The sequence below is a fragment of the Streptomyces sp. NPDC087859 genome (genome assembly GCF_044742595.1).
Classification (GTDB): Bacteria; Actinomycetota; Actinomycetes; order Streptomycetales; family Streptomycetaceae; genus Streptomyces; species Streptomyces canus_F.
Genome location: NZ_JBIUUU010000019.1, coordinates 1 through 225,590, shown reverse-complemented (window position 1 = coordinate 225,590; position 225,590 = coordinate 1). Strand labels below are relative to the sequence as shown.

General features: G+C 70.1%; 193 protein-coding genes and 7 pseudogenes. 69 read left to right on the top strand and 131 right to left on the bottom strand.

What is annotated here, in order from left to right; genetic code table 11:
- The first annotated feature begins 482 nt into the window (after positions 1-482).
- The 4 genes and pseudogenes from ACIOHP_RS38580 (at position 483) to ACIOHP_RS38565 (ending at position 6,219) form a co-directional block, all read left to right on the top strand.
- Entirely contained in the window at positions 483-2,969 is a 2,487-nt protein-coding gene (locus ACIOHP_RS38580) for a Helicase associated domain protein (protein ID WP_401894773.1), read from the top strand.
- Between the two features lie 999 nt (positions 2,970-3,968).
- A complete protein-coding gene (locus ACIOHP_RS38575; RefSeq protein ID WP_401894762.1) occupies positions 3,969-4,253 on the top strand; it encodes a hypothetical protein in 285 nt (94 codons plus the stop codon).
- A 42-nt stretch (positions 4,254-4,295) separates the two neighbouring features.
- Positions 4,296-5,535: pseudogene (locus tag ACIOHP_RS38570) on the top strand (IS256 family transposase).
- A 315-nt stretch (positions 5,536-5,850) separates the two neighbouring features.
- Positions 5,851-6,219, top strand: a complete 369-nt coding sequence (locus ACIOHP_RS38565) for a hypothetical protein (protein WP_401894760.1) — start codon at positions 5,851-5,853, stop codon at positions 6,217-6,219.
- 148 nt (positions 6,220-6,367) lie between these two features.
- Here ACIOHP_RS38565 and ACIOHP_RS38560 read toward each other — a convergent pair whose 3' ends face one another.
- The 6 genes from ACIOHP_RS38560 to ACIOHP_RS38535 form a co-directional block, all read right to left on the bottom strand.
- Positions 6,368-6,616: a hypothetical protein gene (locus ACIOHP_RS38560; protein ID WP_401894758.1), complete on the bottom strand. Its 249-nt coding sequence runs from the start codon at positions 6,614-6,616 to the stop codon at positions 6,368-6,370.
- Between the two features lie 602 nt (positions 6,617-7,218).
- Positions 7,219-7,479 carry a toll/interleukin-1 receptor domain-containing protein gene (locus ACIOHP_RS38555; protein WP_401894771.1) on the bottom strand — a complete coding sequence of 87 codons (261 nt, stop codon included), beginning with the start codon at positions 7,477-7,479 and terminating at the stop codon, positions 7,219-7,221.
- A 326-nt stretch (positions 7,480-7,805) separates the two neighbouring features.
- On the bottom strand, positions 7,806-8,318 hold the full coding sequence (locus ACIOHP_RS38550; RefSeq protein ID WP_401894756.1) for a hypothetical protein: 513 nt from the start codon (positions 8,316-8,318) through the stop codon (positions 7,806-7,808).
- A gap of 135 nt (positions 8,319-8,453) precedes the next feature.
- Entirely contained in the window at positions 8,454-9,188 is a 735-nt protein-coding gene (locus ACIOHP_RS38545; RefSeq protein WP_401894753.1) for a Crp/Fnr family transcriptional regulator, read from the bottom strand.
- Positions 9,189-9,190: 2 nt separating this feature from the next.
- Entirely contained in the window at positions 9,191-9,349 is a 159-nt protein-coding gene (locus ACIOHP_RS38540; protein WP_401894750.1) for a hypothetical protein, read from the bottom strand.
- 1,276 nt (positions 9,350-10,625) lie between these two features.
- A complete protein-coding gene (locus ACIOHP_RS38535; protein ID WP_401894748.1) occupies positions 10,626-11,246 on the bottom strand; it encodes a hypothetical protein in 621 nt (206 codons plus the stop codon).
- 1,179 nt (positions 11,247-12,425) lie between these two features.
- On the opposite strand from ACIOHP_RS38535, the gene ACIOHP_RS38530 reads away from it, so the two are divergent.
- On the top strand, positions 12,426-13,280 hold the full coding sequence (locus tag ACIOHP_RS38530) for a helix-turn-helix domain-containing protein (RefSeq protein ID WP_401894745.1): 855 nt from the start codon (positions 12,426-12,428) through the stop codon (positions 13,278-13,280).
- 628 nt (positions 13,281-13,908) lie between these two features.
- Here the strand turns inward: ACIOHP_RS38530 and ACIOHP_RS38525 are convergent.
- Complete coding sequence (locus ACIOHP_RS38525) at positions 13,909-14,136, bottom strand: DUF397 domain-containing protein (RefSeq protein ID WP_401894744.1); 228 nt, start codon at positions 14,134-14,136, stop codon at positions 13,909-13,911.
- A 414-nt stretch (positions 14,137-14,550) separates the two neighbouring features.
- On the opposite strand from ACIOHP_RS38525, the pseudogene ACIOHP_RS38520 reads away from it, so the two are divergent.
- The 4 genes and pseudogenes from ACIOHP_RS38520 to atpF all read left to right on the top strand — a co-directional run bounded on the left by ACIOHP_RS38520 (position 14,551) and on the right by atpF (position 18,643).
- Positions 14,551-16,058 (top strand): annotated as a pseudogene (locus ACIOHP_RS38520) (ISL3 family transposase).
- 585 nt (positions 16,059-16,643) lie between these two features.
- On the top strand, positions 16,644-16,829 hold the full coding sequence (locus ACIOHP_RS38515) for a hypothetical protein (protein ID WP_401894743.1): 186 nt from the start codon (positions 16,644-16,646) through the stop codon (positions 16,827-16,829).
- Between the two features lie 339 nt (positions 16,830-17,168).
- Positions 17,169-17,657: a hypothetical protein gene (locus ACIOHP_RS38510; RefSeq protein WP_401894741.1), complete on the top strand. Its 489-nt coding sequence runs from the start codon at positions 17,169-17,171 to the stop codon at positions 17,655-17,657.
- Positions 17,658-18,121: 464 nt separating this feature from the next.
- On the top strand, positions 18,122-18,643 hold the full coding sequence (gene atpF / locus ACIOHP_RS38505; protein ID WP_401894739.1) for a F0F1 ATP synthase subunit B: 522 nt from the start codon (positions 18,122-18,124) through the stop codon (positions 18,641-18,643).
- A gap of 32 nt (positions 18,644-18,675) precedes the next feature.
- Here the strand turns inward: atpF and ACIOHP_RS38500 are convergent, their stop codons facing one another.
- Together ACIOHP_RS38500 and ACIOHP_RS38495 are read right to left on the bottom strand one after the other, a co-directional pair.
- Complete coding sequence (locus tag ACIOHP_RS38500; RefSeq protein ID WP_401894737.1) at positions 18,676-18,957, bottom strand: hypothetical protein; 282 nt, start codon at positions 18,955-18,957, stop codon at positions 18,676-18,678.
- 335 nt (positions 18,958-19,292) lie between these two features.
- A complete protein-coding gene (locus ACIOHP_RS38495) occupies positions 19,293-22,298 on the bottom strand; it encodes an FG-GAP-like repeat-containing protein (protein WP_401894736.1) in 3,006 nt (1,001 codons plus the stop codon).
- Between the two features lie 285 nt (positions 22,299-22,583).
- Here ACIOHP_RS38495 and ACIOHP_RS38490 point away from each other — a divergent pair.
- A pseudogene (locus ACIOHP_RS38490) lies at positions 22,584-22,991 on the top strand (transposase); the annotation flags it as partial.
- Between the two features lie 188 nt (positions 22,992-23,179).
- On the opposite strand, the gene ACIOHP_RS38485 reads toward ACIOHP_RS38490, so the two are convergent.
- A complete protein-coding gene (locus tag ACIOHP_RS38485) occupies positions 23,180-23,779 on the bottom strand; it encodes a TetR/AcrR family transcriptional regulator (protein ID WP_401894734.1) in 600 nt (199 codons plus the stop codon).
- A gap of 116 nt (positions 23,780-23,895) precedes the next feature.
- Here ACIOHP_RS38485 and ACIOHP_RS38480 point away from each other — a divergent pair, with 116 nt between their 5' ends.
- Genes ACIOHP_RS38480 through ACIOHP_RS38470 form a run of 3 tightly spaced genes read left to right on the top strand, consistent with a single transcriptional unit; the run spans position 23,896 to position 25,247 of the window.
- Complete coding sequence (locus ACIOHP_RS38480) at positions 23,896-24,717, top strand: SDR family NAD(P)-dependent oxidoreductase (RefSeq protein WP_401894733.1); 822 nt, start codon at positions 23,896-23,898, stop codon at positions 24,715-24,717.
- A gap of 2 nt (positions 24,718-24,719) precedes the next feature.
- Complete coding sequence (locus ACIOHP_RS38475) at positions 24,720-24,878, top strand: hypothetical protein (protein ID WP_401894732.1); 159 nt, start codon at positions 24,720-24,722, stop codon at positions 24,876-24,878.
- Between the two features lie 30 nt (positions 24,879-24,908).
- Positions 24,909-25,247 carry a hypothetical protein gene (locus ACIOHP_RS38470; protein ID WP_401894730.1) on the top strand — a complete coding sequence of 113 codons (339 nt, stop codon included), beginning with the start codon at positions 24,909-24,911 and terminating at the stop codon, positions 25,245-25,247.
- A gap of 54 nt (positions 25,248-25,301) precedes the next feature.
- On the opposite strand, the gene ACIOHP_RS38465 is transcribed toward ACIOHP_RS38470, so the two are convergent.
- Entirely contained in the window at positions 25,302-25,976 is a 675-nt protein-coding gene (locus ACIOHP_RS38465; RefSeq protein ID WP_401894729.1) for a nucleotidyl transferase AbiEii/AbiGii toxin family protein, read from the bottom strand.
- Complete coding sequence (locus tag ACIOHP_RS38460; RefSeq protein WP_401894728.1) at positions 25,973-26,311, bottom strand: hypothetical protein; 339 nt, start codon at positions 26,309-26,311, stop codon at positions 25,973-25,975. Before ACIOHP_RS38460 ends, ACIOHP_RS38465 begins: the two co-directional genes overlap by 4 nt.
- Before the next feature lie 640 nt (positions 26,312-26,951).
- On the opposite strand from ACIOHP_RS38460, the gene ACIOHP_RS38455 reads away from it, so the two are divergent.
- Positions 26,952-28,592, top strand: a complete 1,641-nt coding sequence (locus tag ACIOHP_RS38455) for a protein kinase (protein ID WP_401894726.1) — start codon at positions 26,952-26,954, stop codon at positions 28,590-28,592.
- A gap of 53 nt (positions 28,593-28,645) precedes the next feature.
- Positions 28,646-30,655 carry an FHA domain-containing protein gene (locus tag ACIOHP_RS38450; protein ID WP_401894725.1) on the top strand — a complete coding sequence of 670 codons (2,010 nt, stop codon included), beginning with the start codon at positions 28,646-28,648 and terminating at the stop codon, positions 30,653-30,655.
- Between the two features lie 758 nt (positions 30,656-31,413).
- On the opposite strand, the gene ACIOHP_RS38445 is transcribed toward ACIOHP_RS38450, so the two are convergent.
- On the bottom strand, positions 31,414-31,614 hold the full coding sequence (locus ACIOHP_RS38445; protein ID WP_401894724.1) for a hypothetical protein: 201 nt from the start codon (positions 31,612-31,614) through the stop codon (positions 31,414-31,416).
- 857 nt (positions 31,615-32,471) lie between these two features.
- Between ACIOHP_RS38445 and ACIOHP_RS38440 the strand changes: the two genes are divergently transcribed.
- From ACIOHP_RS38440 to ACIOHP_RS38430, 3 genes are all read left to right on the top strand, one after another.
- Positions 32,472-32,825, top strand: coding sequence for a hypothetical protein (locus tag ACIOHP_RS38440; protein ID WP_401894722.1), 354 nt, complete (start codon positions 32,472-32,474; stop codon positions 32,823-32,825).
- 291 nt (positions 32,826-33,116) lie between these two features.
- Positions 33,117-33,674 carry a hypothetical protein gene (locus ACIOHP_RS38435; RefSeq protein ID WP_401894720.1) on the top strand — a complete coding sequence of 186 codons (558 nt, stop codon included), beginning with the start codon at positions 33,117-33,119 and terminating at the stop codon, positions 33,672-33,674.
- Positions 33,675-33,842: 168 nt separating this feature from the next.
- Positions 33,843-34,400, top strand: a complete 558-nt coding sequence (locus ACIOHP_RS38430; RefSeq protein WP_401894718.1) for a hypothetical protein — start codon at positions 33,843-33,845, stop codon at positions 34,398-34,400.
- A gap of 316 nt (positions 34,401-34,716) precedes the next feature.
- Here ACIOHP_RS38430 and ACIOHP_RS38425 read toward each other — a convergent pair whose 3' ends face one another.
- Both ACIOHP_RS38425 and ACIOHP_RS38420 read right to left on the bottom strand, forming a co-directional pair.
- Positions 34,717-34,959 (bottom strand): hypothetical protein, encoded by a 243-nt coding sequence (locus ACIOHP_RS38425; RefSeq protein ID WP_401894717.1) that lies wholly within the window; start codon positions 34,957-34,959, stop codon positions 34,717-34,719.
- A gap of 672 nt (positions 34,960-35,631) precedes the next feature.
- Positions 35,632-36,219, bottom strand: coding sequence for a hypothetical protein (locus tag ACIOHP_RS38420; RefSeq protein ID WP_401894716.1), 588 nt, complete (start codon positions 36,217-36,219; stop codon positions 35,632-35,634).
- A 686-nt stretch (positions 36,220-36,905) separates the two neighbouring features.
- On the opposite strand from ACIOHP_RS38420, the gene ACIOHP_RS38415 reads away from it, so the two are divergent.
- Positions 36,906-37,139, top strand: coding sequence for a hypothetical protein (locus ACIOHP_RS38415; protein WP_401894715.1), 234 nt, complete (start codon positions 36,906-36,908; stop codon positions 37,137-37,139).
- Between the two features lie 214 nt (positions 37,140-37,353).
- Here ACIOHP_RS38415 and ACIOHP_RS38410 read toward each other — a convergent pair whose 3' ends face one another.
- The 4 genes from ACIOHP_RS38410 to ACIOHP_RS38395 all read right to left on the bottom strand — a co-directional run bounded on the left by ACIOHP_RS38410 (position 37,354) and on the right by ACIOHP_RS38395 (position 40,768).
- On the bottom strand, positions 37,354-39,075 hold the full coding sequence (locus ACIOHP_RS38410) for a tetratricopeptide repeat protein (RefSeq protein WP_401894714.1): 1,722 nt from the start codon (positions 39,073-39,075) through the stop codon (positions 37,354-37,356).
- A 9-nt stretch (positions 39,076-39,084) separates the two neighbouring features.
- On the bottom strand, positions 39,085-39,363 hold the full coding sequence (locus ACIOHP_RS38405) for a hypothetical protein (protein WP_401894713.1): 279 nt from the start codon (positions 39,361-39,363) through the stop codon (positions 39,085-39,087).
- A gap of 567 nt (positions 39,364-39,930) precedes the next feature.
- Complete coding sequence (locus tag ACIOHP_RS38400) at positions 39,931-40,494, bottom strand: hypothetical protein (RefSeq protein WP_401894712.1); 564 nt, start codon at positions 40,492-40,494, stop codon at positions 39,931-39,933.
- 40 nt (positions 40,495-40,534) lie between these two features.
- Positions 40,535-40,768, bottom strand: a complete 234-nt coding sequence (locus ACIOHP_RS38395) for a hypothetical protein (protein ID WP_401894711.1) — start codon at positions 40,766-40,768, stop codon at positions 40,535-40,537.
- 316 nt (positions 40,769-41,084) lie between these two features.
- Between ACIOHP_RS38395 and ACIOHP_RS38390 the strand changes: the two genes are divergently transcribed.
- Complete coding sequence (locus ACIOHP_RS38390; RefSeq protein WP_401894709.1) at positions 41,085-45,011, top strand: translation initiation factor IF-2 N-terminal domain-containing protein; 3,927 nt, start codon at positions 41,085-41,087, stop codon at positions 45,009-45,011.
- 33 nt (positions 45,012-45,044) lie between these two features.
- Here ACIOHP_RS38390 and ACIOHP_RS38385 read toward each other — a convergent pair.
- A pseudogene (locus tag ACIOHP_RS38385) lies at positions 45,045-45,260 on the bottom strand (IS5/IS1182 family transposase); the annotation flags it as partial.
- 27 nt (positions 45,261-45,287) lie between these two features.
- Positions 45,288-45,413, bottom strand: a pseudogene (locus ACIOHP_RS38380) (VOC family protein); the annotation flags it as partial.
- A 484-nt stretch (positions 45,414-45,897) separates the two neighbouring features.
- Here ACIOHP_RS38380 and ACIOHP_RS38375 point away from each other — a divergent pair.
- Positions 45,898-46,338, top strand: a complete 441-nt coding sequence (locus ACIOHP_RS38375) for a DUF5707 domain-containing protein (RefSeq protein WP_401894708.1) — start codon at positions 45,898-45,900, stop codon at positions 46,336-46,338.
- Between the two features lie 37 nt (positions 46,339-46,375).
- Positions 46,376-46,468 (top strand): annotated as a pseudogene (locus tag ACIOHP_RS38370) (IS5/IS1182 family transposase); the annotation flags it as partial.
- 5 nt (positions 46,469-46,473) lie between these two features.
- Here ACIOHP_RS38370 and ACIOHP_RS38365 read toward each other — a convergent pair.
- From ACIOHP_RS38365 to ACIOHP_RS38355, 3 genes are all read right to left on the bottom strand, one after another.
- Positions 46,474-47,304, bottom strand: coding sequence for a hypothetical protein (locus ACIOHP_RS38365; protein ID WP_401894705.1), 831 nt, complete (start codon positions 47,302-47,304; stop codon positions 46,474-46,476).
- 602 nt (positions 47,305-47,906) lie between these two features.
- On the bottom strand, positions 47,907-48,272 hold the full coding sequence (locus tag ACIOHP_RS38360) for a VOC family protein (RefSeq protein ID WP_401894703.1): 366 nt from the start codon (positions 48,270-48,272) through the stop codon (positions 47,907-47,909).
- Positions 48,273-48,282: 10 nt separating this feature from the next.
- Positions 48,283-48,924 carry a TetR/AcrR family transcriptional regulator gene (locus tag ACIOHP_RS38355; RefSeq protein WP_401894701.1) on the bottom strand — a complete coding sequence of 214 codons (642 nt, stop codon included), beginning with the start codon at positions 48,922-48,924 and terminating at the stop codon, positions 48,283-48,285.
- 187 nt (positions 48,925-49,111) lie between these two features.
- Here ACIOHP_RS38355 and ACIOHP_RS38350 point away from each other — a divergent pair, with 187 nt between their 5' ends.
- The 5 genes and pseudogenes from ACIOHP_RS38350 to ACIOHP_RS38330 all read left to right on the top strand — a co-directional run bounded on the left by ACIOHP_RS38350 (position 49,112) and on the right by ACIOHP_RS38330 (position 51,997).
- A complete protein-coding gene (locus tag ACIOHP_RS38350) occupies positions 49,112-49,675 on the top strand; it encodes a hypothetical protein (RefSeq protein ID WP_401894699.1) in 564 nt (187 codons plus the stop codon).
- A gap of 115 nt (positions 49,676-49,790) precedes the next feature.
- Positions 49,791-49,922 (top strand): hypothetical protein, encoded by a 132-nt coding sequence (locus ACIOHP_RS38345; protein WP_401894698.1) that lies wholly within the window; start codon positions 49,791-49,793, stop codon positions 49,920-49,922.
- Entirely contained in the window at positions 49,919-50,266 is a 348-nt protein-coding gene (locus ACIOHP_RS38340; protein ID WP_401894696.1) for a hypothetical protein, read from the top strand. The genes ACIOHP_RS38345 and ACIOHP_RS38340 overlap by 4 nt, the downstream gene beginning before the upstream one ends.
- Positions 50,267-50,446: 180 nt before the next feature.
- A pseudogene (locus tag ACIOHP_RS38335) lies at positions 50,447-50,624 on the top strand (VWA domain-containing protein); the annotation flags it as partial.
- A 383-nt stretch (positions 50,625-51,007) separates the two neighbouring features.
- Entirely contained in the window at positions 51,008-51,997 is a 990-nt protein-coding gene (locus ACIOHP_RS38330) for a hypothetical protein (protein WP_401894770.1), read from the top strand.
- Between the two features lie 97 nt (positions 51,998-52,094).
- Here the strand turns inward: ACIOHP_RS38330 and ACIOHP_RS38325 are convergent, their stop codons facing one another.
- Both ACIOHP_RS38325 and ACIOHP_RS38320 read right to left on the bottom strand, forming a co-directional pair.
- The gene (locus tag ACIOHP_RS38325) at positions 52,095-52,715 is read right to left on the bottom strand and encodes a hypothetical protein (protein ID WP_401894693.1); all 621 of its coding nucleotides are present in this window, start codon (positions 52,713-52,715) and stop codon (positions 52,095-52,097) included.
- Positions 52,716-53,108: 393 nt separating this feature from the next.
- A complete protein-coding gene (locus tag ACIOHP_RS38320) occupies positions 53,109-53,483 on the bottom strand; it encodes a hypothetical protein (protein WP_401894692.1) in 375 nt (124 codons plus the stop codon).
- A 214-nt stretch (positions 53,484-53,697) separates the two neighbouring features.
- On the opposite strand from ACIOHP_RS38320, the gene ACIOHP_RS38315 reads away from it, so the two are divergent.
- The gene (locus ACIOHP_RS38315) at positions 53,698-54,936 is read left to right on the top strand and encodes an NlpC/P60 family protein (protein WP_401894690.1); all 1,239 of its coding nucleotides are present in this window, start codon (positions 53,698-53,700) and stop codon (positions 54,934-54,936) included.
- A gap of 154 nt (positions 54,937-55,090) precedes the next feature.
- Complete coding sequence (locus ACIOHP_RS38310; protein ID WP_401894688.1) at positions 55,091-55,249, top strand: sigma factor-like helix-turn-helix DNA-binding protein; 159 nt, start codon at positions 55,091-55,093, stop codon at positions 55,247-55,249.
- A gap of 329 nt (positions 55,250-55,578) precedes the next feature.
- Here the strand turns inward: ACIOHP_RS38310 and ACIOHP_RS38305 are convergent, their stop codons facing one another.
- A complete protein-coding gene (locus tag ACIOHP_RS38305) occupies positions 55,579-56,535 on the bottom strand; it encodes an alpha/beta hydrolase family protein (RefSeq protein WP_401894686.1) in 957 nt (318 codons plus the stop codon).
- Between the two features lie 172 nt (positions 56,536-56,707).
- Between ACIOHP_RS38305 and ACIOHP_RS38300 the strand changes: the two genes are divergently transcribed.
- A complete protein-coding gene (locus ACIOHP_RS38300; protein ID WP_401894683.1) occupies positions 56,708-57,307 on the top strand; it encodes a TetR/AcrR family transcriptional regulator in 600 nt (199 codons plus the stop codon).
- A gap of 23 nt (positions 57,308-57,330) precedes the next feature.
- Here ACIOHP_RS38300 and ACIOHP_RS38295 read toward each other — a convergent pair whose 3' ends face one another.
- The 8 genes from ACIOHP_RS38295 to ACIOHP_RS38260 all read right to left on the bottom strand — a co-directional run bounded on the left by ACIOHP_RS38295 (position 57,331) and on the right by ACIOHP_RS38260 (position 64,564).
- On the bottom strand, positions 57,331-57,915 hold the full coding sequence (locus ACIOHP_RS38295; RefSeq protein WP_401894681.1) for a TetR/AcrR family transcriptional regulator: 585 nt from the start codon (positions 57,913-57,915) through the stop codon (positions 57,331-57,333).
- A gap of 94 nt (positions 57,916-58,009) precedes the next feature.
- The gene (locus ACIOHP_RS38290; RefSeq protein ID WP_361560152.1) at positions 58,010-58,387 is read right to left on the bottom strand and encodes a fic family toxin-antitoxin system, toxin component; all 378 of its coding nucleotides are present in this window, start codon (positions 58,385-58,387) and stop codon (positions 58,010-58,012) included.
- On the bottom strand, positions 58,387-58,626 hold the full coding sequence (locus ACIOHP_RS38285) for a hypothetical protein (RefSeq protein ID WP_327722968.1): 240 nt from the start codon (positions 58,624-58,626) through the stop codon (positions 58,387-58,389). Before ACIOHP_RS38285 ends, ACIOHP_RS38290 begins: the two co-directional genes overlap by 1 nt.
- A 105-nt stretch (positions 58,627-58,731) precedes the next feature.
- The gene (locus ACIOHP_RS38280) at positions 58,732-60,261 is read right to left on the bottom strand and encodes an FAD-binding oxidoreductase (RefSeq protein ID WP_401894679.1); all 1,530 of its coding nucleotides are present in this window, start codon (positions 60,259-60,261) and stop codon (positions 58,732-58,734) included.
- Between the two features lie 160 nt (positions 60,262-60,421).
- A complete protein-coding gene (locus tag ACIOHP_RS38275) occupies positions 60,422-61,117 on the bottom strand; it encodes a LuxR C-terminal-related transcriptional regulator (protein ID WP_401894677.1) in 696 nt (231 codons plus the stop codon).
- Positions 61,118-61,197: 80 nt separating this feature from the next.
- Positions 61,198-61,944 carry a succinate dehydrogenase/fumarate reductase iron-sulfur subunit gene (locus ACIOHP_RS38270; protein ID WP_401894676.1) on the bottom strand — a complete coding sequence of 249 codons (747 nt, stop codon included), beginning with the start codon at positions 61,942-61,944 and terminating at the stop codon, positions 61,198-61,200.
- Complete coding sequence (locus ACIOHP_RS38265; protein WP_401894674.1) at positions 61,941-63,890, bottom strand: fumarate reductase/succinate dehydrogenase flavoprotein subunit; 1,950 nt, start codon at positions 63,888-63,890, stop codon at positions 61,941-61,943. The genes ACIOHP_RS38270 and ACIOHP_RS38265 overlap by 4 nt, the downstream gene beginning before the upstream one ends.
- Before the next feature lie 2 nt (positions 63,891-63,892).
- Entirely contained in the window at positions 63,893-64,564 is a 672-nt protein-coding gene (locus tag ACIOHP_RS38260; RefSeq protein WP_401894672.1) for a succinate dehydrogenase, read from the bottom strand.
- A gap of 807 nt (positions 64,565-65,371) precedes the next feature.
- On the opposite strand from ACIOHP_RS38260, the gene ACIOHP_RS38255 reads away from it, so the two are divergent.
- The 6 genes from ACIOHP_RS38255 to dxs all read left to right on the top strand — a co-directional run bounded on the left by ACIOHP_RS38255 (position 65,372) and on the right by dxs (position 73,195).
- Positions 65,372-66,418 (top strand): Gfo/Idh/MocA family oxidoreductase, encoded by a 1,047-nt coding sequence (locus ACIOHP_RS38255; protein ID WP_401894670.1) that lies wholly within the window; start codon positions 65,372-65,374, stop codon positions 66,416-66,418.
- Positions 66,408-67,364 carry a sugar phosphate isomerase/epimerase family protein gene (locus tag ACIOHP_RS38250; RefSeq protein WP_401894669.1) on the top strand — a complete coding sequence of 319 codons (957 nt, stop codon included), beginning with the start codon at positions 66,408-66,410 and terminating at the stop codon, positions 67,362-67,364. Before ACIOHP_RS38255 ends, ACIOHP_RS38250 begins: the two co-directional genes overlap by 11 nt.
- Entirely contained in the window at positions 67,345-68,661 is a 1,317-nt protein-coding gene (locus ACIOHP_RS38245) for a M20/M25/M40 family metallo-hydrolase (protein ID WP_401894667.1), read from the top strand. Before ACIOHP_RS38250 ends, ACIOHP_RS38245 begins: the two co-directional genes overlap by 20 nt.
- 88 nt (positions 68,662-68,749) lie before the next feature.
- Positions 68,750-69,859 carry an Ldh family oxidoreductase gene (locus ACIOHP_RS38240; protein WP_361561141.1) on the top strand — a complete coding sequence of 370 codons (1,110 nt, stop codon included), beginning with the start codon at positions 68,750-68,752 and terminating at the stop codon, positions 69,857-69,859.
- Positions 69,856-70,794, top strand: coding sequence for a Gfo/Idh/MocA family oxidoreductase (locus tag ACIOHP_RS38235; protein ID WP_361561143.1), 939 nt, complete (start codon positions 69,856-69,858; stop codon positions 70,792-70,794). Before ACIOHP_RS38240 ends, ACIOHP_RS38235 begins: the two co-directional genes overlap by 4 nt.
- A 73-nt stretch (positions 70,795-70,867) precedes the next feature.
- Positions 70,868-73,195: a 1-deoxy-D-xylulose-5-phosphate synthase gene (dxs, locus tag ACIOHP_RS38230; protein WP_401894664.1), complete on the top strand. Its 2,328-nt coding sequence runs from the start codon at positions 70,868-70,870 to the stop codon at positions 73,193-73,195.
- Positions 73,196-73,323: 128 nt separating this feature from the next.
- Here dxs and ACIOHP_RS38225 read toward each other — a convergent pair whose 3' ends face one another.
- Both ACIOHP_RS38225 and ACIOHP_RS38220 read right to left on the bottom strand, forming a co-directional pair.
- On the bottom strand, positions 73,324-74,964 hold the full coding sequence (locus tag ACIOHP_RS38225) for an AMP-binding protein (protein ID WP_401894662.1): 1,641 nt from the start codon (positions 74,962-74,964) through the stop codon (positions 73,324-73,326).
- Positions 74,964-77,318 (bottom strand): ATP-binding protein, encoded by a 2,355-nt coding sequence (locus ACIOHP_RS38220; RefSeq protein ID WP_401894661.1) that lies wholly within the window; start codon positions 77,316-77,318, stop codon positions 74,964-74,966. The genes ACIOHP_RS38225 and ACIOHP_RS38220 overlap by 1 nt, the downstream gene beginning before the upstream one ends.
- Positions 77,319-77,639: 321 nt before the next feature.
- Here ACIOHP_RS38220 and ACIOHP_RS38215 point away from each other — a divergent pair, with 321 nt between their 5' ends.
- From ACIOHP_RS38215 to fdxA, 3 genes are all read left to right on the top strand, one after another.
- On the top strand, positions 77,640-79,508 hold the full coding sequence (locus ACIOHP_RS38215; protein WP_401894658.1) for a 2-oxoacid:acceptor oxidoreductase subunit alpha: 1,869 nt from the start codon (positions 77,640-77,642) through the stop codon (positions 79,506-79,508).
- The gene (locus ACIOHP_RS38210; protein WP_401894657.1) at positions 79,498-80,523 is read left to right on the top strand and encodes a 2-oxoacid:ferredoxin oxidoreductase subunit beta; all 1,026 of its coding nucleotides are present in this window, start codon (positions 79,498-79,500) and stop codon (positions 80,521-80,523) included. The genes ACIOHP_RS38215 and ACIOHP_RS38210 overlap by 11 nt, the downstream gene beginning before the upstream one ends.
- 74 nt (positions 80,524-80,597) lie before the next feature.
- Positions 80,598-80,918, top strand: coding sequence for a ferredoxin (gene fdxA, locus ACIOHP_RS38205; RefSeq protein ID WP_361554572.1), 321 nt, complete (start codon positions 80,598-80,600; stop codon positions 80,916-80,918).
- 83 nt (positions 80,919-81,001) lie between these two features.
- On the opposite strand, the gene ACIOHP_RS38200 is transcribed toward fdxA, so the two are convergent.
- On the bottom strand, positions 81,002-81,292 hold the full coding sequence (locus ACIOHP_RS38200; protein WP_361494910.1) for an acyl carrier protein: 291 nt from the start codon (positions 81,290-81,292) through the stop codon (positions 81,002-81,004).
- A gap of 414 nt (positions 81,293-81,706) precedes the next feature.
- Here ACIOHP_RS38200 and ACIOHP_RS38195 point away from each other — a divergent pair, with 414 nt between their 5' ends.
- On the top strand, positions 81,707-83,671 hold the full coding sequence (locus tag ACIOHP_RS38195; protein WP_401894654.1) for an FAD/NAD(P)-binding protein: 1,965 nt from the start codon (positions 81,707-81,709) through the stop codon (positions 83,669-83,671).
- A 66-nt stretch (positions 83,672-83,737) separates the two neighbouring features.
- On the opposite strand, the gene ACIOHP_RS38190 is transcribed toward ACIOHP_RS38195, so the two are convergent.
- The 4 genes from ACIOHP_RS38190 to ACIOHP_RS38175 all read right to left on the bottom strand — a co-directional run bounded on the left by ACIOHP_RS38190 (position 83,738) and on the right by ACIOHP_RS38175 (position 88,792).
- Positions 83,738-85,420 carry an FAD-binding oxidoreductase gene (locus ACIOHP_RS38190; RefSeq protein ID WP_401894652.1) on the bottom strand — a complete coding sequence of 561 codons (1,683 nt, stop codon included), beginning with the start codon at positions 85,418-85,420 and terminating at the stop codon, positions 83,738-83,740.
- A gap of 373 nt (positions 85,421-85,793) precedes the next feature.
- Positions 85,794-86,756 (bottom strand): bifunctional transcriptional activator/DNA repair enzyme AdaA, encoded by a 963-nt coding sequence (locus tag ACIOHP_RS38185; RefSeq protein WP_401894650.1) that lies wholly within the window; start codon positions 86,754-86,756, stop codon positions 85,794-85,796.
- Positions 86,757-86,770: 14 nt separating this feature from the next.
- A complete protein-coding gene (locus ACIOHP_RS38180) occupies positions 86,771-87,514 on the bottom strand; it encodes a nuclear transport factor 2 family protein (RefSeq protein WP_401894648.1) in 744 nt (247 codons plus the stop codon).
- A 36-nt stretch (positions 87,515-87,550) separates the two neighbouring features.
- Positions 87,551-88,792: a cytochrome P450 gene (locus ACIOHP_RS38175; RefSeq protein WP_401894645.1), complete on the bottom strand. Its 1,242-nt coding sequence runs from the start codon at positions 88,790-88,792 to the stop codon at positions 87,551-87,553.
- A gap of 218 nt (positions 88,793-89,010) precedes the next feature.
- Between ACIOHP_RS38175 and ACIOHP_RS38170 the strand changes: the two genes are divergently transcribed.
- Entirely contained in the window at positions 89,011-89,613 is a 603-nt protein-coding gene (locus tag ACIOHP_RS38170; protein WP_401894643.1) for a TetR-like C-terminal domain-containing protein, read from the top strand.
- A gap of 103 nt (positions 89,614-89,716) precedes the next feature.
- On the opposite strand, the gene ACIOHP_RS38165 is transcribed toward ACIOHP_RS38170, so the two are convergent.
- From ACIOHP_RS38165 to ACIOHP_RS38110, 12 genes are all read right to left on the bottom strand, one after another.
- A complete protein-coding gene (locus ACIOHP_RS38165) occupies positions 89,717-91,330 on the bottom strand; it encodes an AMP-binding protein (protein WP_401894641.1) in 1,614 nt (537 codons plus the stop codon).
- Positions 91,331-91,437: 107 nt separating this feature from the next.
- Positions 91,438-93,696, bottom strand: a complete 2,259-nt coding sequence (locus tag ACIOHP_RS38160) for an MMPL family transporter (protein WP_401894638.1) — start codon at positions 93,694-93,696, stop codon at positions 91,438-91,440.
- Positions 93,697-93,730: 34 nt separating this feature from the next.
- Entirely contained in the window at positions 93,731-94,735 is a 1,005-nt protein-coding gene (locus ACIOHP_RS38155) for an alpha/beta hydrolase (protein ID WP_401894636.1), read from the bottom strand.
- A complete protein-coding gene (locus ACIOHP_RS38150; RefSeq protein ID WP_401894633.1) occupies positions 94,732-96,300 on the bottom strand; it encodes an FAD-dependent oxidoreductase in 1,569 nt (522 codons plus the stop codon). Before ACIOHP_RS38150 ends, ACIOHP_RS38155 begins: the two co-directional genes overlap by 4 nt.
- A gap of 120 nt (positions 96,301-96,420) precedes the next feature.
- Entirely contained in the window at positions 96,421-97,389 is a 969-nt protein-coding gene (locus tag ACIOHP_RS38145) for an NAD-dependent epimerase/dehydratase family protein (RefSeq protein WP_401894631.1), read from the bottom strand.
- Positions 97,386-98,654 (bottom strand): nucleotide sugar dehydrogenase, encoded by a 1,269-nt coding sequence (locus ACIOHP_RS38140; RefSeq protein ID WP_401894628.1) that lies wholly within the window; start codon positions 98,652-98,654, stop codon positions 97,386-97,388. Before ACIOHP_RS38140 ends, ACIOHP_RS38145 begins: the two co-directional genes overlap by 4 nt.
- Positions 98,655-98,699: 45 nt before the next feature.
- Positions 98,700-100,319, bottom strand: coding sequence for a class I adenylate-forming enzyme family protein (locus ACIOHP_RS38135; RefSeq protein WP_361554610.1), 1,620 nt, complete (start codon positions 100,317-100,319; stop codon positions 98,700-98,702).
- A gap of 25 nt (positions 100,320-100,344) precedes the next feature.
- Entirely contained in the window at positions 100,345-101,283 is a 939-nt protein-coding gene (locus ACIOHP_RS38130) for a UbiA family prenyltransferase (RefSeq protein ID WP_401894625.1), read from the bottom strand.
- Positions 101,284-101,319: 36 nt separating this feature from the next.
- Positions 101,320-102,138 (bottom strand): class I SAM-dependent methyltransferase, encoded by an 819-nt coding sequence (locus ACIOHP_RS38125; RefSeq protein WP_401894623.1) that lies wholly within the window; start codon positions 102,136-102,138, stop codon positions 101,320-101,322.
- A gap of 21 nt (positions 102,139-102,159) precedes the next feature.
- Positions 102,160-103,278, bottom strand: a complete 1,119-nt coding sequence (locus ACIOHP_RS38120; protein ID WP_307038301.1) for a DegT/DnrJ/EryC1/StrS aminotransferase family protein — start codon at positions 103,276-103,278, stop codon at positions 102,160-102,162.
- Entirely contained in the window at positions 103,275-104,474 is a 1,200-nt protein-coding gene (locus tag ACIOHP_RS38115; protein ID WP_361494880.1) for a DegT/DnrJ/EryC1/StrS family aminotransferase, read from the bottom strand. Before ACIOHP_RS38115 ends, ACIOHP_RS38120 begins: the two co-directional genes overlap by 4 nt.
- Complete coding sequence (locus ACIOHP_RS38110; protein ID WP_361554623.1) at positions 104,471-104,737, bottom strand: hypothetical protein; 267 nt, start codon at positions 104,735-104,737, stop codon at positions 104,471-104,473. Before ACIOHP_RS38110 ends, ACIOHP_RS38115 begins: the two co-directional genes overlap by 4 nt.
- A gap of 427 nt (positions 104,738-105,164) precedes the next feature.
- On the opposite strand from ACIOHP_RS38110, the gene ACIOHP_RS38105 reads away from it, so the two are divergent.
- The 4 genes from ACIOHP_RS38105 (at position 105,165) to ACIOHP_RS38090 (ending at position 109,635) form a co-directional block, all read left to right on the top strand.
- Positions 105,165-106,121 (top strand): AfsA-related hotdog domain-containing protein, encoded by a 957-nt coding sequence (locus ACIOHP_RS38105; RefSeq protein WP_401894619.1) that lies wholly within the window; start codon positions 105,165-105,167, stop codon positions 106,119-106,121.
- 151 nt (positions 106,122-106,272) lie between these two features.
- On the top strand, positions 106,273-107,301 hold the full coding sequence (locus tag ACIOHP_RS38100) for an AIR synthase-related protein (protein WP_361554629.1): 1,029 nt from the start codon (positions 106,273-106,275) through the stop codon (positions 107,299-107,301).
- Between the two features lie 81 nt (positions 107,302-107,382).
- A complete protein-coding gene (locus tag ACIOHP_RS38095; RefSeq protein WP_361554632.1) occupies positions 107,383-108,420 on the top strand; it encodes a helix-turn-helix transcriptional regulator in 1,038 nt (345 codons plus the stop codon).
- A 216-nt stretch (positions 108,421-108,636) separates the two neighbouring features.
- Entirely contained in the window at positions 108,637-109,635 is a 999-nt protein-coding gene (locus ACIOHP_RS38090; RefSeq protein ID WP_401894616.1) for an AfsA-related hotdog domain-containing protein, read from the top strand.
- A 20-nt stretch (positions 109,636-109,655) separates the two neighbouring features.
- Here the strand turns inward: ACIOHP_RS38090 and ACIOHP_RS38085 are convergent, their stop codons facing one another.
- The gene (locus tag ACIOHP_RS38085) at positions 109,656-110,585 is read right to left on the bottom strand and encodes a 4'-phosphopantetheinyl transferase family protein (RefSeq protein ID WP_401894613.1); all 930 of its coding nucleotides are present in this window, start codon (positions 110,583-110,585) and stop codon (positions 109,656-109,658) included.
- 54 nt (positions 110,586-110,639) lie between these two features.
- The gene (locus ACIOHP_RS38080) at positions 110,640-112,421 is read right to left on the bottom strand and encodes an acyl-CoA dehydrogenase (RefSeq protein ID WP_401894610.1); all 1,782 of its coding nucleotides are present in this window, start codon (positions 112,419-112,421) and stop codon (positions 110,640-110,642) included.
- Between the two features lie 286 nt (positions 112,422-112,707).
- Here ACIOHP_RS38080 and ACIOHP_RS38075 point away from each other — a divergent pair, with 286 nt between their 5' ends.
- Entirely contained in the window at positions 112,708-115,509 is a 2,802-nt protein-coding gene (locus tag ACIOHP_RS38075; RefSeq protein ID WP_401894608.1) for a BTAD domain-containing putative transcriptional regulator, read from the top strand.
- Between the two features lie 1,190 nt (positions 115,510-116,699).
- On the opposite strand, the gene ACIOHP_RS38070 is transcribed toward ACIOHP_RS38075, so the two are convergent.
- From ACIOHP_RS38070 to ACIOHP_RS38005, 14 genes are all read right to left on the bottom strand, one after another.
- Positions 116,700-116,996, bottom strand: a complete 297-nt coding sequence (locus ACIOHP_RS38070; RefSeq protein ID WP_361554653.1) for a DUF1330 domain-containing protein — start codon at positions 116,994-116,996, stop codon at positions 116,700-116,702.
- Between the two features lie 89 nt (positions 116,997-117,085).
- A complete protein-coding gene (locus tag ACIOHP_RS38065) occupies positions 117,086-117,607 on the bottom strand; it encodes an anthrone oxygenase family protein (protein ID WP_361554656.1) in 522 nt (173 codons plus the stop codon).
- 99 nt (positions 117,608-117,706) lie between these two features.
- Positions 117,707-118,195: a nuclear transport factor 2 family protein gene (locus tag ACIOHP_RS38060; RefSeq protein WP_401894605.1), complete on the bottom strand. Its 489-nt coding sequence runs from the start codon at positions 118,193-118,195 to the stop codon at positions 117,707-117,709.
- A gap of 31 nt (positions 118,196-118,226) precedes the next feature.
- Positions 118,227-118,439 carry an acyl-CoA carboxylase subunit epsilon gene (locus tag ACIOHP_RS38055; RefSeq protein WP_361554662.1) on the bottom strand — a complete coding sequence of 71 codons (213 nt, stop codon included), beginning with the start codon at positions 118,437-118,439 and terminating at the stop codon, positions 118,227-118,229.
- 10 nt (positions 118,440-118,449) lie between these two features.
- Entirely contained in the window at positions 118,450-120,009 is a 1,560-nt protein-coding gene (locus ACIOHP_RS38050; RefSeq protein WP_401894602.1) for an acyl-CoA carboxylase subunit beta, read from the bottom strand.
- 5 nt (positions 120,010-120,014) lie between these two features.
- A complete protein-coding gene (locus tag ACIOHP_RS38045; RefSeq protein ID WP_401894599.1) occupies positions 120,015-120,833 on the bottom strand; it encodes a 4'-phosphopantetheinyl transferase family protein in 819 nt (272 codons plus the stop codon).
- Positions 120,830-121,168 carry an acyl carrier protein gene (locus ACIOHP_RS38040; protein WP_361494649.1) on the bottom strand — a complete coding sequence of 113 codons (339 nt, stop codon included), beginning with the start codon at positions 121,166-121,168 and terminating at the stop codon, positions 120,830-120,832. The genes ACIOHP_RS38045 and ACIOHP_RS38040 overlap by 4 nt, the downstream gene beginning before the upstream one ends.
- Positions 121,169-121,235: 67 nt before the next feature.
- Entirely contained in the window at positions 121,236-122,165 is a 930-nt protein-coding gene (locus ACIOHP_RS38035; RefSeq protein WP_401894767.1) for an alpha/beta hydrolase, read from the bottom strand.
- A 2-nt stretch (positions 122,166-122,167) separates the two neighbouring features.
- Positions 122,168-123,661, bottom strand: a complete 1,494-nt coding sequence (locus ACIOHP_RS38030; RefSeq protein ID WP_361554671.1) for an FAD-dependent monooxygenase — start codon at positions 123,659-123,661, stop codon at positions 122,168-122,170.
- 32 nt (positions 123,662-123,693) lie between these two features.
- Positions 123,694-126,858 carry an FAD-dependent monooxygenase gene (locus ACIOHP_RS38025; RefSeq protein WP_401894595.1) on the bottom strand — a complete coding sequence of 1,055 codons (3,165 nt, stop codon included), beginning with the start codon at positions 126,856-126,858 and terminating at the stop codon, positions 123,694-123,696.
- A gap of 2 nt (positions 126,859-126,860) precedes the next feature.
- Entirely contained in the window at positions 126,861-127,799 is a 939-nt protein-coding gene (locus tag ACIOHP_RS38020; protein WP_401894592.1) for an aromatase/cyclase, read from the bottom strand.
- A gap of 157 nt (positions 127,800-127,956) precedes the next feature.
- Positions 127,957-128,739: a 3-oxoacyl-ACP reductase FabG gene (gene fabG / locus ACIOHP_RS38015; RefSeq protein ID WP_401894589.1), complete on the bottom strand. Its 783-nt coding sequence runs from the start codon at positions 128,737-128,739 to the stop codon at positions 127,957-127,959.
- A 27-nt stretch (positions 128,740-128,766) separates the two neighbouring features.
- Complete coding sequence (locus ACIOHP_RS38010; protein ID WP_361554683.1) at positions 128,767-129,039, bottom strand: acyl carrier protein; 273 nt, start codon at positions 129,037-129,039, stop codon at positions 128,767-128,769.
- A gap of 373 nt (positions 129,040-129,412) precedes the next feature.
- Positions 129,413-130,039, bottom strand: a complete 627-nt coding sequence (locus ACIOHP_RS38005; protein WP_361554686.1) for a hemerythrin domain-containing protein — start codon at positions 130,037-130,039, stop codon at positions 129,413-129,415.
- 264 nt (positions 130,040-130,303) lie between these two features.
- Between ACIOHP_RS38005 and sigJ the strand changes: the two genes are divergently transcribed.
- Positions 130,304-131,281, top strand: coding sequence for an RNA polymerase sigma factor SigJ (gene sigJ / locus ACIOHP_RS38000; protein ID WP_361554689.1), 978 nt, complete (start codon positions 130,304-130,306; stop codon positions 131,279-131,281).
- Between the two features lie 10 nt (positions 131,282-131,291).
- On the opposite strand, the gene ACIOHP_RS37995 is transcribed toward sigJ, so the two are convergent.
- The 14 genes from ACIOHP_RS37995 to ACIOHP_RS37930 form a co-directional block, all read right to left on the bottom strand.
- Positions 131,292-132,632 carry a cation:proton antiporter gene (locus ACIOHP_RS37995; protein WP_401894586.1) on the bottom strand — a complete coding sequence of 447 codons (1,341 nt, stop codon included), beginning with the start codon at positions 132,630-132,632 and terminating at the stop codon, positions 131,292-131,294.
- Between the two features lie 26 nt (positions 132,633-132,658).
- The gene (locus ACIOHP_RS37990; protein WP_401894585.1) at positions 132,659-133,087 is read right to left on the bottom strand and encodes a nitroreductase/quinone reductase family protein; all 429 of its coding nucleotides are present in this window, start codon (positions 133,085-133,087) and stop codon (positions 132,659-132,661) included.
- A gap of 24 nt (positions 133,088-133,111) precedes the next feature.
- A complete protein-coding gene (locus tag ACIOHP_RS37985; protein ID WP_307038135.1) occupies positions 133,112-133,666 on the bottom strand; it encodes a flavin reductase family protein in 555 nt (184 codons plus the stop codon).
- Positions 133,667-133,703: 37 nt separating this feature from the next.
- Entirely contained in the window at positions 133,704-135,203 is a 1,500-nt protein-coding gene (locus ACIOHP_RS37980; protein ID WP_401894581.1) for an FAD-binding oxidoreductase, read from the bottom strand.
- A gap of 61 nt (positions 135,204-135,264) precedes the next feature.
- On the bottom strand, positions 135,265-136,899 hold the full coding sequence (locus tag ACIOHP_RS37975; RefSeq protein ID WP_401894579.1) for an MFS transporter: 1,635 nt from the start codon (positions 136,897-136,899) through the stop codon (positions 135,265-135,267).
- Positions 136,900-137,013: 114 nt separating this feature from the next.
- A complete protein-coding gene (locus ACIOHP_RS37970; RefSeq protein ID WP_401894577.1) occupies positions 137,014-137,829 on the bottom strand; it encodes a dienelactone hydrolase family protein in 816 nt (271 codons plus the stop codon).
- Positions 137,830-137,968: 139 nt separating this feature from the next.
- Positions 137,969-138,334: an antibiotic biosynthesis monooxygenase family protein gene (locus ACIOHP_RS37965; RefSeq protein WP_361494686.1), complete on the bottom strand. Its 366-nt coding sequence runs from the start codon at positions 138,332-138,334 to the stop codon at positions 137,969-137,971.
- 28 nt (positions 138,335-138,362) lie between these two features.
- Positions 138,363-138,968 (bottom strand): nitroreductase/quinone reductase family protein, encoded by a 606-nt coding sequence (locus ACIOHP_RS37960; RefSeq protein ID WP_401894574.1) that lies wholly within the window; start codon positions 138,966-138,968, stop codon positions 138,363-138,365.
- 12 nt (positions 138,969-138,980) lie between these two features.
- Positions 138,981-140,675 carry an NAD(P)/FAD-dependent oxidoreductase gene (locus tag ACIOHP_RS37955; protein ID WP_401894572.1) on the bottom strand — a complete coding sequence of 565 codons (1,695 nt, stop codon included), beginning with the start codon at positions 140,673-140,675 and terminating at the stop codon, positions 138,981-138,983.
- Positions 140,676-140,734: 59 nt separating this feature from the next.
- Entirely contained in the window at positions 140,735-141,997 is a 1,263-nt protein-coding gene (locus ACIOHP_RS37950; protein WP_401894570.1) for a ketosynthase chain-length factor, read from the bottom strand.
- The gene (locus ACIOHP_RS37945) at positions 141,994-143,250 is read right to left on the bottom strand and encodes a beta-ketoacyl-[acyl-carrier-protein] synthase family protein (protein ID WP_351689208.1); all 1,257 of its coding nucleotides are present in this window, start codon (positions 143,248-143,250) and stop codon (positions 141,994-141,996) included. The genes ACIOHP_RS37950 and ACIOHP_RS37945 overlap by 4 nt, the downstream gene beginning before the upstream one ends.
- Entirely contained in the window at positions 143,250-143,573 is a 324-nt protein-coding gene (locus tag ACIOHP_RS37940) for a TcmI family type II polyketide cyclase (RefSeq protein ID WP_361554720.1), read from the bottom strand. Before ACIOHP_RS37940 ends, ACIOHP_RS37945 begins: the two co-directional genes overlap by 1 nt.
- A 234-nt stretch (positions 143,574-143,807) precedes the next feature.
- Complete coding sequence (locus ACIOHP_RS37935) at positions 143,808-144,659, bottom strand: hypothetical protein (protein WP_401894569.1); 852 nt, start codon at positions 144,657-144,659, stop codon at positions 143,808-143,810.
- A gap of 176 nt (positions 144,660-144,835) precedes the next feature.
- Positions 144,836-145,591, bottom strand: coding sequence for a response regulator transcription factor (locus ACIOHP_RS37930; RefSeq protein ID WP_361554726.1), 756 nt, complete (start codon positions 145,589-145,591; stop codon positions 144,836-144,838).
- A 282-nt stretch (positions 145,592-145,873) separates the two neighbouring features.
- Here ACIOHP_RS37930 and ACIOHP_RS37925 point away from each other — a divergent pair, with 282 nt between their 5' ends.
- From ACIOHP_RS37925 to ACIOHP_RS37900, 6 genes are all read left to right on the top strand, one after another.
- Positions 145,874-147,313 carry a hypothetical protein gene (locus tag ACIOHP_RS37925; RefSeq protein WP_401894565.1) on the top strand — a complete coding sequence of 480 codons (1,440 nt, stop codon included), beginning with the start codon at positions 145,874-145,876 and terminating at the stop codon, positions 147,311-147,313.
- A 238-nt stretch (positions 147,314-147,551) separates the two neighbouring features.
- On the top strand, positions 147,552-148,337 hold the full coding sequence (locus tag ACIOHP_RS37920; RefSeq protein ID WP_401894563.1) for a response regulator transcription factor: 786 nt from the start codon (positions 147,552-147,554) through the stop codon (positions 148,335-148,337).
- A complete protein-coding gene (locus ACIOHP_RS37915) occupies positions 148,334-149,104 on the top strand; it encodes a sensor histidine kinase (RefSeq protein ID WP_401894561.1) in 771 nt (256 codons plus the stop codon). Before ACIOHP_RS37920 ends, ACIOHP_RS37915 begins: the two co-directional genes overlap by 4 nt.
- Before the next feature lie 131 nt (positions 149,105-149,235).
- Complete coding sequence (locus ACIOHP_RS37910) at positions 149,236-149,901, top strand: LuxR C-terminal-related transcriptional regulator (RefSeq protein ID WP_401894559.1); 666 nt, start codon at positions 149,236-149,238, stop codon at positions 149,899-149,901.
- A gap of 312 nt (positions 149,902-150,213) precedes the next feature.
- Positions 150,214-152,583 (top strand): LuxR C-terminal-related transcriptional regulator, encoded by a 2,370-nt coding sequence (locus ACIOHP_RS37905; RefSeq protein WP_401894556.1) that lies wholly within the window; start codon positions 150,214-150,216, stop codon positions 152,581-152,583.
- The gene (locus ACIOHP_RS37900; RefSeq protein WP_401894553.1) at positions 152,583-154,172 is read left to right on the top strand and encodes an AMP-binding protein; all 1,590 of its coding nucleotides are present in this window, start codon (positions 152,583-152,585) and stop codon (positions 154,170-154,172) included. Before ACIOHP_RS37905 ends, ACIOHP_RS37900 begins: the two co-directional genes overlap by 1 nt.
- A 202-nt stretch (positions 154,173-154,374) precedes the next feature.
- Here the strand turns inward: ACIOHP_RS37900 and ACIOHP_RS37895 are convergent, their stop codons facing one another.
- From ACIOHP_RS37895 to ACIOHP_RS37810, 18 genes are all read right to left on the bottom strand, one after another.
- On the bottom strand, positions 154,375-155,289 hold the full coding sequence (locus ACIOHP_RS37895) for an RNA polymerase sigma-70 factor (RefSeq protein ID WP_361554747.1): 915 nt from the start codon (positions 155,287-155,289) through the stop codon (positions 154,375-154,377).
- 59 nt (positions 155,290-155,348) lie between these two features.
- Entirely contained in the window at positions 155,349-156,104 is a 756-nt protein-coding gene (locus ACIOHP_RS37890) for a sigma factor-like helix-turn-helix DNA-binding protein (protein WP_401894550.1), read from the bottom strand.
- 397 nt (positions 156,105-156,501) lie between these two features.
- Positions 156,502-156,768 (bottom strand): hypothetical protein, encoded by a 267-nt coding sequence (locus ACIOHP_RS37885; RefSeq protein ID WP_401894548.1) that lies wholly within the window; start codon positions 156,766-156,768, stop codon positions 156,502-156,504.
- Positions 156,769-157,260: 492 nt separating this feature from the next.
- Positions 157,261-158,517 carry a cytochrome P450 gene (locus ACIOHP_RS37880; protein WP_401894545.1) on the bottom strand — a complete coding sequence of 419 codons (1,257 nt, stop codon included), beginning with the start codon at positions 158,515-158,517 and terminating at the stop codon, positions 157,261-157,263.
- A 13-nt stretch (positions 158,518-158,530) separates the two neighbouring features.
- Complete coding sequence (locus ACIOHP_RS37875; RefSeq protein ID WP_401894542.1) at positions 158,531-159,445, bottom strand: aromatic prenyltransferase; 915 nt, start codon at positions 159,443-159,445, stop codon at positions 158,531-158,533.
- 29 nt (positions 159,446-159,474) lie between these two features.
- Complete coding sequence (locus ACIOHP_RS37870) at positions 159,475-160,548, bottom strand: polyprenyl synthetase family protein (protein WP_401894539.1); 1,074 nt, start codon at positions 160,546-160,548, stop codon at positions 159,475-159,477.
- Between the two features lie 196 nt (positions 160,549-160,744).
- Positions 160,745-161,209 (bottom strand): hypothetical protein, encoded by a 465-nt coding sequence (locus tag ACIOHP_RS37865; RefSeq protein ID WP_361554765.1) that lies wholly within the window; start codon positions 161,207-161,209, stop codon positions 160,745-160,747.
- A 14-nt stretch (positions 161,210-161,223) separates the two neighbouring features.
- Complete coding sequence (locus ACIOHP_RS37860) at positions 161,224-161,697, bottom strand: hypothetical protein (RefSeq protein ID WP_384170470.1); 474 nt, start codon at positions 161,695-161,697, stop codon at positions 161,224-161,226.
- 33 nt (positions 161,698-161,730) lie between these two features.
- A complete protein-coding gene (locus ACIOHP_RS37855; protein ID WP_401894536.1) occupies positions 161,731-162,660 on the bottom strand; it encodes an aromatic prenyltransferase in 930 nt (309 codons plus the stop codon).
- A gap of 47 nt (positions 162,661-162,707) precedes the next feature.
- Positions 162,708-163,778: a methyltransferase gene (locus ACIOHP_RS37850; RefSeq protein WP_361554774.1), complete on the bottom strand. Its 1,071-nt coding sequence runs from the start codon at positions 163,776-163,778 to the stop codon at positions 162,708-162,710.
- A gap of 65 nt (positions 163,779-163,843) precedes the next feature.
- Positions 163,844-164,977: a methyltransferase gene (locus ACIOHP_RS37845; protein WP_401894534.1), complete on the bottom strand. Its 1,134-nt coding sequence runs from the start codon at positions 164,975-164,977 to the stop codon at positions 163,844-163,846.
- Positions 164,974-166,548, bottom strand: a complete 1,575-nt coding sequence (locus tag ACIOHP_RS37840) for a class I adenylate-forming enzyme family protein (RefSeq protein ID WP_401894532.1) — start codon at positions 166,546-166,548, stop codon at positions 164,974-164,976. Before ACIOHP_RS37840 ends, ACIOHP_RS37845 begins: the two co-directional genes overlap by 4 nt.
- Positions 166,549-166,632: 84 nt before the next feature.
- Positions 166,633-167,007, bottom strand: coding sequence for a DoxX family protein (locus ACIOHP_RS37835; RefSeq protein ID WP_361554783.1), 375 nt, complete (start codon positions 167,005-167,007; stop codon positions 166,633-166,635).
- Between the two features lie 53 nt (positions 167,008-167,060).
- On the bottom strand, positions 167,061-167,960 hold the full coding sequence (locus ACIOHP_RS37830) for an aromatic prenyltransferase (RefSeq protein WP_401894530.1): 900 nt from the start codon (positions 167,958-167,960) through the stop codon (positions 167,061-167,063).
- A gap of 41 nt (positions 167,961-168,001) precedes the next feature.
- A complete protein-coding gene (locus ACIOHP_RS37825; protein ID WP_401894527.1) occupies positions 168,002-168,997 on the bottom strand; it encodes a class I SAM-dependent methyltransferase in 996 nt (331 codons plus the stop codon).
- Positions 168,994-170,151, bottom strand: a complete 1,158-nt coding sequence (locus ACIOHP_RS37820; RefSeq protein WP_361494922.1) for a DegT/DnrJ/EryC1/StrS family aminotransferase — start codon at positions 170,149-170,151, stop codon at positions 168,994-168,996. Before ACIOHP_RS37820 ends, ACIOHP_RS37825 begins: the two co-directional genes overlap by 4 nt.
- Before the next feature lie 15 nt (positions 170,152-170,166).
- On the bottom strand, positions 170,167-170,721 hold the full coding sequence (locus ACIOHP_RS37815; RefSeq protein WP_401894525.1) for a cupin domain-containing protein: 555 nt from the start codon (positions 170,719-170,721) through the stop codon (positions 170,167-170,169).
- Between the two features lie 65 nt (positions 170,722-170,786).
- Positions 170,787-171,854, bottom strand: a complete 1,068-nt coding sequence (locus ACIOHP_RS37810; protein ID WP_361494755.1) for a type III polyketide synthase — start codon at positions 171,852-171,854, stop codon at positions 170,787-170,789.
- 450 nt (positions 171,855-172,304) lie between these two features.
- Between ACIOHP_RS37810 and ACIOHP_RS37805 the strand changes: the two genes are divergently transcribed.
- Positions 172,305-173,624 carry a multidrug effflux MFS transporter gene (locus ACIOHP_RS37805; RefSeq protein ID WP_401894523.1) on the top strand — a complete coding sequence of 440 codons (1,320 nt, stop codon included), beginning with the start codon at positions 172,305-172,307 and terminating at the stop codon, positions 173,622-173,624.
- A 103-nt stretch (positions 173,625-173,727) separates the two neighbouring features.
- Here the strand turns inward: ACIOHP_RS37805 and ACIOHP_RS37800 are convergent, their stop codons facing one another.
- From ACIOHP_RS37800 to ACIOHP_RS37775, 6 genes are all read right to left on the bottom strand, one after another.
- A complete protein-coding gene (locus tag ACIOHP_RS37800; protein WP_401894521.1) occupies positions 173,728-174,393 on the bottom strand; it encodes a DUF4097 family beta strand repeat-containing protein in 666 nt (221 codons plus the stop codon).
- 184 nt (positions 174,394-174,577) lie between these two features.
- The gene (locus tag ACIOHP_RS37795; protein WP_401894520.1) at positions 174,578-174,928 is read right to left on the bottom strand and encodes a DUF3099 domain-containing protein; all 351 of its coding nucleotides are present in this window, start codon (positions 174,926-174,928) and stop codon (positions 174,578-174,580) included.
- Between the two features lie 136 nt (positions 174,929-175,064).
- On the bottom strand, positions 175,065-176,840 hold the full coding sequence (locus tag ACIOHP_RS37790; RefSeq protein ID WP_401894518.1) for a cytochrome bc complex cytochrome b subunit: 1,776 nt from the start codon (positions 176,838-176,840) through the stop codon (positions 175,065-175,067).
- Positions 176,841-177,159: 319 nt separating this feature from the next.
- Positions 177,160-178,686, bottom strand: coding sequence for an FAD-dependent oxidoreductase (locus tag ACIOHP_RS37785; RefSeq protein WP_401894516.1), 1,527 nt, complete (start codon positions 178,684-178,686; stop codon positions 177,160-177,162).
- Positions 178,687-178,959: 273 nt separating this feature from the next.
- On the bottom strand, positions 178,960-180,390 hold the full coding sequence (gene pcaB, locus ACIOHP_RS37780; RefSeq protein ID WP_401894764.1) for a 3-carboxy-cis,cis-muconate cycloisomerase: 1,431 nt from the start codon (positions 180,388-180,390) through the stop codon (positions 178,960-178,962).
- A gap of 5 nt (positions 180,391-180,395) precedes the next feature.
- Positions 180,396-182,450 (bottom strand): FAD/NAD(P)-binding protein, encoded by a 2,055-nt coding sequence (locus ACIOHP_RS37775; RefSeq protein WP_401894515.1) that lies wholly within the window; start codon positions 182,448-182,450, stop codon positions 180,396-180,398.
- 456 nt (positions 182,451-182,906) lie between these two features.
- Between ACIOHP_RS37775 and ACIOHP_RS37770 the strand changes: the two genes are divergently transcribed.
- The 10 genes from ACIOHP_RS37770 (at position 182,907) to ACIOHP_RS37725 (ending at position 191,983) form a co-directional block, all read left to right on the top strand.
- The gene (locus tag ACIOHP_RS37770) at positions 182,907-183,449 is read left to right on the top strand and encodes a hypothetical protein (protein WP_401894512.1); all 543 of its coding nucleotides are present in this window, start codon (positions 182,907-182,909) and stop codon (positions 183,447-183,449) included.
- Positions 183,446-183,640: a hypothetical protein gene (locus tag ACIOHP_RS37765; protein ID WP_361554817.1), complete on the top strand. Its 195-nt coding sequence runs from the start codon at positions 183,446-183,448 to the stop codon at positions 183,638-183,640. Before ACIOHP_RS37770 ends, ACIOHP_RS37765 begins: the two co-directional genes overlap by 4 nt.
- A 95-nt stretch (positions 183,641-183,735) precedes the next feature.
- Positions 183,736-184,743 (top strand): mevalonate kinase, encoded by a 1,008-nt coding sequence (gene mvk / locus ACIOHP_RS37760; RefSeq protein WP_361554820.1) that lies wholly within the window; start codon positions 183,736-183,738, stop codon positions 184,741-184,743.
- Positions 184,733-185,761 (top strand): diphosphomevalonate decarboxylase, encoded by a 1,029-nt coding sequence (mvaD, locus tag ACIOHP_RS37755; RefSeq protein WP_401894509.1) that lies wholly within the window; start codon positions 184,733-184,735, stop codon positions 185,759-185,761. Before mvk ends, mvaD begins: the two co-directional genes overlap by 11 nt.
- Positions 185,758-186,867 carry a phosphomevalonate kinase gene (locus tag ACIOHP_RS37750; RefSeq protein WP_401894507.1) on the top strand — a complete coding sequence of 370 codons (1,110 nt, stop codon included), beginning with the start codon at positions 185,758-185,760 and terminating at the stop codon, positions 186,865-186,867. The genes mvaD and ACIOHP_RS37750 overlap by 4 nt, the downstream gene beginning before the upstream one ends.
- A complete protein-coding gene (gene fni / locus ACIOHP_RS37745; protein WP_361554829.1) occupies positions 186,864-187,958 on the top strand; it encodes a type 2 isopentenyl-diphosphate Delta-isomerase in 1,095 nt (364 codons plus the stop codon). The genes ACIOHP_RS37750 and fni overlap by 4 nt, the downstream gene beginning before the upstream one ends.
- The gene (locus ACIOHP_RS37740; RefSeq protein ID WP_159038250.1) at positions 187,955-189,016 is read left to right on the top strand and encodes a hydroxymethylglutaryl-CoA reductase; all 1,062 of its coding nucleotides are present in this window, start codon (positions 187,955-187,957) and stop codon (positions 189,014-189,016) included. The genes fni and ACIOHP_RS37740 overlap by 4 nt, the downstream gene beginning before the upstream one ends.
- Before the next feature lie 3 nt (positions 189,017-189,019).
- A complete protein-coding gene (locus tag ACIOHP_RS37735) occupies positions 189,020-190,189 on the top strand; it encodes a hydroxymethylglutaryl-CoA synthase (RefSeq protein WP_361554832.1) in 1,170 nt (389 codons plus the stop codon).
- Between the two features lie 96 nt (positions 190,190-190,285).
- Positions 190,286-191,302 carry a 3-oxoacyl-ACP synthase III family protein gene (locus ACIOHP_RS37730; RefSeq protein ID WP_401894504.1) on the top strand — a complete coding sequence of 339 codons (1,017 nt, stop codon included), beginning with the start codon at positions 190,286-190,288 and terminating at the stop codon, positions 191,300-191,302.
- 90 nt (positions 191,303-191,392) lie between these two features.
- The gene (locus tag ACIOHP_RS37725; RefSeq protein WP_401894501.1) at positions 191,393-191,983 is read left to right on the top strand and encodes a malonic semialdehyde reductase; all 591 of its coding nucleotides are present in this window, start codon (positions 191,393-191,395) and stop codon (positions 191,981-191,983) included.
- An 85-nt stretch (positions 191,984-192,068) separates the two neighbouring features.
- Here ACIOHP_RS37725 and ACIOHP_RS37720 read toward each other — a convergent pair whose 3' ends face one another.
- The 15 genes from ACIOHP_RS37720 to ACIOHP_RS37650 form a co-directional block, all read right to left on the bottom strand.
- Positions 192,069-192,395, bottom strand: a complete 327-nt coding sequence (locus ACIOHP_RS37720) for a DUF6059 family protein (RefSeq protein ID WP_361494802.1) — start codon at positions 192,393-192,395, stop codon at positions 192,069-192,071.
- Between the two features lie 207 nt (positions 192,396-192,602).
- On the bottom strand, positions 192,603-192,731 hold the full coding sequence (locus ACIOHP_RS37715; protein ID WP_327722894.1) for a hypothetical protein: 129 nt from the start codon (positions 192,729-192,731) through the stop codon (positions 192,603-192,605).
- Positions 192,732-192,754: 23 nt separating this feature from the next.
- Positions 192,755-194,164, bottom strand: a complete 1,410-nt coding sequence (gene ahcY / locus ACIOHP_RS37710) for an adenosylhomocysteinase (RefSeq protein WP_361494806.1) — start codon at positions 194,162-194,164, stop codon at positions 192,755-192,757.
- The gene (metF, locus tag ACIOHP_RS37705) at positions 194,142-195,047 is read right to left on the bottom strand and encodes a methylenetetrahydrofolate reductase [NAD(P)H] (protein ID WP_401894498.1); all 906 of its coding nucleotides are present in this window, start codon (positions 195,045-195,047) and stop codon (positions 194,142-194,144) included. Before metF ends, ahcY begins: the two co-directional genes overlap by 23 nt.
- Positions 195,044-198,547, bottom strand: coding sequence for a methionine synthase (gene metH, locus ACIOHP_RS37700; protein WP_401894496.1), 3,504 nt, complete (start codon positions 198,545-198,547; stop codon positions 195,044-195,046). The genes metF and metH overlap by 4 nt, the downstream gene beginning before the upstream one ends.
- A complete protein-coding gene (locus ACIOHP_RS37695) occupies positions 198,544-199,527 on the bottom strand; it encodes a carbohydrate kinase family protein (protein ID WP_361561247.1) in 984 nt (327 codons plus the stop codon). The genes metH and ACIOHP_RS37695 overlap by 4 nt, the downstream gene beginning before the upstream one ends.
- A gap of 88 nt (positions 199,528-199,615) precedes the next feature.
- Positions 199,616-200,824, bottom strand: a complete 1,209-nt coding sequence (gene metK, locus ACIOHP_RS37690) for a methionine adenosyltransferase (RefSeq protein WP_401894494.1) — start codon at positions 200,822-200,824, stop codon at positions 199,616-199,618.
- Positions 200,825-201,034: 210 nt separating this feature from the next.
- Positions 201,035-204,400 carry a condensation domain-containing protein gene (locus tag ACIOHP_RS37685; protein ID WP_401894492.1) on the bottom strand — a complete coding sequence of 1,122 codons (3,366 nt, stop codon included), beginning with the start codon at positions 204,398-204,400 and terminating at the stop codon, positions 201,035-201,037.
- Positions 204,401-204,910: 510 nt separating this feature from the next.
- A complete protein-coding gene (locus ACIOHP_RS37680) occupies positions 204,911-205,864 on the bottom strand; it encodes an aromatase/cyclase (RefSeq protein ID WP_361561009.1) in 954 nt (317 codons plus the stop codon).
- A gap of 193 nt (positions 205,865-206,057) precedes the next feature.
- A complete protein-coding gene (locus tag ACIOHP_RS37675) occupies positions 206,058-206,807 on the bottom strand; it encodes a thioesterase domain-containing protein (protein ID WP_361494823.1) in 750 nt (249 codons plus the stop codon).
- A gap of 449 nt (positions 206,808-207,256) precedes the next feature.
- Positions 207,257-208,078, bottom strand: coding sequence for an AfsR/SARP family transcriptional regulator (locus ACIOHP_RS37670; protein WP_307038255.1), 822 nt, complete (start codon positions 208,076-208,078; stop codon positions 207,257-207,259).
- A 557-nt stretch (positions 208,079-208,635) separates the two neighbouring features.
- Positions 208,636-209,481, bottom strand: a complete 846-nt coding sequence (locus ACIOHP_RS37665; RefSeq protein ID WP_327722903.1) for an AfsR/SARP family transcriptional regulator — start codon at positions 209,479-209,481, stop codon at positions 208,636-208,638.
- Between the two features lie 290 nt (positions 209,482-209,771).
- Positions 209,772-210,425, bottom strand: a complete 654-nt coding sequence (locus ACIOHP_RS37660) for a ScbR family autoregulator-binding transcription factor (RefSeq protein ID WP_361561004.1) — start codon at positions 210,423-210,425, stop codon at positions 209,772-209,774.
- A 73-nt stretch (positions 210,426-210,498) separates the two neighbouring features.
- Positions 210,499-212,088: an acyl-CoA carboxylase subunit beta gene (locus ACIOHP_RS37655; protein WP_401894487.1), complete on the bottom strand. Its 1,590-nt coding sequence runs from the start codon at positions 212,086-212,088 to the stop codon at positions 210,499-210,501.
- A 123-nt stretch (positions 212,089-212,211) separates the two neighbouring features.
- Positions 212,212-212,400, bottom strand: a complete 189-nt coding sequence (locus ACIOHP_RS37650) for an acyl-CoA carboxylase epsilon subunit (protein WP_361561002.1) — start codon at positions 212,398-212,400, stop codon at positions 212,212-212,214.
- Positions 212,401-212,775: 375 nt separating this feature from the next.
- Here ACIOHP_RS37650 and ACIOHP_RS37645 point away from each other — a divergent pair, with 375 nt between their 5' ends.
- Positions 212,776-213,729: a ScbA/BarX family gamma-butyrolactone biosynthesis protein gene (locus ACIOHP_RS37645; protein ID WP_401894484.1), complete on the top strand. Its 954-nt coding sequence runs from the start codon at positions 212,776-212,778 to the stop codon at positions 213,727-213,729.
- A gap of 132 nt (positions 213,730-213,861) precedes the next feature.
- Here the strand turns inward: ACIOHP_RS37645 and ACIOHP_RS37640 are convergent, their stop codons facing one another.
- Complete coding sequence (locus ACIOHP_RS37640; RefSeq protein ID WP_401894482.1) at positions 213,862-214,728, bottom strand: NAD(P)H-binding protein; 867 nt, start codon at positions 214,726-214,728, stop codon at positions 213,862-213,864.
- A gap of 207 nt (positions 214,729-214,935) precedes the next feature.
- Between ACIOHP_RS37640 and ACIOHP_RS37635 the strand changes: the two genes are divergently transcribed.
- On the top strand, positions 214,936-215,601 hold the full coding sequence (locus ACIOHP_RS37635; protein ID WP_361560996.1) for a ScbR family autoregulator-binding transcription factor: 666 nt from the start codon (positions 214,936-214,938) through the stop codon (positions 215,599-215,601).
- Here the strand turns inward: ACIOHP_RS37635 and ACIOHP_RS37630 are convergent.
- The 4 genes from ACIOHP_RS37630 to ACIOHP_RS37615 all read right to left on the bottom strand — a co-directional run bounded on the left by ACIOHP_RS37630 (position 215,594) and on the right by ACIOHP_RS37615 (position 220,368).
- Positions 215,594-217,123 (bottom strand): FAD-dependent monooxygenase, encoded by a 1,530-nt coding sequence (locus tag ACIOHP_RS37630; protein ID WP_401894479.1) that lies wholly within the window; start codon positions 217,121-217,123, stop codon positions 215,594-215,596. The genes ACIOHP_RS37635 and ACIOHP_RS37630 overlap by 8 nt on opposite strands.
- A gap of 247 nt (positions 217,124-217,370) precedes the next feature.
- Entirely contained in the window at positions 217,371-217,772 is a 402-nt protein-coding gene (locus ACIOHP_RS37625; protein ID WP_361560992.1) for a DUF6009 family protein, read from the bottom strand.
- A complete protein-coding gene (locus ACIOHP_RS37620) occupies positions 217,769-219,274 on the bottom strand; it encodes a phage/plasmid primase, P4 family (RefSeq protein ID WP_401894476.1) in 1,506 nt (501 codons plus the stop codon). The genes ACIOHP_RS37625 and ACIOHP_RS37620 overlap by 4 nt, the downstream gene beginning before the upstream one ends.
- Positions 219,271-220,368, bottom strand: coding sequence for a bifunctional DNA primase/polymerase (locus ACIOHP_RS37615; protein WP_401894474.1), 1,098 nt, complete (start codon positions 220,366-220,368; stop codon positions 219,271-219,273). Before ACIOHP_RS37615 ends, ACIOHP_RS37620 begins: the two co-directional genes overlap by 4 nt.
- A 795-nt stretch (positions 220,369-221,163) precedes the next feature.
- On the opposite strand from ACIOHP_RS37615, the gene ACIOHP_RS37610 reads away from it, so the two are divergent.
- On the top strand, positions 221,164-221,736 hold the full coding sequence (locus ACIOHP_RS37610) for a transcriptional regulator (protein ID WP_401894472.1): 573 nt from the start codon (positions 221,164-221,166) through the stop codon (positions 221,734-221,736).
- A gap of 152 nt (positions 221,737-221,888) precedes the next feature.
- Here ACIOHP_RS37610 and ACIOHP_RS37605 read toward each other — a convergent pair whose 3' ends face one another.
- From ACIOHP_RS37605 to ACIOHP_RS37595, 3 genes are all read right to left on the bottom strand, one after another.
- On the bottom strand, positions 221,889-222,197 hold the full coding sequence (locus ACIOHP_RS37605; protein WP_401894468.1) for a WhiB family transcriptional regulator: 309 nt from the start codon (positions 222,195-222,197) through the stop codon (positions 221,889-221,891).
- A 72-nt stretch (positions 222,198-222,269) separates the two neighbouring features.
- Positions 222,270-222,674: an SsgA family sporulation/cell division regulator gene (locus tag ACIOHP_RS37600; RefSeq protein WP_401894465.1), complete on the bottom strand. Its 405-nt coding sequence runs from the start codon at positions 222,672-222,674 to the stop codon at positions 222,270-222,272.
- An 88-nt stretch (positions 222,675-222,762) separates the two neighbouring features.
- On the bottom strand, positions 222,763-223,419 hold the full coding sequence (locus ACIOHP_RS37595) for a hypothetical protein (RefSeq protein ID WP_401894462.1): 657 nt from the start codon (positions 223,417-223,419) through the stop codon (positions 222,763-222,765).
- A gap of 765 nt (positions 223,420-224,184) precedes the next feature.
- Here ACIOHP_RS37595 and ACIOHP_RS37590 point away from each other — a divergent pair.
- A complete protein-coding gene (locus tag ACIOHP_RS37590; protein WP_401894460.1) occupies positions 224,185-224,745 on the top strand; it encodes an isochorismatase family cysteine hydrolase in 561 nt (186 codons plus the stop codon).
- Positions 224,746-224,820: 75 nt separating this feature from the next.
- A complete protein-coding gene (locus ACIOHP_RS37585; RefSeq protein ID WP_401894459.1) occupies positions 224,821-225,480 on the top strand; it encodes a response regulator in 660 nt (219 codons plus the stop codon).
- Positions 225,481-225,590 lie beyond the last annotated feature (110 nt).

Sequence of the window (225,590 nt, the reverse complement as noted above, 5' to 3'; positions counted from 1 at the left end):
CGCGCGGTCTGCTCCGCAGACACGACGCGCCGCCGCTACGCGGCGGTTCCCCGGCTTCGCCCGGGAGGGGGCGGAACTCCGTTCCGCCTGCCGGATCACTCCGTGATCCGGGCATCTGACCTCCGGTCAGATGCGTCTCGTACCGGCCTGCTCCGCAGTCCTGTACGAGACCTGACAGTCCCTCCGGGCCTGCCTGAAAAACAGCGGCAACGAGCAGGGCGGGGTGTGCCGGTCGCCTCTGGCGGACGCCGCTTGACGCTCCGTCAAACCCGGGGTCCTGTTGGGAATCAGCCGCGTCCGACCACTTCCGAAGAGATCTGGTGCGTCACTCTCGTGAGCAGCTTGAGTCTGGGATGATGGCAGAATACCTATCCCCCGAATCGTCCGGGCGTGAGGGTCGTCATTGTGAAACTCGGATGCAATCTTGAATGAGTTGGGATTCTCTCTGTATACGCCGGAGAATGCGAGGGCTTGTGACTCAGATGGAATTGCGGCCGCATCAGGCTGAAGCTGTCGATAGCGTCGTCCGTATTCTCGGCACACCACCCGGTGGCCGTATGCCGCCGGAAGGGCTGCGGACGCAGGTTATCGCTGCTACTGGCTCCGGGAAAAGCCTCATTGGGGCGGAGTCCGCGCGTCGTCTTTCCGCGCGCCGTGTGCTGGTTGTGGTGCCGACGCTGGATCTGCTGACGCAGATGGCCGGCGCGTGGCGTCGGGCGGGCCGGTCGGGCGCGATGATCGGCGTGTGCTCGCTGCGGGCCGAGGAGAGCCAGGGCCTGCCCTGCACGACCGATCCCGACGAGCTGGTGGCCTGGCTGGAGGGGCTGGAGACCGTCACCGTCTTCGCCACCTACGCGTCGGTAGGTCTGCGGATTCTCCAGCGCGCGCACGCGGCCGGGCTGGGGGTGTGGAGCCTGATGCTGGTGGATGAGGCCCACAGGACCAGTGGGGATGGTCTTCGGCCGTGGGCGGCCGTACACGACCAGGCGCAGCTGCCTGCCGAGCGTCGGCTGTACATGACGGCCACTCCCCGTGTGTGGGAGGCCGAGGGCGCGGGTGAGCGGCCGCGGTTGGTGGCGTCGATGGAGGACGGCTCGCCGGTGTTCGGGCCGGTGGCATACAAGCTCACGCTGTCGGAGGCGATCGGGCGGGGCATCGTCGCGCCCTATCAGGTGTTGTGCCTGGACATCCGCGACCCCGACCTGTACGCCGCCCTGAGCGGTGAGGACACCGGATCGGACGCGGTCCGCGGGGCGCGGCTGGCCGCTGTCCAGACGGGGCTGATGCGCGCGGCCGTGCAGGAACGCTTCCGTCGGGTGCTGTCGTTTCACAGCCGAGTGGGCGAGGCGGAGGCGATGGCGGCCGCCGTGCCGGTCACCGCGAGCCGGCTCGCGAAGGACGACCCGGAGACCTACCCGCCGGCTCGGCAGGTGTGGGCGGAGTGGCTGTACGGCGACCACGCCCCCGGACACCGCCGTCAAGTATTGGACGAATTCGCCTCCGATTTCCTCGGAGGGCCCGCGTTCGAGAATGAGGATGTGCGGGCTGAATTGCGGGTTCTTTCCTCAGTCCGTGTCTTGGGTGAAGGTGTCGATACTGCCGAGTGCGATGCCGTGCTATTTACGGATGCGCGGGGCTCGATGGTCGATATCGTGCAGATGGTAGGGCGCGCCCTGAGGTTGCATCCGGGGCGCGGGAAACTCGCCACGCTGATCGTTCCGGTGTTCCTCGGACCGGACGAAGATCCGAACGAGCTCCTTACTTCTGATGCGTATGGAAGCCTGTCAAAGATCTTGACTGCCCTGCGGGCACACGACGCTGCCATGATCGAAGCGCTTGCCGATCCCCGTCTGCGCAACAGCAGTCGGCCCTCCGAGGACGACAGCGAGGACGTCCTCGCCGACGACTCCGAGGGCCAGGAGCAGGATCTTGTCCCGCCGGTCGGGGCCGCGGCGGCGGGGGTGCTGCGGTTCACCGAGGAACGCGACCCGGCCGTCCTCACGCAGTTCGTGCGGCTGCGGGTCATCGACCCCGAACGCGCCTACTGGCGGCGCGGCATCGAAGCCGCCACGAGGTGGCTGCGCGCGAGTGACAACAGCGAGCTGCGCGTGCCGTACACGTACGTCACCCCGGAGGACTGGCCCGGGATCGGCGGGCATCCGCTGGGGGTCTTTGTCGCGGATCAACGCCGGTACTACAGCGCGGGGACCCTGGAAGCGTCGCGCGTGACGGAGCTGGAGAACCTCGGCATGGTCTGGTCCGTGCACGCCTCCGCATGGGACGCCGGCCTCGCCGTCGCCCGCGACTACGCGAACGTGCACGGCCACTGCCTGCCCGCCGCCACCGTCGTCTGGGACGGCTTCCCCCTGGGGACCTGGCTGAAGAACCAGCGCGCTGGCGTCCGCAAGGCCCGTGAGAACGCCGCACGCCGCGCGAACGGGGAAACCGGCATCTCGTATGCCGGGGAACTGTCCGAGAGCCGCATGGAGGCACTCAACGAGATCGATCCCGGATGGGCGCCAGAGGGGTGGGAGATCGCCTGGCAGCGGTCGTACCGGCTGGCCCTCGCGCACGTGAAAGCGGGCGGAGCGCTCCCGACCGGGCCGGGGAACGTCGTCGTCCAGGGCGAGGACCTCGGGGTGTGGATCGCCGGGCAGATGGCCGGGTGGGACCGGCTCCTGACCGTCCAGCAGTACCTCCTGGAGACGATCGGCGTGGATCCCGAGAGCGAGGCCGTGGCGGTCGCTCCGGCACGGCGTTCGCAGGGCGACCGGTGGGCGGCCAACCTTGCGGCCGCACGCCAGTTCCACGCCCGCGAAGGACACCTGCAGCCAGCACGCAAGCACGTCGAACTCGTCGACGGCGAGGAAATCAAACTCGGGGCATTCCTCGACAACACCCGCCGCCGGGCCGCCAAACTGCCAACAGAGCGGCGCGCGGACCTCGATGCATTGGGGATGCGCTGGTAGCGGGCCGGCTGGTCAGCACGCCGCTCGCGTCGAAAGCGTGGAATCCCGTGCGCCCCTCGCTCTCCGCCAACTGTGTCCCGTGCGAGCCTAAGCAAGAGGGCTCAGGGGCGGGCGGGGCGATAGCGCGTGCTGGCCGTGCCTCGAAACTCGTCTGCGCCGGCTGTGCCCGGCGCCCGAGCGCGGAGGCCCCGCCGACGCGCAACGAGAAGAGAACGGCGCCCCGATCCCCCGAGGCACACCCCCACCCGTCCCCGCCCTTCCCTTTCCCTTCTCCCTTGTCTCGTCGGGGGCGTGGGGGTGTGCAGAGGGGGATGTCAGCAGGCGTACCAAGCCTGATTGCTGGAGTGACCAGGGGAGACGCGGAGAGACTCCAGGAAGCCGCGCAACCTCCACCGCAACACCCTGGCGCAACCCCCACCGCAACCCCCACCGCAACAGCGGCGTTCGCCATTGGCCGCCGCCCGGTCCACTGCTCCACCGCCCGGACACTCCAGCGGCCGGGCAGCGCGGAGGCGACGCCGACGCGCAACACCGCCTCCAGGGCGCCGATCCCCCGCCGGGCCGACCTCTGCCCCAGCCCCGCCCCATCTCCTTCTTCCTGATCGTGGGTGGCTGAGGGAGGCTCCAGGGGGTGTCTGGTCCCCGACCATGCTCAAAAAGGCGTGGTGACCAGCGGCAACGCGCAGCGTCCCGAAGGACTCGCGCAACAGATGTCGCAGGAGATGTCGCAGGGGATCGTGCAGGAGGTGCCGCCGGAAATCGCGGCGGGGTCGGGCACGGCGCGGTGCTGCGGGGTAGTCAACCGCAGCGGGACCACCAGCGCCGCCGCTCGCCTTGCTCCTAGTAGCAGCCAGCGGGTGCCGTCTCGGGCGCGGCCGGGGCCGTGGGTGGGGGCGTGGGTGGGGGGATGGCCGCCCGTTCCGGCGCAGGGGTGAGCGCTGCGAAAGGGCGCTGCAGATCCGCGATGTGCCCCGCGCGTTCCGCCAGGCGCTCCTTGAGGTGCCGTCCCTCCGCCTCGGCAAGGGCGCGGGCGTGCTGCTCCTGGATGAGCTGACGTTCGGTCTCGTGACACAGGCGCTCAAGTTCGGCGCGCAGCTCGGCTGCCTCGGCGGAGTCGTCCGTCTGCTCGGCCACGGCTACAGCCTTACCGGGCCTGCTTCGTCCGGGATCGTGTCCCTCGTCGTGGTGTACAGGATCAGCGACTGGGAGTGCGCGGGCGTCTGCCCGGGGCGCACTTCCACGGGTGAGTTCCGCTCCCTGAACACGAGGCGGGCCATCGCGTAACTCTCCTTGGTGAACGGCCAGTTCAACCACGAGGAGTGCACGATGGCCCTGTCCCAGTCTGAACTGATACGGCTCCTTGAGTCACTACGCTCGACCGACGGAATCGAGCTCATCCGCGCCATCGCCGAGCGGATGGTGCAGGAGCTGATCGAGGCCGAAGCGAGTGCCCACATTGGCGCGGAGTGGAACGAGCACACGCCGACGCGGACCACCGTCCGCAACGGGCACCGGGAGAAGGTGCTGACCACGCTGGCCGGCGACCTGGACCTGGAGATCCCCAAAGTCCGCACCGGCAGCTTCTTCCCGTCGCTGCTGGAACGCCGACGCCGTATCGACCAGGCCCTCTACGCCGTCATCATGGAGGCATACGTGCACGGCGTCTCCACCCGCAGTGTCGATGACCTGGTCAAAGCCCTGGGCGGGGACAGTGGGATCTCCAAGTCGGAGGTCTCGCGGATCTGCGCGGCGCTGGACGAGCCGCTTGACCGCGTTCCGCACCCGCCCGCTGGATCATGTCCGATTTCCCTACGTCTATCTGGACGCGACCTACTGCAAGGCGCGGGTGAATCACCAGATCGTCTCGCGGGCCGTCGTGGTCGCCACCGGCATCACCGAGGACGGCAACCGCGAGGTGCTGGGGCTGATGGTCGGCGACAGTGAGAGCGAGGCGTTCTGGAAGGGGTTCCTGCGCTCCCTGCGTGAACGTGGCCTGTCCGGGGTCCGTCTGGTCGTCACCGACCAGCACGCCGGGCTGGTCGCCGCGGTCCGCAAGGTCATGCTCGGTGCCACCTGGCAGCGGTGCAGGGTTCATTTCCTGCGCAACGTCTTCAGCATGATCGACCGGGACTCCGGCGAGATGGTCGCCGCGACGATCCGCACGATCTTCACCCAGCCCACCGCTGAGCTGGTGCGCACCCAGCTCGACACCGTCGCCGACATGCTTGGCGCCCAGTTCCCCAAGGTCAAAGCCATGTTGCTGGAGGCGAAGGAGGATCTGACCGCGTTCGCAGACTTCCCACCGCGGCACTGGAAAAAGATCCAGTCCACGAATCCGCTGGAGCGGATCAACCGGGAGATCAAGCGCCGGACCGACGTCGTCCAGGTCTTCCCGAACGACGACGCCCTGTTGCGGCTGGTCACCGCCGTGCTCTTCGAACTGCACGACGAATGGATCGCCTTCCCCCGCCGCTACCTCCCCGAAGGCAGCATGGACGAGCTCTACCGTGAACTCCCCGAAAGCGCCCCCGCACTACCCAACACCCCAAACAAGCCCGCCAGTTGATCGCTTACACCACGACGAGGGACGCCATCTCGTCCGGAGGCGCTGGGGCGTTCATTCGTCGTCCAGCACCGACCCGGGCAGTTCGCCGGCCTCACGGCAGCGCCGGAGGTGGATTCGAGGGATCGTTGCAACACACGGTGAGTTGATCAAGCCACGAGCAGTGTCAGCAGCGGCCCGGCTGTGAGTTCCCCCCGAGCGCTGTTGCACAGTCGGCGGGGTGGTGTTGGCCTTTGGTGGCGGTCGGCTGAGCACGCACCAGAAGTCACCACCTGACCGCGCTACTCACTCTCGGGTGACCAGGCCAGAATGAACCTCATGAACGACGGATCGAGCTGGCCCGTGGACAAACTGACCGCGCTCCGTCTCGGCAGGAGGCTGGTTGCGGAAGTCCCAGCATCGAGGGCTGGCCGCCAGGCATTTGTGGACGTCCGCCCCAGGAAGGGCGACCCCGATACCCAAGCGCAGGGCGAGGGTTGGGTTCGCAGCGACGCTGAACGCAGCTTCCACCTTGAGCACTGGGAGTACGACCGCGAACGCATCGACGGCTTTGACTACGACATCGGAGCAGCCCTCATCGGATCTGCTGACGCCACGGACGAATCCGAGCTGATCACTGTGCTCAACGCATGGGGCGTCCGGCCTGGCCTCTTCGTCTGTCCCTGGGAGAGCGAGGACCCCAAGTAGTTCGACGGATTGCCCAGGCCGGTGCGGACTGCACCGGCAGCACGGTGTCACCGACAGGGCGTTGACCTGCCGGTCGAGGTCCTGGCGCTCCTGGTCGGGGTCGTGGTCGGCTGGCCGGCCGACCAGAGCGCCTAACCTCCCTGCTCGTCTAGCTGTTTTCTACGGCGTGGGACAAGACCCAGACAAATCCGAACAGGGTCAGCCCCAGGTAGATGGTGGCGGCCCAGGCCAGTGCAAATGTTTGTTTGAAGCTGCGCTTCTCGGCTTTCCTGAGGACCCATGCGTTGTAGGCCACTGCAACGATCCCGAAGAGCAGGAACCCGCCGAGGAGCCACACATGGGAGAAGTTCACGTCGTCAGGCCCTATGACTTCCTTAGCGAAAAGGCTGCGCCTCACGACTTCTCCCCCGTCACCAGTCACGCTCGAACGTCCACGTTCTCCCCGCGGAGAAGATCAGACCGTAGCCGAGCCCTATACAGGCGTAGGCGTTGGCTCCGTCGTCTCCTGCAACAGGTGCACCCACCGCCGCATACGGTCACCCCCGGCACCAGCACACGCCCTCATCGTGCCCGCATTTTGGTGGAGGGGAGTGGCCGCGTTGAAGCCCACGGCGCCACTGCATCGGGGTCCTCCTTCAGCGTCCAGCCGCCCCAAGCGTGGTCGCCACGCCAGCGGCGGTCAGCCAGTAACGCGTGACTTCGCGTTCATGCCGTAGGCCTGACCGCTGGAGACCGTTGCCCGCCGACCGGCCCACACGCTCGCGGCGGGAGCGATTCCTGAGCAGTGTTTTTCGGGACCGAGCCGAGCGGCCCGGGTGAGCCACGCGACCCACTGGGAAGACCCAAACAGGCGGAGCCCACCCCGGTATCCCGGGATGGGCTCCGCACTCGAGCGCCGGGCAGGCCTTGCACCTGCATCTCCCCGCAGGAAGCGGGACGTCTTGCCTTGGACCACCAACGCACAACCGGACGCCAGGAGTTCGGGCGACCAGCTCAAGATCAATCATAGCGGATTAGCGGGCCTCTGAGAGCGCGGTCGATCAGTGGCTGGGAGTGGAGAGTCAGCGAGCGACGAGCTCCCTGGGGAGGCGCCCGAACAGTCAGTAGCCGACCGCGCTCGAGAGCGGCGTTCATCTTCGGCTTGAAGTTGTCGCCCGCGCCCCAGTCCCAGTCGTCGAGCTCCACCTGATAGCCGGCGTCCATCAAGTGCCAGCCGGCCCATTCCACCCACGCACGATCCGCCCCGCGTGACTGATGAATCCCGCCTAGTCCGACGCATCGTCAGATACCTTGCTGGACGGCCTGTTTGTGCTCGCCGTGTCCCCCGAAATCACGCTCCTGTGCTGCGCTCGAGCGTATGGCCCCGAGAATGCCGTATCCGGCCTTCATCGTCCTCTGCCAAGGCTGGTGCGAACTTCCCCTCGACACCGGATCCGAGACCAGCGTGGCTGGCCGTGGCAACGGATCCGGTGCGTAGTGGGAGAGCTGGGTGGAACGTGGCGGGGCCGCCCTTGCGAGCCCGTCGATGGGACTGTGTCTGTCTCATTGACCGGCCTATAGGCGGCCCGCGCCCCGCGTCTTGGGGGTCAGCCGCGCTTGAGGTGGGCAATCTTCTGCTGGGCGGCCACGACGGTCCGGGCGAGCTCGCCGCGTGCGCTCTCCTGCTTCATCGCTTTCACCAACTGCGTACGGTGCTCGAGCAGGGAGACCTTCACCGCCGGGCCGGGGTCGGGCAGCGCGGTGGCGACGTACTCCTCGACGCGTTCGACGGTCTTGGTCAGTTCGGGCGCGATTGCGGGCGTCTGGTCGGCGACGCCTCGGATCATGTTGCCGATCTGGGTGACGTCCTCGAAGTTCTCGCTGCGGCAGGGCTTGTGCGCGAGGCGGCACTGCGCCTTGTACAGGTCGGTCAGCCACTCGGAGGGCTTGTCGAGTTCGGTGTTGGTCTGGTCCGTGCGGCGGATCTTCTGCATCCAGGCCAGGACTTGCTTGTGGTGGAGGAGGGTGTAGGTGCCCAGGGCACCGGTGAAGAGCGCGGCGATGATGGACACCGTGAGGGTGCCGGCACCGGTGCCGATCGCCAGCGTGCTGGTCGTCATCGTGTGTGGGTCCGTTCCAAGGGAAACGCCGACTCCGCGCAGGGTGCGGGCATGCGGCGTAACAGGGGGTGGTGGGTCCGGGGGCGCCGTCGGTGGGCGGGCCCGGTGGTGGTGTGAGCGTGGTCGGGGGTGGTGTCAGGTCCCGACGAAGTGGCGCAGGCCGTCGACGTCGCGGACGACGAATTGGCGGTATCTGGCCTCGAGCACACCGTGGTGGCGCAGAGTGCGCAGCGCGTTCTCGGTGGTGGAGACGGCGAGTTGGAGGGCGGCGGCGATGTCTTTCTGGCCGGGCCCGTTGATGATGACGTGTTGCGCGGTGTTCGGGTCGGGCACGCCCGCGGTGTCGGCGAGGTGGGCCAGCAGGCGCGAGACGCGTTCCAGGGGCGGGCGGATGGCCATGGTGTAGACGGCTTCGTCGGTGCGGTTGCGCTCTTCCAGGCTGCACAGCAGGGCGTGGCGGGCCTCGGGCAGGCGGCGCTCGATGAGAAAGCTGAAGTGGCTGGCGCGGCACGGGATGGCGACCGTGCGGGACAGGCAGCGGGTGGCGACGGTGGAGCCGCGCATGATGAGGGCGGCCTCGCCGACGAGCTGGCCCGCGCCGCGGAAGCGGGTGATGGAGGGGATGCCGGGGGCGGCGCCGAGCGGGTGGCGGTCCTGGCGGACCACGCCCTCCCAGATGATGTAGACCATGCCGTCCTGGGGGCCCATCGGCAGGAGTTCGTCGCGGGCGAAGGTGCGGCTGCGCGGGTTGGCTTTGAGGAGGCGATGCCAGGTGTCGGGCGAAATCCGCTGCAGGAAGCTTCCCGCAGGCATGTCTTCACGGCCCTGCAGCAGGTCGGTGGGACGGGCGGTCTCGATGGCAGGAGGCACGTTCACTCCCCCGCTCGTACGGCGGCCGGGGCGGCGACGGGGGCGTGTGTACGGGCGTGCACGCCCTGGACAGCGCGGTGGTGACGGCGTGTCAGGGCCCGCAGTACGGGGGGTCCGTGGTGGGGCGGTAGGGCGGCGCCGGCAGCGTTGGCGGTGCGCATGAGGGGTCCTTATGTGGGTGATCGAGTCTGGGACCCCGCTGGTCAGCGGGGTCCCAGATGGTGGGTCCTTCGCCCTCTCCGGGAGGTGGGGCATGCCCGGCTGGTGGGGCCGGACGGGTGGAGAAGACCTCAGGCGGGATAAAGCTACCTCTCGGCGCAACCCGAGAGCCAGTCGCGCTTTCAACGCCAAGGCGAAGACCATTCGATCACGCCGGAAACCCCCCACGGATAGGGGTTTGTTACGCACGCCGCCCCTACCGCACGATGGGAAACATGCCGATCTTTTCCGAGAAATCACCCGCATTCTTTATCCGAATGCTTATGCGCGGGGCGGAAGATTCTCTCCCGGCCGGGGCTCGGGTGGCCCGCATGGAAACGGGAGGTAAAAAACGGGAGGCCCTGGGGCACCACCCCCAGAACCTCCCGGAAAGGGTCCGGACCCACCAGGATCAGACCGGTGCCCAGTAAACACCACGACCGGTGTTAAGGTCACTCCCGATCCGGCGCCAGAGGGTCTCTACCACCGGGTGCGCCACCGAAACCCGTACAGATACCTCAGCTCCGGGGGTTTGTTACACCCGCCGCGCCACCGAGGGACACGACGGAACGGCGCACAAACCCACGCACGCTTTGCCCCATATGCGCCCCCTGCCGCACAACGCCCCCCACCCCCGGCAGGCCTGAGAGCGCGATCAAATGATTAATCTCGTTCAAGAGTCAACAGAGACGGCCAGCGCAGGCCCGCCCCTGCGGCACATCCTCTCACCCATCCGTGCGATCCCCGTCGCCGGAGGAACGCTTTCTGCGCTGCGCCAGAATTGCTTTCCTCTCACTCCTGGGGCCTTGCGCGGAGCATTATGCAAGCGCGATAGATATTGCGCCGACTTCAGATGATCGCCGAAATATCGAACGCAAATCGGCGGATCGCCCGGCGCCACTCCCGCTTTGTCGACCAGTCCACAATCCGGCCTCCACCGCGCTCAACACACCCAACCAGCACCAGAGTTGGCATATGCGCCGCCCATCGCCAAACTGGCGGCCAGTCAGTTCCAGTACGCATACGGCACGTTGACGGTCGCGGCCGGACACGACCCGTCCGAACCGTACACAGAATGATCACCCGGGCGCGGAGAGTAACGCACGTCACATCGTGCGCCGTCTCTCATAACCGGGCGCACGCCCCGCACCGCCCAAAGCGCCCCGCGCCTCACATGACAACAGCCGACCCGCGTACAAAAAGCGCGGTGTAGCTCTCCTGTCAGGTGCAACGAGCTGTTCAGGAGGCCCTGTCCGTATGCGCCCAGCGCCCCGCGACCACCCGATCGGGACTCCCGTTCGACGCGCATCTCTCAAGATCGAAAAGACAACAGCTTCTTAAGCGCGCGTCGTGGTTCCGCGGGATGTAGGCGGGCAGGAACCCGAACCGGTTGTGGGCATCACCGGTGTCCAGCGCCGGATGGACGCCCAGCCCGCGGTCCAGGACGAGCCGTTCATCGCCGCGAAAGTCACTGACCGGGCGCCCCACGCCCTGCGCCAGGCGGGCCCGCACCCACAGATCACGCACCCGCCCCGCCAGATCCGTCGCATCCCACACGGCCCGGCGAGCCAGAACCGTGGCGACGGCAACCACATCGGCCTGGCTGGGCGGCACGGACGCGTGTGTGAGAACACGGTGGACCGTGTCCCGGCTCGGCGCCCCGCCCAGGCCATCGTCGGCGGCCACGGCCCCGGCTATGTCATCCAGGCTGGGGGCACCCGCCGCCAGGTACACCTCATACAGCAACTCCTTGAGCTCCCGCAATGCCGGCGGCCACCCCACATGCGCCCGCTTCAGCGACCGTTGCCGCTTCAGGCTCTCCTTCGGGCCGGACCCGTCATCCACGGTGTCGCCACTCATCGCACCATGGTCTCTGATTTCCGGCCCCACCCTGGCGTGAACAGCGGGAACAGATACCCCTGCTGACGGCACGTCGCAACAGGGAGTCGATCTCTCACGGTGTCTCAGCGTGGACAGCAAGTCGGCCGGCTGCCCATCCGCCCACCACACTCCCTGTGGAGGACGTCATGTCCCGCACGCGTTTGAACCGCCGCGAACGCCTGGCCTTGGCCGGATCAGCCCTGTGCGGTGCCGTCTCCGGCACCCTCCGCTCCCTCACCACCTGGCTCCTGGAACACCTCACCTGAGTCCCCGCCCAGACCACCAGGACGTCAGGCCGGGGCCGCTGAACCACGCGACCTCGGCCTGACCACCACGCGCATGCCTCACATACCTAAAAGCGAACCATTCCCTTGACCTGCCAAAACCTCCGACAACCCCAGATATACGCCGCAGTCCGCGGGTGCGCACCGGCCCGGTGGAATCAATCAGGCCCGCGTCCACGCTGGCCGCCCCGTGGCACGGCCAGCCCTCCGGGCACGGGGCCCGGACGTGACCGGCGAATTCAGGCAGAGCTGCGGCGAGGACATCGCCGACCAGCGAAAATGCTGCCGTCGGCGGTCGGGCGAGTACACCGCGCTCCATCGTCGTCATCGTGAGCGTCATACCAGCCCGAGCAGCTCACGACCGCCGCCCTCCAGGCATGCCGGCGGAGCTCGTAGATCATTGCCATCGCAGCGTCGGCGATAGGGCCGGGCTTGCCGCCATCCGATTCGAAGCCTCAACGGGCAGAAGCGACCCTCTATGTCAGTGGCCTGGTGGAACGGCACGCTGACGCTTTTTGTGCAGGTTGCGGCGCTGACTGGTGGCGTGCGGCTTCCCTAATTGACGACAGGACGCCATTCAGGCCTCAAGGATGGTCTCTGTGCAGAAGGCTTCCCTGAAGACTCGTCGGCCTCTGATGCCTCAGATGCTGCACCTTTCCCTGCTTTTGGTGTGACTTGCGCAACTCTCTCGGTCTACTCCAGCTCAAGTCGATTAGACATGTGTCATTTGGGATATCACCCAAATGGCGGCGTCTTTGAGCGCGTGGCGTCTGGAAGTGGTCGATTCGAGCCTGGTCTTGCGACCTACTACTATGGCTGGTTTCGACTCGGCTAGCGCCACTAGCCACTGCCCGCCACACAACAAGGAGCAACGATGCCCTCGGCCCTCGACCCGACCCTCAACCGCCGCAAGCTGCGGACCGCCCTCAAGGTCGCTCGCGAGAAGCGTGGACTGACGCAGCGCGAAGCCGCAGAGCTGCTTGAATGGTCACTGTCAAAACTGATCCGGATCGAAGCAGGGACTGTGAGCCTGTCGGTCACGGATCTGCGAGCGCTGCTCCTGGCGTATGGCGTGGACGACGCGGGTCTCGTAGCGGAGCTGGAAGAAGCCGCTCGAGGCAGCAAGGGACAGGCCTGGTGGTCCCCCTACAACGACGTCATCAGTCAGCCGTTCGCCCAGTACCTGGGCTACGAGAGTGCGGCGAACAGCCTGCGTGGCTACCACCCGAGCATCATCCCGGGCCACCTCCAGACCTCGGACTACATGGCGGCCGTCTTCGGGACCGGTCAGCCGGACCCGAGGGCCAGGCAGCGGATGGACCTGCGCATGGCGCGCCAGGAACGAGTCCTGGACGAGGATGGCCCGAAGGTAGAGATGATCTTGGATGAGGCGGCCTTGCGGCGTCAGGTGGGAGGGCCTTCCACGATGCGCCGTCAGCTTTCCTATCTGAAGGATCTCGCGGTCAACGGCCGTGCCGCGCTCCTCGCTCTCCCTTTCACCGCAGGCGCCCACGACAGCATGAGCACCAGTTTCTTCCTCCTGGGCTTTCCCTATGACGACGACGTGCTCTACGTCGAAGGCCCCGGAGGCGCCCTCACGAACCGCGACGACACAGAGCTCGTTGCCCGCTATCAGGAGTGCTTCGAGGATCTGCGCGTCAAGGCGCTGACCGAAGACGCCACGATCGAACTGCTCGATGACCTCATCGAGCACTATCACCGCAACTGACATCAGCTCAGCACGGCCGGCGCCCAGGGGAAGCCATGGCAAACGACAAGGAGAGGAAGAAGCGCCGCGCGACGCAGCCAACGAAGGGCTCGCGCGGCGGCTCCTCATGTGCGGCCGCTACCCCTGGGACCGTTGCCCGTCCGGAGCCGGACATCTGCCGCAGGCATGCCCATGTAGACGACCTCATACGCATCATCCGCAACGTGGCGGCACTCGCGCTGATTTCCACAGCTGTCTCAGCTCTGATCGCCTACGCAGGCGTCGGCATGGGCGTGGCCCCAGAGATCTGCTGGATCGGCAGCGTCGGCAGCGGGCCCATGCTGGTCAGAGCTTTCATCAAGCTCTTCGAGACGATCCGGCCCGTATTGCCAGACGCGCCAACAGATCAACCGTCCACCGACGCGCAGTCACGGGCGACTGCGCCCACCACCAACCCGCAGCTGCAGACACGCCAATCAGCACCGCCAGCCACAACACAACCCGAGCCCACACACTCCAGCCGAGCAAAGAAGCGCCAGCACCGGCAGCCGAAGCGAGCACGCCGGTCACCAGGCAGTAGACCGGAAGACCCGACTGCTTAGGTCCTTGCTGTTCATCGCGCCGTCTGCACATGGCACACCCGACTCGGTCACTCGCACCCAGGATGGTTCCAGGAAAACAACGACGCTACGGCAACGCGCCAAGCATCAGAGCTGAAGGTCACCACCGAGCTCCGCCGCCACTTGGAATCCCTCACCATGACTCCTTTGGGCAGCAACGCGACCTCGCAGCACGCACCGCCGTCGTTGCCGCTGAAGCTACTCTTCCGCCAAAACCCCGCACCCTCAAACTCAGCCAACGCTGCCCCCTCTCGCACGCCGACATGCCGCCCTCTTTGGCAGCACACCCGGCGCCGGGAAGCACACCCCAAGCGTCTCGGGCCCTACCAACGCGGGGCTCTACTCGAGAAAAGCTGCACGCGTACCTCCGTCGTACCCGCCGCGAGGGCCCGCTCAACGGGATTTCAGCTTGCTGCTGCGCGATGGCCGAAATGTGCGCGGAGGCCGGGTCTAGGCCCAGCCCGTAGCAAAAGCCCGGGGGGTCTGCCCGACACCGGCGCGGACGGCCACGGCCTCGACAGATGCGCCGCATGGCCGATCTATCGTTGGAGGGGACTGTAAGACGTTCGGGTCTTCCAAGATTTTCGTAGCCGGCGATCGGGCCAACTGGCCTGTGGTGTCGGCTGGTTGGCGGCGTCATCCTGGTGGTGTGTGCGATACGGCTGGAAGACCTGCTACCGCAGCTGGCCGCGGTACGGGTCGATCGAGTGGAGGCCAGCGGTGATCTGCTGCGGATCGCGGCCCGGACCCGGGACGATGCCGCAGCTGTCTGCCCGGGGTGCGGACGGAGTCGGACTGGGTGCACTCCCGGTACGTGCGGCATGTCGCGGACGAGGCCGTGGGCGGCCGGGCTGTCGTCATCGACCTGTCGGTGCGCCGCCTGTACTGCGAGAACTCCGATTGTCCCAAGACCACCTTCGCCGAGCAGGTCACCGGGTTGACGGTGCGCTACCAGCGGCGCACCCCGGCCCTGCAGCATGTGGTGAACGCGGTGGCGGTGGCGCTGGCGGGATCGGCCGGGGCCCGCCTGCTGGGCGTGCTGCACTGCGCGCTGTCCTGGGCAACCGTCCTGAACTGCCTGATGCGCATCCCCGTGCCGTCGTCGGCAGTCCCGCGCGTGCTGGGCATCGACGAGTTCGCCCTGCGCCGGGGCCACCGTTACGCCACGATCATCCTCGACGCCGCCACGGGCGCGCGTGTCGACGTGCTCGCGGATCGCGTGAAGGAGCCGGTCGCCACCTGGCTGCGCACGCATGCGGGATTCGAGGTGGTGTGCCGGGACGGGGCTGGCAGCTTCGCCCAGGCGATCACTGACGCGGCACCCCACGTCGTGCAGGCCGCGGACCGCTGGCACCTGTGGCACCTGCTCGGCGAGGCAGCACACAGGGAAGTCCTGGCGCACAGCGCCTGCTGGGCGCCCCTGGGACCACCAATCCGCGAGGGCAGACGCGCCCAGACCACCCGCGAGCGCTGGCAGCAGGTCCACGACCTGCGCGATCAGGGCGTGGGCCTGCTCGAATGCGCCCGACGCCTGAACCTCGCGCTCAACACCGTCAAACGCTACGCCCGCCACGCCGAGCCCGACCGGCTCATCCGGGCCCTGCAGTTCCGCCCCACTCTGGTCGATCCCTACCGCGAGTACCTGCGCAAACGCCGGGCCACGGACCCCGCCGTCCCCGTCACCCACCTGCTCGCCGAGATCCGCGAGCTCGGCTACACCGGCAGCACGAACCTCCTGGTCCGCTACATCACCCAGGGCCGCGTCGAAGCCGACCACGCCACCCTCTCCCCGCGGCGCACCGCCCGCCTCCTGCTCACTGATCCCGCCCACCTCAAGGAGGAACAGGCCGCGCTACGCGACAAACTGTCCGCCGCCTGCCCGGAGATGACAGCCCTGGCCACCCAGGTCAGCGACTTCGCCGCACTCCTCACCCCCGCACCGGGCAATCCCGGGCGGCTCAACGCCTGGATCGCCCGGACCCGCGCGGCCGACCTGCCCTTCCTGCACTCCTTCGCCACCGGCCTGGAACGCGACCGGGCCGCCGTCGACGCCGCCCTCACCCTGCCCTGGCACAACGGACGCACCGAGGGCGTCAACCACAAGATCAAACTGCTCAAGCGCCAGACCTACGGCCGGGCCGGCTTCCCGCTCCTCCGCCAGCGCATCCTGCTCAGCTGATGCTCCGCCAAACCTGGCGATCAACGGCTACGAAAATCTTGGAAGACCCAGACGTTTGACAGTCCCGCTCTTGGTACCAGTTGTCGGCAGGGGTCTAGGGTAAGTGCAAGCTGACATGAGCAGCGCGCCGACAGCCCCGACGACGGCCGCCCACGCCGGCCTTCGAATCAGCACTGTCTGTAGTCTCCGTTCACCCAACCGGCGTCCTCCTCGTCCTAGTTGCGGCAGGGGTCTGGGCCTTCGCTGAAGTACTTGTATATGAAGCCCGCCCCGTACTTGTCCCACTGTTCGGTGTGTACCCGTTCGTGCTGGAGTTTTGACTTATCAACGTCTCCCCGGTCGTGTCCCGTGACATAGGTGTGTCCGATGGTCGTGCCGCCCCTGCCGTAGATAGGAATCGGCGCCTGACACACAATCAAGTTGCCATCTGTCCCTCTGCACTGCGCACCCCCTAACTTCGCGAGCGCCGGGAGTGTTCAGGACGACGTCCTGGACCCGAGGGTGCAGGCCGTCCAGGTCGAGGAGGCTCTCCTGCGCACAATCCGTACAGCCTGGGTGCAGGCAGAGCCTTGGGCCGTGGAGTACATGGCGTCTTCCCTCAACGCCCGCGCCGACGCCGTCAACGGCGCCCTGGAGCTGGCCGAGCAGGCGGGCTGGGAGCCAGCCGACACGGTGGCAGCGCTGCCGGGCATGGACCAGCGTGCTGCCCACACCCCGCTGTCCGCCCTGCAGGCAGGGCATGAGCTCCAGCAGGAATCCGGCGGGGCGTGACATCACCTTCGAGTCCGTGCTCGGCCAAGTCGGTTCTGTCAGCTCGCGTACGCCGACGGATCCGTGTAGCTCGAAATGCTCCCCAGCCCAACCGAAGCCTCTTTCTGCGGCAGTTGATGGGTGACGACGTCGTCTATGTTGTTGTCGCCCTGGAAGTCGCCCGCGCCCCAGTCCTAGTAGTCCAGCTTCAGCTGCAGGCCCGCGTCCATCAGCTGTCGGGCGATCCACTCCGCCCACGCCCGGCCCGCCCCCGCATGACTGATAGACCACACCTTCCCTTTCTTGCACACACCTGTCCCTCTACTCCCGCCCACCAGGCGGCAGGATGGGCGGATGGCGATGAGCGAGACGGAACTGCTGGCCCTCCTGCGCGAACTCGACGACCCCGAACGGCTGGAACAACCGCTGCACTACGACCGCGCCGCGACCAGCCTCGCGTTCAGCAGGCTGATCCGCCGACTCGAAGCGGACTTCGGCGCCCCGTGCGAGTCCGAGCACGACACCCAGGACTCCAGTGAGTACGGGCGCATCCGCGTGCCCGCGGACGCAACGATCTGCGGAACACGGATCGTGGTCTGCGTGAGCAAGTTCGGCTCCCTCGCCGAGATATGCGCCGACAATCCGGGGGCCTTCCTCAGCACGGACGAAGCCTGTGAGGAGGGCGCGCTGGATCCCGCCGACCTCGCCACAGTGGAACAGGCCTTGACTGAACTCAGCTACGTAAGCGTCCCCGAAGAGCTACTGGAGAGCGACTACAAGGGCCCCAGCGCGCTGGAACACTTCGCAGCTCGGCCCACCTGGTGGACGCGGTTCTTCGGCAGCATGTGATCCGCTCACCGAGCCGAGCGAACAGCCTGTCATCTCGCTGAGCACGTTCATCCGTACCTCAACTGGGCACATTCTCGGCCCTGGCGAGATTTCCGTGAAGTCCGGGTGTGCCACCCTGGTCAGTTTCCGGATTCGGGCGGGGGCACCGAAGCCGGCCAGTCCCTCGGCCTTCAGCTTGCCCAGGGTGGAGACCGTGTCCGTGACGTCCTTGATCCGAGGTGTCGAGCCGAGGCCGACAACGTCCTTGACCCAGATGGGGGCACCGAGGTCGGACATAAGGGCACCCCAACACCGCAGTCCACGACCGACCCTGCCTACCCGGAACGGACGCCAAGCTTCCCTGCCGAATGGCGGGCCGGCACCCCAACTGCCGTGCGTACGCCGTGCGATGGCGGGTTTCTGTACGACGCGAAGTCCTGCACCCCCTTGCAGCGGGGCACCCGCTGTCTAGTACGTTGCCGACCATGAACATCGGACCTCTCGAACCAAAGGTGCCCGACCTCATCGTCGCGGTTCTCTGCTTCGCCTTGGTTTTCGTCTTCTTCGCGAAGGTTCTTCTTCCGCGTCTCGTGAGAGTCCTTGCAGAGCGCACGGACGCCATTGAGGGAACGATCGAGCGAGCTGAAGAGACTCGGCTCGCAGCTGAGCGCCTTCACAACGAGTACAAGGGCGAACTCGCCGAAGCCCGCCGAGAGCTGGCTCACCTCCGGCAAGAAGCCCTGGAACAGGGCGCAGCGATCATTGCAGCGGCCCGCGAAGAAGGCGCTCGGCAGCGCGATGCCTTGATCGCGGATGCGCAAGCTCAGCTTGAGGTAGACCGAGCTCTTGCGGCTGCCGAGTTGACCGAGGGTGTACGACTCATTGCCATTGAGCTCGCTGGTCGCATCGTCGGTGAGCCTCTCGATGAATTCGCCAGCAGTGGGGTCGTCGACCGCTATCTTGAAGAACTGAACACCAAGCTCTCGTCCAGAGGGACGACAGGTTGACCACTGGGCGCTTGAGAATCTCCTCGCGCCGACTATCCTGCACCAAAATAATCGTCCACCCTGGACTGCCAACCAGGGTTTCCGATATGCGCGATCATCAGCAGATCGCGCCAATCCACCTCCATCTCGCGGAGCGCCCCAAACAAGCGATCCACGTCCCCATCTGCGTAAATAATGACGGCAGCAGCTATCCTCTCATGGGCGGGCTCATGGAATACCTTCAGCTCAGTCTCCTCCACCAGTGAGGCGACCGTATCGGCGTCATTCCCGTACTGTCGCGCAATCACGGCCGCGATACGCTTTGTAACCGCCATCAATTCCTCCAAATTTCAGCGTTCTATTACCGCCGCCCTCCCGAGTCATTCAGCCGGAGGTGCAGACAATCGCTAACTCTTGGGAACCAGACCTTCAGTCCGCAGTGGATTGCTTCAAAGACCGGTTCTGAAAGAACACTGGTGGGCTCCCTGACGGTAAGTGAGCCCGGAAGGCGCCGCCCTGCTCATGTACGTGAGGTCAGGCATGGACCGCGCCATCGCCGAGGGCGCCGAGGAACGCACGAGCTGCGTGTCCGGCGCCTGACCGGGCGGCCACCGCACGACTTCCGCACAGTGGTCCGCCCAGGTGTCCACGGGCCTCGGCTGACGTCCGGTCAGAACACTCCCTTGTACCCCTGCCACCCGGTCGCGATCTTCGTACGGGCCCCGAACGACCCCTTGCCGTTACCGGTGTTGCGCCACACGGTGCCCGAGGTGTCCCGGGAGATGATGTCCGCCTTCCCGTCGCCGGTGATGTCGCCGACGCCGACGACGGCGTTGTACGACGAGCCCCAGTTCGCGGCGACCTTCACCCGCGCCTTGAAGCCGCCGGTGCCGTTCCCGTCGTACCGCCACAGGGTGTTCGACTTGTCCTGGGCCAACAGGTCCCCGCGGCCGTCCCCGTTGAAGTCGCCGACGCCCACGATCTTCTTGTACGTCTTCCAGTTGTCGTAGAGCTTCACCCGCGCCGACAGCTTCCCCGCGCTCGTGCCCTTGTAGAGGTACACGGCGCCGGTGGAGCTGTTGCGGGCGATGAGGTCGGGCCGCCCGTCGCTGTTCACGTCTCCCGGCGAGGTCAGGACGTCGTACTGGTTCCAGCCCGTGCCGAGCGAGATGCGCGGGGTGTCGGTGAGGAAGGCCTGGCCGCGCCAGGTCCGGTACGCCCGCAGTTCGCCGCTGCTGAAGCGGACGAGGACGTCGTTCTGGCGGTCGCCGTTCAGGTCTCCGAACGGGACCAGGGTCACCGTGGAGGGCCAGCCCGAGCCGGACATGGCCTTGGCGAGGCCTCCCGTCCCGTTGCCCGGACGGTAGCTGATGACACCGGACGAGCTGAGGGTCATCACGTCGCCGATCCCGTCGGGCGTCCAGGTGTCGTAGTTGATGAAGTCACGGCGTACGACGGCTCCGTAGGACACGCTCGCCGTCTTGGTGACCGTCAGCGCGGGCCCCGCCCCGTCGGCGGGCTGGGCCGTCAGCTTGAAGGTGTAGGTGCCGTTGGGGACGTAGACGCCCTTGGCGTCGCGGTCGTCCCACCGCGCGGTCAGGTTGCCCGACACCTCGCCGCCGGAGAGCGTACGGACCACCGTGCCGGTGGCTTTGCTGGTGAGCGTGGCCTTCCAGGAGGCGGCGGGCTTGGAGAGCAGCCCGCGCCACTGCCACCACGTCTCGCCGCCGAAGCTGCTTGTCGCCTCGGACTCGATCACTTGGAGGGCCTGGGTGGCGGTCCCGCTGGGCACCAGGTGGATCCGCCGGTCCGCGTCGACGTAGGCCACCGGACCGCCGAACTTGTCCACGGTCCAGGTCACCCCGCGCCGGCTGGAGCCGCCCGCGGCGAGGTCACCGATCTTCCGGGTGGCTGCGGTGCCATCGGCGAAGGAGGTGAGCAGGAGCGCGCCGGTCGCGGTGTCGTGCCGTACGACATAGCCGTCGCCGAGCAGGGCCTCGCCGGAGGGGACTGCGATGTTCCTCTTCGCCGTGCGGTCCCACACCCCGGCCGTCGAGGTCGGGCCGCAGGACCAGTAGATCCAACGGCCCACCGTCTGAAGCTCCTTGGCCACGCACGGGGCGCCGGTGGCGATCGTGTCGGTGACCTGGCCGGTCTTGAGGTCCTTCGCGGTGACGACACCCGTGCCGGAGCCCGGCGTCCACACCTTGGTGCCCCAGACGGAGGCGGCCGTGACCGAGCGGGTCACGATGGGCTGGAGGTCGGAGTACACGGCGAGGTCGCCGATGTACTGCTTGGCCGGGGAGGAGCCGTTGACGATCGCGTAGCGGCCGGTGACGTCCAGGAGGGATCCGGAGGCGGAGGGCATCCGGAAGAATCCCGCCGCGTCGTTCTTGAAGACGGACTGGACGGACGAGCCGCTGGTGGGGTCGGAGTCGGCGGTGAACGTCACCGCGCGGCCGTCCCCGGTGGCGTACGGGCCCACGTTGAAGCCGTCCCAGGCCTGCCAGGTGGACGCGCCCGGCGTGCCGTCGGCGGCGATCGGCCGGGTGTAGTACGCGCCCATGAAACTGGCGTCGGCCTCGTCGGTGGCCAGCGTGCCGTTCTGCAGCGACAGCCGGTCGATCCGCGCGGCGACCGGCGCTACCGCGGTCAGGTGCGTCAGCGTCGGCGCGGCCGCCCCCGTGTCGGCGACCCGGCGCACCGCCCAGGCGCCGGAGTCGGCGCCGCCCACGGCCAGCAGGCCGCCGTCCGGCGCGGTGACCAGAGAGGTGTTCGCGTGCCGGAGCAGGGTGACCGGGTCACCGCCCGTCAGAGGCAGGGCCATCAGCCGCTCGCCGGACTTGTCGACCCAGTCCTGCGGGCTCGCCGGCACGGAACGGGCCACCACCAGCCAGTTCCCGGCGATGCCCACGGACGGGGTGCCCTCCGTGCCGGGCAGCGTCAGCGCCACCCCGGGGGCGGAGAGGTCGGCGCGGTCCAGGACGCGGGCGGACCAGCCACCGGACCACCACACCAGCCGGTCCGCGCTCAGCGCGACGCCGGTCGGACGGACGTTCAGGGCCACGTCGCCGGTGACCTTCGCCGTGGCCAGGTCGACCAGCATCAGGTGCTGCACACCGTTGGGCTGCGCGTAGTTGAGGACGGCAGTGGTGCTGTCGCCGCCCAGGACGGTGAAGTCGGTGGTGATGCCGGCCGGCCATCCCTGGACGGGGGTGCCGTCGGCGGGCGCGCCCGCGCCGTAGAGCCACGGCGTACGGTTGCCGTCGCTGTCCCGGGCCTGCGTCAGCACGTGGGTGCCGAAGGTGGCCTGGTATGTGCCGTGGGTGAGGGATACGTCCGTGCTGGTACCGGCGGCCATGTCTGTGAGGACGACCTTCTCGGTGGGCGAGACGACCTCGGCGACGACATCCGACGACGAGCCCAGGTACCCGGGGATCTCCAGGAAGGGCAGGTCGCCCAGCTCGGTCGTCGCGCCAGTGGCGTACGACGTCCACAAGTAGCCCGAACGGCCTTCCTGGGCATGCAGATAGCCACTGGGCCCCGCGCTGCGGATCCGGTCCGCGCGCGGGACGTAACGGTTGGACTGGAAGACCTTCTCCGCCGCCAGGACGGTGCCGGCGGACGCGGTGCCGGCAGAGACGGTGACCGCGCCGGTGACCCCTCCCGCGGTCACGGCGAGAACCGCAGTTGCGGCTATGACCCCGCGGGCAGTGGTACGTCTGGCCAACGTCGGCTCCTGGGCCTCTGGTCGGGACAAAGGCAGAGCATGACGGGACGACGGCGGCCCAACAGGCCCACGTCACATGAACGGTGGAATATCCCCAGCCCCCCAGCCGTCCCCCCAAGCACAGCCGCACGAGGCTAACACCAGCCCGTGCGGCCGTGCCGGTCACTCCCCCTGCCGCCGCTCACACCGACGGGAGCGGTGCGAGCGGCGGGGGCCGGTAGGGAAGACGGGGTCAATCACCGGATCGCCTCGCAGGCCGTGGTCATCGCCACCGGCACTCCGCCACCGGGCACCGGGCACCGCGAGATCCTCGGTGTGATGGTCGGCGACAGCGAATCGAAGCCGTTCTGGACCAAGTTCCTGCGCTCGTCGCGGGCCCGCGGCCTGGAGAACGTCCAGCCGGTCATCTCCGACAGCCACGGCGGCCTGGTGGCTGCTATCCGCACGGTCTTCCTCGGATCGGCCTGGCAGCGCTGCCGGATTCATCTCGTCCGGGACGTGTTCGCCGTGATCGAAAAAGGTTTCGGGGAGATGGTCGCGGCCGCCATCCGCACCGTCTTCGCGCAGACCACCGGCGAGCAGGTTCGCACCCAGCTGGACGTGGTCGCCAACATGCTCGGACGACAGTTCCCGCAGGTCACTGCGCGACCCGCACACGGAAGACGAGACGGACGACGCCGAGGACGGATAGCCGCAGGCCCGCGCGATCAAAAGCGGTCCGGTACCGGAGTCACCATCTACGTCTCCGGGCTGGAACCCTTGATGACGGGCGTTCAGGGGTCAGGAGCCGACCGGGCCGAGCTCTGCGGTTGTGGATGCACTCCTGTTCAGGGGCCGAAAGCTCTGAGAGTCGCGTCGACAAGTGAGTCGGCGTATGCGGCGGTCAGCGGACCGCTGCGGTGCAGCCACCGCTGGAAGAGGGGGGCATAGAGCACTTCGAGGACCAGGTCGAGGTCGGCGTCGGCGTCGAGCTGGCCGACTTCCTGGGCGCTGCGCAAGCGCGCCCTCTTCGCTTCTTCCAGCGGCTGGGCCAGCTTCTCCCGGTACTCGGCCGCCAGCGCGGCATCGTTGGCGATCTCGGTGTTGAGGGCCCGGATCAGCCTGTCGAAGGACGGGTCGGCGAACTCCTCCGCCGTGGCACGCATGACGAGCTTGAGGTCGGCATCGAGGTCGCCCGTGTCCGGCAGCGTGACCGACTGCCCGTCCGCATCCTCGCTCAGAGCCAGAAGGGCGGCGAAGACGACCGCGCTCTTCGACGGCCACCGCCGATAGATCGTCTGCTTGCCGACGCCGGCACGGGCAGCGATGGCTTCGACCGTGACCTTCTCGTATGCCTCCTCTGCGACCAGGGCGCGAGTGGCCGCGAGGATTGCCTGCCGGGACCGTTCCTTGCGCCGGGAGTGGTCCGGCCCCTTCTCGTTGGACATGCGACAAGCCTAACCTCAAAACGAAACGAGACGATCCGTATTGATAAAACCACGAGCACACCCTAGGCTGCAAACGAATCGATACGCACCGTTTCGTTTACTGAAAGTGAGGAATCGTGGCGAACGCAAGAGTCTGGCTCATCACCGGCGCATCCCGTGGCCTGGGCAGGGCTTTCGCCGAGGCCGCCTTAGCCGGCGGCGACCGCGTAGTGGCTGCCGCCCGCAATGTCGAGCCTCTGGAGGAACTGACCGAGAAGTACCCCGACCGCCTGGTCCCGCTTGCGTTGGATGTCACCGACCGCCGGGCCGTGTTCGACGGGGTGGAGCGGGCGGCAGCTGCGTTCGGCAGGCTGGACGTCGTCGTCAACAATGCCGGCGGAATGCTCTACGGGATGGTGGAGGAAGCCACGGAGGAGCAGATCCGGGCGCATATGGATGTGAACTTCTTCGGCGCTGTGTGGGTGGCTCAGGCGGTCCTTCCTCACTTGCGCGCCCAAGGCGGGGGACGGCTCCTCCAGGTCACCTCAATGGGCAGCGGCGGCGGAATGGCCACCGTCGGCTTCTACGGCGCAGGCAAGGCCGCGCTGGACTCGGTCAGCGAGGCACTGGCGATGGAGGTCAAGGGGTTCGGCATCAAGGTCACCATCGTGCAGATGGGCGGCTACGACACCGGCCTTTTCACTATCGGCACCACGACCACCGAACCCCTGACGCAGTATCAGCCCCTGCGCACCGAGATGGAGGCGATGTGGGGCGACGCCGTCGCCCCGGAGCCCCGCACGGCTGCTCCGGTCATCATGGAGCTGGCCGCACTGCCGGACCCGCCCCGACGGCTGATCGTCGGCAGCCAGTCCTTCGATCACGTCTTGGAGATGGACCAGGCCCAAGCGGATCTGTACCGGTCCTGGGAGCACCTCAGTCGTATCGCCCCGGGCTGACCGTGGCCCGCGCCACGACGTTCCCGTCCCCGGTCACCGCCACCGACGCCGCGGAAGCCACCGAAGCCGGGCAGGACACGTGGTACGTCGCGACGCTGGCCAAGGGCAAGAACGGCGACACGGTGTTCGCGGACAAGTCGGCCACATTCACAACGCGTTGACCGACCGGCCTTGCCCGCCCATTACGGTCGGTGGAGTTCAGTCCTGACGGTGGCCTGGTCGCCACCGGCGGGTACGACGGCATGGCGCGTGTGTGGGACCCAGCCACCTGGCATCCCGTGCGGGTCCTGTCTGGTCACACCGATTGGGTGCGGTCGGTGGCGTTCAGCCCCAACGGTGGCCTACTCGCCACCGTCAACAGTGACCGCTCGGTGCGCCTGTGGGAACCAAGTACTGGCCGTGCGGTGACCATGATGCGCGCTGACAGCGTCCTCACCGGGTGCGTGTGGGCTGCAGACGGTGGTGCCCTGTTCGTAAGCGGAGAGGCCGGACTGTTTGCCTATGCCCTCGAGGAAGGTAGTACAAGGTGATCGCGTCCGGGTGATCCTTGCCTGAGCTCCGTGAGGGTCAGAGTGAGGGGCGGGTCAGCCGCTGTCCTCGTCCTCGTCGTACGGCTCGGCCAGACGCAGACCGAGTTCATCCAGCCAGTCCTGCACCCACGCGCGCAGCTCGATGATCTGCTCGGGACTCATGTCGTACGCGGCGTACTCGCGGTCGGAGGTGAAGTCGACCGCTTCGAGCCGGCCGTGCAGTTCCTCCAGGTCGAACTCCTCGTCGTGCTGCGCGCCCAGACGCTCGAGTTCTCCGATCGTGTACAGCTCGCGGGCGCTGAAGACGTCGATGACATCGCGGGGGAAGCCGCGGTCGTGCAGGGCGCGGACCTTCAGCCCGACGGCGTCGTCCCGGGACAGAGTGGGCCCGGCGTCCGTGAGCGTGGGAGGTCTGTGGAAGATCTCCTTGAGGATGTCGATCTCGCAGGCTTCGCCGGTCACCGCGTCGGTGGCGAGGAGTCGGGCCATGCGCGGGGCGACTTCGATGGTGCGGATAGTCCAGCCCTTGTCCTGCAGGCCGGCGGTGACGGCCCTGGTGATCTCGGCCATGTCTGCGGGCGCGTCGGTGGCCAGGTCCAGGTCCTGGCTCGCGCGGCTGACCAGCTCGTGGGCCTGGACCGCGTATCCGCCGGCCAGCACCAGCCGGAAGGCCTGGCCGCTGTCCAGGGCATCGCTGAGCAGGCGGCGGTGCAGTTCCGGAAGTCTCATGCCGCAGCCGCGGCCACCAGTTCGGGGAAGCGCTGCTCCCAGCAGGTGCGCACCGGCTTGCCCACGGCCGTCCGCAGCCGCGGCCAGTGCCGTACGAGCAGTTCGACGTTGAGGTAGCGGGTGAGGTCTTCGTGGAGTCCGTTGGTCAGCACGATGCGGTAGAGGCCTAGCAGCAGCTGCTCGTCGCTGATCTCGAAGTGCCGCAGCCCTGACCATGCCAGGTGCAGTGGCAGCTCCACCGTCCCCGTTGAGGGCCCGGTCAGCTCGTCGAGGTGTGCGGGCAGACGCTCGGCTACATGAGCCCAGCGTGAGGCAGCGGCACGGTGCACGGTCACCCCTTCAGTATGGCGTCAATGCGGCCGGACTCGCCCCATCGGCGGGAGCAAGCCAGCTGTCCGTGCCTCCAGCCGGCGCCTAATACCCCAGCTCACCAGCCACGGCACAACAGCTAAAGAACACAGCGGACAAGTGAGACTGACCAGCATCTATCCCCTTGCGCGGGCAACGCCTACAGCTATTGCGACAGAAGTGGAAGTTGTCTTCCAGCGGAGGGACTGGCCGAAGGTTCGGGCGCCTGCGGCGCCTCCGGGAAGATGTCCAGTACGAAGGGTTCCACCCCTCCGATGATCACCGTGGCCACGCCAGATGCGAGGGCGACGGCGACCGAGGACAACCAGGCAGTGATGAAGTCGCTTCCGTCGGCCTGGCCGAGAGGCTGTCGCAGTTCAGGGAGCTGTGGTCGCGGAAGAAGATCGCGCCATGCTCTGTCCCGCCACGAGATCGGGGGGCGTGGTCGGCTGCGTGAATCCGGGTGCGGGGCGTGGTGGATGTCCGCTGTTCGGTCGTCGTCGGTTCACGAGTGTCACAGTGCTGTCCGAATTGTTTCTGTCCGGCTCTCACGCTGCGCATTCAGTGATCGTCGCCGTATTCATCATACTGACGGCGGCAGGTGGCGGGAGTAAGGGAGTTGCCCTCATGCACAACCAGGACGAGGCCTCGTCGGAGGCCGGCGGCGCACGGCTGGTGGCGGGCAGATACCGGCTGCTGTCCGTGCTCGGCGAGGGCGGTATGGGCACCGTGTGGCGGGCGCGCGACCAGGTGCTCCACCGCGACGTCGCGGTCAAGGAGGTCCGTGCCTCCATCGACCTGCCCGCCGAGCGCAGCAAGCAGCTGCATGTCCGGCTGGAGCGGGAGGCGTGGGCGGCGGCCCGGGTCAACGCCCCTGGAGTGGTGACCGTCTACGACGTGGTGAACTTCGACGACCGGCCGTGGATCGTCATGGAACTCGTCCGCGGCCGCTCCCTCGCCGACGTGATCGCCACCGAGGGCGCCCTGGCGCCGAAGGAGGTCGCGCGCATCGGCGTCGAGGTGCTCGCGGCGCTGCACGCGGCCCACGACGCCGGCGTACTGCACCGCGACGTGAAGCCCGCCAACGTACTGATAGCCGACGGAGGCCGCGTCGTCCTGACCGACTTCGGCATCGCCAGCGTGGAGGGCACCACCGCGCTGACGATGACGGGAGAGGTCGTCGGATCGCCCGAATACCTCGCTCCTGAGCGGGCGTTGGGGCGCACGCCAGGCACCGCTTCCGATCTCTGGTCGCTCGGGGCGTTGCTCTACACGGCCGTACAGGGGCGTTCGCCGTTCCGTCGGACGAGCGCCCTGTCGACGCTGCGTGCCGTCGTGGACGACGCGCTTCCGTCGCCGCACCGCGCGGGGCCGCTCACGGCGGTCATCGAGGGGCTCATGCGCAAGGATCCCGAGGAGCGCATGGGCGCCGAGGAGGCCCAGGGTGAACTCACGCGGGCCATGCAGGCGTTGGCGGTAACGCCCAACGAAGTGGGGGCCACCACCACGACGGTGACCACGGCGTCGGCGACGGGCGGCATCACGGCCGCCGTCACCGCGGCTGTCACGGCCGCGGAACCGACCCCGGTGAACGAGACGGTGGCGGCGACGGCCGCGACGGAGGTGTCCGAGGCCCAGGCCGCGCCCGCGCCGTTGGGGACGTTCGGGCCTCCCCCGAACAGTGCGGCCTTCGGGCCCAGCGCGACCACGCCGGCGGTTCCGGCTCCCGCGGCCGGCTTCGCACATGACAGCGGGGCTGCGCCCGCCTCCGCCGCAGGCAGCCGTCGTAGGGCCTCTCTGGTGTGGGCCACGGCCATCGTCCTGGTCGTGTGCGGCGCGGGCCTCGGCTACACATTCATGAACCAGGACGACAACAAGACCGGGAAAAAGGCCGACACCACCAGCGCCGGCAGCGCGTCCCAGCCGGTGTCGGTGGCCGTCACCGGCAAGGCCACCACGTTCGACGGGAGTTGCCCGGGCGCAGAGGGTCAGGCGCCCTGGTTCACCGCGACGTTCAGGACGGACCGGGCGCCGGTGCAGTTCTCGTACCGGTGGGTGTCCGACAACGGGGCGGTGGTGGACCGGGAGTGGCGGACTCTGTCCTTCCGTGAGGGTGACCCGACGAGCAAGACGGAGACGGTGCGGCTGTCGACGTGGGCGCAGGAGGGGACGTTGACTAGCGCGATGGCCGTGGAGATCAAGTCGCCGTTCGACACGAAGTCCAACTCTGTCCCGTTTAGCATTACTTGCCGACCGAATGGCGAGTGACACAGCACCATGTCGTGCACAGTTGGACCAATCTGTTTCCCTAAGGAGTTTCCGTGCTGTCGGTCATCGTGGGACGCACCGGTCCATTCACCGGTCAGAGCGTGGTCCTCGGAGAAGCCCCGCTGACGTTCGGCCGCAAGAGCGACAACGACGTCATCATCGTCAGCGTCAGCGCCTCCCGCTTCCACGCCGAGATCACCGCCGAGAACGGCACCTACGTCCTGCGCGACCGCGGCAGCAGGAACGGCACCTACGTCAACGAACAGCGGGTCGAACTCCATGAGCTGACGCCCGGCGACACCATACGCATCGGCGACGAGACGTTCCTGTTCGAGACCCAGGAAGCCGTCGAGACGGTCATGGACCTCTCCCAGATGGACCTGCCGCGCGCCAACGCGGTCGTAGATCCTGGAGTCCTCCGGGTCACGGTCAGCGGCGGCGGCCCCGTCGGCCTCGCCTTCGCACTGCTGCTGGAAGAAGCACTGAGCGGACGGGTCGCGATCACCGTCTACGACGGCCGGTGGGTCCGCAACGGCGCCTCCGTCGTCTGGAAGGACGCCGCCCAGGGCAACGTCCGCCGCCAGCAGGTCGTCACCGTCCAGAGCCGGCAGTACCTGGCACTGACGCAAGAGATGCAGACCACGATGTTCGGCGACAACCGCCACTTCTCCGAGATGTGGCCGCTCGGCCCCGACTCCATCGACGGACGGCCGCCCCGCAACATACGCATCGCCTACATCGAGGACCAACTCCTCGAACTGGCCAACCGCAAGCCCGCCATCCGACTCGTACCCAAGCGCTTCGACCCCACGGAGCAGGAACAACTCATCGCCCGCGACCACGTCCTGGTCATCGCCGAAGGCGGCCGATCCCGCACCCGCGAACACTTCGCCGACCGCTTCGGCACGGCCGACGCCTCCATCTACTCCCTCGACGGGGAACACATCCAGGACGTCGTCCTCGGCCTCAAGGTCAAGTCCCGGCTGTCGGATCCGATGAGCGTCCTGCTGACCGTGGCGCAGAACCGGTTCCTGCTCAACTCCCTTCGCGGCGAGGGCTTCTTGAACATGCGCCTCACCCGCGAGGAGGCCCGCAACGTCATCGGCATCGACCCGGTCCGGCAGGTCTTCGAGGAGTGCATCGCCGCCCGACCGTGCCTGATGAGCCGCCACGAGGACAACGAATTCGCCTGCCCCACCCACGGCACGCTCTTCCTCCCGGCCCTGCTGCGCAGCTCACCGCTGTGGAAGCGCATCCTGGAAGGGCTGCGGCTCTTCGACGTCCCCGAGGAAGACCTCAGCGCGATCACCTCGTTCCGCCTCGACATGGTCCAGCGCCCGCGCTTCACCGCACAGCTCACCCGCCCGACCGCGGACCGCCCGGGAACCTTCGGCTTCCTCCTCGGGGACGCGGCCAACGCCATCCACTTCTGGCCCGGACGCGGCCTCAACAGCGGGCTCGCCTCCGCCGTCTCCCTGGCCCGCTCTCTCAGCCGCGTCTGGCGCGGACGGCCGCTGCGCGACGCGGACTTCATCCGCCACGAGGCCGCGATGTCGATGCTCCAGTACCGGCACAAGAGCCGCGCCTGGAACGCCATGGTCACCACGGACGAACGCGGCGCGACCCGGGCGATCAAGGACATCATCGACGGCAGCATGGACGGTACGACGAAGCCGGCGGGAGGCGGTGCGGCACGGCAGAAGGCTTTTGGTCAGGTTGCGGTGCCGGTTGCAGCTCCGGCTCCGGCTTCGGCTTCGGCTTCGGCGGGAGCCGATCTGGAGATCCTTCTGGATCGCATGCGGAGCATCCGCGAGCGACTGGCACCCCGTATGCCAGGACTGCCCGACGACGACGTCCTCCGGGCCCACCTCTCCGCGCTGGCGCCCGCGACCCTGCGGACACTCCAGGAGAGCGGCGCCTGGGACACGCTGATCGTCGGCGGCGAGGAGGCCGACATCGACATCTTCTACCAACAGGACGCGCCGGTCTTCGTCCCGGCCACTCCGCATCCGGCCCAGCCGCTTCCCGACCCTCGCACCTCGGCGCTGCTGGATCCGGCCTGACGGTCCGTTGCATCGGCTGCCTCTGGTTCCTGCTTCGCCCGGCGCGGGAACCAGAGAGCGAGGCTGCCGTTCCGGTGATGCCCCCTTCAGGCACACCCGTCTTGACCAGTAGCCATCACCGGGCCCGGGTTGCGCCGTCGCACCAGTCGACCTCGTCTGTCAGCGGATGGATTGCCTACGCTGCCCGCGCCAACGGCCTGAGGCCGGACACGTTCGTTGCCGCTGTCAGGGTGTCTACCCGATCCAGATGACGTCCGGGACAGACAGGTGCCGGGTGAGCCGGTTGATCACGTAGACGACGGAGAGCTGGCCGACGGACGCGGCGCGGACGTCCTCGCCTTCCGGGTCACCTTCTCTGCCAAGTTCAGCATGTTGAAGCTGTAGGCCGGACGAGACCGTACGCAGATCACTGCTGGTCCCGTTCACTGATCTTGGGGATGTCAACGGTTGGCGCTGAAGCGCCAACCGTTGACAGGCACCGTCCCTGACCAGACCGGCTGTTGCCAGCAACGTCTCCCATCGTTGTGTACCGAGGGAACCGACAAAGGCATGAGAAGCCGTCTCTCAACCGTTCTTGGAACGTGCAAGGCGAACAGAAGGCACAGTAGGGAGGTTGGTGGCTGCGTACTCGTCCGCTATGCGGAACACGCTGGCACAACGAGGACACTCCGCGCGGCCCATGAGATACGTGAGCCCCTCGGCCAGTCGGTCCTGACCGTCACGGACTGACCAGAGCATGCTGGAGGTGCGGTCGATGATCAGGCGGTGGAACTCGTCATCCGGCTGCGGATCGAGCGGGGGGTAGGCCTTTTGTAGGTCCACTGGCCGGTGTTCTCGCCGACGGTGCGGTAGTGGTGCGCCACGACCGGCAGACCGAACTCCGGGTCCATGAACGTCTTGAAGCACAGGCAGCCCGGGCCGCCGACCGCGGCCGGGAGCCCTTGTCGTCGTCGACGCACGCGTGGAACAGGTCGGCGGTCTTGTCCGACTCCACGAGCGTGGTGTGCAGAGTGCCCGGCTTGCACGGCTGGAGCCTGCCCAGCCACTCCGTCACGTACGGCGACTCCCGCTCGATGGACACCCTCCGTTCCACGCCGCCCTGACGATCCCGTATTTCGGCTCGCTGTAGAGGACGAAGTGGGGGTGGGCCTAGGCAGGGTCGTAGACGGACCCTTCACCGCCCCCGACGACGACCAGGAGGACTAGGAGCCGGGCGAGACCGGCGGGCGAGGACAAACCGAAGAAGAAGCGGCGCGCGGCCAAGCGGTTCGCGATCGTCTGCGGGTGCCGGACCGACGACGACAAGCCGGCCCGCCGCCGCCAAGTCACCCCCAAGTCCCTGGAGGACGGCCCGATCATCTGCGGTGTCTGCCGTACCGAGTTCACGCCCGAGGAGCTCGGCGAGGACGAGGCCGAAACGTAGCCCACACCGAGAGGGCCGCCTCGGCGGCCGCTCTTGTTCGACCGCAAATCTGACGATCGAACAAGAGAGCGGCCCTATCGCCAAGTTAGATCTTGAGCAGGTAAACGGGACCGCCATCCACGGGCGCCGGATTTACATAAACGGATTCCCTGGAAGCGATGCGTCAGAAAGTTAGGAACGTTGCCTTTGACCTGCGGGAACGATGGGGCAGCCAAAAGTAGGGAACGTTCCTGGATGGTTCCCATCAGGGTTGATCCCATTGCATAAGCACCCCCTCGTTGAGCATCCTGTGATCAGGCGTCCGGAGTGCTCGGGGAAGCAGGCCAGAAGACAGCAACGTCGAACGGCTGAGTTCGCGATGCCCAGAACCATCAGGCACAGAGGAAGGCCAAGTTGTCCCTCAGCTCTCGATCTGCCGTAGCTCTTGCCGCGGGCGGTCTCGTCACGTTCACCACGCTGACGATCACCCTATTGGGCATGGGCATGGATCCGACTCGGATCGACCCGCTCATCCTCTCAATCGTGGTCGGCGTGAACCATCTTCTCCAGTCGGCGAGTACGACCCTTCACGAAGAGAAGCTGCGTTCTGCGGAGATGAACGTCGTGGCCCCTGAAGCCCTGCCGGATAAGCCGCCGAAGATAGGGATAAAGTCGACCGAAGGCTCGACATTCTCGGCACCGAAGGCAACGGCTGAAGCGCAACTAGAAAGCCGTGAGGAAAGCAACGACACCCCCGTGGAGCACTAGATGCCAGGCCCCGCACTTGGCGAGATTCGCAAGAGCGCCCCCGAGGCTCACAAAAAGCTACTCACCTGCGTACGCGAAGAAATTGACCACAACAAGTTCAGCCTCCGCTACGTCTCGTTTCATGCGAAATGCTGCCACGGCAAGCGACTATTCTCTTGTGGTGGAAAAGTCTCCGAGTTCCTCAGGGCGACAGGGACGCACAAGCGCCCTCCCAGTTGGAAGCACGTACTAGGAGTACAGCAAATCCTGATTGATTCGCGGGTAACGAGGCCTACTCTTGCCCAACATTGGATGGACAGCGTACGCAGCTACAACAAACCTGATCACAATCAGTACATTGCTGACTGCTTTCGAGAGGTTCTGAAATGGACGAACAACGATCCGTCTCAGCTTGAGCTGGACCATCTGCGAAAGTACACGTCCCGGGCGACATACAGCAGAAAGGCCGCCGCTGGTGGCTTCGGTGCTCTGCTTGCGTTCATGGGGCTCTTCGCCCCCTCATACATGAATACCGCGCAGCCGGGAGCCTCCGAAAACGGAGCACGCGCTTACATCAATCCGCCCGAGTCGGTCGGCAGTACCACCAGTCTCCAGAAGGTCATCCTGCACCAGGACCTAGCCGTACAGGAGAGCGGCAGGACCGCCTATATCAAGAGCGGGGAGACCATCTACCTGGGCTGCTTCCAGCCCGACAACAGTTTCGCGGTCGTCGGAACAGAGGCACGCGTCAGGATTCCGGCCCTCCAAGCGGCCGACGTCAAAGACGAGGACTGGAGCTTTGACCTGTGTTACGGGCCGTACGCCACTAAGTCCACGCCCAGCGACAGGTTCACGACCAACGTGAAGTAGCCGGAACAACCCACCACCGCGCAGACCTTGAGCCGGTCCGGACACGAAAGCGTGCGGACCGGGCGCCGAGGCGTTAGGGACGCAGCTCGCCCGGCGGCGCACGTCCCATGATCAGCAGTTTGCAGTACCAACCAGTCCGTACAACCGTTCTTCAGGAGGAACACGCCCATGAGCGGCACCCTCACCCACGCGATGGACACCCTGGACCAGTACGCCCTCGCATCGGACCAGTTGACGAAGGTCGGCGTAACGATCGCGACCGGGGCCAGCTCCACCACCACGGTCGTGCTTGGCGTGGCCGGCCTCCTGGTGACTATCGTGCTCGCCGCCATCGGCTGGATCATCCTCGGCAAGCGCCGCGCCAAGGACCGTACCGCCGACGTCGCCAACGGTGACCTCAACGCGCTCATCACCGAGCTGCGCGCCGCCGATGTCGAAGCCCGCCGCCTCCAGTCCCTGCCCGGCCCGGCGAACGGCGACGACTTCAAGGAACTCACCCGGCTCATCCCCCGCGTGGAGAGCCATGGCGCGCAGTGCGCCGCGCCGCTGCCGCTGCTCGTCGCCGACGTCGTCCAGGACATGAAGAACCTCATCGCCCTGCCCGTCGACCACACCACCGCGTTCGGCGAGTACATCGTCCGCGTCCAGCAGCAGACCCGCGCCGTCGACAAACTCCTGGCCTCGATCGACAAGGCACTCACCAGCGCCAGGCAGATGCGCAGCTGACCAGAGAAGGCCGCCGATCGCGTGCACAACCGACAGCGCATGAACGAGCGGGCGCTGACCCGGCGGATGGGTCAAGGCCCGCTCTTCGTATGAGGCTCTAATGCCGGAGAGCGCGACGGCGCCGGCGGCGGACCGATGGCAGGCAGACAGTCGGCAAGGACTCGGACGCGTCAGGCATCGAGGCCGCGGGCCTCACCTCCATGACGCCCACCCTCGAACTCGCCTGCGCCTTCCACCAGGCCGTCCTGGACGACCAGAGCTGGCTGATCGCTTCGCTGACGCGGCGTCGCCCCCGTGGCAGGGGCGCCCGTTCCGGTCAGGGCGCCGTCCACTGCCCGGTGTTTGCGGAGAATCCGCTGTTCATCGCGAACTGCACCTTGGCGATCTTCGAGGATGCAGGAACCTCGAAGGTGATGAATCCCAGAGCTGTGTCGCCAGGCGCGACGGTGATGCTTCCGGGGAAGCCGGGGCCGACGATGGTGTCCTGGTAGGCGGAGTCGAACTGCTGGCCCTGCGTGTCCAGGAGCCGTGCCCCGTTCGTCGGGGAGTCGTCGTACACCGCGGTGCCGGTGTTCTTCAGCCGGAACTGACTGCCACGAACCTTTTGCCCGCGTCCGGCGTGGCGTACGGATTCTCGGCACCGGCCGGGTCGACCACCTTCACCACTGTGACAGCAAGCTGTTCACCGTTCTTGAGCCCGGTAAGGGTGAGGTTCCCGTAGAGGCGCTGCAGCGGGCCAGCTTCCTTGGGAAGCGGGACGTGTCGGATGGTGGCCTCGGGGCGGGTCGGATGGTCGGCGGCTCACAGGACTCCGTAATGGTCTTTCCACACCCACACCGGGACCGTATGCGCCGCAGGCTCGGCCGCAGCAGCGGTTGGGGCGGTGTCCGGTTTCGACGACACGGTGCTCTGGTCTGTGGGGTGCACCGGAGCCGCAGGGACGACATCCTTACGGGCGTTGTCGGAGCGTCATACCCACTCTTCGACTTCGCGGCGGTGGGACACAGCGAGGTGCTTGCCTGCCTTGGCGGCGTTCTCGGCGAGGTTCTGCGCGTGGTTGTGCAGCGTCGCCTCCGATATGTGGCGCTGGCCACGATAGCGAAGGTCATAAAGAACCCGGCGCACCGTGTCCGCGGCGACTCGCGCCGCCCAGTCCGGCGTCCGGTGCCTGTCGCGTTGTGCTTCTGCCGCTTTCCGTGCCCGGGTGTGAGCGGCGATGAGGGAGGCGGCGTCACCGGCGATGCGGTTCTCGTCGTCTGTGCGCTCGTGCGCTGAAGTCGCGTTGCCGCGGGTCAGCAAGTTCGCGGGTCTCCTTGACGTGTGCTTTGGCCACGGCTTGCTCCAGACGCTCAAACAGCAGGCGCCGGACGGCGGCCTGTTCCTGTAACCACAGGTGCGCGTCGCGTACGGAGTCATCGAGTTCGGCCTGCGTTGCCGCGCTCACGCCGCTCAGGTCGGCTATGTCGTTGCACACCCGGGTCACAACGACGACGGCCTCGACTTTGCGGGCATCGGCCAGCTGGCGCAGCAGCACCTGCGCGCGAGTGTCGGCATCTGGTTGCTTCTTGGGCTTCGTAGCGGGCCAGCTCGATGGCGGGGCTGTGGTGCGCAAGCGGATGATGCGCTCCACAGCCGGGGTCGTCAGGCCGCGCTCGGTCATCTGACAATCGTCCAGCGTGAACCACTCGGTGTCCCAGGCGAAAGCCTCGGTGCCGATCCGCACCCGCCTGCTCGTACCCTCGCTGTCGAGCCGGATCCGGTGCACATACCAGCGGCTGATCAGGGTGTCGCGGTCGACGGGAACAGTCTGGGCGAGCACGGGCTCGAGGCCGGTGGTCCCACACCGGCGCCACCGCCTGGTCTAGGTGCACCCGCAGCGCGCCGCGCGGCCAACGGATGTCGACGACGGAGCCGAACGGCGTCTCGGCTGAGCCGGTGTACTCGAAGCTCGCCTGGCTCGCCGCGGTCGGCGAGCCAGGCTGCGGCCGCCGACCGCACGTACAGGTGGTCCGCACTGTTCACGCCGCGGGCGGGGCGCCCGCACGCGTGCAGCAGCCCGTCCGGGTCCGGGTGATGGGCGAAATGACAGGCGCGATCCGTATACAACTTCGTGGTCAGCTGACGACCGCAGCCACCGAGCAAAGTCCCGCACCAGAAGGGTCTCGCCCTCGTAGCGGTGGCGGAACACGTCCAGCTCGATGGCCTCCATCGGCAGCATCAGCGGCTCCTCCGAGTCCGCGCTGCCCAGCACCGCCGTCTGGATCCGCCGTTTGTCGGCCCGCAATGCACTCCCCCATCCCGTACTGCCAACTCATCGAGTCACCAGCGGAGTTCAGCAGCCAGATCTCACCCACGACTCGCATCGAACCACTCACCCGGGCATCGGTCCGCTTTCAGATGTGGAGCTGCCCCAACGGCCGACCGTGATCGGCGCGTGCTGATACGAGGTTTGCCAGCTCGCCGGCGTCACTGAAGCAGGGCCCCTTCCAGGCATCGGGAGCCGCGATGGCCTGCACGCTGACCTCGGTACCGAAACGACGGGCGGCCTCGGAAGAGGCGCTCCAGGATCTGGAGCGCCCGTGCATCGAGCGCGCCGATGTACGTCCACCAGGTTCGCGTGGGTTGGTCGAACTGGGCTACGGACCGCAGAAGCTGCCGCTGCTGCTCAAAGGCGGCCGGGTCTGCGGGGCCTGCGGGGGCGGTGACCTCCAGCAGCCACCGAACGGAGTTGGAATGTGAGGTCGACGTCATGGTGCGGACCGTACTCCTGGGCGCTGACAACGCTTCCTGAGCTGCCTCACCACGCCCGGTGGGCTCAGCCTGCCCGCCGTTAGCGGACGGGAGGGCGGAGCTGGCTGGCGGGCCAAGCATGTGAGGCCGGACCCCGTGTCAGGCCTCGGTCGTGTGTAGGGGTGCCGGTAAGAACGCTGTAACCAGCCGCAAACGTTGGTAGTCAGTTCCCTGACCTGATGTTCCCAGTGTCCATGGCCCAGCGGTACAGCTCCTCGGCCTCCTCATTCCGCCCCGCCTGGGCGAGTAGGTTGCCGAGGTTGAACGCGGCGGGAATGTTCCCGGCGTCCATGGCCCGGCGGTACATCTGTTCCGCCTCCTCATTCCGCCCAGCTTCGGCGAGCAGGACGCCGAGGCTGAACGTGGCGAGGATGTTCCCGGCGCCCATGGCCCGGCGGTACAGCTCCTCGGCCTCCTCATTCTGCCCCGCCTTGGCGAGCAGGTTGCCGAGGTTGAGCGCGGCGTCGGTGTTCCCGCCGTCTATGGCCCGGCGGTACACCTGCTCCGCCTCCTCACTCCGCCCTGCCTCGGCGAGCAGGTTGCCGAGGTTGAGCGCGGCGTCGGTGTTCCCGGCGTCTATGGCCCGGCGGTACATCTGCTCCGCCTCCTCACTCCGCCCAGCTTCGGCGAGCAGGATGCCGAGGTAGAGCGCAGCGTCGGGTCTGTGTGCGGCGAGGGGGCGCCAGGCGGCCTCGGCGATGTGAGGCGCTGGGTCGAAGGCGTGGAAGCCGATGGCGATGCGTTCGTCTTCGGCGGCATGATCCAGGGCGGTCCGCCATGCCTGTTCTGTGACGGGGGCGGTGGTGTGGTCGGGGAAGTAGTCAAAGACGTTCCAGGCGTCGGGGTTCCTGGTGGGCAGGAGCAGGCTGGTGACGCCGTAGCGCAGGCTCCGGGTCCAGGCCAGGGCTTGGTCGAGGGGCTCGGGGCGCAGCAGGGGCCCGTTGGGCAGGTAGTGCTGGTGGAGGGCGGTGAGCAGCGTGGTGGGGTAGGGCTGGGGCAGGCCGGTGCGGGTGAGGTCGACGGCGGCGGCGACCAGGGCGGCGCCGCGGGGATGGCCGCCGGGGCGGCTGGCGTGGCGCCATTCGGCGAGCAGAGCGGGGCCAGCGGCGAGGTATTCGGCGACCCCGTAAGGGCCGTGGTGGGTGACGGCGTCGATGATCCGCGGGTCGTCGCAGTCCTTCGCGCGTGCCAGCTCTCCGGTGCTCCAGCACCGCTCCAGGTACAGAGGTTCGGTCTGTCTGAGTACACGGGCTCCTGTCACGGGTGACTGGGTCTCAGCGGTGTGGGGGTAGAAGGTGTCGTAGTGGCGCAGCTGCATAGTGGCCAGCACCGGGGTCCGCAGCCGCACCAGTTCGGCCAGTACCCCTGCTTCCAGCCCGTCGGGGGTAAGGAAGCGCTCCAGGTCATCCAGCCACACCACGCACCGCACTGCGGTGGTGGCCACCACGTCCACCGCGATCACCAGATCCGGCCCGGTGTCCGGGGCCAGCACCCGGTAGCCGCCCAGCGCCTGGCACCGGCGCACCGCCTGGTGGACGGCACGGGTCTTGCCCGCCGTCGACTCCCCCACCACCAGCACCAGTCCGCCCCGATGCGATGCATGGGTCAGCCGTGTCTGCAGCGCCGTGTCGGCATCCCGAGCCACATACGGAGGCACCACATCACCGCGGTCGTCGGGGCGGGCCCGGTGTGCTCCGGCCGTCAGGGCGTCCCAGGCCTCCACCAGTGGCCAGCGCTTCGGGTCCTGCAGATAACCGGGCACCCGCACCCCGGCCGTGGTGATCGTCACCGGCCCCGTGATATCCCGCGCGGTGACGACCACGTCCTGGCGGCCCCCGGAGACCTCGGCGTGGACATCACCGTCACCGGACAGCTCCACAACCATGACCGGCCCTCAGCTCCCGGACTGCTCAGGCGGTGGAGGCGCGCTCGCCGACGGGCCGATGCGCAGCCCACCATTCACATCGCGGGTCGTGACCACGATGCCCTGACTGCCACCGGAAATGGTGGTGGAGACGCTGCCCGCTCCGGTATTCGGCACCGCCTGCCGCGCCTGTTGATGCCAAGCATCCAGTGCAGCGGCAAAACCCGCGTCCGTCCCGGCCCGCGCGGCCAACGCGGCCGACAAGATCTGTGCCCGGCGCTCATCGGCAGGCTCCTGCTCCAGAGACATAAGCTCCGCCTCGGCCGGAACCGGCTCCATCTCACCCGCCGGCACTCCGACCGACGGGCCCGCTTGTCCACGCCACCGACTCACCAGCGCGACCAAGCCCTGCCAGGACTGCCCGCCCGCGGCCCCCGCCGCACCCGTCGCCAACGCCAACAACAATGCGGCCGATACTGGCTCCATGGCCTGCCCCCCGGGAAAAGCCTGTCGTCACACCACCGTAGAGCCTCCACCCACTGCGCAGGTACAGCCAGCCCGCAACCTGCCCCATCCGGAGAACGCCGTCACTCGCCGTCGAGCTGGACACCGCGGCGCGCAGCAGGGAGTTGGTCGAACTGCGCACCACCGACCTGGAGCGGGAGAACACCGCAGAGTTCATCGAGCGTCGCCCCCAGGGCGGCGGCGCCATCGAGGGCGAGTAGCACCCGATGGCGTTCTTCGGGTCGGAGTGGGTTGACTACCTGGAGCAGGACGTGGCGGACGCCATCGTTCGCTACGAACGCGAGGGCTGACGGCCCGGCAGACGGCAAGACCCCGGACGGTTCTCCGCCCGGGGCACTCCGTGCGCCCGGCTTACGAAGTGCTGGGCTCGCCACTGATGCGGGCGACGGTCTCGGCGAAAGCACGGTAATCGGCGAGAATGTGACGGGCCCGCGACCAGGGCCACCCGAAGAACTGCCGCTGGACCGGCACGGTCAGCGCAAGCAGCAGCTCCGCCTTGGTGGACTCCTCCCGTTCGGACAGAACGACCGCACGCGCGTGACCGGCGTAGTCGATGGCGAACCGGATGATGCGTGAGTTCGGCCAGCTGCCGGCGTACGTCGCGGCATTGTCGAGCAGCCACACGGTGGCCTCGTCGAGCTGTTGCAGCCAGCGGTTCCGCTCGCCCGTCAGCCGTTCGCGCATGACGGGCGTCCAGCCGGAATCGTCGGCCGCCGGTAGCTCGAACCTCTGCAGCAGGGAGCACGCCGAGATGATCCGCAGCATGTTCGCACCGAAGGTGTCGCGGGCGATGTGGACCTCGCCCAACCGTTTCTTGCGGGCCTCCATGCGCGGGGTGACGAACAGACCGACCGCAAGGGTGGTCACCACGGCGGTGACGGCGGCCACCAGAAGGGTCCACAGCGTATTGGGCATGGGGCACATGCTCCCGCAGCACGAACGGCCGCCCAGACGCTCAGGACCCCGGGCCCTCGACCTCACCCTGCGCGGTCCAGGTCTTGCGCACGGTCTCGCGGCCGTCGCTCTCCTCGATGAGGCGGATCAGCACGGCCGGGTCGAGGCCGTACAGCCCGACCCACTCCGTGTACCGCTCTTGGGCGGTGGCCGGGGCGGTCCACTCACCCTCGACGGCCAGACCGCCGCCACCCTCCACCGGGCCAGAACGGAAGTGGACAGATCCTCGCCTCATGCTCGGGCAGATCGCGCCCGAATCCCTGGACCGGTTACGCGCCGGGGAGTTGACGGTTCGAGCCGACAGCGAGGCCCTGGACAGTTCTCCGTCCGGGGCCCTCCGTCTGCGGTAACCGGCCATGCCGCGGCGGTGGGCTGGGGGCGGACGGTCAGAGCCTCGGAACATGGTCCGTTTAGCGCTGGCCGCATCGTCGAGCGTGGCCCGGTCGCCACGGTTCCGTCAGAGTCACAGCTCGGGCTGGAAGCTGGAGCGGCGGGCAGTACCGTACACCGACGGAGTGATCGCACAGCCGTGAAGGACAGGGAACAACCAGGTGGCCAGAGTCCGGGTCTACGAACTCGCCAAGGAGTTCGGCGTCGAGAGCAAAGTGGTCATGCAGAGACTGCATGACCTCGGTATCCCCGCCCGCTCCGCCTCCTCGACCATCGACGCTCCGGACGTACGACGGCTCACCAACTCTTTGTTGGGGCCCGCCGCCACCGCTCGCGCCGAAGCGCTGGTGTCCCGCCCGTTCGTCGGTCATGCCAGCCGGATGCGCACGGTGGCATTCAGCCCGGACGGTGCGGTGGTCGCCGGGGGCGGTGACGGCATGGTGCGGCTGTGGGATCAGAGGACGGGCGAGGAGGTGCGGTCCTTCGGTAGCCCGGACGAAAGCCTGTCGTCGCTGGCGTTCAGCCCGGACGGGCAACTACTGGCCGGTGCCCACTTGGACGGAGTACGGCTGTGGGACCCGACGACCGGCGAGGAAGTGCGGTCCTTCGGCTACCCCGCCAGCAGCCTGAAGGCAGTGGCGTTCAGCCCGGACGGACAGCTACTGGCCGGTGCCCACTTGGACGGAGTACAGCTGTGGGACCCGACGACCGGCGAGGAAGTGCGCTTCCTCCCCGGCTGGGCGTCATCGCTGTCGTTCAGCCCGGACGGCTCCGTACTGGCCGGGGCGGGCACACGTCTCGCCGAGGGAGCAGCGCACGTGTGGGATGTCAGGACCGGCCAGTTGGTGCGGACCCTGACGGGTCACAATGCCTCCCAGGCGGTCTTCAGCGCGGACGGCAGGCTGCTGGCCAGCGTCGGTGAGAGTGCCGGTGAACACTCCGTGCAGTTGTGGGATGCCCTGTCCGGTGAGCCGTTGTGGACCCAGCCGGATCATGCCGTCATCCGGGCAGTGGTGTTCAGCCCTGACAGCGATCTGCTGGCGACCGCCAGCGACAACGGCGTGGTGCGGGTGCGGGGCACGGAGACCGGCGAACAACGGCTGGCCTTCACCGGCCTCAGCCAGACTGTCTGGGGACTGACGTTCAACCCGGACGGCAACGTGCTGGCCGGGGCCAGTGACGACGGCGTCGTGCGCTTGTGGGACCCACGTGCCGCCGAACCGGGCAGCCTCGAGGTCCACGCGCTCACCACGGACGGCGGCTGGATAGCCTCCCTGGTCTTCAGCCCGGACGGCGCCGTGCTGGCCAGCGCAGGCTATGACAACACGGTGCGGCTGTGGGACGCGGAGACCGGCGAGGAACGGCGGAACCTCGCCGGCCACGGGCACACGCCCCGTGCGCTGACGTTCAGTCCGGATGGCACGCTGCTGGCCGGCGCCGGACTCGACGGCGTGCATGTGTGGGATGCGAGGACCGGCGAGGAACAGGCGATTGCCGCTCACAACGGTCCCGCAGCGGCGGTGGCGTTCAGCCCAGACGGCACACTGCTGGCCAGCGCCGACTACGACCACAGCGTCCGGTTGTGGGATCTGCGCACCGCCTCCACCCGTGACACCTTCTACGCCCGGGCGACCTCGGTGCAGTCCCTGGCCTTCAGCTCCGACGGCGGGCTGCTGGCCGGCGCCGACCTCGAAGGCTGGGTGCGAGTGTGGGACACAGCCAACGGCCAGACCGTGCACGAGCTGCGCCACGGCTCCGAGCATCCGGGCTACGAACTCCTGTCCGTGGCGTTCAGCCCCGTGGGCAGTGTCCTGGCATGCGCCGACAGGGACGACGTGTGGTTGTGGAACCTCGCCGTCGACGACCAGCCGCGCACCCTGCACGAAGGGCATGCCTCAAGCGTGGCTTTCAGTGGCGACGGCACGCTACTGGCCACGGCGGGTGACGACGGGCTGGTGAGGGTGTGGAACCCCACGACTGGCCGGGCCGTGCGCGCGCTCACCGGGCACACGAGTGGTGTGCTGTCGGTGACGTTCAGTCGGCGCGGGAACCTGCTGGCGAGCACCGGCTACGACGGCACCATCCGCGTCTGGGATCCCGTCACGGGTCAGCAGATGGCCGGCACAGACACCGGCTCGACCACACGCCTGCGGCCCCTCCCCGGTCTGCACAGCGACACGTCCAGCGCCGAGGACCTGCTCGGCAACGAGACCGACGTGGAGACCCTCGCCATGCTGGCCGCCGCCCACGACAGCCGGCCTCCGATGGCCATCGCGCTGCTGGGGCAGTGGGGTTCGGGCAAGTCCAGCTTCATGGACCAGATGCAGACGCGGGTCGACCATCTGGCGTCCTTGTCCGCGAACAACCCGGGGCGCAGTGCGTTCGCCGCGAACATCCGGCAGATCCGCTTCAACGCCTGGCATTTCAGTGACGATCACCTGTGGACCGGACTGGTGGATCGTCTGTTCCAGTCGTTGACAGACCTCTCGGGGCAGGCGCCGTACGACACCGACCCGGAACGGGCGCGAGCCGAACGTGAGGACCTCACCGCGCGAGTAGCCTCCCTCGAGGAGGACCAGCGCCGCCTGCATACCGAATTGTCGAGGGCGGCGGCTGCCCGCCCGACGGGATACGCGGCGTCCGCCGGGTCCCCGGCCGAGATACCGCGGCTCCTGTTCCTGAACGGCCGCATGGTGCTGCGTGACGCATGGCGCAGCCGGTGGGCGCTGCTGACCGTCGCGACAGTCTTGGCGGTGGCGTATTTCAGTCGGGAGTGGCTCAGCACCTGGGTCTCCGCACTGATCGGCGTCACCGGCCTGCTGGTCCCGGTCGTACAACCGGCGTTGGCGAGAATCCGTGCCTGGCAGGGGAAGGGCCAGAGCCTCTCCGGCAGCTTGCGCATTTCCTTGGAGCAGCGCCAGCAGACCCTCGAAGCGGAGGTCAGCAAGGCACATGCCAGGCTGGCGGAACTGGACGCCGCGGTGCGGCTGTCGATGTTCCTCACCGAGCGCGGCACTCCCACCGCCTACCAGCAGTACCGGGGACTGCTCGGGCAGGTACACCGTGACCTGGTCCAGCTCGACACGGCGCTGACCGAGGCCAGGGCCCAATGGGACCGCACGCGCCCCGCCACACCCCCGCCCCTGGAACGGATCGTGCTCTACATCGACGACCTCGACCGGTGCCCGCCTGCCCGGGTCGTCGAGGTACTGGAAGCGGTGCATCTCATGCTGGCGCTGCCGCTCTTCGTCGTAGTCGTCGCGATCGACCCGCGCTGGCTGCTCGCATCGCTGCAGCACCACTACCAGGAACTGTTCACGCAGGACAGCGCGACCCCGCTGGACTATCTGGACAAAATCTTCCAAATACCGTACGCGCTGGCTCCCGCCTCATCGGAGAAGACGGGCCGCTATCTTCGCGCCCTCCTCAACTCCCGTTCGGATACGGATACAACGGGTTCCACACAGAACGAGAGCGCCGCACCGACATCTCCGATACCCTCGGGCCGGCATGGCGAGGGGCAGCCCTCCGCACCCGCCTACGCTGGCGTCGCCGAGCCGGACCGGGCCGTGCGCGACCTCTTCGACAGCCTTGACCGACCCCCGCTCAGGCGGGTCCGGTTCGCCATGCCGGAGCTGCAGCCCGAACAACTCACCCTGCAGCAGGCGGAGATCGAGTTCATGGAGCGCCTCGGGAACTTGCTTCCCACCCCGCGCGCGGCGAAGAAGCTCGTCAATCTCTACCGGCTGGTCCGTATCGGCATCGACCACGACGACCTGTCCGACTTCGTCGGCACACCCGGAACGCCCGGCACCCATCAGGTCGTTCAGATCCTGCTGGCCACGCTCGTCGGCCATCCGCGCCACTCGACCGTCATCCTCGAGACCATCATGAAGGCGGACCCCTCGGACCACATCGCCGACGCCCTCAAGGCCTGCCCGCCGGAGCATGACCCCGCGCACACCGTGGCACAGCTCATCGAGGAGATCTCCACACAGATGCCCGTCGTCACCGCGACCGGACGCTACCAAACCTGGTGCGCCGACCTGGCACGCTTCTCCTTCCACACCCGCACAGAGCTGCCATAGGTCGCCACTCACTCCTGAGCAGTTTCGTTTAGATCAGCGGGCGGACCAGAGGAAGATGCCTGCCGCCACGTGGAGTCCGGTCAGGTGGACGGTCGCGGTCTTCTCACAACGGTTGGCGATCCCGTGCCACTGTTTCAGGCGATTGACCCACCGGTCGACGGTGTTGCGCTGCTTGTAGGTCTCGAGGTCGAAGGCTGGCGGCCTGCCTCCACGTCGGCCCCGTCGCAGCCGGTGGCCCTCGTCATCTGACTGCGAACTTGATCGGCCGGACCGGCCCTAGCTGATAAGGGTCTGCTTCGGTCGGACTACGCAGAACTCGTTTCCCTCTGGATCGGCCAGCACGGTCCATGACTGGTTGCCGGTCTGCCCAACATCCACTCTGCGGGCACCGAGGGCAGAGACCTCGATGTCGAGGCAATCCTCTACAACATCGACGTCGTTGAATCGGCCGGAGCCATGGCCGACCCGCGGTCGGTCTCGCTGACCTCACGTATCAGGACATTGCTCTTGCGGAAGCGATACCGCGTTGCGGCGGGAGGGCTGCTACACAACACACCGCCCACCACCCGGTGCTCAGCGCCTGCGCACCCCCGACCACAGGCCCGACCACGACGGCGGCCCTGCAGTGCGCAGGCCCGACCACGGACTGTGCAGACCACCGCAGGTCACCACGCTGCGCGGTGAGGCCGGATGGAGGGTGCGCGGCCGACGTGCAGCTGCGCAGTGCGGGGGGTGAGTACGGGATTGAGTACACGTACTCATGGCCGGGGCGGCGGTGTGCGGCGAAGATCGACGCAACGGCGCGGGAGAACGCGCCAGGACCACAACGGCACGCCAGGCCAACGGAGTTGGCGCCCGGCCGCCATCACACACGGGGGAACCGACCATGTCCCGACGCATCATCCTTTCCGCCACCACCGCCGTCGCCGTCCTCGGCGCGGCCGGCGCCTTCGCCCTCGCCCAGGCCGGGGAGCAGCCGCCGGCCCTGAAGGACAGCGCCGTCCGCTACACCGCCCCGGCCGCCGGCCACGACGGCTCGCTGTCCTTCACCACGCAGATCACAGCGCCCTCCGGGCTCAAGAGCCTGAAGGTGCTGGCCTGGCCGAAGGGCGCCTTCGCCGACAAGCCGCTGACCGAGAAGGACATGAAGAACGTCGAGTCGGCCACATGCAAGCCCGCCGGCGACGACACCCAGCACTGCACCTACCGGGTCCCGGTCACCGCCACCGAGGCCGGGCAGGACACGTGGTACGTCGCGACGCTGGCCACCGGCAAGAACGGCGACACGGTCTTCGCGGACAAGTCGGCCACATTCACAACGCGTTGACCGACCGGCGGAGCAGGCCTATCGGCACGGTCTGAGACGCCGGCTCACCCTGCTGTTCGGGGTATCGAAGTCGGCCGCCGACCGCATCATCGACCACCTCGCCCCGTTGTTCGCATCACAGCAGCGCAAGTCACATCAGCAGTGGCAGTGGACCCGGACGATGATCGTGTCGCCGGGAAGGTTCGCGAGGTACGCCTCGCTGCCAGGCCAGACGGCGGGGAGCGCAGGGTCGTGCGGGCACAGTTCCGGCTCGCAGAAGGCGTGGACGGCCTCGATGCCGTGCTCATACATCTCCAGCCACCAGCCATCCAGCGTGAGTACATCCGTGTTCGGTGTTCTTGTGGACGTGAGATCTCGTATGTACTCGGCGCGGGTTCCCTTGTAACCGATGACGGGGTGCTCCGACGGATCGCTGTCGCCCAGGAAGCCCAGGTAGCCCATGCCGAGGCTGAAGGGGTGGTCGAGGTACGCCTTGATCAGCGGCTGGCCACGGTAGGCGGCAAACATGTTGTCCGCGTACCGGTCACCGGGGAACGCGGTGGGGTCGTTGCGCCAACGGTCCACGAAGTCCGCGAGAGGTACGGCCGCAGGATGCACGGCGGACAGGCTGTGCCACAGATCCCACGACGCCGCAGCGGCACGCTCGGAAGCAAGGTGCGGGCGGGAGAAATCGAGGAGTGCGCGCGGTCCGCCGGCGCAGACGCCTGGGGCGCTGGGGCGGGGCGTGCCGTCGGGCGCAGGTTCGTCGTGGATGAGCCGGGGGTCGTCTTCGTATCCAGGGGCGATGGCGAAGCCGTGGCCATCGCTGCCGCCGTGAATGAGGCGGGAGTCCCACATGCCACGACCGACCGGGTTGTAGTCGGGGTATGCGTCGGAGTCGAACGGGGCCAGAGCCTTCGTCAGTGCACCTTCGACATCGTCCGCAGCCTCGGCTGGCAAACAGACCGTCACCGTCACGCCAGCCATGACCTCTCCTTGTCGTCTCGGCGAAGCAAGATGATCGCACGCGTGTGGATCGCGTCACCGGCCAAGGCGCTCGCTGGTCAGCGGCTTTGTCTCGATGGGGTCGTGGTACCCCCTGCTGCTCCTCGTTACCCGCACTTGCTGGTTCGCCACGGCGAACCAGAACTGATCCGCTGGGACTGACCCCATGACTGCGCCATCCCACGATGGGTGCTGACTGCCACAACCGCGCTTGGGACAGTTCCATACGACGCCACGCCAGAACCTCAGCCAGCGAAAGGACGCTGAGACGTCCGTTAGCCGGAGAATCTCGTCCCAGCATTCGTCAGCGGTGTCAACGTAGCGAGGACGCTGGACCAGAATCGCGGCCACGATCTTGCGATGGCCGAGTTTCCAGAGGGGCCGTGTCCGTCATGCTCCTACAGCGCGTCATTAGTACCTCGAGTGCCTCGTTGAGATATTCGCGGAACACCCCCCCTTCCTCCGGGGGCAGCATCGAGGGCACCGCGTGGCCGAGTTGGGCATGGCCCGGCTCAGCTGGTCCGCCTGGCGGCGCCGCCATCGAGCCCGAGCCGGCCATTACCGCCGACAAGGCCGGATGGCCGCTACCTGGGGGACATGACCTCGAAGAGGTTTCCGGCGTCATCGGTGAAGTACAGGCCACGAGGACACAGCGGGTGGTCGATCCGGCCATTGTCAGGCTCGCCGGGATCGTTGCCATAGGGCACCCCGGCGGAGTCGAGCCGGGCGAGGATCCCATCGAAGGACGACGGATCCACGTCGAAGGCCAGGTGGTGGCCGACCGGATTCTCGACGGACATGAAGTCCAGCGTCAGGGAATCGTTGATCTGCACCGGCGCGAAATGCCGGTCCGCGCCTCGATAGTCCAGTCCCATGACGGAGGCGAAGAAGCGCGCTGCTGCCTCGTTGTCGACGGCTGGAACGATGGTGTGGTTCAGCGTGATGGACATGCTCTGCCTCTCAGATCTCGACTGGCTGGGACAGGACGCCGTGCAGGAAGACGTCGACGAGGTCGCGCACTCGCAACGGCGGCGCCGGATCCGTCGGCTCGCCTCCGGTTGGCGGCCTGCCGGCCCCGACGAACAGGAGACCCAGGAAGATCAATGCCGACTGCTCGGGAGGCAACCGCAGCGACTCCCGCTCAGGCTCGAAGAGTTCGGCCAGCGCCTCTCGCACGGGCAGGGTGCCAGCCGCACGATCGGGCTGGGCCTCTGAGCTGCCGGGACGGCCACGTCGTCCGCGCCCGCCCGTCGTATGAAGCGCCCCCACCACCGCGCCGACCCGGTCCAGGTGGGCGTGCAGCGCCGAGGCAGCCTCGGTCAGCCGGTCGGCAAGCGGCTGATCCATGGACACCAGAGCGAGTTCGTCGAGGGCGTGGGCAGGACTGAGCGCCTCGGCCACGCACGCGTCCAGGAGTTCCTCCTTGTCCGCGAAGACGCGGAAGATGGTGCCCTCCCCGATCCCTGCGGCCCGGGCGACCTGGCGTGTCGTCACCGCGCTGCCGTGCTCGATCACGAGGGGAAGCGCGGCCCGAACGATCATCTCCCGACGGCTGTCGGGATCCATCGCCGGTGCTCTTCGCCGACTGGGTGCGGTCGTCATGGAGGCAAGTATCGGAGTGAGCACTCACTCCGGTCAAGAGATCGCCGACACGGAGCGTCAACCTCGCTCGATCGCTCGGGCGGACCACCCCGGCGAGCGGTACCTGGGCCAGCTTCAACTGCCGATCTTCACCCGGCCTGTCGACCCTCCCACGGGTACCGGCTGGTGTCCCGGTAGCGTCCGTTCCATGGCCGCCCTTGATGCGCTCGCCCGCCTCTGCCCGCCGCCCGCCCATCCGCCACCTGCGGTGGACTGGGCGCAAGCCGAGCGCGGCCTCGGTCTGGCTCTGCCCGCCGACTACAAGCAGCTCGTCGAGACATACGGCGACGGCATCTTCGACGAGACGATCTGGCTGCTCGTCCCCGACTCCGCCTACGACGACTGCGACCTGCACGCGCAGACGACACAACGGCACGAGATCCTGGCCGACCTGTGGGAGTTCGAGGACAAGCCCGCCGGCCTGCAGGAGGCGGGGGCGAGGGTCCTGCCGTGGGCATTCGAGGAGGGCACGGGAGCGTTCCTGTACTGGCTCGCGCGGCCCGGTCAGCACCCCGACGACTGGACCGTGCTCTACAACGAGGGGCGCGGCCCCCTATGGGAGTACCACGACATGGGGTGCCTTGCCTTCCTACTGGCGGTGCTCACTGGAACGGCGGAGACGGAGTACTTCGGCTACCTCTACGAAGTGCTGAAGCCGACGGAACACCGCTTCGCAACGGCCGACCAGATCCTTGGAACGACCAGGCAGTGACCTCATCGGCTGCTCCCTACGACCTGGCTCGCTGCTGACGCACCTCACTGAGCGCCGTACTTGCCAGACCAGCCAAGTACGGCGTTCAGTCGCACCAGGAGGCATCGTGGACTGCATGAGCCTCGACGAGCTGCTCGAGCAGGCCAGTGTCGACTTGGCCGCGCTGCCGCCGGCGCCCGCCTCCCCTACCCGACGGCAGACGCGCCGTACCATGCCCCATGAATTCGGCAGGAAGACGAGGACATGAGCGAAAAGGCGTCGGGCGCCGCCGGAGCGTCTCGCTGGGCGCCGGCCTCGGAGCAGCTGCCCGACTACTTGGCTGAACTCTCCGGCCCCACCGAGGGCGCTGTCTCCCTCCCGCTCCCTCTGGCATGGTCGGGGCTGCGCACATTTGATCTCGGTGATGAGAAGCTACTGCTCGCCATGTACCGGATCGTCCTCCTGAATGGCACATACGAGGATTACGTCCGCTACCTCGACGCCGCGCAGCTGATCGCGCACTGGCCAGTGCTGCGCAAGATGCTGGGCCGCGGTGTACGCACCGTGTGGGAGGCCCGCTTCGCGCCCCTGCGGCCGGCTGCCGCCGCGTGACACTGCCGAACCTGCCTGACCATCACCGTCGTCTGCTGGCAGACGCACTGACCGCTGGGCAGTCTTTCGGGCTAGTACTGATGGGAGGCTACGCCGTCCAGGCTCACGGCCTCGTTCACCAGCCGAGCCAGGACCTCGACTTCGCCACGGAACATCCGGCAGCGATGAGTCAGATCATCGTTCCTGCGCAAGCTCGACACCCTGGCCGTCCCGGATAACCCGCGTCGTCGACAACGCGGGCTTCTTCCACGCCGGCCGCGATCCTCAAGCCGTCGACGATCAACTGCTGTACGACCGGCTGGTGAACGAGCTCCCCACGTGCCTGACCGACGCCCGCACTGCCGGAGTCATCCCTTGACGCTCCTCGGCTCAAGGCCTCCAGACCTCGGCGGATCAGCCGTGTCGAGGGACCGAAGGGACTGGCATCTCGGATGGGTGTACGGGGGCACTGCGCTGGTGTGGGGGTCAGCCGGCAGAGGGTGACAGTTCGCCCGAGGTGGCGGACATTTCTGAGGTCTGGCCGGCTGCGGTCGCTTCCGCTGTCTCGGCGGGGACGTCGCGTCGGACGCCCCTCAGATGCGGCGGCCGGCAGGGCAACCCTGTGGGTGGGTGGTGAGTCTTCTGAGCGGTCACGTTGTGATCGGAACCACGAGGAGAGACATCATCAACGCCATACGCAAGACCCTGACCGCCACCGCCGTCGTCGGTGCCGTCCTCGCGGGTTCCGCCGCCTGTGGAACGGTGGAGCAGCTGTCTGCCGGCAGGAAGCTCGAGCAGGCCTTCGAGAAGCTCGGCAAGAAGAACACGCTCTCCTTCGAGATCGACCTGAACACCGACGCCGCGTCCTTGAAGGCGCTGGACGCCGCGTCCGACCCCGAACCCGGGGAAGAGATCCCGGACGAGGTTGCCGAGTTGCTCAGCGACGCGAAGATCACCGTGACCGTGCAGTCGAGGAAGGCGCTCGACAAGTCCGGCGAGAAGGACCTCGTCGGCACGGCCGTGAAGGTCGGCACCGCGGACGGCGACCTTGTCGAGTACCGGGTGATCGGCGACTACACCTACCTCCGTGCCGACACGGACGTCCTGGGCAAGACGATGGGCAGCCCCCTGCCCGACGCCGACGAACTGCCCCCGGAGGCCGGGGCGATGAAGGACGTCCTTGAGGGCAAGTGGGTCAAGTTCAACACCGAGGAGATGGACAAGGCCGCCGAGGGGCAGGAAGCCGAGGGTGGTCCCGCGCCGTCCCTCAACGCCAAGACGCAGAAGAAGCTCGTCAAGGCCCTCCGCAAAGTCATCGCCCGTGAGGTGGAGTTCAAGACGACCGGTGACGGGGGCGATACCGAGCACGTCACCGCCACGGCGCCCTTCCGCACGCTGGTCACTGAACTGTTCGGCGAGATCCGACCCCTGGTGAAGGACCTGCCGACGGGCATGGAGCTGCCGACGGACAAGGACCTGAAGGACGCTCCCAACGCCAAGGTGACAGCCGACTTCACACTCAAGAACGGCGAGCTGGCCCAGGTGGACCTCGACCTCGCCAAGCTGGCCGAGAACGCCAAGGTGAAGAAGCTCGGCCTGACACTGCGGATGCGCGAGGGCACCAAGCCCACCGCTCCGGCCGGAGCCACGACGCTCGACCTCGCCGACCTCATGAACGGCTTCCTCGGCGGTCCGGCGATGAGCGATGCCGAACTCGGCACGAGCGATCTCGCCGACGAGAGCGCCCTGTAAAGCCGAGTGCCGATCACGCGTGAGACGCGGCGGCCCGTCCTTTTCCGTCCCCCGTGACGGAAAAGGACGGCCCCGGCCTCTTGCGCCGGACGCCCCGTCAGTACAGCTTGTTGACCGCCGTGGTCGTGGTCTTCTTGAAGGCGGTCACGGGAGCGCCCTTGAAGCCGCCCATCTGGCCCCACTGCAGGACGGTGACGGTCCTGCCGTCCCGTCCGACCGACAGCAGCGCGATGTCGCTGGCGCCGATGGACGTCTCGGTGTGCAGGCCGCGGACGTGGGCGCCCTCCTCGACCGGCAGGCTGCCGTAGTCGCGGCCCTCGGCCTCGATGTCGGGCGAGGCCTTCTCGATGCGGTCGGCGCAAGTGCGGATCAGGTCGTCGTAGTGCTTCGCCAACGCCTTGGCCTGGGCGGCCGTGCCCGTCACCACGGTCAGCTGCACGGCGCCGGTGTCCAGATCGGTCCGGAACGTGCGGTGCCGGTAGTCGTAGTCGAGCACGCCCTCCGTGCTCACGCAGAAGCCGAGTTCCTCCGGGAACCCTTCGGTGACCGGGCCGGCGGTCCAGGACGACGTCGGGTGCGGCGGCAGCTGGGACGCCGACAGGAACTTCGGGACGGCCGCCTTCGGCGCGGCACCAGCCGGTGCCGTAAGGACCATGCCCGCCGCGACAGCGGCAACGGCGAGTGCGGTCAGAGCGCTCGTGCGGATACGCATGGACATGGGTGTTCCCCCGTGAATGAGTTACGTGGACGTGGATACCGCGGCGAGTGCGGCTGGTCGGTCCGGACCCGGTCGGCGCGACACCAAGAGCATCACCGGTCACAGCCACCGGCCGCAACAACCGACAGCCGATCGCCCACCATGAAACCATCCCAGGCCCTCTGACCTGCACAGACATGCAGTACCTGGGACACTGTCCCCGGCCGGGCGAGGGTCGTACGAGGACGAGGGAAGCCTGCGCCGGCACACGCCGACACCAACGACATCGCTCGGGACGGCAGCACGACCGTTCTTCACGCTTCGAGGTGTCGAACAACGTCGCGTGAAGGAACGGCTGCTGGTGACGAACCAAGATCAGCGGGTTGGCTGGACGGCCGAGGCCGAACAGCAGGGCTAGTTGTAGTGCGGCCTCAGGTGCAGCGAGTTGATGGGGCCCAGGTCGCGGTACTCGCCGCGACCTTCCGCGATCGACGACGTGCAGTCGTTCGCGTTGTAGCTGAGGCACAGCTCGACGACCGCGCCGTCGTACTGGTTGTTCAGCACCCAGTGGTTGCCCACCTGGTTGCTGAGGTTGTGGGCGCCGTAGGTCCAGTAGATGTGGCTCGGGGAGACGGCCGGGTTCTGGTTCTGCGGGTAGATGCAGACCGCGCCGTAGGGGCAACCTGCCCAGTCGGCGGCCGGCTTGGCCTGTGCGGTGCCCGTCGCGACGACGGCCGCGGTAACGGTGGCGAAGGCCAGCGCGGCGGCGCGCCTCAGCATGGTGCGCATGGAAGGTGATTCCTCTCCCGTGGACTTGGTGATCGCCGGAACTGTATGGAGTGGGTGGGCCGGCAGGTCCTGACAGATGTCAGGGCCCGGTGGGCAGCGCGGGTGCGTACGTTCGCGGAAGACCACCGAGACCAGGGGGAATGCCGTGGACAGAGTGCGAAGATCTTGGGCTGCGGGGAGAGCCGGGTGGGGCGAGCGGCCGTGGGGGCGCCGGGTGCGGCTGCTGCTGGCCGCGCTCGTGACAGTGGTGAGCCTCGGACTGCCGGTCGCCTCGGCCTCCCCGGCGGCCGCCGCCACGGGGTGCGCACCGCTCCAGGCCGGTGCGAGCCAGGCGGCGCAGGCGGCCGTCCAGGTCGCGTGCCGTTACGTCGGGCGGCAGTACGCCTGGGGCGGCGGTCACGCGCAGGGGATGCCGGGTCCCAGCCAGGGCATCTACGACGAGTGGTACCCGGAAACCGCCGCGGACCCGACGTACTGGAGCTTCGACTGCATCGGCCTGGTGCGCTGGGCCTGGTACAAGGCGACCGGCCGGGACCTCATCACCGAGCGCACGACGCAGGCGACCTTCGCCGCGCCCGGGTACGCGCACACGAAGCTGCTGAAGTCGCAGGGGTCTGCCGCGCTGCTGCCCGGCGACATCATGTACTTCGGTCCTGAAGGCGCGGGGCCGACGCACGTCGCGCTCTACCTCGGCAACGGGCTGATGGTGGAGGCGCCGGAATCCGGTATGAAGATCCAGGTCAACTCCATCAGTGCCCGCTGGGACCGCTACAAGGGCGCGTTCCGTCCGCACGCCGAGGCCGTGCCGGTGGTCTGGAACTGGGAGGGTCGCGGTTCGTTCCACAAGACGTGGGGCCAGCCCAATCTGCGGCAGGACTCGAACACCGGCAGCCAGATCAACTTCACCAACGGCAACGGCATCTCCGTGGAGGTACGGGTGCTGTGCCAGCGGGTGGGTGAGCGGGCCACGGTCGACGGCATGGTGAACAACGTCTGGTCGTATCTGCCGGACTACAACAGCTGGATCAGCAATCTCTTCGTCCAAGGGCCGGCGTTGCTCAAGGACGTACCATCCTGCGGCGACTTCCCACCGATCGGCGGAACGCTGGCCGGCGCGGAGAACAACACGTCCTGCGGCGACGGCACCCAGCCCGACTCGGCGGGTGCCTGGACGGCGAAGTCGACCACCGTCTTCGGCCGTACCGTGGAACTCCGCTACAACGGCACCACCGAGTGCGCCTGGGGCCGCATCACCGGGGGCACGGTCGGCGACGAGATCTGGGTGGACCGCAGCGCCGACGGAGGCAACACCTGGCAGCCGATGCTGGGCTACACCACCGTCACCTCGGGCAACGACGCGTACACCACCCAGTGGAACGACTCCGGCCTCCTGATGCGCGCCTGCGGCACCAACGGCCGGGGCGGCAGCATCGAATGCACCGGCTGGTTCTGACCGACGGTGCTACACCGCACGGCCGGGTGATCACGGCGTCCCTGCCCTGATCATCCGGCCTCCCGGCTCCCGTCACGCGCCGGCTCACTTCCGCCCGTGCCATCCGCGAGAGCTCCATCGGGTCCTGGCCGACGCCGTCTCGACCGCGCTGCTGGTGGTGCCGGAGACGCTGGCGCCGGTGGAGCAGGCAGTGTTCGTGCTGTGCCAGGCGTCCGCGTTCTCGCGTGCGGAGATCGGGGAGTTCTTCGGGCGGCCCGAGGCGACCGTGCAGCAGATCGTCCACCGGGTCCGTAAGCGCGTGGACGAGCGGTGATCCCGCTTCGGCGCCGACATCGTGTGGCACCACGAAGTCGCCGCGCGGTTCCGGGCGGCATGTGCGGCTCCTGGCTCGGCTCAAGGCCTCCAGCCCCCGGCGGATCAGCCGTAGTTGAGGGACCGAAGGGACTGGCATCCCAGATGGATGCAGCCCCACGACCATGCTCAAGGATGCGGCGCCCCTGAGCTGTTCGGGAGGGTCACTCCGGCGTACGGCGGAGGACTGGCAAGCGTGCTTCTGGCCGTCGTGGGTTCCCGCTTCGACGGGGGCCGGCAGAGCGGAAGCCTAGGAGTTGGGTGCCACGTGGCCGGTGTGGCAACGAGGGCTCACTTGGATTCGGTTCGTCCTACCGGGTTGGAGTCGGCCAGCAGTGCCTCGGATGCCGTTTGCCAGGTAGGGGCGCCAGGGTGGAGTTGGGTGTGGAGGTAGGACGCGGTGAGGTGGGCGAGGGCGGTGACTCGGTCGGGGTTTTCGTCGGTGGTTTCGGCGGCGTCGTAGCCGGCGATTCCGCCGAGTCCGTGTTCCGCGTCGAAGAGGGTGAGCAGGGTTTTGGGGGCGGGGGCGAGCGTGTAGGGGTCGGTGTGCCAGTCCGGTCCCATGTCGGTGAAGTGGTGGGGGTCGTCCTTGTCGCCGGCGACGACCAGTGCGGGGGTGGTCATGGTGGAGAAGTCGACGGCCCCGATGATCGGCCACTGCTGGGCCATGGGGCCGTTGAGGACTTCACCGCCCCTGCCGGGCGCGGCGAGCAGTACGCCTGCCTTGATGCGGGGTTCGGCGAGGTGCACCAGGTTCCCGGTGTCGGGGTCGGTGATTCCGGCGCCGAGGAGGAGGGCGGCGGTGAAGCCTCCGAGTGAGTGTCCTGCGAGGGCGATCTTGGTGGGGTCGATCCGTCCGGCGAGCTGCGGCACGGTGTGCTCGATCACGTCGAGCCGGTCGAGGATGTGGGTCATGTCCTCGGCGCGGGAGCGCCAGAAGTCGGGTGCGCCGGGTGCGTCGGCGACGAGGTGGCTCAGTGTCCTGGAGGTGAGGTGGGTGGGCTGGATGACGATGAATCCGTGTGCTGCCCAGAGGTTGGCCAGCGGTGCGTAGCCGTTGAGTGAGGAGAGGTTGTGGGAGGGGCCGTGGCCGTGGGAGAGGAGGATGACGGGGAGGTCGGTTCCCGTCGTGGGGGCTGAGACGCGCAGCTGGAGGTCTACGGGGCGTCCGGGCACGGAGAGGACTACGGGGCTGAAGGAGAGGACCGGGGTGGGCGTGCTCAGGGTGTCGGTGGTGGGTGTGCTCACGGTGAGGTTCCCTTTTTGAGTGGTGGCTGCCGTGCGGCTCGGCTCTGAGAGTGGCGACAGGGCAGGGGCAGCAGCGGGCCGTTTCGGTTAGGCTGAAGCGGAGCGCTGCTCCATTTAGTATTCGGAGCGCTGCTCCGTTTTGTCAATCGGTGTGGGAGGACGAGGACTCGTGATGGCCGACGAGAGCTCTGCGGGGGAGGCGCCGTCCCGAGGTAAGCGGGCTGACGCGCAGCGCAATCGGGAGACGGTGCTCGCTGCTGCCGCCGCGGTGTTCGTCAGTTCCGGTGTCGACGCGCCGATCCGGCAGATCGCGGCCCAGGCGGGGGTCGGGATGGCCACGATCTATCGCCACTTCCCGACCCGGGCGGATCTTGTCACCGCCGTCTACCGTCATCAGATCGAGGCGTGCGCCGAAGCTGGGCCGAACCTGTTGGGCAGTGCCGAATCACCGCTCGACGCGCTGCGTCAGTGGATCGACCTCTTTGTCGACTTCCTGGTCACCAAGCACGGCCTCGCCGATGCGCTGCAGTCCGACAGCGACCGTTTCGCCGCGTTGCACTCCTACTTCCTGGATCGGCTGCTGCCTGTCTGTGCTCAGCTGCTCGACGCCGCGGTGGAGGCTGGTGACATCAGGGCCGGCACGCAGCCCTACGAGCTGATGCGTGGCATCGGCAACCTCTGCATCGGGCACGACAACGACCCCCGCTACGACCCCCGCCGCCTGATCGCCCTCCTCCTCCAAGGGCTCCAGCAGCAACCCCCCACGTCCTGACGTGCGAGAGGGACGACCAGTGGTCAGGGGGTGGGGGCGGGGGTGGCTGGCCAGTTGCGCAGGAGGGTGTCCAGGGCATCCAGGATGCGGGTCCAGGTTTCCTGGGTGTCGGGGGCGCTGTGGCTGAAGCCGCCGCCCATTTCCAGGCTGATGTAGCCGTGGAAGGTGCTGCCCAGGAGGCGGACGGCGTGGGTCTGGTCGGGTTCTGTCAGGTCGTAGCCGCGCAGGATCGCCCGGGTCATCTGGGAGTGTCTGGCACCGGCGCTGGCTGCGGCTGCTTCCGGGGTGAGGCGTAGTTGGGCTGCGGCGTAGCGGCCAGGGTGTTCGCGGGCGTAGTCGCGGTAGACGTCGGCCAGGGCGGTGAGGGCGTCTTTTCCGGCTCGGCCGGCGAGGGCGGTGGTGCCTCGGTCGGCGAGTTCCTCCAGGGCGAGGAGGGCGATCCTGGTTTTGAGGTCGTGGGAGTTCTTCACGTGCGAGTACAGGCTCGCGACCTTGACGTCGAAGTGTCTGGCGAGTGCGGAGACGGTGACCTGGTCGAAGCCGACCTCGTCGGCGAGGTCGGCGCCGGCCTGTGTGAGGCGTTGTGCGGTCAGTCCTGCGCGCGCCATGGTTCTGGACCTCTCGGAGCCGGTGCGGGGTGGTTCGGCTGAGGTCATCTTGTGTTTGCCTAATGGGTTTAGGCAAACAGTGGGGTGAGGGTCGTCAGGTGGTTGTCGGCCAGGTGCGCAGCAGGGTCGCGATGCGAGGTGTGGTGCAGGTGGGGTCGCGGAGGAGGTCGCGCAGGGCGATCGCGTCGTTGCGGGTGGGCTTGAGGGGGATGCCCGAGGCTTCGAGGTACATGACGCCGGTCGCGGCGGCTACGGCCATGTTGGAGCGCTCCAGCCAGCGGCAGCGGCCGAGGATGTGGACGAGGGCGGCGGCGCGGGCGTAGGGGCCGTCGTAGACCGGCTGGTCCAGGAGTTCGGCCTTGTGGGCTGCCACTGCGGCTACCGGGATGCCGTAGTCGTCGGGGGCGGGGTCGCGGGCGCCAGCGATCTCGGCGACCTGCAGGATCCAGGGGACGTCGATGTGCAGGTCCATTACGCGGCGTGGGCTCCCGGAGCGGTGCGGTCGGCGTCCTCGGCCTCGTCGAAGATCGCCTGGTGTTCGTCGAGGAAGCGGCGGGCGGCGTCCAGGCCGCGGGCTCGCAGGCCGTCGGTGTCTTCGCGGACGAGTTCGGCGATGTAGTCGCCGATGCTCAGGCCGCGGTCCTTGGCTCGGGCCTTGGCGAGTTCGGCGACCTCGTCGTCCACACGGGCGCCCAGTTGCGTCTTTGCCATAGGGGCATGGTAACAGGTGTTACCAGACTTTGTGGGGCGGAGTGCGGTGGGGGCGGCGGTCCGCTCGGACCAGGAGGGGTGAGCGGACCGCCGAGAGGGGGAGGGTTAGGCGATGGCCTGGGCGAAGGTGAAGTAGCGGTGGGGGTCGTAGTTGGCCTTGACGGCCTGGAGGACGGGGTAGTTGCGGCCGTAGTAGGCCTGCTGCCAGTTGGGCAGGGCCGGGTCCATGAAGTTCTGGTAGGACTCGTGGTTGCCGGCTGTCTCGACCGTGGTGAAGGTGGTGTTGAGCCAGGCATCTCCTGCGGCCCGGTCTTCCTGGGTCGGGGCCGCTGTGGTGTGGGCGAGCTGGATGCCTACCTCGAACTCGGTGGTGCGGTGGGAGTAGGCGGTGGCGCCGACGCCGTAGTCGTTGACGCGGCCACCGTAGGAGAGCAGGGCCAGGACGCGGAACTGGCCGGGGCGCAGGGAGGCTTCCATTCGGGCCAGGGTGTCCTGGATGGAGGTGCGGGTCTGGGCCTTGCTGAAGAGTGTGTTGCGGTAGGTGGCGTTGTACTCGCGGGGCAGGACGGCCTCGGGCGAGTAGCCGACGCGGTGGCATTCGCTGACGGTCTGCGTGCCGCAGCCGAAGATGGTCATCATGGCCTGCTGGTAGGGCAGTTCGACGACCTGTCGGGTCACGCTGGCCTTGCCGTGGGACGTCATGAAGGTGTTGAGGGCGGTCTCGGCGGCGGCCTGCGCGCCCGCGTAGGTGCCGGTGAGGATGACGTGCGGCTCGCCGCCCTGGTCGGTCGCCAGGGTGAACAGCAGCTGCGTGTTCAGCTCCCGCGGACCGCTGATGATCCACTGCTGCCAGGCCTGGACGATGTCGGCGGCGTCGGACCAGGCGAAGGTCAGGTTGAACAGCGTGAGGGACGGGATCGAGACCGGGCGTACCTCGTACTCCGTGACAACGCCGAAGTTGCCGCCGCCTCCGCCGCGCAGGGCCCAGAACAGGTCCGGGTTGTCGTTGGCCGTGGCCGTGACCGACTTGCCGTCGGCCAGGACCACCCTCGCCGAGACCAGGCGGTCGGCGGCCGTGCCGTACTTGCGGGATGCCGGGCCGAGGCCGCCGCCCTGGAGGAAGCCGCCCATCGCGACCGTGGGGCAGGTGCCGGAGACGACCTGGAGACCCAGCGCGGAGAGGGTGTTGGTGATGTCGACGCCCTGGGCGCCGGGGCCGAGGCGGACCGTGGATCCCGTGGTGCGCACGGAGTTGAGGCGGGAGACATCGACGACCAGGCCGGGCGAGGTGGAGTAGCCGGCGTTGCTGTGGCCGCCGCTGCGGACCGAGAAGGCGAGGCTGTTGTTCTGGGCGAAGCGGATACAGGTGGCGACGTCGGACGCGGTCTTGCAGTACGCGACCGCCTGGGGGTGGATCGCGTCCCACTTGGCCTGGTGGAGCTGGATCGCCTGACCGTAGGTGGACTCGCCGGGCAGCACGAGGGTGCCGTTGAGTGCGGCTCGCAGGCTGTCCCAGGAGGGCGCGGCTGACGCGGAGCCGGCTCCGGCCAGCAGCATCCCGCCGGTCGAGACGGTCAGCGCGGCGGTCGCGCCAACGCCTGCACCGGTGCGTATGAGCGAGCGTCTGCTGATCACAGGATCCCCTTTGTGGTCGCGTTCCTGGCCACGGCGTAGCGAGCTGCCGTACGCGTGGGTCGTACGGGGCGAGCCTTTCGGGTGTCCCTTGCACACGGCTAAATCTGCCGATAGTCGGATGTGGAGGGCGGGGTTGGGGATGGTGGGTGGGGTCGGAGGGTCAGGGGGCGGGCTGGTGTGTGCGGGGGTGGACCACGCCGGCTCCGTAGGCGATGGCGACCAGGCCGGCCCGGCGGCGGGCGCCGAGTTTGACCATGGTGCGTCTGACGTGGGTGCGGGCGGTGAAGTGGGAGATGACCAGGCGGTCGGCGATCTCCCGGATGGACAGGCCTGCGCCGGTCAGGGCCAGGACCTCGCGTTCGCGTGGGGTGAGGCGGTCCAGGGCGGGGAGGGGAGAGCGCTGTACGCAGGCGTCGATCAGGGGCCAGGTGATCCGGGGTGACAGCACCGCCTGGCCGTCGGCGACCAGGCGTACCGCACGGGGTAGCCGGTCGTCGTCGGTGTCCTTGAACAGCAGGCCGTGGGCGCCTGCTTGCAGGGTCTCGAGGGCCGCGTGCAGTGGCTCGGGGTCGGCGAGCACCAGTACGGGGATGCGGTGCGGGCCCTGCGTGAGGCGTCGGATCAGTCCGGTGCCGTGGGCGCCGGTTCCGGGTAGTCGCGGGTCGGTCAGGACCACGTCGGGGATGCGACGCTCGAGCTGGGTGTGGACCTCCGCTTCGTCCGAGCAGGTGGCCATGACCTCCAAGTCGGGCTCGGCGGCCAGGAGTGCGGCGCGGCGGGCCCGCCGGCCTGTGCAGGGTTCGGCCAGGACAAGAGTGGTGGTGCTCTTCGGGAGGGTTGCCGAAGGATGGGTCATGACGCAGTGTGCGCATGTGGTGGCAGAGGATCGCTAAAGGCCGGATCCGGGTGTGGTGGGGAGAGGCGGGGAGGAGTGGTTCAGCGGGGCGCTTTTCGGGTGGCTCGTAGCCATTCCTTGTTCATGGCGGTGATGGAGACCAGCGGGATGCCCTTGGGGCAGGCGGTCGCGCATTCCCCAGCCAGCGTGCAGCCTCCGAAGCCCTCGTCGTCCATCTGCGCGACCATGTCCAGTACACGGGTCTCCCGCTCCGGCGCCCCCTGCGGCAGCACGTTGAGATGGTTGACCTTGGCCGAGGTGAACAGCATCGCGGCCCCGTTGGGGCAGGCGGCGACGCAGGCCCCGCAGCCGATGCACTCCGCGTGCTCGAACGCGAAGTCCGCGTCCGGCTTCGGCACCGGCGTGGCATGGGCCTCCGGTGCGGCGCCGGTGGGTGCGGTGATGTAGCCGCCGGCCTGGATGATCCGGTCGAAGGCGGTGCGGTCGACGACCAGGTCCTTGATCACCGGGAACGCGGAGGCCCGCCACGGCTCGATGTCGATCGTGTCGCCGTCCTTGAAGGACCGCATGTGCAACTGGCAGGTCGTGGTGCGTTCCGGGCCGTGCGCGTCGCCGTTGATGACCAGGGAGCAGGCGCCGCAGATGCCTTCGCGGCAGTCGTGGTCGAAGGCGACCGGGTCCTCGCCGCGCAGGATGAGTTCCTCGTTGAGGGTGTCGAGCATCTCCAGGAACGACATGTCCGAGGAGATGCCGTCCACCTCGTACGTGGACATGGCACCGTCGGCGTCGGCGTTCTTCTGCCGCCAGACGCGCAGGGTGAGCTTCATGCGTAGCTCCGCTGAGTGGGGTGGACGTACTCGAAGACCAGGTCTTCCCGGTGCAGAACAGGGGCATCACCGGTAGCGGTGAATTCCCAGGCGGCCGCGTAGGCGAACTCCTCATCCCGGCGCGCCGCCTCCCCCTCGGGAGTCTGGGACTCCTCACGGAAGTGACCGCCGCAGGACTCCGCGCGGTGCAGCGCATCCAGGCACATCAGCTCGGCGAGTTCCAGGTAGTCGACGATCCGGTTCGCCTTCTCCAGCGACTGGTTGAACTCCTCACCGACGCCCGGGACCTTGATGCGGCGCCAGAACTCCTCCCGGATCTGCGGGATGCGCTCCAGCGCCTTGCGCAGACCGGCATCGGTGCGGGCCATGCCGCAGAACTCCCACATCAACTCGCCGACCTCGCGGTGGAAGGAGTCGGGGGTGCGGTCGCCGTCCACGGACAGGAGGCGGTTGAGCCGGTCCTCGGTCTCCGCCAGCACCTCGTGCACGGCCGGGTGTTCGGCAGTCACGGTGGACTGGTGGGGGTTGCGGGCCAGGTAGTCGTTGATGGTGGCCGGCAGGACGAAGTACCCGTCCGCCAGCCCCTGCATCAGCGCGGAGGCGCCGAGCCGGTTCGCCCCGTGGTCGGAGAAGTTGGCCTCACCGACCGCGAACAGGCCAGGGATCGTGGTCTGGAGGTCGTAGTCGACCCACAAACCGCCCATCGTGTAATGCACGGCCGGGTAGATCCGCATCGGGACCTCGTACGGATCCTCATCCGTGATCCGCTGGTACATGTCGAAGAGGTTGCCGTACTTGGCCTCGACGGCTTTACGGCCCATCCGCGCGATGGCGTCGGCGAAGTCGAGGTAGACGCCCTGGCCGCCCGGGCCCACTCCCCTGCCCTCGTCGCAGACGTTCTTCGCGGCGCGGGAGGCGATATCCCGCGGGACCAGGTTGCCGAACGACGGATAGATCCGCTCCAGGTAATAGTCCCGCTCCTCCTCCGGAATCTGGTGCGCGGGACGGGTGTCGCCCTTGGCCTTCGGCACCCAGATCCGGCCGTCATTACGCAGCGACTCGCTCATCAGCGTGAGCTTGGACTGGTGGTCGCCGGTGCGCGGGATGCAGGTGGGGTGGATCTGCGTGAAGCAGGGGTTGGCGAAATACGCGCCACGCCGGTGCGCCCGCCAGACGGCGGTGGCGTTGGAGTTCATGGCGTTGGTCGACAGGTAGAAGACGTTGCCGTAACCACCGGAAGCCAGCACGACGGCATCAGCGAAGTAGGTGTCGACCTTGCCGGTGACGAGGTCCCGTGCGACGATCCCGCGCGCCTTCCCGTCGATGACGATCAGGTCGAGCATCTCGGTACGTGCGTGCATCTCGATGTTTCCGGCGGCGATCTGCCGGCTCAGCGCCTGATACGCACCCAGCAGCAACTGCTGCCCCGTCTGACCCCGGGCGTAGAACGTCCGCGACACCTGCACCCCACCAAAGGAGCGCGTGTCCAGCAGACCGCCGTACTCCCGCGCGAACGGCACCCCCTGCGCCACACACTGGTCGATGATCTCCACCGAGATCTGCGCCAGCCGGTGCACATTCGACTCCCGCGCCCGGAAGTCCCCGCCCTTGACGGTGTCGTAGAACAGCCGGTGAATCGAGTCGCCGTCATTGCGGTAGTTCTTCGCCGCGTTGATACCGCCCTGCGCGGCAATCGAATGCGCCCGTCGCGGGGAGTCCTGATAGCAGAACTGCACGACGTGGTAACCCTGTTCAGCGAGCGTCGCACCCGCGGAACCACCCGCCAGACCAGTACCGACGACAATCACCGTGTGCTTGCGCCGGTTCGCCGGATTCACCAGCTTGGCCTCGAAACGGCGCTTGTCCCAGCGCTCGTTGACCGGGCCGGAGGGTGCCTTGCCGTCGATGAGCGGCTCACCGGTCTCGTAATCCACGTACGAAGTCATCTTCAGCTCACCACTCCGGTCATCACGCTCACGGGCACGACGAGGAAGCCGACCGTGAGCAGTAGTGCGAGGACATTGGCTGTGGCCTTCAGGGCGCGGTCTCGGGTGCGGTTGCCGGCGCCCAACGTCTGGGCGGCGCTCCAGAAGCCGTGCCGGATGTGCAGGCCCAAAGCCGAGACCGCCGCGAAATAGACCACGTTGCCGTACCAAGTGGAGAAGGTGTCCACGACGTTCTGGTAGGGGCGGCCTTTCTCGAAGCCGCCTGAGTGGACCGTGCCGGTCGTCAGGTCCAGCAGGTGCCAGATGATGAACAGGCCGAGGATGATCCCGCCCCAGCGCAGGGTTCTCGTCGCGTAGGTGGTTCTCTGCTTCTTGTGGACGTACGGGGTGGGGCGTGCCTTGATGTCGCGGCGGCTGAGTTGGTAGGCGGAGATTCCGTGGGCGACGACCGCGATCACCAGCACGATGCGTAGGCCCCACAGGACCCATTCGTAGTGCAGGGCCGGTTCCCCCAGGGTGCGCAGCCAGTGGGCGTATTCGTTGAAGTCGTCGGTGCCGAAGAAGATCTTCAGGTTGCCGAGCATGTGAAGGACCAGGTACAGCAGCATGATCAGACCGCTGACGGCCATGACGGTTTTCTTGCCGATGGAGCTGTCCCACAGGGTGCGTGCCATGGACGGTCGTCGGTCTGTCCGCGTTGCCAGAGCCATGTCATAAGACGGTAGGGCGGGGCGGGTCGAGAGATCCAAGACGGACGCTGGAGCGGGGCTCGGCGGCCGTGGTGGGCGGGGGGTGTGGTCCGTGGATGGCAAGCGCATGGCAAGGGCCGCGTGGGGGCGTGTACGGCGTATGGCAGGACGGGCCGGGTCGGGGGCGGGCGTGGCAGCGGGCAGGGGGGCAAAGGCGGTTCTGCGTGCGAGTGCGGGCCTCGAAGGGCGGTTTCGTTGACGGGTGTTGACGTCTGTCGGCACGCTCGCTGCATCCCGATCCGCCGAAGCGGGAGACACGAGATGACAGAGCCGACGTACTCGCCGACGTATCCGCTGACACACCTTTGGAGCCGCGTATATGGCAGCGCTGCACCGCCCTGGGCGGGTCCACCGGGCGCGGTGGTCTGTGCTTGAGGGTGCGACCTGAGGGTGGGCTTGGCCCGCTTCTGCTCGACGCCGTCCGGCTGACCCGCCGCTGCTTCTGACGCGCTGGTTCGGCTCTTCCTCTCCCCCGTTCTCGCGGCCCGGACCGCCGCACCACGTCGCTCACCCGGGCCCGTGTCCGTTGCTGCCCTTCGACTGCCCGAAAAGTTAAGAAAAGGACGTTATGACCCTCGCCATCGCGCATCCCCTCGTACCGGCCCGGTCTGGCGGCCGTGTGCGAGGGATACGGGCCGGCGGACGGGGTGCGGGCGAGCGTCGAGCGCCTCATCGCCGCCCAGGCGGCCCACCGCTACCACCGACCGAGCCTGCCCGAGGAGTGAACCCACCATGCTGAGGACGCTGATCGTCGGTTTCGGCCGCTCCGGCCACGGACTGCACTGGAGTGTGCTGCGCCGTCTGCGCCGTATGGAGCGCTATGCCGGACTCTTCTCCGACGAGCCACCCGTCGTCTATGACGCCGACCCTCGCACGCCGCAGCTGTCGGACTCCGATGTGATCGCCGTGGACAGTCTGACCCGGGCGCGGGAGCTGCTGGACCCCGAGAACACCATCGTTCATCTTTGCACCCCGCCCACCCACCGCCTGGCCCCGCTGACCCAGCTCGCCGATCTCGGTTTCCGCAAGATCCTCGTGGAGAAGCCCCTGGTGGCCACCGTTGCCGAGCTGCCCGCCATCGATGACCTGCGGCGCGAGCGCAAGCTGGAGCTCATGGTGGTCGCGCACTGGCTCCAGAGCGCGCTGACCCTGCGCCTGCACGATCTGGTGCAGGGCGGTGAACTGGGCGAGCTGGAGACGGTGTTCATCGCCCAGCGCAAGCCCCGGATCACCCGCACGCTGGCCACCGAGGGGCATCCGACCGCCTTCGACGTGGAGCTCCCGCACTCGGTGGGGGTGGTGCTGTCGCTGGCCGGCGAGGCGAAGACCGTGGGTGCCGAGCTGCGCGATCTGCGGGTGAAGAACGTCGTGGTGCCCGAGATGGGTGCCGCACGGCTCTTCCTGGACCACACCGCGGGCTGCCAGACGGAGATCTTCTCCGACCTCGCCTCACCGCTGCGGGAGCGGGTCATCCGGCTCGGCTTCAGCCGGGGCTGGGCGGTGGGCCACTACCCGATCAGCGAGAGCGACGACCACGCGCACCTGACCACCTCCATCGAGGGCCTGGCTCCGCAGCCGGTGTTCCGCGACGACTCGCTCGCCCGGTTCCTGGTGCACGCCTACGAGCAGTTCGCCTACGGCGCCGACCTGGAGCCCGACTTCCAGCTCAACGCCGGTGTGACCACCCTGCTCGCCGAGGCGAAGGAGCACGCGCGGCTGTCCCGTCTGGGGGCCGAGGTCTCGGCCTTCCAGCCGGAGGTCGTGCCTCATGCTTCCTGACCGCACCGTGGCCGTCGGCCCGCTTCCGCGGGGGGAGGCGGTGCCCGGGATCCTCTACGCCGGTATCGGCGACGAGGCCGGACGCAGCCTCGACCACCAGATCGCGGCGGTCACGAGCCTGGGCTGGCAGCTGATCGAGCTGCGCAGCATCGACGGGGTCGCCCTCGCCGACCTGGACGGCGAAGCCTTCGACACCTGCGTGCGCACGGTACGTGCGGCGGGGCTCGGCATCGCCTGCGTGGACTCGCGGATCGCCGACTGGTCACGGCCGATCAGCCAGGGCATCGACGCCGATCTGTGGGAGCTGGAGCGGCTCGGCCCCCGCTGCGCGGCGCTCGGCACCCGCTACGTGAGAGTCATGTCGTATCCCAACGACGGTCTCGACGACGCCGACTGGGGCGCCGAGGTGATCCGCCGGATGCGGGTGCTGACCGCACGAGCCGCCGAGTACGGGCTGGTGCTCCTGCACGAGAACTGCGCCGGCTGGGCGGGGCGCAGCGCGGAGCGGATGTGGCGGCTGCTGACCGAGGTCGACAGTCCCGCGCTGCGGCTGCTGTTCGACACCGGCAACGGTGCCGCCTACCACTACCGGGCCTACGACGAGCTGGTGCGGCTGCTGGAGCTCTGTCCGGAGGCTGTAGCCCACGTCCACGTCAAGGACGCCGTGGGCAGTGGAACCGGCGCCGCCTACACCCTGCCGGGCGAGGGCGAGAGCCGGGTGGCGGACTGTCTGCGGCTGCTGCTGGAGGCCGGTTACGCCGGCGTCTGGTCGATCGAACCGCATCTGGCGCTGCGGCCCCACGAGAGCCGTACCGAGCTGGGCGATGACGGGCCCGTCCTGTTCGCCGAGTACGGCCGCCACCTCGAGCAGCTCGTCGCCACCGAAGTCCTTGATCCCCACCGTACCGTTCGAGAGGAGTCCAGTCGTGTCCGCTCCGACCGCTGAGGGAACGCGCCACGCGCCGCTGACCCGAGACGACGACCAGCTGCTGCTGCATCTGCTGTCGCTGACCACGGCCGGCCCGCTGGAGGGCACGCCGAACGGTGAGGTCCGGCTGTGGGAGGCCCAGCGCGCCTACGCGGAGGCGGCCCGCGCTTTCGGGTTCACCGTCGAGTGGCACGGCGTGTGCGCGGCGGAGGAGCTCACCGACGAGCAGGTGCCGGCCGCGGTGCGTGCCGCGATCGCCCGCGATCCCGAGTTCCTGCGGGTGCAGCCCAGTCTGGTGCTGCGGTTGGGGCCGGAGCTGCCCCGGCAGTCGACGGTGATGTTCAACGTGCACATGGACACCGTCGCCGGGCGGCAGCCGGTGAAGCTGGACGGTGACACGTTCTTCGGGCGTGGCGCCATCGACGCGAAGGGGCCCGCGGTGGCGCTGCTCGCCGGCATCCGCGCGGCGGCCGCCGAGGATCCGCGGATCGGCACCGAGATCGGTGTGCTGATCCAGGTGGTGTCCGGTGAAGAGGGCGGCGCCATGGGGGTGTTCGGCACCCGGCCGCTGGTCGAGCAGGGGTACACGGGCCGGCTGAACATCTTCTGCGAGCCCACCCGCGGCCGGCTGCTGACCCGCTCCACGGCCGCGATGACCGCCCGCGTGCAGGTCGACGGGGACGACGCGATCGACGACGCCCCGGCTGCCGGGCACAACGCGAGCGTGCTGCTGGGCCATCTGGCCGGGCACCTGGCGCTGACGCTGCCCACCCAGGCCGGCAGCGGGCAGGTGTGCGTGGCGGGCCTGCAGACCGGGCCGCTGCACAACAAGGTCTACGGCAGTGGGCAGTTACTGCTGAACCTGTCGTACGGCTCCGCCGCCGAGGGCGCCGCTCTGGAGAAGGCGCTGCACGACGAGGTGCGGGCGGGGCTCACCGGGTTCCGTGCCCTGTTCGCCGACAGCACGCTGCTGGCGAAGACCGCCGCGGACAGTGCGCTGATCACCCGGGTGGACTGGCTCAAACGACGCCTTCCCACGCTGGACGCCCACGACGGCTGGGCCGAGGAGCTGCTGACCGGGCGGGTGGGTCTGCCCCGCTGGCCCGCCGACCTGCCGGCCTTCACCTGCGACGCGATCTGGACGGGCGGCCTGCCGGGGGTGTTCACCGCGGTGCTCGGGCCGGGCGACCTGGAGGCCAACCACGCGCATGCCGACAGCGAGTTCGCCGAGCGGGCCGAGCTGGAGGCGTTCGCGGGGGACGTGGCCGGGCTGCTGACCGCGTTCGCCGCGACCGCGCACACCGAACTGCTCTGAGGGCGGGCCGGACCTCACGACCCGGGGGCCGGTCATGGCCCCTGTCGATCCGTCACGGCCCCTGTGAATTTCTGTGAATGAGGAGAAGATGACCACCACTGCGACCGTCGACCGCACCGCCGTTCGCCTGGACTATGACGAGCTGGCCGGATTCACCGCCGAGGTGTTCACCCGGCGCGGTCTGGCCCCCGACCGGGCCGAGATAGCCGCCCGTGCCCTGGTCCACGGCGACCTGACCGGTGTCACCTCGCACGGCCTTGCCAACCTGACCCGGCTCTATCTGCCGCTGTTCGACGACAAGCGCGCCGATCCCGCCGCCGACCTGGAGATCGTCGCCGACCGGGGCGCGGCCCTGCTCGTCGACGCGCACGACGCGCTGGGCCTGTGGTCGGCGCGGGCCGCGATGGATCTGGCCCTGGAACGCGCCGGGACCCACGGCGTCGGCATGGTGTCGCTGTACAACGGCACCCACTTCGGATGCGCCGGCCACTTCACCGCGCACGCGGCCGAGCAGGGCGCCCTCGGGTTCCTGGCCGGCAACTGCGGTGGCCAGCGCATCATCCGGCCGCCGGGCGCCGCGGAGGCGCTGCTGGGCACCAACCCGTTCTCGATCGCCGCACCGGCCGGGCCGTACCCGCCGTATGTGCTGGACATGTCGACCACGGTGGTGCCGACCGGCCGGGTGCGGGCAGCGGCCCGTGCGGGACGGTCGGTACCGGAGGGCTGGCTGGTCGACGATGCGGGCCGGCCGGTCACCGACCCGACGGCGTTCGACCGTGGCGAGGCCCATCTGCAGTGGCTGGGCGGCCGGCCGGAGACCGGCTCGTACAAGGGCTACGCGCTGAGCCTGATGGTGGAGGCGCTGGCGGCGCTGCTGCCGGGTGCCGAGATGGGCCCGACGTCCACCAAGGGCCGTGACGACAACATCGGCTTCTTCGTCCTGGCCATTGCGCCGGGCAGGCTGCGCGACCAGGGCACGTTCCTCCAGCAGTCCGAGGAGCTGTTCGGTGCGCTGCTCGACGCCCCCGCCCTGGACCCCGACTCCCCCGTGCGCTACCCGGGCTGGCCCGAGGCGCAGCACGCCCGCGCCGCCCGTGAGCACGGCGTTCCGCTGGCCGCCCCGCTCTTCGCCGAGCTGGAGACGGTCGCCGCCCAGCACTCCCTGACCGTTCCGACCCCCCTTGGAGAGACCCGATGACCACGCAGCCCCGCATCCGTATCGGCATCATCGGCCTGGGCGTCATCTCCCGCTTCTACGTCGACGCGCTGGCCGGCGAGGTCCAGGACATCGAACTGGCCGCGGTGTGCGACCTGAACGAGGCCACCCTCGAACCACACCGGGGCACCATCCCGGTCTTCACCGACCACCGGGAGCTGCTGGCCTCGACCGAACTGGACGCGGTCGTCGTCAACGTCCCCAACGACGTGCACTTCGAGGTCTGCCGGGACGCCCTGGCCGCGGGCGTGGCGGTGTGTGTGGAGAAGCCGCTCGGCATCACCGTGCAGCAGGGGCGCGCGCTGCGTGACCTGGCCGAGGAGAAGGGGGTGGCGCTGTTCACGGCCTACCACCGCCGCTACAACACCAACGTCCTGGACCTGCTGGCCTCACTGCCGGCGGATGTCCCGGTGGAACGGCTCACCGTGCGCTACTGGGAGAAGATCGAGGAGCACGTCGGCAAGGACCGCTGGTATCTCGACCCGGCGCGCTGCGGTGGCGGCTGCGTGGCGGACAACGGGCCCAACGCCTTCGACGTGGTGCACCTGTTCCTCGGCGACGACGTCGCCTTCAAGGAGGCCAGCGTGGGCCGCGACCAACAGGGCATCGACCGGCTGGCGGTGATCACCCTTCAGGACACCGAGGGTGTCACGGCCGTGGTGGACCTGGACTGGGCCTACGAGCACGGGGAGCGCAAGGACGTCGAGGTCCTCCTCGCCGACGGCCGCCTCCTGACGACCGACATGCTGGCCGGCTATCCGGACTTCAAGAGCTCCCTGGCCCACGAGTACGTCGGCGTGCTGCGGGAGTTCGGCGAAGTACTGCGCGGCGAGCGGGCGACCTGGCCCAACGGTCTGGCCACGCTCGAGCTCGTCGGCCAGGTCTACGCCGCCGAACCCCCCGCCGGCCGGAGCTGAACCGGCGTGGCCCCGCCCCGCCGCCGACCCCCCGCCTCACCTCCCGCCACGTACCGCCAAGGAGCCGAACGTCATGGCACACCCGGAGAACGGCCGTAAGAAGAGCGTCGACGGCACCGTCGTCAAGGTCCTCAAGCACCACCGTGACGACCGGGGCATGGTGCTCGAGGAGCACACCAGCCGGTGTGTGCAGCGCGGCGAGGTGCATGAGCTGGTCACCACCGACCAGGTGGACACGCCGCCGGGTGGCACCGTCGACCGGGTCGGGTTCCTCGGCTTCGCGGAGATCGCCGGTGCCGGTGTGCTGGATCGCGGCGACGAGGTGTGGGTGGGCCGGGAGCGGATCGGCACGGTCCTGGGGTGGGACGCCTGCCACTTCCCCAACCACTACAACATCCTGATCGCCTGTGACCCGCCGCGCACCGGCCCGGAGGTCGGTCTGGAGCCGGGCGCCGGTATCCGCTTCGTGCCGGCCGCCGGTCACCGGGCCCGCGAGGAGGAACTGGGCTCGCTGCTGGCCACGGTGGACTCCCCGCGGGACCTGCGCCGTCTGGACCACGACGCGCTGCGGTCGCTGGCCGGTGAGATCCGGGACCTGCTGGTGCGCAAGGTCCCCGAGAAGGGCGGGCACCTGGGCTCGAACCTCGGCGTGGTGGAGCTGTCCCTCGCACTGCACCGGGTGTTCGAGTCGCCGCGGGACCAGATCCTGTGGGACATCGGCCACCAGACGTACGCGCACAAGATCCTCACCGGGCGCGCCGACCGGTTCGACTCGCTGCGCCGGGCGGGCGGTCTGTCGGGCTATCCCTCGCAGGCCGAGTCGGTGCACGACCTGGTGGAGAACTCGCACGCCTCCACCGCCCTGTCCTACGCCGACGGTCTGGCCAAGGCGCATCAGCTCAACGGTGAGCGGGAGCGTGCGGTCGTCGCGGTGATCGGTGACGGCGCGCTGACCGGCGGTATGGCCTGGGAGGCCGTCAACAGCATCGCGGCGGCCAAGGACCGGCCCGTCGTCATCGTCCTCAACGACAACGGCCGCTCGGCCGCTTCGGGGGCCGGGCGGGCGACCCGGCTGCGCGGCTCGCCCGCCTACGAGCGGTTCCTGGAGTGGGGCAGGGTCGTCGCCAAGCGGACCCCGGTCCCCGGCGGCACGCTGTACGAGGGCCTGCACGGTGCCCGGCAGAACCTGCGGGAGGTGGCCGCCGCGCAGAACCCGTTCGAGGGGCTGGGCCTCAAGTACGTCGGTCCGGTCGACGGGCACGACATCGAGGCCCTGGAGAGGGCGCTGGAACAGGCCCGGCAGCACGGCGGGCCGGTCCTGGTGCACACCGTGACCGTCAAGGGCGCCGGTCATACGCCCGCCGAGAGCGACGATCCGGACCGCTACCGGGCCCGGGGCTCCTACACCGCGCGAGCCCGACGCGGTGAGGCCGCCGCCGCGCCGGAGCGCACCTGGACGTCGGTGTTCTCCCAGGAGTTGGCCACGGCGGGCCGCGAGCGCCGTGACGTGGTCGCGGTCACCGCCGGGCTGATGGAGCAGAAGGGTCTGTCGGCGTTCTCCCAGGCCTTTCCCGAGCGGACCTTCGACATGGGGGTGGCCGAGCAGCATGCGGTCACCTCGGCGGCCGGGCTCGCGCTGGGCGGTCTGCATCCGGTGGTGGCGATGCACGCCATGTCCGTCAACCGGGCCTTCGACCAGGCACTGCTGGATGTGGCCCTGCACCGGCTGCCGGTGACGCTCGTACTGGACCGGGCCGGGGTGACCGGCGACGACGGGGCGAGCCGCAACGGTGTGTGGGACATGTCGATCCTGCAGATGGTGCCGGGACTGCGGATCGCCGCGCCGCGGGACGGCAGGCGGCTGGGCGAACTGTTCCGGGAAGCCGTGGCCGCCGACGGGCCGACCGCGGTGCGTTTCCCCGACGGAGTGGTGGACGCGGACCTCGACGCGGTCGACACGATCGGCGGGATCGACGTGCTGCACCGCGGCCAGAGCGAGGACGTCCTGATCGTCGCGGTCGGTTCGATGGCGCAGACCGCGCTGGACACCGCCGACCTGCTGGCCGGCGAGGGCGTCGGCTGCACCGTCGTCGACCCGCGCTGGGTCAAGCCCGTCGACCCCGGTCTCATACCTCTGGCCGCCCGGCACCGGCTGGTGGTGACCGTCGAGGAGAACGAGCTGACCGGGGGCGTGGGTTCGGCGGTCGCGCAGGCACTGCGGGCGGCCGGGGTGGACACCCCGCTGCGGAAGTTCGGTATCGCCCAGGAGTTCCTGGAGCACGGCGAACGCGCCGAGATCCTGCGGAAGTTGAGTCTCACCTCGGGAGACATCGCCCTGCACATCGCCGCCACACTCGACCGGCAGGGCGCCGGGGTGCGGCCGGTCGGCACGGCTGCCTGAGCGCTCCGCCGGAAGTGCAGTGGACGCGTTGTTGCTTGTCTGCGGCGCCGTCGTGGCTGGTCGCGCAGTTCCCCGCGCCCCTTCGGGGCGCTGCCGCACCTGGGCGGAGCAGTCCCCGGGGCGGGCGGTCAGGTGGTGGGCAGCGTGTCCTGGAGGCGGTGGCGCAGGACACGGCCGGTCTCGGAGCGAGGGAGCGCCGGGACCAGTTCGAGGCGGGCGGGCAGGTGGGAGGTGAGGATGCCCCGGGCCAGCAAGTGGGCGCGCAGGTCGAGGAGGGAGGGCGGGTCGCCCTCGGGGACGACGACGGCACAGGCGAGCTCGCCGTGTTCGGGGTCGGTGCTGGCGACGACGGCGGCTTCGGCGACGTGCGGATGGGTCAGCAGGTGTTCCTCGACCTCGGTGACGGGGACCAGGAAGACACCGCCGACCTCTTCGACCGTGTGGTCCTCCTCGTGCGGGCCGGCCGGCAGGCCGGTGTCGGTCCAGTCGTCCCCGTCCCAGACCGGGCGCAGCCCACCACTCTCGCGCTGCCATACCGCCAGCGGTGAGGCGGGGCCGCGGCGGTGCCGGCCGGTGTCGGCCAGGGCCGGGTCGCCGTCGGCGTCCCGCGCAGGACTCGTCGTCACGTCCAGCGGCACCCGCAGCGTCTCGTGGACCTGGTGCGCCAGGCGCGTGCTGGCGCCGGCCCGGCCGGGAAGGAGCGCGTGCTCGAGCCGACTGGGCGGGCGCGGCCGCTGTTCCTGGGCGGCGGCCAGTTCCGCCCACTGCGCGGGGGTGGCCAGCGCCGCGCGCACCTCGGCCGAGGCCATCAGGTCCAGGGCGGTCTCCGGGTCCCAGACGTCCTGCAGAACCACGGTGGTGCCGTGGGTGAGCGGGCCGACCATCGTGTGCAGCAGAGACGGCAGCGTGGCCAGCGGCAGTGCCGTGAACGCGGTGACCCGCGAACGCGGATCCAGGCCGGCGTGCAGGGTGTTGGGGGTGTGCATGGCCATGCTGTGTGCGCGGTGCAGGCCCAGTGAGGTGACGGCGAGACTGATCCGGTCGGCCAGGCCGGCGGGCAACGGCAGCCAGCCGTCGCGCCGGTAGCGCTCGTGAGGGGTGTGCACGAAGTGCCGGGTGAAGTCGACCGCGCCGGTGGCGGCCGCGTCGCCCAGGACCACCCGATGGCGCAGCCAGGGCAGGGTGGGCGCGAGGTCGGCCAGGACCTGGGCGGGAGTGGTGCCCTCCCACCGGTCGGGGACGACACAGATCCGGGCCTGCGCCGCGCCGAGAACACTCTCCAGGTCACGGGCCCCGTAACCGGCCATCACGGGCACGGCGACGGCGCCGATCCGCAGACACGCCAGCAGCAGGGCGCAGGTCTCCCACCGGTTGGGCAGTTGGAAGGCGACGGGGTCACCGGCACGTACGCCGAGGGCGTCCAGGGCGTGCGCGAACCGGTCGACGTAGCCGACGAGCTGGCCGTAGGAGATGCGCAGTACACGGGTGGCGGCCGGGTGGTGAGCGCGGTGAGCGACGATCGCGGTGCGGTGCGGGTGTGCCGCGGCGTTGCGGTGCAGGTCGTGCAGGAGTGTGGCGGAGCGCCAGTGTCCCTCGCCGGTGAAGCGGCGGACCTGCTCGGCGGGCGGCCGTACGGCGGCCAGCAGATCGGCGAGGGGGACACTGCCGTCAGGGGAGATCGGCGCCCGGGCGGCGGGCGCCGGAGGTTCCGCCGCCCGCGGGCCGGTACGCAGGGTGGGGCTGTGCGGTGCGGGACGGGATGCCGTCATCAGCGTCTCCTGCCGACGGCCCAGGCCACTTGGACCCTGGAGCGGCAGCCGAGCTTGCGCATCACGTTGCGGACGTGGTTGACGACCGTCCACTCGGCGATCTTGAGCCGGGAGGCGATCTGGCGGTTCGTCATTCCCTCGGCGACCAGGAGCGCCACCTGGAGCTGGCGGGGGGTGAGTGCGGCGGCCTCGCCGCGCTCGGCGCCCTGGCCCGGCTCGACCGCGGCGAGCGCTTCGCCGACCATCGTCTCGGGCCGCAGGCGCAGCCCTTCGACCCAGGCGGTGGCGAACACGCTCCAGCCGAGTTGGCTGCGCAGTTCGGTGACCGCGCCCTGGAGGCGGTCCCAGCGTTCGCCGTCGACCTTCACGCCGGTTCGGCGACGCAGGTTCTCGGCGGCGGCCAGCAGCCGGGTGGCGCGCTGCGGCTGGCCGGCGCCGCGCTGGACGAGCAGGGCGAACGTGTCGAGCGCCGCGGCCAGTTCGGTGCGCTCGTCGATCGAGTCGTACAGGGTCAGGCTCTGCCGCAGCGCCGACTGCGCCCCGGCCTCGTCGTCCTCGTCCCAGGCGAGCTGGGCCCGCAGGTGCAGGGTGCGGGCCAGATCGCGGATCTCGCCGTTCTGTCGCTGGATCCGCTCGGCCCGCTCCAGCAAGGAGAGGGCGTCCTGGGGCTGGTCGGAGGCCATCATCACCTCGGCGAGCGAGGCGGCGGCCTCCGCAGATCCCACGGTGTCGCCCTGTCCTTCCAAGGCGGCGCGGGCCGCGATCAGCAGGGACCGGCCCACCGCCTGGTCACCGCACCGGAACAGCGCGTGCCCCATGCGGGCCGAGGCCAGCGCCCCGGCCCTGGCGTCGCGCAACCGCTTGTACAGGGCGACGGCCCGGCGGTGCCGGTGCGCGGCTCCGTCATGGTCGCCGAGAGCGGCGGCGAGCAGACCGGCGCCGGTGTACAGCCGGGCCCGCAGCCGCAGGTCCGTCTCGTCCTCGTTGCCGGACCGGCCGTCCGCCTCGTGCATGGCCTGTGCGGTGGAGTCGAACCAGTGCAGGCCCGGCTTGAGTTCGCCGCGGACCAGCCAGGGCCGCAGGCAGGCGGTGACCAGGGCGGCGCGCGGCGCGAGGTCGGGTCCTTCGGCCACGTCGTCGAGGGCGGCCAGGACGTTGTCGTGCTCGGCGGCGGCCAGCCGCAGCCAACGCTGCTGCTCGGAGCCGTGGAAGCGGCCTTCGAGGGAGTGCATCAGCTTCTGGTAGTGGCGGGTGTGGACCCGACGGGCCGCCGCGGCCTCCTCCGCGTCGCCGTCGAGGACGGAGAGGCTGTGGACGCGGATGGTGCGCGACATCGTCAGCCGGCTGTCGGTGTGCTGTCTCTCGTCGAGCCGGAGCAGGTTGCGGTCGAGGAGTTCCTCGATCGCGGCGGCGGTCTCGGCAGGAGACAGCGGGGATATCTTCTCGGCGGTGGCGAGGGTGGCGCCCTGCCGGAACAGGGCGAGCCGGGCGAGCAGCGTCCGCTGGCCGTCGGTCAGGCCGCGGCAGCTCCATTCGGCGGCGGCGAGCAGGGAGCGCTGCCGGGGCGGTACGTCGACGAGCCCGGCCAGGTGGCTGTCGCCGCCCCGGTGCAGCCACGACTGCACCTCCTGGAGCGGGAACAGCCGCAGCCGGCGTGCGGCCAGTTCCAGGACGAGGGGTACGCCCTCCAGCAGGTTGCAGATGTCGACGACGGAGGTGACGTTCTCGGCCGTGAGCGCGAATCCGGGGTTCACCTCGTGAGCGCGGCGGGTGAACAGTTGCACGGCCGGGTTGTCCTGGACGTCGGCGACGTCGGGTTCGAAGAGCGGGCCGGGCGGGGGCAGCGGCGCGACGGGCACCACCTGCTCGCCGTAGATACGCAGGACCTCCTGGCCGGTGGCGAGGACGGTGAGCCAGGGGCAGGCGGCCAGGTGATCGGCGACGACCGGGGCCAGCCGGGCGGCGATGTGCTCCACCCCGTCGAGGATCAGCAGTGCTCGGGGGTGGGGCTCGAGGCCGCTCCTCGGGTCGGGCGCGGTGCCGCTCGCCGTCGACGGTTCGTGCGCTGCGGGAAGGGGGCGGCGCAGTGCGTCGACGGCGCGGGCGACGGCGGCCACCGCCTCTTCGGGGCCGGGGCAGGCGGGCAGGTCCACAGTGCGGATGCCACCGGGGAAGGTGTCGTCGAGCAGATGGGCGGCCTCGGCGGCCAGGCGGCTCTTGCCCACGCCACCGGCGCCGGCGAGCGTGATCAGCCGAAGGGAGGAGTCCTCGAGCCGTCCGCACACCGACGTCAGCTCCAGTTCGCGACCCACCATCTCCGTCGTCGGCTCGTGCACCGGCAAATCGGTCAGCATGTTTCCCCTCAGGACCACCGGGCGCCGACTTGCGCCACAGGCTCGGGTACTCCCGGTACTCCACGGTGTGCGACTGAACGCTAGGGACCGTGACTCGACCATGACTTAAGGCCCTCTGAAGAATCCGGCCGTCCGGTTCGTCCCCGTCGGCCGCTCCAACCCCTCTGACCAGGCCGGGAACCCGGTGGAGGACCTCGTTCCAGCCATTTCACGGTCACCGGGCGACAAGGCGGGCTCTGGCGGATTTAGCCCTTCACAAGCCCGGGGCGGTCGAATGGGCGGCCGCGTGAGAGTCCGGAATGAAGCGAGGGACCGACCACAGTGAGCCTTCAGGCCAAGCCAGTTACGCGTCTCGACCGTGTCGTGATCCGCTTCGCGGGCGATTCGGGTGACGGTATGCAGCTCACCGGTGACCGTTTCACCTCCGAGACAGCGACCTTCGGCAACGACCTCTCCACACTGCCGAACTTCCCCGCCGAGATCCGGGCACCCGCCGGAACCCTGCCGGGTGTGTCCAGCTTCCAGCTGCACTTCGCCGACCACGACATCCTCACCCCGGGCGACGCACCCAACGTGCTGGTCGCGATGAACCCGGCCGCCCTCAAAGCCAACATCGCCGACCTGCCGCGCGGCGCGGAGATCATCGTCAACACCGACGAGTTCACCAAACGCGCCATGCAGAAGGTCGGCTACGCGGCCTCACCCCTGGACGACGGCTCCCTGGACGGCTACAGCCTCCACCCCGTCCCCCTGACCACGCTGACCGTCGAGGCCCTCAAGGAATTCGACCTCAGCCGCAAAGAAGCCGAACGCAGCAAGAACATGTTCGCGCTCGGCCTGCTGTCCTGGATGTACCACCGCCCCACCGCGGGCACCGAACGCTTCCTGAAGACCAAGTTCGCCAAGAAACCCGAGATCATGAAGGCGAACCTGGCCGCGTTCCACGCCGGCTGGAACTTCGGCGAGACCACCGAGGACTTCGCGGTCTCCTACGAGGTCGCGCCCGCCGCCACCGCGTTCCCCACCGGCACCTACCGCAACATCTCGGGAAACCTGGCCCTGTCCTACGGACTGGTCACCGCGTCCCGCCAGGCGGACCTGCCCCTCTTCCTGGGCTCGTATCCGATCACCCCGGCCTCCGACATCCTGCACGAGCTGAGCCGCCACAAGAACTTCGGCGTCCGCACCTTCCAGGCCGAGGACGAGATCGCCGGCATCGGCGCCGCCCTGGGCGCCGCCTTCGGCGGCAGCCTCGCCGTAACCACCACATCCGGTCCCGGCGTCGCCCTGAAGTCGGAGACCATCGGCCTGGCCGTCTCGCTGGAACTGCCGCTGCTGGTCATCGACATCCAGCGCGGCGGACCCTCCACCGGCCTGCCGACCAAGACCGAGCAGGCGGACCTGCTCCAGGCGATGTTCGGCCGCAACGGCGAAGCCCCCGTCCCGGTGATCGCGCCGAAGACGCCCGCGGACTGCTTCGACGCCGCCCTGGAAGCGGCCCGCATCGCACTGACGTACCGCACGCCGGTGATGCTCCTGTCGGACGGCTATCTGGCCAACGGCTCCGAGCCCTGGCGGATCCCGGAGATCGACGAACTCCCCGACCTGACCGTCCAGTTCGCCCAGGGGCCGAACCACACCCTGGAGGACGGCAGCGAGGTCTTCTGGCCGTACAAGCGGGACCCGCAGACCCTGGCCCGCCCCTGGGCCATCCCCGGCACACCCGGCCTGGAGCACCGCATCGGCGGCATCGAGAAACAGGACGGCACCGGCAACATCTCCTACGACCCCGCCAACCACGACTTCATGGTCCGCACCCGCCAAGCCAAAATCGACGGCATCGACGTACCCGACCTCGAAGTCGACGACCCGCACGAGGCCCACACCCTCGTCCTGGGCTGGGGCTCCACCTACGGACCCATCACGGCGGCGGTACGGCGACTGCGGACCGCCGGCGAGTCCATCGCACAGGCCCATCTACGCCACCTCAACCCGTTCCCGCGGAATCTCGGCACCGTGCTCAGCCGGTACGAGCATGTCGTCGTCCCCGAGATGAACCTGGGCCAGCTGTCGACACTGCTGCGTGCCCGCTACCTGGTCGACGTACGGCCCTTCACTCAGGTCAACGGCATGCCGTTCAAGGAAGAACAGCTTGCCCACGCACTGGAGGCGACGATCCATGACCACTGAACTCCGCCTCCTGCCCAAGGACTTCAAGTCCGATCAGGAAGTGCGCTGGTGCCCCGGCTGCGGTGACTACGCGATCCTCGCCGCGGTCCAGGGCTTCATGCCGGAACTGGGCCTGGCCAAAGAGAACATCGTCTTCGTCTCCGGCATCGGCTGCTCCTCCCGCTTCCCGTACTACATGGACACCTACGGCATGCACTCCATCCACGGCCGCGCACCCGCGATCGCAACCGGACTCGCCACGTCCAGGCGGGACTTGAGCGTATGGGTGGTCACCGGCGACGGCGACGCCCTGTCCATCGGCGGCAACCACCTCATCCACGCCCTGCGCCGCAACGTGAACCTGAAGATCCTCCTGTTCAACAACCGGATCTACGGCCTCACCAAGGGCCAGTACTCCCCCACCTCCGAGGTCGGCAAGATCACGAAGTCGACGCCGATGGGCTCCCTCGACGCCCCCTTCAACCCGGTGTCGCTGGCCATCGGCGCGGAAGCATCCTTCGTGGCACGCACGGTCGACTCCGACCGCAAGCACCTCACCGAGGTCCTCCGCCAGGCCGCCGCCCACCCCGGCACAGCCCTCGTCGAGATCTACCAGAACTGCAACATCTTCAACGACGGCGCCTTCGAAGTCCTCAAAGACCGGCAGCAAGCCGAAGAAGCGGTGATCCGGTTGGAGCACGGGCAGCCCATCCGCTTCGGCACCGACGGCTCTCGCGGCGTGGTCCGCGACCGGACCACCGGTGGCCTCGAGGTGGTCGACGTGACCCCGGAGAACGCGGCGGACATCCTCGTCCACGACGCCCACTCCCCCTCCCCCGTCACCGCCTTCGCCCTCTCCCGCCTCGCCGACCCGGACACCCTCCACCACACTCCGATCGGTGTCTTCCGCGACGTCGAACGTCCCGTCTACGACGTCCAGATGACCGATCAGCTGGACGCGGCGATCGAACAGAACGGCAAGGGCGACCTGGCCGCCCTGCTGGCCGGCGGCGACACCTGGACCGTCGCCGGGTAATCCCCGCCCCTCCCCGCCTCTCACCCGCCCCCGTTCCCTTTTCCTTTCCTAATTCCTTTCCGAGGAGTCCCCTCATGACGTACGTCATCGCTCAGCCCTGCGTCGAGGTGAAGGACAAGGCCTGCATCGACGAATGCCCCGTGGACTGCATCTACGAGGGACCGCGCATGCTCTACATCCACCCGGACGAATGCGTGGACTGCGGGGCGTGCGAGCCGGTCTGCCCGGTCGAGGCGATCTTCTACGAGGACGATCTGCCGGAGCAGTGGAGTGCGTTCGGCCCGGCCAACGCCGAGGTGTTCGAGACGGTCGGCTCGCCGGGCGGGGCGAGTGCGACGGGCCCGTTGGGCAGCGACCACCCGGTGGTCCAGGGGGCGCCCGTCCTCAGCGCCTGAGCCGTGGTGACGAACAGCGCGCGTCCGCCGGTGTGCCGGCGGGCGCGCGCTGCTTCGGTCTGTGGGTGGCCAGGGCGTCGTGGCTACAGGTTCCAGTCCATGCCCTGAGTCGTCAGGCGTGGTGTCAGATGGTCGACGATGGCGGCGATCGTGGGATGGTCCCAGACCAGGTTCGGGTCGACGATCAGGCCGTGCTCGTCCTCCAGGTCGCCGCACAGGCTCAGTGCCGTCACGGAGTCCATGCCGTAGGCGACGAGCGGGGTGCGGTCGTCCAGGGACTCCTCGGGACGGTCGAGGTAGAGCGCGAGACGAGCGGTGAGCCAGCCGTGCAGCCCTGCGGCGAGTGCGGCCTGCCCGGAGGTACGGGTCGTCATGGAGTGCTCCTCGGCGATGGCGGCCAGGGTGTGGGCCCTGAAAGTGCGGGGTCCGGCCAGTGTCCGCAAGGGGGCTAAAGCCGGGCTTGAAGCTCGCCCCGTCGCTGCCGGAGCCGGGCGGCATGACAGTCGTATGGCAAAGCGCGGTGGAGCGTGTGCCCAGGACCGCGCAATAGCACGCCGCGGCATTCGTGGGGCGGCAGAACACTGGCACGTTTTTTCGGTTGGCGGCACCGGCGCGGGGCCTCGGGCAGCCATTCGTTGACCCGAATTCGGCAAAGAGGATTTGCTTCCCTCGTACCGGAGCCGTGCCATGACAGGCCGTTGCGGCTCCTTCGTCTCTCCCGTGAGTCAACGCCTTGCCGTGCCTATCCATGCCTTTCCACGCCTTTTTACGCCGAGCAGGAGCAACAGATGGGGAACCAGCGACTGACCATGTGCATCATCGGCACCGGGCCCCGCGGCCTGTCGGTGCTGGCACGCGTCTGCGCCAACGCCGCCCTCGCCCCGGACACCGGACTCACCGTGCACGTGGTCGAGTCCGAGCGGCCGGGCTCGGGCCGTGTATGGCGCGGCAGCCAGTCCCGGCATCTGCTGATGAACACCGTCGCCTCCCAGGTGACTCTCTTCACCGACGAGTCGGTGGAGATGGAGGGCCCGCTGGAGACCGGGCCGAGCCTGTACGAGTGGGCGCAGCTCATGGCCTCGCTGGAACCAGGGGAGTCCGGTCTGGACGACGGTTTTCACGCGGAGGCGCGCGGGATGGGCCCCGACACGTATCCGACCCGCGCGTTCTACGGCCACTATCTGGAGTGGGTGTTCAACCGGGTGGTCGCGCTCGCCCCGTTCCACGTCGACATCGTCGTCCACCACACGCGTGCCGTCGCCCTGGACGACGCGGCGGACGAGCCGGACGCGACGCAGACCGTGCGGCTGGAGAACGGCCGCGAACTGACCGGCCTGGACGCGGTGGTGCTGTCCCTGGGGCATGTGGAGGCGGAGGACCCCGACACGCTGGCCCGGCTGCACAAGAAGGCGCAGGCCCTGGGGCTGAGGCATGTGCGGCCGGTCAATCCGGCCGACATCGACCTGGAGTTCGTCGGAGCGGGTGAGCCGGTGCTGCTGCGCGGGCTGGGGCTCAACTTCTTCGACTACATGGCGCTGTTCACCCAGGGGCGCGGCGGTGTGTACGAGGAGGTGGACGGGCGGCTGGTCTATCGGCCCTCGGGCCGTGAGCCCGCCTTGCACGCCGGTTCCCGGCGCGGGGTGCCGTACCACGCGCGCGGCGAGAACGAGAAGGGTGCCCACGGCCGGCACCACCCGCTGCTGCTGGACGAGGCGAAGGTCGCCGAGTTGCGGGCGCGGGCCGCGCGCCGCGGCGGCCTGGACTTCCGGGCCGACATCTGGCCGTTGATCGCCAAGGAGGCGGAGACGGTCTACTACACGGCGCTGCTGGCCCGCACCGAGGAGCCACAGGTCGTGGACGCCTTCCGCAAGGAGCTGCTGGACGCGCCGTGGGAAAGCGCCGCGGAGGGCGAGGTGCTGGACGCGTACGGGGTGGCCGCCGCCGACCGGTGGGACTGGGAGCGCGTCACCCGCCCCGACGAGGGGGCACGCTTCGACAGCCCGGCCGCCTGGCAGGAGTGGCTGCTGACGCGGCTGGGCCAGGACGTGGCGGACGCTCTGGAGGGCAATGTGTCCGGGCCGTTGAAGTCGGCGCTGGACGCGCTGCGGGATCTGCGCAACGAGATACGCCTCCTGATCGACCACAACGGCCTGACCGCGGACTCGCACCGCGACCACCTCGACCGCTGGTACACCCCGCTCAACGCGTTCCTGTCGATCGGGCCGCCCGCCTCCCGCATCCGGGAGATGATCGCGCTGATCGAGGCCGGTGTCCTCACCATCGTGGGCCCCGACGTGCGGATGGAACTGGACGAGGAGGCAGGGGAGTTCGTGGCGTCCTCGCCGAAGGTGCCCGGTTCCGAGGTGCGGGCCGGGGTGCTGATCGAGGCCCGGCTGCCAGACATCGACCTGCGGCGCACCGCCGACCCGCTGCTGCTCCATCTGCGGACGACCGGCCAGTGCAGCCGCTATCGCATCCACGGTCCCGGCACGCGGACGTACGAGACGGGTGGTCTCGCGGTCACCGAGCGGCCCTACCGTCTGGTGGACGCCTCGGGCCGGGCGCATCCGCGGCGGTTCGCGTACGGCGTGCCCACCGAGTCCGTGCACTGGGTGACGGCCGCCGGTATCCGGCCCGGGGTGAACTCGGTGACTCTGGGCGACTCCGACGCGATCGCCCGTGCCGTGCTGTCGCTGGCGTCCGCAGCGGCGTACACCCTGCCGGGTGCGACGGCCGGGAGCGAGGCGGCGTGACGGCATACCCGTGCCGCGCCCTCACCGTGGTGGACGGTGAGGGCGCGGCGGGTCGACCGGGCGCTGTCAGGTGGTCGGCAGCTTCACCGACTGGCTGTGGCGGAAGAAGTCGCGCGGGTCGTACGCCTGCTTGACCTTCTGGAGGCGGGCGTAGCCGGACTTGTAGTACAGGTCGTGCCAGGGCACGCCGGAGGTGTTGTACTTCGGGTCGCTCAGGTCGATGTCCGGGTAGTTGACGTAGGCGCCGTCGGTCACGTCGTTGATGACGGGGACACCGCCCGTGGCGGCGAAGACGCCGTGGTAGAACTCGCGGATCCAGCGCAGTGAGATGTCCTCGGCCGCGGGGTCGTTCCACCACAGTCCCCAGGCCGCCTTGAACGCGGCCTCGCGGTGCGGGGCGGCGGTGGCGTCCGGGGCGACCGCGTTGACCTGGCCGCCGAAGGAGCTCACCTGCACGGCGGCGGTGGAGTTGACCAGGTCGTCCCGTGTCAGGTGCCGGTAGAACTCGTCGATGTGGGCCGTCGGCATGGTCTTGCGGTAGTAGGCGGACTTGAAGTCGGACCTGAAGGTGGGGTCGTTCAGCGTCGGGTTGGTGGTGCCGATGTAGCGGGCGGCCTGGAGCCAGGGCATCCGGCGCGGGGCGGCGAGTTCGGGCATCGCGGCCACCTCGCCCATGGGGGTGGTCATCGGCTCCTGGGCCACGTCCAGGCCTTCGGTGATGGCGCCGAGGTAGTCGTCGAGTATCTTCTGCGCGTCCGGGACGGTCGCGTCGACCTGGGTGACCAGGCCGATGTAGCCGGCCGACTTGTGGTTCAGCCACAGCACGCTGGTCAGGTTGTCGTTGACGGTGCCGGACTTGAGGTTCTTGGTGTGCCAGTCGCCGAAGTTCTTGACCAGCCGTGCGAAGCGGTCCTTGGTCATGTCGGCCCAGGGCCAGGCGGTGGCGTGCAGGAACACCTCGGCCGGCGGCTGCGGAAGCAGTTTCGCGGGGTTGGTGCCGGTCGCTCCGGGAGTGCGGAACCAGAAGCGGGTGACGACGCCGAAGTTGCCGCCTCCGCCGCCGGTGTGGGCCCACCACAGGTCACGGTTGGGGTCGTTCGGCTCGCGGGTCGCGACCTTGACCGTCGCCGTGCCGTCGGCGCCGACGCAGACCACCTCGACGCCGTACAGGTGGTCGACGACCAGCCCCATCTGGCGGCAGAGCAGGCCCCAGCCGCCGCCGCTGACATGGCCGCCGACGCCGACCTGGAAGCAGGTGCCGGCGGGGATGGTGACGCCCCAGGTGCGGTACATGCGCTCGTACACGTTCAGCACCTGCGCGCCGGCTTCGACGCAGACGGCGTTCTTGTCGGGGTCGAAGTAGACCCGGTCCATCCTGGTCATGTCGAGGATGACCTGTACGTCGGGGTTGAACACCCAGTCCTCGAAGCAGTGGCCGCCGCTGCGCACCGTCAGTCGCTTGCCGGCGGTCGCGGCCGCCTGGACGACCGAGCGGACCTGGGCGGTCGTCTCGGCGAGGCAGATCCTCTCGGGTGCGGAGGACCATCTCTGGTTCCAGCCCTGCACCAGGTCCTTGTACCGCTTGTCACCGGGGGCCACCGTGGTGATCGGCCCCGCCGCCGGTACGGCTTGGTCAGCCGCCGCGGACGGTGTGGCGAGGGCCGTTCCGGTCAGGAGGGCGGCTCCTCCGGCAGCCGCGCCCCCGGTGAGGAAGTTCCGCCTGTGGATACCTTCAGCGTGGCGAGCCATCGAGCCAACCCCTTTGTCCTGATGAGTCAATACGGCCACGCTATAGATCGGTTCACGCCACCGGCACTCAGAAAATTGCGCTCGTACTCGGCGGTCTTCCGGCCCGCCCGGAGCATCCTCGGGACGGCCTGCAAACACGGCGGGACGGCTCGCGGGCAGTCGTGCGGAGCGGGCCCGACGGTGTGTGCGGCCTGCGGATTCACGCCGAACGCGGCCGCGTGGACGGCGGGTGACGCTGGGCGTCGCGTGGCGTGGTCCGGCTTCGTCCGCCGCGGGTGCGGGCGGTTGCCTCGTAGGAAAGATCACGCCACGGCGCATGAAGAAGCCCGCCCGGGAGACGTCACGGGCGGGCTGGGTGCGGTGGTGCGGGCGCTCAACTCACATGCAGCGCCGTCTCCTTGCCGGGGGCCGGGGCGGGACCGGAGGCGGATGCCGGGTCCAGATGGATCCGGAGCAGTCGGCGGATCCGTTCATGCCGGCAGACTCGGCGGACATCCCGCGGAAGAAGCGCGTCGACGGGATACTCGGCCGCGGGGCGCGCCAGTGCGTGGGCGAGCCGTGCCTCGAAGCCCCGGTCGTCGGCGCGGCGCACCGCATAGGGGAAGAGTTCCGCCAGCCGCGCGCGGGCCGCGTGCTCGGGGCCTTCCAGAACCGCGCAGACCCCTGTCCCCGTCATGGCCACCAGTACGGGTTCCGCGTCGGTGGCGCCCATGGCCGAGTGGATCTCCAGGCCCGCCCCGCCCGCGCGGTACTCCTGCGGGGTCATGCCCAGTATCGACGAGGAGACGGCGTAGAACTGGCCCGTGGTGGTGAAGCCCGACTGGTAGATCGCGTCGGACACGGTCCGCGCGCGGATCAGCTCCTCGCGCACCCGCTGTGCCCGGACCGCCGTCCAGTAGGCGTGCGGGGTCAGGCCGGTCAGTGACTTGAACATGCGGTGGAAGTGGAACCGGCTGTAGCCGGCGCTCTGCGCCAGGTCGTCCAGGTTGGGTGGCGCCACCGCCGTGTTCATCAGCAGGCAGCTGCGGGCCACGATGGCGGCTTGCAGCCGGTTCGGCTCGGGCTCGCCCGGCTGGCAGCGGCGGCAGGGCCGGTAGCCCCGTGTGTGGAGTTCCTCGAGCGACGCGTGGAACTCCACGTTCTCCCGCCGGGCCAGCCGTGCCGCGCACGAGGGCCGGTTGTAGATCCCGGTCGTCGTCACCGCGTAGTAGAACCGTCCGTCGGCGGCGTCGTCGCGTTCCCGGACCGCTCGCCAGCGCTGTTCGTCGCTCTCGTACGCGCAGAGGTCACCGTCGGCGGCCGCCGGCGGCCGTGTCGGTGCCGGCGCCGCCCTCATCTTCTCTCCCCCGCTCAGAACATGCCGTTGCTGTGCGGCAGTTGCTCGGGGATCTCGGTCCTGATGTCCCAGTACTCGACGATCTTCCCGTCCGCGACGCGGAACAGGTCGCCGAACGCGTGCGGTGTGCCGTTCAGGGTGCCTTCGGAGTGGGTGAAGACGAAGTTGCCCTCGGCCAGGACCCGGTGGACCTTGAGGTAGTCCGCGCCGGCGAGCGTCTCGCGCAGGCCGGCGACACCGTCGGCGACTCCGGGGGCGTGCCGGATCAGCTCGCCGTCCTTGACGTATCCGTCGAGCGCGGCCAGGTCGCCGCCGACGTAGACCTCGTCGATCAGGCGGCGGACCAGTTCCTTGTTGGCGGCGGTGCGGTCGCGGTCGGTGACCTCGGCGGGGCCGTCGCCCATGTCGTGCCCGGACGCGGTCGGGCCGATCTCCGGGCCCAGCGCCTCCCAGTGCTCCTGGATCTTGTCGTCGCCTGCGCGGTACAGGTTGAACAGGATGAGCGGCACCTCGGCGAGGCCGGTGACCCGGGCGTGCAGCAGCACCAGGTCGTCCTCGGCGATCGAGCGCAGCAGCTCGTACTGGGCGCCGGCGCCCTTGGCCCGCTCGGTCAGCTGGCGCAGGCCCGCCGGCCCGTCCGAGCACAGGGGGCTGTGCTGGATGAAGTCGGGCGCGTAGTACTTCTCGAGGGCGCCGTCGGTGTCGGCGCCGCCGGTCAGCTCCAGCACGCCTTCCACGATGAGGTTCTTGGTACTCATCCGAATCTCCAAGGTTGAGGGTGGTTGCCGCGGAACTCAGCCGGTGGTGACCGGGAGTGCTTCCAGTGCGCGGGAGAGCAGGCTGGGCTTGTACGCGAACCGGTCGGCGGCCAGCGTCAGCCCGGGGGCCCGGCGGAAGAGCGTGCCGAGGGCGACCTTGCCCTGGGTGCGGGCCAGGGGCGCGCCGAAGCAGACGTGGATGCCCGAGGCGAAGCTGAGGTGGCGGTTGTCGGTGCGGCCGAGGTCGAGGGTGTCCGGGTCCGGGAAGGCGTCGGGGTCGCGGTTGGCGGCGCCCCGGACGGCGATGACCTGTTCGCCCGCGCCGACCACGTTGCCCTCGCCGAGGTCGACGTCCTGGGACGCCACCCGGATGGACAGGTGGGAAGGCGAGTCGTAGCGCAGGAGTTCCTCGACGGCGCTGGCCGCAAGTTCCGGTTCGGCGCGGAACCGGGCGAGCTGGTCGGGGTGTCGCAGCAGGGCGAGGGCGCCGTTGCCGATGAGGTTGGTGGTCGTGCCGTGTCCGGCGATGAACAGCAGGATGCAGGTGCCCAGGAGCTCCTGTTCGCTGATCTCTCCCTGGTCGGCCGCGGCCGCGAGGCGGCTCAGCACGTCCTCTCCCGGTGTCCGGCGCCGCTCTGCCGCCAGTGCCAGGAAGTAGTCGTTGAGCCCGGTCAGTGCCTCGTCCCTGGCCTGGTGGTTGGCCTGGGAGACGGTGAACGAGGGGCTCACGCCGGCCAGGTAGTCCTGCGCCCACTTCTCGATCATCAGGTGGTCGGGCTCCGGCACCCCGAGCAGGTGGCAGATGACTCCGAACGGCAGCCGGTGCGCGAGGGCGGTGATCAGGTCGAACTCGGGGCCGTTGTCCAGGGCCTCGTCGAGGAGTTGCCCGGTCCGTTGCTCGATGTAGCCGTTGGCGCTGCGCATGACGCGCGGTCCGAAGGTGTCGCGCAGGACGCGGCGCATCCGGGTGTGGTCCGGCGGGTTCATGAAGATGAGCATGTGGCGCTGGTCGGCGAATCCGCCGGGCAGTGCCGTCCCGTCGGGCGTGTCCGGGGCCGTCGCCGCGGGCGACGGATAGCCGAACCGCTCGTCCCTCATGACGAGGTCGCACTCGCGGTGCCGGGTGAGCACCCAGAAGCCCGCCGGGCTGCGGAAGACGGGAGTGCTTTCCCGCAGCCGCCGGTAGTGCTGGTAGGGGTCCTGCTGGAAACCGGGGTCGGTGGGGTCGAAACCGAGCATGCCCCCGGCACCAGCCCGCGTCGTCGTCGTGCCGCTCACATGTCCTCCGCTTGGAGTTGTTTGTCCCCTGTCGCAGAACGCTCGGGACATCCGGCTCCGCCCGCGCTGATCCGCGCCGGCTCGCTGTCTCTTTCGGCCAGTGGGCCTCACGGAACCACAGCGGACAGGGGGCGTGGGAGCCGTCATTTCCTGCATGGCCAGTTGTTGTCAGAGCGCTCGGCTCGGGCCGTGACGGGCAGCGCCATACGCTTTTGCACATGACAAGCGTGGAGCAGTCCGCCCTGGTGGCAGGCGATGTGACGACGCGTGAGCGGATCTTCGACGCGGTGCTGGGACTGTGCCGCGAGCGTGCCTACGAGGCGTTCGACGTGGGTGACGTCGCCCGCCGCGCGGGCGTCGAGGAGGAGGCGGTGCGGGCCGGGTGGCCCGCCAAGAACCTGCTCGTGATGGAGGCGCTGCTGCACGCCGTCGCCCCGCACATGAGGTTCCCCCGCACCGGTGACATCCGGGCCGACCTGGAGCAGCAACTGGCCGCCACCGCGCGGCTGTTCGCCGATCCCGGCATCGGTCCGCACCTGCGGGCCGTCATCGCCGAGATCCACTCGGACGAACGTCTCGCGGCGACCTTCCTGAAGAAGGTGTACACACCCAACCGGACGGTGGCCCGGGCCCGATTCGAACTGGCCCAGGAGCAGGGGCAGTTGCGTACCGACATCGATCTGGACACGGCCGTCGACCTGGTCTTCGGCTCCCTGTGGTTCCGGCTGCTGCTGGGCACCGGCCCGCTCACCGCCGAGCTGGCCGCCTCCGTCGCCGACCACGCACTGGCCGGCCTGGGCGTGCCCGCCTCGCGAGCCTGAGCCCGGACACGGCAGCGGCGGGCCGGCCCGTTCGATACGGGCCGGCCCGCCGCTGCCGTCCTCGGCCCGGATGTCCGGGCCGAGGCTCAAGGGTTCTCGCGGGTCATGTCCAGCGGCCGCTGCCGAAGGTCTCGCTGCTCTGCAGCACCTTCTCCCGCAGGTCGAACCGGCGCACCTTCCAGGTACCGGTGCGCGGGAAGTCCTCCCAGTCGATGATCCGGGGCTCGTCGAGCGCGATCAGACCGGCCGTGGCGCGCTTCCAGGCCTCGCGGTCCAGGGTGCCGCTGTGGGTCGAGATGATCGGCACGGGCAGTCCGTTGGGATTGCCGAGCACGATGACCTCGGAGGCGTCCTCGAGACGTTCCAGCAGCAGGCTCTCCAGCTCTATGCCGCTGGTGCCGGGTATGACGTCGACCTCTCGGTCGAGGATGTCCACGGTGCCGTCCCAACGGTGGACGCCGATGTCACCGGTGTTCCACCAACCGTCCCAGACCTTCTCGTTGTAGCGCTCGGGCTCGCCGAGGTAGCCCAGGCAACGGCCCTTGCCATTGATCAGGACCAGGCCGCTCTTACCGCGTGACACCGGGCGCCGGGTCTCCGGGTCGACCACCTTGATCTTGGTGACGAAGGGGACCGGCCGGCCCACGTTCCGGGTGAACGTCCCGTGGTCGTCGGATCGTTTCCGCATCACCTTGCGCTTGGGGTACTGCGCCAGCGTGGCGGGACCGATCTCGCTCTGCCCCCAGCTCTGCGCCCACACCGGGCGGCGCCGGTGACTGGTCTGCATGAAGGTGCGGATCGTGCTGGGGTGGATGGCGTCGAAGGTGGAGACGAACATCCGTACGTCGCTGAAGAGCTCCGGGTGCGCCTTCGGCAGGTGCTCCCAGCGCTGGAAGATGTTGGGGCAGGCCTCCAGTGTGGTGGGGCGGTTGCGCCCGAGGGTCTCGACGACGACGTCCGGGTCGGAGCCGCCGAGCACCACGACCTTGGAGGGGATCAGCACCGACTGGGCCATCACCCAGGTCACGGCGCGCGAGTGCACGAAGGCGATGCAGGAGGCGACGGTGTCGTCGGGCCGCGTCGACAGGAACGGGATGCGGATGGTCTCCATCACCCCGTACACGCCGATGGTGTCCGCCGAGTGCATCACGAACTTCGGGATGCCCGTGGTGCCGGAGGTGTGGGTGAGCAGCATCGGCTCGGAGTCCGGGCGCAGGTCGGGCGCGGGGATGTCGCTGCCGGCGAGGTCGGCGAGGCGGGTGGCGTCGCCGGACGGCAGCTCGCCCTCGACGGCGAGCACCCGGGTGCCGGGTCCGGCCAGCTGGACGCCCTGTTCCTGGGCGGCCGCCAGCACGTCGTCGGAGGCGACGATCACCTTCGGTTCCAGACGCTCCATCATCTTGCCGAGGGTGTCCGGCGGGAACGTCGAGGTGATCATGGCGGGCAGGCCGCCGATCCGGGCGGCCGCCGCGGCCAGCAGGACGACGTCCATGTGGTTGTGCTTGATGATCGCCAGCCGGTCGCCGCGGCGCAGTCCCGCCGCGTACAGGCGTCCCGACATGTCCTGCACCAGGTGCGCCAGGGACGTGGAGTCGTAGGCGCGGCCCGCGTCCGGGGCGATGTCGAAGGGGCGGTCCAGGTGCCAGATGGGCCCCGGCTTCCCCGCGAAGTGGTCGAAGTGGGCCCCTATGTTCTTGGGGCGCTTGGTCTTGGGCATCGGCCGTTCTCTTCCGTCGTAGGACCTCTCGGGGACGCCTGGAGCCGGGGCCGCCGCCGGCCCGCCCCGCTGTGTGCGGGGTCGGGCCGGCGGCGGCCGGTGCGGCGTCAGTGCGGCTGGCTGGGGACCGGAGTGTCGGTGTCGCTTCCGGTGCGCCCGCCGGGGATCGGCGGTGCCTGCTCCGTTTCGGCCTCGCTGAGGCCGTAGCGGGCGTGGAACTTGCGCAGCGGGCCGGGCGCCCACCAGTTGGCGCTGCCGAACAGCTTCATCAGGGCCGGCAGGAGACCGCCGCGGATCAGGGTGGCGTCCATGAGGATCGCCAGTGCCATACCGAGGCCGATCGCCTTCATGTAGCTGATGCCGGAGGTGATGAGGACCAGGAAGACCAGCGAGAGCAGCACGGCCGCGTAGGTGACGACCTTGCCGACCCGCTCCAGGCCGTTGGCGACGGCCAGTTCGTTGTCGCCGGTGCGGTCGTACTCCTCCTTGATCCGCGACAGCATGAACACCTGGTAGTCCATCGACAGGGCGAAGGCCAGGCCGAAGCACATGATCGGCACGGTCCAGGTGATGCTGCCGGTGATGATGAAGTCACCGAACAGGCTTGCCATGTGGCCTTCCTGGAAGATGAAGACCAGGGCGCCGAAGGTGGCGGTGAGGCTGAGCACGGTCAGCAGGATCGACTGCAGCGGCAGCAGGATGCTGCCGGTGAGCAGGAACAGCAGCAGGAACATGCCGATGAACAGGATCGCCGCGGACAGCGGCAGGTTCTCGCGCAGTGTGTCGAAGGTGTCGACGCTGACCGCCGCCGGACCGCCGACCTTGATGTCGAACGGCGCCTTGGTGTCGCGCACCGCCTCGACGAGCTTCTCGCCCTGCGAACCGTAGGCGTCGACCGACGGCACCACGGACAGGTAGGTGCCCGCGGTCACCCCGAAGCGGGTGTTGGCCTCGGTCGCCTCGGCGACCTTCGCGCCGTCGACGTAGGAGCCGGTCAGGGCGTCGACGCGGCTGACGTCGGCGACCTTGGAGAGGTCCTTGGCGTAGGCGTCGATGGTGTCGGTCTTGGTGCTCGGGTCGCCGGCGTTGGCCGCGACCACGGTCAGGGCCTGCTGCTCGCGGGTGTCGAAGTCCTTCTTCAGCACCTGGGCGACCTGGGCGGACTTGGCGTCGGCGGGCAGGACCGCCTCGTCGGGCAGCCGCAGCTTCATGTCCATGGCCGGCAGGCCGAGGGTGATGACGACGGCGAGGATCAGCACGGCGACCCGCACCGGGCGGCGCATCACGGCGGTGGACGTGCGGTGCCAGAAGCCGCCGCCGTCGTTGGCCGGGTCCTGCTTGCGCTTGAACAGGCTCCACTTGTCGACGCGCGGGCCGATCCAGCGCAGCACCGCCGGGGCCAGGATCAGGGTGACCGCGGCGGCGACCAGTGCGGTGGTCATGCAGCCGATCGCGAGCGAACGCAGCATCGTGAACGGCAGGACGAGCAGACCGACGAACGCGACGGCCACGGTGAGCGCGGAGAACAGGATGGTGCGGCCGGCGGTGCGCAGGGTCGTGGTGATCGCGGTGTTGATGTCCCGGCCCTGGCGCAGTTCCTCGCGGTAGCGGGTCACGAACAGCAGGCAGTAGTCGATGCCCAGACCGATACCGAGGAACGTCGTGGTGTTGACGACGACGCTGGAGGTGTCGTTGAAGAAGGTGATGGTGAACAGCGCACCCATCGACGCCAGCATCGCGCCGAACGCGACGGCCACCGGCAGCAGCGCGACCAGGGCGCTGCCGAAGATGACGACCAGCACGATGAGGAGCAGCGGGAAGACCATGCCCTCGGCCTTGGAGGCGTCCTTGCTGGACGTCTCGATGTTCTCGTGCCACATCATGGCCGAGCCACCGGTCTTGACCTCGAGGCCGTCGACGGTGCCGGAGTACTTCTCGTCGATCTTCTTCGCCCAGTCGATCTGGTCGTCGAAGTCGCCGTCGATCCGGCCCAGCACGATGGCCTTGTCGCCGTCCTTGCTGCGCAGCGCCTCACTGCCGGTGGTCCAGTAGGAGACGACATCGGTGATGTCGGACTCCTTGGCCAGCTTCTCTGTCAGGTCACGGCCGGCCGCGGCGACGGAGGTGTCGTCGACGCCCCGCTTGTCCTCGACCAGCAGCAGCAGGTTCGGTTCGCCCTGCTTGAAGGTCTTCTCCAACTCCTCTGCCGCAGCACGGGATTCGGTGCCGGTGGCCTCGTAGCCGCCCGAGGTGAGCCGGTCCTGCAGGCCGCCGCCTGCGGCTCCGGCGAGGAACACCAGCAGCAAGGTGAAGAGAACCACCTTGCGCGGTGAGCGCAGCACCAGGCGTGAAAGCCTGTCGAACATCGTTCCTCCTATGGTGTGGGTGAGGGCTTCGGCTTCACGCCGGCCGGGAGGGTCCGCGTACGGCCGCGAATCTGCGGTCGAACCAGTCGCGTGCCAGGTCGTAGAACTCGGCGGCGCCTCGGTGCACGTTCAGCGAGTGGCCGACGCCGGCGACCACGTGGGTCTCCAGCTGGGCCTCGGGCGCGTAGTACTCCCGCTCGAAGTCGTGCACGGACTCGGAGTGGGCGGCGAAGCCCACGTCCGAGCTGCTGAAGAGCGCGTCGTGTTCCCCGACCACCACCAGGACGGGCACCTTGACGGCCCGCGAGTGCTCGGGCCGGTAGGTCTCGGGCAGTGACTTGCCCTCGCCCCAGGTGGCGGTGGACTTGATCAGTTCGTTGTGCGCGGACAGTTCCGGATCGATGCCGCCCGCAAACTCGAGCATCCTGGCGCGGCGTCCGGGACGCTGTGTCAGGTACTCGGCGGGCGCGCCGAGACCGGCGAGCAGGGGGTCCTGGTTCGCCGGGTGGAAGAAGTCGTGGACCTTGTCGACCTTTTCGTAGAAGTCGGTCGTGGTGTGCAGCATGCCGGTGATGACCAGGCCGTCCACGTCCGCGTACCGGGCCGCCTCGACGAGGGCGATGCCCGATCCGTAGGAATGGCCGACGCTGACCACACGGGAGAAGCGGTGGCCCGCCGGGGTGCCCGAGCGCAGCAGCGCGATCGCCCGGTGGATGCTCTCCGCGTGGGCGTCCAGGTCGACGTCGTCCCCGTGGGGCCGGCTGGAGGCTCCGGTGCCGAGACGGTCGAGCAGCAGCACGGCGTATCCGGCGCGCAGCATGTGGGCGCTGTAGTCGTAGGTGCCGGGCAGGGTCCAGTAGCGGCGGTCGTAGGTGAGGCCGGGGATGAGCACCTGGACCGTGTCCGCCCCCTGTTCGGGGACGAGGAGCCGGCCGGCGATGTGCCGGTCGGTGCCGTCCACGGGCACGTGGACGGTGAGGTCCTCGCCGACGCAGGGCGGGGTGTCCGCCTCGGGCAGCGGCGCCGGGACGACGGTCATGGGGTTCTCCTCGTGTTGTGCAGGGGCGTGCCGGGTGCGGTCGTGGACGGCACCTGTTCGGGGGCGGGCGCCGTGGGTCTGGGGCTCCGTCGGGCGGAGAGGTCCGCGATGCTCGTGACGGAGAGGTCCTCGGAGCGGGAGTGCCGGGCGCCGAGGCCGTGGGTGTTGCTGGGCGGTCCGGCCGGGCCGGGGCCGCTGGGACCGCGCAGGGCGGCGGCTATCACCCGCGGCCGGAACATGGCGGCCGGTGAGGCGAGGAGCTGGGTGTGCTGGAGCATCAGCAGGGCCGCGTGCTGGTCGGTGACCGCGGCGGCGGTGAGGCGGTCCACGTAGCGCTTGCCGATCCGCGTCACCGCGTCGGGGCGGGTGACCTCGTAGACCCAGGGATAGGAGAAGTCCATGCCGGTGGCCAGCTGCCACGCGGGGGTCATGGTGCGGGCGAAGGCCTTGCGCAGGCGGCCGGCCAGTCCGATGTGCGTGCCGTGCGCGGCGAGTCGGTCGCTCAGCACCTGGGCGCACAGCACGGCGACGGACATGCCCTGCCCGTAGGAGGGGTTGAAGCCGCCGAACGCGTCGCCGATGACGAGGAATCCGTCGGGCCAGCGGCTCAGCTTCTCGTAGTGCCGCCAGCGGTTCTCGGTGCGGCCCGAGCCGTGGACCGGCTCGAGCGGGGTGGCGGACTCGATGACGTCACGCAGCACCGGGTCGCGCAGGGTGCCCGCGGCGCGCAGCAGCCCCTCGTGGTCGGTGGGCGGGCGGTCCCCGCCGCTGGCGGAGACCGACACCATCCAGCGCCCGCCCTCGATCGGGTTGAGGATGCCCTGGCGGGGGATGTCGGCCGAGGCCATCAGCAGCATGCAGGACCAGTCGGCGGCATGGCCGGCGGGGGGCTCGTAGATGGAGGTGGCGTACGCGGTCTTCGCGTCGACGACGGACTCGCGCGGGCGCTCGTAGCCGAGGTCCTCCAGCCATTGCGGGGCTTTGGACTTGCGGCCGGTGGCGTCGACGACGAAGTCCGCGTCGATGAGGTACTTCTCGCCCCAGCCGGTGCGCGTCTCGCCGTCCCTGCCGCGCACCCACACGCCGGTGACGGTGTCGCCGCGTCCGCTCTGGAGTCCGAGGGCCTCGTGTTCCTCGACGAACTCCACCTTCGGGTCCGAGCGCAGGCGCCGGCGCACCACCGCGTCGATGACGTCGCGGGTGCCGGTCAGCATCGCCAGGTCGGTCTCGAAGCGGGACATCCAGCCGCCGGGTGCGAGCAGCAGCATGTCCTCGGGCATCCGGACGCGGACCATGCCGGCCGTGAGGAGTTCGTCGGTGATGCCGGGGAAGAGCTGCTCCAGGCCCTGGTGGCCGGCGGCCATCAGGTTGTGGGCGTGCCGTGCCTGGGCCACACCTCGCCGCCAGCGAGGCTCCACGGTCAGCCGGTCACGTTCGATGATCGTGACTTTCCGCATGTGCGGGGACAGGGCTCGCGCTGCGGCCATTCCGGCGAGGCTCGACCCGATCACGACGGCGTGGCCGTCACCGCCGTGCCCGCCTCGGGCACCTGGGTTGACGCTCATGTGTGCGCCCTCTCTCGTGCGTTGTGGGAATGCGTGGTGCGGTGCCGTCGCGTCCCGGGACAGGTCCGCGGGACGCGGTGGGGCGGCGGTGCCGGTGACCGGCGGTCCGGTACGGGTGTGTCAGGTCGGGCTTGAGGTGGGGGTCGGGGTCGGGGTGCCGCGCAGGGCGGCCACGGCCGAGGGCAGACCGTCGGCGACGGTCGGATACGCCGGGCGCCAGCCCAGTTCGTCCCGTGCCAGGGCGTTGCTCAGCCGGTAGGAGGTGGTCAGCGAGGTGGTGACGGGGCGGCCGAGGGCGAGCGCGGCCACCGCCCGGGGTACCGGTGCGGCCACTTCGGCGCCCAGCGCGCGGGCGGCCTCGCGGGCGAACCGCGCCAGCGGCAGCGGCTCGTCGTCGGCGATGTTGTACTCGGCGCCGGCCGGTGCCCGTTCCAGGGCGGCCACATAGGCGGCCGCCAGGTCGTCGAGGTGGACGCAGCTCCAGTGGTTGGAGCCGTCGCCGGGGTGACGGATGCGCCCGCTCCGGCTCGCCTGGTCGGCGAAGGCGGCCCGGAAGTTGCCGCCCGGTCCGTAGACGAATCCGGCGTGCAGCACCACCGAGTCCAGGCCGTCGGCCGCCATGGCGCGCAGCCGGGCCGTCGCCGCGGCGTGCCACACCCCGAGCGGGGCGGGGCGGTGCGGCACCGACTCGTCGATCCACCGCTCGCCGTGGTCGCCGTAGACCCAGGCACCGCTCGCGTACAGCAGCCGTCGGCCGTGAGTGCGGCAGGCCTCCGCCAGGGCCCCCGCCATGACGGCGTCGGCCTGGCGGATGCGCCGGATGCGCGCCGTGGTGAGCCGGCCGGTGAAGCGCAGCTGTGCGGCGTGCACGACCGCGTCGGCGTCCTGGACGAGCGGTACGTACGTCTGGGGGCGCAGCATGTCGCCGATGCGCAGGTCGGCCCCGGCGGCGGCCAGTCGGGCCGCCCGGGACGGGTCGCGCACCAGGCCCGTCACCCTGTGCCCGGCGGCCAGCAGGGCATGGGCGACGGCGCCGCCGATGTACCCGCTCGCGCCGGTGACCAGGACGTGCCGGGCGGCGCCGGTCACAGGTACTCCACCGTCGGTGCGGCCGGCAGCCGGTGGCGGGTGTCCAGGATGAACCGGGCGTGCTGGGTGATGAGGTCGAGGTCGAAGGCGCTGTGGTCGGTCAGCAGGACGACCGCGTCGGCAGCGGCGAGTTCCTGCTCGTCCAGTTCGGTGCGGATGACCCGCGGGTCGACGGGGGCGCTCTCCACGACGTGCGGGTCGACGGCCCGCACCTCGGCGCCCAGCCGCAGCAGTCCGTCCACGACCCGGACGGCGGGCGACTCACGGGCGTCGCCGGTGTCCGGCTTGTAGGCCAGGCCGAGTACCAGCACGCGGGAGCCGGACAGGGCGCGGCCGCGCTCGTTGAACGCGGTCAGCAGCCGCTGCACGACGTAGGCGGGCATGTGGTCGTTGACGTCGTTGGCGAGCTCGACGAAGCGGAAGCGGTGGCCGAGGGCCCGGTTGACCCGCCAGGACAGGTAGACCGGGTCCACGGGCAGACAGTGGCCGCCGACGCCGGGGCCGGGGGTGAAGCGCATGAAGCCGAACGGCTTGGAGGAGGCGGCGTCCACCGCTTCCCATACGTCGATGCCCAACTCGCGTGCGTAGACGGCGAGTTCGTTGACCAGGGCGATGTTGACGTGCCGGAAGGTGTTCTCGACCAGTTTGGTCAGCTCCGCCACCTTCGGCGACTTCACCGGCACGGTCGTGTCGACGACCGTGCGGTAGAAGGCGTCGACGGCTTCGAGGGAGGCCTCGTCGACACCGGAGACGACCTTGGGGGTGGTCTCCAGGGTCCACACCCGGTTGCCCGGGTCGATCCGCTCCGGGCTGTAGCCCAGGTGGAAGTCGACGCCCACGGTCAGGCCGGAGTACTCCTCCAGGATCGGGGCGACCAGTTCCTCGGTGGTTCCGGGGTAGGTGGTGGACTCCAGGACGACCGTGGAGCCCTGGCGCAGGAACCGGCCCAGGATCCGGGCGGCCGACTCGATGGCCCTGAGGTCGGGGACGCCCTCGCGCAGCGGCGTCGGCACGCTGATGACGGCCACGTCGAAGCCGCCGACCGCGCGTTCCTCGGTGGTGGGCAGATAGCGCCCGGTGGCCAGTGCGGCCGACAGCCGCTGCGGTGCGACGTCCTCGACGAAGGACTCGCCCGCGGCAAGCCGCTTGACGCGGTCCTCGTCGACGTCGAAACCGACGACCGTGGTGTCCTCGCCGGCCTCCACGGCGCGTACCGCGAGCGGCAGGCCGACGTACCCCTGGCCCATGATGACGATCTTTGGCATCGACCCGTCCGTTTCTGATGAAGTCGTGTGGTGGCGGTCGTCGGTTCAGGTCCAGCGGCCGGTGCCGAAGGTGGCCTGGGAGTCGAGCACCTGCTGGCGCAGGTCGAAGCGGCGCACCTTCCAGGTGCCGGTGCGCGGGAAGTCCTCCCACGCGATGACGTGCGGCGGGGCCAGCTCGGGCAGGTCGCGGGTGGCTTCCTGCCACTCCGCCTCGCTCAGCTCGCCCTCGGACAGGCTGAGCACCGGGACCGGCCTGCCGCCCTCGGGGTCGCCCAGGACGATCACCTCGGTGGCTCGCCGGATGCGCTCCAGCAGGATCGACTCCAGGGCGATGGAGCTGGTGCCGGGGATCAGGTCGACCTCGCGGTCCTGGAGGCGCAGTGCGCCGGTGCGCGACTTCACCCCGAGGTCGCCGGTGTTCCACCAGCCGTCCCAGTCCTTCTCCTGGGCGCGGTCGTCCTCACCGAGGTAGGTGAGGCAGCGTCCCTTGGTCTTGACGAGGACCACGCCGGCCTCGCCGGCCGGAACCCGCTTGCGGGTGTCCGGGTCGACGATCTTGACCTGGGTGATGAAGGGGATCGGGCGGCCGACGACGTTGGTGACCGGGTCGAGGGCGCCTTCGTTCTTGCGGATCTGCTTGCGGGAGTAGACGGCCATGGCGACCGGTCCCGTCTCGCTCTGCCCCCACACCTGTCCCCACACCGGGCGGCGCTGGTCGGAGGCGTCCATGAACGCCCGCACGGTGGGCGGGTGGATCGCGTCGAAGGTGTTGACGAAGAACCGGACGCGGCTGAACGCGGCACGGTGCGTCTCGGTGAGCTGCTCCCAGCGCTGGAAGATGTTCGGGCAGGCCTCCAGCACGGTCGGCCGGTGCTCACTGAGCACCTTGGCGACCAGGTCCGGCTCGTTGCCGCCGAGGATGACGACCTTCTTCGGCGGGCGGGCCAGCTGGGCGAAGGTCCAGGTGATGGCGCGGCCGTGGACGAAGGCGATACAGGACGCGAAGACGTCGTCGGGCCGGATGGACAGGCCCGGCAGCGGCATCGTCTCCAGCTTGGTGAGCACGCCGAGGAGGGTGTTCGGGGAGTGCACGACCAGCTTCGGCACACCGGTGGTGCCGGAGGTGTGGGTGCAGATCATCGGCTCGTGGTCCGGGCGCAGGTTCATCGGCGGGATGTCGGCGCCGGCGAGCGAGGCCAGGCTGATCCCGCCGTCGGCGAGCGCGGGGTCGCCGTCGATGGCGATGACCTGGCAGCCCGGGCCGGTCAGCCGTACGCCCTGGGCGGCCGCCGCGCCGAGCACCGAGCCGGAGGCGACGAGCACCTTCGGCTGGAACCGCTCCATGATCTTGGCGTGCACGTCGGGGGCGTTGGAGGAGGAGATCATCGCGGGCAGCGCGCCGATCCGGGCGGCGGCCGCGGCGAGCAGCACCACGTCGTGGTGGTTCTCCTTGATGATGGCCAGGTGGTCGCCGCGGCGCAGACCGGCCGCGTGCAGGCGTCCCGACATGTCGGCGACCAGCCGGGCCAGGGCGGCGACGTCGTACTCCCGGCCGCCCTCGGGGGCGATGTCGTAGGGCCGGTCGAGGTGCCAGGTGGGCGTGTTCGCGTCGGCGTAGTACTCGAACAACGCACCCAGGTTCTTGGGGCGTGGGGTCTTCTTCATTGCTCTGCCTTGCCTTCCTGGGGGTTCAGCGGATGACGAGCAGGTTGGCGATCAGCAGTGCCGCCACCCCGAGTCGGTGGGTGTCGACGCCGAGCTTGCGGGCCAGCAGCGCGTTGTTCTGGCCCAGGCCCGCTCGCAGTTGCCGGGCCCGCATCACCAGGACCGGGACCATGCACAGCAGGAACCAGCCGGGGACGGCGTCGGCCGCCCAGGCGATCAGCAGCGCCGCGGTCTCGGTCAGCGAGATCAGGGCGATGGCCACGGAGTAGGCGGACGGCGTCAGCACGGTGGCGAGGTTCTTGCGGCCGGCCGCGCGGTCGCCTTCGCGGTCGTTGACGTTGGAGTACACCGACACCAGCAGCGACCAGACGCCGATCAGATACGTCTCCAGCGCGATGACGCCGGTGAAGTGGCCGTCGACCAGGCCGTAGGGGATCAGCGCCATCAGGCCGGGGCTCAGCAGCAGCACCAGTTCCTGACCGCCGCGGTAGCTGAGCCGCATTCCGTGCGAGTACTGGACGCTGATCGCGATCTGGAACGGGATCAGCAGGAGCACCCAGGCCGGGGTGTGCGGGGCGATGGCCACGGCCACGCCCATCCAGAGCAGGCTGGCCAGCAGGGCCAGATATCCGAACCGCAGCGCCTGGTGTTCCGTCAGGTCACCGTTGAGCAGCGGCTTGCGCTCACGGTTGCGCAGCGCGGCTTTCGGGTCGTAGTTGACGTCGTCGCTGCCGTCCCTGAAGCCGTGCACGTCGTCGAAGGCGACCGTCGCCGCGGTCATCGCCACCCAGCCGAGCGTGGTGACGACCAGCGTCCAGAGCACCTTCGGGTCGTTTCGCAGATCGGAGGGCAGCAGCGCCCATACGACCGGCGCGGCCAGGTAGTAGTCGAAGAACGACAGCTTCGCCAGCCGCGCGTAGGCGCGCAGCCGCCCGGTCGGCTTGACCGCGATGGCCTGGCTCATGTCCGCTCCTCCTCTCTTCGTCGTCTTGAGTGACCGTCAGGCCGTGCGGGGCTTGCGGCCGACGGTGGATATCTGGACCTGGCTGAGCCAGTTGTGGGACGGGTCGCCCATCTCGGTGATCGCCTCGGTGATGCGCTCCTGGGTCACCAGGCCGGCGGCGACGATCTGGGGGGCCATGAACTCCAGCCACAGCTGGTAGTGGCGGGCCTGTTCGGAGCCACCGCGCACCATGACCACGCGGCCCTCGGCGGTGACGTCCTCGAGGCCGGAGGCGAGCGCCAGTTCCAGGTCGACGTGGCCGCCGCGCGGGTCGTGGCCGGCTTCGCGCATCAGTCCGTAGCCGGCGGCGCGCACGTCCTGGAGGAAGTCCTCGCCGGACGCGGAGCGGAACAGGGTGGAGGAGTCGGTGTCCTCCAGGAACAGCAGGCCGCCGGGGCGCAGCGCGCGCACGAACTTGTCGATGACGGCCTGGCGGCCGGGCAGGTGCTGCACCAGCATCCGGGCGTGCACCAGGTCGAAGGAGTTCTCGGGGAGTTCGTCCTCGCGGATGTCGATCTCCCAGACGTCGAGGGTGCCCTTCTTCTGGTCCTCGAGCAGGCGCACGGTCTTCAGGTCGGCGGCGACCGCCCGGCCGGTGGGTCCGACCAGCTGGGCGAGGCGGCGGGCGGCCGCGCCGGAGCCGGCGCCGACCTCCAGGACGTGCCAGCCCTCGCTCACGCCGAGTTTGTCGAAGCGCTCGAAGGTTCCCGGGTCCCAGATGGCCTCGTTGGTGATCAGCCGCTCGGTCTCCTTGTCCCACGAGGAGTCGAAGACGTACTCCTGCGAGGCGTCGGCGCTCTGGACGGTTGTCGTCATGACAGGTGGCCCTCCGGGTCCTTAGGCGAAGAAGTCGCAGATGGTGTCGGCGATGCGCTCGACGTCGGCGTCGGTCAGGTGCGGCCAGATCGGGATGGCCAGGTTCGACCGGCTGGCCCAGCGCGCGTTCGGCCAGTCGGCACCCTCGGGGGCCCAGGCGTTGAAGGCGGGCTGCAGCGGCAGCGGCGTGGGGTAGTAGACGTGCGAGCCGATGCCGTGCTCGGTCAGGTAGGCGCGAAGGTCCTCGCGGCGGGACACCTGGATCGAATAGACGTAGAAGCAGCGGCCGTTGCGGCCGGCGGGCGGTGCCTTGACGCCTCGCTCGGCCAGCGGGGCGAACCGCTCGGTGTAGTAGTCCGCGATGGTGGCGCGGCGTTCCAGGCGGTCGGCGAGGGTGGGCAGCCGGTGCATCTGGAAGGCCGCGATGACCTCGTCGAAGCGGCTGTTGCGGCCGACGCGGTGGTGCAGGAAGCGGTTCACGCCGTCCTGGCCGTGGTTGCGCAGCATCCGTACGGCGCGGGCCAGTTCGGGGTCGTCGGTGAGGACGACGCCGCCCTCGCCGGCCGTGCCGAACGCCTTGACCTGGAAGAAGGAGAAGACGCCGAGGGTGCCCCAGCGGCCGGCCGGGACCCCGTCGAGTTCCGCGCCCTGGACGACGGCCGCGTCCTCGATCACCGCGATGTCGTGGCGCCGCGCGATCTCGTTGATCCGCGGCATGTCCGCCATGATGTTGAACAGGTGGGCGGGCAGTACCGCGCGGGTGCGCTCGGTGATCAGGGACTCCACCGAGTCCGGGTCGATGACCATCGTCCACGGGTCGACGTCGGCGAAGACGGGTGTGGCGCCCGCGTTGATGACGGACGAGGCGACCGGCTGGCAGCAGAACGCGGGGACGATGACCTCGTCGCCGGGCCCGATGTCCAGGGCGCCGACGGCCAGTTCCAGGCCGCCGGTGCCGCTGCCGCACGCCACGACGTCGTGGGCGCCGGTGGCTTTCTTGATCTCCTGCTCGAACTCGGCGGTGCGGCGGCCGAGGATGAAGCGCTGCTCGGGGTCGGTGCCCACGTCGAACATCGCCTTGAGCAACGCGTCGCGGTCCGCCTCGAAGAGGTCGGGCGGGAAGAAGGGCAGTGTCCTCACAGCTGGCTCCCCTGGAAGAAATCCCGGACGGCGTCGGCGACGAGGTCGAGCTGTGCCTCGGTCAGGTCCGGATAGAACGGCAGCGCCACGGCGTTGCGGCAGGCGGCTTCCGCGACCGGGAAGTCGCCCTCGCTGTAGCCGAGTTCGGCGAAGCAGGGCTGTACGTGCAGCGGGATCGGGTAGTACGTCTCGGTGCCGATGCCGCGTGCGGTCAGGTGGGCGACGAGTTCGTCGCGCCGCTCGACCTCGATCTCGTAGACGTAGAAGACCGGGGTGGTGGGGACCGCGCGCTCCACGACGGTGGGCACGCGCAGGACGCCCGGGATGTCCTTGAGGCGCTCGGTGTAGGCCTCGGCGAGCTGGGCGCGGCGGGCGATGTCCCGGTCCAGGTCGGTCAGTTTCGCCAGGAGGACGGCCGCCTGGATGTCGTCCATCTTGGAGTTGGTGCCCGAGGCGCCGGACAGGTTGGAGATGCCGGCGATGTGGTCGATGGTCTTGCCCATACGACCGTGGTGGCGCAGGATCCCGGCCCGCTCGGCGACTTCCTCGTCGTCGGTGAGGATCATGCCCGCGTCACCGATGGCGCCGAGGGTCTTGGTGGGGAAGAACGACAGGACGCCACCGCGCCCGAGGAGGCCGGCGTGCTTGCCGTTCCAGCGCATGCCGATCGACTCGGCGCTGTCCTCCAGGACGGTCACGCCGTGCGCGGCGGCGATCTCGCCGATCGCGTCCATGTCGGCGAGCTGGGTGAACAGATGGGCCGGCATGACGGCCTTCGTGCGTTCGGTCACCGCCCGGGCGAAGGACGCCGGGTCCATCGCGTACGTCACCGGGTCGACGTCGGCGAAGACCGGCGTGGCTCCGGCCAGGGCCACCGATGTGGCGGTCGCCGCGAAGGTGAAGGCGGGCACCACGACCTCGTCGCCGCGCTGCACCCCGGCCGCCCGCAGCAGGAGCACCAGGGCGTCGGTGCCGTTGTTCACGGCGATGGCGTGCCGGGCCCCGGTGTACTCGGCGATCGCGCGTTCCAGTTCCAGGACCTTGCGGCCGTGCGAGTACTTGCCGCGTTCCAGCACGTCCGAGGTGTGGGCCTCGATCTGCGGCCACAGCCGTTCGAAGGTGGCCGCCTGGGAGAAGAACGGCACCCCGGCCGCGGTCTGTGCGCCGGCCGGGGCCGGCGTCGCCACACTGTTCACGCTGCTCCTTCACGGATAGAGGGACCGCCGCGGTGCGCGGTGTCGGTCGGCACGGTCACGCCCGGTGCCGGGGCCTGGGCGGTGTGCGCCGTCCGACGGCACGACCGCGGGAGGGCAGCGGCGTCCGCGCTGCCGTCGGCCATGTCCCGCAGGACCGGGCTCGGCCGGTCGATGCGCAGGGGGAGGCGAGGGCCGCTCCCCCGCTTCGGGCGCATGCCGAGAGGGAGGTCGGCCTTGGCCGGTGCCCGGACGATGACGCTCACGGGCGTACGTCCAAAGGCTCGATCATGAACATGACCTTCCTGACGATGGGCAGGGACGCCTGAGTGGTGCGCCGCTCGGGTTGAGGGGTGCAGAACCGTGGTGCAGGAAACGGACCCTGCGCCGGTGAGTCTGGGCAGCGCGACCTGCGTATGGCTAAAGCCACGAGCGAGCGGCCGTTTCACCGGCCGGGGGAAGCCCGGGGCGGCGGGACGTGGGGCGGGCCCTGCTCGCAGCGGCGGCGGGCCCCGCCGGCAGCGGCAGGGACAAGGAATGCCTGCGGCGCAACTTGCTGCCATCGCCATCTACTTGGCCCGGGCGGGCGAAGTGGCGAGGCTGGTGCGCAGCCCGGTGGGGCCGCCCGCCTCCCGAGACACCACCGGACCCGTCGCCGGGCACCATCGGCCCGCCCTTACCGAGGAGCCGACCATGTCCCAGCACGCAGTCCTCGGCGCTCTGGACACCACCGCCGTCGCCCGGCGCCTGGTCCACAGCGAGCACCCGCACAGCGCCCCGGCCGGAGAACAGCGCTTCGTCCTGCGCGACGACATGCCGCTCGGGCACCCGCTGTTCAACGACACCCCGGGCCTGCACGACCCCCTGGTCTTCGTGGAGCTGGTCCGCCGGGCCGGCCTGCATGTCGGGCACCGTCATTTCGGGGTGCCGGTCGAACGGCCCGCGCTGTTCTACCGGTTCGCCCTGCGCCTGTCCGACCCCGCCGTGTGGCAGGACTCCGCCGAGGGCGCCCGGCTGGCTCTGGAGATGCGGGCCGAGCCGACCCGGACGGTGGCCGGTGTGCCGCGCAGTCTGCGGCTGGGCGGGACGTTGCGGCTGGAGGGCGCCGAAGCCTGCACCGGCTCGGCCGAACTCGTCTTCGTCACCCCGACGGTGGCCCGCAACCACCGTGCCACCAGCCGCCTCGGGGCTCTGGTCCGCACGCCCGCCGCCGACGGTCCGCGCCCCGGCACCCGGCCCGCCGCCCCCTCGCTGGTCGGCCGGTGCACCCCCGACAACGTGGTCGTCTCGGAGCCGGTGCGTCAGGCGTCGACGCTCACCACGACCGTCCTGGTCGACCCGTCCCACCCGGTCTTCTTCACGGAGGCCACCGACTCGGTGCCCGGCCTGCTGCTCGTGGAGGCCCTGCGCCAGAGCGCGTTGCTGGCCGTCGCCTCCGACGGGGCCGCGCCGTGCGCGACGGCCCTGACGTGGCTGTCGGTCCACCTGCGCGGCCACGCCGAACTGGACCTGCCCCTCACCTGCACCGCCCGCAGCGCGCCCGGCGGCATCGATGCCCTGGGCCGCCGCCTGACCCGGGTCCTGCTCACCCTGCGCCAGGCGGGACGGACCACCGCGCAGGCGGAGGCGGTGACGGCGGAGGCCGGATGAGTCGGCACTCGCGGCACGCCGCGCACGGTGGCGCGGGCGGCGACCACGGGCCCGACGGCTGCCGTCCGGCCGCCCGCCTGCGGATCGGCCCCGCATCCCGGGCCCCGGCCCGCCCCTGTCCGCCGACCGTACGAAGAGGTGCCAAGCCCTCATGACTGCCGGTACTGCCTTCTCCCCCGGGTCCGCCCTGGCCCTGGCCGGGCACGTAGCGCTGCCGGACGACCTCGACGGCCGGGCCGGCGGCGGGCTGCGGGCGTTCCTGCGGGACGCGCTCGACGGCGCACGGGGACCGTGCCCGCCGCTGGGCGAGGGCCGGCCCCTGCTGCTGTCGGGGACGTACGTGACCGATCCGCCGTTCTACGGCGACGGCGACATCGGCCATGTCGCGGCGTGCGGCGCGGTCAACGAACTGGCGGCCGCGGGCGCGCGGCCCCTCGGTCTGTCGGTGTCGGCGGTGGTCGAGGCGGGCCTGCCGCTGCGTCAGGTGCGCCGCGTGGCCGACTCGGTCCGCGACATCGCCGAGGCGGCCGGGGTGGTGGTCCTCGACGTGGACGCCCGTGTGGTGCGCGCGGGTGAGGCCGACCAGATCTATCTGCACACCGCCGGACTGGGAGTTCTCCCGGCCGGCGCCGAGCAGGAGACACCGCCGCGGGCGGGCGACCGCCTCCTGGTCAGCGCCCCGCTCGGCGGTTTCGGCGCCCATCTGCTCTCGGCCCGGGCAGGGCTCGGGCACGAGGGTGTGGTCTCCGCCGAGTGCGTACCGCTGGCCGGGCTGCTGGAGCAGGTGCGCGGCGCGGGAGCCGGCGGTGCGCTGCGGGCGGTGCGCGTCGTGGGCCGGGCCGGGCTGGCCGGTGCCCTGCACGCGTACGCGGCCGGTACGGGCCTGGGCCTGCGCGTCGAGGAGGTGGCGCTGCCGGTGCACTACGAGGTGCGTGTGGCCCTCGACGAGCTCGGCGTCGACCCCGTGCACGCGGCGACCGCGAGCTGTGTGTGCCTCGTCGTCGCCGCCGAGGCCTCGGACGACGTCCTGGCCGCGCTGCGCGCCCACCCGTACGGCCGTGATGCCGCCGTCGTCGGCGAGGTGACGCCGCCCGGCCGCCACCGGGTCGAGCTCGCACTCGCCGACGGACACACGATCCCCCTCGGGTCCGCGCCCGAGCCGCCCGCCCGGCTGGCCTGACCCGAGCAGGCCCGGGACCGGTTCCCGGGCCCGTAAGGTTGCCTGGCGACTGATTTCCATTCCGCGGGGGGTAAACGCAGGATGCCGGAAATATCCCTTTCTGACGCCGCTTTCGATGAGCTGGACGAAAGGGGGATAGCGGCGTACCGGGAAGCCGTCCACGCCGGTCGCTACGCGCCCGAGCACATCGCACAGGCGGTCGGCATCCCGCTCGAGCAGGCGGACACCATCGGTCGACAGCTGGTGCGCCTGTGCCTGTTGCGTCCGATGCCCGGCTCCCCCGACGTCCTCGTGCCGGTGAGCCCCGACGCGGCGGCCGCCAACCTGGTCGGGCCCGCCGAGGAGCAGATCCGCGAACTGCAGCAGTCCGTCTCGCGGACCCGCGACGGCCTGCTCGCCCTGCTGCCCGCCTACTTCGAGAGCCGCCGGCAGCGCAACCCGATGGAGTCCTTCGACATCATCAGCGACTACCTCGTCGTCGAAGCCCTCCTGAAGGACTGCGGGGACCGCTGCCGCACCGAGGTCCTCACCGTCCAGCCCGGCGGCCCGCGCCCCAACCACCTGCTGGAGAGCGCACGCAGCATCACCGCCGAACGCCTCGCCCGGGGCATCCGGGTCCAGCACATCTACCAGCACACCGTGCGCGGAGACCTCGCCAACACGGCGTACATACGCGATGTCACCGCGCTCGGCGCCGAGGTACGCACCACGGACCAACTGGTCGACCGAATGATCATCTACGACCGGGAGATCGTGTTCCTGCCCGAACAGGGCGTCGAGGGGCGCCCACCGGGAGCCATCGTGGTGCGCGAACCGACCCTGGTGGCGTTCCTGTGCAAGCTCTACGACCATCTGTGGTTGCAGGCCACCCCGTTCGAGCCCGACGCCGAGGAGCACGCCGACATCTCCGACGATGTGAAGTGGGCCATCGTCAAGCTGATGGCCCAGGGCTACAAGGACGAGATGGTGGCCCGCAGGCTCGGGATGTCGGTGCGCACCTGCCGCCGCCACATCTCGGAGATCATGGAGGAGTTGGACGCCACCAGCCGCTTCCAGGCCGGGGTGAACGCGGTGCTCTCCGGCCTGTTCCCCGGCTCCGACCCCTCGCCGCCCCCCTGACCGGAGGGCGGCCCGCGAGGGCGCCAACGGCGGCTCCCGGCAGGGAAGTTGCTGCCGCGGAAGTTGCTGCCGCGCAGCTTGCTGCCGCCGGTCCGCACTGGTGCCGGCCCCGTGTCACCGCCACCCTGAAACAGGCGGCATACAAGCCGCGGTCCGGCCCGAGGGCCCACTTCCGGGGCCGGATCGCGGCGCAACGCGACACGAGGCGGTGACGGCATGGACGGCATGAGCCACTCCGCGCTGGCCGACCCGCCCGCACCCGGCGGCGGCACCCGCAGCCTGGTCCACCGCCAGCGCTCCTGGGAGCCGTTCGGCCTGTCCGACGCGACCGCGGACCAGCGCCAGGACTTCGTGCTGACCGGGGAGCTCACCACCGGCCACCCGCTCGTCGCCGCCGGCCCCCACCGCTTCCACGACCTGCAGACGGCCGTCGAGATGGTCCGGGAGACCGGCGAGTTCATCGGGCAGACCCACTTCTCGGTGCCCGCCAACCGCACCGCCGTCTTCTACCGGGTCGCCGTCGCCACCCGGGACGTCTCCGCCTGGCGCGCCTCCGCGGACGCCCGGGAACGCCCCGCGCTGCTCACCAGCGAGCTGCGGGTGCGTCCCGACAAGGTCATCGACGGGGTGCCGCGCTCGCTCCGGTTCAGCACCGTGCTGAGCATCGACGACGTGCCGTGCGGCTCGGGCAGCGCCGACGTGGTGTTCCTGCCGCCGGTGGTGCACCGCAACCACCGCGTGCTCAGCCTCGCGACCGCACTGACCGCGCCCACCGGCGAGTCCGGCGCCGGCCGGCCGGCCGACCCCGTCGACGTGGGGCGCAGCCACCCGGAGACCGTCCTGGTGCACGGCCCCTTCGACCTCACGCACGGCCGGCTGTCGGCCACCGTGCGCATCCCCGACAGCTGGCCGCTGCCCGACGGCGCGGCCGAGGGCCACATGCCGGCCCTCGTCCAGCTCGAGGCGTTGCGCCAGACCGCGCTGCTCGCCGCCGGGCGCATGCACCAACTGGCCACCGACCGGTGCACGTTGGGCTCGTTGAAGGTCCACTTCCGCGGATACGCGGAGCCAGACATGGCGATGCGGTGCGCGGCGGTGGTCGGGCTGTGCGGACGGGATGCCGAGGGCCGCAGACTCAGCCCGGTCACCCTGACCCTGGCCCAGGGGGGACGGGCCGTGCTGGAGGCGGTCGTCACGGTGGTCGAGGACCTGTGAGCGGCCACTCCCCCACCCCGTCAGCCGACCGCGGCCAGTGCCCCGGTGATGGCCGTGACCGTCTCCGCGTCGAGCATCGTGGCGACATCGGTGTCCAGGGTGCGGCCCAGCCCGGTGTCGTGCACGGCCGCGCTCATCACGAAGGCGGCGCCGCCCGCGTCCACGGCGTAGGTACGGAAGGACCACTGGGCGCCGGTGCCCGCGCTGCCGTCCGGACGGTGGACCCGTACCGGCATCGTTTCGGGGCCGAAGCCGAACTCCGTGAAACGGAACGCCATGCCCTGCCCGATCGCCTTGCTGTAGGCCTCCTTCAGCGTCCACAGCCGCACCAGGCCGACATTGCGGTCCTCCTGCGGCAGCCGCTCCAGGTCCCTGCTCTCCTGCGGGGTGCAGATGCGCCGCTTCAGACTCGGGCGGTACAGGTGCCGGGCGGCAGGCTCGACATCCACCCCGATCAGCCCCCGGGTGGTCAGGCCGACCAGCAGCCGGTCGCCGGTGTGACTGAGGCTGATGTCGATCTGGTCGAAGCCGCGCAGCGAAGGACGGCCCGTCGGCCCGTACGTCAGCTCCAGGTCGGCGGAGCCGACCCCCAGCGCGGCGGCCGCCGCGCCCTTGAGCAGCCGGCGCGAGGCGGCGTAGCGGGCGCGCAGCTCCGCGTCGTCGAGAGAGAGGTAGCGCGGCAGGTCACGGCCCAGCACCTCGCGCAGCAGGCTCTCCTCGCCGGGCGGCAGCCGCCAGTCGGCGAGGCCGCCGTGCACCAGCGCGGTGCCATGGCGGCGCAGGTCGGCGCGGAGCAGCGACCAGTCGGCGCCGTCGGATGTCACGGCGATCGGCTCGTTCGGCAGCGGATGCGCCGAAGGGCCGGCCGGGGGGCCGGTTCCAGGGCGCGCGCGGTCCGCCGCGGCGCCGCTCTCGCGGACCGCGGCGCACAGGGGCGTGGCCAGGTTCATCGGTCAACTCCTCACTTCCGTCCGGCTCGTGACAGCGCCTGTCCGGGCAGGCCGTCAGCCGGCCAGCGGCATGTTGTAGAGGTCGAAGCCGTGCGGGTCACGGAACCTGGTCAGCACCTCCCGGTGCACTCGGGAAAGGCATTCCTCGGGCAGTTCGACGTCCCTGATGCCGAGGCGCCCGGCGATGCGGTGCAGGGCCGCCGCCGCCCAGGCGGGATCGGCGAGGAACGGGTCGCTGAGCGCGTCGCTGTGGCGCCACACCCCCAGCACCGCGGCCGCGGCCAGTACCAGGACGTACCGGTCGGTGAGCGCGAACCACGCCGGGCTGACGGTGCCGTGCGGGCCGGGCGCCTCCAGCGCGAGCACGCGGCGGCGCAGGTCCCGTAGTTCGTCGACCATCCGCTCGCCCAGGGTGCGCAGGACGCGCTGTACCGGATCGGCGCCGGGCAGCCCGGCCACGGCGGCCGGCAAGGAGGCGCTCAGGCTGTCGCGTCCGTCGGTCAGCGCGAGCCCGTCGTAGGCGAACGGCGGTAAGGGGGCGCCCGGCCGGAACATCGCCGCCGGTGCCTCCTCGTCCACGAACCACGAGCGGCGGGCCAGCCGCGGCAGTTGCGGCATGATCGTGGCCTGGCAGGCGGCGGTGCCCGCGTGTCCGAGGCTGACGATCGGCAGGTCGCGCAGATGCTTCTGGAAGACGCCGACCGGGCCCTCGCGGGTGTAGATCTGCGAGCCGAGCACGCCGGCCAGGTCGTGGAGGGTGTCCCTGAGGACCTTCGGCAGCAGCGACCTGACGGCCGCCGAGTACAGGCTGGTCTCGGCGGGCCGCAGGTGCAGCGCCCGGGTGGCGACCACCGCCAGGCTGTCGTAGAGCAGCAGGTCGATGAACGCGCGGGCGAGCGTCGCCGCCCTACTGCGCGGGTCCGGAGCCTTGTCGGCCCCCGGGCCCGGGTCCTGGCCGTGTCCGGCGAGGAGGGCGGTGCGCAGGCCGGTGTCGACGGCGGCGGCCGCCAAGGACGCCACCAGCGTGCGGCTCATCTGGAAGGAGAGCAGCGAGGTGGCCACCCCGCTGCCCACCGGTCCGAGCAGGGCGGCCTCGGGCACCGGGCAGTCGGTGAAACGGGCCCCGGTGCTGAAGTAGCCCCGCAGTCCCACCACATCGGCGCTCGGCCGGCGGGTGACCTCGAAACGGCCGCGCGGCAGCTCGTCCGGGGCCAGCATCAGCGCGGACAGACAGCCGCTGCCGTGTCCTTCGGCGGTACGCAGCACCAGGACGAGCGTGTCGGCCCGTTGAAGGTTGTTGACGACGGGCTTGCCCCCGGTCACCGACAGTCCGCCGGGCCGGGGGGTGCCACGTACCTGGCTGCGCACGAAGTCGTTGGTGTGGGCGGTCTCGTGCTGGGCGATGGCCGCCTTGGAGCCGTTCAGCAGCTGCCCGGCCAAGGTCCGCCGCTGAACGGCGGTTCCCCGCATCCACACATAGTTGGCGGCCACGAAGCTGGTCATGCCGTACCCCATGCCGAGGCCGACGTCACGGCGGAAGACCGCCCGCATCACCTGGAGCAGCGTCTCGGGCGAGTCGAAGCGGCCGCCCAGGGCGGTGGGCACGAACTCCTCGTTCATCCCGAAGGAGTCCAGCACCGCCTCGGCCGGGTCACAGATCACCGCGGCCCGGTCGGCGTCGAGCAGCGTCCGGTAACCCGAAGGGTTGGCGTCCTCGGCCGGATCGCCCAGCAGCGCCTCGATCCGGCGCACCCGCTCGCGCGCCGTCGCAGCCTGAGCCGGCGCCCCGCCCTCCGAGCGGCGGACCGGCTCCGTGATCGTGGACAACGAGCTCAAGTCGACCCCCCTCGGATGCGCCCCGGCACCGCACGCCGCACCGCACGGCGCTGCGCTCTCAGTCCGGATCGTGTCGAGACCGGCTAAAGAGACGCTTGTGAACACCGCACCCTCATCGGCGTTTCCGCAGGAAAAGGCCCTCGATCCGGAAGACTGGGTGTGCCTGTCCGAGTCACCGGGGATGCCTTGTCCCTACAGTGCACATGCCTCATGCCCTTGAGCGGCTGATCGCACGGCCAAGGGTCCGGCACGTCCCGTACCGACGGCAGAGAGCGGGGGTTCTCGTATGCGATTCAAGGTGCTGGGACCTCTGGAGGTGACCACCGCGGCCGACGCCCGGACCGTGACACCGCGCGCCGCCAAGGTGCGGGTGGTCCTCTCGACGCTGCTGGTGCGTCCCAACGAGGTCGTCTCCGTCGACGGGTTGATCGACGAGCTGTGGAACGAACAACCGCCGCGCACCGCGATGACCACGCTCCAGGTGTACATCTCCCAGCTGCGCAAGCTGCTCCAGGACGTGCAGCCGGATCTGGGCCGCGACGCCCTGCTCACCCGCGCTCCCGGCTATCTGCTGCGCGTGGACGCCGGCCAGCTGGACCTGGCCGTCTTCGAGGACCTGCACCGCCAGGGCCGCGAGGCGCTCGCGGAGGGCGACCACGCGACCGCCGCCGATCTCCAGCGGCAGGCGCTCGCCCTGTGGCGAGGGCCGCTGCTGTCGGACACCCCGCACGGCAGCTTGCTGAAGAGCATGTCCGTCCGGCTCACCGAGGCCCGCCTCGCCGCTCTCGAACAGCGGGTGCGCGCCGAACTCCAGCTGGGACGGCACCAGGAAGTCCTCGGCGAACTCCAGGCGTTGACCACCGAGCTGCCCCTGCACGAGGACTTCCACGCGCACCTGATGGTGGCGCTGTACCGCACCGGCAGGCAGGCGGACGCGCTGCGCACCTTCGGCGAGCTGCGGCGCACGCTGGTCCGGGAACTGGCCATCGAGCCGGGTCGGCGGCTCCAGCAGTTGCACAGCCGTATCCTGACCGGCGACCCGTCGCTGCTCGAGCCCGCGGCACAGCGGCAGCAGCGGCTCACCGCCGATCGGCAGCCCGCCGCGGCCCTCGCCGAGCCGACCCGCACCACACCTCTGAAGCCCGCTCGGTTCCCGTCCGCCGACCCGTTGTTCACGGGCCGGAAGAACCAACTGGAGCAGCTCACCAGGTGGCTGCGCGACCGGCCCGGCGGCTGCGTCCAGGTGACCGGACCGGCGGGCATGGGCAAGACCGCCCTCGCCGTGAGCGCGGCGCACCGCGTGGCGGAGCTGTTCCCCGACGGGCGGGTCCTGGTCGGGCTGCGCGACGAGACGGGGCATCCCCTGCCCGGAGCGCGGGTCCTGCACGCGGTGCTGCGTGCCCTCGGCGCCGACGGCCAGCAGCCGCGCTCCGCGGCCGCCCTGCGCGATGCCGTGCACCGGCTGACCGAGGGACGCCGCCTGCTGCTGGTCCTGGACGACGCGGTCGACACCGACCAGCTGAGCCCGCTGCTGCCGCTGCCTGCGGGCTGCGCGGCCCTGGTCACCTGCCGCCCCGTGCTGTCCGGCTTCGACGGCCCCGTCCTGCCGCTCGAGGAACTGTCGTCCGCTGACGCCCGCGAGCTGCTGCTCACGTCGTACAGCCGCCGACCCGCCCCGTACCCCGGCATCGACGCACCCTCCGAGAACAGCTCCGGCGACCGGCTCGGGGACACCGGGCACAACGGATACGACGGATACGCCGACGAGGGGCACGGCGACGCCACGGGCGAGCCGGGGACCGCGCCGGGAGAGAGCGACACGAGGGACGTCTGGGACCGGCTGGCCGATCAGTGCGGCCGGTTCCCGGGGGCACTGCGCGTCGTGGCCCAGCATCTGACGTTCCACCCGCACCACTCCCCCGCCGACATCGCCACCCGCCTGTCGGCCGCAGAGAGCCGCCCGGCCACGCTGCGCGCGCTCGACGAGGAGTACGGGCGATCGCTGTACGCCGCGTACGCGGCGGCGCCCGAGGACGTACGGCAGGCCGCCCGCCTGCTGAGCCTTCTGCCCTCGGGCCCGTTCACCACCACCGCGGCGGCTGTCGCTCTCGGCGTACCCGAGGAGAACGCGCGGCTCTCCGTGCAATCGCTGGTCACAGCAGGCCTGGTGGTCTCCTCCCCCGACGGCACCGCTCACCGTTTCCCCGAACTGCAACGGCTCACCGCCGGCGAGGCCCTCGGCGAGGAGCAGCCGGCCCTGGTGCGGGCCGCCCTCACCCGGCTCAGCGGGGCGGCCGCCGACCAGGCCGAGACGGCGCAGCACGCGGCCCGTGTGGAGGGTCTGCATCCCCTGGACTGGTTCGCACGGCGGCAGCGGGATCTGGTCGCCCTGCTCGACCAGGTCCACGACGCGGGCCTGTGGGCGCAGACCGTGCGGCTGGCCGACGCCATGACCGCCTTCTTGGAGGCACTGGCCGCCTGGGACGTCTGGGGACACACCCATACCCTGGCCTTGGACGCCGCCGGACAGCTGACGGACGAGGCGGCTCGGGCGCGTCTGCTGCGCTCACTGGGCGACCTGGCCTGGCAGCGCCAACGGCCCGACGAGGCACGCGAACTGTACGAGCGGGTACTGGCCAGCCCGGACGCCGTCAGCACCGAGCGCAGCCGTGCCCTGGCCGGGCTCGCCGATGTGCACCTGGGCGAAGGAGCCGGCACCGTCGCGGCCGGTCTCGTCACGCCGACCCTGCTCCGGACGCCCGGCGACACCCGCGGCTGCTTCGAGGCCCACCGGGTGCTCGGCCTGCACACGCTCGCCGCCGAGGGGCCTTCCGCGGCCGAGGGTCACTTCCGACAGTGCCTCGCCCTCGCCGGCACCCTGGGCGACCGCCGCCTGGAGACCTACGCACGCCGCTGGCTGGGCCGCCTGCGGGACGGGGCGGTCCACCCGGGCTGGACGGAGGTCCGGCCCGGCGTCTGGCGGGGAAGGCGTGAGTCCAGGGTTCAGGCGGAGGCCGGTGCCGGGGTGCGGTCGCCCCGCAGGTCTCAGGGGAGTTCGCCGCGCCGGGAGCTGCCGAGTCTGCGATAGGCGTGGGTGGGGTGCCGCTCCCCCGTCGCCGCGGCGGGCAGACAACGCAGGACGCCGTACGGGACATCCCGTACGGCGTCGGTCGTGTCTTGGGCCGACTCCTCCAACGGCGGGCTCTTGCCTCGGCGTTTCGGAGTCAGGCGGTCCCTACTGCCACTTCTCATCCGCGAAAGAGAGCACGGCGCTGCCTCCGTCCGCTACGACCGACGTCGAGGTGACCATGTCAACAGCAGCCTTTGCGGTCATCGCGTGCCCACCTTTCGGTGTGAGGGAAGTCGGGTACGAAGTTCATCTAACACCCGCGAACCGGGGTGCCCCCGAAACTTCAATCTGCCCAGGACCCGCTCTGTACGCCCTCTCAAGAGCCCGACGGAGCAGGCGAGTTCGAGCAGAGGTCCGCCCTCGACTATTACGTCGTAATAGGGGTCCGACCGCAGGGCGTTGACGGGATGCGGGCACCGCGACGAGCCCTCGCCGCGGATGCCGACCACGAGGGAAGCAATCCTCACCGGCCTGCACGAAGTCGTGGCCGCGGCCGACCTTATGTGGGGCGCCCCCTTGTTACCGGTCTGCCCCCATGAATTCGGCAAGGGAGACGAGGACATGAGCGAAAAGGCGTCGGAGCAACTGCCCGACGACTTGGCTGAACTCGCCGGCCCCACAGAGGGCGCTGTCTGTCTCCCGCTACCTCGACGCCGCGCAGCTGATCGCGCACTGGCCAGTGCTGCGCAAGATGCTGGGCCGCGGTGTACGCACCGTGTGGGAGGCTCGCTTCGCACCCTTGCGGCCGGCAGCCGCCGCGTGACACTGCCGAACCTGCCTGACCGTCACCGTCGTCTGCTGGCAGACCAAAGTGCGCGCGCTGGGAGACCGCGGTCTGGCTCGTGACGCAATCGACGTCCATGCCGCCCGTGACTACATACGCAGAGCCGGACGAGTAGTCCCCGCCATCGGACAGTGTCCCGCCCAGGACACCCTCCTCGACGCTGCGCAGAAGGGCGCGTGCATGACCTGCGCCTTCGCCGTGAACGTGGCTCCACCACCCGCGGGGACACCACCGTCCCGGTTGGTCGGATGACGGCCCCCAGGGCGAGTTCCGATCGGCCGCAGCGCGCCGCATCGCTGGGGGAACGCAAAAAAGGCTCCCGCTTCGCCGGGAAGTCGGCGAAACGGGAGCCTTGAGGGTGGGGTCAGGAGGTCGGGGTGCCTTCGAAGATCAGGATCCTGCCCTTGGTGTTGCGGACGCGGAGGGGGACGATCTCCTGGTAGGCCGGGGAGTCGTACCAGCGCTGGGCCGCTTCGGGCGACGGGAACTCTATGACGCCGGTGAAGGCCTTGCTCTCGCCCTCCAGGATCTGCCAGGGGGCGCCGCGGACCAGGTAGCGGCCGCCGTGGGGTTCGATCGTGGAGACCAGCTTGGCGCTGTAGGTGGCCACCATCTCGGGGTCGCCGGTGAGTTCTGCCTCGGCTATGACGTAGGCGGTCATGTGGTGTCCTCGTGGGTCGCGAACGCGTCCGGCCCGCCAGCTGGTGCTGGCGGGCCGGACGCGTCGGGTGTCTGGGGGCTGTGGCCTGGCTAGGAGCGGGTGGCCAGGGGGGTTTCGGTGGGGGTCGCGGGGGACTGCGTCCGGTGGGTGATCGCGGAGAAGGACAGCAGGGCGAAGGCCGCCAGTGCGGCGACCGTGCGTACCGCGTGGGACGTCTGCCACTTGTCCCTCACGTCGGCCCAGTCGGACGGCGGGGACGTGACCGTCCAGTCCTTCTGGTCCGCGTTGATCGGGAGGTTCACCGCGATCGTCAGGATCAGGATCAGGAGGAGCAGGGCCAGGGCTGCCAGGGGGAGCCACAATTCCCGGCCCTTGGCCTTCCAGGCTCCTATCACCAGGATCGCCGTCGCGATGATCGTGGGGATCAGGGTGGCGGAGGCCAGGGTGTCCAGGGAGTCGAGTTCTACCTGGCGGACCTGGGCGTAGACCTTGGCGTCGTAGTCGCGCAGGGAGGTCTCCAGGACCAGTACGCAGACCAGGAAGCCCGTGAAGACGCCGCCGAAGATCAGGCCTATCCAGCGGGCGATCGAGAACAGCGGACCTTGCTTCATTCACAACTCCAGGGCGGCTGCGGGGTGGTGTGGCGCTCAGTCACTCAGTCACTCACTCCGCCAGCCTTCCACAGATGTGGTCGAGTCCTGGTGGAGTCTTCAGGCGGCTTCCGCCTTGGCTCGCGGGGCCTCGCCCGACTGCCAGACCAGGTCGAAGACGAAGCGGTGGATGCGCCAGCCGTGCGGGGTGCGGCGGGCTTCGGCCTCGTAGTGGCCGCCGATGGTGAAGTCGGCGGCCGGCTCGTCGGCCCGGCGTACGTGGACCGCCATCAGGTGGGCGGCCACCCGGGCCTCGTCGCCGTCCAGTTCCACGGTGTGGTTGGCGCTGATGTGGTGGGTGCGGGCGAAGGTGGTGCGGGCCATCTGCTGGAAGCGGACCAGGCCTTCCAGGCCCTTGAACTCGCCGAAGGGGAACGACAGGTGGACGTCCTCGGTGAAGATCTTGTCGAGCCAGGCGTCGCTGCCGCGGTCCTTGTCGAGGTGGTGGACGTAGCGGTCGCAGAGCTGGGTGAGCTCCAGGCGGTCGTTGAGGAGCCGCAGTTGGCGGTGGAGGCTTTCCAAGCCGGCCTCGTCCTGGGTTATAGACATCTTCGAGTCCTTCTCTAGTGAGGCGTGCGGGTCAGGCTGCTCGCTGGAACTGGATGCTGCGCCAGGCTCGGGGCTGGAACGGGGTGGGCTGCTGGCGGTGCCAGCGGGCCGCGGTGGGTGGTCGGCGGCCCTCCGTAGGACTGGGCGGTGCGCTCATCAGGCGCTGGTGCAGGACGGCTATGACCGCGGCCAGCTCTTCGGGGGTCGGGTTGCCTCGCTCGATCTTCAGCTCGAGAGGTGTCATCGGTGGCCTTTCACTGGGGTGGCGTGCCGTGCTTACGGCGGGGCAGGGACGCGTCCTTCGCAGCGAGCATCCTCAGGGCACTGATGAGTGACAAGCGGGTGTCGGCCGGGTCGATGACGTCGTCCACCAAGCCGCGCTCGGCCGCGTAATAGGGGTGGACCAGGTTCCGCTTGTACTCGTCGATCTTCTGGGCGCGCGTCTCCTCCGGGTTGTCGGACGCCGCTATCTCCCGGCGGAAGACGACATTGGCGGCGCCCTCCGCGCCCATCACCGCTATCTCGTTCGTCGGCCAGGCCAGTGCCACGTCGGCGCCGATCGAGCGGGAGTCCATGACGATGTACGCGCCGCCGTACGCCTTGCGCAGCACCACCGAGACGCGGGGGACGGTGGCGTTGCAGTAGGCGTACAGGAGTTTGGCGCCGCGGCGGATGATGCCCTCGTGTTCCTGGTCGACGCCGGGCAGGAAGCCGGGGACGTCGACGAGGGTGACCAGGGGGATGTTGAAGGCGTCGCAGAACTGGACGAAGCGTGCGCCCTTCTCGCTGGCCTTGATGTCCAGGACGCCGGCCATGGAGGCGGGCTGGTTGGCGACGATGCCGACCGTGCGGCCGTCCAGGCGGGCCAGCGCGCACACGATGTTGGGGGCCCAGGCGGCGTGGACCTCCATGTACTCGCCGTCGTCGACCAGTTCCTCGATGACGGTGCGGATGTCGTAGGAGCGGTTGCCGTCCGCCGGGACCGAGTCCAGGAGGGCGGGGCAGCTGCGGTCGGCGGGGTCCTCGGTGTGGGTCTCCGGGGGGAGTTCCCGGTTGTTGGACGGCAGCATCGAGACCAGGTAGCGGACCTCGGCGATGCAGGTCTCCTCGTCGTCGTAGACGAAGTGGGCCACTCCGGAGGTGGCGGCGTGGACGTCCGCGCCGCCCAGGCCGTTCTGGGAGATCTCCTCGCCCGTCACCGCCTTGACGACGTCGGGGCCCGTGATGAACATCTGCGAGATCTCGCGGACCGTGAAGACGAAGTCGGTCAGGGCGGGCGAGTACGCGGCGCCGCCCGCGCACGGGCCGAGCATCACGGAGATCTGCGGGATGACGCCGGACGCCAGGGTGTTGCGGCGGAAGATGCCGCCGTAGCCGGCCAGCGCCGAGACGCCTTCCTGGATGCGGGCGCCCGCGCCGTCGTTCAGGGAGATCAGGGGGGCGCCGGCCGCGATGGCCATGTCCATGATCTTGTGGATCTTGGTGGCGTGGGCCTCGCCCAGGGCGCCGCCGAAGATACGGAAGTCATGGGCGTAGACGAAGACCGTGCGGCCGTCGACCGTGCCCCAGCCGGTGATGACGCCGTCGGTGTAGGGCCGCTTGTCCTCCAGGCCGAAACCGGTGGCCCGGTGCCGGCGCAGGGCCTCGATCTCGGTGAAACTGCCCTTGTCGAGGAGGAGCGCGATGCGTTCGTGGGCTGTCAACTTGCCCTTGGCGTGCTGACGTTCGGTCGCGGCGGGATCGGGGCCCTCGAGGATGCGGTCCTTGATCTCCTTCAGTTCCAGCGTCGCCGCGGTGGACGGTGTGGTGTGCATGGCCATCACTCCCAGTTGGGGCAGACCTGCCGCTCGGCGGCGATCCGTTCGGTGGCGTCGTCGGTGTAGAGGCACTCGGTCGGCAGCCGGCGAGCGAGGATGTCGGGCCCCTCGGCGCCGGCGGGGGCCGCGATGGCGACGGCGGCCACGTGCGCGGGGCAGCTCGGCATGTTCTCGATGCGCCAGCCCCTCGGACGGGCGGGAGCGTCCGGGCCGGTGCGCTCGCCCAGGTAGTCCGAGTTCAGTTCGCGACCCAAACCGGTGCCCAGGCCCTTGAAGTAGGCCTCCTTGCGGGTCCACAACCGGCCGAACGCGAGGGGCTGTTCGGCGTCGGAGAGCGCCCGCAGTTCCCGCTGTTCCGCCGGGTGCAGTTCCGGCAGGCACAGTTCGACCGTCTCCAGCGTCGGCACCCGCTGGACATCCACGCCCAAAGGCGCGTCCGCGATGCTGATCAGGGCGATGCCGTGACTGTGGGAGAGGGAGAAGTGCAGCCCCGTGCCGTGCAGGACGGGGCGGCCGTGCGGGCCTCCGCAGCACGGGCAGGTGTCCCGGCCGAGCGGGAGCTCGGCGGGCGGGATGCCGGTGTAGGCGGACAGCAGGCGGCGCAGCGCGATGTGCGCCATCAGGTAGGTGAGGCGGTCCAGGGGGCGGACGAACGCCGCCGCCCGTTCTCGTTCACGGTCGTCCAGTTCGCTGATGACCATGTGCTCGGGGTGCTCGCCCGCCCATTCGGTGCCGATCACCCACAGATGGATCTGCTGCGGGTCGACACTCAGCCGGGGGACGGTGCGCAGGAGTGGGGCGGCGGAGCGCACTGGGCTCATCGCGCCGTCCCGTAGGCGGGCGCGGCCACCGATACGGCCAGCAGGGCGGCGATCTCGCCGACCGTGTCGTCACGCAGCAGGTCGTGCGTCTTGATCCGGACGTCGAGCTCGTCCTCCAGGCGGCGCTTGAGGCACAGCGCCGTCAGGGAGTCCACGCCGAGGGCGCGCAACGGCCGGTCGGGGCCCACCCGGTGAGCCGGCGGCACGTCGAGGACGTGGGCCAGTTCCCGGCAGAGCCAGGAGACGATCGTCCGGGTGCGGGCGTCGAGGTCCATGGCGCGCAGCGCGGACGGTGCGGGTGGCCGTACGAACAGCGGGGTGCTGGTGTGGTTCATGGACGTGTCGCTTCCGTCGAGGGGGGCGCGGGGCGGTGATGGTGCGTGCGGGTGGGGGGTTGGGCTGTCAGGCGGCCGCGGGCAGCGGCACGGTGGTGCCGGTGACCGCGTGCCCGGCGAGGCACTCCTCGAGGAAGGCGAGGGCGCGCAGGTGGTAGGTGTGGGCGGTCCAGCCGAGGCTGATGTTGTGGCCGGCCTGCGGCAGGCGTTCCACCAGGACGCGGGGGGCGCGCGGCAGCAGTCCGGCCAGTTCGGCCAGCGCGTGCTCGTCGTGGCGCCACCACTTCTCGTACGCGGCGAACGTGAACCGGACGGGCACCCGGACCCGGGCGGCCACCGACGCGAACCGGGCGGGCCAGGACCGTACTTCGGCGCGTTCCCTCTCGGGCATGGGCGCGACGGGACACTGGCGGAAGGTGTCGGGCGGGTACAGGCGCAGGGCGCCCCAGTTGTGTTTCCAGTGACCCTGGCCGTCGGCCGAGGGCAGATCGTGGGCCGGTACGGCCAGACGGTGGCCCAGCCCTGAGATGTCCAGGCCCAGCAGGGGTGCCGGGAGGCCGTCCGCGGCCGAGGTCAGGGCGAGTTTGCCGCCGTAGGAGTGGCCGACGACGAACACGCCGGCGCCCAGGTCGTGCGTGGCCGCGTAGTGGGCGAGGGCCGTGCGGACCGTGGCCGACTGCTCGGCGAGGGTCTGGCCCGTCGGCAGGTCGGGGGTGGAGGCGCCGTAGCCCGGGCGGTCCAGGGCGAGGACCGTGTAGCCCAGGCGGGCGCCGAGAGTGAGCAGTGACTGGCCGGGGTGGGCCCGGCCGTCGAAGTAGCCGGCGGTCATGCCGCCGCCGTGCAGGGCGAGAACGGTGGCCCGGGGCGCGCCGCCGGGCGGGGTGGCGAGCAGGGCCGACAGACGCAGGCCCGCCGCGTCCAGCGTGACGTGGCGGGGCCCGGTGGCGGGCGGGGCGTCAACTACCGTGCACGCCCCGCCCGTTGGTGGGAGGTCCACGCTCACGCCGTGCTCCCCGATGTGCTGTCCTGCGCTTCGCCGAACCAGCGGTGCAGTGCGGTGCGCAGTTCGGCCGGGTCCGCCGTGGTGCCGGTGGCCCAGGCGATGTAGCCGTCGGGGCGGACCAGGAGGGCGGTGGTGGCCGTCAGGACGGGTTCCGTGTCCTGCGGGCGGACCGTCACCGTCGTCACCCGGTCCTGCCACGGGGCCGCCGCCTCCCGCAGGGCCGGGTCGTCGGCGAGGTCGATCAGGACGCCGCGGCCCGGGTGCAGGAGTTCCATCGTGGTGACGGGGCCCTCGGCACCGGTCAGGGTGCGCGGGGGCAGGCGGCGGCCCAGCAGGGGGTGGGTGCCCTCGCCCACGTCGTAGCGGACGTCCAGGCCGGAGACCAGACCGGACAGGTGCCGCTTGACGTCGTCGTACTGGATGAGCTCGCCCATCAGCTCGCGCAGCGGGCTCATCTCCGGGCCGCCGACGAAGAGCATGCCTTGGGCGTGGGTGTTCATCAGCAGACGGGCACCGGCCGCGTGGCGTTCGCTGTGGTAGGTGTCGAGCAGGCCGATGGGCGCGCGGCCGCGGACCTCGGCGGCCAGCTTCCAGCCGAGGTTGGCGGCGTCCTGGACGCCGGTGCTCAACCCCTGCCCGCCCGCCGGGAGATGGACGTGCGCGGCGTCCCCGGCGAGCAGGATGCGGCCGCGCCGGTACTCGGTGACCTGCCGGGTGGCGTCCGTGAACGAGCTGACCCAGTGGGCGGTGCCGGCGCTGATGTCCTCGCCGGTGATGTCCTGCCAGGCGTCGGCGACCTCCGTGAAGCTCACCGACCGCTCCCGTTCACGGCCGGGCTCGACGTCGGGGACGACGATGATGCGGTCCACACCGTCACCGAGCGGGGCCGCCATCACCATGCCGCCCGGCAGGCGCTCGCCGAGGAAGCGCGGGCGCAGGTCGCAGCCGGCGACGTCGGCGAGGTACATGGTGCGGGTGGCGTCCGTGCCGGGGAAGGAGAACCCGGCCGCCCGCCGCACGGGGCTGCTGCCGCCGCCGCAGCCCACCAGGTAGGCGGCGGTGAGGCGTTGGACGCCCTGCGGGGTGGCGACGGTGATCTCGACGTGGTCGCCCTTCTCGTCGAGCTCGAGGAACTCCCAGCCGCGCCGGATGTCCGCGTCCAGCGAGATCGCCCACCGCTCCAGAACGTCCTCGGTGTGCGACTGCGGCACACCGCGCGCACCGAAGTGCGCGTCCTGAAGGACGGTGTAGTCGAACTGCACGCCCCCGAAGTGACCCATGGGGGCCTTCTCCAGGTCCCCGAACCACGGCAGCAGGCCGCGCTGTTCGAAAACCTCCATGGCGCGTGCGGTGAAGCCGAGCCCGCGGGACTGGCCGGTGGGCTGCTCCAGGCGTTCCACCACGACGACGTGGGCGCCGCCCAGGCGCAGTTCCCCGGCGAGCATCAGACCGGTCGGGCCGGCCCCGACGATGATGACGTCGGCGTCCATGGTCTCTCCTCTCCCCTACTCGTGAGTGGTGGTCAGCCGAACAGTCCGGCGATGTGCTCCGGCGCCTTCGTGCGGCCCCATTCCAGGGCCTGGCCGAGCAGTTCCGGCGTCGCCTCGAAGCACTTGTTGGCCGGGTCGCCGAGCGCGAACGGCTCCGGCAGGAACTTCGACTCCCGCAACTGCTCGAAGAGCAGCTCGGCGGCCTCCCCCGGCTCCAGCCCCCCGGCCTCGACGGCCTGGCAGGTGCTGCGGGTCAAGGTGAGCAGGGAGCTGATGTCCTCGCCGACCGGCGCGGGCAGACCGGGCGTGGTGGTCTGCTCCAGGTCCTTCAGGATCTGCTCGTCGCGGTTCTCCATGAAGCGGCGGTAGGCCCGCTCGACGGTCATCGTCGGCATGATGCTCGTCGACTCCCACACCCGGGTGACCGCGTTCCACAGGTCGTAGTGCTGGAAGCCCACGAACGAGCTGTAGACGAGGTCGTCGTGGACGTCGTACAGGCCCTGCTGGAGCCGGTCGATGTACTCGAAGCGCTCGGTGGACCAGTCGCCGTCCCGGGACGCCTCGATCAGGCGCCACGCCAGGGAGTTGACGACCTCCAGGGTGTTGGTCAGGCCACGCGAGTACAGCGCGTCGATGAAGCCGGCGGCGTGCGCGGTCAGGCAGTGGCGCTCGCCGACCGTGCTGGAGGAGGAGTACTGGAGGCGGCCCGTGGCGACCCAGGGGCGCACCGCGCGGGCGTCGGTGAACTGCTCGGCGATCTGCGGGAAGCGCGCCAGGAACGCGTCGAACTCCTGCTGCGGGGAGAGGTCCTGGGACTTGGGGAACTTCCGCTCGTCGAAGGTGAGACCCACGCTGCACAGCGGGCTGATCGCGCCGTCGTGGTTGTCGAAGGGGATGACCCACAGCCAGCCGCCGTCGAAGACGTGGTGCAGGGTGCCGTGGTGCCAGGGGCTGGGCTGCTGGTGTCCGGCGGCGGACGGGGCGTCGTCGTAGGGGGTGACGCCGACCATGTGGGTGAACAGGGTGCGGGAGTGGTGGCGGGCGCGGGTGGGCTCCTCGCGCAGACCGAACGCGTCGGCGACCGGGGAACGGAAACCGCTGCCGTCGACCAGGTACTCGGCCCGGTACTCCACGCCGCGGTCCGAGCGCAGCACCGCGCCGTCGGGGCCCGTCTCGATGTCGGTGATACGGGTGCCGAGCAGCGGGGTGGCGCCGTAGCGGACGGCCAGGTGGAACAGGTAGGCGTCGGTGTCCTGGCGGAACAGGTGGCTCTCGGTGCGCTGCCACTCCGGGACGACCAGCTGGTTGATCTCGTCGGGGTTCTGGTCCTGGCCCTCGCGGTGGTAGACGAAGCCGAAGTTCTGCTTGCGGCCGCTCATCGGGGAGACGTGGTCCTGGATGCCGCGGAAGCTCGCCATGTGCACGATCTCGGGGACCTCGTAGCGTTCGCCGACGATACGGGTCATCGCGGAGGTGTACGGGATCGTGGACTCGCCGACGGCGAAGCGGGGGTGGGTGCCGGCGTCGATGAGGAGCACCTTCACACCGTTGCGGGCGAGGACCGCGCCGAGCATGCCGCCGGCCATGCCCGCGCCGAGGATGGCCACGTCGTAGCGCTCGTGCGCGTGGTCTTTCGTGTTCATGGGGTCACCCTTCGGGGAGTCGTTGGCGGCTGCCGGTTCCGAGGTGGAGAGTGCTGCTTTGGACTCGGGCGCGAGTACGGGACCCGGCGTCGATGTCGTGCCCTCTGGCGGGCGTTCCGTCGTGGGCGGGCCGAACCAGTGGGTCAGGGCCTCCGGCAGGGGGGTGTCGCTCGGGGACGTCCAGGCGATGTGGCCGTCGGGGCGGAGCAGGACGGCGTCCGTGCCGGGCAGGTCGGCCGTGGCGGTGAGTGTGGTGACGTAGTCCGACCAGGGGGCCGCCTGCTCGTGGAACGGGGCGGCCTCCGGGGTCAGGAGGAGCAGCAGCGGACGGGCCGGGTGCAGCAACTCCGTTGTCGTGTACTGGCGGTCGCCCGTCGTCAGGGTGGTGCGCGGCAGGCGTACGCCCTGGTCTCCGTAGCTGATGTCCAGGCCCGCGATCATCGACGCCAGGTGGGTGCGGACCTTCTCGGAGGGCAGGAGTTCCGCGAACAGGGCCCTGGTGGAGTTGGATTCCGGGCCGCCCAGGAGCAGTTGGGACTGGACCTTGATGTTGGCGAGGACTCTGCGGCCCACCTCGTGGCGTTCGGCGTGGTAGGTGTCGAGCACGTCAGCCGGGGCCCTGCCGGTGGCCACCGCGGCCAGTTTCCAGCCGAGGTTCACCGCGTCCTGGAGTCCCAGGTTGAGGGCCTGGCCGCCGATCGGCATCTGGCGGTGGGCGGCGTCGCCGGCGAACAGGACGCGGTCGTGCCGGTAGGCGGACAGTTGGCGGTTCGCGTCGCCGAAGGAGTTCACCCACAGCGGCGTGCCCGAGGTGATGTCCTCCCCCGTGACCCGCTGCCAGACCTCGCACACCTCCGCGAAGTCAGGTTCCCTGGTGCGGGGTTGGGCCTCGCGGCCGAACTCGTGCACCATCACGCGGGTGACGCCGTCGCCGCGCCGGGCGGCCACCGCCATGCCGCGTTCCAGACGCTGGAAACGCCGGTTCGGTACGTCGATGCCGGCAACGTCGGCGCGCAGCAGCTCGCGGTGCGCGTCCTCGCCGGGGAAGTCGGCGCCCAGCAGTCGGCGTACGGTCGAGTTCTCGCCGTCGCAGCCCACCAGGTACGCCGCCCGGATCCGTACCGGCCCGCCGGGACCGGCGGCCACCGCCTCCACGCCCTCGCCGGTGGTGCGCAGGGCGCGCAGGGTGTGGCATCGCTTGATACGCGCGCCCAGGCCGGCCGCCCAGTCCTGCAGCAGGCGTTCGGTCTCGGTCTGCGGGACCTTCCACTGCCCGGGGTGGGTGCTGGGCAGGGTCAGGTCCAGGGGGGTGCCGCCGAAGTGCCCGCGCACCTCGCACGGCGGGGTGCCGAAGGCCTGAAGCAGGCCCCGGCTGTCGAGAATCTCCATGGTGCGGGCGTGCAGGGTCGAGGCCCGCGACTCGGTCGTCGGCGCCTCGCGGGTCTCCAGTACGACGACGTCGGCGCCGCCGAGGCGGAGTTCACCGGCGAGCATCAGCCCGACCGGTCCCCCGCCCACGACGACGACGTCGGCCTCCAGCCGCTGGTACGCCATGGTCAGCGCTGGTTCTCGGCGTGGTCCTTGGCGTAACCCAGGGTGGCGCGGCTGTTGGTGCTCAGCGCCCCGTGGACGTACGCGCGGGCGTCCGCGACCGTGGCGTCCTCGCCGAGGATCCTCGCGATGTTCGCGGTGTTGAGGACCACGGTGTGCTGGGAGGAGGCGGTGGTGGTGCCGTCGGCGGCCTCGGTGAACGTCCAGTAGCCGGTGTGCAGGGTCATCAGCGCGGGCAGCGTGACCTGCTTGTAGGCGATCTTGTGGTGCGGGAACGTCACCCGGTACGACTTGGTGGTGTGCGTGGAGCCGTCCTTGGCGCGGGTGTCCATCTCCAGGCTCTGCAGACCGGGGGACGGCTCCTCGAACCGGACGGTGGCCACGTGCGGCAGCCGCTCGGGCCACAGACCGGCCTCGTTGACGAAGTCGTAGGCGTCCTTGGCGGAGCCGGCGATCGTCACGGAGTCCTCGAAGGAGAACGTGACGTCCTCGGTGGCGTGGGCGAGTTCGACGTTGGTCTTCAGTGCCGCGAGCTCCGAGCGGGAGTTGCGGTCGACGGCCTCGTCGATCCAGGCCAGGCCCTTGGGGTCGTCGTCGATGGCCCGGTAGTCGTGCAGCAGCCGCACCCGGGAGGTGGACTCGGTGAGCGGCTCGATGATCCAGGTGCCGCCCATCGCGGCGACCGGCGGGGTGGAGACCTCCTGGCGGAAGGTGATGACCAGGGCCTCGGCGTCCAGGGTGCGGCGCGAGGTCCAGTTCTTCGGCTCGCCGTTGGCGGTGGCCCAGATACGGATCCGCTCGCTGTCACCGTCGGCTTCGACACGGTCGACGAAGATGGTGGGCGGGAAGATCCGCGGCCAGTTCTCCACCTCGGCGATCAGGCGGTAGACGGCCGTCGCGGGGGCGTCGACGTCGACGGTGTGCTCGACCTCGCGGAGCGTCATGGCTGAACTCCCTTCAGGGGCAGGGGTGTTGGGCCTGTCCGGCGGATCAGGCTGAAGGAGACGGGCGGTACCTCGGTGATGCGGGTGAGCGGGGCGCTCCGGGGGCGGGTGTGCGGGGCCCCGCGTGCGTCTGTGGCGTGATCCGCCGGGCAGGCCCTCAGAAGTTGCCGAGGCCGCCGCAGACGTTGAGCGCCTGTGCGGTGATGGAGGCCGCGGTGTCGGAGGCGAGGTAGCCGACCAGGCCGGCGACCTCTTCGGGGGTCGAGTAGCGGCCGAGCGGGATCTTCGCCTGGAACTTGGTGAGGATGGCGTCCTCGGTGGTGTCGTAGGCGGCCGCGTAGCCCTGGCGCACGCGCTGCGCCATCGGGGTCTCCACATAGCCGGGGCAGACCGCGTTGACGGTGATGCCGGTCGGCGCGAGCTCGTTGCCGAGGGCCTTGGTGAAGCCGACGACGCCGTGCTTGGAGGCGGAGTAGGGGGCGCCGAGGATCACGCCCTGCTTGCCGGCGGTGGAGGCGATGTTGATGATCCGGCCGCGGTCCTTGTGGCGCATGCCGCCGGCGTTGAGGACCGCGCGGGTCATGCGGAAGACGCTGTTGAGGTTGGTGTCGATGACGTCGTCCCACAGCTCGTCGTCGATGTCGGCGGTGACGCCGCCGCCGCTGCGGCCCGCGTTGTTGACGAGCACGTCGACGGTGCCGAACCGCTCGACGGCGGCGGTGACGAACGCGGTGACGCTGTCGGAGTCGCGGACGTCGACGGCGGCTCCGTCGACGTCGAGGCCTTCCTCGCGCAGCTGCTTTACGGTGCTGGTGACGTTCTCGGCGGTACGGGCGCCGATGAAGACGCGGTGGCCGCCGGCGGCCAGGATCCGGGCGGCCGCGAGGCCGATTCCGCTGGTGGCGCCGGTGACGAGAGCGACGCGCTGGTCCTGCTGCATGGTGGCTTCTCCCTGGGTCCGGTCGGGTCAGGCGGCGGTGGCGGCCGGCGACAGCAGTTCGTTGACGGCGGCGATGAGGGTGCGGGGGGTGCGGTTGTCGGTGAAGACGTCGTCGTCGAGGGCGATGCCGTACTCGCGCTCGATGCGGCCGCCGGTCTCCAGCAGGGCCAGCGACTCGTAGCCGAGCGCCTCGAAGTCGAGGTCGAGGATGTCGCCGTCCAGGTCGATGCCGTCGTCGGCGCCGGCGCCCTCCAGGAGGATGCGCTTGAGGTCGGCGAGGGCGAACGCGGAGGTGCTCATGGGTGGGGGTTCCCTTCGGGGATTGACGGTGGTGGGTGGGGTGGGCATGGCGATGCCCCTGCCGGTGGGGCTTGGCAGGGGCATCAGGTTGAACAGGAGAGAGCGCCTAGAAGCTCGGGGGGTTGTGTCGGCTTGCGGCTGCGGGTTCGTTGTGGCTGGTCGCGCAGTTCCCCGCGCCCCTATGGGGCGCGGTGGTTTCTGTCGGCTTGCGGCTGCGGGTTCGATGGGGCTGGTCGCGCAGTTCCCCGCGCCGCTAAGGGGCTGCGCCCCTAAGGGGGCGCCAGCCCTCCGCGGGCATGGGAACGCCCCTGCCGGGGCGGGGGATGTCGCCGGCAGGGGCGTGCTCCAGGGGCCCGTCAGGGGGCCTTGGGGGTCAGAGGCCCCACAGGTGGCGCTTCTTGTAGCTCGACTCCCAGAACAGCTTGTTGAGGACCTTCACCGGCGCGGGCATGGTGTCCAGGAACGCCTTGCGGTCGGTGTCGTTCTGCTCGTCGGTGATCCAGGGGAAGTAGACGGCCGCGCCCTTGGGGCCCTGCTTGCGGGCCATCGCGCCGCGGAAGGCGTCCCAGTCCTTGGTGGTGCAGGCGTCCTGGATGAGCGGGAGCGCCTCGCTCTCCTCGTGCTTCATGTGGTCGCCGAGGACCCGGATGAGTTCGGCGACGCGGTCGGCGAGGTCGGGGGTGTTGCGGGCCAGGCCGTCGTCGACGGCGGCGAGCACCGGGTCCAGCTGGGCGTGCTCGGCCTCCATCTCGTCGAGCAGCTTCTGGTCGGCGGGCCGGCCGGCGACGGCGGCCGCGACGCGCGGCCACAGGTCGGAGTCCTCGACGGTGTGGTGCACATGCAGCTGGTGCTTGAAGTTCGCCCAGCCGTCGCGCACCTCCGGGGACTGGGAGCGGCCCGCGGCGACCGCCGCGGCGAGCCGCCTCATGTCGCGCCGGAACGCGTCGTGCGTGGCGTACATGACGGCGAAGTTGATCGGGGCCTGCTGTGCGACTGCCATGGTGTGCGTGCCTTTCTTGAGTGACCGGTCGCGGCCGGTCGGCGGTTGGGGTAACTCGCTGTCGCGAGTGGGGAGTTCGGCCCCCTCCGGCCGAGCTCCCCACGCCCCGCGGCCCGGGATGCCCTCGTGAATGAGAGGGATCGGTCATGGCCGGATGTGACATGAACCGCCACCTTTGTGATCTGAATCACATTCGTGGGGGTGATGTCACATTTCCCGGACCAAAGCCGTCTCGGGTGTGAGCTCGTCCCAGGGAGGTGCACCATGTCCGACAGCCAGCCAGGCGACCGCACGGCCGGTTCCGTCGAAGCCTCGACGGAGGTCTTCGTCGGCTACCGCGAGTTGCTGTTCTCGATCGTCTACAACCTGCTCGGAACCGTCGCCGACACCGACGACGTGCTCCAGGAGACCTGGTTGTCGTGGTCGGCGAAGAAGAGCCGCTCCCCGCACGAGGAGATCGACAACCCGCGGGCCTACCTCGTCAGGATCGCGGTCAACCACGCGCTCGCCCGCAAGGCCGCCATCAAGCGACGCCGTGAGACGTACGTGGGTCCCTGGCTGCCGGAACCGCTGGTGACCCGGGGCGCCGCCGAGGAGGAGCCGGTCGCCGAGCCCGCGCACCGGGCCCTGCAGAGCGAGTCGGTGTCGATGGCGCTGATGGTGGTCCTGGAGACGCTGTCCCCGCTGGAGCGGGCGGTGTTCGTGCTGCACGACGTGTTCGGCTACGCGCACGCCGAGATCGCGGGCATCCTCGACCGCAACCCCTCCTCGGTGCGTCAGCTCGCCCACCGGGCCCGCGCCCACGTACAGGCGCGGCGCCCCCGCTACCAGGCCGATCCGCACGTCCAGCAGCAGGTCACCGAGCGGTTCATCGACGCCGCTCTCGGCGGCGACCTCGGTCTGCTGATGGAGATGCTGGCACCGGACGTGACCATGTGGACCGACGGCGGCGGCAAGGTCCGCACCGCGGGCCTGCGTCCGGTCATCGGCCGGGAGAAGGTCTGCCGGCTGCTCGCGGGCTACGCGGGGCGCACCCCCAAGGACATCGACATCCACTACCGGCATGTCAACGGCGACCCGTCGGCGGTGGTGTTCTCCGAGGACTCCCCGTACGCGGTGCTGGTCATGGACCTCACCCCCGACAGCGACCAGGTGCGCGGCATCTACGCCGTGGTCAACCCGGACAAGCTGGCCCGGGTGCGGTCCGACGAGCCCGCCGAGACCACCGAGACGGAGGTCTGAGCCGTGGGTGTCAGTGCGCGCCGCGGCCGGCGGCCGCTTCGGCGACGTCGGCACGCGGTGCGGCGGCCGCCTCGGCGACGTCCGGAGTGCCGACTGCGTTCCCCACCAGGGGCGCCCGGTCGTCGTCGCGCAGCAGCCGGTTGAGGACGGGCGCCGCGATCCCGGTGGTGACCAGGGCCATGAGCACCATCGCGGAGAACAGCTGCACGGTCAGCAGCCCGAGGCTCAACCCCACGTTCAGCAGCACCAGTTCGGTCAGACCGCGGGTGTTCATCAGCACCCCGAGCACGGTGGCGTCCCTCCACTCCATGCCCGTCAGCCGGGCGGACAGGGCGACGCCACCGAGCTTGCCGAGGCAGGCCACCACGATGATGGCCACCGTCTGCAGGACACCGCCCGCGCTGAGCGTGGTGAGGTCCACGGACAGGCCGGTGACGACGAAGAACACCGGAAGCAGCAGCTTGCCGACGGTCTCCAGGGGCGGCATCGCCACCCGGTGCAGCAGGCTGTCGTGACGCCGGGGCATCACCAGACCGAACATGAACGCCCCGAAGATGGCGTGGATGCCGATGTGGGAGGTGACGAACGCCGAGGTGAACACGCCGGAGGCGACGAGCACCGGCACGTACTGCGTGTGCGTGACGCGCAGCCGGTCGCTGATCGTGGCGAGGACGGGGCGTACCAGCCACAGCATGACGACCAGGTAGACCGCCGACCAGGCCATCACCGTCAGGAATCCGGCGGTGCCGGTGGCGGTGGTCAGGGCGACCACGACGGCCAGCATGCACCAGGCGAGCACGTCGTCGGCGGCCGCGAGGCCGAGGGCCAGGGTGCCGGCGCGGGTCTTCTGCAGACCCTGCTCGGCGATGATCCGGGCCAGTACCGGGAAGGCGGTGATGGACATCGCGACGCCGAGGTAGAGCGCGAACTCGGTGAACGGCACGGTCTTTCCGTTGACCACGTCGTGCGAGCCGTAGATCAGCCAGGCGAGCCCGACGCCGAGCGCCATGGGCAGTGCCAGCGAGCTGATCCAGATGGTGCCGGTGGAGCGGAAGCGGCCTTTGAGGGCGCCGCCGTTGAACTCCCAGCCGATGATGAACATGAACAGGAGCAGGCCCACCTGGGAGACGACGCCCAGATGGGGGCGTATCTCGGCGGGGAAGAGCCGGTCGGGCAGGTCGCCGGGGAACAGTCCGAGCAGGCTCGGTCCCAGGCAGATGCCGACGGTGATCTCACCGATGACGGCGGGCTGTTTGATACGGCGGCACAGCGCGGTGACAGCGGCCGCCAGGGCGAGGATCAGGGCGATGCCGCCGATCGCCGTGACGGTGATCCACTCGGAGTGGGGCACAGCGGTCTCCTGTCAGGGGGCGGCGGTCATGGCCGGACCGGCGCGGTCGTGGACGTGGACGTGGCCGCGGCGGCATCGGCGGGGCGCAGTTCGATGAAGTCGAAGGCCTTGAAGCGGCGCAGCAGGGGCCGTAGCGGCGCCGGTACGACGGACTGCTGCGGGTCGGTGAACACCTGCGGCCGGTCCAGGCGGATCAGCCTGCCCCGGGTGTGCAGTTCGCAGCCGCCGCCGGCGATGGTGTTGCGCACCCAGTCGGACTGGGGGCCGTACGGCAGCGACATGACGTAGTTCCCGTCGCGCTTGAACACCTTGACCGGGGTGCGGTAGACGCGCCCGGACTTGCGTCCCACGTGCAGGACGGCGCCGAACCCGGGCATCCGGGTCAGGACGGGGCCGACGAAGCGGTTGGCGAAGGTGCGGTTGAAGCGGGCCAGTCGCCGTTGGATGGCGGACATCCGGAACTCCTTAAGCGTGCGGGGTCAGACGTCGAACATGGGGTGGGTACCGCGCTGTTCGGCCTCCAGGGAGCCCATGGAGCCGCGGAAGAAGATCAGTGGTTCCGACTCGCCGCTGGACACGCCCAGTTCGGCGACCTTACCGATGAAGATCGTGTGGTCGCCGCCCTCGACGGCGTTGACCAGGCGGCACGACAGGAACGCCATGGCGCCGCTGAGCACGGGCACTCCGGCGGTGGAGTAGTGATGGTCGACGCCGTCCAGGTTCGCGGTGTGCCTGCCGGCGAACGCCCAGGCCAGCGGTTCTTGGCGGCCGGCGAGGAAGTTCACCGTGTAGGCGCCGGACTCCTCCACCACCGCGCGCAGGCGGGACGCCTTGTGGAGGCAGAACAGCACCAGCGGCGGGTCGAGGGAGACCGAGGTGAAGGAGTTGACGGTGGTGCCGGCGGCCTGCGAACCGCTGCCGCTGGTGATCACGGTCACGCCGGTCACGAACATGCCGCACACATTGCGCAGCACCTTGCCGTCGATGGGACCGTCGGCCCGTTGTTGCAGGATGCCTGGCTGTGTCGTGGTCATGGGCGCCCCCTGGGGGAAGAAGGCCCCGGCGAGGGGCTCAGCGGATGCTCTGGGCGTACTTGAACAGGCCGTACGGGTCGTAGAGGGCCTTGGTCGCGGCGAGCCGCGGGTAGTTCTCGGCGTAGTAGGACCGCTTCCAGTCCTTCAGGGCCGGGTCGATGAAGTTCTGGTAGGTCTCGCCGCTGGAGTGGGAGTCGATCGCGGCGAACCCGCGGTCCACCCACGCCCGGGCGGCCGCCCGGCCCTCGTCGGTCGGTGAACTGGGGATGGTGGACAGGTAGTTGGTGGTGTAGAGGCTGTCGCGGTGCACGTACGCGGTCGCCGTGCGGGCGAGGTCGGCGGCGGCTCCGCCCACCGGGAGGACCTGGAGCTGGTGGATCTGGCCGGCCTGGCGGTCCGCGTCGAACACGGCGAGGGCCGCCGCCCACCCGTTGCGGGCCATCGGGGTCTTGAACATGCGGCTGCGTTCGAGGCCGAACGCGGGCCGGGTCAGCTGCCCTTCGGGGTGCAGGTCGGCGGCCCGGTGGCACTGCTCGGTGGTCCTGGTGGCGCAGCCGTAGACGCCCATCATCAGCGAGCGGTGCGGCATGACGGCGTCCACCCGGGAGGCGGGCGGCCCGGTCAGGGCGAGCAACCGGCCCACCTCGTCGGCGAGTTGGGGGGCCGTGCCGGTGGAGACCAGCCGGATCGCGGGCACCGGGGTGGCGCCGGGCGCTGCGTCGGGGAGCGTGATCACGCACGCGCCGCCGATGGCGCGGGGGGCGTCCACCAGCCAGCGGGCGTATCCGTCGAGCATGTCGAGCGCCTTGTCGTAGGCGAAGACGAGCGTCGCGGTGGCCACGTCGGTGACGGCGGCGGCCTTGGCGGTGTACGAGGTGACGACGCCGAAGTTGCCGCCGCCACCGCCGCGTATCGCCCAGAACAGATCGCTGTGCCGGTTCGGTGCGGCGGTCACGATCCGGCCGTCGGCCAGGACGACGGTCGCGGAGGTCAGGGCGTCGCAGGCCACGCCGAGCGGGCGGGTCAGAAAGCCGAGGCCGCCGCCCTGGACGAAGCCGCCGGCCGCGACGGTGGGGCCGGCGCCGCCGACCACGGCGAGCCCCGCGGGGGCGAGCGCGTTCAGCATGTCGACGTTCTGGGCGCCGGGCCCGAACGTCGCCGTGGTGCCGGTGAGGCTGATGGAGTTCAGCCGGGACACGTCGACGACCAGGCCGGTGGTGGTGGAGTAGCCGCCCAGGCTGTGGCCGCCGCTGCGGATGGCGACGGGCAGGGCGTTGTCCTGCACGAACGTCAGGCACAGGGCGACGTCGGCCGCGCTCGCGCAGTACGCGACGGCCTGCGGGTCGATGGTGTCGAACTGCTGGAGTTCGAGCTGTTTGGCGGTGGCGTAGGAGGCTTCGCCGGGCAGCACGAGGGTGCCCGAAAGGCGGCCGCGCAGCTGCTCCCAGGGAGCGGCCGCGCGGGCTGGGGAGGGGTGGAGGGCGGCGAGCGCGAGGGCTCCGCCGGAGGCTCCGAGGAGTGTTCTTCGACTGATCATGTCCGGTCCCAATACAAGCGCCCCCGGCCCAAAGGGGCCGGGGGCGCGGACGGTGGTGCGGTCAGTGCGCGGCGGTGGCGTCCTTCTCGGGCGCGGTCTCCGGCTGCGCGGGCGGCGCGCCGTGGCCCATGCCCGAGGGGGTCGGCCCGCCCTTGAGGGCGAGGCACAGGGCCGCGCCGGCGAACATCGTCAGGGCGGGCACCAGCATGGTGGGCTGGAGCGCGTCGACGAAGCCCTGGTGGAAGACCTTGCCGGCCAGTTCCTGGATGGTGTTGGCGACGTCCTGCGGTACGTCGGCCGGCAGCGAGGCACTCTGCTGGGTGCCGACCTCGACGTGCTGGGCGCCGTCGGCGAACCCGGACACGAAGTCGGCCCGGTAGTCCTGGGGCAGCGACTGGGCGGCGGTGGCGGCCTCCTCGCGCAGCGCGGAGACCAGCTTGGCCTGGAGCACCGCGCCGATGACGGCGCCGGCGAGCACGGAGCCGACCTGGCGCAGCGCGTTGTTGACGCCGGAGGCGGCGCCGGTCAGGTGCGGCGGCACGTTGCGCATCACCTCGGAGCCCATCGGGGCGAAGGTGCAGCCGGCGCCGAGACCGGCGACGAAGAGCGGGCCGACGAACGCGGTCCAGGAGCTGTCGGTGTCGGCGACCATGAAGATCCAGGTGATGCCGATGCCGAACATCGACAGGCCCGCCGTCAGGATGTACTTGCCGCCGAACTTCTCCGACAGGATGCCGGCCGGACCGGCGGTGAACATCGAGCCGAGCGCGAGGGGCACCAGGACCAGGCCGGTCTTGATCGCGCTGAAGCCCAGCACGGACTGCAGGTAGATGGTGGTCGGCAGCAGGATGCCGAGGACACCGAAGGACACCGCGATGCCGACGAGGTTGACGACGGAGAAGTTGCGGTCCTTGAACAGGGAGAACGGCAGCAGCGGCTCGTTGTCCTGCTGGCCGCGCTCGTACATCAGGAACGCGCCGATCAGGACGGCGGAGGAGGCGAGCAGCGCCCAGATGAAGCCGTTCCACTCGTAGCGCTCACCCTCGATGAGGCCGAAGGCCAGGCAGAACAGCGCACCCGAGGCGATGATCACGCCCATCAGGTCGAAGCGGTGCTTGACCACCCGCACGTTCTTGGGGATGAGCTTGAGGCCGAGCACCAGCACCAGCAGGCCGACGGGGATGTTGACGAAGAACACCCACCGCCAGTCCAGGTGGGTGACCAGCAGACCGCCGAGCGTCGGGCCGATCGCTCCGGAGACACCCGCGACCGCGCCCCACACGCCGTAGGCGGCGCCGCGCTTCTCCGGCGGGAACACGTCGGTGATGATCGACAGGGTCTGCGGGATCAGCATCGCGGCGCCCACGCCCTGGAGCGCGCGGAACGCGATCAGCTGGGTGGGGTCCTGGGCCAGACCGCAGGCGAGGGAGGCGAGAGTGAACACGGTGACGCCGGACAGGAAGAGGTTGCCCTTGCCCCGGATGTCACCCAGCCGCCCCGCGGTGATGATCAGCGTGGCGAGGACCAGGGTGTAGGCGTTGACGACCCACAGGATCTTGTCGAGCGAGGCACCGAGGTCGTCGGTCATGTCCGGGATGGCGATGTTCACGATCGTCAGGTCGACCAGGGTCATCACGAACCCCAGGCACAGGACGCTCAGAACCGCCCACGGGTTGGTCTGCCGTTCTTGAGTCATGTTCCTCTCCTTGTCGCGGCGTCTAAGGCGCTCACGTTGTGTGGCGGTGCACCCAAGAGGGCGGTTCCGGTCCGGGTGTGACATGCACGAGCGGCGGTGAGACGCACGTCACATTCAGGCCGTGGGGGTGAGGCGTTCCCGCAGGAAGGCGACGACCCGGGTGCGGGCGGCGAGGGCCTGGTGGCCCGGTGTCTCGCGCACCTCGACGGTCAGCACGGAGTGGGCGCTCTTGGCGAAACCGCCCGCGTTGCCGGGAGCGGAGTCGAGTTCGATGACCTCGAAGGCGTCCCCGAGCCGGGCACGGAGCGTGCCGAACCGCTCGGCCGGGGAGATGCCGTCCTTGCCGAAACGCAGACCGAGCACACACAGTCCCTCGCCGCGCGTGCGGGCGACGACGGCGTCGAGCTCGTCGGCGGCGAGCCCGGCGTCGGCCTTGCGGGTGCGGCTCGTCGGGAACGGCACCGAGGGCTGGCTGACGACGGGCGCGAGGACGGCGGGATCGACGGCGGCGGCCAGCGCGAACCCGCCGGTGAAGCACATGCCGATGACCCCGACGCCGGGGCCCGGGGTGCGCGCGGCCAGGTCACGGGCGAGCGCCCGCAGATAGTCCGCGACGGGGCGGCGGGCGTTCGTGGCGAAGGCCCGGAACTCGGCCGACACGCACAGCCGGGCCACCACACCCAGGGTGTAGGGCGGGGAGTCCGCCCGGCCGGGGGTGCCGAACAGGGAGGGGACCGTGACGGTGAACCCCTCCTCGACCAGGTGCTCGGCCAGGCCCAGCACCTCGGGGGTGATGCCGGGGATCTCCGGGACGAGGATCACCCCGGGCCCGGCCCCCTTCTCGTACACGTCGTGGGTGACGGATCCGGCAGTGAAGGAGCGCCGGCTCCATCCGGTGAGGTCCGAGGTCGGTGCGGTGCCGTTCGTCACGGCGAACTCCTAGTGAGGCGGGCTCAGTTGGCGGGCGAACCCTGCCGGGCCCGCAGCAGCACGTCAACTGCCGGCGAAGGGGCCCGCCCTGGCCGCCGTAGGACCGGAGCCGTACGGCGGTCAGGACGCGGCCGGCCGGTCAGGCGACGCAGATGCCCTCGACGGCGATCTTCTCGTAGACGTGCGGGTAGGCCGTGATGCCGTCGGGGTACTTGGCCGCCGACTGCTGGAACTCCGGCTTGCTGAAGGCCGCGAACAGGGCCTCGGTGGACTCCCACACGGCGACGTTCACCAGCAGGCGGCTGCCGGCGATGCCCTTGTGCAGCTGGGTCTGGATGCAGCCTGGGCTGCCCTTCATGTACGCGGCGTCCTCCTGCCAGATCTTGAGGAACTCGTCGTACAACTCGGCCGGCACGTCGAAGACGTTGACCAGGGTGATCGGCCCGCTCTTCTCCTGGAACTGCTTGATGAGGGGGGTGGCCGGGTCCAGCGCCTCGATCTTCATCTGTTTCCTTTCCTGGTGGCGGGGGTGCTCAGAGCTCTTGCGGGTCGAGGTCGTCGGGGGTGATCTCCAGGACCGGGATGGGGCGGGCGGCGCGCTTCTGGAACTCGGCGATGAACGGGAAGACCTCGCAGAACTCGCGCCACCGGCGGTCGCGTTCGTCGCCGGCGAGGATCCGCACGGTGGCCGGGAACTGCTCGGGGCCGATGTCCACGGTCACCTGCGGGGTGGCGCGCACGTTGTGGAACCAGGCGGGGTGGCTGGCCTGCGGGCCGCCGGGCACGTCGAAGTGGCCGGGGGCGGCGCACACGATGTAGCGGCCGTTGTCGTAGACGTAGCCGACCGGCAGGGTGCGCGCCAGGCCCGTCTTGCGGCCGGTGGTGGTCAGCAGCATCGCGTCGAGGCGCCCGAAGTGCCCCATGATCTTTCCGCGGGACTTGCGGTACAGGAACAGATGCAGGTGCAGGAAGGACTTGTTGACCTTCTTGACGTACTTGTTCGGCGGCTTGGAGTACAGGTAGACGTTGAACCGGGTGAACGCCTGCACCAGCGGGTTGGTGTTCTCCATCTGGGGGCGGGTGGAGGACCAGGAGGACAGCGCCGCCTCGTCCTCGGGTCGTGCGGTGGTCTGGGACATGGCCGTCCTTCCTCAGAGAGCCTTCTTGCCCTGGAGAGCCGAGCGCAGGCCGCTCTTCACCAGGGAGCGGGCGATGTCGCGCATCTCGCCCTCGGGGGCCTTGCGCAGCGACCAGTTCATGAACTTCGCGACCATCGCCGTGGTCGGGTACACGAACCGCGTGGAGTCGTCGTCCTTCCAGCCGAACACCGGGTTCAGGCCCTCGCACTCACGCAGCGCCGCGAAGATCGTGTCCGCCGCGGTGTCCCCGTCCAGCTCGCCGATCTCGTACTTCTCGCAGACCTCGGCGGTCAGTTCGAGGATCTTCTTGAACTCGTCGTGCGGCCACCACAGGCCCGGGTACGGGGTGTTCTCCAGCTCCTTCAAGTGCTGTTCGTCGCCGGTGAGTTCGTACTGGGCGCGGGCCCGGTGCAGCCGCATCACGCCCGGCGTGAGGAACCCGCCCCACACCCGGAACACCGCGTTCCACAGCCGGAAGTGGGAGAAGGAGATGTAGGAGGCGTTGACGAGGTCGTCGTTGTACTGGAGCAGACCGCGCTCCAGCTGCTCGACGTACTCGAACCGCTCCACCGACCAGTCGTCGTCCTTGACCGACTCCAGGATGCGGGTGCACAGCGAGTACACCACCTCGAAGGTGTTGGACAGGCCGCGCGAGTACAGCGGGTCCAGGAAGCCGGCCGCGTGCGACATCAGGCACCAGCGCGGGCCGATGGACCGGCTGGAGGAGTACTGGAGGCGGTCCGTGGAGATCCACTCGCGGACCCGCTTGGCGCCCACGAACTGCCGCTTGACCGCCGGGTACTTGTCGAGGAAGCCCTGCCACTCCTGCTCGGGCGTGAGGTCGGTGGGCTTGGGGTAGGTGCGCTCGTCCATGGTGATGCCGACCGAGCACATCGGGTTCTTGGAGCCCTTGACGTTGTCGAACGGGATGATCCAGAACCAGCCGCGCTCGATGAGGTGGTGCAGGGTGCCGCCGTGCCACTGGGCGGGCGGCCGCTTGCTGACCGGGTGGTGCGAGACGTCGTCGAACGGCTTGACGCCGATGTAGTGCGTGAACATCGAGCGGGCGTGGTGCTTGAAGCGGGCGGGCTGCTCGCGCAGGGCGAACTTCTCCGCCAGCGGGGAGCGGAAGCCGCTCGCGTCGATCAGGTACTTGGCCCGGAACACCTCGCCGTTGCGGCCTGTGATGGTGACGCCGTCGTCGTCGAAGTCGAGGTCGGTGGCGAACCAGTTCTGCCGGGTGACGCAGCCGTACTTGGCGGCGACGTTGAAGTAGTACTGGTCGCTGTCCTGGCGGAACAGATGGCTGGCGTCGGTGAGGACCTTGGGGATGACGAACATCGTCGCCTGCTCCGGGTCCGGTTCCCGGCCCGCCTCGTGCTTGATGAACCCGAAGCTCTGCTTCTTGCCGTGGTGCGGGCCGATGTTGTCGGCGACCGCCTTGGCGCTGAGCAGATGGCCGAGCTCGGGGACGTCGAAGCGCGACTTGAGAATGTGCAGCCACTCGATGAGCTGCGGCGTCATCGACTCGCCGACCGCGAACCGCGGATGCTGCCCGGCGTCGACGAGGACCACCTTGGTGCCCTGGCGGGCCAGGATCGCCCCGGCGACCGAGCCGGCCAGGCCCGATCCCAGGATGAAGACATCGCAGTGCTGGACGTTGTCGGACCTCTTGGCCTGGCCCTTGGCCATCACCTTGCTGGCCATATGCGCCACCCTCTCTTCTGACGTTGTCTGAGCCTTCTGTGTCGGGGCCCGGTCGGCGTTCACGAGCCGCTCCGGCGCACGACCATCGCGGAGTTGAAGCCGCCGTGGCCGCGGGCGAGGACCAGTGCGGTGTCCACCCGGGCACTGCGCGCCTCGCCGGTCACCAGGTCCAGGCGGTAGGCCGGGTCGGGGGTGACGTGGGCGGTGGGCGGGATCACGCCGTCCCGGATGGACAGCAGGGCCGCGGCCACGTCCAGGGAGGCGGCGCCGGACAGCAGGCGTCCGGTCATCGTCTTGGGCGCGGTCACCGGGACCGCTTCGGGGCCGAAGACCTTGGTCACCGCGTCCGCCTCGGCCCGGTCGAGCTCGGGGATCGCGGCGGCGTCCGCGAACACCACGTCGACGTCACCGGCATCGGTGCCGGCGTCGGCGAGTGCCTGGCGGATGGCCCGCTCCAGGCCCGGCTCGCGGCCGGTGCCGGGCGGCGGGTCGAAGGTGGCCGCGTATCCGGCGATCTCGCCGTACACGCGGGCCCCGCGCTCCCTGGCCGCCTCGGCGTCCTCGAGGATGAGCAGGGCGCCGCCCTCGCCCGGCACATGGCCGGCCGCCTCGATGTCGAAGGGCAGGTAGGCGCGGCCGGGGTCGTCGCTGGTGGACAGGCGGCCGCCGGCGAGCTGCGCGACATGCCCCCACGGGCAGATCGAGCCGTCGACGCCGCCGGAGACGATCAGCTTGCTGCCCTTGCGGATCATCCGCCGGCCCTGCGCGAGGGCGTCCAGACCGCCGGCCTGGTCGGAGACGACGACGCCGCTGGGGCCGCGCATGCCGTGCCGGATGGAGATCTGGCCGGTGTTGACGGCGTAGAACCAGGCGAAGGACTGGTACGCGCTGACGTACTGGCCGCCCTTGCTCCACAGCGCCTGCAGTTCGCGCTGGCCGAACTCGAAGCCGCCCGAGGAGCTGGCGGTGACCACGCCCATGTCGAAGGGCGCCCACTCGCCGGGCGTGACGCCCGCGTCCGCGAGGGCCCAGTCGGCGGCGACCAGCGCGAGGCGGGTCATGTGGTCGGTCTGCGGCAGCAGCCGGCCCGGCAGATGGTCCTCGGCGACGAAGCCGGGGACCTCGCCGGCCAGGCGGGCCGGGTAGCCGGAGGCGTCGAAGCGCCGGATCGCGCCGATGCCACTGCGGCCCTCGACGGTGGCACTCCAGAAGTCGTCGGTGCCCAGGCCGTTGGGGGCGGTGACGCCGAGTCCGGTGACGACGACGCGGGTGGTGGTGGCCGCGGTGGCGGTGGCCGTGCTCATGGCCTCGGTCGTCTTCATGCCGCCCTCCGCAACACCATCGCGCTCTGGAACCCGCCGAATCCGCTGCCCACGCTCAGGACCGTGTCGGTGCGCTGTTCACGGGCGTGCACCGGCACGTAGTCCAGGTCGCAGTCGGGGTCGGGTTCGTGGAGGTTGGCCGTCGGCGGCACCACGTTGTTCTCGATCGCGAGGACCGAGGCGGCGATCTCCAGGGAGCCGATCGCGCCGAGCGAGTGCCCGACCATGGACTTGATGGAGCTGACCGGGGTTTCGTAGGCGTGCGCGCCCAGGCTGTGCTTGAACGCCGCGGTCTCGTGCCGGTCGTTCTGCTTGGTGCCCGAGCCGTGGGCGTTGATGTAGTCGACCTGCTCGGGGTTGATGCGCGCCTCGTCCATCGCGAGCCGGATCGCCTCGGCCATCTCCAGTCCGTCGGGCCGCAGCCCGGTCATGTGGAAGGCGTTGCAGCGGGTCGCGAAGCCGGCGATCTCGGCGTAGATGTACGCCCCGCGCCGCTCGGCCCGCTCGCGCTCCTCCAGGACGAACATGGCGGCGCCCTCACCGAGGACGAAGCCGTTGCGGGTCCGGTCGAAGGGGCGGGAGGCGTGCTCGGGGTCGTCGTTGCGGGGGGTGGTCGCCTTGATGGCGTCGAAGCAGGCCACCGTGATGGGCGAGATGGGGGCGGCCGCGGCGCCGGCGAACATGACGTCGGCGCTGCCCTCGCGGATCAGCTCGGTGGCGTATCCCACCGAGTCCAGGCCCGAGGTGCAGCCGGTGGAGACGACGGCGGCGGGGCCCTCGGCGCCGACCTTCCAGGCCACTTCGCTGGCGAAGGAGCTCGGGACGAAGTAGTCGTACAGGTGCGGCACCGCGTAGCGGTGGTCGACCAGGTCGAGGCGGCCGCCGTCGGAGACGATGCGGTACTCGCGGTCCAGGGCCATGGTCGCGCCGACGCCGCTGCCCACGGTGACGCCCGTGCGGTGCGGGTCGAGGTCGCTCAGGGCCAGTCCGCTGTCGGTGAGGGCCTCGGCGGTGGTGACGACCGCGAACTGGGCGGCGCGGTCCATGCGCCGGACCTCCTGCGGGCTCAGGCCGTGCAGTTCGGGGTCGAAGTCGACCTCGGCGGCCACCCGTGAGCGGAACGGTGTCGCGTCGAAGGAGGTGATGGTGCGGGTGGCGGTGCGACCGGTGCTGAGCAGGTTCCAGAAGTCCTTGGTGCCCACACCGCCGGGGGCCACCACACCGATGCCGGTGATCACTACCTGGCGCGCCATCAGGAGGCCCAGTGGTAGAAGCGGGTGGCCATCGCGTCGGCCGGCGAGCGCCAGGTCGCCGGGTCGTAGGCCTCGATGAACGGCTTCAGGTCGTCGCTGACCTGCACGAACCGCGGGTCGGTCTTGGCCTGTTCGATGTGCCGGCCGCCCTGGTCGTCGTCGAAGTCCTGGAGGTGGAAGTACAGGCCGCGGTAGGCGAAGAGCTCACGGCGCCGTGTGCCCATCAGGTGCGGCATCTCGGTGCCGTCGAACTCCTGGAAGATCCGGGCGACATCACCGATGGACGCCGGGTCCATCCGCGCCACGATCAATGTGCTGTGCATGGGCTCTCTCCCTGGGGGAAATTCCGGATGCGTTTCCGAACAAGAACTCCGCGATCTCGTGGACTGCGCGGAAAGGGAATCGGGAGCGCACTGGGCGGGAATTTCTTGAATTCGCATCGCCGTGCGGACAGTTCACCGGATCCTCACTTACAGCTTCTTCGGTCCCTGACCGAATAACAACGCGTATCCGTGCAGATCCATGTCAGAAATTCTTCAAGGGACTGCGGCGGACCGTCAGATTCCGGCGTCGCTGCCGGTGGCGCGACGGCGCGCGAAGCACTCGTGGACGTCCGACTCCGCGTAGTACGTCCGCCCGGCGGTGGACCGCCTGCGCCAGCGCTGTTCGCTGGCGAGCCGGTAGACGGTGCCGGTCGGCGTGGACCACAGCCGGGCCACGTCCGCGGCGGTCAGCCAGCGCTCCTGCGCGGGGCCGTCGTCCGCCCGTCGCATGGCACGGCGCAGCTCGGTCCACAGCCGGCCCGGCCAGCTGTGCGTCCCGTCGGCGTCGCACCGGATACCGGGGCCGGACTCCACGTCACGGCCCCGCAGCTCGGTGACCAGGCGGCCCGGGCAGCCCGGCATCACACAGGGGCCCAGGCTCACCCGGCGCGGCGGCTCGCTGTGGGCCACCCGGTCCGCGGCCCGCACCAGGCGCGCCACCTCGCGGGTGGCGTCGGCGACGGCGGGGTGCGCGGCGAGCCAGGCGGCGTGCCGTACCAGGAGGGCGGCGAGGGCGGTGACCGTGCGCCGCGGGGTCGGCGCGCCGCGTTCGGCGATGACGAGGCCGCTCCACGAGCTGAGGGTGGCGGTGATGTCCGCCCGCACATCGGCGGCGGCGGCGTTGAACGGCAGACCCGAGGGCACCGGCCCGCCGCTGGTGCGCTCCTGGCCCTCACCGGTGGCGCGGCCGCCCAGGACCTCCTCCAGTTCGGCGTGCAGGGCGGGCAGTCGGCGCAGCCGCGCCACGAACAGGTGCAGACACTCCCGGCACAGGCGCAGCCGCGGCGCCGCGGGCTCGGTCTCCTGGACCGCTTTCTTGCGGCAGTCGTCGCCCTCGCAGCGGATGCGGGGCGCGGTGGACGTCATTTCTGGTCGGTTCGTTCGGTTCATTCGAATCCCCCGTGGACGGTGGGCGAGACATTTCACCTTTGCTGCCCTGCACCCGGAAAGGCGTACGTCAGGGACGTACGCCTTCGGGGCACAGGCGATGGATATGTGAATGGGAAGTGCCGCATACGAAAAAACGCGAGGAACGCCGGCGCTCAGGCCCGGCCGATCCGGAAACCCACCCCGTGGACGGTGATGATCCAGTCACGGGAGCCGAGCTTGGTGCGCAGGCTGCTCACATGCGTGTCGACGGTGCGCCGGGACCAGGAGTCGGCCCACACGTCGCGCAGCAGCTGCTCGCGGGTGACGACCGTCTCGGGCCGTGCGGCCAGCAGGTACAGCAGGTCGAACTCCTTGCGGGTCACCGCGATGGTGCGGCCGCCGAGGCGGACCTCGCGCAGCGCCGCGTCGATGCGCAGCGCCCCGATCGACAGCACCCGGCGTTCGATGCGGGGCTGCACCCGGCGCATCACGGCCTCGATACGGGCCAGGAGTTCTCTGAGCCCGCAGGGTTTGACCAGGTAGTCGTCGGCGCCGGCCTGGAGGCCGAGCACGACGTCGAGTTCACTGCCGCGGTCACTGAGCACGACGACCGCGGTGCGGCCGGCCGCGCTCAGCTGACGGCACACCTGAAGGCCGTCGACGTCGGGCAGGTCGGGATCGAGGAGCACGATGTCGACGTCCGCCTCGCCGTAGGTCTCGAGCGCGGCATAGCCGTTGCGGGCACGCTCCACGTGGTGCCCGTGCCGGCGCAGTGCCTCCGCCAGCGGTGCCGCGTCTTCGGCGCGGGCGTCGACGATCAGGACACGCCAAGCCGTGTGCGTCGCCGGAGCGGCGCGGGCCTCTGCTTCGAACACCTCACGGCGCGGTGGTGCCTGTGGGTTCAGCAGGTCGGCTGACGCCTGACGCATGACTCACCTCCACATCAGCCGGAATCGGAGCCTCGTACGGTTTCAGCCACCGTAAGCAACGTCGTGCCAGCTGCCGGTCAGCTCAACCACAGGAGAGGCTCAACGGCAGGCATGGGGTTGGCCAGCCGCGCGGCGGGGCCACGGCGTGCGGGCTTGCAGAAGGTTGACGTACCGGTGCGGTGCAGCTGACACAGCCGTGCGGTCGGGCTGTCATGGCACCGCCGATGCTGACACCAGTACCGGTGTGATCACCGGCCACGACCACGACGACGGGGTGGAGCCATGGACGCGAGCATGCCGGCGGTGCGCCGGCCGACCCGAGACGGTGCCCCGGACGCGCCGCGGCACTTCGCCGTGTGGGCGCCGGCCGCCACGCATCCGCGCACTCCCCCGCTGTTCCCGGTGGAACGGCTGCTGCACGCCGTCGACGGCCGGGACAACGGCCGCGCCTGGGTGCCCGGTTCGGTGCGCACGGTCCGTATCGGCCTCGATGTCACGGGCAGCGCCATGTCCTGGTCGACGTACCTGGGCGAGCTGCGCGACGCCGGCCGCTCCCCGCGCGGCATCGTCGTCGATCTGCCCGCCGCCACCACCAGCGTCGAGCGCGCCGCCAACCTGGTCCTGCCGCTGCTGCGCGCACTGTGCACCTCGACCGGCCCCGACCCACTGCACCTGGCGTTCCTCGTCACCGGCCGGGCCCGCCCCGAACTGGCCGCCGCGCTCGGTGCGGTGGCGCAGATCACCGGCGTCGAGGACGGACGGCTGAACGCGGTGTCGGTACGGGTGGAGACGCCGCCCGGCTGGGCCCGGGACCCCTTCCACGTCGCCCGCGCCGAACTCGCCCTGCCCCGGCCGGGGTTGGCCGAGGTCCGCTACACGGACACCGGGCGCGAGGTCCGGGTCCTGCGGACCCACCCGGCACCCGGCGGCCCGGCCGCACCGGCTCGGCTGCGCCGGGGCGGGCGCTATCTGGTCACAGGCGGCGACGGTGGCGGTGAACGCCTCGCGGTGCGCCTGGTGCGGGAACTGGACGCCCGGGTCGTGCTGTTCGGGGGCGTCGACGGTGCCGGACAGGGCGAGGGGGCCCTTGCGGGCGTACCGGGAGACACCGGCCGGGACATGGCCGGGGCCGGGCCGGGCGCGCGCACACCCGGGCGTCCGAGCCCCTACGCGGACAGGGGCGGGCGCGCCGACGGGACGCTCGTACGGGTGCCCGGGCAGCCGGGCCCACAGGGAGCGGGCGCCCGCGCCGGGCGGGGCGGCGGGGTTCTCGTACGGGTGCCGGGACGGCCGGGGCAGTACGCGGACGTCCGCGGGGCCGTGCATACCGCGCTGCGGGAATTCGGCGGGCTGGACGCAGTGGTCCACTGTCCCGGCGGGGGCCGGGCGCGGCTGCTGGGCGCACTGTCCGTCGGGGCGGCCCGGGAGACGGTCGCCGACGCCGTCAGCGGCGCCACCCACCTCGACCGGGCCACCGCGGGGCTGCCGCTGGAGTTCTTCGCGCTCGCCGTCGACACCGACCCCTACCAGGCCCTCGCCGGCGCCTCGGTGCCCGCCGCGATCGCCCGCGCCTTCGGCTCCGTCGCCGCCGCCCGCACCCGGCTCGCCGCCACCGGCGCCCGCCACGGAGCCTCGCTCGCCGTCTGCCGGCCCGGGGACCTCGCCCACCTGCTCGGCCGCGACCGCGACGCGTGGTCGGGACCCGCTCCGCGGGCCGCCTGACGGGCCCGTACGACGCCGATCTTCCCAGTGGCATGACAAGGTGCCGGACCGCGCCGCACAGCCCCTGACAACAGACCGCTCCCACCGCCCGCCATGACAGGGCTCAGCCACGAAACTTCCGGTCACGCGCACGGTTTCGCCCCACCGTGTGGCGGAATGTTGACCTCCGTCGCGCCCGCTCAGCAACCTCGAGGACTCCGGTCATGCGTACGAATTCCTTGAGAGGAGCGTGAGCGCAATGGACGTACTGGTTGTCGAGGACGATGACGGAATGGCCGAGGCACTTCAACAGATGCTGCATCTGCACGGCCACGACACCCGCCGCAGCGACACCGGTACCGACGCCCTGGCGAGCCTGCCGGGCACAAAACTCGTCCTGCTCGATCTGAGCCTGCCCGACCTGGCCGGACACGAGGTGTGCCGGCGGATCCGGGAGCACTCCTGTGTGCCCATCGTCGTGCTCAGCGGCAGCGACCACGAACTGGACCGGGTGACGGCCCTGTACGCCGGGGCCGACGACTTCGTACCCAAGCCCTTCAGCCGGCACGAACTGCTCGCCCGCATCGAGGCGGTGCTGCGCCGCAGCACCTGCTGCTGCGGACGGTCCCCGGAGGACGAGGCCGCCGACTCCGCGCCGCTCCCCGTCCCCGTGCCGCGTCCGCGCCGTACCCCGCCGGAGTCGGCCGGGGAACCGGCCGTGGCCCCGGACAAGCTGCGCGCGGGCCCGCTGTGGCTCGACACGCGCACCCGCCGGGTGTTCCTCGACGAGGAGGAGGTCCGGGTCACCCGCAAGGAGTTCGACCTGCTCGCCATGCTGCTGGAGGAGCCGGGCACGGTCATGCAGCGCGAGGACATCATGGCCCGGGTGTGGGACGAGAACTGGTTCGGCTCCACCCGCACACTCGACGTCCATGTCGGGTCCCTGCGCGGGAAACTCGGCAGCACCCGGTGGATCGAGACGGTACGGGGAGTGGGGTACCGGCTGACCGTGCCGGCGGCCCTCGGCTCCGGGGCCGAACGATGAACGCCGGCGGTCACGGTGCGACCGTCCTGCCGCACGACACGACCGGCCGTCCGGACGACGCGGGGGTGCGTCCGTACGGCGTGGAGGCTCTGGCGCACGACGCGGCCGACGTGGCCGGTGGCCCGTACGGTCTCGCGGCCGCCGCCGCGCACCAGCTGCGCGGGCCGTTGTCGTCGATCCGGCTGCGGTTGCAGATGCTGGGCGAGCGCAGGCCCGACGTCGCCGAACTCCCCGGGGTGCTGGGCGAGGTGGACCGGCTGGCCGCGCTGCTGAACCAGATCCTCGACTGGGGCTCCGCAGGACAGGGGCCGCCGCCCGAGCCCGTCGAGGTGCTCGACGTCGCCGCCGCCCGGGCGGACGCCTGGAGTGTGCTCGCCGACGCGCGGGACGTCCGTATCGACCTCACCGGGACCGCCGCGACGGCCCTGCAGGCGCACGGGGCACTGGAACACGCCCTGGACGTCCTGCTCGACAACGCGGTGCGGGCGGCCCCGCCCGGCACCACCGTCACCTGCGCCGTACGCGTCGCCGGGCACCACGTCCACGTCAGCGTCACGGACGAGGGACCCGGCATGACGGACGCCGAACTCGCCCACGCCGGGCACCCCTTCCGGCGTGGGACGTCCGGGGCCACCCGCGAGGGCAGCGGGCTCGGACTGGCGATCGCCGCGTCCCTGCTGCGAGCCTCCGGCGGCCTCCTCGGCCTGGGCCGCGCCGCGTCGGGGGGCCTGGCCGCCACGGCGGTCCTGCCGTTGGCACCCGACTGAGACCGCGCCGATCCGCCGAGGGCGGCGAGGTGCGCCGACGCACGCATCCGCCGCATCCCCAACTCGCCTCTGGCAAAAGGTAGTTGCCCCCCACGCGCCGGCCACCGGCGCCCTGCCCCTGGAGCCCGGACATGGCCATCGAGGTACTCCTCGCCCACCCTCACCCCTCCGTACGCGTCGCGCTCGCCGGACTGCTCGGTGGGGAGTCCGACATCGAGGTCGTGGGTGAGTGCGGCGACGGCAGACGGGCGCAGGACCTGGCCGGGCGGCTGCTGCCCGACGTCCTCGTGACGGGGCTGCGGTTACCGGGGCTGGACGGGGTCGAGCTCACGCGCCGCCTCGTCGGGCGGGCCGGGCCGCACGGGCTCCGTGTCGTCGTCCTCGCCGACGCCGCCTCCGGCTCCCTCGCCTACGAGGCGCTCGGGGCGGGCGCCCGCGGACTGCTGTGCCAGGACACCGACACCGGCGAACTGCCGCGCGCGCTACGGCTGGTCAGCCAGGGCGGGGCGCTGGTCTCCCCGCGCCTGACCCGCCCCCTGATCGACGCGTGTCTGCGCGGCCCCGGCCTCCCCGACGTGCCCGCCCTGGACCACCTCACCGCACGCGAACGCGAAGTGCTGTCCCTGGTCGGCACCGGACTCTCCACCCAGGAGATCGCCGACCGTCTCGTCGTCGCCGAGGTCACCGCCAAGACCCATGTCCGCCGCACCATGGTCAAACTGGGCGCCCGCACCCGCACCCAGCTCGTCGCCATCGCCTACGAGAGCGGCATGCTCCGCCCCCGCGTCCGGTCGTAGGGCCCGCCGGTCCGACGGATCAGGCCGACGTCGCGCGCCCTGGCACCCTCCCCCGCGCCCACCCGTGCCCACCCATGCCCACCGCCCCACTCGGCTCGACCGGCGCCCAGGCACGACTGGCCTGTTTCCGGCACCCCCGCGCGACGTCGTCTCAGTCCCGTCTTGAGTCGTGTTCAAGCGTGTCCAGCGATTCTCGAAGCACGGCTCGGCGGAACGGGGCACGGGAAGGGGCCCCGGGGAATCGGGCGCGCACACCGCGGGATGTCCTGAATCCGGCGCTACGCGGCGCCGGGCGGCTGTACGGGGGAACGTATGTCAACGGATCTGTGGACGTACCGACCGGCGGCCGACATGGTGGGCCGGGAGTTCGACCTGATCGGCGTTCAGGGCAGGCTCGAGGATCCTTCCGTCCGGCTGATCACCCTGACCGGGCCCGGCGGAGTGGGCAAGAGCCGACTGGCCGCCGAAGCCGCTGCCGGGGTCGCGGAGCTGTTCCCGGGCGGGATCCACAGCATCGATCTGCCGGCCTGTCTGGACCTGGAGTCGGTGCTCGAGAACATCGACAAGACCGTACGGGACATCGCGGAACGCACACTGCTGCTGCTCGACGGGATCGAGCACATCGCGGGCGGGCTCGCGGTGCCGCTCGCCCGGCATCTCGGCGACACACCCCTGCTCACCGTCCTCGCCACCGGTCAGGAGATCCTGCGGATCTCCGGCGAGTGCGTCCTGCCGGTGCCCCCGCTGCCGCCCCCGGGAGAACTCCTCGAAGCCGATGTCGCCGACGTCCAGGACAATCCGGCCGTCCAGCTCTTCGTCCGCTGCGGCCGCCGGGCCAACCCGGCCTTCGCCCTCACGCCCGAGAACGTCGGCGCCGTCGTCGACATCTGCAACCTTCTCGAGGGCGTCCCGCTGGTCCTGGAACTCGCCTCGCGCCGACTGCGGCTGTATCCGCCGCAGGAACTGCTCGGCTGGCTGCGACGGGGCGGCGACCGTCATCTGCCGGGGCCCGTCGACGTACCGGAGCGGCAGCGCTCCACCCTCGCGATCGCCGAGTGGAGCTGCCGAGGCCTGAGCGCGCCGCAGCGGTCGCTGCTGGCCCAACTCGCCCTGTTCCAGGGGGGTGTCACCCTCCCCACCGCCGAGAAGGTGTCGCCACTGGGGGCGGCGGAGACCGCCGTCGCCCTGGAGACCATGCTCGACCGCGGACTGCTCACCCTCGAGGAACGGCCGCGCGCCGACAGCCGGCTGACGATGCCGCGCACCGTCCGCGCCTACGGTCTCGCCCTGCTCGACGAGGCGGGCGAGGAACGGACCCTGGCCGCCCGGCAGGCGCACGCCCACCACTACCGGCGGCTGCTGCCCGCGCTGGAGGGCCGTTTCCACGGCTCGGAGCAGCAGCGCTGGCTGCGGGTCGCGGTCGCCGAGCACGACAACGTGCTCGCCGCCCTGCGCCACCTCGAGAACGAGGACGGCACAGCCACCGGCACCGGCACGTACGACGGGCATGAGAAAGAGAGGGGGGAAGGAGGCGGGGGCCGCGTGCGTCCCGAACGGGCGGCGGCGCTGCTGGAGAGGGCGGGGCTGGTCACCGCCTGTCTGCAACCCTGGCTCGTCCGCGGCGAGTTGAGGGAAGGGCTGCGCTGGTTCGACGCCACCGGGCAGGCCCTGAAGGGTGCCGAGTGGGGCGAGCGGACCGAGGACGAGGAGTGGCTGCGCACCCGCGCCCGCCTGTACTGCGGCGCGGGCGTACTCGCCGCGGCCCTCGGCGACCACGACGGGGCGGCGCACCGCCACCGCCGGGCCGTCGCCCTGTACAAGCGGCTGCGTGATCCGCAGGCCGCCGCACTGCCCTCCGCCCGCCTGGGACACGCACTGTTCCGGTGCGGCGAGCGGCCCGAGGGCCGGGCCCTGCTGTCCGCGTCCCTCACCGCCCTCGACGCCCACGGCGACACCACCGGATCCGCCGAGGCCGCCGCCGCGCTCGCCGAGGTGCTGCTCGCCTCCGGCGAGACGCGGCAGGCGCGTGCCCTGCTGGAACGGGTCGGCCGCGTCCAGCGGCAGAACGGCGCCGTCCGCGATCTGGCCCGCACCGTCCACCTCGGCGCCCGGCTCTATCTGTGCGAGGGGGACGACGACAGCGCCCGGGCGGCGCTGAGGGAGAGCATCGGACTGTACGAGTCGATCGGCGAGCGCACCGAACTGCCCGCGGTGCTGGAGATGTTCGCCCTGTTGATCCTTCAGCGGGCGGGCCGGCCCCAGCCCGCCGCCCGGCTGCTCGCGGCGGCCGGAGCGCTGCGGTCCCGTACCGGGGCGGGGGTGGAGCGGGAGCGTGCGGACCGGCTGCGGGCCGCCGTCGACGAGCTGCGCCGCCGGCTGGGCGGGGCGGTGTTCGCCACCGCGTGGGCCGAGGGGCTGCGGCTGCGTCCGGAGGCGATGGCCGCCGAGGCGCTCGGCGCGGCCGAGCCGGGCCGGACCGAGGACAGCGGGGAGAGTGTCGCGCTCACGCCGCGCCAGTTGCAGGTGGCGCTGCTGGTGGCCGACGGCATGACGAACCGGCAGATCGCACAGCACCTGGACATCGCCGAGTGGACGGTGGTCAACCACGTCCGCAACGTGATGCGGAAGCTGGGCTGCACCTCCCGGGTCCAGGTCGCCTGGGCCGTGGGCAGGAGCCGGTGATGGCGGACTGCGGGCAGGAATCCACGGCGGCGGCATTCGGCGGGTCCGCGGGCGCGCTGCCCGGCGACGGACCGCTCGCGGACCTCCTCGGGGACCTGGAGCCGCCCGCCGAGGTCACGCGGGCCTTCGTCGAGCGCGGCTGGTGGCGCAACGAGACCGTGCTGCACGACGTGTACCGGGGCGCGGCACGCCATCCGCACCGCACCGCGATCGTCTCCCACCAGGCGCACCGTCCCGCCCCGAGCCGCGTGGCACGCATCTCGTACGGTCAACTCGCCGCCTGCACCGGCCGTTTCGCGCACGCCCTGGACGCCCTCGGGGTGCGCCCCGGTGACCCGGTCGCCTACCAGCTGCCGAACCGCTGGGAGACGGTGGCCCTGCTGCTGGCCTGTCTGCGGACCGGCGCGGTGGCCGTGCCGGTGATGACCGGGTACGGGATCCGGGACCTGGAGGCGGTGCTCGCCGCGGCCGAGCCGCGACTGTGCGTCGTGACGGATCTGTGGGAGGGCGCCTCGCCGGCCCGGGTCCTCGCCGACCTCGCGCCCCGGCTGCCGTGGCTGCGCCACCGGGCCGTGCTCGGGGACGCCGTGGACGCGGGCGCGATCGATTTCGTACGACACTTCGTGCACACCCCGCACGAGCGGTACCGGTCCGCCGGGTGGCTGCGGCTGCCGTCGCGGCCCGCGGACCGGGTCGCCGTGGCCGTCACCTCGCTCGGTCTGCGGGCCGCGCACAGCATGGCCCTGCACACGCCCAACTCACTGCACGCGGGCCTGCCTTCGGTGACGGGGGCGGCCGAGGCCGCGTTCTCCGCGGTGCCGTTGGCGTCGTTGCCGTCGCTGCTGCACGCGGTGATCGGTCCGCTCACGTGCGGGGGGACGGTCGTACTGCAGGACGTGTGGGATGCGGAGACCGCGCTCGGGCTGATGGCCGCGGCGGGGGTGCGCCGGGTGTACGCGACGCCCGCGCAGTGGGAGGAGCTCGTCGCCGCGCGGGAGCACCGGCCGCGGGAGGGGCTTGAGCTGTACGGCGCGTTCACCTCCGACGAGGCGGGCACCTCCGCCGCACTCGGCCGGCGGGTCCACGCCGCGCTGGGAGTGCCGCCGCGGGCGCTGCCGCGGCCTGCCTCCCACTCCGAGCGGCCCTCGCCCCGCGGGCCCGCCTCGCCGCTCGCGGTGTGGCGGCGCGGCAGCGGTGTCGGCCTGACCTGGCAGGAGGACGGCGAGGCGGTGGACCTGGACGAGGCCGGGCATCCGCGGCTGCGCACCGAGGAGGTGGGCGGCGTGTTCCTCGTGCCGGTCACCGAGATCGAGGCGCTGCTGCTGGGGCATCCCCGGGTGGCCGAGGCCGCGGTCGTCGCCCGCGCCGACCCTCGGCACGGCGAACTGGCCTGCGCCGTCGTGGTCCCCGACGGCACCCCGCCCACCCTCCTGGACCTGCGCACCCATCTGTCCGCCCAGGGCATCCCACCCGCGCACCTGCCCGCCGAACTCATCCTCCTGGGCGGCCTGCCCCGCACCGACACCGGCGAACTGCGCCGCCGCCACCTCCAGGACACACTCGCCCACCGACCGGCTCGGGCGGCGTGAAGGGGGGCGGGCGATGTACTGGCCGGGTCCGGCGGCGTGGCGAGTGTCTGCCCGGGCCCGGTGGGGTGGGACACACCGGTCACAGGCGTGGTGACCGGGCCGGGCGGCCGGCCGGTTCGGCGCGGCGGGTGTCTGTCCAGGCCCGGTCGGGTGGGTCCCGGCTGCGGTGGCCGGGTGGGGGGCGGGCGGTCCGGTGGGGTGGTCAGTTCGTTGTGCGGCGGGCCTCTCGGTTGATCGCCCATGCGTCGGCCACCGGGCCCAGGTGGCCGAGCTTGTCGGGGTTGGTGACCGAGCGGATGGTGCGGATCCGGCCGTCGACGATGTCCAGCGTCCAGGTGTTGAGGACCTTGTTGTCCCGGTCGCGGAGGATCGCGCCGGGCTGGCCGTTGAGCTCGCGGGCCTCCACGACGCCGTCCACCCGGGCGAGCGTGGTGACCAGGGAGGCGAGCAGCCGTGCCACGTGGTCGTCGCCGACGACGGTCCTGGCCAGCTGCGGGCCCTTGCCGCCGCCGTCCCCGACCAGCTCCACGTCGGCGGCGAGCAGTTTGCGCAGACTGTCGACGTCGCCTTCCTTCAGGGCATCGAAGAACCGCCCGGCGAGCGCCTCGCACTCCTTGCGGTCGGCCTCGAACCGCGGCCGGCCCTCGTCCATGTGCCGGCGCGCCCGCACCGCGAGCTGGCGGCACGCCGTCTCCGAACGCCCCACCGCGTCCGCGATCTCCGGGAAGCCGAACGCGAACACCTCCCGCAGCACGAACACCGCCCGCTCCAGCGGGGACAGCCGTTCCAGCAGCAACAGGGCCGCCGTGGACAGCGATTCGGCGAGCTCCGCGGAGCGTGCCGGGTCCTCGTAGGAGTCGGTGAGCAGGGGTTCGGGCAGCCAGGGCCCGACGTAGGTCTCGCGCCGGACGCGGGCCGAGCGCAGCACGTCCATCGAGATCCGGGTCACCGTGGTCGACAGGTAGGCCTTCGCCGACCTGGGCACGGTCGAGGAGGCGTCCCAGCGCAGCCAGGTGTCCTGGACGGCGTCCTCGGCCTCGCTCACGCTTCCCAGGATGCGGTAGGCGATCGCGAACAGCAGCGGACGCAGTTCCTCGAACTCCTCGGTCCGTGTCACGCGGGCTCCTCCTTTTCTACGGTCCTACGGTCCCGTCCGGCCTGGCGGCGCTCGTCGGGTCAGGTCGGCGCGGGGGTGTCCGCGGTGGACGGGTCCGGGTCCCTCACCCAGCGGATGGTCTGGATCCGCCCGTCGAGGATGTCGAGGGCGAGGGCGCTGAGGACCGTGCCGTTGCGGTCGCGGAAGACCGCACCGGGACGGTGGTCCACCTGCCGTGGCTCCAGGGTGACGCCGACCTTGACCAGGGCCGGGACGATCGTGGCGAGGACCCGCGCGACGTGGTCCGCGCCGGCGATGCGCCGCGGCCAGGCCGGGGCCGTACCGCCGACGGCGCTCGCCCTCGACACGGCGGCGGACAGCTGGTGGCACGCCGCTTCCGAGCAGCCCACGGCGGACGCGATCTGGGCGGGGCCGCATCCGAAGACCTCCCGCAGCACGAACACGGCGCGCTCCAGCGGGGTCAGCCGTTCCAGCAGCGACAGGGCGACCGCCGGCGGTGCTTCGGCGGGCTCCGGCGGCCGCGGGGGGTCCTGGCGGGAGCGGTGGTGGGGGGTGGCGCCCGGTGACGGTTCGGGCAGCCAGGGCCCGGGGTGGCGGTCCCGCCGCGGGCGGGGCCGGCGCAGGGCGTCGAGGCAGATCCGGGTGATCGTGGCGGTGAGGAACTCGCGGTCCGAGGCGGGCTGTTCGGGGGTGGCCTCGTAGTACAGCCAGGCCTGGTGCACCGCGTCCTCGGCCCGGCCCGCGCTGCCCAGCATCCGGTGGGCGATCGAGAACAACAGGGGCCGCGCCTCCTCGAACTCTTCGATCCGGCTCATGCGGGCCCCTCCTTGGATCCGAGCGGGCGTCAGGCCGCCGACACCATCGCGCATCTCACGGTCGGCGGCGGGGTCGGCTTCCTGAATGCTCCGCGACGACCGCGCCGGCCCCGCTGTCAGCCGGGGCACCTGTGCGGCGGGGGCCTTCGCGTGCGGCCCTGCCCGGATCGAGCCGGCGGGTGTACGTCGCAGCGGGGGGCTGGGGCCGCGGGACGGACGTCCGCCAACAGGCCCGCCCGCCTCCGGGGGGAGGGAGGCGGGCGGGACGACTTGCAGCTCCACCTTAGGGGCGGCGCGGGCTCATGTCCCGTGCGCGCTACGGGGGTTCGAGCACGGCTGCCGCGGAGGTCGAGGCTCCGGTGCGGCACCGGGGCCACCCGCCGCGCGCCTCGCATCGTCAGTGACGGTCCTGGCCGGCGTAGACCGCGAGGAAGGCGGCGAGCCCGCGCACCGCGCCACCGCTCGGGCCGAGCGCGGTGAACGGGACGCTGTGTCCGAGTCCGGCCGACAGCGTGCTGTGCGCCCGCAGCGCGGCGGCCACCAGACGGTCGCCGCCCGGCGGGCACCGGCCGTGGTCCGGCCCGGCGCCCGCCATGGAGCGGGCCTCGGCCCAGGCCTGAGAGGTGAGTTCGACGGTCCGTGCAGGTGTCGTCGGAGTCGGCATGACGGCACTCCTCGGCTGGTCGGGGTGTACGGAGTCGGCTGGTCGGGCGCGAAATCGCCCCACCGGGGCACGAAAGCGGCTGGTCGGGCGGGCAAGCGATCAGACGGGGTGTACGAGCGACCGACCCACCGGCCTGGGGCGGCAGCGGCTGGTCGGGACGAGCGCGCGGGTAGGGAATCAGCGCGGTTGAGGGGCGGCAGGGAGTCGGAAGCGACGACCGGGGCACGAAAGCAGCTGGTCGGGCGGGCGAGCGGTCAAGCGGGGTGTACGAGCGACCGACCCGCCGGATTGGGCGCGGCAGCGGCTGGTCGGGACGAGCGTGCGGGTAGGGGGAGTCAGCGCGGTTGAGGGGGCACCAGGGAATCGGAAGCGGACGACCGGGGCCCGAAAGCGGCTGGTCAGGCGGGGAAGCGGTCAGGCGCGGTGTGCGAGCGACCGACCCACCGGCCTGGGGCGGCAGCGGCTGGTCGGGACGAGGGTGCGGGTGGGGAATCAGCGCGGTTGGGGGGTCATCAGGAGTCGCTGTGGGTGCAGGGTGGTGTGGGCTGCCGGGCGGATCGTGGTGCCGGGTGGGATGGTCAGCCGCCATTCGCGGGTCACCGCGCCGAGCAGGGTCTCGAGTTCCTTCCAGGCGAACGGCTCCCCGACGCACCCTCGGGCCCCGGCGCCGAAGGGGATGTACGAGGCGTCCTGGGCGGTCGGGCTCGCGGTGAGCCAGCGGTCCGGGTCGAAGCGGTGCGGGTCCGGGTAGCGGTCGGGGTCCCGGTGCAGCAGGTAGGAGCTGAACATCACGTGCGTGCCCGCGGGGAGCGTGCGGTCGTCGAGGGTGACGCTCGAGAGGGCCTTGCGGCAGGTGATCCACACGGGCGGGTAGAGCCGCAGCACCTCGGCCAGGAACCGCAGGGTGTAGCCGGGCGGACCGTGGCCGTGCCCGTGGCCGGAGGGGGCGGCCGGGCACCCGCCCGCCGTGCGCGCCAGGTCCTTGAGGACGTACTCCTCGATCTGGGGGTGCTCCGCGAGCACGTACAGGGCCCAGGACATCACCGAGGCCGTGGTGACGGTGGCCGCGATCAGCATCATGACGGCCTCGTCGTAGATCTCGTCCGTGCTCAGCGCGGGGGTGCCGGTCCGCTCGGCGTCCGACAGGAGTGCCGAGAGATAGCCCGCCGTGGCGTCGGGGCGGTCGGCGAGGCACCCGGCGAGCAGGGACCGGAAACCGGTGAAAGCGCTAGCCAGCCGCCGGGCGGGCCCCCGTTGCAGGGCCGCCCTTCCGTGCAGCGGCTTTCCGATCATCTCCCGGGCCAGGACGGTGAGTTGTTCGACGAGCGCGCTCGCCGTGTCGCCCGGCAGACCGTCGAAGAGGGTGCTCAGCGCGATGCCGCTCGCCGCCCGGCACATCGTGGCCTGGACGTCGACGGGCCGGCCGGGACGCCATGCGGCCACCGCGTCCCGGGCGATCTTCTCCATGCCGGGGGCGTGGTCGACGGCCGCCGCCGTGCGCACATACGGATGCGCCAATCGCCGGTAGTGCCGGTGCAGGGCGTCGTCGTCCGCGAGCAGCCCCGCCTTGCTGAGGATCCTGGCCTTCTGGAAGAGCTCGCCCTTGCCGTAGTGCTTGCCGTCCTTGACGAGGATGCGGCGGACCAGCTCCGGGTCCGTGACGAACTCGGCGGCCACGCCGTCCACCGACACGGTGCGGACCGGGCCGCCCTTCAGCAGTCGCCGCATCCGGCCGAAACGGAACTCCACGGGCGCACGCGCGCTACGCGGCGTCGGCGGCATGGTCGATGGACGGCATCAGGTCCAGTCGGCTGCGCTCGCGGAACCGGTAGTACGACTGGAGCTTGTAGTACTCCTCGCCCGAGGACGTCATGGCCGCGTACACCATCTTGGGATCGTCACGGCCGTAGGCGACGCTCTTCACGAAGTGCTCGATCTTCGGGCCGAGCCGGGCGGGCAGCGACAGCGGGTCCTGGGTCTTCACGCTGAAGGCGATGCGTTCGATCCGCGGGGAGTCCCAGCTCAGCGTGGCGTAGAAACCGAAGGACTTCTCGCAGAACCTGAGCATCTGCTCGCTCGGGTCGGGCATGCCCATGGCGCGGTGCATCGCCAGGACCTCGGACGGCCGGCGCAGGTCGTCGGGGAATCCGGTGAAGTACAGGTTGACGGTGCCGCCGCGGTAGTCGATCGCGACGACGTCCACCTTCTCGGCGAGGCCGCGGTCGGCGAAGAAGGCGAAGTTCTCGGTGAGGCTGGGCGGCATCGACGGCAGGTCGCGGAGCTTGGCGAGGCTCTGGGAGCTGCCGCCGGGGAAGTACACCCAGATCTTCCGGAAGCCGCCGACGATCCCGAAGTCGATGCCGTAACTGTCGATGGGGCAGTGCCGCTGGATGTCGGCGAGCAGGGATTCCGCGGGCCGGCCGGTCTCGGTGATGAAGCCGTGGGCGCGGGCGCGGAGGTAGGGGTCGATGCTCCGGGGGAGGGTGAAGCGGCAGTCGAACTCCCCTTCGTGGTGGGAGTTGGTCGCCACCCGGAAGGCGATGATCGCCTCCGGCAGCGCGTCCTCGTACGCCGCGAGGACGGGCCAGACCTTCTCGCGCGAGCAGGACACGTCGATGAGCGCGGCCGATTCCTCGACGCCGGCGAAGAGATCCGCCGGCTGCGCGGTTCCCGACATTCTTCCTCCAGGTGTCGTGCTCGGGCGGGTCACTTGTTCCGGTAGGCCACGCGCAGGGCCATGTTCGTCAGTTCGCTGCGCCACACCGGGTCGACGGGCGCGTCGGCGATGGCCGCGCAGCCCTTGTCGACGAGGCCGGCGATGTGCCGTTCGACGTCCTCGGGGACGCCGGTGTCCAGCAGCCGGCCGCGTACCTCGTCGGGGGTGTGGCCGGGCTCGGTGATGAGGCCGTGGATGTGCGCGTCGCGCTGCATCGCCCAGCCGAGGAGCAGGGTCATCTTGTGCTGGCTGAAGTCGAGTCCGGCGGTCTTGCCGGTCTGGGCGGAGTCGCCGAACGCGTCGAGCAGGTCGTCGCGGAGCTGGAACGCCTCACCGACCGCCTCGCCGTACTCGGCGAGGGCGGGCGCGAGGTCGGCGCGGCCGGCCGCACTCGCGCCGACGACCAGGGGGCGGTGGATGGTGTAGCGGCCGGACTTGATCAGGGCGATCAGCCGGGAGAGCGCGGGGTCGACGGAGAACTCGGCGGCCGCAGCGACGTCCATGTACTGGCCGATCATCACTTCGGAACGCAGGTGGTGCCATTCGGGGCGGGCCGCGGCCGGGGCGTGGGACATCAGCTCGTCGGAGTAGACCAGGGCCAGGTCGCCGACGAGGAGGGCGACGCCCTCACCGAACCGGCGTGACTCGCCCTGCCAGCCGCGGCTGCGGTGCAGCGTGGCGTGCAGGAGGTGGACGGCGGGCTTGCCGCGCCGGGTGCGGGAGTCGTCCAGGACGTCGTCGTGGACGAGGGCGGAGATGTGCAGCATCTCCAGGGCCGCGGCGGCATCCACGATCCCGGGGTCCTCGGGGTCGCCGCCGGCGGCGAGGTAGCCGGCGAGGCAGAACGCCGGGCGGACGAGCTTGCCGCCCGCCTCGACCAGGTCGGACAGCGCGTCGATGGCGACCACCGCCCGCTCGTTCACCTCGGCGTAGCGGGCGCGCTCGGCCGCGAGGAAGGAACTGAGCCGCTCCTGCACCCGCTGGAGCAGCTCCTCGACGGTGCGCCGCGCCACGGCGGCCGACTCCTGGCCCTGGGCGGTCCGGGGGATCACTTCAGTGGTCACGACACATCTCCTTGTGCGGGTGCGGTGCTCGAGCACGTGAGGCGGGGTCAGGAGGACTCGGCAACGGGTGGGAACGGGGAACGAGGGGGCACCGCCCGCGGAGTGGCCCGGGGGCGGTGCGGGTGACGCGGTTCAGGGGGTGTCACCGGTGGGCGGTGGTGGCGGGGCCGTACGGCGGGGCGGGGCCGGCGCGGGGTCAGCCCAGGTAGCGCTGGATCGTCGGCTTGAGCAGCTGGATCAGTTCCTCGGCCGGTACCGACGCGATCGGCTCCAGCTTGACGACGTAGCGCATCAGGACGGCGCCCCAGACCTGCCCGGCGGCCGCGTTGATGTGGACCGCCGGCACGCCGAAGGTCTCGGCCGCCTGGTAGATGTCCATCCCCTCGACGCCGATGGACTTGCCGGCCTGCGCGAAGAGCTGGTCGGCGAGGAAGCGGCGCATCTGCTCCGCGCCTTCCTCGCTGTTGACCGCGGCCTGGAGGATCCCGAGCAGCTTCGGCCGTACCTCGGGGTTCTCCCACAGCGCGAAGGCGCCGCGGAGCAGGCCCTCGGCCAGGTGTTCGCGCGACCCGGCGAGCGCGGCCGCTCCGGCCTGGCCGAGGGCGCCGCCCAGCGTGTCCCAGGCGGCGCCGCGCTCCGTGGCCTCGGTGGTTTCGGACATGTCCCCTCCTCAGATCACTGCGCCGCGCCGAGGTAGCGGTGGAGCGTCGGGTTGATGAGCTTGATCAGGTCGTCGACCGGGATGGACGCGATCGGCTCCAGCTTGACGACGTAGCGCATCAGGACGGCGCCCCAGACCTGCCCGGCGGCCGCGCCGAAGTTGACCGGCGGCACACCGAGGAACTCGGCCATCTGGTAGATGTCCAGGTCGGTGGCGCCGATGGACTTGCCGGCCTGCGCGAAGAGCTGCTCGGCGATGAACCGGCGCATCTGCTCCGCGCCTTCCTCGCTGTTGACCGCGGCCTGGAGGATCCCGAGCAGCTTCGGGCGTACCTCCGGGTCCTCCCACAGCGCGAAGGCGGCGCGCAGGGCGCTCTCGGTGAGCTGCTCGCGCGGTCCTTCGAGGGCGGCCGCGCCGGCCTCGCCGATCACCCCGCCCAGTGTGTCGACGGCGGCACTGCGCTCGTCGATCTCAACGGTTTCGGACATGACTCCTCCTGGCGTTGCTTGAGGTCCCTGATGTCACTGCTCGGCGCGCCAGGCGGCTACGAGCTGTTCGAACGTGGCGGCCAGCGGCAGGTTGTTCCAGAACGAGGCCGGCCGGCGGAAGTACACGGCGAGCTTGTGGTACTCCTCCTGGCGCGAGATCGTCTCGCCGTAGACGAGGACGCGCGCGCCGTCGTACTCGTACGGGGCGTTCTTCGCGAATTCCGAGATCTCCGGGAACAGCGTCGTCGGGTACGACTCGGGATTCGGGCTCACCACCGAGAAGCAGATCCGGTCGATGTCCGGGGAGTCCCAGCTGAAGGTGGGGTAGATCGAGAAGGAGTTCTGGACGAACTCCAGCAGCTCCGGGGTGCTCGGCTCGGGCAGTCCGGTGTCGTGGAGCACCGAGAGAACGGTCTTCTCGTCGAGTCCCCCGGCCATGAAGTAGATGTTCACGGTCTTCTTGGTGTAGTCGATCCCCACGATCGACACACGCTTTTCCAGACCGATGTCCGCGAAGGTGCGGGCGTGCTCGGCCAGGCTGCTCGGCATGGACGGGAGCGAGGCGAGGACGGAAAGGTCGCCCAGGTCGTCCAGGGGGAAGAAGATGTACGTCTTCTTGAAGCCGCCGACGACTCCGCACTCGATGCCGTAGAAGGTGACGGCGGAGCTCTCGAGGATCTCCGGGATGAGGTTGGCGACGGGGTGGTCGGTCTTCTCGATCCAGCCCTCGCGCACGGCTATGTCGTACGGGTCGCCCGCCTCGAGCGGCACGGTGAAGTTGTAGTCGATGTCGCCCCGGTGACGCTCGCCGCCGGCCATGGCGAGGACGACCAGGGACTCTTCGGAGACCCCGTCGCCGAACGCGTCCAGGACCGAGCGGACCTTGTCCCGGGGGACGTCGATGTCCAGCAGGCCGGACGCTTCCTCGATCGCGGAATACACGGCTTCCGCTTTTTCTGACACGGACATTGATCCTCCAGGCTTGAGCCTTTGTTTTCGTTCAAGGAATGTCAGGCGACCTTCGTCGCGGACAGGACGGCTTCTGCGGTGAGGGCGTGCGGGGGCAGGTTCTCCCAGTCGTCCATGACCGCCTTGGTGACCTTGAGCCCGGATTCCTCGAGCCAGCTCTGCCAGGTCGAAAGCTTCTGCGGACCGCCCTTGCCCATCGTGCAGCCGACGAAGAAGCTGGAGTAGAAGTCGACCGTGTAGTTGTCGGGGTCCTTGATGTCCTCGGGGAACACCGGCACCAGCACGTGCACCTGCGCGCCGATCCGCAGCGACTTGCTGACCTCGTCGAGGATCCGCAGGACGTCGCTCTTGTCGAACATGGGCAGGAAGTGCTTGATCAGGACGACGTCGAAACCCTCGGGAACACCCTCGAAGACATCTCCGCCGATGAACGAGCAGACGTCTTCCACCCCTTGAGCGCGGAAGTTCGCCAGGCATTCGGCTTCCTTGTCGGGAAGGTCAAAGGTGGTGACCCGAAGTCCGGGCGAACCCTTCAGCTTGAGCGTGTCGACGGCGCCGAGCCCGGTGTTCCCGGCGAGGTCGAGCACGTTGGACCCGGCCGGGATGTCGATGTTCTCGAAGAACCACGGGTCGACGTGGGCGGTGACGGTGTCCATCAACCGGGCCCAGGGCTCGCGCAGTTCCGGCAGCTCGCCGAGTGCGCCGTAGAGGTCGCCGTCGTATCCGTACAGCTCCTTCAGGGCGACGACCTCGCCGGCGCGGACGGTCTCGGTGAGATAGAACAGCTGCCGCAGCGTGACCGCCTTGATCATGTACAGATCGGCGAGCGCCTGGTCGATCAGCTTCTCGGAGACGCCCGCGAGGCCGTCGAGGCGGTAGCCGCCGGAGGTCTCGTCCTGGGCGACGAAACCCTCCTTGACCATCAGCAGGAGCAGCTGTTCCACGGCGTCCGGCTTGGCGCCGGCGACCTCGCCCAGCTCGGCCGCCGTCAGGCCGGGCCGGTCCCGCAGCGCGTCGATGATGCCCAGCTCGAAGCAGGACACCAGCGTCATGAACCGCGACGGTCCCACCATGTACTCGCGGAATCGCGCCAGCGTCGCTTCCGGTGTCATTGCAACCGACCTCTTTCAGTAGCGATGGGGATCCGGCTCGCGGCCGAAGCGGCCGTACGCGTGTCTCAGGCGACCTTCGTCGCGCTGAGGACGGCCTGGACGGGAATGACGTCCGGGGGGATCTCGGCGGCGCTCTTGGTGACCGCGCGGGTCACCTTGAACCCGGCCTGCTCCAGCAGGCTCTGATAGACCGACAGCTTCTGCGGACCGCCCTGGCCCATGGCGGCGCCGATGAAGAACGCCGGGAAGAAGTCGACGTTGTAGTTGTCGGTCTGCGTGATGTCCTCGGGGTAGACCGGCACCAGGATGTGGATCTGGCCGCCTTCCTCGAGCGAGTCGTTGGCTCCCTGGAGGATTCTGAGCACGTTGTCCTTGTCGAACATGTCCAGGAAGTGCTTGATCAGGACGACGTCGAACCCCTTGGGGATCTCGTCGAAGACGTTGCCGCCGATGAACGACAGGTGTTCCTCGAGGCCTTCGGCCCGGAAGTTCGCCAGCGCCCTGGCCTCCTTGTCCGGCAGGTCGAAGGTGGTCACCGTCAGACCGTCGGAGGCCTTGTGCCGGTAGGTGTGGATCGCCCCGAGGCCGGTGTTGCCGGCGACGTCGAGCACCCGGGCGCCGGCCGGGACGTCGATGTTGGCGAAGAACCAGGGGTCGATGTTGGCGGTGACCGTGTTCATCAGCTTGAGCCAAGACTCGTTGAGGTCCTGGTGGTCGGCGACCGCGTCGTACAGGGTGCCGTCGGCGCCGTAGAGCTCCTTCAGGCCGACGACCGTGCCGGTGCGCGCGGACTCGGTGAGGTAGTACAGCTGTCTGAGCGCGGTGACCTTGATCAGGTTCATATAGGCCAGGGCGCGGGCGAGGTCGCTCTCGGCGACCTCGGCGAGGCCGTTGAGGCGGTAGCCGCCGGAGGTCTCGTCCTGGGCGACGAAGCCCTCCTTGACGAGCAGGAACAGCAGCTGTTCGAGTGCGTCCGCCTTGGCGCCGACCTTCTCTCCCAGCTCGGCCGCCGTCAGGCCGGGAGTCTCGCGCAGTGCGTCGACGACACCGAGTTCGAAGACGGACAGCAGGGTCATGAACCGCGACGGTCCCACCATGTACTCGCGGAATCGGGCGAGCGTCGCTTGCGGTGTCAAGGCGTTGGTCCCCTTCGGATGGGTGGATGTCCCGGCCGCGGCGGTGTGCTGGTCACCGCTCACGCCTGCTCCTGGAACCGCTGGGCCAGCGCGCGGCGCTGCACCTTCAGCGTCGCGGTCCTGGGCAGTTCGGCCTGCGGGATCTGCACGGGGTCGGCGAGCTGGGGGAACTCGGCGACGGCCGCCCGCCAGCGGTCCAGGTCCAGCGGCTTGTCGTCGACGGTGCAGATCACCGGGACGGGTTCGGCGTCGGCGCCCTGCACCACGACCAGCTCGGTCAGCTCGTGCAGTTGGCCCAGGACGACGTCCTCGATCTCCAGGGAACTCTTCACGCCGGGGATCATGTCGATCTCCCGGTCGAGCATGTGCAGGCAGCCGAACCGGGTGCGGTATCCGACGTCGCCGGTCCGCCACCACTGGCCGTCGCGGTTGGCGTCGTAGCGGTCCTGCTCGCCGAAGTAGGTCTTGGCGATGCCGTCCCAGGCGACCTCGATGGAGCCGGGGTTGGTCTCGGAGGGGGTGTTGCCGTCCCGGCTGACCACGCGGATCCGCGCGGCGCCCCTGGGCATGGCCCAGCCGACGCAGCGCCCGTTGGCTTTGTGCGCGGAGTGGCGGAAGTAGGCGCGGCCGACGGCCGGACCGACCTCGCTCTGCCCGTAGATCTGGAAGAACAGGGCGCCTTTGCGGTGGGACGCCTTGAGCAGCCTGCTCATGGTGCCGGGGTGGATGGCGTCGAAGGTGCTGCTGAAGACCTTCACCGAACCGAACGGCGCGCGCGGGTCCTCGGCGAGTTCCTCCCACTCCATCAGCGAGTTGGGCAGTGCCTCCACGAAGGCGGGCCGGTGCTGGACGAACTGCTCGGCGACCTCGGCGGGGCCCGTCTCCCGCATGAGCAGGACCGGGTACTCCTTCAGCAGCGCCAGCGACATCGCCGCGACCATCCGCGAGTGCACGAAGGGCACGTTGATCGCGACGGTCTCCTTCTTGCGCATCAGGGACAGCAGCCGCCACTGCGGTACGAGGCGGATGCCCTGGGTGCGGGGCGTGTGCACGACGAGCTTGGGGATGCCGGTGGTGCCGGAGGTGTGGGTGATGACGGCGGCCTCGTCGATGGGCCGTACGACGGGCTTCACCCGGGGGCTGCCGGCGAGTTCGGCGAGCGAGATCGACCCGGGCCGGTGGTCGGCCGAGGTGATGATCCGCCGGGTGAGGCCGGTGAGGGGTACGTCGGCGAGGACGTCGAGCTTGGCGCCGTCGGTGAGCAGGGTCGGCCGGTCGACCCGCTCCAGCAGGACGCCCACGGTCGTGGGGTCCAGGGCCGGCGACAGGTTCACGACGACGCCGCCGATGCGGGAGACGGCGGCGGCGAGCATCCAGTGGTCGGCGTTGGCCGTCTTGTAGATGACGACGCGCTCGTCGGGCCGGACGCCGGCCGCCCACAGTCGGGCCGCCAGGTCGTCGACGTACTCGGCGTAGCGGGCCACCGTCAGACGCCGTCCGGCCTCGGGCAGGACGCCCAGGTCGTGGTCGAGGCTGATCGGGGTCGACGGGTTGACGGCGGCCGCCATCTGCGGCAGCAGGCCGATGTGAAGACCGCGCTTCTGTATCGAGTGATAGGCCACAGAGCCCTTCATGTGGGCTGTCTCCTTTGTGGTGGGCGGTGAACGTTCGGGCGGTCGCCGGCGCGGTGCGGGACGCAGGGGACAGACCAGGAGGGCTCAGAAGGAGTGCGGGCCGAAGCGGCCCCATGCCACGAAGGCGGCCACGGCGAGCAGGACCACGTTGACCACGATCGCCTGGGACTCGTGGCGGCGCAGATGCGTCAGGGCGGCGCCGATCATCAGCAGCACCAGGCCCGTCGCGGCGATCGGCACCAGCACCGGCGCGATGTCGAGGGCGGCGGGCAGGATCAGGCCCAGCCCGGCCAGCACCTCCAGGGCACCGATCGTCTTGACGCCGCTGTCGCTGAAGTCGTCGACCCAGCCGTAACCGCCCGCGGCCAGCTTCGCCTTGGGCTGGGCCAGTTTCTGGGCGCCGCCCGCCAGGGCGAACGCGCCCAGCACTCCCGCGACGATCCACAGAGCAATGTTCATGAGAGTTTTCCTTCGACAGGTTCGGCTGGGGTGCGGCGGTGGCCGGCGTGCCGCTACTGGCTGTCGGGCACCAGCAGGGTGGTCTCCACCTGGGGTCGCCATCGGTAGTACGACTGGAGCTTGTGGTACTCGCCGCGCGGCGCCACCGTGATCGCGTAGACGAACTGGTGGCCGTCGGTGCGGTACGGAGAGTTCTTCAGGAAGTCCTCGATGTCCGGCTCGATGGTCACCGGAAGGGACAGCGGGTCGTCGGTCATGGCGGCGATGGTGATCCGCTGGACCTTCGGGGAGTCCCAGGTCAGGGTGGCGTAGATGCCGAACGCCCCGGTGGCGAAGCGCAGCAGCCGCTCGCTCGGCGCGGGCAGCCCGCTCTCCCGCAGGAGCGAGGTGAGCGCCCCGGGCTCGAAGACGGAGGCGGGGGCCGCCCCGAAGTACAGGTTCACCGACCGGTGCCGGTAGTCGATGCCGACCAGGCTCACCTTGTCGGCCACGCCGTACCGGGTGAACAGGTCGAGGTTCCCGGCCGCGCTCGCCGGCATCGACTCCAGTGCGACCAGCTCGGACAGCGGCTTGAGGTCGTCGAGCGGGAAGAAGGACCAGGTCTTCTTGAAACCGCCGACGACCCCGAAGTCGATGCCGCTGAACCCGATGGGGAATCCCGCGTGGAGTTCTGCCAGCAGGCTGCCGACGGGGTGGTCGGTCGCCTCGATCAGGCCGTTCGCCAGCGCGACGGCGTACGGGTCCAGGTCCGGCGGGAGCATGGTGAAGCGGCAGTCGAGATCTCCCGCGTTGCGCTCCCCCGTCGCCACCCGGAAGGCGACCACGGCCTGCTCGAGCGTGTCCCCGTAGGCAGACAGGATCGAGCGGACCGTCCGGGCCGAGCAGTCCACTCCCACCAGGCGGGAGACTTCCTCGATGATCGAAAGGTCTGCCGGGTCGGTGTTGTCCCGCATGTTCCCACCGTTCGTTGTCGGCACTGCGAACTGGCCTTCTGCTAGCGGGCGATGACCATCGTGGCGGGCGGCGCGGCGTGGAAGGACACGTCCTCGAAGCCTGCCTTGATCAGCCAGTCGCGGTAGTCGGAGCGCCGCCAGGTGCCGCCCTCGTTGCTCTTGAGCAGCATCTCCAGGGCGAAGAGCAGCGGGAACGCCGGAGCGCCGCGGTCGTCGTCGACGACGTAGTCGGCCACCACCAGGGCACCGCCGGGCTTGAGAGCCTTGCGGAGCCGGGTGAAGACCTCGATGTTGCTCTGGGCGTTCTCCTGGTGGGCGATGTGGGAGTAGACGGCGATGTCGTACAGCCCGGTGCCGAAGTCGGTGGTGTGGAAGTCACCGTCGAGGGTGGTGAAGCGGTCGCCCACGCCCTGCTCCCCCACCAGCCGGCGGGCGATCACGTTGATCGGCTCCCAGTCGAGCTGGACCGCGCGGGCGGCCGGGTTGGCCTTCAGCCAGATCGACGAGTAGATGCCCGAGCCGCCGCCCACGTCGAGGATCGAGATCTCACCGGCATCCGCGATGCCGAGCGCGTCGACACCGGCGTCCGCGGCGGGAACCGACACCGCGGCGATGGCGGGGACGATGCCCTCCCAGTGCGGGTTGTCGGCCACCTCGGTCTCGCCGCCGGCCAGCGGGCCGCCGATGCGGACGACCTCGGGGAGGTCGGTGAGGCTGCCCGTGTGCTGGAGCTTGAGCTTGGCGAAGCCGGCCAGGGAGGCGGGCTTGCCCTCGACCAGGAACGCGGACGCCTCGGGGGTGTTGCGGTAGCGCCCGTCCTCGAGCAGCACCAGCTCCACGCTGACCAGACCGTCCAGGAGGCTCTGCGCGCCCCGCTCGGAGATCTCGGCGCGGGCCGCCACCTCGGCGGCCGTGCCCGCGCCGTTCTCCAGGTGGGTGAAGACGCGGTGGGTGGCCGCGGCGCCGATGACACCGGTGTTCCAGTAGCCGTTGATCAGCCTCATCACACCGTCCGGTGCAGGCTGGTTGTTCGTCATGCCGCTCCCTTCAGGGTCCGGGCGGGCCGGGCGTGGGTGCGCAGTGCGGTGCGCAGGACCTCGGAGACCCGCTCGACCTGGCTCATGGTCAGCTCGGCGTGCATGGGTATGCCGAGGTTGCGCTGGAAGAGGTCCGCCGAGACCGGGCACACCTGCTGCGCGTCGAAGGCGGGCTGCACATGGTTGGCCCAGGTGCCGTGCAGGGTGCCGATGCCCTGGGCGCGCAGTTCGGTGGCGACGGCCCCGCGGTCGACGCTCGCGTCCAGCGTCACCAGGTAGGACTGCCAGGCGTGGGTGCGGTCCGCCGGCACGTGCGGCACCGTCAGCAGCTCTTCGTCGGCGAAGAGTTCGGCGTAGCGGGCGGCGACGGCGCGCCGGCGCTCCATGAGCTCCTCGATCCGGCCGAGCTGCACCGTCAGGATCGCCGCGGCGATGTCGGACAGCTTGAAGTTGTAGCCGATCTCGGTGAACTCGGGGATCGGCAGGCCGATGACCTGGCCCATGTCGAAGATGCTGCCGATGCCGAAGGCCGACAGCTGCCGTGCCTTCGCGCCGATGGCCGGGTCGGTGGCGATGAAGGCGCCGCCCTCACCGCTGGTGGCGCCCTTGCGTCCGTGGAAGGACAGACAGGCCACCTCGGCCAGCGATCCCGCCTCGCGTCCCTGGTAGGTGGCGCCGACCGCGCAGGCGGCGTCCTCGATGAGGAACAGCCCGTGCCGGTCGGCGATGGCCTGCAGTTCCGTGTAGTCGGCGGGCAGGCCGACGGTGTCGACGGCGATGATGCCGACGGTCCTGGAGGTGACGAGGTCCGCCACCGACTGCGGGTCCACGGTGCCGGTGTCGGCGCGGACGTCGGCGAAGACCGGGGTCCCGCCGACGTAGCGGACCGCGTGCGCGGGGGCGGGGAACGTGTAGTCGGCGACGATGACCTCGTCGCCCGGCTGTACGCCGAACGCGAGCATCGCCAGGTGCAGGGCGGCGCCGCAGTTGCTGACCGCGACGGCGTCACCGGCCCCGTAACGTTCCTTCAGCTGGGCCTCGAGGGCCTGGCCCTTGGGTCCCTGGCCCGCCGCCCATCCCGAGGCGAACACCTCGGCGACGGCGGCCAGTTCCTGCTCCCCGAGGCTCGCGAAAACCAGGGGGATCTTTTCGATGTCGCTCATCTCTGATTACGCTCCGCGCGGTTCGGAGGACTGGGGGTCGAGAAGGGCAGGCGGCTGGTAGCGCTGCGGGGTGATCTGGCTGACGTCGTAGCGCTTGCGCATCTCGTCGATGGCGTCGGGGTTGATGCCCCCGGCCGCCCAGATCTCCGCGATCTCCTCGAAGTACAGCTCGTGAACGGGTGACGGGTAGCACTGGAACAACATGCGCGCCGGTTTGTCGGAGGCATTCCTGAAGGCGTGCGGGGTTCCGGACGGCACGAACATGGAGGCGCCCTCGGTGGCCCGGACGACCTTGTCTCCGTCGGGGGACTCCCATTCGTGCCAGTCCTGTTCGGTGCGCCGGGTCGGCTCGAAAGCCAGGAGCTGGAGCTCCCCTTCCAGGACGTAGAAGAATTCCTGCGCATCGCTGTGGACGTGCGCCCCGACATCGAATCCGGGCGGTACGACCACCTCGAAGATCGATATCGCGGAGCCGTCTTCCTTTGTGGCCTTGAAGGTCACTTCCTGCGCCTTGGTGATCAGCTTTCGCCCCTGACCGGGCGGGAGGATGAGGCCAGTCATGGGGTCAGCTTCCTTTGTCCGCGCAGAATTTCACTTGAGCGAGGTTCCGGTGCCTTGCGTCGGGCTCAGTCGAGCTCTCCGGGGGCGTCGGCGTTCCAGCGGCCGAGCGCCATCTCGGCGGTGATCCCGGGGCCGAAGCCGGCGATCATGCCGGTGGCGTCCTGGGCCGGGGTGTCCTCCTCGAACAGCCTGCGGGCCGCGTCGAAGACGACCGCGCTGGCGATGTTGCCGTACTCGGTGAGGGTCGCCCAGCTGTGGCGGAACACCGTGCGGTCGACCTCGAGGAACTTGGCGAGGTCGTCGAGGATGCGCGGACCGCCGGCGTGGACGATGTAGAAGTCGAGCTTGCCGGCGTCCCAGCTGTGGTCCTTGGCGAACTCGCGCAGCACCGGCGCGAGCGGCTCCATCGTGCCGGGCACCCTGCGGTCCAGCTGGAAGTGGAAGCCGGTGTCCTTGACCGCGTAGGAGATCCAGTCCTCGGTGTGCGGGATGAGGTAGGAGGCGTTGCGCTCCAGCTCGATGCCGACACCGCCGTTGCCGCGGACCACGGCGGCCGCGACCGCGTCGCCGAACAGCCCGTCGGACAGCAGCGAGCCGATGTCGTCCGCGTCGGGCTGGTAGCACAGCGAGCACAGCTCGCAGGAGACGATCAGCACGTTGGAGCCGGGGTGGGCCAGGCAGAAGTCGTGGGCGCGGTTGACCGCCGCGCCGCCCGCCGCGCAGCCGAGCTGGGCGATGGGTATCTGGCGGGTGTCGGAGCGGAAGCCGAGCTGGTTGATCAGCCAGGCGGTCAGCGACGGCATGCTGAAGCCGGTGCACGACACGTAGATGATGGCGTCGATGTCACGGGCCGCCACGTCGGCGTTGCGCAGGGCGTCTTCGATGACCGGCGGGGTCAGCTTCCTGGACTCGGCCTCGTAGATGCGGTTGCGTTCCGTCAGGCCCGGGTGCCCGAGGGTCTGCTCGATGGGCTGGACGATATGCCGCTTCAGGACCCCGGTGTTCCGGATCAGCCGGAGCGCCAAAGGAAGCTGCGGCTTTCCCGCATGGGCTTTCGCGGCGAACTCAAGAGTCTCTTCGATGGTGATGACGTGTTCCGGCGCGCTCACCGCGGGCTTGCATAGCCTGGGCATATCTGGGCTCTACTTTCTCTAGAGTCTGCCTTCTGTACGTGACGAATCTGCGCACAGCTTCCGAAGCGGGCGCAGCACACGGGAGAAAACACCGCGGCGCGCGGGAATTGATGTGCGGGGAATCCTGTGCCGACCTGGCACGTCCCTGGTCCCACCAGTACAGAACCGGTGGACACTGGCTCAATCCGCTGCCCTGGAAATGATTTTGGGCAGGGAAGGCGTGCAGGAATAGTGACACGGCCGAACTCCCCGCGCCAAGGCCGCCCCAAAGTCATCCGAGCCGCTCCGAGGGAAACTCGAGCAGGGCACTGACGAGTCTCGACTTCGGCAGATCAACGGCCTTGTCGCGGTATCGCCTCGCTTCAGGCGCCACTCGGGCGCTGCCGGTTCTGTAGTGGTCTGCTGCGAGCATCGGCCGTAGCCACGAAACGAACTGGACGCGGAGGGCGCATGTCTCAGCAAGCCGAGGAAGCCACCGCCAAAGGCAGGCGATTCCCGGGGGCGCGTTCTCCGGCGAAGGGCAGACGGGGCCCGGCCGGCTCGGACAGGTCGGTGCGCTGGACCGGGCTCCTGGTCACGTTCCTCCTCGGTGCTCTCGCCGCGGTGCCGCCGATGTCGATGGACATGTATCTGCCGGCCCTGCCGGAGGTCACGCACAGCCTGGGGGCGTCCGCCTCGACCGTCCAGCTGACGCTGACCGCGTGCCTGATCGGCATGGCGGTCGGACAGCTGGTGGTCGGCCCGATGAGCGACCGGTGGGGCCGGCGCGGCCCGCTGCTGGCCGGGCTGACGGTCTACGTCGTCGCCTCCGCGATGTGCGCTCTGGCCCCCAACGTCGAGTCGCTGATCGCCTTCCGGGTGCTCCAGGGGCTCGCGGGATCGGCCGGGGTCGTCATCGCCAGGGCCGTCGTACGCGATCTGTACGACGGTCTGGCCATGGCCCGGTTCTTCTCCACGCTGCTGCTGATATCCAGCGTCGCCCCGATCGTCGCGCCCGTGATCGGCGGACAGGTCCTGCACTTCACCAGCTGGCGGGGCATCTTCGTCGTCCTCACCGGGATGGGTATCGCGCTCACCGTGCTGGTGTGGCGCCGGCTGCCGGAGACCCTGCCGCCCGAGCGGCGCCAGCGCGGCGGGGTGCGCGGGGCGATGTGGATCATGCGCGGGCTGTTCATCGACCGGGTCTTCACCGGCTACCTGATGACGAACGGCTTCGCGTACGGGGCGCTGTTCTCCTACATCGCCGCCTCGCCGTTCGTGATCCAGGACATCTACGGGGCGTCGCCGCAGACCTTCTCCCTGCTGTTCGGCCTCAACTCGCTCGGTCTGCTGGTCACCGGCCAGATCAACGGCAAGGTCCTGGTGGGCCGGATCCGGCTGGACAAGGTCCTCGGGTACGGGCTCGCGCTGCTCGCCGCCGGTGGGCTGGCGCTGGTGCTGGTGACGCAGGGCGTCTTCGGGGACCCGGGGACGGTCGGGATCGCGACCTGTCTGTTCGTCATGATCTCCTCGCTGGGTCTGATCCTGCCGAACACCAACGCGCTCGCCCTGATGCGCACCCCGCATGCCGCGGGTTCGGCTTCCGCGCTGGTCGGTACGTCGTGCTTCGTGATGGGCGCGATCGCCTCCTCGCTCGTCGGGATCGCGGGCAAGGAGACGGCGGTACCGATGGCCGTGGTCCAGCTGGGCAGCGCGCTGGCCGCGATGGTCTGCTTCCTGGGCGTGTGCCGTCCCTGGCGGAACCGGCCGATGGAGATGCCGAAGCACTGAACCCACCACTGGCGTCCGGGTCGTAACGAACCAGGCGGCGTACTCCGACACGGTGTCGGTGTACGCCGCCTTGTGGTGGGGCGGGGTGCGCGGGTCGAACGGTTCAGAGGCTGCGGGCGGTGATGTCGCCGTGGGCGGTGGTGGCGTGGATGGTCAGGTCGGCGGCACCGGCGTTGTGGAGGGTGTTGTCGATCCGGCCGTAGGAGGTGCCGGCGTCGAGGGTGGCGGAGGTGCCGCGGGCGGCGCCGATGGTCACGTGGCCCTGTTCGGTGCGCAGGGTGACGGTGCCGCGTACGGCCTCGGTGATGGTCAGGTCGCCCTTCTGGGTGCGGAGGTCCGCGTCCCCGGTCAGGCGGCCGACCGTGATGTCGCCGGCCTGGAGGGCGAGGCGGGCGCTCGCGGTCTCGTCGAGCTTGACCGGGCCCTGGGCGCTGTCGAGGGTGACGTCGCCGAGGCGTCCGACGCCGCGCAGTTCGGCGCAGGCGGACGTGACCTCGACGCGGGAGCCGGCGGGCAGCTGGACGGTGACCTCGACGGAGCCGGAGGGGCCGAAGGCCTGGTTCTTCGCCTCGGGGGCCTGGATGCGCAGGACGCCGTCGGCGCAGGTGACGGTGGTCTGTTCGGCCGCCTTGACGTCGCGGCTCTTGGAGGCGTCGGCGGGCAGGATCTCGACCGTGGTGTCGGTGCGGTCCGCGGCGATCAGCTGGATGCGGCCGGCGGGGATGTCGAGGACGGCGGTGACGGCGGCGGGGGTGGTGAACTTCTGCATCGTGCTCTCCTGTGACTCGTTGTTTCCGATGCACGAAAAGCTACGTTGCATTCACAAGACTGGCAACGAGCTTGTTGCATAAGAACACAGTAGTCGCAGGCCAGAGCAGGGAAATCGTTGCAGTGGTCTTCGAAGTTAACGCAACGAATGCCACTCATTCGTTGCAATGAATTGAAGGCGAACGCTATGCCTCGCGTTCCGGCGGCAGGATCAGGGTCGGTTCGAGGACCACGCGGGTCTCCGGCTCGGCGACCGTCCGGGCCAACTCGGGCCGCGCGCCGCGCTGTTGGCGCCACCCGGCCTGGGCGACGACCACGGCGACGTACGGGATGACGACCCCACCGACCAGGGCGCCGACCGCGACGACGGGCCAGCGGTTCCAGGTGAGGGCCATCAGGACCACGCAGGCGCTGCGCACCAGCATCGCGGCCACGTAGCGGCGCTGGCGGGCGCGCACATCCTCGCTCAACCCGGTGCGGGCCCGGGTGATGGACTCGGCCGGGGGGCCGTCCCGGCGCCATGACGTGCGGTTCATCGGGCCTCCATGGATGGTCCGGCGGGGCCGCCGGATGGGATGGACGGCCGGCGGTGGAACGGCGGCGGCGCGGGTGATCGTCCCCTGATCACCCGCGCCGCCGTAGGGGCCCGGTGCTGTACGTGGTGCCGCCGGGTCAGTGCACTTCCTGGTCCGACTCCCGTCCCTCGACGGCCGACCGGCCGCCGTTGCCCGCATGCCCGTTGGAGGACCCGTGCCCGTTGGAGGAGCCGTGCCCGTTGGACGCGGCGTGCCCGTTGGACGAGGGCAGCGCGTCCGGCGCGTGGCCGAGGTGCTCCACGGCGTGCTGCATCTCCTGCGGCGTCGGGTGCGGGATCTGGTCGCTGTGCAGCCAGCGGCTGACCCGGTGACGCAGCATCTGCTTGCGGGCGTTCGGGTTCGGCACGCCGTCGTCGTCCTGCACCGCGGGGGCCGGAAGGACCGCGGGGATGTCCCGGGACAGCAGGGTGTACTCCTGCTGGCGGTCGAGGCGTGCGTGGACCTCCACGAACTCACCGTGCGGCAGCCGCTTGATCCGTCCGGTCTCGCGGCCGTGCAGGAGCTTGTCGCGGTCCCGCAGCTGAAGCCCCAGGCAGATCCGCTTGGTGACGATGTACGTCACCACCGGGACGACGAAGACTCCGACCCGTACGGCATAGGTGATCGAGTTCAGGGACAGATGGAAGCGCTCGGCCAGGATGTCGTTGGCGCCGCCGAAGAACAGCACCAGGTAGAACGAGACGAACGCGATGGCGAACGCGGTCCGCGTGGGACGCTCGCGAGGCCGGTCGAGAAGATGGTGCTCGCGTTTGTCGCCGGTGACCCAGGCTTCCAGGAACGGCCACAGGGCGACCACGGCCATCATGATGGTGGGCAGGATGACCGCCGGCAGCAGGACACCCATGTTGACGGTGTAGCCGCCGGGCAGGACGAACTCCCAGGCGGGCATGGCACGCAGGGCACCCTCCAGGAAGCCCATGTACCAGTCTGGCTGGGAGCCCTGGGAGATCTGGTCGGAGCGATAGGGGCCGTAGGTCCACACCGGGTTGATCTGAGCGATGCCCGCCATCACCGAGAGCACGCCGAAGACGAGGAAGAAGAACCCGCCGGCCTTGGCCGTGTAGACCGGCATCAACGGATGGCCCACGACGTTGTTCTCGGTGCGCCCCGGTCCCCGGAACTGGGTGTGCTTGTGCACGACGACCAGGATCAGGTGGACGGTGACCAGGGCCAGGATGATTCCCGGGATCAGCAGGATGTGGATGCTGTAGAACCGTGGAATGACATCGGTGCCCGGATACTCGCCTCCGAACAGGAACAGCGTCAGATAGGTGCCGACCACCGGGATGGCGAGCGTGACGCCCTCGGCGATGCGCAGGCCGGTGCCGGAGAGCAGGTCGTCGGGGAGTGAGTACCCGATGAAGCCCTCCAGGGTGACCACGACCAGAAGCACGAAGCCGATCAGCCAGTTGACCTCACGCGGCCTGCGGAACGATCCGGTGAGGAAGTGCCGCAGCATGTGGATGCAGAGCGTGGCGATCATGACCAGCGCCGACCAGTGGTGCAGCTGCCGGATGAACAGACCGCCGCGCACATCGAAGCTGATGCGCAGGGTGGACTCGTAGGCCCGGGACATCGGGATGCCCTGGAGCGGCACGTGCGACCCGTGGTAGGCGGTCTCCGACATGCTCGGGTCGAAGAACATCGTGAGCCAGATACCGGTCAGGATCAGGATGATGAAGCTGTAGAGGGCGATCTCACCGAACATGAACGTCCAGTGGTCGGGAAAGGCCTTTCGGATCAGAAACCGAAGGTTGTAGATCCCGAGTCGCCCGTCCACCCAGTCGGCTACGCGCTCGCCCTTGGGCGGTTCGGTGCGCGCACTGTTCGGCGCCCTTTCGGTCGTGCTCATACCCGCGCGCCCTCCCCTCGCCGCTCGGCCGTCACAGGCAAGGTGGCCTGCCGCGGCGCAAGCCGGCCGGTGCCCTGGAGCGGTTGAAACGCTATCCACGCGTCAGCGGACGGAACAACCGCGCTCAAGCGATACTCAAGTCTGAACTCAAGCGTTTCTTGAGTGAGTTGTGGGACGTCGTAGGACAAGTGGGCTTCGCTGGCGGTCAGTTGATCCACTCCTGTCATGACCTCGAGCGTATGTCCGGGCGATTTCGGCCGCGACGGCGTATTACGCGCCACTCGGCCGAAAAGCGGCGCGGACCTGGGATCCGGCGGGCTCATGAGCGTCGCCGGTCGCCGGCCGGTTGCGCGGCCGGCCAGTGGGCCGAGGAGCCGGTGGGCCTGGGCCGGGCCGAGGAGCCGGTGGAGACGCCGATGGCGGGCGCCGTCGGTGCGACGGGGCGGCGCCTTCGGGCTTCGGGGCCGTGGGTGACGCTGGGCGGTGTCATGGGGGCCGGATCGTGCCGGGTGCCGAGGGCGGCCCGCAGGGCGCGCGAGCGCAGCGCGGCGGGCGCGGCAAGACCCTGGTGCAGGTGGAGCAGGAGGGCGGCCGCGTGCGGGTCGGCGGTCGCGGCGGCCGCGAGCCGGGACGCGTAGCGCCTGCCGAGCCGGGCCCTCAGCCCGGCCGGCGGGGCCGGGGTGCGCGCGCTCGACTGCCAGGCGGGGGCGATCTGGTGGGCGAGGGCCCGGCGCAGCCGGTGGCTGACGCCGACCGCGGTGCCGTGGGCGGTGAGCAGGTGGTCCAGCACCAGGGCGCACTCCACCGCGAGGGTCATCCCGTGGCCGTGGGCCGGGTCGAGGGCGGCCAGCGCGTCGCCGACGACGAGGAACTGGTCGGGCCAGCGGCGCAACTTCTCGTAGTGGCGCAGGCGGTTCTCGGTGCGGCCGCAGGTGTAGACGGGGCCGAGCGGGGTGGCCGTCTCGATGAGGTCGCGCAGCATCGGATGGCGCAGGGCCGCGGCGGCGCTCAGCAGTTCCGCGTGGTCGGCGGGTGGCGGGGTGCCGTCGCCGGTGGCGATCGTCACCGACCAGCGGCCGCCCTCGACGGGGTTGAGCACGGCCTGGCGCGGATCGCCGGGCGAGGGCATGAGGAACAGGCTCTTGAAGTCGGCGACATGGCCGACGGGCGGCGCGTACAGGGTGGTGGCGTACGACGTCCCGGAGTCGGCCACGGATTCCGCGGGCGCCGCGTAGCCGAGTTCGGCGAGCCATTCGGGGGCCTGGGAGCCGCGTCCGGAGGCGTCCACCACGAAGTCGGCGCCGATGAGGCGCTCGGGGTTCCAGCCGTCGCACTCCTTGCGGTTGCGGCCGCGTGCCCAGACGCCGGTGACGGTGTCGTGGGGGCCGGGCTCCAGGGCGACGACCTCGTGTTCCTGGAGGAAGGTCACCTTGGGGTCGGCGTGCAGCCGTTCCCGTATCACCGCGTCGAGGAGGTCGCGGCCGGCGCTGAGCATCGACAGGTCCGTCGGGACGCGGGGCAGCCAGCCGGCCGGGCCGAGCAGCAGCATGTCCTCGGGGATGCGGACGTGGACCGCTCCGGCGCGCACGAGGTCCTGGCGGATGCCGGGGAACAGTTGCTCCAGGCCCCGCTGGGCGGCGGTCATGAGGCTGTGGGTGTGCCGTGCCTGCGGAACGCCGCGGCGGCGGCCGGGGCCGCGGGGCAGCCAGTCGCGCTCGATCACGGTCACCCGGTCCATGAGGCCGGTCAGTGCTCGAGCCGCGGTCAGTCCCGCGAGGCTGGAGCCGATCACCACGGCGTGCCCATGGCCGCCGTCCCTCTCCACAACACGTGCGTCCAGACTCAACTCGGCCGCCTCCCCAGTGCGTTGTGCTTGCATCATGCGCCGCATGACGGCCTGCGGGACCTGCCTCGACACCGCCTCGAGCGGCCTTCGAGGCAGACGCGAGGAGGACTTGAGCGAGGCGTGGGGCGGGCGGGGCGCGAACGCGCGCCGGACCAGGGAGGTTGGACAGAAGCAGGCCACACGCGGCCGGGGCGGCCGGACCTGCCGGTCGGTCCGTGGGGCGCGGCCGGTGCGTACGGCTGTCCTACGACGCCGTACGCACCGGCCCTGCCGTCAGGGCGCCGGGGCCCGCCCGAGCCCCGGCGCGGTCAGTGCCCGGTCCACCAGGGGACCGGCGATGCCCGTGTATCCGGCGGGGTCGAGGAGGGCGGTCGCTTCCTCCCGGCTCAGGACGCCCGCCAGCTGCGGAAGGTCGGCCAGTACCTCGGCGAGGGGCAGGCCGGCGCGGGAGGCGAGCAGGGAGGCCTGCGTGAGCAGTTCCTTGGCGGCCGTCTTGCCGATGCGGGGCGCCAGGACGGCCGAGACCCGCTCGGAGACGAGCTGGCCGCCGGTCGCCTGGAGGTTGGCGCGCATCCGGTCCGGGCGGACGGTGAGGCCCCGGGCGAGTTCGACGGCGGTGTGCGCGGCGCCCCCGGTGAGCCGCAGCGCCTCCCGCAGCGGCTGCCACTCCGCGTGCCACATCCCGGCCGACCGCTCGTCCTCGGTGGGCAGGCACTGCATCAACACGGTTGCCAGCGCGGGGACTTGGAGCGCCGCGGAGCGGATCAGGGTCGCCAGCACGGGGTTGCGCTTGTGCGGCATCGCCGAGGAGGCGCCCCGCCCGGCGACCGCGGGTTCGGCCACCTCCCCGACCTCGGTACGGGTCAGCACCAGCACATCCGCGGCGATCTTGCCGAGCGCTCCGGTGGTGTGGGCGAGCGCGGCCCCCAGGTCGGCGACGGGGGTGCGCAGCGCGTGCCAGGGCAGCACGGGTACGGCCAGCCCCGTCTCGTCGGCGAACGCGGCGCCGAGTTCGTCGAGTACGGCCGCGGGGTCCGCGCCCTCACCGGCGTACTGCAGATACCCGGCCAGGGTCCCGGCCGCGCCGCCGAGCGCCACCGGGAGCCCGCCGTCGGCGAGACGTTCCAGGCGCTCGACGGAGTCGAGGACCAGTGCGCGCCAGCCCGCCGCCTTCAGCCCGAACGTCGTGGGCACGGCGTGCAGAGCGAGGGTGCGGCCCGCCATCGCCGTGTCCCGGTGCGTGGCCGCGAGACCGGCCAGCGCCTCCGCGACCTCGCGCAGATCGGCGACGATCAGCCGCAGCGCCCTTTGGGCCACCAGCATCGCGCCGGTGTCGAAGACGTCCTGGCTGGTCGAGCCGCGGTGCACGTACTCGGCGGCCTCCGGACAGCGTTCGGCGACCACCGCGGTCAACGCCTTGACCAGGCCCACGACCGGGTTCGCGGTCTCCCGCGCGGCCAGCGCCAGTTCGCGTACGTCGAGCAGTTCCGCGCGGGCGGCCGCGGTGATGGCCGCGGCCGCCTGTGCGGGGACCGTGCCGCAGCGGGTCTGGGCGCGGGCCAGGCCCGCTTCCGCGTCGAGCATCGCCTGGAGCCAGGCGCTGTCGCCGACGGCCGCCTCGACGGGGGTGCCCGCCCGCACCGGTGAGAGCAGCCCGGCGTCCAGATGCGCGGACAGGGTTCCGGTCCGCGGGGACGTGTGCATGACGGTCATGCGCTCGCCCCCGCCCTCACGGTGAGCGGCTCCGCCACGGGACGGGCCAGTTCGGGCAGGGCGAGGACCGCCGCCGCGATGGCGTCGGAGTCCTCCAGGGTGACCGAGCCGACGCCGGGCCGGATACCGGCGGCGGTCACCCAGTGCACGGATTCAGTGGGCACGCCGTAGGCGAAGCGCCGCGGGTGCAGTACTCCCCTGGCGTCGATGACGTGGTAGGGCCGCTCGGACACGGCGAGGCCGCCGGTCTCGTAGTCCGCGGCGCCCGTGCCCTCCCCGTCGGGGATGCGGTAGGGGTGGCACTGCCCGGTGCGCAGCAGCTGGTTCATCAGCGGGTCCGCGGTGCGCCTGAGGTCGATCTCGGGCAGGCGGGCCTCGATGAGGACCGTGGCCCGCACCCGCACGTCCGGTATCTCGCTCGACGTGCCGCTGAAGCTGGGGCCGAGCGGGTCGTCCGGGTCGGGGGCGACGCGCATGCCGGGGCCGGTCACGTCGAGGACGCCGGCGTCCAGGAGTGCGGCCATCTCCTCTATACGGGAGGCCGGCGGGCCGATGGACAGATAGGCGTTGAGGGGTGTGTACCAGCCGTCGAGGTCGTCGCGGTGGGACGCGGCGGTCAGGCCGGCGTGGTCGACGGCGAGCCGCAGTTCGTTGCGCAGGTCCCGCAGGACGTCGAGGGCGGCCTTGACCGGTCCGCTGACGTTGCCCTGGCGGGCCAGGCGGACGTCGTCGTCGAGGTGGCCGCGCAGCCAGTGGCGGAAGGCGGCCTGGTCGGTGAAGACGCGGTCGCCGTAGGGGCGGGCGACACGCTTCCAGTCCCAGCGCTCGGCGGCGTCGATACCGGTCGCGTCGAGGAGCACGTCCTCCTCCGCGCCTGGTTCGGCCTCCAGATAGGCCTCGACGAACTCCTCCACGACGTCGGGCAGTTCACCGCACGACTCGAGTAGCGCGGCGTAGTAGACGCTGCACACCTCCTTGGAGATGAGCGGCCACAGGTCGGCGGCGAAGTCGATGGCGCCGTGGTGGGGAGTGCGGGCACGCAGCGCCGCGATGTACCCGGTGGTCAGCAGCCGGGGGTAGTAGCGGCCGTGGGCGCCCTTCTCGTTCTCGCCGCGCGCCTGGTAGGGCACGCCGCGCCGGGAGCCGGCGTACAGGCGCGGTTCGCGGCCCGAGGGCCGGTAGACGAGGCGGCCGTCGACGCGGGTGAAGACGCCGCCCCGGCCGTGGGTGAACAGGGCCAGGTAGTCGAAGAAGTTGAGCCCGAGTCCGCGCAGCAGCACGGTTTCGCCGGGCCGGATGCCCGACAGGTCCACGTCGGCCGGGTTGGCCGGGGCCAGATAGGTCAGACCGCTGCTCTCGGCGTATTCGGTCAGCTTGCGTTCGGTGTCGGAGAGTTGGGCCGGTACATGGCCCTGTGCGAGGACGACCGCGGACAGGCCGGTCAGCCGGGTGCCGTCCTCGAGGACGATGGTCTGCTCCCCTGTCGAACCGCCCGGGGTGTCGTCGTCGTGAAGGGCGACGGCCCGTACGGGGTGGGTGCGCACCGTCACGTGTGCGGCGGCGCCCGCCACGACCCGCTGGAACGCCCATGTCAGATAGCAGCCGTACAGGGCGCGGGTGGGGTAGGAGTCGGGGCCCAGGCGGCGGGCCTCGGCGAGGACTCCGTCGTCGTAGCCGGCCTGCGGGGCGGCCTCGAGGGTGTGCGAGACCAGTGCCTTGGCCCACTCGTACAGGCTCGGTCCCTCGTCCAGCGGGCCGTCGATGCGGACACTGGCGTCGGTGTAGACCGTGACCTGCGAGGACACGGTGTTCATCAGCAGATGCCGGGACTGCGTGGGGCGCCACACCCGTCCCGAGCCGGGCGGGTCCGGGTCGACGACGTGCACGGTGACGGTGTCCCAGCGGGGCGACTTCCTCTCCTGTGCACAGAGCCGTTCCAGTACGGAAAGGCCCCGCGGGCCTGCGCCGACGAGGCAGACCTCCAAGTGCGCCGCCGCGTCACCGCTGGCGGACCGGGCGGATTCCCGGGCGTCCGGACAGCCGAATGGCATCGGATCGTCCAGGGCATACTGTGCGGCCGCCGTCACCGGCGGCCCTGCGGTGAGTGCGACGCTTACTGCGCGTTCGCCTCCATGCGTACCGTCCACAGTGCCTCCTTCCTCCGCCACCGTCGGGGCAGGCGCTCAATCACCGCTCGGCCCCGGATGGAAATCCGCTTGAGGAATGGCGGGGGCAATGACCCGGCTTCGCTGGACCGCCGCCGAACGGGACGTGGCACGTCACCTCCGGCGAGCCGCGAACGAGGCTGTATCGGGACTCCAGCACCGCTCGCTACGTTCGAGAAAAAGGCTTCACAGGATCGATCCGGTCATTCGGACAGCACGGTCGCGGAGGGCGAGCCGCCTCATGAAGGAGATTCGTTGATGGTTCACCCGTGCCCCAGAAATCACACCCATGAGAGCCGTGCCGTCCCCGGATTCGTCCTTTGCGCCCCCTGTATCCGTCAGGTGGAACGCAATCTGCGTACACTCCCCGCCCTGCACCAGGAGTGCCTGCACCACGTTTCTCCGACCCACCGGCGGACCAACCCCACCCGGGTTTCGGGAAGCCGTAACCGGGACCACCTGAACATCTCGGTGCTCGACGCCAGGTACAACCTCCTCGCCACTCTCGAGTCGTGGTCGGAAATCGTGGTGGAGCAGCTCGGCGTCACCGCGCCGGCCCGTTCCGTTCCGCAGCTGGCCCGGTTTCTGACGCGGCATCTGCCGTGGCTCGCGGCGCAGCCGCCGGCCGCCGACTTCGCAGGTGAGGTGGAGGGTCTGGTCGCCGAACTGCGCAGCACGATCGACCCCGACCCGCATGCGCGGCAGACGCTGATCCGGCAGTGCGTCGTGGACGACTGCGGCGGCACGATCAGCGCTTCGCCGAGGAACACCGGCGCATCGGGAAGCCGCAGCATCGCATGCTCGGCGGGGCATTCCTGGGAAATGCACGAATGGCTGACTCTGCGGCAGCTCATGGAGCGGCAGCGAAAGGGTGTCCCGGCATGACGAAACCGCCAAGCCACCGGCTTGTTCCCACGAATGTGGCCGCACTCGCCGTGGGGGTGTCCGAAGCGACGATCCGCAAGTGGGTCAGCCGCGGGAAGATCACCCGCTATGGCGCGCCGAACTGCCGCTCGGAGTTCGACATCGAGGAACTCACTCAGATCGCCGAACGGCGCGGAACCGCGCCCCGGTGATGTTCGGGAATTCCCCCGCATCACGTTCTGCCGCGCAAGAACAGCCAACCGCCCGTCTCGAAGACTTTCGTGAAACGACAAGGGGAGTGAGTGCGTTGACGCTACCGACCTCAGTGGAGGGGGTTTCGGAAAACCGTCGGGCTCGCTCGGTCGGCATCGGTCGCGCCCACGCCAAGGCGATCCTGCTGGGCGAGCACGCGGTCGTGTACGGAACTCCGGCACTCGCGCTGCCGATTCCACAGCTGACGGCCACGGCGAGCGCCGGATGGTCCTCCCACTCCTCCGACGCCCAGGGCGGCCTGTCCTTCACCATGACCGGTTCCGCCTCGCGGGCCGTGGTGACCCTGGCCTCCGACGGTCTGCAGCGGCTGGCCGCGGCGTTCAAGGAGCGCATGGGCGTGCCGGGCAGGCCGCATCTCGACGTGATCCTCGATGGTGCCATCCCGCCCGGCCGCGGGCTCGGCTCCAGTGCCGCGAACTCGCGGGCGATCGTTCTCGCCCTGGCCGATCTCTTCGGCCACGAGCTGTCCGACACCACGGCGTTCGACCTGGTGCAGACGGCCGAGAACATGGCGCACGGCCGGGCCAGCGGCGTCGACGCCATGACCGTCGGCGCGGCGGCCCCGCTGCTGTTCCAGGCGGGCCGGGCCGAGGAACTGGCCATCGGCTGCGACGGCTTGTTCATCGTCGCCGACAGCGGCACCGCGGGCAGCACCAAGGAAGCGGTGGAGTTGCTGCGCGACGGGTTCCGGAGGGAAGCGGGAGCCGAGGAGAGGTTCCTTACGCGCGCCACGGAGCTTGTCGAGGAGGCCCGGCGGGCCCTCGCCGACGGCTCGCCGGCAGAGCTCGGCTCACGGCTGACGGACTATCACGAGCTGCTGCGCGCGGCCGCCCTGAGCACCGACCGGATCGACGCCATGGTCGCGGCCGCGCTCGGCGCGGGCAGTCTCGGCGCGAAGATCACCGGGGGTGGTCTGGGCGGCTGTGTCCTCGCCCTCACCCAGCCCGAGCTGGCCAGCGAGGTCGCCCGGCGGCTGCACGACGCGGGCGCCGTCCAGACGTGGGTCGTTCCGCTGAGGAGGCTCGCCCCTCATGCGCTCTGAACAGCTCGCGCGACCGCGGCCGGCGGGTCAGGCGACGGACGCCACCGCCGTCGCCCACCCGAACATCGCGCTGATCAAGTACTGGGGCAAGAGCGACGAGCGGCTGTTCCTGCCCCGCACCGACAGCCTGTCCATGACCCTGGACATCTTCCCGACGACGACCCGGGTCCGGCTCGCCCCCGGGGCGGACCAGGACACGGTCGTCTTCAACGGGGAGCCCGCGACCGGTGAGGCCGCACGCCGTATCGCCGCCTTCCTGGACCTCGTACGGGAGCGGGCGGGCAGCGTCGAGCGGGCCGTCGTGGACACCGAGAACACCGTCCCCACCGGGGCGGGTCTCGCCTCCTCCGCCAGCGGCTTCGCCGCCCTCGCCGTCGCCGCGGCGGCCGCCTACGGGCTCGACGGTGACCCGCGTGCCCTGTCGCGGCTGGCCCGGCGCGGCTCCGGCTCGGCCTCCCGGTCGATCTTCGGGGACTTCGCGGTCTGGCACGCCGGCACCGACGACCTCAGCTCGTACGCCGAGCCCGTCGACGCCGCCGCGGGCCTGGACCCGGCGCTCGTCGTCGCCGTCGTCAACGCGGGCCCCAAGGAGGTGTCCAGCCGTACGGCCATGCGCCGCACCGTCGACACCTCACCCCTGTTCGAGCCGTGGGCCGTCTCCAGCAAGGACGACCTCGTCGACATGCGGGCGGCACTGAGCCGCGGCGACCTGGACGCGGTCGGTGAGATCGCGGAGCGCAACGCGCTCGGCATGCACGCCACCATGCTCGCGGCGCGCCCCGCCGTGCGGTACATGTCGCCGGCGTCCCTCACCGTCCTCGACGCCGTGCTCCAGCTGCGCCGGGACGGCATCCCGGCCTACGTCACCATGGACGCCGGGCCGAACGTCAAGGTGCTGTGCCGGCGTACGGACACGGACCGGGTGGCCACGGCCGTGCGCGGCGCCGCTCCCGACAGCGCGGTGCACATCGCCGGGCCCGGCAAGGGTGCCCGGCTGCTCACCGGGGACGAGCGATGACCTCCCGGCGCACGGTCGTGCGGCGCGCGCCGGGCAAGCTGTACATCGCGGGCGAGTACGCGGTGGTGGACCCCGGCAACACCGCGATCCTGGTGGCCGTCGACCGGTACGTCACCGTCACCGTGTCCGACACGGACGGCACCGACCGCACGGACGGCACCGACGTCGTCATCTCCTCCGACCTCTGGCCGCGCCCCGTGCACCGGCACTGGCAGGACGGCCGGCTGACCGGGGACGACGGCGAAGCCGCCCACGTCGTCACCGCGATCGAGACCGTGGCCGACCTGCTCACCGAACGCGGCCTGCCCGTCCCCCCGTTGAGCGTGTCGATCACCAGCACCCTGCACGACCACGGCAGGAAATACGGCCTGGGCTCCAGCGGCGCGGTGACCGTGGCGACGATCGCCGCCGTCGCCTCGTACTGCGGACTGGACCTCTCCCCCGACGCCCGGTTCCGTCTCGCCCTGCTCGCGACGGCCCGCATCGACCCCAAGGGCTCCGGCGGCGACCTCGCCGCCGGCACCTGGGGCGGCTGGATCGCCTACCGGGCACCCGACCGTGCCTTCGTGCTCGACCTGGCCCGCACCCACGGCGTCGAGGCAGCACTGCGCACCCCCTGGCCGGGCTTCGAGGTGCGTCAACTGCCGCCGCCCGACGGCCTGTCCCTCGAGGTCGGCTGGACCGGGAACCCCGCCTCCACCACCTCCCTCGTGGCCGGCCTGCACCGACGGACCTGGCGGGGCACCCCCTCGCACCAGAAGTTCGTGGAGAGCACCGCCGACTTCGTGGACGCCGCGATCGGCGCCCTCGAATCCGGCGACGGCGACGGCCTGCTGCACCAGATCCGGCGCGCCCGCCAGGAGCTGGCCCGCCTGGACGACGAGGTCGGCCTCGGCATCTTCACCCCCGAACTGACGGCCCTGTGCGACGCGGCCGAAGCCGTCGGCGGCGCGGCCAAACCCTCCGGGGCGGGGGGCGGCGATTGCGGCATCGCCCTGCTGGCCGCCGACGCCCCGCACGACATCGCACACGTACACGGGCGGTGGACCGCGGCCGGGGTGCTGCCCCTGCCCGTTCGTCCCGCCCCGGAAGGGAACCAAGCATGAGTAGCGCTCAGCGCAAGGACGACCACGTCCGGCTCGCCATGGAGCAGCAGCACGCGCACAGCGGACGCAACCAGTTCGACGAGGTGTCCTTCGTCCACCACGCGCTGGCCGGCATCGACCGCCCGGACGTGTCCCTGGCCACCACGTTCGCCGGCCTCACCTGGCAGGCGCCGCTCTACATCAACGCGATGACCGGCGGCAGCGCCAAGACCGGCGTCATCAACCGGGATCTGGCCATCGCGGCCCGCGAGACCGGGGTGGCCATCGCCTCGGGCTCCATGCACGCCTACTTCAAGGACCCGTCCTGCGCGGCCACCTTCCGGGTGCTGCGCGAGGAGAACCCGGACGGGTTCGTCCTGGCGAACGTCAACGCGACGGCGTCCGTCGACAACGCGCGGCGCGCCATCGACCTGATCGAGGCCAACGCCCTGCAGATCCACCTCAACACGGCGCAGGAGACGCCCATGCCGGAGGGCGACCGCTCCTTCGGATCGTGGGCGGCGCAGATCGAGCGGATCGCGGCCGCCGTCGACGTCCCCGTGATCGTCAAGGAGGTCGGCAACGGGCTGAGCCGCGAGACGATCCTCGCCCTGCCGAACCTGGGCGTACGGGTCGCCGACGTCAGCGGCCGCGGCGGCACGGACTTCGCCCGCATCGAGAACGGCCGGCGCGAACTCGCCGACTACGCCTACCTGCACGACTGGGGACAGTCCACGGTCGCCTGCCTGCTGGACGCGCAGGACGTCGACATCCCCGTGCTGGCCTCCGGCGGGGTCCGCACCCCGCTCGACGTGGCCCGCGCCCTCGCCCTCGGCGCCCGCGCCGTCGGCTCCTCCGGCGGGTTCCTGCGCACCCTCCTCGACGGCGACGTCTTCGCGCTGGTCGCGAAGATCTCCGCCTGGCTCGACCAGCTGGCGGCCCTGCAGACCATGCTCGGCGCCCGCACCCCCGCCGACCTGACCCGCTGCGACCTGCTGATCCACGGCGAACTCCGGTCCTTCTGCACCGACCGGGGCATCGACACGCGGCGGCTCGCCCAGCGCTCCAGCTCCATCGACGCCCTTACCGAGATGACGGGAAGCACACGATGACCGAAGCACACGCGATCGCCGGGGTCCCCATGAGGTGGGTGGGCCCCCTCCGCATTTCGGGGAACGTCGCCAACACCGAGACCCACGTCCCGCTCGCCACCTACGAGTCCCCGCTGTGGCCCTCCGTCGGCCGCGGCGCGAAGGTCTCCCGGCTGGCCGAGAAGGGCATCGTCGCCACCCTCGTCGACGAGCGGATGACACGCTCGGTACTCGTCGAGGCGACCGACGCGCTGACCGCGCTCACCGCAGCGCGGACCATCGAGGCGCGCATCGACGAGCTGCGCGAAGTGGTGCGCGGCTGCAGCCGGTTCGCCCAGCTGATCGGCATCCGGCACGAGATCAACGCCAACCTGCTGTTCATCCGGTTCGAGTTCTCCACCGGCGACGCCTCCGGCCACAACATGGCGACCCTCGCCTCCGACGCGCTCCTCGCGCACCTGCTGGAGACCGTCCCGGGCATCTCCTACGGGTCGATCTCCGGCAACTACTGCTCGGACAAGAAGGCCACCGCCATCAACGGCATCCTCGGCCGCGGCAAGAACGTCGTCACCGAGCTGCTCGTACCGCGCGACGTCGTCGCCGACGTGCTGCACACGACGGCCGCGAAGATCGTCGAGCTGAACATCCGCAAGAACCTGCTCGGCACCCTCCTCGCCGGCGGCATCCGCTCGGCCAACGCCCACTACGCGAACATGCTGCTCGCGTTCTATCTGGCGACCGGCCAGGACGCGGCCAACATCATCGAGGGCTCGCAGGGCGTCGTCATGGCCGAGGACCGCGACGGCGACCTCTACTTCGCCTGCACCCTGCCCAACCTGATCGTGGGCACGGTCGGCAACGGCAAGGGCCTCGGCTTCGTCGAGACGAACCTGACCCGGCTCGGCTGCCGGGCCGACGGCGCGCCCGGCGAGAACGCCCGCCGGCTCGCCGTCCTCGCCGCGGCCACCGTGCTGTGCGGTGAGCTCTCGCTGCTCGCGGCGCAGACGAACCCCGGCGAACTCATGCGCGCGCACATCCAGCTGGAACGCGACAACAAGACCGCAAAGGTTGGTGTATGAGGCATGTCCATATCCATCGGAATCCATGATCTGTCGTTCGCGACGAGCGAGTTCGTCCTGCCGCACACGGCCCTCGCGGACTACAACGGCACCGAGATCGGCAAGTACCACGTGGGCATCGGCCAGGAGTCGATGAGCGTGCCGGCCGCCGACGAGGACATCGTGACCATGGCCGCGGCGGCGGCCGCGCCGATCATCGCCCGGCACGGCAAGGACCGTATCCGCACGGTGGTGTTCGCCACCGAGTCCTCGATCGACCAGGCGAAGTCGGCCGGTATCTACGTCCATTCGCTGATCGGACTGCCCTCGGCGACCCGTGTCGTCGAGCTGAAGCAGGCCTGCTACGGGGCGACGGCGGCCCTGCAGTTCGCCATCGGCCTAGTGCAGCGCGACCCCGCCCAGCAGGTCCTGGTGATCGCGAGCGACGTCTCCAAGTACGAGCTGGACAGCCCGGGTGAGGCGACCCAGGGCGCGTCGGCGGTGGCCATGCTGGTCAGCGTGGACCCCGCCCTGGTGCGGATCGAGGACCCGTCCGGTCTGTTCACCGCCGACGTCATGGACTTCTGGCGGCCGAACTACCTCTCCACCGCGCTCGTCGACGGACAGGAGTCCATCGGCGCGTACCTCCAGGCCGTGGAGGGCACCTGGAAGGACTACTCGGAGCAGGGCGGCCGCGCGCTCGAGGAGTTCGCCGCGTTCTGCTACCACCAGCCGTTCACGAAGATGGCGTACAAGGCCCACCGTCACCTGCTGAACTACTGCGGCTACGACACCGACAAGGACGTCATCGCGGGCGCCCTCGGCCAGACCACGGCGTACAACACCGTGATCGGCAACAGCTACACGGCGTCGGTGTACCTGGGTCTGGCCGCGCTCCTGGACCAGGCGGACGACCTGACCGGCCGGCCGCTCGCCTTCCTCAGCTACGGCTCCGGCTCCGTCGCCGAGTTCTTCGCCGGGACCGTGGTCGCCGGCTACCAGGACCATCTGCGCACGGACGCGAACCTCGAGGCGATCTCCCGGCGCAAGACGGTCGACTACGCCGGCTACCGCGAACTGCACGAGTGGACGTTCCCGACCGACGGCGGCGACCACGCCACCCCGGAGCAGACCACCGGACCGTTCCGGCTGGCCGGGATCAGCGGCCACAAGCGGATCTACCAGGCGCGCTGAAGCGTCTCGCGGGCATGTGGGCGGCCATCGTGCGCCGCCCGCCCGTCGGCCCGTTCGTACAGCCATTCACCGACCACTTGAGGGGAGGGCAGCCGCATGACAGAGGCAACGTTCCCGGGCCCCGGCAGCCCTATGAAGGACATCAGGATCCTCGGCACGGGTGCTTATGTGCCGGAGCGGATCGTCTCCAACGACGAGGTCGGCGCGCCGGCCGGCGTCGACGACGCCTGGATCACCCGTAAGACCGCGATCCGGGAACGGCGCTGGGCCGCCCCCGGCCAGGCCACGTCCGACCTGGCGACGGCCGCGGCGCGTGCCGCGATGAAGTCGGCCGGCATCACCGCCGAGCAGCTGTCCATGATCGTGGTCGCCACGTCCACGCCGGACCGTCCGCAGCCGCCGACGGCGGCCTATGTGCAGCGCAACCTCGGTGCCGCCAGCACCGCGGCGTTCGACGTCAACGCGGTGTGTTCCGGCACCGTGTTCGCGCTCTCCGCGGTCGGCAGCGTGGTCCTGCGGCGCGGCGGTTACGCGCTGGTGATCGGCGCGGACACGTACTCGCGGATCCTGGACCCGGCCGACCGCAGGACGGTCGTCCTGTTCGGCGACGGCGCCGGCGCCATGGTCCTCGGTCCGACCACGCAGGGCCCGGTCGTACGGCATGTCGCCCTGCATACCTTCGGCGCCCTCTCGGACCTGATCCAGGTGCCCGCGGGCGGCAGCAGGCAGCCCCTGGACCACGCCGGCCTGGACGCCGGGCTGCAGTACTTCGCGATGGACGGGCGGGAGGTACGCCGGTTCGTCGTGGAGCAACTGCCGCAGCTGGTCAAGGGGTTCCTCCACGAGGCCGGTGTCGAGGCCGCGGACATCAGCCACTTCATCCCGCACCAGGCCAACGGCGCCATGCTCGACGACGTCTTCGCGGACCTGGCCCTCCCCCGCGCCACCATGCACCGCACGGTCACGCACTACGGCAACACGGGCGCCGCCTCCATCCCGATCACCCTCGACAAGGCCGTCCGCGAGGGCGCCTTCCGCCCCGGCGAGCTGGTCCTGCTGGCCGGGTTCGGCGGGGGCATGGCCGCGAGTTTCGCCCTGGTCGAGTGGGGGTGAGGGGTCCCCGCGGACTCCGCCCCGATCCGACGCACGGTTCCTGATCCCCGTAGAACCCCCTGCCCGAAGCCCTGTCGAAAGGTTGCATCCATGGCGCTCGTACTCGACGCCGCCGCCCAGGACCTCCTCTTCCGTGAGGCCCGCACGGCCAACACCTTCACCGACGAGCCGGTGACCGACGAGCAGATCGAGGCGATCTACGACCTCGTCAAGTACGGTCCCACCTCCACCAACCAGAGCCCGCTGCGCATCACCCTGGTCCGCTCCCCCGAGGCCCGTGAGCGCCTGGTGCAGCGCATGGCCGAACCCAACCGCGCGAAGACCGCCGGCGCCCCGCTGGTCGCGATCCTCTCCACGGACAACGAGTTCCACGAGGAGCTGCCCAGGCTGGTCCCGCACTTCCCCCAGGTCAAGGATCTCCTCTACGCGGAGCGTCCGACCCGGGAGGCGTCCGCCGTCCTCAACGGCGCCCTGCAGGCCGCGTACTTCATCATCGGCATCCGTGCCGCCGGCCTCGCCGCGGGCCCGATGAGCGGCTTCGACGCCGCCGGCGTCCAGAAGGAGTTCCTGGACGACGACCACACCCCGCTGATGATCGTCAACATCGGCAGGCCGGGCCCCGACGCCTGGTTCCCGCGCGCCCCGCGTCTGGACGTCGACGAGGTCATCACCACCGTCTGAGTCCGGCCACGGCGAAAAGGGCCGGGCGCGGCGAGCATCTGCTCGCCGCGCCCGGCCCTTTTCGGCCGTACGGCACCCGGGGCCGTCAGCCGCGGTCGCGGGCGCTGTGTTCGTATGCGGGCCACACGTCGCGCACGAGTTGTAGTTCCTGCGGGGTCAGTGGTATGTCCTCACGCAGCCGCTCGGGGTGCGCCGGCGGCGGCCCGCCGACCCCCGGTGGCAGCACCAGGAACCTGCCCTGCGCGTAGCGCACCAGGCGGTTCTGGGAGCGTGTGGCGGTGCGGGGAGGGTCCATGGCCTGCAACGCCTCGGGGCCCACGTAGACGGCTCCGTAGGACGCCAGGCCCCGCCACAGAGGCCGCAGGCAGCGGTTGACCATCACCCGTAGAACACCACGCAGCATCCGAATCATGACTGCACCTCCACGCCTCCACTCGTCGTTTCCTAAAGAGATTCGCAAGGTTCACTCGTGGACCGGTGGAGAGAACTTGGTGCGCGCTTGTGCGGTTTCCGGCCACGGAACCCGTACGGCGGCACCCCCGTACGGGCACGACGAAGAGGCGCGCTGCGGTGTGCAGCGCGCCTCGTGGGTGGGGCGGATGGAAACGTCGGAGGTGGCTCAGTCGATGCCGCGTACGACGTGGGGTTCCCAGCTGTCGTCCTCGTCGATGCCGGCGAGCCGGAGCGGCGGGGCGAGGGCCGGGACGTCGTGGGACTGTCTGCTGTCCTCCTCCAAGATGTCGTACACCTGGTCCTCCTTGCCGGGTCGGCTCAGTAGCGGTAGTGGTCCGGCTTGTACGGGCCGTCGACGTCGACGCCGATGTAGGAGGCCTGCTCCGGGCGCAGCGTCGTCAGCTTCACGCCGAGCGCGTCGAGGTGGAGGCGGGCGACCTTCTCGTCGAGGTGCTTGGGCAGCGTGTAGACGCCGATCGGGTACTCCGACTGCTTGGTGAACAGCTCGATCTGGGCCAGCGTCTGGTCCGCGAACGAGTTGGACATCACGAACGACGGGTGACCGGTCGCGTTGCCCAGGTTCAGCAGGCGCCCCTCGGACAGGACGATGATCGTCTTGCCGTCGGGGAAGGTCCAGGTGTGGACCTGCGGCTTGACCTCGTCCTTGACGATGCCCGGCACACTCGCGAGGCCGGCCATGTCGATCTCGTTGTCGAAGTGGCCGATGTTCCCGACGATGGCCTGGTGCTTCATCCTGGCCATGTCGGCGGCCATGATGATGTCCTTGTTGCCGGTCGTGGTGATGAAGATGTCGGCGGTCTCGACGACCTCGTCCAGGGTCGTCACCTGGTAGCCGTCCATCGCCGCCTGGAGGGCGCAGATCGGGTCGACCTCGGTGACGATGACCCGGGCGCCCTGACCGCGCAGGGACTCCGCACTGCCCTTGCCGACGTCGCCGTAGCCGAACACGACCGCGGTCTTGCCGCCGATGAGGACGTCGGTGGCGCGGTTGATGCCGTCGATGAGGGAGTGGCGGCAGCCGTACTTGTTGTCGAACTTCGACTTGGTGACGGCGTCGTTCACGTTGATCGCCGGGAACAGCAGAACCCCGTCGCGCTGCATCTCGTACAGACGGTGCACACCGGTCGTGGTCTCCTCCGACACCCCGCGGATCTCCGAGGCGATCCGCGTCCAGTCCAGCGGGCTCTTCTCCAACAGGGCCCGCACCACGGCCAGTTCCTCGTTCTCGGCGACCGGCAGCTCACCCGTCTTGCGGTACTCGACGCCCTTGTGGACGAGGAGGGTGGCGTCACCGCCGTCGTCGAGGATCATGTTCGGGCCGGCGTGCCCGGGCCAGGTGAGGGCCTGCTCGGTGCACCACCAGTACTCCTCCAGCGTCTCGCCCTTCCAGGCGAACACCGGGATACCGGCGGCGGCGATGGCGGCGGCCGCGTGGTCCTGGGTGGAGAAGATGTTGCAGGACACCCAGCGGACCTCGGCGCCCAGGGCGACCAGCGTCTCGATGAGGACGGCGGTCTGCACCGTCATGTGGAGCGAGCCGGTGATCCGGGCACCGGCGAGCGGCTGCGCCTCGGCGTACTCCTTGCGGATCGCCATCAGGCCGGGCATCTCGTGCTCGGCGAGGGTGATCTCCTTGCGGCCGAACTCGGCGAGGGAGAGGTCGGCGACCTTGAAGTCCGTGAAGTCAGCGCTGGGCTGCGAGGGCATGCTGGGCACTCCTTGAGTTCAGTACGTCGCGGTGGATTTCGAGCGTCGCCGTCGAGCGGTTCAGCGTGATGTAGTGCAGCCCCGGGGCGCCTTCGGCGAGGAGCCGGTCGGCCATGGCGGTGGCGTACTCGACGCCGATGCGGTGGCCGTCCGCGGGGTTGTCGCGTACCGCGTCCAGGCGGTGCGCCAGGTCCTCGGGGAAGGCGGCTCCGCTGAGTTCGGCGAAGCGGGTGATCTGGCGTACGTCGGTGGCCGGCATGATCTCCGGGATGATCGGGGTGTCGCAGCCCGCGGCGGCCACCCGGTCGCGCAGCCGCAGATAGTCCTCGACGTGGAAGAACATCTGGGTGATGGCGTAGTCGGCGCCCGCCCTGCACTTGGCGACGAAGTGCCGGATCTCGCTGTCCCAGTCCGCCGAGCGCGGATGCCGCTCCGGGAAGGCGGCCACACCGACGCTGAACTCCCCCGACTCCTTGACCAGACGCACCAGTTCGTCGGCGTGGGTGAAGCCGTCGGGGTGCGGGATCCAGGGGGCGTTCGGGTCGCCGGGCGGGTCGCCGCGCAGGACGAGGACGTCCCGGACGCCGGCGTCGGCGTACTGGCCGATGATGTGCCGCAGCTCGGCCACCGAGTGGCCGACCGCGGTGAGGTGGGCGACGGGTCGCAGGGTCGTGTCGGTCGCGATCCGTTTGGTCACCTCGACGGTGCGGTCGCGGGAGGAGCCGCCGGCCCCGTAGGTGACCGAGACGAAGCTCGGCGCGAGCGGCTCGATCCGGCGGATCGCCTCCCACAGGGTCCGTTCCCCCTTGGCCGTCTTCGGCGGGAAGAACTCGAAGGAGAACGACGGGGTCCCTCCGTCGAGGATGTCGCGCAGGGTGGTCATTCCCGGCCTCCGGCGTTGAAGTAGCTGGCCTCGGGGTGGTGCAGGACGATCGCGTCCGTGGACTGCTCGGGGTGCAGCTGGAACTCCTCGGACAGATGGACGCCGATGCGTTCGGGCTGGAGAAGGTCGGCGATCTTCGCGCGGTCCTCCAGGTCGGGGCAGGCCGGGTAGCCAAGGGAGTAGCGGCAGCCCTGGTACTCGGTGCGGAACATGCCGTCCAGTGAGCCCGGGTCGCCCGCGGCGATACCGAGCTCGTCGCGCACGCGGGCGTGCCAGTACTCGGCGAGTGCCTCGGCCAACTGGACGGACAGGCCGTGCAGTTCGAGGTAGTCGCGGTAGGCGTTGGCCTCGAACAGCTTGGCTGTCTCCTCGCCGATGCGGGAGCCGACGGTGACGACCTGGAGGCCGACGACGTCCGTCTCCCCCGACTCCTCGGGGCGGAAGAAGTCGGCGAGGCACAGTCCGCGGCCGCGGCGCTGGCGCGGGAAGGAGAAGCGGGTCAGTTCGGACCGGTTCTCGTCGAGCAGGATCAGGTCGTCGCCTTTGGAGACGGCGCGGAAGTAGCCGTGCACGACTGCCGCTTCGAGCAGGTTCTCCGTCTGGAGCCGGTCGAGCCAGCCGCGCAGCCGGGGCCGTCCCTCGGTCTCGACGAGTTCCTCGTACGTGGGCCCGTCGCCCTTGCGGGTCTGCTTGAGGCCCCATTGCCCCTTGAAGAGGGCGCCCTCGTCGAGCCAGGACGCGTACTCCTTGAGCTGGATGCCCTTGACGACGCGGGTCCCCCAGAAGGGGGGCGTGGGCACGGGGTTGTCGACGGCGACATCGGAGCGTCCCCGTTCGGGGCTCTCCGCCACGACGGCGGTCGCGGTCGCGGTGCTCTTGACCCGCCGTTGCTTCAGCTCGGGGAGCTTGGCGCCGGGGACGCCCCGCTTGACGGCGATGAGCGCGTCCATGAGGCGCAGGCCTTCGAAGGCGTCGCGGGCGTAGCGGACCTCGCCCTCGTAGATCTCGTGCAGGTCCTGTTCGACATAGGCACGGGTGAGGGCGGCTCCGCCGAGGATGACCGGGTAGTCGGCGGCCAGGCCGCGCTGGTTGAGCTCCTCCAGGTTCTCCTTCATGATCACCGTGGACTTGACCAGGAGCCCGGACATGCCGATCACGTCGGCCTTGTGCTCCACGGCCGCCTCGAGGATCGCGGAGACCGGCTGCTTGATACCGATGTTGACGACGTTGTAGCCGTTGTTGGACAGGATGATGTCGACGAGGTTCTTGCCGATGTCGTGCACGTCGCCGCGGACGGTGGCCAGCACGATCGTGCCCTTGCCGTCGTCGTCCGTCTTCTCCATGTGCGGTTCGAGATAGGCGACGGCGGTCTTCATGACCTCGGCGGACTGAAGGACGAACGGCAGCTGCATCTGGCCGGAGCCGAACAGCTCGCCGACGACCTTCATGCCCTCCAGGAGGGTGTCGTTGACGATGTCCAGAGCGGGGCGTTCCTGGAGAGCCGCGTCCAGATCCTGGTCGAGCCCGTTCTTCTCGCCGTCGATGATGCGGCGCTTGAGGCGCTCCTCCAGCGGCAGGGCGGCCAGTTCCTCGGCCTTGCCCGCCTTCAGCGACTTCGCGGTGGCGCCCTCGAACAGCGCCATCAGCTTCTGCAGCGGGTCGTAGCCCTCGGCACGCCGGTCGTAGATCAGATCGAGGGCCGTCTGCACCTCTTCCTCACTGAACCGGGCGATCGGCAGGATCTTCGAGGCGTGCACGATCGCCGAGTCCAGACCCGCCTTCGTGCACTCGTCCAGGAAGACGGAGTTGAGCAGAATCCGGGCGGCCGGGTTCAGCCCGAAGGAGATGTTCGACAGGCCCAGCGTGGTCTGCACGTCCGGGTGGCGGCGCTTGAGCTCGCGGATCGCCTCGATGGTGGCGATGCCGTCCTTACGCGACTCCTCCTGCCCCGTGCAGATGGTGAAGGTCAGGGTGTCGATGAGGATGTCCGACTCGTGGATCCCCCAGTTCCCGGTCAGATCGTCGATGAGCCGCTCGGCGATGGCGACCTTGTGCTCGACGGTCCGGGCCTGGCCCTCCTCGTCGATGGTCAGCGCGATCAGCGCGGCACCATGCTCCTGGGCGAGCCGGGTGACTTTCGCGAAGCGGGACTCGGGGCCGTCGCCGTCCTCGTAGTTGACGGAGTTGATAACCGCACGCCCGCCGAGCTTCTCCAGCCCGGCCCGGATGACCGGCACCTCGGTGGAGTCCAGCACGATCGGCAGCGTCGAGGCGGTGGCGAACCGGCCGGCCAGCTCCTCCATGTCGGCGACACCGTCACGCCCGACGTAGTCCACGCACAGGTCCAGCATGTGCGCGCCCTCGCGGATCTGGTCACGCGCCATCTCCACACAGTCGTCCCAGCGGCCCTCCAGCATGGCCTCACGGAACTTCTTCGACCCGTTCGCGTTCGTCCGCTCACCGATCGCCATGTACGACGTGTCCTGCCGGAACGGCACCGTCTGATAGAGCGAAGCCGCACCGGGTTCCGGACGCGGATCCCGTGCCGCCGGGGCCAGTCCGCGCACCCGCTCGACGACCTGGCGCAGGTGCTCCGGCGTCGTACCGCAGCAGCCGCCCACGAGCGAGAGGCCGTACTCGCGGACGAAGTTCTCCTGCGCGTCGGCCAACTCCGGGGCGCCCAACGGGTAGTGGGCGCCGTCCTTGCCCAGCACCGGCAGACCGGCGTTCGGCATACAGGACAGCTGAATGCGCGAGTGGCGGGCCAGATAGCGCAGGTGCTCGCTCATCTCGGCGGGCCCGGTCGCGCAGTTCAGGCCGATCATGTCGATGCCGAGCGGCTCCAGCGCGGTCAGCGCGGCGCCGATCTCCGAACCCAGGAGCATCGTGCCGGTCGTCTCCACCGTCACCGACACGATGAGCGGCAGGTCCAGGCCGAGTGCCTCAAGGCCCCGGCGGGCGCCGAGGACGGCGGCCTTGGTCTGGAGGAGGTCCTGGGTGGTCTCGACGAGCAGGGCGTCGGCGCCGCCCGCGACCAGGCCCTCGGCGTTCTGCTGGAAGGCGTCGCGCAGGGTGGTGTACGGGGCGTGGCCGAGCGTGGGCAGCTTGGTGCCGGGGCCGATCGAGCCGAGGACCCAGCGCTGGCGGCCGTCGCGGGCGGTGTACTCGTCGGCCACCTCACGGGCCACGCGGGCGCCGGCTTCGGAGAGTTCGTGGACGCGTTCGGGGATGTCGTACTCGGCGAGGGCCGCGTGGTTGGCGCCGAAGGTGTTGGTCTCGACGCAGTCGACGCCCGCGTCGAAGTACTCGGCGTGCACCGAGCGCACGATGTCGGGCCGGGTCACATTGAGGATCTCGTTGCAGCCCTCGAGCTGCTGGAAGTCCTCCATCGTGGGGTCCTGGGCCTGGAGCATGGTGCCCATCGCCCCGTCGGCGACCACCACACGGGTGGCGAAGGCCTCGCGGAGCGCGGCGATGCGGGTGCGGTGGTCAGCGGTCATGAGTGTTCTCCGAGGACTGGCGCGAGCGGGGCGGCCGTACCGGGGCCGTAGGCTCGCTCGACGATGCCGGACAGCTGTGCCAGGTCGACCTCGTAGGACTGCGAGCCCACCGCGCCGAGGACCACGGAGGCCAGCGCGCAGCCCAGTCGGGCCGCGGGTTCGAGCGGTACGCCGTGGCTGACGGCGGCGAGGAAACCGGCGCGGAAGGCGTCGCCGACGCCGGTCGGGTCGGCCGTGTCGGTGTCGGGGATGGCGGGGACGTCGAGCGGGGGCTGTCCGGCGCTTTCGATGCGTACCCCCTTCTCGCCCAGGGTGGTGACCCAGGTGCCGACGACCGCGAGGATCTCGGCGCGGCTCCAGCCGGTGCGCTCCTTCAGCAGCGCGGCCTCGTACTCGTTGGTGAACAGCCAGGCGGCGCCGTCCACCAGGTCGCGGACCTGGTCGCCGTCCAGGCGGGCCAGTTGCTGCGAGGGGTCGGCCGCGAAGGGCAGGCCGAGGGTGCGGCAGTCGGCGGTGTGGCGGAGCATCGCCGCCGGGTCGTTGGGCGAGACCAGGACGAGTCCGGGGCGGTCGGGGCCGGTGACGAGGGCACGCAGGTCGATGTCGTGGGCCTCGGTCATGGCGCCCGCGTAGAACGCGGCGATCTGGTTGGCGTCCTCGTCGGTGATGCACATGAAGCGGGCGGTCTGCCGTTCGGCGGAGATGTGCACTCCCCCGGTGTCGACACCGTGCTCCTTCAGCCACACCGCGTACTCGGCGAAGTCCGTGCCGACCGCCCCGACCAGGAGGGGCGACAGGTCGAAGCCGCCGAGCCCGAAGGCGATGTTGGCGGCGACGCCGCCCCGGCGCACCTCGAGACGGTCGACGAGGAAGGAGAGCGAGATGTGGGCCAGCTGCTCGGGAAGCAGCTGGTCCGTGAACCGTCCGGGGAAGACCATCAGATGGTCGGTGGCTATGGATCCTGTCACCGCGATGCGCACGGGAACTCCTTCGGTCGCTTCGGTCGCTGATCGCCGGTATGGCACGGCGTCGGCCGCGACCGTCGGGCCCGGCCGTCAGGTGTCGGGCTCAGATGCCCGCGGCTGCCTTGAGCTGCTCGGCGCGGTCGGTGCGCTCCCACGTGAAGTCGGGCAGCTCACGGCCGAAGTGGCCGTAGGCGGCGGTCTGGGCGTAGATCGGGCGCAGCAGTTCCAGGTCGCGGATGATCGCGGCCGGACGCAGGTCGAAGACCTCGCCGATGGCCTGCTGGATCTTCTCCACCGGGAGGGTGTGGGTGCCGAAGGTCTCGACGAACAGGCCGACGGGCTCGGCCTTGCCGATCGCGTACGCGACCTGCACCTCGCAGCGGGAGGCGAGGCCCGCGGCGACGACGTTCTTGGCGACCCAGCGCATCGCGTACGCGGCCGAACGGTCCACCTTGGACGGGTCCTTGCCGGAGAAGGCACCGCCGCCGTGGCGGGCCATACCGCCGTACGTGTCGATGATGATCTTGCGGCCGGTCAGGCCCGCGTCACCCATCGGACCGCCGATCTCGAAGCGGCCGGTCGGGTTGACCAGGAGGCGGTAGCCCTCGGTCTCCAGCTTGATGCCCTCGTCGGCGAGCTGCGCCAGGACGTGCTCGACGACCTCGACGCGGATGTCGGGGGTCAGCAGCGACTCCAGGTCGATGTCGGAGGCGTGCTGCGAGGAGACCACGACGGTGTCGAGACGGACGGCCTTGTCGCCGTCGTACTCGATGGTGACCTGGGTCTTGCCGTCGGGGCGCAGGTAGGGGACGGTGCCGTCCTTGCGGACCTGGGTCAGCCGGCGGGAGAGCCGGTGGGCCAGCTCGATGGGCAGCGGCATCAGGTTGGGCGTCTCGTCCGTGGCGTAGCCGAACATGAGGCCCTGGTCGCCGGCGCCCTGCTTGTCGAGCTCGTCCTCGTCGCCCTCGACGCGCTTCTCGTACGCGGTGTCGACACCCTGCGCGATGTCGGGGGACTGCGCGCCGATGGACACCGAGACACCGCAGGAGGCGCCGTCGAAGCCCTTGGCCGAGGAGTCGTAGCCGATGTCGAGGATGGCGTCGCGCACGAGTTGGGCGATCGGGGCGTAGGCCGAGGTGGTGACCTCACCGGCGATGTGCACCTGACCGGTGGTGATCAGGGTCTCCACCGCGACGCGCGAGGTGGGGTCCTGGCTCAGCAGCGCATCGAGGATGGTGTCGCTGATCCGATCGGCGATCTTGTCGGGGTGACCCTCGGTCACGGATTCCGAGGTGAACAGACGACGGGACATGGCTCTCCTGATGGTTGCGGCCCACAGCACGAAGGGCGTCAGAGACTGGGCGAGGTCACCCGTGACACAGCCCAAGATGGACGACCTCGAACGAGGAGCACTCGAAGAGCGGCGGAACCCCAGCGGAGTGGGCCGCCGGGACGGCGGTTCGGCCGTCTCGCCCGTGGTACGTCGGTGCCGTGGCCCCGGATCCGTTGCGGGGCCACGGCTTCAGGCGTCCGGTGCGGTGGCGTCCTCGAGGGCCCGGGCGAGGTCACGGGCCCGTTCCTCCTCGTCCGCGCTCGCGCCGGCGAGCACCACGCGGGGCGGGTGGCCGCCGTCCGAGCCGATCCGCCGGGCGAGGTCGCAGGCGAGTGCGCCGGCACCGGAGAACCCGCCGAGCAGCAGCCGGCCGGTGCCGCGCGCGGCCAGGGCGGGCCGGGCGCGGTCTGCGTCGCCGGTGAGCACCAGCAGTTCCTGGGGGCCCGGATAGGTGTGGGCGAGCAGGTCGTAGCAGGCCGCGGGCGCGCCCGGCGGCGGGACCAGACAGATGGTGCCCGCCTGCTCCTGTCCCGCCGTGCGCAGGGTGAGCAGCGGCTGGTCGCCGTCCTCCCCCGAAACCTCGGCCATCTGCGGTACGGCCCGGCCCTCCAGCAGCTTCACGGCGGCCGCGACGGTGGTGGACTCGCCCGCCCACAAGGGGAGTTCGCGCAGCAGCAGGGCGCTTTGCATCAGCAGTTCGGCTGCCGCCTCGTCGTCGAGGACATCACGGTCGTGGACCCCCGTCAGGACCAGTCCGCCCGCGCTGTCGTGGTGGGCGAGCAGTCCGATGGGCAGCACCGAGCGGGCGGGTACGGTGCCCTGGAACTCGGCCCGGATGCCCTGTGCGGCGAGTTCGCCCTCCAGCCCTTCCACCGGGTGCGGCGGATCCTCGAAGACGATGACGGTGGCGGCGGGGTCGGTGTCCGCGCCGGGCCGGCCCGGGGTCCGGATCCAGTCGGCCGGCACCCATTCGTAGGCGGCCATGTCCAGGGTGTGGTCGCGCAGTTGCCGCATCAGGTTGGGCAGGGTCCCCGCCGGGTCCACCTCGACGGACATCGGCAGCGCGTTGCGCAGCGGTCCCAGCATCCGGGCGACGCCGTCGAGAGGGATGCCACGGCCCGGGGCGGTGACCGCGAAGCAGACGGGGGCCGGTCCGGCGGCGCCGGAGGCACGGTGGATGAGCATCGCCCAGACGGCCTGGAGCACGCTGCTCTCGGAGATGCCCCACATGCCGGCCCAGCGCGCGAGACGGATGGTTTCTGCAGAGTCGAGGCGCAGCCGGGAGCGGCCCACCCCGGTCAGGCCGGTGGCCCCGCCGGGCCGGGCCGGCCGGGATGCCGCGTCGGCGGGCGGTACGGAACGCCCCCAGAACCCCCGTACCGGCTCCAGGTCCTGGGCGGCGATCCAGGCGGTGTAGTCGCGCAGGTCGGGCCGGCGCTCGCCGCCGGGCAGGGAGCCGCCGGCGAGATAGGCCCGGTGGAACTCGCGCAGCATGATGTGCGCGCTCCAGGTGTCGAGCAGGGCCCGGTGATAGGTGAGCACGATCCGGGTGGGTGAGCCGGCGCCCTCCAGCGGGCTGCCCTCCGACCCCAGCAGGGTCAGGCGCAGCGGTCCGGGGCAGCGCAGGTCGAAGCCGCGCAGCCGGTCGCGCTCCAGCAGGGCGGACAGTTCGGTGTCGTCGCCGCGCCGGACCCGGACGGTGATCTCGGGAGTGACCCGGCTGTGCACCATGAGCTGCGGTTCGGGGCCGCCGGTGAAGGCGGTGCGCAGCACGGTCTCGCAGTCGAAGACCGACTGCCATGCGGAGGTGAAGCGTTCGACGTCGAGCGGGCCGTGCCAGACCCATACGAGCTGCTCGACGTGGCGGCCGGTGCCGGGCTGTGCGTCGCTGCCCTTGTACAGCGCGGACTGCTGGGGGGTGGCCCGGAAGACGGACGGGATGGGGGCGGTGGCCGCGTCGCCCAGCTCTCCGAGCACCTCGCGCAGCAGGTCGGCGAGGGCGGCCACGGAGGTGTCGGTGATGCCTTCGGCCGGGTCGGGCACCCAGTCCAGGCCGAGGCGCAGCCTGCCGCCGACGGTCTGGACGCGGACCTCGAGACGGTGTGTGGGCCGGCTGGGCGCGCTGCCGGGCACGGGTCGGGCGGAGCCGGGCAGCAGTTCGTCCGGGCCGTGCAGGGTCAGACAGGCCGGGGCGGGCGTCAGTTCGCGCAGCGCGTCGCGCAGCAGCGGGTCGGGGCTCCACTCCCGGCAGGCCCCGAATCCGGCGCCGCCCGCGGCCTGCCCGGCGCCGGCCGCCAACGGGCCGGCCACAGCGGCCAGTTGACCGAGTGGGTCGAGGCCGGGGTCGAGGGTGAGATGGACCGGGTGCACATCGGTGAGCCGGCCCACGTGGCGCCGGAGGCCCGGATGGCCCGCCCTGGGGTCGCTGCGCACGTCGAAGCCGACCTCGTCGACGCGCTGCCAGCGGGCCAGGGCCAGGGCGAAGGCGCCGGTCAGCACCTGTCCCGCGGTCAGCGCGAGCCGTCGGGCCAGGCCCTTGGTGATCCGCTCGGTCAGGTCCTCGTCCACGGCGATGTCGATGTGCCGTTCCTGTCGCGGCCCGCTGTTCCACCCCGTCGCCGGGGCGGTGTCGGTGGTGTCGCCGGACCGGGGCACCGCGGCGGAGCTGCGGGCGCCGAGCGTGCGGGCCCGACGGTCGGCGACAAGGGCCCAGTGGCGGACCTCGTCGGGGTCGTCGGCCAGTTCCCGCAGTTCGCCGGCCCAGTCGGTCAGCGGGTCGGGCACGCGCCGCGGTCGTACGGGGACCTGGGCCGTGGCCGCCCCGAGGGCGGCGGTCAGGTCGTCCAGCAGGATCCGCCAGGACGCGGCGTCCACGGCGAGCTGATGGACGATCACGGCGAGCCGGTCGGCGCGCGGTCCTGCCGTACGGCGGTCCCGGGCGAGCAGGGCCCGCAGCTGGACGCCGGTGTCCGCGTCGAGGGTGCGGCCGATCGAGGCGACGTCCGCGGCGAAGCCGGCCTCGTCGGTGAACTCCCCCTCCGTCAACGGGTCCTGGCCGTCCGCGGTCGCCGCCTGCCCGGTGAGCCGGCCGCCCATCGTGTCGAGGCGGGAGCGCAGTTGGGGGTGGGCGGCCAGGACGCTGCGCAGCGCCTTTCGCACCGTGCCCGCGTCCAGCGAGGCGGCGGGCTCGATGAACACCGCCTCATAGCGGTGGCGTGCGGGACGGGTGAGGACCGCGCACTGGGCGGGGACCAGCGGTCGGTCGACCGCGAGCGGCTCGGTGAGGAGGTCGGCGATACGTCCCACCACGGACGCCGCGATCGCGCCGTCCCGCTGGATGAAGCGGAGCGTGTGATGGTCGGGGCCGTGCCGCAGCAGCCGGTGCTGCCACCCTGGCCGGCCCGGGTCACCGGAGGCGAGCTCGCCCAGGACGTCTTCCAGCACGGCGGGGTCCAGCGGACCGCGCAGCTCGAGATCCCACGGGGCCGTGTGCGGAGGGGGCCCGGGGTCGACGACCACGGAGATCGCCGCGTCGGAGGAACGGGAAACAGTCATACGTGTCCGGGGACGTGCGGTCCGCTGCGACCGGCGCGGTCCCCTCCCTCCTCTCCTCTGTAGGCGCTGGTTGAGCTGCGACGCCCGGCCCCTGCGGGGATCGTGCCGCTGGACCGTTGGGCGAGGTGCCCAGTCCGGCCCTGAAGGCGTGGTGGACGGTACGCGCCCGGTTGCGCCGTACAGGGCCGTGGCGAAGACAGGGGAGCGCCTGAGGACGGGTGGTCGACAGGGCGGACGGCCCGCGCGTGGGCCCGGTGGGGCCAAGGCCAAAAGGGTGGCTGCAACGCAGGCGACGGGAGGCGGGGCACACGGAGACGTTGCCGCGCTGCCTCACTTCCATGACGCCTCCTGGTCAGCAGATATCCACCACACTCCGACTCTGCACGCTAACGGCAGCACCAGGTCCCCGTCCGATTTCCCAAGCGGGTGTGCAGCGGTGCCCAAGCCCGCCAGGGCCCATCCATGAGCGGCAGGTCCGCCTGCCCCCGTCCGCCCCGTCCGGTGCCGCCGTCACAGCATGCGGACGGCGGTCTCCGCGTGCTGCTTGGCGTGGGCGAGCAGTACCCGGCTGTTGCGGCCGATCGCCTCGCGCACATGCCGGCGGGCGTGTTCCAGGTTGGCATGCTCGCCCAGTTCGGCGGCGATGTTCTCCTCGCGCAGGACGACGGTGTGCTGTGCGATGACGGTGACGCCCCGCTCCTCGGGGACGACGGACCATTCGCCGGTGTGCGCCTGGAGCAGGGCGGGGGGCGTGGTCTGCTTGTGGATGATGCGCTCGGCGTGCGGGAAGCAGATCCGCACCGAGTCGGTGGTGTGGGTGCCGTACTCGGTCAGCGTCTCCATGCTCATGCGCTGCACTCCGGGCTCGTCCTCGGTGAGGTCGACCCGGGTGACGTGCGGCACCATGTCCGGCCAGTCCCCGGCCCGGTACAGGAAGTCGTAGACCAGTTCGGCCGGGCCGTTGACGTGTACCGACTCCTCGAAGGTGAGGATCAGTTCGTCCAGGCGCTCCCAGCGCTCGGCGACCGCCTTCAGGCCGGCGAGCTGGCTGCGGCTGTGCCCGTCGGCGGCCCGCTCGGCCCAGGCCAGGTCGGCGGGCAGGTCGTCGACGACGCTGAAGTCGTACAGCAGCTCCAGTTCACTGCTGTGCGGTCCTTCGGGGCGCACGTTCACGATGCCGCCCAGCGCGCTCAGCGGAGAGGCGGGCAGCTCCTGGCGGAACTCCACCCGGCGGTTCACCGGGTCCAGATGCCGCCATGAGGTCCAGGACTTCAGCTGGCCGTCCATGAAACACCATGTGCGCAGCCGCTCCCGTTCGCCGTCGAACTCCAGGCGTTCTACATGAACGCTGGGGGAGAAATAGAGCGGCCAGTTCACCGCGTCGGCGAAGAGGGCGTAGACCACACCGGCGGGTGCGGACACATGGACCTTGTGCGTCGTCTTCTCCGCAAGCTCAACAGACATCTGAACACCTCTCCTACATTGCGCCGACGGCTACGCGAACAGAATTCAGACGGCCGGATGAAAACCGCTGAAGAACGAGCGGAAAGCAGATCGAATAACGCTGGTCCCGTCAGCCGTCGACTACCGCGTCGCACAAGGATTCAGGGGCGTGCGGGCACTTGCGTGCCCGCACCGGGTGAGCGGCGGTACGGATTCATCCGACGGGCACGCTCTCCCGGGCGAGGCGGCCGGCGACGCGGCCGGCCCGGCCCAGGAGCCTGGGCAGTTCACGGCCCCGTCCGAAGAAGTGATGGCCGGGGACGGTACGCAGCCAGGTGGGCCCTTGGGTCCACTGCCGCCAGCCGTCGGCGATCGTGGGCGGCGCCAGCGGGTTCTCCCGCGACGCGACCACGAGTACGGGGGTGGTGAGCGGCCCCGCGGACGAGGGCTTGCGGGCCGCCTCCTCCAGGGCCTGGGCGAGCTCCAGGTCGGCGCGGAGCACCGGCAGCATGGCCCGCAGCCAGATCCCTTCGTCGCTCTGCGCCGGCACGGCGCCCTTGCCGCCCAGGACATGCAGCAGTTCGGCGTCCGTCGCCCCACGGGCGTCCGGCAGTTCGGAGGGGGTGTCGGGTGGCGGGCAGGCGCCGACGGCGAGAAGTGCGGGGCCGGGCAGACCGGCCTCGTGCAGGGCGCGCGTCACGGTGAAGGCGACCATGGCACCGAGACCGTGCCCGTAGAGGACGTACGGCTCGGGGTGCGGGTCGGCGAACAGGGGCAGCACATCGGCGAGCAGCGCCTCATGGGTGGTCACCCGCGGTTCGGAGCGCCGCCGTTCGCCGCCCGGCAGGTGGACCGGGAGCACCTCGACCCCGGGGCCGGTGCTGGCGGCCCAGTGATCGAAGACCGAGAGGCCCCCCTCGGAGTGCGCGAAACAGTGCAGTCGCACCGACGGTCCGTCCGACATGGCATCCTCCTCTCCCGCCGCCCCTGGACACACGGGGGCGGGGTTCGAGAATCGCCGGACGACCTCAAAGACCGCTTGAGGGCGGGCGGAGGACGGCTTCCCTCGGCTGGGCCGCACGGCCGAAGGGTGTGATCATGGAGAAGACTTCCCGTGCGGTGAGTTCTCGGAGCGTTCCGTCCCACGACGCTGCCGTGGACGGTCGAGCGGGCGCCGGGCCGACGCTGTTCCCCCGGCGGATCCGGCCGTCCCGCTGCACTCCTCACACCGCGCCTCGAGGCCGCGTTCCACCCGGTCACGACCAGTCCGACGGCCCGCCGTCCCTTCGGCGGAGCCTCTCGTCCGGCACCACCCGGCACCACCCGGTACCGCGGGGTCAGGCGCGGTTCCGGGACGGGACGGTGGTGGAAAACGACCTCTGAGTACGACTCGAGCCCCCGCTCCGGCCGGCCTCAGGCGGCGTAGAGATCGAAGGTCGAGCTGCGCCGGATACCGGCGGACACGTCCAGTTGCGGGTCGACGGCCAGCATCGCCTGGTGCAGCCTCTGCACCTGCGGTGAAGGCTCGACGCCCAGCTCCTCGATGAGCCGGATGCGCAGCTTGCGGTAGACGGACAGGGCCGATGCCTGCCGCCCCGACCGGTACAGCGCCACCATGGCCTGCGAGTGCAGACCCTCGTGCTGCGGGTAGCGCGCCGTCAGTTCGGCGAGCTCCGCGATGAGTTCGGAGTGCCTGCCGAGCCGCAGATCGGCGTCGATGCGCCGCTCGACGGTGCCGAGCCGGCTCTCCTCCAGGCGCATGACCTCGATGCCGAGGATCGGCCCGACCCGTACGTCGACCAGTGCGGGACCGCGCCACAGTTCCAGCGCCTTGCGGAAACAATTGGCCGAAGTCTCGTCGTCCCCGGACTCGAACGCCGCCCGCCCTTCGGTGACCATGCGTTCGTACTCATGGACGTCGACGCTCTCGGGCGATATCTGCAGCAGATACCCCCCGTGCCGGGTGGCCAGCACCTCCTTGGCCGCGCCGGGGACGTCGGGTCCCATCGCGGTGCCCAGGCGCCGGCGCAGCTGCAGGATGTAGGTCTGCAGCGTGGTGAGCGCGCTCTGCGGTGGTTCGGTTCCCCAGATTTCTTCCATGAGCATGGGGACAGGCATCACCCGTCCGGGGTAGAGAGCGAGCAGGGAAAGAATCTGCCGCGGCTTACCGGCCGTCGGGACAATCGACCCCCCGTTGACCTCGGCACTCAACGGACCCAGAACTTGAATCTTCACTGCTTTCCTCCGTACCTCGTCGAGTTCCTCTCGTGGCTGAATTCCGTCACCGTCAGCACACTAGCCGGATTCGCGCCACACCCGACTTTCCTCAACCGGAGCTTGAGGGTGTTTCAACTGAAGGCCAGAGTCCGGAAATTGATCCACTCAAGGGCATGTAAACGACGACTGGAAGTAAGCGCGCCCGCATTATCACAGAACGGTCCGCCGGGTTACCTTTTCCATTGAATTCCGTTGCCGAGAACCCGAATTACGGAACGCACGGCACCGTTTCGACGAAGGGGCCGTATCGGCCCGATGCCGTCCCTCCCCCGGCATCGGGCCGCAGGCGTTCGGGCGGGGAAGCCGCGTCTGGGCGGCACGATGACGTCCGCGCGCGGACGAGAGGCGTGGCAGGCCCGGTGGGCATCACGGGCGTCAGGAGAACATGCGTCGCGGCATCGGCCGGACAAGGCGGCAGGCCCGGCCCCGCGTTCGGGCCCACACATGCCGCTTCCCAAGGCGTCGGCGAACCGGACGGACCGGCCGCGCGAAGACCCTGGGAAGAAGGATGGCACTCAACTCGTGGGAACGAGACGCTCCTTGCCGGTCTTGGGCGCCGGCACCGTGGTCTCGGGGTTGGCTGTGAGAATGGACCGCTGCAGACGCCGCAGCCCTGCCGACGGCTCCAGACCGAGGTCCCGGACGAGCGTGGCACGCAGCCGCTGGTAGACCTCCAGGGCCTCTCCGCGCCGCCCGGAGCGGTACAGCGCGAGCATGAACTGGCCATGCAGGCTCTCATGAGTGCGGTAACGATTCACCAGAACGGTGAGCTCGGCCAGCAGCTCACGGTGGCGCCCCAGTCGCAGATCGGCCTCGATGCGCTGGTCCAGCGCACACAGCCGGCTCTCCTCGAGACGCTTGATCTCCATGTCCAGCTGCGCCCCGGCCTGGACGTCCGCGAAGGCGGTCCCCGACCACAGCATCAGCGCTTCCCGCAACTGCCGCGCGGCACCGGGGAAGTCACCGGCGTCCATGGCCCGGTATCCCACGCCCGCAAGGCGCTCGAAGGTACGCACGTCGCTCTCGCCGTCACCGCTGACCAGCATGTAGCCACTGGGCATCGTCACCAGCACGTCCTTGGCGGTACGCCGCCTGCTCTCCCCCTCCATACCGTCCTGCTCGTCCTTCTCCACGGCCACGGCGATGAGTTCACGCAGCTGGAGGACGTATGTCTGCAAGGTGGTGCGGGCGCTGCGCGGCGGCGTGGTGCCCCACAGCTCCTCGATCAGTGCGGAGACGGGCACCACCCGGTCGGCGTGCAGCGCCAGCAGTGCCAGCACCTGCCGCGGCTTGGGAGCCGTCGGGGTGATGGAGATTCCGTTCTCCTGTACGGCCAATGCGCCGAGTACCTCGATGTCCACGCGATCTCCCCTGTCTTGTGCCCGAGTGCTCCGGTCGGTTCGCGGCCGTCAACAGATGTCAGTCCGGCGCCATGGCAAGAGTAAAAACAGCACGAGCGGTCTGTCAATACCAAACCGCATATCCTGTATTTTCTTAGCGGAGACGTAGGGGTTATAGGCCTCTGACCTGCATCTATTCGAGATCTCTAGCGTGAACCTAGGAGGCCTCAAGTCGGCCTCTAGGGAACAACCGCGAGGTGGAGGCGGGAATCGATCATAAAACAGACCTTGCGGTCTGCTAAGGCTCGAGGTCAGCCCGAGGTGTGCTCCGCCGAGGGGACGACGGCAGTCGGCCGCGAGCCGGAGCTCACCAGCCGGTCCAGGTCCTGCCGGCCGGCGAGCCGCGGCAGGATCACCTCCCAGAAGCGGGTGACGTTCTGCCGTGACAGCCAGGAGGTGTCATCGCCGCCGAGGACCTCGAAGCCGACGGTCGCGGCGACGATGACGCGGGCGCTGTCCGACCAGGACACGCCCTCCGCCAGAGCGCCGTTGCGATCGGCCCGGCGGAGACTGTCCTCGACCCAGTGCCGCCACTGCGTGCGAAGGGAGGACTCCCCCCGGCGGGTGGTGTCGCCCGCGAGTTCGAAGCCGCCGCGGACCACGGTGTCGTGGGTGAGACTGCGCGTCAGCTCGTGGGTGGCGTCCACCACCGCCTGGAGCGATTCCCCCTGCCAGGCCCGCGCCGCCTCGGTGATCAGGCGGACGGCCTTGGCGGCCTCCGCCTCCACCGCGTCGGCGAGCATGCCCTTGTTGGCGAAGTGGAAGTGCAGCGCGCCGTTGCTGACACCGGCGCGCTTGCTGATGGTGCTCAACGACGCGGTGACGAAGCCCTCCTCGGCGAACACCTCGGCCGCGGCCCGGATCAGTGCCTGCCGGGTGCGGGCCGCTCGCTCCTGTTTGACCATGTGCTGTCTCCTGAGAACAGGGACGTCGAAGGCCGGCACCGCACCGACATCCCAAGTCCCTCGGAACGTACTGCTACTGCGGGGGGTTGCCGTGTTTGCGCGACGGCAGGTCTGCGTGTTTCCTTCGGAGCATGGCCAGGGAGCGGATGAGGACCTCGCGGGTCCGGGCCGGATCGATCACGTCGTCCACCAGGCCGCGCTCCGCCGCGTAGTACGGGTGCATGAGCTCGGCCTTGTACTCCTTGACCATCTTCTGCCGCATGGCCTCGGGGTCCTCGGCCTCGGCGATCTGCCGACGGAAGATGACGTTGGCGGCGCCCTCGGCGCCCATCACGGCGATCTCGTTCGTCGGCCACGCGTAGGTCAGGTCGGCGCCGATGGACTGGGAGTCCATGACGATGTACGCGCCTCCGTAGGCCTTGCGCAGGACCAGCGAGACCCTCGGTACGGTCGCGTTGCAGTAGGCGTACAGCAGCTTCGCGCCGTGCCGGATGATCCCGCCGTGCTCCTGGTCGACACCCGGGAGGAACCCGGGGACGTCCAGGAAGGTCATGATCGGGATGTTGAACGCGTCGCACATCTGCACAAAGCGCGCGGCCTTCTCGCTGGCTTCGATGTCCAGTACACCGGCCAGGGTCTGAGGCTGGTTGGCGACAAATCCTACGGTCTGTCCGTCGAGGCGGGCCAGTGCGCAGATGATGTTCCGCGCCCAGCCCTCGTGGACCTCGAGGTATTCGCCGTCGTCGACGACCTCCTCGATGACCTTGGCCATGTCGTAGGGCCGGTTGCCGTCGGCGGGCACCAGGTCCAGGAGCGCGTCCGAGCGCCGGTCGATGTAGTCGGCGCCGCGCACCCTCGGCGGGGCTTCCCGGTTGTTCTGCGGCAGCAACGACAGGAGGTAGCGCACCTCGGCGATGCAGGTCTCCTCGTCGTCGTACGCGAAGTGACACACACCCGAGGTCTCGGCGTGCACGTCCGCGCCGCCGAGGCCGTTCTGCGAAATCTCCTCGCCCGTCACGGCCTTGACCACATCCGGGCCGGTGATGAACATCTGCGAGGTCTCACGGACCATGAAGACGAAGTCGGTCAGGGCGGGACTGTAGGCCGCACCGCCCGCGCACGGTCCCAGCATCACGCTGATCTGCGGGATGACACCGGATGCCTTCGTGTTGCGCTGGAAGATGCCGCCGTACCCGGCGAGCGCCGAGACACCTTCCTGGATACGGGCTCCGGCGCCGTCGTTCAGCGACACCAGCGGAGCCCCGGTAGCGATGGCCATGTCCATGATCTTGTGGATCTTCGTGGCGTGGGCCTCGCCCAGCGCACCGCCGAAGATCCGGAAGTCGTGCGCGTACACGAAGACGGTACGTCCCTCGACCGCCCCCCAGCCGGTGATGACACCGTCCGTGTAGGGCTTCTTCACTTCCAGGCCGAAACCGCTTGCCCGATGCCGACGCAGCTGCTCGACCTCCTGGAACGAACCCGGGTCCAGCAGCAGTTCGATGCGCTCCCGTGCGGTCAGCTTGCCCTTGGCGTGCTGCGCCTCGGTCGCCTGCCGACCGGGGCCGGCCAGCGCCTTTTCGCGGATGCTGTCCAACTCCGCCACGCGCCCGCGAATATCGGCGGGCCCCGGGTCCGTCGAGGCCCGGCTCGTCATAGCCATGTCAGGTGCCTTCCTGGGACAAGGCCGAGGAGGTCCCGCCCCGGGTCCGTGAAGCCATCATAACAAACCGCACGTGCGGTATTTGATTGAGGAGTGAAGGAAGTATGGAGACACGTCTCGCCATCAGCGCCAGCTCTCGGGCGCCGCATAGCCGTCCCGCTCTCGCCACCAGCGGATTTCAGCCGCCGACGGCTCCTCGGGCATCTCTTCCACACCCGCCTGCCGGGCGAGCAGCACCGCGACCACGGCAGCCAGTTCCGCCTCGTCGGGCCGCCCCCGCTCCACCCTGATCAGGGCTTCTCCCGTCCCCATACGACCGATCCCCCTTTAGTCGGGCTTGGAGACACGGTCCGGGAAGCCACTCAAGGACGGCTTTGACCTCACTTGAGGTAGGGGAGCGAGCCACATCCCACGCGCACCGGACGGCAGCAGGTGCCACATGCATAGGCGGCTGTGGTCGACCTGCGGGGCGCGAGTCGAACCCGAGGTCACAGGGTGATCATCTACACATTTAGGAATGCATGGTTCCATTTATCGGTGGCTGGAGGGTGGCATTCCTTCTGGAAATTAAACCGGATGGTATGTATCTTCGCTCTCCTGAGGGATCCACCACTCACATTCAAGCCAAAGCGGCCAGGGGGAACTATGTCTGTAAGCACGTTCCGCATGCACCGCGCGATACCCGGCGTGGCAGGCACAGAGAGCGACACGCACCTTGCCCGGACCGGCGCCCTCCCCTCTCGGTCTCTGACGAGCACGGTCCCCAAGGAGCTCGTCCACCGTGCGAGCGTCGCCGAGGTGATGCTGACCGACTGGGCCCGCGTGGACGACCATCACTTCACCGTCGTCGCCCAATGGCCTCGTGGACACAGCTTCTTCGCCACCGTGGACGACTGCCACGACCCGCTGATCGCCGCCGAAACGATCCGCCAGGCCGGCATCCTTCTGGCACACGCCGAGTACGGGGTTCCCCTCGGGCACCACTTCCTGGTCAGCGACCTCAGCGTGGCCGTCCGGCCCGAGCACGTACGCGTCGACTGGACACCCGCCTCGCTCGAACTCGACGTCAAGTGCTTCGACGTGAAGGAGCGCGGGGGTGCGGTGACAGGATTCCGCATCGAGGTCGAGATCCACCGCGACGGCAGCCTCGCGGCGACCGGAGGTGGCTCCCTGACCTGCATCACTCCCCGGGTCTACGAGCGTCTGCGCGCCGCGCACTTCCCTGGCCCCGACGGTCCCCGGGTCATTGCGCTGACGGCCCCGGAGCCCCCGCAGACCGTCGGGCGCATGTCGCCGACGGATGTGGTCCTCTCCCCCATCGGTGAGCCGCACCGCTGGCAGTTGCGGGTGGACACCCGTCACCCCGTGCTCTTCGACCACATGGTCGACCACGTGCCCGGCATGGTGCTCCTCGAAGCCGCCCGGCAGGCCGCGGCAGCGACCCTGGGACATGCCTCCCTGCCTCTCGCCATCGCCAGTGAGTTCGAGCGGTACGTCGAACTGGACGCCCCCTGCATGGTCGAAGCGTGCCGAGTGCCCGGCGCGGACCCGGACGGCGCGGAGACCGTCCTCGTGACCGCCTACCAGGACGAGACGCCCGTGTTCCGGTGCACCGTGACCATGGCGCCCCCCGCCGTGTGAAGGGCACCCCCCGACCAGGTCTGCCCGGGACGACCTCCTACGTCTCGGGCAGACCTGTTGCACACCGGACCGCTCCGACCGGCCCCGGCAGTCCTCGCAAGCGGTGGGACCCACCAGGGCCGACCCCACCGACTACGCCCCGGCCGCTTCCGTGACCGGCGCGAAGGCCGCCAGGTGGTCCGCGGCCCATGCCGCGAAGGTGCCCGCCGGCCGGCCCGTCACCACATGGACCGTGTCCTCCACGATGGCCTTCGCACCTGCCCGCTGGCGTTCCGCGCTCTGCAGCAACGCCTCGACCACCGGCGCCGGATAGCGCTTCGCCAGCCCGCCGCGCGCCTCGTCGGGACTCAACTCCTCGAAGCGCAGCGGAACACCGAGCAACCGGCCGAGCTGCTCCGTCTGCCCGGCCGCGGTGACGGCCTCGGGCCCGGTCAGGGTGTAGGCGCGTCCGGCATGCCCCTCCTCCGTCAGGACGCGCACGGCGACCTCCGCGATGTCCCGTGGATCCACACAGGCGTTGCCCGATGTCCCGTACAGCGCGCGGACCGTGCGCTCGGACCTGATGGAGGCGGCCCAGGAAAGGGAGTTGGACATGAACGCGCGCGGACGCAGCACGGTCCACTCCATGCCTGAGGCGCGCAGGAGTTCCTCAGTGGCCCGCTGCCACCGGGTGATGAGGTCGTCGGCCCGGTCGTCGAGGACGGCGGCCGCGGAGAGTTTCACCACCCGTTGCACTCCGGCCATTTGTGCGGCGCGCACGAACCGCGCGTCGTCGTCGGCGCCGATGCGCGTGGTCACGAGGAACGCCGTCCGCACTCCTGTCAGAGCCCGGGTCAGCGACCGCGGATCCCCGTGATCGCCGGCGACCTTCTCCGCCGTCGACGCGGCCCCCGTGATCTTCGCCGGGTCCCTCGCCATGAGTCGAACGCCCAGATCGGCGGGAAGTCGCTCAACCAATGCACGGCCCACCGTCCCGGTGGCCCCGGTCACGAGGATCATCGAACGCCCTCCCCCGCATGAGCACCGGTGGCATCCGTGCCCCACCCGGTTTCCCCCATCACACTCCCCCTCCTCGCAGCGATGGTTTTGCGCAATTCCTTGAATCCGGTACGAGCCAAGGGGCTGCGCGGTGACCAATCAGCTGTAATATACAAACTGGACGGTTTTTTTGTGGGTCTCCGGGCTCATCGACTGGAGGAGGCCGTAGTGGTGAAGCAGGACCGGGCGATCCGGACCCGGCAGACGATCCTGCTGGCAGCAGCCAAAGTCTTTGAGGAACGCGGTTACCAGGCCGCGACCATCAGCGAGATCCTCGCCGCTGCCGGAGTGACCAAGGGAGCTCTGTACTTCCACTTCCCCTCGAAGGAACACCTCGCCGACGGCGTACTGCACGAACAGGACCACAGGCTGCCCATTCCCGACCGCGCATGCAAGGTGCAGCAGCTCGTGGACACCGTGGTCCTGCATGCCTACCGTCTCCAGACCGACCCCATGGTCCGCGCGGGTGTCCGCCTGTCGCTCGACCAGCAGGCCCAAGGGCTCGACCGCAGCGGACCCTTCCTGCACTGGAGCACGGTCGGGGTGGAGCTGCTGGAGAAGGCCCAGGCCCAGGGCGAGTTGCTGCCCCATGTCGTGCCGGCCGAGACCGCCGACGCCCTGGTGGGCGCCTTCGCCGGCGTCCAGGCCATGTCCCAGGCGCTGTGCAACTACCAGGATCTGCCCCGCAGGGTCAGCGCACTGCTGCGGCATCTGCTGCCCAGTGTGGTGGTCCCCTCCGTGCTCGCCGCGGTGGATCTCACCGAGAACAGGGGGGCCGCGGTCCAGACCGAGCTTCAGACCGCGCACCCCCTTCGACCGACGCCGGTCAGCTGACCGCCCCGGCAAGAACACCCCTGGCCTCCGCCCGCACGCCCTCACCGAAGTACGCCTTGAGGGCGGCGGCGGGTCCGTCGCCCCCCGACGCCCAGGCGATGTAACCATCCGGCCGCACCAGCAGTGCGTCGCAGGGGAGTTGAGGCACCGGCTCGGCGCGCACCACCCTCAGCAGACCGTCCCACCCGCGGGCCTGCTGCTCATAGCCGCTGCCCTGCTCGCCGAAGAGCAGCAGCAGCGGCCGCCCCTCACCCAGCAGGCCGATCACATCGGTGCGCCCCTGCCGGGTCACGAGGTCGACGTTGGGCAGAAACCTTCCTTCCCATGGTGGGGAGTCCACGCCGCGCGTCGGCAGCACGGTGTCCTGGGCACTGACCATGGACGCCAGCACACCGCTCTCTCCTCCCCTGGCCAGCAATTCTCCGAACAGAGCCCGCAGCGGGTCGAGTTCAGGGCCGGGCCGCATCAGGGCCAGCTGAGCCCGGGTGTTGTCGACGACCCGCTGCGCCGCGGGACGGCGCTCCTGGTCGTAGGTGTCCAGCAGTCCCACGCCCGCGATGCCGCGCACCATGAACGCGAGCTTCCAGCCGAGGTTCACGGCGTCCAACAGCCCGGTGCTCAGGCCCTGGCCACCGATCGGGAAGTGCACATGTGCCGCATCGCCGGCCAGGAAGATCCGTCCCTTGCGGTAGGAGCCGGCCACCCGGGAGAAGTCGCTGAACCTGCTCAGCCACCTGGGATCCCGCATCGCGATGTCCCGGCCGGCGATCCAGGAGACCTCGCGACGCAACTCCTCCAATGTGAGCGGCAGATGACGTTCCTGGTGCGCGCCCTCGCAGTTGAGGGTCCGCAGCCGGACCACCCCGCCCGGCACGTTCTTCACGACGATCCACCCGCGCGGGGTGCGATGCCATCCCGCCTCCAGTACCTCGCCCTCCTCGAAGCGGACGTCACCGGCCAGCGCCGAGATGGTCGCCGGGTATGTCCGTGAGGCAAAGCCCGCCTGCTCACGCACCAGGCTGCGCGCCCCGTCCGCTCCCACCAGATACGCACCCGTGCAGTTCACCCGGCCACGCGGCCCCTGCGCCATGACGGTCACTCCGCTCGGCCCCTGACGCACCCCGATCACCCGGTGTCCGCGCAGGATCCGCGCACCGACGGCCCGCGCGCGCTGCTCAAAGTGACGTTCCAGCTCCTCCTGTGAGCACTTGAGGATCGGCTCCGGCTCCGCGGCCGGAGCCGAGATGGCCAGTCCCGGGATTCCCGCGAAGTGGAACGCGCTGCTCGTCCATGCCGTGCCGTCGCCCTCCCCCGCGGTCACGAGTCCGGCGAGATGACCGCGCCGGACGAGACACTGCACCGTACGGGCGTGCAGCGTGGTCGCCTTGGGCCGCCGGCAGACCTCGGTCCCCGACTCCACGACCACGGTGCGCACCCCCTGCCCGGCCAGCTCACAGGCGAGGAGCATGCCCACGGGCCCTCCGCCGGAAATCACCACTTGTGCTTGTATGCCACGCACCATCCCTGACCTCCCCCATCATGGATCAGCACATGAGCGAGAAGGCTGAAGCGAACGGGGCGCACGAAGGTTCAGCGGCTTCCCCGCCCGGAACAACTCCCTGTCTCCCCACAGGAGTTGAGTTGCCCAGCTCGCTCATTCGTACGGATGACGAAAAAATATACCGGGTGGACGGTTCTTTGCAACGTTATTGATGCCACCGACAGTGCTTCTTCTCAGCCGTACGGCGCGTTCTCCCCCACGCCGCCGCTCACAGCGGCAGCGTGATCCCCAGCTCCCGCATCGCCGAGGACGGCGGCCCGCCCTCCGACCGCTCGGTCTTGCACCCCTTGCTGCCGGGTGCCAGCGTGCGCGGGTCCACCGCCTCGGCGGGCGCGCCCGTCGCGTACAGACCCTCGGGGTCGGTGTCACGATCGTGCGGAAGCAGCCAGAACACCCGGCGCCGGAAAGTACCCGAAGAACGGGACGGCTTGGCCCCGGAACCCAGCAGCGCGTAGCCGACCATGCGTCCGTCGCGGTGGTAGGGGGGCTTGCCACGGCGCGTCGTCAGCCGGTCCAGGCTCTGACGTACGTAGTCGAGCGTGTCGATGTCCTCGAGCCAGACGAAGTCGTCCTCATGAACGAGCTCGTCCTCAGCGATGAGGGCGCTCATGCTGTCTCCTCGTCGGCGACCACTCCGATGCCCGGGTAGTACTTGCGCTGGTTGGACAGGATCATCTCCTTGGGCGACGCCAGTCCCACCACCTCTCGGACCCGTGCCGCAAAAGCCCGGGACGAGATCGCTGGGGCACCCTCATTCTGACACCAGGTCTTGTAGACCGCGTAGAGCTGTGCCTGTTCCGCCCTCAGCGCCGGTGCGAGCCGGCAGGACTCGGAGAGAAATCGCCCGGTATGGTCCTCGGTCTCCGCGTACGCCGTGGTGGCGATCCGTACCCGTTCGGGACCGGTGAGGTTCTTCTCGCCGCTCAGGTAGCGACGGGCGCCCAGGATCAGCCAGTTGAGGATGCCGGGGCCCTCCTCGGTGACGAGGATGTCGGCCAGGTTGTCGATCTTCCGGTCGTCGGGCACGACCCTCTCGAACGGGATCAGCCGCATCCGCCGCCAGAACGCGAAGCCACCGGTGCCCACTTCGGGCCGGTGATTGCCCAGCAGCCAGAGTTTGTGGGTGGGTTCGAAGCTGAAGAAGTCCTGCCGCATGCGGCGCGCCTTGATCCGGTCGCCACCCGTCAGCAGCTTCACCCGGGCCTCGTCGAACCGGTCCCCCGGCTTGACCTCGCTGCACACGATGACCCGCCGGCCATGCAGCTCCGCCAGGTCGGTGGGGTGCCCCTCGTAGGGCCGGGCCATCAGGAACCCGGGCGGGGCCGCGTCGGCGTAGTCCCCCACCAGCTTCATCAGGACGTCCAGCAGCACCGACTTGCCGTTCTTGCCGGACCCGAACAGAAACGGCATGACCTGCCCGCCGACGTCGCCGGTGATGGAGTACCCCAGCAGCAGATGCAGGAAGTCGATCATCTCCGCGCCCTCGGCCCCGTCGCCGAAGGTGTCGACGAGGAACCGGTCCCAGCGCGGGGTGGGCATCGGCTGGGGGGCCGCGGTGGTGGAGCGGGAGTGGAAGTCCTTGTCGGGGTCGGGCGTACGGATCAGTCCGGTGCGCAGGTCGACGATGCCGGCCGGGGTGCACAGCGCGTACGGGTCGGCGTCCAGCCGGGCCGCGTTGAGCACCATGCCGGGCGCGGACCTGGCCTGGGTGAGCATGGCGTTCATGCCGCCGGTGCTCAGCGCCCGGCGGCGGTGCTGCTGGAGCGCCGTGGTGGTGAACACGCCGCGCGGGTCGTTGCTCGCCAGGGATTCGGCGAGGTCCCCGGCGGCCCACATCACGGTGTCGTCCTCGTCGATCTGCCAGCGCGTGCTGTCCCAGCGGAACCAGCCGAGCCCGGGGACGTGGCGGTAGTCGTTGGAGTAGAGCTTCACGAACAGCTTGGCGTTGCCGCGGTCGCTGAGGGTGTCGGGCAGCAGTCCGTCGGCCGTGGCCTGCGGCTGCGCGTCGGCAGAAGCGTCCTCCTCGGCACGAGGGTGCGGCACGGGCTGGGCGAGGATCTGTGCGGCGACAGCCTGCACGTCGAAGAGGGCGTCGTCATGGCGGGACGTCATACGCGTCCTCCTGGGGCCAGCGGGCGCCTGCGGCCGGCGTTCAGGCCGCTGCGGATGATGGCTGTGTAACGGCGTTCCTGCCCCGGCCGGGCGTGCTCGGCGGCCTCGCTGAGGATCCGCTCGGCCTCGGTCGCCGCGAGCTGCCCGCCGGCGACGAGCCCGCCCGCGGTGTACGCGGCACGGTTCAACTTCTCCGAGAACGCGGCCCCTTCGGTCACGGCGGCACAGGCGGCCACTTCCGCCAGCAGCGCCCCCAGAGCCCGGCTGACGGCTCCGCGGCCGCCCCCGGCGGCGAGGACGGCCTGCCGGGCCCTCGGGGGCACCGGTCGCGGCGTGGGCACGTACGCGGGCGGCAGATGGCCGGTGCGCTCCAGTTCGCGGGCCAGCCAGTCGGGCAGCGGCGCGGGCTCCCGGGCGGGACCGACGGGTTTGTACACCCCGGCGCTGGTCACTGTGCCGGGGGCGACGATGTATCCGCCGTGCGCCCGTATGTCGACCTGCCAGGCCAGGGCGCGGCCGCCGGAGCCGGTGGAGCACTGCCAGCGGTGACCGCTGTGCGCCCGGTACCAGACGTGCAGGCCGCCCGAGGGAGTCCTGACACGCAGGGTCGTCTCGTCGTCGGCGGGGCTGGGGAAGCCGCGCAGAGCGGCCAGCACGCCGATGGTGTGGAAGCCGTTGGCCAGGCCGCTCAGGTCGATGCTGTCGGAGATCGTGATGCCCGGCAGCAGGCGGTCCCGATCGGGCAGTTGGCGTTCGTGGGCGTCGATGTCGATGACCAACAGGCCGGCGGGCCCGCAGGAGATGCCGACGCCGAAGCCGGGGTTGGCGCCCCACCACTGCTCGATCCGGGCGAAGTCGAGGGTGGCCGCGTGGAATCCGTGGCACCAGCGACCCGCGGCCGGACAGCCGCAGCCCCCGTGGTGGTGGCCGGGTCGGCGGCAGTCCTCGCAGTTGCCCGCAGGGGTCTTGCGCCCTGGGGCCAGCGGATGGACAGGCCATCCCCGGCTGGCACACCACCGAGCCGTCACCAACGCGCCCGCGACCGGGACGGACAGAGATGAGTAGCTACGTGAGTTGTGCAGCTCAGAGGCCATGCGCACCCCCCACCAGCGACCGAAGCGACTGAGCGACCGGAACAGCCTAGCGAAGCAAGCGGGAACGGAGAGCCCCCTGTGGAAAACAAAGATTCGATTCGCTCTGTGGGCTCAGCGACTGACCGAGGCGGGACCCAGCGACCGAGTGTTTTCGGTAGCTACTCAGTTGCTCGGGGAAAGACACAGGTCAGTGACGTAGGAAAGACCAAAACAGCGACTGAAGCGACTGAGCGACTGTATATATGACGCGCACACGCACACACACGCATACGCGAATGTCTTCATATACCCAGGGCTTGAGTCGCTTCAGTCGCTGTCTGGTGGGGTGCGTGCCGCCTGACCTGGGAATTCTTCTCAGCGACCAAAGGCGACCCAAGCCGATGTCAGTCGCTGGACTTCGGTCGCTGCCCGTCTCACCGGACCCTCGGCGGGCAGCGACCGAAGCGGGCGCCCTCAGCGACTCAGCTATCGAAGCGACTCAAGCGACTCTGGATCTGACCTGAAGTCAATCCGGGCCGTCCGTCCGAAAAGCACCGGTGCGGGCGTGTCTCTCGGACATCTCCGACTTTCAATCGCTTCAGTCGCTGTCTTCCTGCCGAAACAGCCGTGACCTGGGGCGTCTCGGGAGCGACCGAAAGCGACCCAGGCCCTGCCGCCGCCCCGGGCCCTGCGCGACAACACCCTTGCCCCCTGCTGGGGACTTCTCCCCCTCCTGGCCCATACTGATCTCCTGCAAGAACCCCGAGCCCGTCCAGAACCGCGGGCCGACACCCCCGGGGCAAGGGAGGAGACGGCATGCCGGAGCGCACTCATCAGTTCGGTGTGTTCGGCGCCCGCGGCATCAGGGGCCACGAGGCCGTCGCCCGCCGCCTGGACGCCCTGGCCGGATACATCGTCACGCCGATCACGACCCGCCGAGGCCTGCTGGCCCGCCTCCACTACCTCACCCGCAGCGAGCACGCCCGTCAGGCCGCGCGTGCCGCGGGCCTGACGGTCACCGACCGCACCCTCAAGGCGTGGCTCGACGGGAGACGCAGTCCGTCGAAGAACAACCTCGAACGCATCGAGACGGCCTACCGCACCGTCCGCCGCCACAACGTGGCCCGCTATCTCCTGGCTCGCCTCAACCGAGAAGGCCGCGGCACCCGCGTCGAGATCCACCCGCTCAACCAGTCGCAGGTCTCCCGCCCCCGCCAACGTGTGGTGGAGTTCCGCACCCTCAACATCCGCCACTGGGACCGCATCGTCGAGGCCTGGGCCACCGACAACGTCCAGGCCCTCGACGACGCCTGGGTGGACCAGATCGTGGACCTGGGCTCCCAGTGGGGCCAGTACGAGTACGTCACCAACGTCGGGTTCGCAGCCTGACCGGTCGCCCTTCGAAAACGCCGTCGCCAGCATGTGCGTCATCCCCGAGCCGGGCAGGTGACGAGCGGTCAGGCCGCCGCCAAGACACGGCTCGGTGATCGACGTCATCCCGCGCGGTTCCGCATCGGTGGGCGGCGGCGAGACTGTCGTCATCACCGGGCGTCGTCGTGGGCCTCGGCCCTGCTCGGCACCTTCGGAGCCTGCGTGTTGCGCCGCCGGCGTTCGTCGTCGGACAGTCCGCCCCAGACTCCGTGGCTCTCCCCCTGCTTCAGGGCCATGGCCCTGCACATGTCGACCACCTCGCACCGGCCGCAGACGGCGCGGGCCCGGTCCTCGCGGATCCGACGTGCCCGACCTCGCTCGCCCGGCGGAGAGAAGAAGATGGAGCTGCTCATTCCGCGGCAGGCGGCACGTTGCTGCCACTGCCAGTCGGCCAGCAAAGGGCGCAGCGTGTTTTCCATGGTCGTTCTCTCTCCCAACGTCTGTCTGTCGCACGTCTGTGTAGTGGGAATCGCGGTCCGCATCCGCCGACGTCATTCCGCGAGCTGGACCAGCTCGTCCCAGTCGACGCCCTCCAACTCGCTGCCGCGCGGCACCATGTCGTAGGTCCGGGCCAGCCAGGCGGCGACGGGTTCGGCGGAGATCTCGAACACCGCCTTGTGTGCGCTGCCCACGCGCATGCAGAAGGAGGACGACTCGCCGTCGAGATCGAGCACGGGCCAGATCGTCACGTCACCCTCGCCGACCCGGGCCGTGATGCCGTCGGCCAGCAGGTCGCGGGAGAGGATCCACGTCACCGGTCGCACGCCCTCGCTGTCGAGGACCAGGGTGACGGCGAGCGGGTCCTGGGTGTCGTAGGAGAAGTCGCATTGCAGTGACAGGTCGAGCTCCGAGAACACCCAGTGCGTGATCTCCAGAGCGAGATGGCACTTCTTCATGGTCGCCTCCTAGTAGGGCCTCAGCCGGCATTCGGCGTGGAGCGTGGGTTGTCGTGCTTCCGCGTCGTGTGTGCGCGTCGCGCCGGGCTCAGTCGATGGCGCGCAGCGTCCGGGCTTGCCGGCGTGCGGCCGCCAGTGCCTCGAAGGCCGCGGTGGCCACCAGGACGGAGCCACCGACATGGGCCAACTGCTCGGGCGACGCGAAGGGGAAAGCGGTCATGAACAGACCGGCCGAGACGATCATCGCGTTGAGCACGTCGTCGTAGACGAAGACGTGCCTCACCGAGGGCGAGGTGACCGAGATGGCCATGGTCAGTCCCCGCAGCAGCCAGCCGCAGCCGGTCCACAGCGCGAGGAGGAAGACCGTGTCGGCCCAGCCGTGGAAGAGGATCACACCCAGCGGCAGCGCGACGACGCCGCCAGCGGCCAGCAGCCACCTGACGGCCGCCGAGCCGGTCGTCGAGCGGTACACGACGAGCAGTTGCAGCACGCCCTGCACCGCGATGTGCACCCCGAACAGCGTCCCGGCTGCCGCCGGTGCGTGGACGGGTACGACGATCAGCAGGGCGCCGACGATCGCCGAGACCAGCGAGCCGACCAGCATCGTCGCTCGGGTGAGGGCGCCGCCCGGTCCGACGGCCGCCGGTACGCCGGAGCGGCGGACGGGCTGCTGCACGGGCCGGTACGGCATGGACTGGCGCACCCGGTCGCGGATCTCGTCGCGAGGTGTTTCCAGTTGAGCCATGTCCCGTTTCCCCGTCTCGTCAGCCGCGTGTTCTCGACATACGCGGCGCGTTCTCGTTCTGTCGGTGAGACCCGCTGGTGCCGGGTTCTCTGTGGGGGTTTCGGCTCAAGAGGTGTCTGATGCTGTCGGCCGTCCGACACCTCGTGTGTGCCACAACCGGAACTCCCGATCAAGCGCCAAGTCTCGGAGCGAGCCGCATCCCGGTCTGTCGTGCGCTCCCTCGCCCTGGCTCGGGGTTCCCCTACGGCGCTGTAGGGTCCACCCCACCCTGCGTCCGGCACAGGCCCGTTGACCTGCGATGGCGTTGAGCCGTCGAAGGGCGGAGTGCTGTGGGGCGAAGGCCCCGCCGACGCCGGGAAGTCCGACCTGCTGGACTTCGCCGCCGAGGAGGCGCCCTGGCCGGGGCCGTGCCGCTGACCGAGGGCGCTTTCGCCTGGGGTGACATGCGGCCGCTGGCTCCGCTGCTGAGCGCACCGGCGCGGCAGAAGTTCAGGACGGCAGAGCCCGGCGCCCGCACGAGGTGCTGCGGCGGGTCGAGGACGCCTTGCGGGAACTCGCTCTCGAGCAGCCGGTCCTCGTAGTCCTCCGCACACCGTGCACACCCGTATGCGGCACACCCCCTGAGCGTGACCGACCCGAGCATAAATCGACACACGTGTTAAAGTCGGAACGCGACACATGTGTGAGCACTGCCCCGCACATCCACCTCGCCCACTCGTGACTCCTGCACGTCACGTCGTGATCCATCCGCAGCCAGGAGCGACCATGCCCATCACCGCCATCGACCCGAAGCCGGCTCTCATCGTCGTCGACCTTCAGAAGGGCATCGTCGGCCTGCCACTCGCACACCCCGTCGCCGATGTCCTCGCCCGGAACGCCGAGTTGCTCGCCGCCTTCCGCCGCCGCGGGCTGCCCGTCGTGCTGGTCAACGTCGACGGCGGCCCCGGCGGGCGCAACGACCTCGGCGCCGCCTTCCCCGCCCCGACCCCGGAGTGGACCGAACTGGTTCCTGAGCTGGGCTCCGACGACAACGACCACCTGATCACCAAGCACTCGCGCAGCGCCTTCACCCAGACCGGCCTGAACGAGTGGCTGCGCCGGCAGGGCGTCACCCAGGTCGTCGTCAGCGGCATCGCCACCAGCAGCGGCGTGGAGTCCACCGTCCGCGACGCACACGAGCAGAACTTCCATGTCATGGTCCCGATCGACGCCGTCACCGACACCGACGGCGCGGCACACGACCACACCGTCGCCAAGATCTACCCGCGTCTCGCCGAGACGGGCACCACTGCACACGTACTGGCCGCTCTCGCCGTGTCACGTTGAGCGTCGCTCACACCGGGATCATCACGCTTTCCCTCGTCAACTCGGTGCGGACACACCGCAGGTTAGGATCCCGGCATGAGCCAACCACTGCGGGCGGTGCTCGGAGAAGACCAGCCGTTCATGCGCGAGGGCATCGCGGCCATCCTGCGTAAGTCGGGCATCGACGTGATCGAGGCCGTCGACAACGCGGTGGACCTCGTGCGAGCCGCCGCCGAACACCGCCCCGACGTGGTGATCACCGACATCAGGATGCCGCCGGGCCTGGAGGCGGACGGTCTGCGGGCCGCGCAGAAGATCCGTGCCGCCCGGCCGGAGACCGCCGTCATCGTCCTCTCCCAGTTCCTGGACGCCTCCTACGCGCTCGACCTGGTCGGGGACGATCCGAGCGGGGTCGGCTATCTGCTCAAGGAGAAGGTGGCCAGCCCTCAGATCCTCATCGACGCCGTCGAGCGGGTCCTGGCGCGTGACTCGGCCTTGGACCCCGATGTGATCGCCGCGCTGCTGGGCCGCAAGCGTCCGGAGGACCCGCTGGCCGCGCTGACGCCGAAGGAACGGGAGGTCCTGGCGCTGATGGCGGAGGGCCACTCCAACACAGGTATCTCCGAGCAGCTCTTTGTGAGCGTCGCCGCCGTGGAGCGGCATGTGACCGGCATCTTCATGAAGCTGGGCCTCAGCCAGACCGCCACCGGCCAGCACCGGCGGGTCCTGGCGGTGCTGCGCTACCTCGGTCAGTAGGCCGGCGAACAGGCCCGTGGTTCTGGTGTCGTTGTCAGGGTGTGGTGGGGGTGAACAGGTTTTTCAGGTCGGCGTCGAAGAGTTTGTCTTTGGCCACGAAGGATTCGATG

Coding starts and splice junctions, on each gene's coding strand:
- ACIOHP_RS38580 (WP_401894773.1), top strand. CDS start 483: ATGGAATTGCGGCCGCATCAGGCTGAAGCTGTCGATAGCGTCGTCCGT.
- ACIOHP_RS38565 (WP_401894760.1), top strand. CDS start 5,851: ATGAACGACGGATCGAGCTGGCCCGTGGACAAACTGACCGCGCTCCGT.
- ACIOHP_RS38550 (WP_401894756.1), bottom strand. CDS start 8,318: ATGACGACCAGCACGCTGGCGATCGGCACCGGTGCCGGCACCCTCACG.
- ACIOHP_RS38540 (WP_401894750.1), bottom strand. CDS start 9,349: ATGCGCACCGCCAACGCTGCCGGCGCCGCCCTACCGCCCCACCACGGA.
- ACIOHP_RS38535 (WP_401894748.1), bottom strand. CDS start 11,246: ATGAGTGGCGACACCGTGGATGACGGGTCCGGCCCGAAGGAGAGCCTG.
- ACIOHP_RS38530 (WP_401894745.1), top strand. CDS start 12,426: ATGCCCTCGGCCCTCGACCCGACCCTCAACCGCCGCAAGCTGCGGACC.
- ACIOHP_RS38515 (WP_401894743.1), top strand. CDS start 16,644: ATGGCGTCTTCCCTCAACGCCCGCGCCGACGCCGTCAACGGCGCCCTG.
- ACIOHP_RS38510 (WP_401894741.1), top strand. CDS start 17,169: ATGAGCGAGACGGAACTGCTGGCCCTCCTGCGCGAACTCGACGACCCC.
- atpF (WP_401894739.1), top strand. CDS start 18,122: ATGAACATCGGACCTCTCGAACCAAAGGTGCCCGACCTCATCGTCGCG.
- ACIOHP_RS38500 (WP_401894737.1), bottom strand. CDS start 18,957: ATGGCGGTTACAAAGCGTATCGCGGCCGTGATTGCGCGACAGTACGGG.
- ACIOHP_RS38485 (WP_401894734.1), bottom strand. CDS start 23,779: ATGTCCAACGAGAAGGGGCCGGACCACTCCCGGCGCAAGGAACGGTCC.
- ACIOHP_RS38465 (WP_401894729.1), bottom strand. CDS start 25,976: ATGAGACTTCCGGAACTGCACCGCCGCCTGCTCAGCGATGCCCTGGAC.
- ACIOHP_RS38455 (WP_401894726.1), top strand. CDS start 26,952: ATGCACAACCAGGACGAGGCCTCGTCGGAGGCCGGCGGCGCACGGCTG.
- ACIOHP_RS38435 (WP_401894720.1), top strand. CDS start 33,117: ATGGACAGCGTACGCAGCTACAACAAACCTGATCACAATCAGTACATT.
- ACIOHP_RS38430 (WP_401894718.1), top strand. CDS start 33,843: ATGAGCGGCACCCTCACCCACGCGATGGACACCCTGGACCAGTACGCC.
- ACIOHP_RS38415 (WP_401894715.1), top strand. CDS start 36,906: ATGGCCTGCACGCTGACCTCGGTACCGAAACGACGGGCGGCCTCGGAA.
- ACIOHP_RS38410 (WP_401894714.1), bottom strand. CDS start 39,075: ATGGTTGTGGAGCTGTCCGGTGACGGTGATGTCCACGCCGAGGTCTCC.
- ACIOHP_RS38405 (WP_401894713.1), bottom strand. CDS start 39,363: ATGTCTCTGGAGCAGGAGCCTGCCGATGAGCGCCGGGCACAGATCTTG.
- ACIOHP_RS38400 (WP_401894712.1), bottom strand. CDS start 40,494: ATGCCCAATACGCTGTGGACCCTTCTGGTGGCCGCCGTCACCGCCGTG.
- ACIOHP_RS38395 (WP_401894711.1), bottom strand. CDS start 40,768: ATGAGGCGAGGATCTGTCCACTTCCGTTCTGGCCCGGTGGAGGGTGGC.
- ACIOHP_RS38375 (WP_401894708.1), top strand. CDS start 45,898: ATGTCCCGACGCATCATCCTTTCCGCCACCACCGCCGTCGCCGTCCTC.
- ACIOHP_RS38365 (WP_401894705.1), bottom strand. CDS start 47,304: ATGGCTGGCGTGACGGTGACGGTCTGTTTGCCAGCCGAGGCTGCGGAC.
- ACIOHP_RS38360 (WP_401894703.1), bottom strand. CDS start 48,272: ATGTCCATCACGCTGAACCACACCATCGTTCCAGCCGTCGACAACGAG.
- ACIOHP_RS38355 (WP_401894701.1), bottom strand. CDS start 48,924: ATGACGACCGCACCCAGTCGGCGAAGAGCACCGGCGATGGATCCCGAC.
- ACIOHP_RS38350 (WP_401894699.1), top strand. CDS start 49,112: ATGGCCGCCCTTGATGCGCTCGCCCGCCTCTGCCCGCCGCCCGCCCAT.
- ACIOHP_RS38345 (WP_401894698.1), top strand. CDS start 49,791: ATGAGCCTCGACGAGCTGCTCGAGCAGGCCAGTGTCGACTTGGCCGCG.
- ACIOHP_RS38340 (WP_401894696.1), top strand. CDS start 49,919: ATGAGCGAAAAGGCGTCGGGCGCCGCCGGAGCGTCTCGCTGGGCGCCG.
- ACIOHP_RS38325 (WP_401894693.1), bottom strand. CDS start 52,715: ATGTCCATGCGTATCCGCACGAGCGCTCTGACCGCACTCGCCGTTGCC.
- ACIOHP_RS38320 (WP_401894692.1), bottom strand. CDS start 53,483: ATGCGCACCATGCTGAGGCGCGCCGCCGCGCTGGCCTTCGCCACCGTT.
- ACIOHP_RS38300 (WP_401894683.1), top strand. CDS start 56,708: ATGGCCGACGAGAGCTCTGCGGGGGAGGCGCCGTCCCGAGGTAAGCGG.
- ACIOHP_RS38295 (WP_401894681.1), bottom strand. CDS start 57,915: ATGGCGCGCGCAGGACTGACCGCACAACGCCTCACACAGGCCGGCGCC.
- ACIOHP_RS38290 (WP_361560152.1), bottom strand. CDS start 58,387: ATGGACCTGCACATCGACGTCCCCTGGATCCTGCAGGTCGCCGAGATC.
- ACIOHP_RS38285 (WP_327722968.1), bottom strand. CDS start 58,626: ATGGCAAAGACGCAACTGGGCGCCCGTGTGGACGACGAGGTCGCCGAA.
- ACIOHP_RS38275 (WP_401894677.1), bottom strand. CDS start 61,117: ATGACCCATCCTTCGGCAACCCTCCCGAAGAGCACCACCACTCTTGTC.
- ACIOHP_RS38270 (WP_401894676.1), bottom strand. CDS start 61,944: ATGAAGCTCACCCTGCGCGTCTGGCGGCAGAAGAACGCCGACGCCGAC.
- ACIOHP_RS38265 (WP_401894674.1), bottom strand. CDS start 63,890: ATGACTTCGTACGTGGATTACGAGACCGGTGAGCCGCTCATCGACGGC.
- ACIOHP_RS38260 (WP_401894672.1), bottom strand. CDS start 64,564: ATGGCACGCACCCTGTGGGACAGCTCCATCGGCAAGAAAACCGTCATG.
- ACIOHP_RS38255 (WP_401894670.1), top strand. CDS start 65,372: ATGCTGAGGACGCTGATCGTCGGTTTCGGCCGCTCCGGCCACGGACTG.
- ACIOHP_RS38250 (WP_401894669.1), top strand. CDS start 66,408: ATGCTTCCTGACCGCACCGTGGCCGTCGGCCCGCTTCCGCGGGGGGAG.
- ACIOHP_RS38240 (WP_361561141.1), top strand. CDS start 68,750: ATGACCACCACTGCGACCGTCGACCGCACCGCCGTTCGCCTGGACTAT.
- ACIOHP_RS38235 (WP_361561143.1), top strand. CDS start 69,856: ATGACCACGCAGCCCCGCATCCGTATCGGCATCATCGGCCTGGGCGTC.
- dxs (WP_401894664.1), top strand. CDS start 70,868: ATGGCACACCCGGAGAACGGCCGTAAGAAGAGCGTCGACGGCACCGTC.
- ACIOHP_RS38225 (WP_401894662.1), bottom strand. CDS start 74,964: ATGACGGCATCCCGTCCCGCACCGCACAGCCCCACCCTGCGTACCGGC.
- ACIOHP_RS38220 (WP_401894661.1), bottom strand. CDS start 77,318: ATGCTGACCGATTTGCCGGTGCACGAGCCGACGACGGAGATGGTGGGT.
- ACIOHP_RS38210 (WP_401894657.1), top strand. CDS start 79,498: ATGACCACTGAACTCCGCCTCCTGCCCAAGGACTTCAAGTCCGATCAG.
- fdxA (WP_361554572.1), top strand. CDS start 80,598: ATGACGTACGTCATCGCTCAGCCCTGCGTCGAGGTGAAGGACAAGGCC.
- ACIOHP_RS38200 (WP_361494910.1), bottom strand. CDS start 81,292: ATGACGACCCGTACCTCCGGGCAGGCCGCACTCGCCGCAGGGCTGCAC.
- ACIOHP_RS38195 (WP_401894654.1), top strand. CDS start 81,707: ATGGGGAACCAGCGACTGACCATGTGCATCATCGGCACCGGGCCCCGC.
- ACIOHP_RS38190 (WP_401894652.1), bottom strand. CDS start 85,420: ATGGCTCGCCACGCTGAAGGTATCCACAGGCGGAACTTCCTCACCGGG.
- ACIOHP_RS38185 (WP_401894650.1), bottom strand. CDS start 86,756: ATGAGGGCGGCGCCGGCACCGACACGGCCGCCGGCGGCCGCCGACGGT.
- ACIOHP_RS38180 (WP_401894648.1), bottom strand. CDS start 87,514: ATGAGTACCAAGAACCTCATCGTGGAAGGCGTGCTGGAGCTGACCGGC.
- ACIOHP_RS38170 (WP_401894643.1), top strand. CDS start 89,011: ATGACAAGCGTGGAGCAGTCCGCCCTGGTGGCAGGCGATGTGACGACG.
- ACIOHP_RS38165 (WP_401894641.1), bottom strand. CDS start 91,330: ATGCCCAAGACCAAGCGCCCCAAGAACATAGGGGCCCACTTCGACCAC.
- ACIOHP_RS38160 (WP_401894638.1), bottom strand. CDS start 93,696: ATGTTCGACAGGCTTTCACGCCTGGTGCTGCGCTCACCGCGCAAGGTG.
- ACIOHP_RS38155 (WP_401894636.1), bottom strand. CDS start 94,735: ATGACCGTCGTCCCGGCGCCGCTGCCCGAGGCGGACACCCCGCCCTGC.
- ACIOHP_RS38150 (WP_401894633.1), bottom strand. CDS start 96,300: ATGAGCGTCAACCCAGGTGCCCGAGGCGGGCACGGCGGTGACGGCCAC.
- ACIOHP_RS38140 (WP_401894628.1), bottom strand. CDS start 98,654: ATGCCAAAGATCGTCATCATGGGCCAGGGGTACGTCGGCCTGCCGCTC.
- ACIOHP_RS38135 (WP_361554610.1), bottom strand. CDS start 100,319: ATGAAGAAGACCCCACGCCCCAAGAACCTGGGTGCGTTGTTCGAGTAC.
- ACIOHP_RS38130 (WP_401894625.1), bottom strand. CDS start 101,283: ATGAGCCAGGCCATCGCGGTCAAGCCGACCGGGCGGCTGCGCGCCTAC.
- ACIOHP_RS38125 (WP_401894623.1), bottom strand. CDS start 102,138: ATGACGACAACCGTCCAGAGCGCCGACGCCTCGCAGGAGTACGTCTTC.
- ACIOHP_RS38105 (WP_401894619.1), top strand. CDS start 105,165: ATGTCCCAGCACGCAGTCCTCGGCGCTCTGGACACCACCGCCGTCGCC.
- ACIOHP_RS38100 (WP_361554629.1), top strand. CDS start 106,273: ATGACTGCCGGTACTGCCTTCTCCCCCGGGTCCGCCCTGGCCCTGGCC.
- ACIOHP_RS38095 (WP_361554632.1), top strand. CDS start 107,383: ATGCCGGAAATATCCCTTTCTGACGCCGCTTTCGATGAGCTGGACGAA.
- ACIOHP_RS38090 (WP_401894616.1), top strand. CDS start 108,637: ATGGACGGCATGAGCCACTCCGCGCTGGCCGACCCGCCCGCACCCGGC.
- ACIOHP_RS38085 (WP_401894613.1), bottom strand. CDS start 110,585: ATGAACCTGGCCACGCCCCTGTGCGCCGCGGTCCGCGAGAGCGGCGCC.
- ACIOHP_RS38075 (WP_401894608.1), top strand. CDS start 112,708: ATGCGATTCAAGGTGCTGGGACCTCTGGAGGTGACCACCGCGGCCGAC.
- ACIOHP_RS38070 (WP_361554653.1), bottom strand. CDS start 116,996: ATGACCGCCTACGTCATAGCCGAGGCAGAACTCACCGGCGACCCCGAG.
- ACIOHP_RS38065 (WP_361554656.1), bottom strand. CDS start 117,607: ATGAAGCAAGGTCCGCTGTTCTCGATCGCCCGCTGGATAGGCCTGATC.
- ACIOHP_RS38060 (WP_401894605.1), bottom strand. CDS start 118,195: ATGTCTATAACCCAGGACGAGGCCGGCTTGGAAAGCCTCCACCGCCAA.
- ACIOHP_RS38055 (WP_361554662.1), bottom strand. CDS start 118,439: ATGACACCTCTCGAGCTGAAGATCGAGCGAGGCAACCCGACCCCCGAA.
- ACIOHP_RS38050 (WP_401894602.1), bottom strand. CDS start 120,009: ATGCACACCACACCGTCCACCGCGGCGACGCTGGAACTGAAGGAGATC.
- ACIOHP_RS38045 (WP_401894599.1), bottom strand. CDS start 120,833: ATGAGCCCAGTGCGCTCCGCCGCCCCACTCCTGCGCACCGTCCCCCGG.
- ACIOHP_RS38040 (WP_361494649.1), bottom strand. CDS start 121,168: ATGAACCACACCAGCACCCCGCTGTTCGTACGGCCACCCGCACCGTCC.
- ACIOHP_RS38030 (WP_361554671.1), bottom strand. CDS start 123,661: ATGGACGCCGACGTCATCATCGTCGGGGCCGGCCCGACCGGTCTGATG.
- ACIOHP_RS38025 (WP_401894595.1), bottom strand. CDS start 126,858: ATGGCGTACCAGCGGCTGGAGGCCGACGTCGTCGTCGTGGGCGGGGGA.
- ACIOHP_RS38020 (WP_401894592.1), bottom strand. CDS start 127,799: ATGACGCTCCGCGAGGTCGAGCACACCGTCGACGTCGACGCCCCCGCG.
- fabG (WP_401894589.1), bottom strand. CDS start 128,739: ATGCAGCAGGACCAGCGCGTCGCTCTCGTCACCGGCGCCACCAGCGGA.
- ACIOHP_RS38010 (WP_361554683.1), bottom strand. CDS start 129,039: ATGAGCACCTCCGCGTTCGCCCTCGCCGACCTCAAGCGCATCCTCCTG.
- ACIOHP_RS38005 (WP_361554686.1), bottom strand. CDS start 130,039: ATGGCAGTCGCACAGCAGGCCCCGATCAACTTCGCCGTCATGTACGCC.
- sigJ (WP_361554689.1), top strand. CDS start 130,304: ATGTCCGACAGCCAGCCAGGCGACCGCACGGCCGGTTCCGTCGAAGCC.
- ACIOHP_RS37990 (WP_401894585.1), bottom strand. CDS start 133,087: ATGTCCGCCATCCAACGGCGACTGGCCCGCTTCAACCGCACCTTCGCC.
- ACIOHP_RS37985 (WP_307038135.1), bottom strand. CDS start 133,666: ATGACCACGACACAGCCAGGCATCCTGCAACAACGGGCCGACGGTCCC.
- ACIOHP_RS37980 (WP_401894581.1), bottom strand. CDS start 135,203: ATGATCAGTCGAAGAACACTCCTCGGAGCCTCCGGCGGAGCCCTCGCG.
- ACIOHP_RS37975 (WP_401894579.1), bottom strand. CDS start 136,899: ATGACTCAAGAACGGCAGACCAACCCGTGGGCGGTTCTGAGCGTCCTG.
- ACIOHP_RS37965 (WP_361494686.1), bottom strand. CDS start 138,334: ATGAAGATCGAGGCGCTGGACCCGGCCACCCCCCTCATCAAGCAGTTC.
- ACIOHP_RS37960 (WP_401894574.1), bottom strand. CDS start 138,968: ATGTCCCAGACCACCGCACGACCCGAGGACGAGGCGGCGCTGTCCTCC.
- ACIOHP_RS37955 (WP_401894572.1), bottom strand. CDS start 140,675: ATGGCCAGCAAGGTGATGGCCAAGGGCCAGGCCAAGAGGTCCGACAAC.
- ACIOHP_RS37950 (WP_401894570.1), bottom strand. CDS start 141,997: ATGAAGACGACCGAGGCCATGAGCACGGCCACCGCCACCGCGGCCACC.
- ACIOHP_RS37945 (WP_351689208.1), bottom strand. CDS start 143,250: ATGGCGCGCCAGGTAGTGATCACCGGCATCGGTGTGGTGGCCCCCGGC.
- ACIOHP_RS37940 (WP_361554720.1), bottom strand. CDS start 143,573: ATGCACAGCACATTGATCGTGGCGCGGATGGACCCGGCGTCCATCGGT.
- ACIOHP_RS37935 (WP_401894569.1), bottom strand. CDS start 144,659: ATGACGTCCACCGCGCCCCGCATCCGCTGCGAGGGCGACGACTGCCGC.
- ACIOHP_RS37930 (WP_361554726.1), bottom strand. CDS start 145,591: ATGCGTCAGGCGTCAGCCGACCTGCTGAACCCACAGGCACCACCGCGC.
- ACIOHP_RS37925 (WP_401894565.1), top strand. CDS start 145,874: ATGGACGCGAGCATGCCGGCGGTGCGCCGGCCGACCCGAGACGGTGCC.
- ACIOHP_RS37920 (WP_401894563.1), top strand. CDS start 147,552: ATGGACGTACTGGTTGTCGAGGACGATGACGGAATGGCCGAGGCACTT.
- ACIOHP_RS37915 (WP_401894561.1), top strand. CDS start 148,334: ATGAACGCCGGCGGTCACGGTGCGACCGTCCTGCCGCACGACACGACC.
- ACIOHP_RS37910 (WP_401894559.1), top strand. CDS start 149,236: ATGGCCATCGAGGTACTCCTCGCCCACCCTCACCCCTCCGTACGCGTC.
- ACIOHP_RS37905 (WP_401894556.1), top strand. CDS start 150,214: ATGTCAACGGATCTGTGGACGTACCGACCGGCGGCCGACATGGTGGGC.
- ACIOHP_RS37900 (WP_401894553.1), top strand. CDS start 152,583: ATGGCGGACTGCGGGCAGGAATCCACGGCGGCGGCATTCGGCGGGTCC.
- ACIOHP_RS37890 (WP_401894550.1), bottom strand. CDS start 156,104: ATGAGCCGGATCGAAGAGTTCGAGGAGGCGCGGCCCCTGTTGTTCTCG.
- ACIOHP_RS37885 (WP_401894548.1), bottom strand. CDS start 156,768: ATGCCGACTCCGACGACACCTGCACGGACCGTCGAACTCACCTCTCAG.
- ACIOHP_RS37875 (WP_401894542.1), bottom strand. CDS start 159,445: ATGTCGGGAACCGCGCAGCCGGCGGATCTCTTCGCCGGCGTCGAGGAA.
- ACIOHP_RS37865 (WP_361554765.1), bottom strand. CDS start 161,209: ATGTCCGAAACCACCGAGGCCACGGAGCGCGGCGCCGCCTGGGACACG.
- ACIOHP_RS37860 (WP_384170470.1), bottom strand. CDS start 161,697: ATGTCCGAAACCGTTGAGATCGACGAGCGCAGTGCCGCCGTCGACACA.
- ACIOHP_RS37850 (WP_361554774.1), bottom strand. CDS start 163,778: ATGACACCGGAAGCGACGCTGGCGCGATTCCGCGAGTACATGGTGGGA.
- ACIOHP_RS37840 (WP_401894532.1), bottom strand. CDS start 166,548: ATGAAGGGCTCTGTGGCCTATCACTCGATACAGAAGCGCGGTCTTCAC.
- ACIOHP_RS37835 (WP_361554783.1), bottom strand. CDS start 167,007: ATGAACATTGCTCTGTGGATCGTCGCGGGAGTGCTGGGCGCGTTCGCC.
- ACIOHP_RS37830 (WP_401894530.1), bottom strand. CDS start 167,960: ATGCGGGACAACACCGACCCGGCAGACCTTTCGATCATCGAGGAAGTC.
- ACIOHP_RS37825 (WP_401894527.1), bottom strand. CDS start 168,997: ATGACGAACAACCAGCCTGCACCGGACGGTGTGATGAGGCTGATCAAC.
- ACIOHP_RS37815 (WP_401894525.1), bottom strand. CDS start 170,721: ATGACTGGCCTCATCCTCCCGCCCGGTCAGGGGCGAAAGCTGATCACC.
- ACIOHP_RS37810 (WP_361494755.1), bottom strand. CDS start 171,854: ATGCCCAGGCTATGCAAGCCCGCGGTGAGCGCGCCGGAACACGTCATC.
- ACIOHP_RS37805 (WP_401894523.1), top strand. CDS start 172,305: ATGTCTCAGCAAGCCGAGGAAGCCACCGCCAAAGGCAGGCGATTCCCG.
- ACIOHP_RS37800 (WP_401894521.1), bottom strand. CDS start 174,393: ATGCAGAAGTTCACCACCCCCGCCGCCGTCACCGCCGTCCTCGACATC.
- ACIOHP_RS37795 (WP_401894520.1), bottom strand. CDS start 174,928: ATGAACCGCACGTCATGGCGCCGGGACGGCCCCCCGGCCGAGTCCATC.
- ACIOHP_RS37790 (WP_401894518.1), bottom strand. CDS start 176,840: ATGAGCACGACCGAAAGGGCGCCGAACAGTGCGCGCACCGAACCGCCC.
- pcaB (WP_401894764.1), bottom strand. CDS start 180,390: ATGCACACGTCCCCGCGGACCGGAACCCTGTCCGCGCATCTGGACGCC.
- ACIOHP_RS37775 (WP_401894515.1), bottom strand. CDS start 182,450: ATGCCATTCGGCTGTCCGGACGCCCGGGAATCCGCCCGGTCCGCCAGC.
- ACIOHP_RS37765 (WP_361554817.1), top strand. CDS start 183,446: ATGACGAAACCGCCAAGCCACCGGCTTGTTCCCACGAATGTGGCCGCA.
- mvaD (WP_401894509.1), top strand. CDS start 184,733: ATGCGCTCTGAACAGCTCGCGCGACCGCGGCCGGCGGGTCAGGCGACG.
- ACIOHP_RS37750 (WP_401894507.1), top strand. CDS start 185,758: ATGACCTCCCGGCGCACGGTCGTGCGGCGCGCGCCGGGCAAGCTGTAC.
- fni (WP_361554829.1), top strand. CDS start 186,864: ATGAGTAGCGCTCAGCGCAAGGACGACCACGTCCGGCTCGCCATGGAG.
- ACIOHP_RS37740 (WP_159038250.1), top strand. CDS start 187,955: ATGACCGAAGCACACGCGATCGCCGGGGTCCCCATGAGGTGGGTGGGC.
- ACIOHP_RS37735 (WP_361554832.1), top strand. CDS start 189,020: ATGTCCATATCCATCGGAATCCATGATCTGTCGTTCGCGACGAGCGAG.
- ACIOHP_RS37730 (WP_401894504.1), top strand. CDS start 190,286: ATGACAGAGGCAACGTTCCCGGGCCCCGGCAGCCCTATGAAGGACATC.
- ACIOHP_RS37725 (WP_401894501.1), top strand. CDS start 191,393: ATGGCGCTCGTACTCGACGCCGCCGCCCAGGACCTCCTCTTCCGTGAG.
- ACIOHP_RS37720 (WP_361494802.1), bottom strand. CDS start 192,395: ATGATTCGGATGCTGCGTGGTGTTCTACGGGTGATGGTCAACCGCTGC.
- ahcY (WP_361494806.1), bottom strand. CDS start 194,164: ATGCCCTCGCAGCCCAGCGCTGACTTCACGGACTTCAAGGTCGCCGAC.
- metF (WP_401894498.1), bottom strand. CDS start 195,047: ATGACCACCCTGCGCGACATCCTCGACGGAGGGACCCCGTCGTTCTCC.
- metH (WP_401894496.1), bottom strand. CDS start 198,547: ATGACCGCTGACCACCGCACCCGCATCGCCGCGCTCCGCGAGGCCTTC.
- metK (WP_401894494.1), bottom strand. CDS start 200,824: ATGTCCCGTCGTCTGTTCACCTCGGAATCCGTGACCGAGGGTCACCCC.
- ACIOHP_RS37685 (WP_401894492.1), bottom strand. CDS start 204,400: ATGACTGTTTCCCGTTCCTCCGACGCGGCGATCTCCGTGGTCGTCGAC.
- ACIOHP_RS37680 (WP_361561009.1), bottom strand. CDS start 205,864: ATGTCTGTTGAGCTTGCGGAGAAGACGACGCACAAGGTCCATGTGTCC.
- ACIOHP_RS37675 (WP_361494823.1), bottom strand. CDS start 206,807: ATGTCGGACGGACCGTCGGTGCGACTGCACTGTTTCGCGCACTCCGAG.
- ACIOHP_RS37660 (WP_361561004.1), bottom strand. CDS start 210,425: ATGGTCAAACAGGAGCGAGCGGCCCGCACCCGGCAGGCACTGATCCGG.
- ACIOHP_RS37655 (WP_401894487.1), bottom strand. CDS start 212,088: ATGGCTATGACGAGCCGGGCCTCGACGGACCCGGGGCCCGCCGATATT.
- ACIOHP_RS37650 (WP_361561002.1), bottom strand. CDS start 212,400: ATGGGGACGGGAGAAGCCCTGATCAGGGTGGAGCGGGGGCGGCCCGAC.
- ACIOHP_RS37640 (WP_401894482.1), bottom strand. CDS start 214,728: ATGATCCTCGTGACCGGGGCCACCGGGACGGTGGGCCGTGCATTGGTT.
- ACIOHP_RS37630 (WP_401894479.1), bottom strand. CDS start 217,123: ATGGTGCGTGGCATACAAGCACAAGTGGTGATTTCCGGCGGAGGGCCC.
- ACIOHP_RS37625 (WP_361560992.1), bottom strand. CDS start 217,772: ATGAGCGCCCTCATCGCTGAGGACGAGCTCGTTCATGAGGACGACTTC.
- ACIOHP_RS37620 (WP_401894476.1), bottom strand. CDS start 219,274: ATGACGTCCCGCCATGACGACGCCCTCTTCGACGTGCAGGCTGTCGCC.
- ACIOHP_RS37615 (WP_401894474.1), bottom strand. CDS start 220,368: ATGGCCTCTGAGCTGCACAACTCACGTAGCTACTCATCTCTGTCCGTC.
- ACIOHP_RS37610 (WP_401894472.1), top strand. CDS start 221,164: ATGCCGGAGCGCACTCATCAGTTCGGTGTGTTCGGCGCCCGCGGCATC.
- ACIOHP_RS37605 (WP_401894468.1), bottom strand. CDS start 222,197: ATGGAAAACACGCTGCGCCCTTTGCTGGCCGACTGGCAGTGGCAGCAA.
- ACIOHP_RS37600 (WP_401894465.1), bottom strand. CDS start 222,674: ATGAAGAAGTGCCATCTCGCTCTGGAGATCACGCACTGGGTGTTCTCG.
- ACIOHP_RS37595 (WP_401894462.1), bottom strand. CDS start 223,419: ATGGCTCAACTGGAAACACCTCGCGACGAGATCCGCGACCGGGTGCGC.
- ACIOHP_RS37590 (WP_401894460.1), top strand. CDS start 224,185: ATGCCCATCACCGCCATCGACCCGAAGCCGGCTCTCATCGTCGTCGAC.
- ACIOHP_RS37585 (WP_401894459.1), top strand. CDS start 224,821: ATGAGCCAACCACTGCGGGCGGTGCTCGGAGAAGACCAGCCGTTCATG.